The following is a 229,671-nucleotide window of genomic DNA, read 5'->3' as shown; positions in this document are numbered from 1 at the left end:
AGACGGTGACCGATCGCTTCGGCATCAGAAGACGCGCGCGTTCATCGTGCGGGATCGACAGATGATCGGCGATCACCCCGAACTGGTTCACCGCCATCTCGAAAACCGGGCCGCTATAGACTGTCATAGTTTCCCTCGTTGTACGCACATCAATCCGCCGTCAGCCGCGGCGTTCCTTCACCGGGCCGAATCCGCCGCCGGTCGGCGTCACGATCGTCACCGCATCGCCGGGATCGAGTACCGTGCTGGCACAGCCTGCGAGCTGCTCGACCTTGCCGCCCCGGCGCACGAGGTTTTGACCGGCCTCGCCCGGTTCTCCGCCGGACAGGCCGAACGGCCGGACGCGGCGGTGGCCGGACAGAATTGCGCACTCCATTGTGGTGAGAAAACGGATGGTCCGTCGCGTGCCGTCGCCGGCGTTGTGGCGGCCCTTGCCGCCCGAGCCGCGGCAGATGGTGAACTCCTCGAGCACGACCGGAAACCGGGTTTCCAGGATTTCCGGATCAGTCAGGCGCGAATTGGTCATGTGGGTGTGAACGCCCGACGCGCCGTCGAAACCGGGACCGGCGGGCGCGCCGGAGCAGATCGTCTCATAGTACTGGTAGCGATCATTGCCGAAGGTCAGGTTGTTCATGGTGCCCTGCGCGCTGCCGAGCGTCCCGAGCGCCCCGAACATGCAGTTGGTCACCTCCTGGCTGACCTCGACATTGCCCGCGACCACTGCCGCCGGATAGCGTGGCGCCAGCATCGAGCCTTCCGGCACGATCAGGTTGATCGGCCGCAGACATCCCGCATTCATCGGGATGTCGTCATCGACCATGACGCGAAAGACATAGAGCACGGCGGCACGCGTCACCGGCGCCGGTGCGTTGAAATTGTCCGGCCGCTGAGGGCTGGTGCCGGTGAAATCCACCGTCGCTTCGCGCTTCGCCTTGTCGACCGTGATCTTCACCTTGATGACCGAGCCCTGATCGATCTCGTAAGTAAACTCCCCGTCCGCGAGCTGATCGAGCACCCGCCGCACGCTCTCCTCGGCGTTATCCTGCACGTGGCCCATATAGGCGGTCACGACGTCAATGCCGTGGTAAGCGATCATCTTGCGCAGCTCGGCGACGCCCTTCTCGTTAGCGGCGACCTGCGCTTTGAGGTCGTTGATGTTCTGCACGGCGTTGCGGACCGGGTATTTCGCCTTGGTCAGAAGATCATGCAACTCCTGCTCGCAGAACCGGCCGCGATCGATCAGCTTGAAATTGTCGATATAGACGCCCTCCTCCTCGATCGTCGTCGCAGTCGGCGTCATCGATCCCGGCGCAATGCCGCCGATATCGGCGTGATGACCGCGACTGGCGATCCAGAACAGGATGCTGGCGTTGGCTTCATCGAAAACCGGCGTGCAGACCGTAATGTCCGGAAGATGAGTGCCGCCGTTGTACGGCGCGTTGATCGCAAACACATCGCCCGGATTGATCTGCGCGTTTTGCGCGATCACGGTCTCGACCGACTTGTCCATCGAGCCGAGATGCACCGGCATGTGCGGCGCATTCGCCACCAGCGCGCCGGCCGAATCGAAAATCGCGCAGGAGAAATCCAGCCGCTCCTTGATGTTCACCGAGTACGCCGTGTTCTGCAGCGTGACGCCCATCTGCTCGGCGATCGACATGAACAGGTTGTTGAAGATTTCCAGCATCACCGGATCGGCGCTGGTGCCGACGGCCGCTTGCGCCCGCATTGCTACTGCCCGCGACAGCACCAGATGATCGCGCACCGTGAGATGAGCTTCCCAGCCGTCCTCGATCACCACGGTTTGGTTGGGTTCGATGATGATCGCCGGTCCTGGCACCTTGTGGCCGGGCCGCAGCGCTTCGCGGAGATAAACGCGGGCGTCGTGCCAGCATCCCTGACTGAACATTCGTGTCCAGCGCGCGGCGGCCGGTGAACCGGTCGCTATTTCAGATGTCTCGTATTCCTCGAACTGCGCAGCGCCGCCGATCGCTTCGACGGAGACCGCCTCGATTACCAGCGGTTTCGTCGGATCAACGAAGCCGAACCGCGCCTTGTGAGCCTTGAGAAACGCATCGCGCAATCCGGCACGATGGTCGCTCACCTCGCCGCCGCTGATCCGATAGTCGAGCGCCAGAATTTCCAGCGCCGTATCGGTACCGGCGTAACGGATATGCGCAGCTACCTTGACGGCGATGGCATCGGCGCGAACGCCCTGAAGCGTCAGTTCCGACGCGCAGGTCTGCCCCAAGCGCGTGCCGATATCCTTTAGTGGCGCGAGTGCCTCATCCAGCGGAAGATCAAGCGCCTGCACGCGCGTGGCGCGAATGTCGGCGAGGCCCATTCCATAGGCCGACAGCAATCCGGACATCGGATGCAGCAGCACTTTCTTCATCCCGAGCGCATCGGCGACGAGGCAGGCGTGCTGCCCGCCCGCGCCGCCGAAGCAATTCAGCGCATAGGCGGTGACATCATAACCGCGCTGTACCGAAATCTTCTTGATTGCTTCCGCCATATTGGCGACCGCGATCTTGATGAAGCCGTCCGCGACTTCCTCAGGCGTCCGCCCGTCGCCGATCGTGCGCGCCAGTTCCGCGAACTTGTCGCGCACGATCTCCGCATCGAGCGGCTGATCCTGTTTCAGCCCGAAGATCGGCGGAAAGAAATCCGGGATCAGCTTGCCGATCATGACGTTGGCATCGGTCACCGCCAGCGGCCCCCCGCGCCGGTAGCAGGCCGGGCCGGGATTGGCGCCGGCGGATTCGGGCCCGACGCGAAACCGCGAACCGTCGAACTGGAGCAGCGATCCGCCGCCGGCCGCGACGGTGTGGATCAGCATCATCGGCGCACGAATCCGCACCCCCGCGACCTCGGTCTCGAAAGCGCGCTCGTACTCGCCGTTGAAATGCGCGACATCAGTCGACGTGCCGCCCATGTCGAAACCGATGACCTTGGAGAAATGAGCCGCATGCCCGGTGCGCGCCAGCCCGACCACGCCGCCGGCCGGTCCTGACAAAATCGCATCGCGGCCCTGGAACATCTGCGCCGCGGTCAATCCACCGGACGACATCATGAACATCAGGCGGATGCCGGTTCGCTCGATGTCGAGTTCATCCGACACCTGCGCCACGTAACGCCGCAGGATCGGCGACAGATAGGCATCCACCACCGTGGTATCGCCACGGCCGACGATCTTGATCAGCGGTGAGACATCATGGCTTGCGGAGACCTGCGTGAAGCCGATTTTTGTCGCCAGCGTGGCGAGCACCTTTTCATGCTCCGGATAGCGATAGCCATGGACCAGCGCGATCGCGACAGCGCGGATGCCGTCGGCGAAGGCCGCGCGCATCGGTGCTTCGATCGTTGCCGGGTCGAGCGCCTGCTCGATTGTGCCATCGGCACGAACGCGCTCATCGGCTTCCAACACACGCTCGTAGAGCTGGTCCGGCTTGATGATATTGCGGGCGAAGATCTTGCGGCGATCCTGATAACCGAGTTCGAGTACATCGCGGAACCCGCGCGTGGTCACGAACAAGGTACGGTCGCCCTTGCGCTCCAGAAGCGCGTTGGTGGCGACTGTCGTCCCCATCCGCACCTCGTCGATCACATTGGCGGGGATGGGATCGGCTGGCGCTAATCCGAGATGTGCGCGGATGCCGGCGACGGCAGCGTCGCGATAAGCGCCGGGGTTTTCCGACAGCAACTTGCGCGCATGAAGGCCGCCCTGCGGATCGCGCCCGATGATATCGGTGAACGTGCCACCCCGATCCACCCAGAAATTCCACCGCGACATCTCGTCTTTCTCCATCGTCCCGAATGAACAACAGAACACCGGTCGCGTACAGCACACTGCACGGCGTTGGGCATTCCTGAATGTTGTTGTGCCGTCTCAGCGGCAGGCCGAATCCCTACATACCGAGATAAGCCCGCCTCACCTCCGGGTTGGCGCGTACGTCAGCTGCGCTGCCGCTCATCACGACACGGCCGGTTTGCAGGACGTAAGCGCGATCTGAAATCTCCAAACACTCCGACAGCCGCTGCTCGACGATCAGGACCGTCACGCCGGTTTCGCGAATCTTCTTCACCGCCGCGAAGATTTCGTCGACCAGTTTCGGCATGATGCCCTGTGAGGGTTCATCAAGCATCAAGAGCTTCGGCCGCGTCATCAGCGCGCGGGCAATCGCCAGCATCTGCTGCTCGCCGCCGGATAGCGTCGCCGCGCGTTGCGTCAATCGCTCCTGCAAACGCGGAAACAGCTTGAACACGATCTCCAGCGGCGCATCGCGATCCGGCGATTTGCGATGCAGGTATGAACCGAGCCGAAGATTGTCCGCGACGCTGAGGCGCGGGAACAGCCGCTTGTTCTCCGGCACATAGGCCAGACCACGGGCGGTGATGAGATGAGCCGGAATGTTATCGATGCGTTCGCCGCCGAAACGGACCTCGCCGGAGCGCGCACGTTCCATGCCTGCGATCGATTTCAGCAGCGTCGATTTTCCGGCGCCGTTGGCGCCTGCGACGGTCACGATCTCATTCTCGCCGACACCGATCGACACGTCCGAGATGGCGACCAGTCCGCGATAGGCTGTGGTGATGTTGGAGACCTCAAGCAGCACGGTGGCGCTCCCCGAGATATGCGGTGATGACATCGTCGTTCCGCACGACATCGGCGGGCTTGCCCTCGGCCAGCACCTTGCCGAGATGCAGCACGACGGCGCGATCGACCAGCGGCATCACCACCTCCATCACATGCTCGACCATGACAACGGTGATGCCGGTTTCGCGGATCTTGCGGATCAGTTCGACGCCCGCCCTCGCTTCGCTCGGCGTCAGGCCGGTCAGCACCTCGTCGAGCAGCAACAGCTTCGGTTCGGTCGCGAGCGCCCTGGCAACCTCAAGGCGCCGTTTCTGCGGCGGGGTGAGTTCCGATGCCGAAGCTTCGGCGCTCGCCGTCAAGCCGACATAGTCGAGCACCTCATGCGCCTTGTTGAGCGCGTCCAGCATACGAGGATAGCGAACGAAAGCACCGACCGTAACGTTTTCGACCACCGACATCGAGTCGAATGACCGCGGCACCTGATACGTGCGGGCAATGCCAAGCTGGCAGCGGCGCGCCGCAGGCAGACTGGCAATATTCTGTCCATTGAACTCGATCACCCCCGACGACACCGGAAATGATCCTGCGATCAGGTTGAACAGCGTCGACTTGCCCGCGCCGTTCGGACCGATCAAGCCGAGGATTTCACCACGGCGGACCTCCAGATTGACGGAATCGTTGGCAACGAGGCCACCGAACCGGCGCGTAACATCCTTGCAGACGATAATCGGTTGCGCGGTCATGCGGCCCCCTTGGTGCGGCTTCTGCTGAAAATACCGAGCAGTCCTTCGGGGCGAGTCAGTGACACGATCATGATGAGTGTGCCGTAGATGATGAGGTCCATGCCCGATCCTGAGCCGCCGAGATAGGAGCGGGTCAGTTCAGCGAGCGGAATGAGGATCAGCGCGCCCACCGCAGGCCCCCACAGCGATCCGATCCCGCCGAGCACCGCAGGCAGCGCCATCAGCAGCGAGAAGCGGAAACTCATGACGCTTTCCGGATCTATGTAAGACACAAACGCAGCGTAGAAGCTGCCGCCGACCGCAGTGAAGAACGCGGAGATCGCGGCGGCGCCCATCTTGGAGTTGAAGATGGTCACGCCAAGGCTTTCCGCAGCTTCCGGCGAATCCTTCACTGCCCGCCACGAATAGCCCCACCGCGACTCCACGATGCCGAAGGTCACGAGCCAGGTGATCGCGAACAGGCCGAGCGCGATGTAGAAATACTCATCCTTGCTGCGGGCGAACTGCATCGTCAGCCAGTTGTCGGGCACGAACGGCCACTGGATGCCGAGCGCCGCGCCGGCGTAGTCCCAGTTATGAACCAGCAACAGACCGATTTCGGCAATCACAAGAGTGGCAATCGAGAAATAATGCCCGGCCAGCCGGAAGCACGGGTAGCCCAGGGCCAGCGCGACAAGCGCGGCGATGATGCCGCCGACCACCATGCCGCCCCATGGGATGATGCCGAAATTCACATAGAGGATGCTGGTCGCATAAGCGCCGATGCCGAAGTACAACGCATGGCCGAGCGACACCTGCCCGCAATAGCCGCCGAGCAAATTCCAGCTCTGCGACAGCGCCGCATACAACAGCGTCAGGATCAGGATGTTCATCATGTAGACATCGCTCACCGCAAGCGGCACCAGCGCGATGACGGCGAACACGACGATGGCGGTGATCAGTTCGCGGCGACGCCTGGTGATAAAGGCGGCGGTGGTCGAGGGAGTTGTAATGGCAGTCATCACAGCCTCCCGAACAGGCCGCGCGGCCTGATGAACAGCACGGCAAGATAGATCGCGTAGACACCGACCGATTTCAGCGCCGGCGGCAGGATCATGGCGGTCATCGCCTCGACCACACCGACGATCAACCCGGCGACCAATGCGCCGAAGATGCTGCCGAAGCCGCCAAGTGCGACAACGACATAGGCGATCAGGGCGAAGGTCGCGCCGACCTGCGGGTGGATGTAGTAGAAGATCGCGAGCACTGCACCGGCAAGACCGACCAGCGCCGCGCCCAGCCCCCAGCCGAGCGCGAAAATCCGGTTGCGGTCGATGCCGACCAGCGCCACCGCGCCCTGATCCTCGCGGGTTGCTTCCAGCGCCTTGCCAAAATCGGTGCGCGTGATCAGCCAGAACAACCCGCCGAACACCGCAAGCGACACCGCGCCTCCGTAAATCTGCGGCCACGGCAGAAACACACCGGCGAGATCGAGCGTCTTGCCGCCGAGCCAGGTGTGGCTGATGGTCCGGTAGTCCGGCGTGAAGAAATACTGCGCCAGCCCCTGGATCAGCAGGCCGAGCCCAAAAGTCGCGAAGATCTGCACCATGCCCTGATTGATCTTGGCGCGCATCGCGTAACGGATCACGCCGACGTAAACCAGCACGCCGAGCGCGAACATCACAGCGACAATGATCGGCGTCAGTACGATCGGATCGAGCGCCGTCAGGAACACCAGCCCGAAAGCCGCATACATCGCGACCATCAGGAATTCGCCGTGTGCAAAGTTGACAACGTCCATCAACCCGAAGATCAGCGACAGGCCGACTGCGATCAGCGCATAAATCAGCCCCATCAAGAGGCCGCTCGCCAAAACCTGAAGAAATCCCTGTGCGGTGATCATTGCACCAGTCCGTGGGGGACGCGGATGTCCCCATGAGAGATCGGGACGCAAGATGTCCCTGCGACAATATCAGCTAAAGGCGGATCGGACAGGGAGAAGGATTCGCTGCCGGAACAGCGTCGTCCTTCTCCACAATATCCGCGTACCGATCAGGCGTTCATCGGCCACTTCGCCTTGGCAATCGCGACGGACTCGGGATAGATCGTCACGAACTTGCCGCCGATGTACTGGATCAGCACCGGATCGGCGTCCGGGTTCTGACCGTCGGCACCGAAGTGCACACTCTTCCACGGCATGATGGTCTGATCGCCCGGCGTGTTGGTGGCGGCGAGCGCGGCGCGGATCTTTTCACCGTCGGTGGACTTCGCGCGATCAATGGCGTCGGCAATGATCAGCACCGCCGTCAACTGGCGCGAGGTGTTGTCGTTGAGATCGCGGCCGGCGCGCTTCTTGAACAGATCGTTGACCGCCGCAATGCTCGGGCGCTTGGCCGCCATGTCGATCGAGAAGCTGGCACGCGAGATCAGGCCATCGAGCTTGTCGCCGACGGCATCGAATGTCGCCTTGTCGGCGAAACCTGCAGCTTGCGCCAGAAGGTTCTTCGGCTTGTAGCCGAGTTCGTCCATGGTCTTGACCAGCAGGATCGAGTCCGTGGTGTAGCTCGACGGCAGCAGCACGTCCGGATTGGCGGTCTTGAGCTGTTGCACTTCGGACGTCAGCGACGGTGAATTCGAGCGATACTTGATGTCGGCGACAACCTTGTAGCCGCGTTCCGCTGCGAGCTTGCGCTGCGTGTTGGAGGAATCGGTGCCGAAGATCGTGTCCTCGAAGAACAGGCCGACGGTGTCGATCTTCTTGCCGTTCTTCTTTTCCTGATCGAGGAAGTCGAACATGCCCTTGGAGAACATCTCGTCATGGGCAGCGGCGCGGAAGAAGAATTTCAGGTTGCGGCGATGCAGGCTCGGCGACGAGGAATCGGCCGCGAGATACGGGATGCCATAGCGCTCGCATGAGGCACTGACGGTCGACGACACCGAAGAATGAAACGCGCCGAGAATGGCGCAAACCTTGTCCTGGGTGATCAGGCGTTCGGCCTCGGCCCGGCCTTTTTGCGGATCGCCCTGATGGTCGGCGAAGATCAGCTTGATCTTGGCGCCGCCAAGACCGGCAATGCCGGCATTTTTCGCGGTCGGCAAATTGATGTCGAAGGAGCCGTTGACGATCTCGACCGCGGTTTCCAGCGCGTGTTTGGCGTCGACGCCGACCTGCGCGCTCGCGCCGGTCAACGGCCAGATCGCGCCGATCGCAACCTCTTTTGCCCCTTGGGCAAATGCCCGCGTTCCCAGCAACGACAGAACGGCACCGCTCATAAGTACTTCGCGACGATTCATTTTAATCCCCTCCTCTGTTTGCCGGCGCGAGCCGGCGATCCCAAAGCGTGTCCTCAAACCGATAGTTTATTGTTGTGCAAATCCGTGACCAGCATGCACCCAGGTGCATGGGTAATAGCGAAATCAGGCTTCGACTCCAGAATGATCGACTGCGGAGTAACGCCGCATGCCCAAAAGACCGGCACTTCATCAGGCGCAATGCTGACGGAATCGCCATAGTCCGGTCTGGCAATGTCCTTGATGCCGATCATCTCCGGCTTGTCGAAATGAACCGGCGCGCCGTGTACCGCCGGAAAGCGGGTGGTGATCTGGATCGCGCGAATGGCTTCGGCGGGCTTGAACGGCCGCATCGACACCACCATCCGGCCGGCGAAGGGCCCGGCAGGCGTGCACGCGATCGACGTGCGATACATCGGGACGTTGCGCTTTTCCTCGATATGGCGGATGCCGAGCCCGTCCGCCATCAACGCTTCCTCGAACGAATAAGAACAGCCGAGCACGAACGCGACGAGATCCTTGCGCCAGTGCGCCATGATGTCGATCGGTTCCTCGACCAGTTCGCCGTCTCGCCAGACGCGATAGCGCGGCAGATCGGTGCGGATATCGAGATCTATCCCCAATTCCGGAATCCGCGGATTGCCGACTTCGGACATTCCGATGATCGGGCACGGCTTGGGGTTGAGCTGGCAGAAGCGGTGAAACGATGCGGCGAGCTTCTCCGGAAGAATGGCAAGGTTGCCCTGGACGTACCCGGGGGCGACGCCCGCGGTCACCCCATCCCATCCCGAACGGCACGCCAGCCGCGCATCGTGACTGGCCGATCCCGACCCTTCACGATCGGAAGTTGAGCCTGCCCGCTTGAATTCGGTGTCCATCGCACACATCCCGTTTCGTCGATGCGAACTGGACCATTGCTGTTCGATAATGTCTAATCGTCATTTCTGATGCAGAAGGATAAATTCTGCTAATCGTAAGCTGGCGGTTCGCGATGGTGGATTTCAAGACGATCGAGACATTTCTGTGGGTTGCGACGCTCGGCAGTTTTCGCGGTGCAGCACAGAAATTGAACACGACCCAGCCCGCGATCTCGCAGCGCATCGCCCAGCTCGAGGAGGAGATGGGCGTAAAGCTGTTGCAGCGCGACAGGCGGGCGGCGTCGCTGACGCCGAGCGGCCGGCAGATGATGCTGTATGCGGAAAAGCTGATCGGGCTGCGGGCCGAAATGCTGGCGGCGGTGCGGGATCGTTCGGCAATGCGCGGCGTGCTGCGCCTCGGCGTTTCGGAAACGATCGTGCACACCTGGCTGCCGCGTCTGATCGCCAGCGTGAACAGCGCCCACCCCAATCTCTCGCTCGAGATCGAAGTCGACATCACGCCCAACCTGCGGGCGCGTCTGCTCGCGCAGGAAATCGACCTGGCGTTCCTGCTCGGTCCGCTATCTATTTCAACAATCAGGAACCGGGTGCTGTGCGATTATCCGATCGCATTCGTCGCCAGCCCGTCGCTCGGCCTTGGGACTGGCATGCTCACCGTGCACGATCTTGCGCGCTTTCCGATCATCACCTTCCCGCGCAAGACACAGCCCTATGAAATCATCCGCTCGCTGTTCAACCGCCCCGGCGTGCCGCATACCCGGCTTCATGCCAGTGCGTCGCTCGCCACCGTGATCCACATGGCAATCGAAGGCCTCGGCGTCGCGGTGATCCCGACCGCCATCGTCGAGCACGAACTCAAGGAAGGCCGCCTGCAGTTGCTGTCCACCGATCTGCAGGTGCCGACATTGACCTTCTCGGCGAGCTGGCTCGCGGCTCCCGATACGCTCGCGGTCGAGATGGTGGCGGGGCTTGCGGTCGATCTTGCACAAGGTTGACGCCGCGAAAGGACAAGTTCACTTGCGGCGCTTGCCAGCACGGCTTGGCGCAGCATTTTCCAGATCGCTGAGCATCTCGTGCAGAAGCTTAAGTTTCGTGGCGCCGTAGCGCCGCGCCAGCCCGGCATAAGTCGCCTCTGAAAACGGCGCAACCTTGGCAATCAATGCGACCCCTGCCGGCGCAATCGAGACGAAACCGCGACGCAGATCGTCGTCCGATGCGCGACGTGTGACCAGCCGGCGAGCTTCGAGATCGCGCAAGATTCGCGACAGACTGGGTCCCAACAGAAAAGTCGCGTTCGCCAGTTCCGCGATCTCCATCTCCGCGCCAGCGGAGAGCGCCCGCAGGATGCGCCATTGCTGTTCGGTGATCCCATGATCGCGCAATACCGGACGGAACTCCCGCATCACCGCTTCGCGCGCGCGCAACAGCGCCATCGGCAAGGAACGGGAGAAACCCCGCATCGGCAGCCGCTTCACACCGGAACCTGACTGCGCGCGTTTGGTCATCGTCGCTGATGCTTCCGGATTTCAAGATATCCCAACACGGGAAAGTGAAACGCGGCGCAATACCACGGATGGAGTATGCCCGGCGTGAGCCGCACCGATTGCACCAATTTAACATGTTAAATATATTGCAGGCAAGCTTCCGGCTCGATCCGACCAGAGGCTCTTGATTTCCTGGCTGTTGCCGTCTTTTTCAAAACACGTTGAGCGTCGAACCGATGCCGCATTTCACCATCGAATACTCGTCCAATCTCGACGGCCTGATCGATATGCAGGCGACCGTCGAGGTGGTTCGCAAGGCCGCTGTCGAGACCGGGATTTTCCCGCTCGGCGGCATCCGCGTTCGCGCTGTGCGCTGCGAACACTATGCGATCGCGGACGGCCGCCCCGGCCTCGGCTTTCTCGACATGGTGCTGCGCCTTGGCGAAGGCCGCGATCTCGCCACCCGCCAGGCTGCCGGCGAAAAAATCTTCGATGCGCTGTCGCGCCATCTCGATCCGGTTTTTGCCGCAAGCAAATTCGCCCTGTCGTTCGACATGCAGATCAACGACAAGGACACAAGCTGGAAGCGCAACAACATTCACGATCTTCTTTCATCCGAGGCAAAATAACATGACCAGGGCTTCCGGCGACAGCGCCGCGATCTTCAAGGCCAATCAGGATCGGGCCGCACCTCTGCTCGCCAAGCTGCGCGCCGACGGCATTGGCCATATGATCGGCGGTGGAACGGTCGCGGCGAGCAACGGCGAAGTGTTCGAGACGCATTCTCCGATCAGCGGCAACTCGCTTGCTTTCGTCGCGCGCGGTGACGCCGCCGATATCGACCTCGCAGCGCAAGCCGCGCAGCGCGCATTCAAGCCATGGCGCGACATGCCGGCGACTGCCCGCAAGAAACTCCTGCACAAGGTGGCAGATGCTATCGTGGCGCGGGCCGACGACATTGCCGTGCTCGAGTGCATCGATACCGGACAGGCCCATCGTTTCATGGCGAGGGCCGCGATCCGTGCCGCGGAAAATTTTCGCTTCTTTGCCGACCGCGCCACCAAAGCGCGGGACGGCCTCAACACGCCGAGCGATGAGCACTGGAACGTATCGACCCGGGTACCCATTGGCCCGGTCGGCGTCATCACGCCGTGGAACACGCCGTTCATGCTTTCAACCTGGAAGATTGCGCCTGCCCTCGCCGCTGGCTGCACTGTCGTTCACAAGCCAGCGGAATGGTCACCGGTGACCGCCGATCTGCTGGCGAAAATCGTCAAGGATGCTGGCGTTCCGGACGGCGTGCTCAACACCGTTCACGGCTACGGTGAGGAAGCCGGCAAGGCGCTGACGCAGCATCCTGCGATCAAGGCGATCGCCTTCGTCGGCGAAAGCGCCACTGGTGCGGCGATCATGGCGCAGGGCGCACCGACGCTGAAGCGCGTCCACTTCGAACTCGGCGGCAAGAACCCGGTCATTGTGTTCGACGACGCCGATCTCGACCGCGCGCTGGATGCCGTGGTGTTCATGATCTACTCGCTGAACGGTGAACGCTGCACGTCATCAAGCCGGTTGCTGATCCAGGAGAGCATCGCCGACAAATTCAACGAGCGCCTCGCTGCCCGTGTCAAGACGCTGAAGATCGGCCACCCGCTCGATCCGGCCACCGAAGTCGGTCCGCTGATTCACGAAACCCATCTCGAAAAGGTCTGTTCCTATTTCGACATCGCGCGGCAGGATGGCGCGACCATCGCCGTCGGCGGCAAGCCGTTCGACGGCCCCGGCGGCGGCCATTATATCGAACCGACATTGGTGACAGGCGCGCACTCGACCATGCGGGTTGCACAGGAGGAAGTGTTCGGACCGTTCCTGACCGTGATCCCGTTCCGGGACGAAGCCGACGCCATCGAGATCGCCAACTCGGTGCAATACGGCCTGACCGGCTACGTCTGGACCGGCGACATGGGCCGTGGGCTGCGCGTCGCCGACGCGCTCGAAGCCGGGATGATCTGGCTCAATTCTGAAAACGTCCGCCATCTGCCGACCCCGTTCGGCGGCATGAAGGCATCGGGGATCGGTCGAGACGGCGGCGATTACTCGTTTGACTTCTATATGGAAACCAAACATGTCTCCCTCGCCAAGGGGACTCACAAAATTCAGCGTCTTGGCGCCTGAGCGAATACCGGGAGCGCGAACACGAGGATACGACCATGCCGGTGCCGCAACACGTTTTCGATCCGCCGTTCAACATTATCCGTTGCAGCCACGCGGTACTCGACGTCACCAATCTCGATGCCAGCCGCGAATTTTACGAATCGATGATCGGCCTCCATGTCGAGGACAGCACCGGCGACGCGATCTATCTGCGCGGCAGTGAAGAACGTCAGCATCACTCGCTGGTGCTCCGAAAATCGGCCACCGCAGCCTGCAACCGCATCGGATTTCGTGTCGCGACGGACGACGATCTCGACAAGGCGGCAGCGTTCTGCGCGGGTAACGGTTTGTCTCACAACTTTGTAGAACAGCCGTTTCAGGGACGGACGCTACAACTGACCGATCCCTTCGGCTTCCAGATCGAACTCTACGCCGCGATGGACAAGCGCCCGCATCTGCTGCGGCGCTATGATCTCTATAAGGGCTGCCACCCGCAGCGGCTCGATCATTTCAACGTGTTCGCCCCCGAAGTGCAGGACACGATGGATTTTTACGCCCGCCTCGGCTTCCGGCTGACGGAATACGCCGAGGAGGATGGCGAGAACGGCCGCATCGCCGCCGCTTGGATGCACCGCAAGGGCAACGTCCACGATTTCGCGATCACCAACGGCCGCGGCCCGCGCCTGCATCACTTCGCCTATTGGGTGCCGACCGCGATGAACATCCTGCATCTGTGCGACGTGATGGCGAGCGCGGGATATCTGCGCAATATCGAGCGCGGACCGGGACGGCACGGCATCTCCAACGCCTTCTTTCTTTATGTCCGCGACCCCGATGGCCACCGCCTCGAAATCTACACCAGCGACTACAACACCATGGACCCCGACCACGAGCCGATGCGCTGGTCGCTAAACGATCCGCGGCGACAGACACTTTGGGGCGCGGCCGCGCCACGCTCATGGTTCGAGGAAGGCTCACCCTTCCCCGCTGTGCCCGTGCGCGAACCCAAATTCGCCGCCAAGGTCACGATCGCCGACTGAGGCGGGAGAGCCAACTCATGAAGACAGCGCGCTTCGTTTCATTCTCCATCGACGGTCAGGACCGTTACGGCGCGGCCACCGATCGCGGGATCGTCGATCTTTCCGAGCGCATCGGCAGTGAATTTCCGACGCTGCGCGACGCCATCGCAAAAGGCGCGCTATCTCGCCTTGCCGACGAAGCCGCAAGACACTCACCCGACCATGCGCTGGACGGCGTGCCGCTGTTGCCGCCGATTCCGTTTCCGGAAAAGATCATCTGCATCGGCGTGAACTATCCCGACCGCAACGAGGAATACAAGGACGAACAGGCCGCACCGAGGTATCCCAGCATGTTCATGCGCGCGCCGCGCTCTTTCGTCGGCCATGGCGCGCCGCTGGTCCGGCCGCGCGTCTCGCAGCAACTCGACTACGAAGGCGAAGTGGTTCTGGTGGTCGGCAAGGCCGGACGCCACATCGCTGAGCGCGATGCGCTGGATCACGTCGCCGGCATTACCCTCTGCAATGAGGGAACGATCCGTGACTGGGTGCGCCACGCCAAGTTCAACGTCACGCAGGGCAAGAACTTCGATTCCACCGGAAGCCTCGGGCCGTGGCTCGTGCCATTCACCGATGAAGCGCAGATCGCGGACATCCGCCTCACCACCAGGGTCAACGGCGAACTGCGCCAGGACGACCGCACCAGCCGGATGATCTTCCCGTTCCGTTATCTCATCAATTACATCTCGACCTTCGCCACCCTGGTGCCGGGGGACGTCATCGTTACCGGAACGCCGACCGGGGCCGGCGCGCGGTTCGATCCGCCACGCTTTCTCAAACCCGGCGACATGATCGAGGTCGAAGCGGAGAACATCGGCCTGCTGCGCAACAGCGTCATCGACGAGGCCGCGTAAACGCGCCGCGCTACGCCTTTTTGATCTGCTCCAGCAAGCCTGAGAATTCAGCCGAGCAAAATGCCCCGCCCTGAAAGATGTCGCCGACCGGATCGGGCGGCAGCTTCGCCTGCGCGGCCAGTGCTTCAGCAGCATGATCTTCCGCGCGATCCCGTGGCCGGTAGCCGAGCTCGTGCGCACGCTCGTTGTTCCACCACGCCCGTTCATTGTCCGACATGCCGTAGACGATCTCATGAACAAGGCCCGGCATCTCCAGCCCGATGCGGATAAGGGCGACCAGATCGTCAGGGCTGAGCCAGATCGACAGCCGCCGCTGGTCGACCGGACGATCGTCCATATTGCCGATGCGGATGCAGAACGATCCGATGCCGTGCTTGAAAGCATAGAACGCGGCCAGCGCCTCGCCGAACGCCTTGCTGACGCCGTAGCGCGAGTCCGGCCGCACCATTTCATTCACGCCAATCGTCTCTGCGCGCGGATAGAATCCCACGGCATGGTTCGACGATGCGAACACCGCGCGCTTCACACCGGCCTGATGGGCGGCCTCGAACAGATGATAAGTGCCGATGATGTTGGCATTCAGGATGGTGTCCCACGGCCCTTCCACCGAATGACCGCCGAGATGGATGATACCCTCGACACCTTCGACTGCGCGGCGGACTGCGCCGAAATCCGCCAGATCGGCAGGGACGAACGTTTCGCCGGGCAGAAGATCGGCGGGTATCATGAGATCACTGAGGATCAGTTCGGGATAGAGCGGCCGCAACAGCTTGCGCAGACGCGTCCCGATGCCGCCGCTTGCGCCCGTCAGAAGAACTTTCCGCATGTCATTACCCTGCGCGATGACCGAAGGGTGCGCGCCTAGCCTGCCTCGGCTTCAACCAGCTGACGGTATCGCTCCTGCCCGCTGACCAGATGAAACCGCATTACCTCACGCGCCTTGTCCGGCGTGCGCGCGCGGATCGCCTCGAGAACGGCCTCATGCTCGGTTTCGACCTGTTTCAGATAGATTTGCAGCTGTTCCGGCTTGCCCTCGAACGTCCAGATACTCTGGCGCGGAATAATGAGGCCGCCGAGAAAATCGAGAAAGCCGGTAAATCTTGGATTGCCGGTCGCAACTGCGATCGACAGGTGGAAATCGAAATCCTCCTTCACAGCGCGATCTCCACGCGAAATAGCGCGGCTGAACACCGACAACGCCTTGGCGATGGCCCTGATCTGCGTCGCGGTCGCCCGCTCGCTGGCGATCGCCGCGGCCTCGATCTCGACCGCAGTGCGCAATTCCAGAACTTCGACCACGCTGCTGAGAGAGCCCAATCCCTCCGGATTGATCATGTATGGCCGCGTATCGCTGTCGGCGCTGACGAAAGCCCCCGCTCCTTGCCGGGTCATGACCAATCCACGCGCGCGCAGGGCGGAAATTGCCTCGCGGACCACGGTGCGGCTGACGCCCATCGCCGCCATCATTTCCTGCTCGGTCGGCAATTTGGCGCCGACCGGCAATCGGCCAGCTTGGATTTGCGCTGCAATGCGCTCGACCACTTCCTCGGTCCGGCGGCGGACCGGGCTGAGTGGGCGCAACAATCTCGGCCGCGAAGCGGAGGACGTCTTCATGGCGCTAATCACCTTGACCTGTTTTGTACGGTCATCGTACAAATTTGCTAACACTGCATCGATACGGGAAGCAACCCCGTTCCGATCGCGGGGCAACGGGCCCGACCAATGAGGCTCCGGATAAACAGCTTTGCGGGAGGATCCCATGTCCAACTGGATACGCAGTCTTTGTATCGCCGCGACGCTTGTCGCGGCAAGTGCCGTTATCGTCGCGCCCGCCTCCGCCCAAACCAAACTGAAATGGGCGCACGTCTATGAGGTGGCGGAGCCTTATCATGTAAACGCCCTCTGGGCGGCGGATGAAATCAAGAAACGCACCAACGGCAAGTACGAGATACAAGTTTTCCCGGCCTCGCAGCTCGGCAACGAAAACCAGATCAATGAAGGCCTCGGTCTCGGCACGCTCGACATGATCTATACCGGCGTCGCCTTCGCCGGCTCGATACACAAGCCGCTGGCGATCACCAACGCGCCGTTCATCCTGCGCGACTACAACCACTGGAAGGCCTATCGCGATAGCAAGCTTTTCAGCGACATCGCCAAGGGCTACGAGGACAAGACCAAGCACAAGATCGTTGCCCTGAATTACTACGGCCAGCGCCACGTCACCGCCAACAAGCCAATCAACAAGCCGGAAGACATGAAGGGCATGAAACTGCGCGTGCCCCCGGCACCGCTGTTTTTGATGTTCACCAAATCGGTCGGTGCCAACGCGACCCCGATCGCCTTCGCCGAAGTCTATCTCGCGCTTCAGCAGGGAACGGTCGACGGTCAGGAAAACCCGCTGCCGACGATCATGGCCAAGAAATTCTACGAAGTGCAGAGTCATATCATCCTGACCGGCCACATCACGGAATCGCTGGTCACCGTGGTCGGGAATCACGTCTGGGCCAAGCTGACGCCGGATGAACGCAAGATCTTCGAGGATGTGCTGAAAGAAGCCGCGTCGAAAACATCCGAGACGATCCATGCGTCGGAGCTGACACTGGCCGACGAGTTCAAGAAGCTCGGCAAGACCGTGATCGTCCCCGACCGTGAGGCCTTCCGCAAGGCGGCGATCCCGCTGCACAACGACCCGGCCGCCGGAGCCGGATGGTCGAAGGCCGAATACGACGCCTTGCAGGCGCTCTAGGCTATCTGGCGGCGCGGCGACGTCCGCGCCGCCGCGCCGTTTGCGATGACCGGATCGCGGCTTCGCGATCGGACGGTTCGGGGGCTCGTATGACCACATCTCATAAACCGGCTGTGCCAGACGCAGCGACTGACGATGTTCATCTGATCGTCGCGCAGGATGAAGACGTCACGATCGAGTATCATCCGGAAGACTGGCTCGCTTTTGTCCTGTTCTGGGCTCTGGCGCTGATCGTGTTCCTGCAGTTTTTTACCCGCTACATCCTCAACGACAGCCTGGCCTGGACCGAGGAAATCGCCCGCTACGGACTGATGTGGCTGACATTCATCGGCGGCGCAGTCGTGACGCGAAAGAAAAGTCATATCGCGGTCGAATTGCTGTCGAACCTGATGAAGCCGGGACCATTGCGGTCTGCCCTCCTCGCGCTGGTCGATTTCGTCACCCTCGGCTTTCTCGGCCTGCTGTGCTGGTTCTCAATCCCGATCGTCGAACGGATGCATGACCAGCGCATGACCGTATTCGATCTTCCCATGAGCTATGTCTACGGCGGCGTGGCTGTCGGCTGCTTCCTGATGTTCATTCGGGAAGCGGTGACGGTGTGGGGCAACGGACGGCAAGGCTGGCGCAAGCCACATGACATGATCGAACAGATTCACGCGGATTGAGAAAAGAGCAGATCGATGGCCATCGTCGTTTTCATTTTCTTCCTCGTGCTGCTGGCAGGCATTCCCGTCTTCATCGCACTGGCAGGCTCGGCCCTGCTCTACACCCACTTCATTGCGAACATTCCCGATTTCGTCATCCTTCATCGCATGGCCGGCGGCATCGACAGCTTTCCGCTGCTGGCAGTGCCGTTTTTCATTCTCGCCGGCAACCTGATGAACTCTGCCGGGATCACCAACCGCATCTACGATTTCGCGGTTGCGACCTGCGGCTGGATGCGCGGCGGCCTCGCTCAGGTGAACATTTTCGGCTCGGTAATCTTCGCAGGCATGTCCGGCACCGCGATTGCCGATGCCGCCGGTCTCGGCACCATCGAGATCAAGGCGATGCAGGACCACGGCTACGACATCGAGTTCTCCGTCGGCGTCACGGCGGCTTCGGCGACGCTCGGACCGATCATCCCGCCGTCGCTCCCCTTCGTCATCTACGGCATGATGGCGAACGTCTCGATCGGCGCGTTGTTCCTCGGCGGCTGCATCCCCGGCCTCGTCATGACGATCTTCATGATGAGCTACGTTTACTATTGCGCGCGCAAATACAATATGGGCTCCGACCAGGCTTTCAAATGGGGCGTGCTCGGACGCACATTCATTGCAGCGCTGCCGGCGCTGCTGACACCGACCCTGATCGTCGGCGGCATGACCTTCGGCTGGTTCACGCCCACTGAAGCTGCGGTCGCGGCCTGCACGTGGGCGCTGATCCTCGGCGTATTTCTCTACCGGTCGCTGTCCCTCAAGCAGTTTTACAAGGTCACGATGGACACCATCGAGACCACCGCTGGCGTTCTACTGATCGTCGCCGCGGCATCGTTGTTCGGCTGGGTTCTGACCACGACACGGCTGACGGAAGCCGGCGCCGAGGCGCTGCTCAGCCTCACCGACAACCGTTACATCATTCTGCTCCTGATCAACGTGCTGCTGCTGATCGTCGGGTGTTTCCTCGAGCCGATCGCCGCGATCAGCATTCTCGTTCCGGTGCTGATGCCGGTCATCGCCAAGGTCGGCATCGACCCGGTGCATTTCGGGGTGATGATGACGCTGAACCTGATGATCGGGCTGCTGCACCCGCCGCTCGGCATGGTGCTGTTCGTCTTGTCGCGGATCGCCAAACTCTCGATTGAGCGCACCACCATGGCGATTGTGCCGTGGCTGCTGCCGCTGCTGGCGTCACTGATCGCGATCACCATGATCCCCGAACTGACACTGTGGCTGCCCCGCGTGTTCGGCGTAATCAAATAGCGCGATGCCTGCCATCAAAGCATCGGCAGGCTGCGCGGCTCCTTACCGCGCGGAAACGCCTTCTCGAGCGCCGCGATGTCGTCTTTCGTCAGCGTGAGATGGCCCGCCGCCGCATTATCCGCCGCATGACCGGCTGACGACGCCTTCGGGATCGCGAACACCGATGCGCGCCGTGTCAGAAAAGCCAGAGCCACCTGACGCGGCGTTGCGCCGTGCGCTCTCGCAATCGTCTCCAGCACCCGACCACCCGCACTGCCGGGCTGCGGAAACTCATTGTGACCGAACGGCGAGTACGCAACGACAGCAACGCCATGCGCCTCGCACCACGGGATCACCGAATGCTCGATGGCACGCTCCTGCAGATGATAGAGCACCTGATTGCAGGCGATGCGCCCCGCTCCCGCCACGCCAAGCAATTCGTCGAGATCGTCCGCGTCGAAGTTGCTGACGCCCCATGACAGGATTTTTCCTGCCGTCACAAGCTCCTCGAACGCCGCGACCGTTTCCGTCAGCGAATATTGCCCACGCCAGTGCAGCAGGTAGCAATCGAGCCGGTCGGTGCGCAACCGCTTTAGCGACCGTTCGCACGCCGTGATCGTGCCGCGCCGCGAGGCATTGCTCGGTAACACCTTCGACACGATAAAGGTTTGATCGCGCCGGCTGTCGACAGCATCGGCGACCACCAGCTCGGCATCACCATACATCTCGGCAGTGTCGATATGAGTCATCCCGAGATCGATTCCCTTGCGGAGCGCCGCGACCGCCGCCGCACGATCACCGTGGTCGATATACCAGGTGCCTTGACCGATCACTGGAACCGGACGTTGGGTCATCCCAAATGGACGCTGCGTCATGCCGCCTGTTTGCTTTGTCATAAAATTTACAGCCTCGTTTTCCGTCTTTCATCATCCCGTGAATCGTCCGCGAAACAATTGGTATTTTTTGCGGCCCTATGTAAGGTCCGAAGTGATCTAGAGGAGGACTCGATGCGTAAACATGTAATTCTCGCGGCAGTCACGCTCGCGCTGGCAGCATCCGCCGCGCATGCCGACGATCTCAAAATTGCTCTCATTTATGGCAAGACCGGCCCGCTCGAGGCCTATGCCAAGCAGACCGAAACCGGCCTGCGGATGGGGCTGGAATACGCCACCAAGAATACGATGACGGTCGACGGCCGCAAGATCGTGATCATCACCAAGGACGATCAGGGCAAGCCGGACCTCGCGAAAGCCGCGCTGGCGGAAGCCTATCAGGACGACAAGGTTGACATCGCCATCGGCACCACCGCATCCGGCGCCGCACTGGCCATGCTGCCGATCGCCGAGGAAAACAAGAAAATCCTGATCGTCGAACCGGCGGTGGCCGACGCCATCACCGGTGAGAAGTGGAATCGGTACATCTTCCGCACCAGCCGCAACTCGTCGCAGGACGCAATCTCCAATGCGGTCGCCATCGGCCAGAAGGGCGTGACCATCGCCACGCTGGGCCAGGACAACGCCTTCGGCCGGGACGGTGTCGGCGCGTTCAAGGACGCACTGGCGAAAACCGGAGCGACTCTCGCAACCGAAGAATATGTGCCGCCGGCGACCACCGATTTCACCGCCGCTGGGCAGCGCCTGTTCGACGCGCTGAAGGACAAGCCGGGCCGCAAGATCATCTGGGTGATCTGGGCGGGCGGCGGCGATCCGCTGACCAAGCTGCAGGACATGGACCCGAAGCGCTATGGCATCGAACTGTCCACCGGCGGCAACATCCTCCCCGCCCTCGCCGCCTATAAGCGGCTGCCGGGCATGGAAGGCGCAACTTATTATTACTACGGCATCCCGAAGAACCCGGTGAACGACTGGCTGGTGAGCGAGCACGAGAAGCGCTTCAAGTCACCGCCGGACTTCTTCACCGCCGGCGGCTTCGCGGCCGCGATGGCGGCGGTGACCGCCGTGCAGAAGGCGAAATCCACCGACACCGAGAAGCTGATCGCCGCCATGGAAGGCATGGAGTTCGATACGCCGAAGGGCAAGATGATCTTCCGCAAGGAAGACCATCAGGCGCTGCAAAGCATGTATCACTTCAAGGTCAAGGTCGATCCCAACCTGCCGTGGGCGGTCAACGAGCCAGTGCGCGAGTTGAAGATCGAGGACATGGCCATCCCGATCAAGAACAAGCGGTAAGCCACCGCAACAACCGAGTACCTGTCCCGGACGCGATGCGGCATCCTTCTTGCCGCAGCGCTGATCCGGGATACAGCCTGCACAAACTCCACGTCGTCCCAGCGAAGGCCGGGACCCATCACCACAGGATGCTGTTAAGGCCACGATAAAACCCCGTACTCAGGGAGTATGTGTCCCGGCCTCCGCCGGGACGACCATCCGAAATTGTTCAGCCCTGACCTACGAACTCACCTTGTGAAAATCCCATGCCCCTCACCCTCGAAACCCGCGACCTGACCATCCGCTTCGGTGGCCATGTCGCCGTCAGCAAGGTGAGCTGCACGTTCCGCCCCGGTGAGCTGACCGCCATTGTCGGGCCCAACGGCGCCGGCAAGACCACCTACTTCAATCTGATCTCCGGACAGTTGCGGCCCAGCGCAGGCAACGTCCTGCTCGACAGCGCCGACATCACCCATCTGTCCGCGCCGCTGCGGACGCGTGCCGGTCTCGGCCGCGCCTTCCAGCTCACCAACCTGTTTCCCAATCTCAGTGTCGAGGAGAACGTCCGCCTCGCCGTTCAGGCGCAGGCGGGCGTGCACTACGATATGCTGCGGCCATGGGTGAAACGCCGCGATCTGATCGAACGCGCCGACGCCATTCTCGACAGCGTCGCGCTCGGCAGCCGACGCGACGTCGCAGCCACCGTTCTGTCGCACGGCGATCAGCGCAAGCTTGAGGTCGCGCTGATGATGGCACTGGAACCGAAAGTGTTCATGTTCGACGAGCCGACCGCCGGCATGAGTGTCGACGAGGTCCCCGTAGTGCTCAACCTGATCGCCGAACTGAAGAAGGATACCAGCAAGATCATCCTGCTGGTCGAGCACAAGATGGACGTCGTCCGCTCGCTCGCCGACCGCATCATCGTGCTGCATAACGGCGAACTGGTCGCCGACGGAAAGCCCGCCGAGGTGATCGCCTCGCCGATCGTGCAGGAAGCCTATCTCGGCATCGCACCGGGAAAGACCGCCGCATGACCGACATACTGACGCTCGATGCCGTTCAAACCCACATCGGACGCTACCACATCCTGCATGGCGTCGATCTCGCCGTTCCCGAAGGCGAAACGACAATGCTGCTCGGCCGCAACGGCGCCGGCAAGACCACCACGCTGCGCACCATCATGGGCCTGTCGCCGCCCTCGTCCGGCACCATCACGCTGGCCGGCACCCGCATCGAGAAGAAGGCGACGCCGGATATCGCTGGTCTCGGCGTCGGCTATGTGCCGGAAACGATGTCGGTGTTTTCCGATCTCACGGTGAAGGAAAACATGATCCTCGCCGCGCGCGAAGGTCCGCTCGACGACACGCGTCTTGAATGGATTTTCAGCTTCTTCCCGGCGCTCAAGCGGTTCTGGCTGTCGCGCGCCGGCGGCCTGTCCGGCGGGCAGAAGCAGATGCTGTCGATCGCCCGCGCGATCGCAGAGCCGCGCAAGCTGTTGTTGATCGACGAGCCGACCAAGGGCCTCGCGCCCGCCATCGTGGTAGCGTTGATCGAATGTTTCGCCGAGATCAAGCGGCGCGGCGCGACCATTCTCCTCGTCGAGCAGAACTTCCGCGTGGCGCAGGAGGTCGGCGACAGCGTGTTCGTGATGGACAACGGCAAGATCATCCATCGCGGTGCGATGGCCGAACTGGCGACGGATGTCGCGCTGCAGGAACGCCTGCTCGGATTGAGCCTGGAGGCGCATCAATGACCGACGTATCGGCCACCAGCGCTTTACCGAAAGAGGCTCGCGATATCGTCCCGCTGCTGCTGCCGGTCGTGCTGGCGCTGGCGATGATCCCGCTGATCGGATCGACCAGCACCTGGGCAACGCTCACCGTCGCGAGCCTTGCGATGGGCATGCTTATCTTCATCATGGCGTCCGGCCTGACGCTGGTGTTCGGCCTGATGGATGTGCTGAATTTCGGGCACGGCGCATTCATCGCGGTTGGGGCCTATGTCGCCACGCTGGTGCTGGGGCCGATGGCCGGATGGGTGCAGGCGGATTCGCTTTGGCTCAACCTCGCCGCCCTCGCCCCGGCCGCACTGTTGGCGATGGCGGTGTCCGGCGCGCTCGGTCTGGTGTTCGAGCGGGTGCTGATCCTGCCGGTCTACGGCAATCACCTCAAGCAGATCCTGATCACCATGGGCGGCCTGATCGTGACCGAACAGGCGCTCTACGCGCTGTGGGGGCCGGTGCGAATTCCATTGCCGCTGCCGACCTCGCTGCGCGGGTCGTTCATTATCGGCGATATCGCCATCGCCAAATATCGTCTCTTGGCGATGATCGTCGGCGCTGTCGTTTTCCTCGGCGCGCTGCTGGTGCTCAATCGCACCAAGATCGGACTTCTGATCCGCGCCGGCGTCGAGAATCGGGAAATGGTCGAGGCGCTGGGTTATCGTATCAAGCGCCTGTTTCTCGGCGTGTTCATGGTGGGCTCGGCGCTCGCAGGCCTCGGCGGCATCATGTGGGCGCTCTACCGCGAGGAGGTCCACGCCTCGATGGGCGCCGACATGATGATCCTGGTGTTCATCGTCATTATTATCGGCGGGCTTGGTTCGATCGGCGGCTGTTTCATCGGCGCGTTGCTGGTCGCCATGGTCGCCAACTACGGCGGCTTCCTGATCCCGAAGCTGGCGCTGGTTTCCAACATCCTGCTGATGGTCGCGATCCTGATGTGGCGGCCGCGCGGGCTCTATGCGGTGACGAACCGATGATGCTCCTTTCCGGCGACCCGCCGCGCAGCCGCGCCCTTGCCGCGATCCTGATCGTGATCGTGGCAGCGCTAGCGCTGGCGCCGTTCCTGTTCCCCGGCGCGCGGGCCATGAACGTCGCCAGCAAGATCTGCATCTTCGCCGCGCTGGTCGCATCCTACGACCTGCTGCTCGGCTATTCCGGAACGGTGTCGTTCGCCCATACGATGTTTTATGGCATCGGCTCCTATGCCATCGCCATCGCGCTCTACATGATGGGCCCGACATGGAGCGCGGTGGCGACCGGCATTGTCATTGGCCTGCCGCTTGCGGCCTTGCTGGCGCTCGGCATCGGGCTGTTCTCTTTGCGGGTGCAGGCGATCTTCTTCGCGATGATCACGCTGGCGGTCGCATCGGCCTTTCTGGTGCTGGCCTCGCAATTATCATGGCTGACCGGCGGAGACGACGGCCGCAGCTTCCGGATTCCGGAACTGCTGCACCCCGGCACCGTGATTTTGGCCAAGAGTGTGCTCGGCTTCGAAATCAACGGCCGCATCTTGAGCTACTACATTGTGTTCCTGTCATCTGGCGCGATGATCCTGGCGCTGTTGCGCATCGTGAACTCCCCGTTCGGCCGCGTGCTGCAGGCAATCCGCGAGAACCGTTTCCGCGCTGAGGCGCTGGGCTATCGCACCGTCTTTCATCTCACATGGGTAAACTGTCTGGCTGCGCTGGTTGCCGCCGCCGCCGGCATCTTGAACGCGCTCTGGCTGCGCTACGCCGGGCCTGAAACCTCGCTTAGTTTCGCGATCATGATCGACATTCTGCTGATGGTGGTGATCGGCGGCATGGGCACGATGTATGGCGCGATTATCGGGGCGACGATCTTCATTCTGGCCCAGAATTATCTGCAGACACTGATGGGCGCAGCATCCAGCGCCGCGGCCGATATCGGCATCCCGCTTCTGCCGAACCTGCTACATCCAGACCGCTGGTTGCTGTGGCTCGGCCTGCTGTTCATCGCCAGCGTCTACTTCTTTCCGGCTGGAATCGTCGGGCGGCTGCGCCGGAAGACCTGAGCCGCGGCCAAACCAACCACAAGAAAAGGGCCGGGATCGCTCCCGGCCCTTTATTATCATCACGGAGATGACGCTTACTTGGCTTCCGCGCGCTTCGGAGGCGATGCCGGCCACGACTTGATCAAGGTGTCGTAGTCGATGGTCTCGCCCTTCGGCTTTTCATTCGCCAGCTTGCGCTGCGGGGCGACGTTGCCGTCTTTCTCCGACTTGGCGAACCAGAACTCGGCGGTCTCCTTCTTGTTCAACTTCGGCCCGCAGGCGCCCTGAACGCCCGATTTCTCGAGACGTTCAAGAACCGAATCCTGTGCCGCGGCCAGCGAGTTCATCGCATCCTGGGCGGATTTAGCACCGGACGACGCATCGCCGATGTTCTGCCACCACAGCTGCGCCAGCTTCGGATAGTCCGGCACGTTGTTGCCGGTCGGGGTCCACTGCACGCGCGCCGGCGAGCGGTAGAACTCGATCAAACCGCCGAGCTTGGGCGCACGCTCGGTGAATGATTTATCCCAGATGTCGGATTCACGGATGAAGGTAAGACCGACATGGCTCTTCTTGAGGCTCACCGTCTTGGAGACGATGAACTGCAGATAAAGCCAGGCTGCCTTGCGGCGATCCGGCGGCGTCGATTTCAGCAACGTCAGCGAACCGGCGTCCTGATAGCCGAGCTTCATGCCTTCCTTCCAGTAGGATCCATGCGGCGACGGCGCCATCCGCCACTTCGGCGTGCCATCGGCATTCACCACCGGACCCGGCTTCACCATGTCCGCGGTGAAGGCGGTGTACCAGAAGATCTGCTGGGCGATATTGCCCTGCGCCGGAACCGGGCCTGCTTCGGAGAAGGTCATGCCTTGTGCCTGCGGCGGAGCGTACTTCTTCAGCCAGTCGAGATACTTCACGATCGAATAGACCGCCGCCGGGCCATTGGTGTCGCCGCCGCGCTCAACCGATGAGCCGACCGGGCGGCAGCCTTCCATGCGGATGCCCCATTCGTCGACAGGCTTGCCGTTCGGAATGCCCTTGTCACCGTTGCCGGCCATCGACAGCCAGGCATCGGTGAACCGCCATCCGAGCGACGGGTCCTTCTTGCCGTAGTCCATGTGGCCATAGACCTTGACGCCGTTGATTTCCTTGATGTCGTTGGTGAAGAACTCGGCGATGTCCTCGTAGGCGGACCAGTTCACCGGCACGCCAAGGTCGTAACCGTATTTAGCTTTGAACTTGGCCTTGTATTCCGGATTGGTGAACCAGTCGTAGCGGAACCAATACAGGTTCGCGAACTGCTGGTCGGGCAGTTGGTAAAGCTTGCCGTCCGGTGCCGTGGTGAACGACTTGCCGATGAAATCGTCGACATCGAGCATCGGGTCGGTCACGTCCTTGCCCTCGCCCGCCATGTAATCCGACAGCGCAATGGTCTGACCATAGCGGAAGTGCGTGCCGATCAGATCGGAATCGTTGATCCAGCCGTCATACACGTTCTTGCCGGACTGCATCTGGGTCTGCAGTTTTTCGACGACATCGCCCTCCTGAATCAGATCGTGCTTAAGCTTGATTCCGGTAATCTCGCTGAAGGCTTTCGCCAACGTGCCGGCTTCATATTCGTGTGTCGCGATCGTTTCGGAAACGACATTGATCTCCATTCCCTTGAAGGGTTCAGCAGCCTTGATAAGCCACTGCATCTCCTTCATCTGGTCTTCCTTGGACAGGGTCGATGGCTGGAATTCGCTATCGATCCACTTTTTTGCGGCAGCCTCGTCGGCAAACGCGGGCGCGGCGATCGCAGCGGATGCTGCGATCAGCGCGGCGGCGCTCGCCATTGTCAGAAAACGGCTTCTCGTCACTCGCATGGCTTCCTCCGTTGAAGAACAAAGTTACCTGAATCCCGGGTTGATCCCGGTTCTGCGCTTTCGCGGGCTAGACGTTGCGGAACACCGCAACGGCTACGCCGAACGAAATCACTGTTGCGAGCCAGAGGCTCGGAATCTCGATCCCCTCTCCGATCGGCAGCGTTGCGATCGGTTGCACTCCGACGAATCCGATCCATAGAAGATGGATGACGGCCGCGAGAATCAGCGAAATGAACAGCCGATCGCCGCGTGTCGTCGGAATTCTCAGCACGCCGACCCGCTCCATTTCCGGATAGCGGAGCGCGAGCCATGTCATGACGGACAGCATCAACACGATGCAGCCGAAGAAGATTGCGGTCGGTGGAGTCCAGGCCATCCATGCGATGCTGCCCATGGTTCACACCCTTCCCAGCGCGAAACCGCGCGCGATGTAGTTGCGAACGAACCAGATCACCAGCGCGCCGGGGATGATGGTCAGCACTCCGGCCGCAGCCAGCAATCCCCAGTCCATCCCGGACGCGGAAATGGTGCGCGTCATCGTCGCCGCGATCGGCTTGGCGTTGACCGATGTCAACGTGCGCGCCAGCAACAACTCCACCCACGAGAACATGAAGCAGAAGAAAGCCGCGACACCGATGCCGCTGGAGATCAGCGGCATGAGAATCTTCACGAAGAAGCGCGGGAAAGAATAACCGTCGAGGAAGGCGGTTTCGTCGATCTCGCGTGGCACACTGGAGATGAAGCCTTCGAGAATCCACACCGCCAGCGGCACGTTGAACAGGCAATGAGCGAGCGCCACCGCCCACGGCGTATCGAATAGGTTGATCGCGGAATAGAGATTGAAAAACGGCAGAGCAAACACCGCCGCCGGCGCCATCCGGTTCGACAGCAGCCAGAAGAACAGATGCTTGTCGCCGAGGAAGCGATAGCGCGAGAACGCATAGGCCGCCGGCAGTGCGAACGAGACCGAGATGACGGTGTTGATAATGACGTATTGTAGCGAGTTGATGTAGCCCGAGTACCAGCTCGAATCCGTGAAAATCCGGCGATAGTGCATCAGCGTAGGATCGTTCGGCCACAGCGTCATTGTGGTGACGATTTCCGTGTTGGTCTTGAAGCTCATGTTGACGAGCCAGTAGATCGGCAACAGCAGGAAGATCAGAAATACGCCGAGAATGATGCGACGTCCCGGAACTGAATGCATCACGCAGCTCCCGCGGTTGGCGGACGGTCAGCGTCCGCGTTGACCATCACGGTGTAAAATATCCAGCACACGATCAGGATGATCAGGTTGTAGACGAGCGACAGCGCGGCAGCCTTGCCGAGATCGAACTGGCCGAGCGCGATCTTCACCAACTCGATCGAAACAAAGGTGGTCGAATTTCCCGGCCCTCCTCCCGTCAAAACGAACGGCTCGGTATAGATCATGAAGCTGTCCATGAAGCGCAACAGAACCGCAATCAGCAGCACGCGTTTCATCTTCGGCAGCTGGATCGCCGCGAATACCGCCCACCGCGACGCGCCATCGATCTGCGCCGCCTGATAGTAAGCGTCGGGAATAGACTTGAGGCCGGCATAGCACAGCAGCGCGACGAGACTGGTCCAATGCCAGACATCCATGACGACGATCGTGGCCCAGGCGTCGAATACATTCGAGACGTAGTTGTAATCGAAGCCAAGCCAATTAAGGGTGTAACCCAGCAGGCCGATGTCGGGGCGACCGAAAATCTGCCAGATAGTACCGACCACGTTCCATGGAATGAGCAGCGGCAGTGCGAGGATCACCAGGCACACGGCCACACTCCAGCCCTGGCGCGGCATCGACAGTGCGACGAGGATTCCGAGCGGCACTTCGATCGCGAGAATGATCGCCGAGAACAGAAGATTGCGCCACAGCGATTCCAGAAAACGGCCGCCTAGATCGCTCGACGGATCGAGCAGTTCCTTGAACCATCCCACGCCGTTCCAGAAGAAGTGATTGTTGCCGAACGTGTCTTGAACCGAATAGTTGACCACCGTCATCAGGGGCAGGATCGCGGAGAACGCAACGATCAGGAACACCGGGAGAACCAGAAGCCAGGCCTTGTTGTCGAACGTCTTGTCCATCAAGCCCTCCCCTCGACGAGACGACTATCCGCATAAACGTGAACCCGGGCGGGGTTGAAAATCAGGCCGGCCTGATTGCCTTGAATCGAAAATCCGGGCGGGACGCGGGCGGCAAACTTGATGCTGCCGAGCCGCATCTGAGCGAAACGAACGCGTCCAAGGTCGTCGATACGATCGATGTTCGCTGACAACAGCCCCGGTCCCGGTGCTGCGACATTGACGAATTCGGGCCGGACGCCGATCTCAATCCGCGCATCTTTCGGAAGATTGTCATAAGCCACATTGAGCTTGATGGTGTGCCCGTTGATCTGCGCTTCGCGACCCAACACCCGCGCCGGCAAGATATTCATGCCTGGCGAGCCGATGAAATAGCCAACGAACGTATGCGCCGGCTTGTCGAACAATTCCTGCGGCGTTCCGCTTTGCACCACGCCACCGTCGTGCATGACGACAACGGTATCTGCGAAGGTCAGCGCCTCGGTCTGGTCGTGGGTGACGTAGATCATGGTCAGGTTGAGCGCCTGGTGCAGCGCCTTGAGCTTCGATCTCAGTTCCCATTTGAGGTGCGGATCGATCACCGTCAGCGGCTCGTCAAACAGCACGGCGGCGACATCGGAACGGACCAGCCCGCGGCCGAGCGATATTTTCTGCTTGGCGTCGGCGGTCAGCCGCGTCGCCCTGCGATTGAGATAAGGCGCAAGATCGAGCAGCTTGGCGATCTCGGCCACGCGCGCGTCGATCTCCTTCCGCGGAACACCACGGTTCTTCAACGGAAACGCCAGATTTTGTCCCACCGTCATGGTGTCGTAGATGACCGGAAACTGGAAAACCTGCGCGATGTTGCGCCTCTGGGTCGACAGCGGCGTCATGTCGACACCATCGAACAGAATTTTGCCGCGGGACGGCGTGACGATGCCCGAGATAATGTTCAACAACGTCGTCTTGCCGCAGCCCGAAGGTCCGAGCAGCGCATACGCCCCGCCCTGCCGCCACGTCATCGACATCGGTTTCAGCGCATAGCTCTCCGGCGCAGCATTCTCGCCACCGTAGGAATGAGCCAGGTCGACAAGATCGATCCGTGCCATGTCATGCCCCTCCAGCCGGTGAAGGTGCGGCGACGAGGCGATCACCGGTGTCGAACACGAACACGTCGTCAGGATCGATCGCCGCCTCGAGCCGACGTCCGGGCTCGAACTCGTGAATGCCGGGCAGCACCGAGACCCAGTTCGAGTCCCCTTGCCTAAGATGAACAAAACTTTCCGAGCCGGTGATCTCCGTCACGGTAACGGTTGCCGGAAAAGCGTGCCGGCCGGCACCATTGTTCGCAATTGCAAGCTGATGCGCGCGAAATCCGATCCGGTAGTGGCCATCTGGCAGATTCTGGTAAAGCCCGGTTGCACGCGCCACCGTGCCGCCATCGTAGGTCACCGAACCGTTCTTCTTTTCGATGGCCACCTTGTTGAGCGGCGGATCGGAGAACACCTCCGCCACGCGCATCGATTCCGGCCTGCGATAGACGGTCGGCGTCTTGCCGATTTGCAACGCCTGACCTTCCCACATGCAGACGGTCTGGCCGCCTAGCAACAACGCCTCGGACGGCTCAGTTGTGGCGTAAACGAAAATCGCGCCGGACGCCTCGAAGATACGCGGCAATTCGGTGCGCAACTCTTCGCGCAGCTTGTAGTCGAGATTGGCGAGCGGCTCGTCCAGCAGCACCAGATCGGAGCCTTTCACCAGCGCGCGAGCAATCGCCGCGCGCTGCTGCTGGCCGCCGGACAATTGCAGCGGCGTGCGATCGAGATACGGTTCGAGCTTCAGCAGCCTGGCCGCATCGCGGACGCGACTCTCGATCTCGGCACGCGGCCTGCCCTGCACGCGCAACGGCGAGGCAATGTTCTCGAACACCGTCAGCGACGGATAGTTGATGAACTGCTGATAGACCATGGCCACCGAGCGCTTGCGCACGTCGAAACCGGTGACGTCCTTGCCCCCGACCAGGACACGACCTGACGTCGGCTTATCGAGCCCCGCCAGCAGCCGCATAATCGAGGTCTTGCCCGCGAGCGTCGGGCCGAGCAGAACGCTCAGCGTGCCGCGTTCAAGCGTAAGCGATACATCGCGAATGGTGGCGACTCCGTTGACCTCGCGAGACACGTGGTCGAGAGTCACACTCATGCACGAACTCCCGGATCATGGAGCGAATGCCTGGATTCCCCGCGACAGGCGGCCATCCAGTCATCGAGTACACTGATCTCCTCTTTCGACAGCCGCAAGCCGAGTTTTGAACGGCGCCATGCGACATCTTCAGCGGTGCGGGCAAATTCGTTGGCCATAAGGTATCTCACCTCGCGTTCGGTGAGCGTGTCGCCAAACGACTGTCCAAGGTCGGCAGCGGATTTGGCGCTGCCAAGCAGTTTTGCAACACGGCTGCCATAGGCATGGGACAGACGATTGGCATGGGCCGGTGTCAGGAAGGGATAATCGCGCAGCAATTCGGCGGTCAGCGCCGGGATCGCCGACACATCGAGATCGCCGCCGGGCAGCGGCGCTGTCGCGGTCCAGCCTTCAGCCGCCTTGGTTCCGCGCAGATAAGGCGACAGCCGTTCCAGTGCTTCTTCGGCGAGGCGGCGATAGGTGGTGATCTTGCCGCCGAAAATCGACAGCAGTGGCGAGCCGCCGGGCGTATCGAGCTCGAACACATAGTCGCGCGTCGCGGCGCGGGCTTCGCTGGCGCCGTCGTCATAGAGCGGGCGAACGCCGGCATAGGCCCACACCACATCCTCCGGCTTGACCGGCTTGGCCAGATAATCGCTGACCGATTGGCACAGATAGGCGATTTCCTCGGGCGTCGCGGCGACCTTCGACGGGTCGCCATCGTAATCGCGATCGGTGGTGCCGATCAGCGTGAAATCGTCCTGATAGGGAATAACGAAAACGACCCGTCCATCGGCGTTCTGGAAGGTATAGGCGCGGTCGTGGTCGTAGAGTTTCGGGACCACGATGTGCGATCCCTGCACCAGCCGGACTTTCGCCTTGGCGTTGATCCCGGCGCGGCGCGACGCCACTTCCTCGACCCATGGCCCGGCCGCATTCACCAGCATGCGCGCTTCGATGCTGCTGCGTTCGCCGGTAATGGTGTTTTCCAGCGCGACCTGCCAGCCGCCATCGATCGGCGTCGCTGCTACCGCACGGGTCCGGGTACGGATCACGGCGCCGCGATCCGCCGCGTCGCGCGCATTGAGCGCCACCAGCCGGGCGTCATCGACGAAGCAATCGGAATACTCGAAGCCGCGGATGAATTTCCCCGGAATCAACGAACGCCCGACCTCATCATGTCGCAGGTCAACCGACCGGGCCGGCGGCAGCAGATGACGGCCGCCAAGATGGTCATACAGAAACAGGCCGAGCCGGAGCAGCCAGGCCGGCCGCAAACCGCTGTGATGGGGCAGCACGAACCGCAGCGGCCGGATGATGTGAGGGGCGATCTGCCACAGCACCTCTCGCTCGATCAGCGCTTCGCGGACCAGCCGGAACTCGTAGTACTCAAGATAACGCAGGCCACCGTGGATCAGTTTGCTCGACCATGACGATGTGCCGCTCGCCAAATCATTCATTTCACAGAGAAAAACAGAATTTCCACGCCCCGCGGCGTCACGCGCAATGCCGCAGCCGTTCACGCCGCCACCGATGATCGCAAGGTCGTAACGCTGGCCCAAATCGCACCCCTTGCGCCAATTCTCTTCAATTTCAGCGCTTATAGTTTCGATATGAGTACATCACATCAAAAACCGAAAGAAAACAATCAAGAATCGCCTGTGGAAGACAATCGAAAAAACTGCGGCCGACACCCGGCCGGCGGCAGGACATTCACTGGATTGGCGGAGGAATCAGTTTGTAGGCGTGGAGTCCGGTGAGGAGCCGGTTTCGCCCATGTCAGCCGTTTTGCCGGCCATCGCCGCGATCACCGAAATACCGCGCGCCGTACAGATGTTTTGAAGGCCGGCCGGCAGCGGCATGTCGGTGACAAACGTCTGGATCTGGCCGAGATGCGCGATCCGAACCGGGGCGCTGCGCTGGAGCTTGGTGCTGTCGGCGACCAGCATGACGCTGCGCGCGTTGGCGATGATCGCCTGAGCCGCCTGAACCTCACGATAGTCGAAATCGAGCAACGCGCCCTCCTCGTCAATTGCCGACGCACCGATGATTGCGTAGTCGACCTTGAACTGGGTAATCAGGCTATTGGCGGTCGAGCCGATCACCGCGCCGTCGGCACGGCGCACCGTACCGCCCGCGACGATGACCTCGATGCGCGGGTGCCGATAGAGCAGCATGGCGACGTTGAGATTGTTGGTGATCACCAGCAGGTCTTCGTGTCCGGTCAGCGCCCCGGCGACCTCTTCCGTGGTTGTGCCGATGTTGATGAACAGCGAACAGCCGTTGGGAATCTGCGCCGCCGCGGCCGCCCCGATCGCCTTTTTCTCTTCGGCGGCGACAAACCGGCGCGCCTCATAGGCAAGGTTCTCCACGCCCGACGCGATAATCGCGCCGCCGTGGACACGGGTCATCGAACGGCGGTCGCAAAGGTCGTTAAGGTCTTTGCGAATGGTTTGCGCCGAAACCTCGAAGCGGCGGGCCAGATCTTCAACCGTCACCCGTCCCGACGACCGGGCGATATTCAGGATATCCGACTGGCGATTGGTCAATTCCGTCACGAGACACACCTCTGAGCCTAATTCTCCAGCCATCGTGAGCCGGACCGCCTGCGCCGTCAACCGAGCAAAGGCGCGGCGCCGAGGCATGACAATAGGCCATGGGACATGGTCTTTCGGTGAACTTTTCTCCATGACCAGCCGTGCTACACACAGGGCATGAACGCTCAACCGTCGAATCTCAAGGCCGCCTTGTGGATGGCCGGATGGCTTGCCGCTATGCTGGTCCTGATCGTGGCCGGCCGCGAGACGACGCGCGAAATCACTGTGTTTCAGGTGATGGAAATGCGCTCGGTGCTGGGCCTTCTGATGCTCTATCCGCTGATCCATCTCAGCGGCGGTTTCCGGGCGATGAAGACCTCTCGCCCCCTGATGCACATAGCCCGCAATACGGTCCATTACGGCTCGCAATACGGATGGTTCGCAGCCCTGACGCTGATTCCGATCGCGCAGGTCGTCTCGATCGAATTCACCATGCCGATCTGGACCGCGATTTTCGCCGTCGCCTTTCTCGGCGAGAAAATGACTCCGTGGAAGAACCTTGCGATTGCGTTCGGGCTCGCCGGCGTTCTGATCATCGTCCGTCCCGGCGTCAGCGAGATCAACCACGGCCAGATCATCATGGTGGTCACCGCAGTCGGCTTCGGCGCCTCCATTGCCATGGTCAAATCCCTGACGCGCACGGAAAGCACAGTCGCCATCATTTTCTGGATGCTGGTGATCCAGTCCATCATCGGCCTGTGGCCCGCGCTGCATGTGTGGCAGTGGCCGTCGGCCTATGTCTGGTTCTGGATCTTTCCGATCGCGTTCTGTGGCACGTTCTCACATTACTGCATGACGCGGGCGATGCTCTATGCGGATGCCACCGTGGTGGTGCCGATGGATTTCCTGCGCGTGCCACTGACTGCGATGATCGGCTGGCTGGTCTATTCAGAGAGCATCGACATGCTAACTGCGGTCGGCACCGCGCTGATCCTGTTCGGCAACCTGCTGAACCTGAAATCCGGCAAGCCGAAGATCGCTCAAGTTGCGGCGGAATCGGCGCCCTAACGCGCGGGCCGTGCCTGCGGCAGGAATATCCCGTCGTCCATTGGCTCGAAGAAGACCTCGATACGCTGGTCAATCGTGACCTTATGCGGATCGGTGTCGCGGACGTTCATCATCATCCGGAACTGTTCGTCGAGATCGACCAGCGCGATGACGTAGGGCACATCTTCTTTGAAGGCTGGGGTTGGCGGGCGATGCACGACCGTGAAGCTATGAATTTTCCCGCGGCCCGCGGACTTCTTCCAGACGATCCGGTCGCTGCCGCACACCGCGCAATGTCCGCGCGGCGGAAACTGCGCGCGCCCGCACTTCTGGCATGACTGATAGACAAGCTGCCCTTTGGCGCACGAATCCCAGAACATCTTGGTGTCTGCCGTCGGTCGTGGCTGCGGTTTCTGAATTGTCTCAGTCATCGGCTAGGCCCTTGCCAGCACAAGCGACCCGTGGGCGGAGAGAACGCCGCCGTCGCCGTGAACATAGGCGAGACTCGCATCCTCGACCTGACGCGCCGCCGCCTGTCCGCGCAACTGATGCACCGCCTCGACGATATGAAACATTCCACCCGCTGCGCCGGAGTGGGCATAAGACAGCAGGCCGCCATGGGTGTTGCACGGCAGACAACCGCCGAGATCGAGTTCGCCGGCCAATGCCGCCTCCCCCGCCTCGCCACGCGCGAAGAAGCCGATCGATTCAAGTTCTACCAGCAACGTGATGGTGAAGCTGTCGTAGATTTCCGCGACATCGATATCGCCGGCAAGAATCCCGGCCATCTCGAACGCCTGCTGCGACGACTGCTTGCAGCCGAAATCCACCAGCGACGGCGCGGCCACGATATGCTCGTGAGTATTCATTTGTCCGTAGCCGGTGATCGCGATCGGCCTCGACTTGAGATCGTGGCGAGTGTCGGGCGCGCTGACGATGACAGCCGCACCACCATCGGAAATCTGACAGCAATCGAACAACCGCAGCGGTTCGGCGATGAAGCGCGCCGTCATCGCCTGCTCGACGGTCAGAGGATCGCGCATCTGCGCCTTCGGATGACGGCGGGCGTGGTTGCGGTGGGTCACCGCGATAGCGGCAAGCTGTTCCTCGGTGACGCCGAATTCGTGCATGTAGCGCTGCGCGACCAGACCATAGGCGGCGGGAATGTTGATCCCGTAAGGCCGCTCGAACTGGCCGTGACCAAACTCGGACAGAAACGCGACGGCACGGTCGCGGCTGCCGCCGGTCAGGCGGTTATCGCCGGTAACGCACAGCACATGACGGCAGAACCCGCTCGCCACCAGCGCCGCCGCCTGAATGACCATGATGCACGCCGTGGCGCCGCCCGCCTGCATCGCCGCGCTGAATTTCGGGGCGATGCCGTAATACTCGCTGAAAACCGACGCCAGCATCATGTGCGGCTCGGTGATCGAGTACGCGCACAGCACGCCGTCGATGTCGCCGGCCTTGAGCCCTGCATCCGCCAAAGCCGCGGTCGTCGCCTGGGCATGAAGCCCAAGGCAGCTCGAGCCCACGACCTTTCCGACCGCTGTGTCGGCAACGCCTGAAATGATTGCCGACGCGCTCATGTGTCCGCCCGAAAAACCACGTCCATGTGGTATCGCGGAACCCCTCCACCGTGCAAGAGCACGGCGGCCTAGCCGTGTTGCACCGCTGCCGGGGCCGGTTCCAGCGTGCCTTCGCCGTGCTGGACCAGCGGCTTGTTGCCGGTAACCGCACGCAGCAACACATAGAACACCGGCGTGAAGAAGATGCCAAATCCGGTCACCCCAATCATGCCCGAGAACACCGCGACGCCCATGGCGTGACGCATTTCCGCGCCTGCGCCGGTCGATGTCACCAGCGGCACCACGCCCATGATGAACGCCATCGACGTCATCAGGATCGGACGCAGCCGCAGCCGGCTGGCCTCGATCGCGGCCGCGATCGGCGTGCGCCCGGCGAACTCAAGTTCGCGCGCGAACTCCACGATCAGGATCGCATTCTTCGCCGATAGGCCGACAAGGACGAACAAACCGATCTGCGTGAATACGTTGTTGTCGCTGCCGGTGATCCAGACACCGAACATCGCCGCCAGCAAGCCCATCGGCACGATCATGATGATGGCCAGCGGCAGCGCGAGACTCTCGTATTGCGCGGCCAGCACCAGGAACACCAAAAACAGCACGATGGGAAACACGTACAGCGATGTGTTGCCCGCGATGATCTCCTGATAGGTCAGGTCGGTCCACTCATAATCGATGCCTTTGGGGACGACCTCCTTGGCGATCCGCGCGACTGCAGCCTGCGACTGGCCCGTCGAATAGCCCTGCGCGGTGTTGCCATTGATATCGGCGGCGAGGAAGCCGTTGTAGCGCATCGCACTTTCCGGCCCCGCGCTGGACTTCACCTTTAGCAACACCGACAGCGGAATCATCTCGCCCGAATTGGAGCGGACCTTCAGCTGGCCGATATCGTCCGGCCGCGCGCGGTATTTGGCATCGGCCTGCACACGCACGGAATAGGTTCGCCCGAACTTGTTGAAGTCGTTGACGTAGAGCGAGCCGAGATAGACCTGCATCGTCTCAAACACACTGGTGATCGGCACGTCGAGCTGCCGCGCCTTGGTGCGGTCGATATCGGCATAGATCTGCGGCACGTTCACCTGATAACTCGAGAACATCCCCGTGATTTCAGGTGCCTGCGCGGCCTTCGCCATGAACGCCTTCTTGGCAGCGTCCAGCGCTTCATAACCAAGGCCTGCGCGATCCTCGATCTGCAGCTTGAAGCCGCCGGTGGTGCCGAGGCCGTTAACCGGCGGCGGCGGCAGCATGGCTATAAAGGCGTCCTGAATGCCGAGATACTTCTTGTTGAGTTCGGCCGCGATGTTGACCGCGCTCAACGACGGATCCTTTCGCTCCTCGAACGGCTTCAGCACCGAAAACACGATGCCTGCGCTCGACGAGTTGGTGAAGCCGTTGATCGACAGGCCCGGAAACGCCACGGCGTTCTCCACGCCCGGCTGCTGCTTGGCGATCTCGGTCATGCGCCGGATGACGTCTTCGGTGCGATCCAGCGTTGCACCATCCTGAAGCTGAGCGAAACCGATCAGATACTGCTTGTCCTGCCCTGGCACGAAACCGCCGGGCACTGTCTTGAACAGGCCGAAGGTGACCGCAATCAGCGCGACATAGACGCTCATCACGACAGCCTTGCGCGAGATCGCGCGCCGGACGCCACCGCTATAGGCCTCCGAGCCGCGATGGAACACGGAATTGAACCGCCGGAAAAACCCGCCGAGGACTCTTTCCATTCCGCGGCCGAGCGCATCCTTCGGCTCGTTATGGCCCTTGAGTAGCAAGGCCGCGAGCGCCGGAGACAATGTCAGCGAATTGACGGCCGAAATCACGGTCGAAATCGCAATCGTCATCGCGAACTGCTTGTAGAACTGGCCGGTCAGGCCGCTGATGAAGCCGAGCGGCACGAACACCGCCACAAGCACCAGCGCGATGGCAATGATCGGGCCGGAGACCTCGCGCATCGCGCGATAGGTCGCTTCGCGCGGCGACAGCCCCTCCTCGATATTGCGTTCGACGTTCTCGACCACGACGATGGCGTCATCGACAACGATGCCGATCGCCAGCACGAGACCGAACAGGCTGAGTGCATTGATCGAGAAACCGAACAGGAACATCACGGCGAAGGTGCCGATGATCGATATCGGAACAGCGACCAGCGGAATAATCGAGGCGCGCCACGTCTGCAGGAAGAGAATGACGACAAGCACCACCAGCGCGATCGCCTCCAGCAGCGTATGGACCACCGCCTCGATCGAAGCGCGGACGAACCGGGTCGGATCGTAGGCGATGCGATAATCCACGCCGTCGGGCATGTTCTGCTTGATGTCCGCCATCACCGCGTGAACGTCGTTGGCGATATTGAGAGCGTTCGATCCGGGCGCCTGGAACACGCCGATGCCGACGGCGGATTTATTATCCAGCAGCGAACGCAGCGCATACTCCGAGGCACCGAGTTCGATGCGAGCGACATCTCGCAGACGGGTGATCTCGCCGTTTTCGCCGGTCTTGACGACAATGTCGCCGAATTCTTCCTCTGTGCTCAACCGGCCCTGCGCGTTGATCGGCAACTGCAATTCGACATCCGGCGCGCTCGGCGACGCGCCGACCGTGCCGGTCGCGGCCTCGACGTTCTGAGCCCTGATCTCGCGAACGATGTCTCCCGGCGACAACCCGCGCTCGGCGACCTTTTGCGGGTCGAGCCAGACACGCATCGAGTAGTCGCCGGCGCCCCAGATCACGACCTGACCGACGCCCTGAATACGCGCCAGCCTGTCCTTGACGTTCAGCACGCCGTAATTGCGCAGATAGGTCATGTCGTAGCGGTCGTTCGGCGACAGCAGATGCACGACCAGCGTGATGTCCGGCGAGCTCTTGACCGTGGTGATGCCGAGCTGGCGCGTGACTTCGGGCAATCGCGGTTCGGCCTGCGACACCCGATTCTGCACCATCTGCTGGGCTTTATCGGGATCGGTGCCGAGGCGGAAGGTGACGTTGAGCGTCATCTGCCCGTCGGTGGTCGCCTGACTGCTCATATAGAGCATGTTCTCGACGCCGTTGATCTGCTCCTCGATCGGTGTCGCGACCGACTCGGCGATCACCTTCGGATTGGCGCCGGGATATTGCGCGCGCACAGTAACAATAGGTGGTGCGACTTCCGGATATTCCGAGATCGGAAGTGCCGGAAGCGACAGCAGGCCTGCAAGGAAGATCAGGGCGGACAAAACGCCGGCGAAGATCGGACGATCGATGAAGAATTTTGAGAAATTCATGGCGTAGTCCCGCCTGTCGGACAAAGAGGAGCCGTTCGCGCGAGCGGCGTTATGACATTCGAAAAGTCGGATGAGACGTTTAGAGAGTGTCCATCGCCACCATTTGCGGCGCGATCGTCGCGCCCGGCCGCAGGCGCTGAAGCCCCTTGACCACGATGCGCTCGCCGGGTTTCAGCCCGCTCGTCACCATGCGCAGGCCATCGATCGATGCACCGAGAGCGACCTCGCGATATTGAGCCTTGTTGTCATCGCTCACCACCATCACGAACTTCTTGTTCTGGTCGGTGCCGATGGCACGCTCGCTGACGAGGAGAGCCTTCTCTTTTCCAGGCATCCCCATCTGCAACCGCACGAACTGACCGGGGATCAACCTCTCGTCGCTGTTGTCGAAGATCGCCCGCACCCGCACGGTGCCGGTGCGCGCATCGACCTGATTGTCGATCAGCTGCATTCGCCCTTGGAACGGCATTCCGTCGCTGACAGAGGTTCCCATCTTCACCGGGATACGGCCAATCTCCGACGGCATCGACTCGTCTGCCAGCGCCTTCAGGGCATGGGTCACCACCTGTTCATCCGCATTGAAACTGGCGTAGATCGGATTGACCGAAACGATCGTGGTCAGCATCGGGGCTCCAGGTCCTGCGGCGATCAGGTTGCCAGTCGTAATTTCCAGCTTTCCGACGCGGCCCGACACCGGTGCACGGACTTCCGTGTAGCTGAGGTTGAGCTTTGCGGTTTGCAGGGATGCTTCGGCGGCGCGCAGATTGGCGTCGGCCTCACGGTAGGCGTTGATCCGGGTATCGAGATCGCGCTGCGAGATCGTCTGCGAGCCAGACAACTGTTGGCCGCGCTCATAGTCGCTCTTGGTCAGGACCAGCCGCGCCTTGGCGGCGGCAACCTGCCCCTCTGTTCTGGCAACTTCGGCAGCGTACAAGGCCGGATCGATCTGGATCAGCAAATCGCCCTGCTTCACCATTCCGCCTTCGCGGAAGTGAACCTGCTGGACAACGCCGGCGACCCGGGGGCGAACCTCAACCCGCTCGATGGCCTCGAGCCGGCCGGAGAATTCATCCCAAACCGCGGTCTCCCGCTGTTCAACGGTCGCGACCGACACCGGCAGCGGCGGGGGCGCCGCATTTGCCGCTTCAGCCACCGCACGATCATTCGCGGCCGAAAAAAACGCCGCCCCAGCGGCACCAAGTACCAGCAACAGCACAGCCGCGATCCACATCCGGGTATTCGAGGAAAACTTCGTCATCGCCCCATCTTTCATTCCATTGGCTGCCGCAGCCGAGAATCACTCGTGAGAACAGTCGCTTAACTGTAAGACTCACCGTCATCGACTCGAAAAGGGCGCGGAACGTACTCATCCGGGCGCCATTTGTCCCTACGCTGCGTCGCACAAATCTGTAACGTCCGGTATAGATGGACGATGGACAACGACTGTCAAGGGACTTATCTAACGAAAGGTACAGAATTTAGAACAACTCCAGGACAGCTATAAAATGGCCATGGGTCGCCCCCGCGAATTCGACATCGACGAAGCCCTGGATCGTGCGCTGCACGTGTTCTGGCGCAAGGGCTATGAAGGCGCGTCGATGACCGATCTGACCGAGAGCATGGGTATTACCCGCCCCAGCCTCTACGCAGCGTTCGGCAACAAGGAAGTGCTGTTCAGAAAAGCGCTCGATCGTTACGTCAACGGACCCGGCGGGTATGTCCGCATCGCGCTGGCGCAACCGACCGCGCGAGGTGTCGTTGAACAGCTTCTCTATGGTGCCGCGGATGCCGTCACCGACCCATGCAATCCGCCCGGCTGTCTTTCCGTTCAGGGCGCGTTGACCTGCGGCGATGCGTCCGAGTCGATCAAGCAGGAACTGATGGCCCGCCGCAACGCCGGCGAAAACGATCTGCGCGAACGCTTCGCCCGTGCAATTGCCGAAGGCGATCTCGACGCAAAATCGGATGCTGGCGCGCTGGCGCGCTACGTCTCGATCGTGCTTCAGGGTATGGCAGTACAGGCCTGCGGCGGCGCGACACGCGATGATTTGCGCAAGATCGCAGGTATCGTCATGAGCACCTGGCCACCGGCAAACGCTCCAGCCGAAAGCTGACCATCATCGCGATCCACACGTCACCTCGCACATTGCACGTGCGAAATCGATTCATCTCGCCTTCCGTCACCAGCCCAAATATGATCGGGGCCCATGCAAGAACAATAAGGGCATCCGGTGACACCAAATCGAGAGCTTCTGCAAGCAACGGCTTGCGCCATCGTCGATCGCCTGCGCAGCGGCGACATCACTCCCTTCGATCTCCTCGATACGCTGGAAGCCCGCATCGCCGAAGTTGACGGCAAGGTCAACGCTCTGCCGACGCTGTGTTTCGATCGCGCTCGCGCGCACGCAACCGAACTGATGAAGAAGCCAGTCGATCAGCGTGGTCCGCTTGCCGGACTGCCCGTCCCGATCAAGGATCTGACAGCGGTAGCGGGTGTGCTGACCACGCAAGGTTCGCCGATCTTCAAGGACCATGTCCCCCAGCAATCCGACATCCTGGTCGAAAAGCTCGAAGCCAACGGCGCGGTGATCTACGCCAAATCGAACACGCCCGAATTCGGAGCCGGAGCCAACACCTTCAATGAAGTGTTCGGCGCAACGCGAAATCCGTGGGATCTGTCGCGCTCGTCAGCGGGCTCGTCCGGCGGTGCCGCCGCGGCGCTCGCAAGCGGTACGGCGTGGCTGGCCCACGGCTCGGACATGGGCGGCTCACTGCGAAATCCCGCGAGCTTCTGCGGCATTGTTGGGATGCGGCCAAGCCTCGGCCGGGTGGCGCACACCCCGGCCTCCAAGATCGACCGTACCCTCGGCGTTCAGGGACCGATGGCGCGCAATGTCGAGGATCTGGCATTGATGCTCGACGCGATGTCGGGTGAGCATCGGGCCGATCCGCTGTCGCTGCCCGCATTGCCAACATCGTTCCTGTCCGCCGCCCGGTCCGGCACCATGCCCAAGCGTGTGGCGTACTCGGCTGACCTTGGCATCACTCCGGTCGATCCCGAGGTCGCGAAAATCACCAAACAGGCCGCCGAACGCCTTGCCGCGTCGGGCGTCATTGTCGAGGAAGCGCACCCCGATCTGCGTGAAGCGCACGATTGCTTCCAGGTGCTGCGTGCCTTCGACTTCGCCATCAGCAAGGCCGCATTGCTGCGCGAGCATCGCGATCTTCTCAAGCCCGAGGTGATCTGGAATATCGAAAAGGGCCTTGCGCTGACGATGGGGGACATCGAACGCGCCGAAGCGCAGCGCGTTGCGATGACTGCCCGCACGCTCAAATTCTTCGAGACCTACGACCTGCTGCTGGCGCCCGCGACCATCGTCGCGGCCTTCCCGGTCGAAGAGCGTTATGTCGCCGAATGCGCCGGGAAAAAATTCGACAACTACGTCGAATGGCTCGCCATCGTGTACGCGATCACGCTGGTGTGCTGCCCCGCCCTGTCGCTCCCCTGCGGCTTCACCGCATCAGGTCTTCCAGTCGGTCTTCAGGTCGTGGGCCCGCCGCGCGGCGAAGCACAGGTGCTCGCCGGTGCGAAAATGCTCGAAGACATTCTCGGCGTTCGAGGAACAACCCCAATCGATCCGCGATCGGCAGCTCAACCGCGCTGATCGTCAAGCGGCCATTAAATGCCGCCACAACCGTAGAGCGGCGGGCAGCTCGGCGGAGGCGATGACGGCGGCGGCGCTGCTGCCGGCGGCACGGTCTGGGTGGTCTGGTTCGATTGCGACTTGTTTTGAGCCAGGCTGTTGCCGCCGTCGAAAATCGAGAAATAGCCGAGCGGGTCAGTCCCGGGCGGATGCGCCGGATCATTCAGATTGGTCGTCCCGTAACCCACGCGCGCAGCCATCGAATCCGTCGGCAAATCCCGCACACCGCCGGTCTGGCCGGGACCGCTGGTCAGCTTGGCCATGATGATCTGCAGAACCGAATCCGGAATCCGGAATGGCTCGGGGATTGGGTCGTTCGGGCCGGTGACGTAGGCCGCAAACCCAGGACGCAGCGTGACCGAGCCTGTGTTGTTGCGGATCGTCACCGTCCCAACATGCCCGATGACGAGCTGCCCATTGCCACTGGCAATGTTCGGAATCGACGACGCGATGTCAGGCGTGACCGGATAGACCACCGTCGCCACACCGCCACGAATACCGAGAGTCGCGACCGGCGTCTTGATAGTGATGCCGGCCGTGTGGCTGATCTGGCCGCCGACAAAGCGCAGCACGCCCTTCCCGACGCTCGCCACCATCTTGCCGGTGCCGGCGTTGGGATCGTAGACGAACTCGTCGATCACGATGTTGCTGTTGCGGCCGACATTCAGTGTCGATTGATCGGGAAACAGAATTTGCGTCGACCCGTTGGTGGAGGTCTTGACCCGCTCCTTGTGGATGACGTTGGTGCCGATGGCGAGCATACGCGAACCGGCGCCCGGCGGCGTGCCGGACGCATCCGGATTAACGGCCGTAACGCGGCCGACAATCTGCGCTTCCGCGCGCATGAGCGGCGCGGCGGTGGAGAGCAGCACCGTCAGCAACTGAGTCAGGCAGGAACGCACGCGCGGATGCATGGCGATTACCTCAGAATCGGGCCGTGGGGCCGAACATGACCGAGAAATTATTCAGCCGGTAGTTCGGCAGCGACGAATTGACGTGATCGTACTGGATCGCGGCCGACACGCCGAAGGTTCGGGTGATCGGCGCGTTGAACATGGCACCCACAGACCATTGCTGGTCACGGCGGGCCGTGAACGGATCGAGGAACGGATTGGGTGCGTCGAAGCTCGTCTCAATGAATTTGACGAACGGCGAAACGCTCCAGTTACGCGGAATCATCGCCCACGGCGGCGCAAACTCGAACGTCAGCGCGGCTTCCGCGGCCCACTGATCGAATGACTGAAACGTGAATGCTGAATCGCCGCGACGATAGAGGCCGCGTGCATCGAGATTGACGCTTTGCGAAATCCGGAACGACGTCGCAAGAGCGGTCGTGTACCAGTCGCCGGTATTGAAGCCGGATACCGGATTGACATCGCCGGTCCGGAAATCGGCATGCCGCCACTCGAAATCCGGCCCGAACGTGAAACGGTCATTGACCGGCACCTTGATAGCGACGCCCGCGCCAACCGACGACATATATGATGCACCGTCGATCCAGGTGTTGCCGCCGACAACGTAAGGCTTGATCGTCACGCCCGGGAGATATTCCGGCGCGAGCGCAAGACGCGGCCCGAAGCTGATGTCGAACAAACCGACACTCAACTGGTCGAAGTGCTGCTGCTGCGTCAAATAGCCGGCGAAGCGCGTTTCAAGAACGTCACCGCGCTGGTTGCCGAGGTCGTAGTCATGACTGATGCCCGCGAGTCCGAACCAGTTGATGTCGCTCTTCTTCTGGGCGGTCGGCAACAGCGCAAGATCCTGTCCGCCGAGACGGATCGTGCCGGTGCTCGGCGCGAAGCTCGCATTGGTCTGCGAACGAATGCCCGTCTGGACGAAACCGGACAGGCGGCTCGCCTGGGTCTGCTTCTCTGCATCGGGGAGATACGTTTCGATCCGCACCCGCGTCACCGGATCGAGATCGGGACTGGCAAGCGCTTCACGAAAATAACGCTTGGCCATTTCATACGAGCCAAGCCGGAAATACAGCGCGCCCAGCTCGTATTTTACGCGCGTCAGTTTCGGATTGTAGAACATCAGGCGTTCAAGTGCGCCGATCGCCGCTTCGTAGTCGCCGCGTGCAGTTGCCACGCGCACGAAATCAAATGTCAGTTCATGATTGGACGGCTGCCGCACCATCTGCTCGAACAGCCGCTGCTGCTCTGTTGCATCCTGTGCGCTGACGGCCGCGGTTTGAGCGCAAAGCCCGACGAACGCCGAGAGAACGAACGGCACAAGCCCACGCGCCCGCAACGCGCGGTGAACAGCAATCATCAAATGTAAACGCAAACTCATGATGAAATAGTCTCGCCCAAGGGCCAATAGGTTCAACAATCATAAAAATACCGCCCATTCAACGGTCGCCCTTTCGGATTCCGTGGCGGATTTATCACACGACGGCAGGAAAACGCGTGCTTCGCAGGTGCACTGCGACACTTTGTCCACTCGGTGGATGCAGCCAACACGCGCGTCCGAAAGGCGGAATAGCGCGAACGCCGCCCGGAAAAACACTTGTGGGACTTAAACTTAATCCTGCATCCTGCGCTGGTGAGAGAGGGCGATTTCACAATCGCCGCTCGTTCTTTATCGCATCCGGGCCTTGTGTGATGACGGCGGAATTGGTTGCACTTTCGAATCTGATTTTTGCGAGCCGCGCGCGGATACTCCCTTTATGAAAACAGCTCTTCTGGCTTGGGAGCTCGGTGCAGGAACAGGCCATGCCGTCGCGTTGCGGCGCTACGCGGCCAGCCTTCGACGTCACGACGTGCGGCTTATCGCCGTGGTGAGAAACTACGTGGCCGCGCAAGGTCTGCTCGATCTTGGCGTCGCGATCCTCCAGGCCCCACCATGGCCGGGAGACTGGCTCAGTTCGGCGCAACGTCAGGCCGGGTCTTCCGCCACCATGGGTGACAATCTCGCCGAATGCGGCTTGATGAACGAGGCCGCCTTCACCGAGGTGCTGCGGCAGTGGAGCGAGATCATTGCGGCAGTTCGGCCGGATCTCGTTATCGGCGACTATGCTCCTGCGGCGGCACTGGTCGCGCGCGGACGAATTCCGATGATCCTGATCGGCAATGGCTTCAGCCTGCCGCCGAGCGAGATGGCAAAATTCCCGCCATTGCACGATCTTGCTCCGCCGCGTTGGGATGAGGCCGACGTGCTTGCAGCCGTCAACAATGCAGCCAGATCGGTCGGCGCACAGCGGCTCGGCCGCCTGACGCAACTGTTCGAAGCCGACGCGCGCATCGTCGAAACATTCCCTCTCCTCGATCCCTATGCATCGGAGCGGATCGAGCCTGTCGATAGCCCGGCTCTCGATCACCCTCCTCTCCCGCGTCGCGCCGATGCCGATCGCATCCTCGTCTATCTCGCGCCCGGCGTCGCAATCCATCGCGACATCGTCGATGCGCTGCGACCGTTCGCGCCGCGTGTTCACATCCACGCATCTGAACTGTCCGACGCAGAACGCACCGATCTGACGATGTCCGGCGCGCAGATTTATGATCAACCGTTCGCGCTCACCGATGCGCTATCCCACGCCCGTCTGACCGTCCATCTCGGCGGCAGCGGCGTTGCCTCCCACGCCATCGCCGCCGGCGTCCCACAATTGATCATCGCCGGACATATCGAGCAGGAGTTGAACGGCCGGGCGCTGGCGCGAGCCGGATTGGGGCGCACGATTCCCGGCTACGATCCGGCAACTCGTATTTCATCCGATATCGTCGTCGGGATGCTCGAAGACGATGCCCTTGCGCAACGCGCAGCCGACGCGGGCGCAGACCACCGCACCCTCCTGAAGCAAACAAGTCTGAAAAACAAAGGCCCGCTCGAAAAATTCGAGCGGGCCACTTTGACGTTGCTTGGCGAAAAAGCCTGACCGATTAAACCTTATGCCCTGCTGAGTTCGAAATCCGCGATGTCCTTCGCACGCTGCGATTGGGCATTGCGCGAATGGTCGGTTGCGATCGCGACGTAAACCGCCGGCAGCACGAACAGCGTGAACAGCGTCCCGATCGACATGCCGGAAACGACGACGAGACCGATCGAGAACCGGCTCGCAGCGCCCGCTCCGCTCGCGGTCAACAGCGGCAGCAGGCCGGTGACCATCGCCGCCGTCGTCATCAGGATCGGCCGCAGCCGAACCCGCGCCGCCTGCTCGATGGCGGAGCGGCGATCGAGGCCTTCCTTGAGCTGAAGCTCGTTGGCGAACTCCACCATCAGGATGCCGTGCTTACTGATCAGCCCGATCAACGTCAGCAATCCGACCTGGGTATAGATGTTGATCGTCGCCAGCCCGAAGAACAGCGGAATAAGCGCTCCACTGATCGCCATCGGCACGCTGATCAGGATGACCAGCGGATCGCGCAGACTTTCGAACTGCGCCGCCAGCACCAGGAAGATGATGATGAGCGCAAACCCGAACGCGACTGCAAGCTGATTGCCTTCCTGCACATATTGCCGGGAGTCGGCCAGATAGTCGTGGCTATATCCCGCTGGCAGCTTCTTGGCCTCGCTCTCCAGGAACTCGACAGCCTTGCCGACAGTCACGCCGGGCATCGGCACCGCCTGGAAGGTTGCGGAGTTGAGCTGGTTGTAATGCGTCAGCGCGTTCGGATCGGTCGCGTTTTCCACCGACACGATCGTTGAAAGAGGCACCTGCTGCCCGGTCGATGTCGTAGCATAGAAGCGCTCAAGCGCCTCCGGCGAGATTCGCAATTCGCGCGGCACCTGCGGGATCACCTGATACGAACGGCCCTGCAGATTGAAGCGGTTGATATAATTGCCGCCAAGCATCAACGCGAGCGTGTTGCCGACCGACGCCATGTTGATCCCGAGATCGCTCGCCTTCACGCGATCGATCTTTACCCGGACCACCGGCTGGTTGAAGTTGAGGTCGCTGTCGGAAACGATGAACAAGCCGCTTTGGCGCGCGGCAGCCTTCAGCTTCTCCATCTGCTCATAGACCTGCTGGAAGCCGTTGGTCGAATTGATGACCATCTGCACCGGCAGGCCACCTGGCCCGCCCGGCAGCGGCGGCAGGTTAAAGACGAAAGCCTGAGTGCCTTCGATCTTGTTGAGTTCGTTCTGAACGTCCTGTTTTAGCGACGTCGAGGAGCGCGTACGCTCATCCCATGGCTTCAGGATCATGCCCGCGATACCCTGACCAGGCGTCGGCACACCGTTGAGGATGAATCTCAGGTCGGTTTCCGGAAACTTCGCGAACGCGTGATCGAGCTTCTCACCGTAATAATTGGCGTAGTCGATGTTGGCGTACTTGGGCGACTTGGTCACCGAGAACAGGATGCCCTGATCTTCTTCCGGCGCCAATTCCTTGCTGGTGTTCATGTAAAGGAATCCAACCAGCCCGAGAATCACCACGGCAAACAGCGCGGTGACCGGACGATAGTCGAGCGAGCGGTCGAGCAGCCGGCCATAGCCCCGCGTCATCGACCGGAACACCGTATCGACTTTCTTCGCGAACCGGCCCTGTTCGACATGATTGAGCAGAACCGAGCACATCATCGGCGACAGCGTCAGCGCGATGACGCCCGACACGATCACGGCGCCGGCTAGCGTAAACGCAAATTCGCGGAACAGCGAACCCGTCAATCCACCTAAGAACCCGATCGGCGCATAGACCGCGGCCAGCGTGATCGTCATCGAAATGACCGGCCCGACGATCTCTCGCGCACCTTGCAGCGAAGCTTGAACCGGTGATTTCCCTTCTTCGAGATGGCGGTGGATATTCTCCACCACCACGATCGCGTCGTCGACCACCAAGCCGATGGCCAGCACCATCGCCAACAGCGTCAGCAGATTGAGGCTGAATCCCATCACCAGCATCAGCGAGCAAACACCGATCAGCGACAGCGGTATCGTCACCACCGGAATGATGACGGACCGGAAGGATGCCAGGAACAGGAAGATCACGACGATAACGATGAGAACCGCTTCACCCAGCGTCTTTTCGACCTCGTCGATCGACGACTGAATGAATTTGGTCGAGTCGTAAGCGACGGTCATCTTGAGCGTGGGCGGCAGATTGCGCTCGATGTCCGGGAACAAGGCCCGCACGCCCTTGACGATGTTGAGCGGATTGCCTTGCGGCGTCGACTGCACGCCAATGAAGATGGCATGCTGACCGTTGAGCGCGACACTCGCATCGGTGCTCTGTGCATCCAGATCGACGGTAGCCACATCTTCCATGCGCACAAGGCCGCCGTCCTTGGCCTTGATCACCATGCGCTTGAACTGGTCGACATTGTTCAGGTCGGTATTGGTCGTCACGTTGGAGACGATGTAGTAGCCCTTGGTCTGTCCGGCCGCGGCCTGATAGTTGTTGGCCTGGATCGCCGCGGCGATATCCGCGGCAGAGACGCCGCGTCCGGCCATTCGCGCCGGATCGAGCCACAAACGCATCGCAAAGGTCTGGCCGCCGAGAATATCGGCAGACGCCACACCTTCAACTGTCGACAGGATCGGCTGCACGACGCGGGTGAGGTAATCGGAAATCGCCGGGCCGCCGAGTTGATCGCTCGAGAAGCCGAGATACATCACGGCCGTAGTCTGGCCGGTCGATTTCACGATGACCGGGTCGTTCGCTTCCTTCGGGATCAGGTATTTGACCGAATTCACCTTGGCGAGAACTTCGGTCAACGCCTGGTTCGGGTCGAAATTGAGTTTGACGTAAACGGTAATCGTGCTGGTGCCCTGCACCGACGATGACGTGATGTAGTCCACGCCTTCCGCCGACGCCACTGCCTGCTCGATCGGCTGGGTGATGAAGCCCTGCATCAGGTCGGGAGACGCGCCCGGATACACCGTCGTGACGGTCACAACGGTGTTCGACAGCTTCGGATACTGCCGGATCGGCAGGCTGGTCGCCGCCTTGAAGCCGATCAGCAGGATCAGCAGGCTGACGACCAGTGCCAACACCGGCCGCTTGATGAAAATGTCGGTAAACGCCATTTTGCGCGTGCTCCGTACTGGCTTAGTAACGCGGCGGCGTTGCTGGAATCGGAGGACCGGGGTCCTTCGAAAGATCCACGGCGGCGCCGGACTGCAACTTCAACTGTCCGACGGCGACAACGCGATCGCCAGCCTTGAGACCCTTTACAATGGCAACGCGTCCATCATGACGCGTTCCGACAGTCACCGGCTCACGTACCGCCGTCAGCGACGACTTGCCGTCCTGACCCTTGGTTTCCTTGATGAGGAATACCGAGTCGCCATACAGCGTGTAGTCAACCGCGGTCTCAGGGACCGTCACAACCGGCGCTTCCGGCGGCAGCACAACGGCCGTGGTCGCGAACATGCCGGGCTTCAGCAGCTTCTCGGGATTGTCGATCGTGCCCTGCAGCCTGATATTGCGGGTGTCGCTACTGATCTGCGGCTCGATGGTGGTGATCTTGCCCTCGAACTTCCTGCCGGGATAGGCGTCGACCTCGATCTGGACTGTCTGTCCTTCCTTGAGGATCGCACGATCCTTTTCCGTCGCCGTGAAATTCACGTAGACCCTCGACAAGTCCGTCAACGACACGATCTGCGTGCCGGCACTGAGATATTGACCGACCTCGACCTTCCGCACACCGAGTTCGCCGTTGAACGGGGCGCGCACCAGCTTTTGCGAAATCACCGCTTCGGTCTTGGCGACGCCGGCGGCAGCCTGATCATAGGCAGATTGTGCCTGATCGACCGTCGCCTGCGGGCCAAACGATTTGGCGAGCAAGGTCTTGGCGCGATCGAGCGCAAGCAGTGTGGCAACCGTCTGCGCCTTGTAACTTGCAAGGTCGGCCTGCTCAGGCTCATCGAACAACTGAACCAGCGGATCGCCTTTCTTGACCGACGTTCCGGCCGTGAACTTGATCTCGGTCACGCGGCCGCTGACGTCCGACGACACATCCACCTGGTGAACGGCAGCCAGATCGCCGATGCCTTTCAGCAGATGCGGCAACGTCTCCTGCTTGGCCTCGGCAACACTGACCGTTACCGGCGGCGGCTTGTTGTTCGCGAAGAACTGCGCGATCATGTGGCTCCGAAAGGCGTTGAAGCCGTAGAACAGGCCAACGACCACGAGCAGAATCGAACCCACGATGATGAACCAGCGCCTGGTCCGCACGCGGCTTTTGCCGGGGCCGGAGCCGGAAAGCGGCTTTTTCTCGGGCGATCGATCGGTGACTGGAGCCTCGGTCGACATCGTCATATCAGGCACTTTCTGCAATCTTTGTTTGCACGCGATCCAAGGATTTCGGGTCAAGGTGAAGCGCGACCGCCGCACCGCTTAGTCCGATTCCCCGTAGAATGAAATCACACAACTGCCGTTCGAGATCGCCGTCCTCCGGGTATGGCAAGGACGGCGCACGCGGCAGCCTCGTCAAAGCCACCATCTGTACCAGATGATGGGAAAACCAGAACAGATCGAGTGGCTTTGCGGCGACGCGCACGGCATCCCCGTCCGCGATCGCGCGATCCAGCGAAGCTGTAAAAACCGGGGCAATCAGAGCTCCGATTTTCTCGAAGAGCAGCCGCGCAAATTCTCCGTCGTCGAGATAACTCGAGATCAGCAGCCTGAACCGCTGCGCCTCCTCCTGATCGGCGGTGGTGAAGGCACTGAGAAAATGCCGCACCATATCCCTGATGAGAACGACGAGCGTTGCCGTCGACGGCTCAAGACCAAGCAGCCGATTCAACGCCGGATCGGTCTCGCATGCCTCCGCGAGAATTTCGGCATAAAGCGCCGCCTTGGTCGGAAAGTGCTTGAACAGCAACCCTTCCGAAATTCCCGCCGCAGCCGCGACACTCTTAGTTGTGGTTCCGGCAAAACCATGGCGGGCAAAACAGCCCTTTGCAGCGTCCAGAATCTGGCGCCGGCGCATGTCGCCTGTCAGTCGCTTGGTGCTCATCCGGGGATGAGTAAGCACTCACTTTGACGAGGTCAACGATATTTTGCAGTGCAAAAAAGGAACTTTTCCGAGGCTCTGCCAGAACTTTGAAACTGAAGTTCTGGCAGAGGTATCTGAGTATTCTTATGCCTTGGCAGGCCGCAACAGCTGTCCTGCGCTTGAAAAGAGTCGATCAATCAGCGGCCAGAACAGCAGTACGATGGCCAGCGAGGTTATCGACCCGACCAGCCAGTTCGACCAAAACACGCCCACCTCGCCGCCTGACCCGATCATCGACAGGCGGAAGGCGTCCTCCGCCCGGTTGCCGAGGACCAGTGCCAGCGTGAACGGGGCCAGCGGAATGCCGATCTTCTTGAACACATAGCCGACCACGCCGAACACCAACATCAGCCAGATATCGAACATCGCATTCTGGATCGCGAACGCGCCGATCGCACACGACACCACGATCATCGGCGCGATGGCCGCGAACGGCACACGCAGAATCGCCGCGAACACCGGCACCGTCGCCAGCACGATCACAAGGCCGACCACGTTGCCGAGATACATTGATGCGATCAGACCCCAGACGAAATCCTTGTGCTCGACGAACAGCAACGGACCGGGATTGAGACCCCACACCATCAATCCGCCAAGCAGAATTGCGGCAGTACCCGATCCCGGAATTCCGAGCGCAAGCATCGGCAGCAGCGCTGCGGTGCCCGAAGCATGAGCGGCAGTTTCGGGCGCGAACACACCCTCGATTCGGCCCTTGCCGAAGCTCTCCTTATCCTTCGAGAACCGCTTGGCGAGATTGTAGCCCATGAACGACGCGGCGATGGCCCCACCGGGGGTGATACCGAGCCAGCAGCCGATCGCGGACGAACGCAGCAGCGTCACCCAGTAACGCGGCATTTCGGTCCAGACCTTGAGAACCACGCGCAGGCTGATCGCGGCGGCATGACCCTTGAGCGCCAGCCGCTCTTCCATCGTCAGCAGGATTTCGCTGATGCCAAACAGGCCGATCACCGCGACCAGGAAGTTGATGCCGCGCAGAAGATCGCTCGACCCGAACGTCATGCGCAATGTGCCGGACACCGTATCCATGCCGACACCGGCAAGCAGCAGGCCCAGCGCCATCGAAATGATGGTCTTGTGCTTCTCCTCGCGGCCGAGGCCCACGAACGAACAGAAGGTCAAAAGGTAAACCGCAAAAAACTCAGGCGGACCGAATCTCAGTGCGAAGGTCGCGATACTGGGCGCGAGAAACGTAATCAGCATCACTGCGCACAGCGAACCGATAAACGACGACGTGAACGCCGCAGTCAGCGCTTCTGCTGCCCGGCCCTGCTGGGCCATCGGATAGCCGTCGAACGTGGTCGCGACCGACCACGCCTCACCCGGAATATTGAACAGGATCGAGGTGATCGCACCACCGAACAGCGCGCCCCAATAGATGCACGACAGCATCACGATCGCCGAGGTCGGCTCCATCGTGAAAGTCAGCGGCAGCAGGATAGCCACACCGTTCGGACCGCCAAGACCGGGCAGCACGCCGACAAAAATGCCGAGCACGAGGCCGATGACCATCAGGGACAGCAGCTTCCACGTCAGCAGAACGGAAAAGCCGTGAAGCAGCAGCGATAACGCTTCCATCGATCCGGCTCCTAGTAGCCGAACAGGGCTTCGAGCGGCCCCTTCGGCATAATGACGTCGAACGCAATCTCAAAGGTCACAAACATGAGGACCGAGAACACGAAACCGGTGACGAAGGACTTCCAGAGCGGGATCTTTCCGATCAGCCGCATGAAGCCGGTCACGAGCAGGAAGCTCGCGACATAAAGACCGAGCCACTGCGTCGCGATGCAGAAAGCAACGGTCGGCACGAACACCAGCGCCACGCGGCGCAACTGGTCGCGCGTGACGAAGACATGCTCCTCGTTGCCCCCAGCATCACGGCGCGCGAACAGCGACATGACCACGCCGTAAAGCGCCGCGAGCAGCATGATCATCGACAAATAGAACGGGAAGTAGCCGGCCTCCGGCCCATCGGGCGCCCACGAGATACCGGTGCGCCAGTTGTCGTAAGCCATCAGCAGCGAGAAGGCCATCAACACGAGCATCGTGACGATATCGACGGTGCGCGTGGTGACGACGACTGGAGAATCGTCCGCGGGCGCGGTCGGATCCTCGACGACGATTTCCATTTCAGAGTTGGTCATGCAGACACCGGCGGAAATTGGAATAATCTGGCAAGAGCGCCGGACAGGCCGCGGATTGCAGCCTGCCCGGCGTCATCGAGTGAAGCGTTACTTCGCGACGAAGCCAGCTTCGGTCATCAGGTCCTTGTTGACCTTGTCGTCCTGCTCAAGAAACTTGACCATGTCCTTGCCGACGATGAAGGCGGGCTTGAGCGCCTGCTTCTCCATGTACTCCTTGTACTCGGTGGTCTGAGTGATCTTCTTGAACAGGTCCTCGTAGAACGCAGTCTGTTCGGCGGTCACCTTGCCGGGCAGGAACATGGCGCGCAGCATCAGGTAATCCATATCCAGGCCTGATTCCTTGCAGGTCGGAATATCGTTCCACGACTTGGTCTCGGTGACCTTGGTCTTGTACGAGATACGCTCCTTGTCGAACACGCACAGCGCATTCACCTGGCCGGCGCGCCAGACTTCAAGGTTTTCCGAAGGATTGTTGACGTTGGATTCCGTGTGCTTGCCGACGAGTTGTGTCGCCGCCTCGCCGCCCGACTTGTAGGGCAGATAGGTGAACTTGGCGCCGGTCTTCTTTTCCATGAAAACGGTCAGCACGTGATCTTCGCGCTTGGAGCCGGTGCCGCCCATCTTGAACGGCGTGCCCGACTTCTTCGCGGCCTCGATGAAGTCCTTCACCGACTTCGGACCATCCGCATTGTCCCACAGCACGAACTGGTCGAATGCAATGATCGACACCGGCGTAAGCTCGCGCCAGTTGAACGGAATCTTGGCCGACAACGGCAGCATGTAGATCAGCGAATACGCAATGAGAACCTTGTTGGGATCGCCCTCGCCCGTCTTCATGTAGATCAGCGCTTCCGCACCGGAGGCGCCGCCCTTGAGCGAGACGACAACCGGGGCCTTCATCAGCTTGTTCTTCTGAATCGCGGCCTGCATCATGCGCGCCATCTGATCCGAAGCGCCGCCTGCGCCTGCGGCGACGACGATTTCGACGGCCTTGGTCGGCTCCCAGGCGCTGGCGCCGGTCGCGCCGCAGATTGTCATTGCCGCCGCTGCGGCAACCTTGATTGCGTTTCGCATACACTCTCTCCCTTGTTGGATCGGCCGGCTAATCGCCGGCCATTGTTGTTCGTCGCTTTTTTGCTTTTGTCCCGCTGAATACGTTGCGGAAAGTCAACATCCGCAGTCGCTACGCGACCGCCGATCTCTGCATCGGAACGACGTCCTTGCCCTTGAGAACATCCATCGCAGCCAGCAAACCGCCGGCCTTGTGCGGAATCCCGGCGAGATCGAGTCCCATCTCCACACCGGCGAGCGTACCCATCAGCATCAGATCGTTGAAGTGACCGAGATGGCCGATGCGGAACACCTTGCCCTTGAGCTTGGCAAGGCCGGTGCCGAGCGACATGTCGAAATGTTCGAGCGTCACCTTGCGGAAATGATCGGCGTCATGCCCCTCGGGAACCAGCACAGCGGTGGTGACTGCGGAATACTCGGAAGGATCGGCGCAGAAAACTTCCAGCCCCCATGCGCGAACCGCCGCACGGGTTGCCGCCGCATGGCGCAGGTGGCGGGCGAAAACATTGTCCAGCCCCTCCTCCTGTAGCATCGCGATGGCCTCCTTCAGACCGTAGAGGAGATTGGTGGCAGGCGTGTATGGCCACGAACCGGCCTTGTTGGCTTCGATGATTTCGCTCCAGCCCCAATAGGCGCGCGGCATCTTGCTGGTCTTCGTGGCAGCAAGCGCCTTGTCGGAGACCGCGTTGAAGCTCAGGCCCGGCGGCAGCATCAGGCCCTTCTGCGAACCGGCCACGGTAACGTCGACGCCCCACGCATCGTGTTCGTAAACGATCGAGCCGAGCGACGAAATGGTATCGACCATGAACAAGGCTGGATGCTTGGCGCGATCGATAGCCTTGCGGACTTCAGGAATGTGGCTCGTGACACCTGTAGAGGTCTCATTGTGAACCACCATTACGGCCTTGATGGCGTGCTGCTTGTCGGCAACCAGCCGCGCCTCGATCTCGGTGGCGCTTGCACCATGCCGCCAGTCGCCGGGAATGACTTCGACATCGACCTGAAGCCTGCCGGCAAGGTTCTTCCAGAGCGTCGAGAACTGGCCCGTTTCCGTCATCAGCACCTTGTCGCCGGGCGACAGCGTGTTGACGATCGCCGCCTCCCACGCGCCGGTGCCGGACGCCGGATAAATGATCACAGGACCTTTGGTGCGGAAGATAGCCTTGCAGTTCTCGAGAATGCCGAAAGCCATCTCGGCAAACTCCGGCCCCCGATGGTCGATGGTCGGCATGTCCATCGCTCGCAGAACGCGATCCGGCACGTTGCTCGGGCCTGGGATCTGAAGAAAATGACGTCCCGTGTGAACGACCATGGCTCGCTTCCTCGCCCATTTTTGAATTCAAAATTCCTGGAGAATTTTCCAGAGTCGGGCCGACTGTATCCAGAAGGGACTACCTTGCAACAGATAATTACGCTAAACCCGACTTGCGTAGACAATTATACTGCTGCGCGTCGTGCGGCGAGCATTCAAAGCGAAGCAATTCCTCAATTTTGAATTCATTGCGTCGCACAGGGAGGACCGATCTTGAATAAGCTCATGCGGATCAAGAGTCTGGAGCTGGTGGAGAGCCAGCCGGCTTCGCTCCATCAAGACCTGCTGGAGCAATTGCGGGATTACATTACCGAGGGGAACCTTCCTCCCGGTAGCCGGGTGCCGGAACGCGAGCTGTGCGAGAAATTCGAAGTCTCGCGCACACCGCTGCGCGAAGCGCTGAAAGTCCTCGCCTCCGAAGGGCTGATCGATCTGCTACCCAATCGCGGGGCACGCATTCGCCAGTTCACCGAAGCCGACATCCGCAACCTGTTCGAGGTGATATCCGGGCTCGATTTCGTCGCCGGGCGGTTGGCCTGCGTACGCATCTCCAGCGAGGGCATCGCACATATTGAGCGGATGCATCTGGAGATGTACACTTATTATCTTCGCCGTGAATTGACCGAGTATTTCCGGCTGAACCAGAGCATCCATCAGGCGATCGTCGATGCGGCGGGCAATCCGCTGCTGAGTTCGAACTACGCGCACCTCAACTCGATCGTCCGCACCCTGCGCTATTCGGCCAATCTGGTGCGGCGCGACCGGATCAGCGATGCGATGCGCGAACACGAGGCAATGATTGACGCCCTGCGCCGCCGTTCGGCCAATGAACTCGGGCAGCTGATGTACGATCACATGCAGAGCAAGTGCGACGCCGTCTGCGAGTATTTTCGCGAACACCCGCAGACCTCCGCTGAGATGGCATCACTGGCGGCCTCCGACGACTGATATCTTCCGCGATCGGCGCGGCACGGCAAAAACAAGAACAAGCAGCGCAATCGGAACAGGGACATGGCCGGACCGGCATCTGACAGCATGAAGGCGACAGAAGCGAGCAGTACCCTCGCCGCACGCCTGGCGAAAAACGTCGCCGGCGATGTGATGTTTGATTCTTTCAACCGCGGCCGCTACGCAACCGACGCGTCGTTCTATCAGGTCATGCCATTCGGCGTGGTGGCCCCGAGGACCGTCGACGACGCGCTGCGCACTCTCGCGATTGCCCGCGACGACGGCCGCATCGTAACCCCGCGCGGCGGCGGCACTTCGCAATGCGGCCAGACCGTCAACAGCGGGATCGTGGTCGACGTCTCGAAATATCTCAACAAGATCATTTCGCTCGATGTCGAGAGCCGGACCTGCACCGTCGAGCCGGGCATCGTGCTCGACGATCTCAATCGCCAGCTCAAACGGCATGGCTTGTGGTTTCCTGTCGACGTGTCGACCGCGTCGCGCGCCACCATCGGCGGCATGGCTGGCAACAATTCCTGCGGCGGCCGCTCGTTGCGCTACGGTACCATGCGCGACAACACGATCTCGATGGATGCCGCACTGGCCGACGGCACCATGTTGCATTTCGGCGCGCTGCGGCGCGACCGTGCCTGGCTGAACGCCGACGAGCCGGGCCGCGACCTGTTTCGTGACCTGCTGGCGCTCGGCGAGCGCGAAGCGGCAGAAGTCGCCGAGCGCTTTCCGAAAGTTCAACGCCGCGTCGGCGGCTACAATCTCGACGCGCTGGTGCCGGGCCATGGCGCCAACAACATGGCGCATATCCTGGTCGGCTCCGAAGGCACCCTCGCTTTCACCACCAAGGTCGAGCTGAAGCTGTGGCCGCTGATCCGCAACAAGGTGTTTGGCGTCTGCCATTTCGGCAGCTTCTATGAGGCGATGGATGCGGCCCAGCATCTGGTGACGCTAAAACCGATCGCCGTCGAGCTGGTCGACTCCACGATGATCGCGCTCGGCCGCGACATTGCGATGTTTCGCCCGACCATCGAGGCGGTGGTGCGCGGCGAGCCCGAGGCGCTGCTGGTCGTCGAGTTCGCCGAGGAAGATCAGGCGGACAACCTGCGCAAGCTCAAGGAGCTTGGCGCATTGATGGGCGATCTCGGTTTCGGGTGGGATCGCGACAAGCGCAAATGGGGCGGCGTGGTCGATGTCGTCGAGCCTGCGATGCAGGCCGCGATTTCTGATTTCCGTACCTCCGGCCTCAACATCATGATGTCGATGAAACAGGAGGGCAAACCTGTTTCCTTCGTCGAGGATTGCGCCGTTCCGCTCAAGCATCTCGCCGAATACACCGACCGGCTCAACCGCATCTTCGAGAAGCACGGCACGCGGCCGACGATGTATGCCCACGCCTCCGAGGGTTGCCTGCATGTCCGCCCTGTACTGAACCTGCGGCTGGAGAAGGACGTCAACGCAATGCGCGCCATCGCGGAGGAAGCCTTCGCGATGGTGCGCGAGTTCAAGGGCTCACACTCGGGCGAGCATGGCGATGGCCTCGTGCGCTCCGAATTCCATGAGCAGATGTTCGGTGCGCGCATCGTGCGTGATTTCGAAGAGATCAAGCATCGCTTCGATCCGGACAACACGCTCAATCCGGGCAAGATCGTGCATCCGCCAAAAATGGATGACCGCTCGCTGTTCCGCTATCCGCCGGGCTATGCGGTGCGTGACTGCAAGACAGCACTGGACTGGTCGTCCTACCCCGGCGCGGGCGGCGGCTTTCAGGGCGCGATCGAGATGTGCAATAATAACGGTGCCTGCCGCAAGCTCGAAGGCGGCGTGATGTGCCCGTCCTATCGCGCCACACGCAACGAGAAAGACGTCACTCGCGGCCGCGCCAATACGCTGCGGCTCGCGATCTCCGGCCAGCTCGGCCCCGACGCGCTGTCGTCCGACGAGATGATGGACACGCTCAAGCTGTGCGTGTCCTGCAAGGCCTGCCGCCGCGAATGCCCGACCGGCGTCGACATGGCGAAAATGAAGATCGAGGTGCTCGCGGCGCGTGCTGCGAAGCACGGCCTGTCGTTGCGCGATCGGCTGGTCGGCTATCTGCCACATTACGCAGGAATGGCGTCGAAGTTCGCGCCGCTCATGAACCTCCGCAACAAAAGCAAACTGCTGCGTTGGGCACTGGAAAAAGCCGCCGGCATCAGCGCCAAACGCGACCTGCCCGCATGGCGCAGCGATACGTTTGCGCCGGGCGGCACCGTATTCGGTCCCGAGACGGGACCGGAAGTCGTGCTGTTCGCCGATACGTTCAACGGCACGTATGAACGCGAAAACCTCGATGCCGCGTTGCGCGTGCTGGTCGCGGGCGGTTATCGCGTTCATTTGCCGAAGCCTGTCGAAGGGCATCGGCCGCTGTGCTGCGGCCGCACCTTCCTGTCGGCCGGCCTTGTCGATCACGCCCGTGCCGAACTGGATCGCCTCGTTGCAGCGATGACGCCATTTGTTGAACGCGGCGTGCCGATCGTCGGGCTTGAGCCGAGCTGTCTCCTGACCCTGCGCGATGAACTGCTGTCGCTGCGCTCGGACGATGCCGCCAAAGCTGTGTCAGCCCATGCACTGCTGTTCGAGGAATTTCTGGTGCGCGAAGCGTCCAATGGCCGCCTGAAACTTCCGCTTGGGCCGATCGGTCCCAAGGCCATGGTCCACGGCCATTGCCATCAGAAATCGTTCGGCGCGTTCCAACCAGTCGAGAAGATCCTGCGCCTGATCCCCGGCCTTGAAGTCCAGACCATCGAGACGAGTTGCTGCGGCATGGCCGGCGCATTCGGCTATGGCGCCGACACCTATGACGCGTCGATTGCCATGGCCGAAGCCAGTCTCCTCCCCGCCGTCCGCTCCGCTCCAGCCGATGCGCTCATCGTCGCCGATGGCACGTCATGCCGCCATCAGATCAAGGACGGCACCGGCCGCGGCGCGCTGCACGTCGCTCAAATCCTTGCGCTGTCGCTCGATCGAGGTCATCGGCCCTTGATTGACGCCAACGCGCATGCTGAAACCGCCTGAGATTCATTTCACACCAATAAGGACGATCCATGACCGCGCTGACGCTCGACACCGCTCGCAAAATTCTCGACGCCGCTCTCGCCAAGAGCGCTGAACTCAAGCTCAAGCCGCTGGTAGTGACGGTTCTCGACACGCGCGGCTGCGTCAAGGTCACCGCTGCTCAGGACGGCACCAGCCTGCTGCGTGCCGAAGTCGCTCATGGCAAGGCCTACGGCGCGCTGGCGATGGGCATGGGTTCTCGCGCCCTCTTCAAGCGTGCTGCCGAACAGGCGTTCTTCATCGACGCCGTCAACACATTGGCGAAGGGTGCGCTGGTGCCGGTGCCCGGCGGCGTGCTGATCCGCACGGCTGGCGGCGAACTCGTCGGCGCCGTTGGCATCAGCGGCGATACTTCGGACAATGACGAAATCTGCGCCATTGCCGGCGTCGAGGCCGCTGGACTGAAGGCGGACGCAGGCTAGTCTCGTTATCCCGCTCACGTCGACTTTCAAGCCGGAGTTTCGCGAATGCCGTCTCCCAAAGCCTCCGAGGCGCTGTCCCGCTTCACGGTGCTGGATCTGACGCGGATTCGCTCCGGCCCGACGGCGGTTCGCCAGCTCGCGGACTGGGGCGCGAACGTCATCAAGATCGATGCGCCGTCCGATGTCGCGGACGGCGAACAGCCCGGCGGTCCGCGCCACGGCGCGGACTTCCAGAATCTTCATCGCAACAAGCGCGCGATGTCGCTCAATCTAAAAGACCCGGAGGGCTACAAGGTCTTTTCCCGGATGGTCGAAAAGGCCGACGTGGTGGTGGAGAATTTCCGCCCTGACGTGAAGGCGCGCCTCGGCATTGACTACGAAACATTGCGCAAGATCAACCCCCGCCTCGTCTACGGCAGCATCTCCGGCTTCGGGCAGGATGGCCCGTATCATAAACGCCCGGGCTTCGATCAGATCGCGCAAGGCATGGGTGGCTTGATGTCGATCACCGGCGCGCCGGGTCAGGGGCCGATGCGTGTCGGCATTCCGGTGGCGGATCTGACCGCCGGCCTGTTCTGCGCGATGGGCATTCTCACCGCGCTGCTCGAGCGCGACCAGTCGGGCGAAGGCCAGTGGGTACAGACCTCGCTGCTGCAAGCGCAGATTTTCATGCTCGACTTTCAAGCCGCGCGCTGGCTGATGCACGGCGAAGTGCCCGAGCAGGCCGGCAACAATCATCCGACCAGCATTCCGACCGGCGTCTTCAAGACCTCCGATGGCTACATCAACATCGCCACCACCGGCCAGATCATCTGGGAGCGGCTCGCACACGCGATCGGCGCACCGGAATTGCTGGAGAACGAGGCCTACGGCTCGATCAAGGCGCGCTCGGCCAATCGCGATGCGCTCAATGCCGCAATCGAGGTCTGCACGGTGAAACGCACCAGCACCGAATGGGTCGAAGCGCTGAATGCCGCCGGCGTCCCCTGCGGACCGATCTACTCGATCGACCGGATGTTCGACGATGCGCAGGTCCAGCATCTCGGCATCGCGCAGGACGTGCCCGACACCGGCGACCGACACGTCCGCCTTGTCGGCCAACCCTTTACCCTGTCGCGCACGCCAAGCCGCATGGCTGCCCGGCCGCCGGAAACGGGCGAACACACTGCCGACGTGCTACAGGAATTCGGCTTTAGCGCCGCCGACATCGCCGAGCTAAAAACCAAGAACGTGATCTGATCTTCGCGAGCCAGGAACCCGACATGACGCAGACCAGCAAGATGCTATCCCGCAAGGAAAACGGCGTGGGGTATGTGATCTTCAACAATCCCGAACGCCACAATGCGGTCTCGCTGGAAATGTGGGAAAGCTGCGCAACCATCCTCAACGGTTTCGCCAAAGATCCCGAAGTCCGCGTCGCAGTCATTACCGGCGCGGGCGAGAAGGCCTTCGTCTCCGGTGCGGATATTTCGAAGTTCGGCGAGGAGCGCTCATCGGAAGCCGCGGTGACGCGCTATAACGACGCGGTCGAACGCGGCTATGCGGCGGTTCACGATTTTCCCAAGCCGACCATTGCCATGATTCGCGGCTATTGCATCGGCGGCGGCATGGGACTCGCAAGCTGCTGCGATCTGCGCATCTGCGCGGAGAATGCACGCTTTGCCGTGCCCGCAGCCAAGCTTGGTCTCGGTTACGGCTATCCCGGCGTCAAGCGGCTGATGGACGTGGTCGGCCCTTCCTTCACCAAGGAGATTTTCTACACGGCCCGGCAGTTCGACGCCGAGGAAGCGCGGACCATGGGACTGGTCAATCGCATCGTGCCCAATGACAAACTCGAATCCTATGTGAAGGATTATGCGGCAACGATCTCGGCCAACGCGCCGCTGACCGTCGACTCGATCAAATTCATCGTCGGCGAGCTGCTCAAGGATGAGAGCAAGCGCGATCTGGAAGCCTGCGACGAGATCGTGGCGCGCTGCTTCACCAGCAGTGACTATCAGGAAGGCCGCAAGGCATTCATGGAAAAGCGCAAGCCGGTATTCACAGGGCGCTGAACCGCCGTTCGCAGCGAAGGATCGTCACCGATGTCAAACTGCCCCGCCGAGATCGGCATGACGCTGGATCAGATCCAGACGCCGGCGCTGATTGTCGATCTGGCGGCGATGGAGGAAAATATTGCGATACTGGCGAAGCGTGTCGCGGAGAACAAGGCCGGCGTTCGCCTGATGCCGCATGCCAAGACCCACAAGTGCGTCGAGATTGCGCAACTGCAGATCGCTGCCGGTGCAAAGGGTGTGTGCTGCCAGAATGTCGCCGAGGCAGAGGCGATGGTGGCCGGGGGCATCAAGCGCGTGCTGTTGTCAAACGAGATCGTCGGCGCGGACAAGTCCGAGCGCCTCGCGCGCCTCGCGCGTTCCGCCAGCATCGCGGTTTGCGTCGATCACGAGAGTCAGGTCGACATGCTGTCCGCCGCAGCTACAAGTCAGTCATCGACCCTCGACGTTCTGGTCGAAATCGATGTCGGCGCTGGCCGCTGCGGCGTGCCACCGGGCGAGCGCGCGGTCGCGCTCGCCAAATATGTTGCATCGAAATCCGGCCTGCGGTTCGCGGGTCTGCAAGCCTATCACGGTCCCGCGCAGCATTTCCGCAAACCGGAAGAACGCACCGCCGCCATTACAAAAGCTGCGCAACTCACGCGCGACACCGTCGCCCTGTTCAAGGCCGCCGGACTCGCCTGCGAGGTCATCGCGGGTGCCGGCACCGGCAGCTTCGAGAATGAACTGGCGAGCGGCGTTTATAATGAATTGCAGTGCGGCTCTTACGTTTTCATGGATGTGGACTATGGCCGCAACCAGACCGACAAGCCGTTCGCCAACGCGCTATTCATCCTCACCACGGTCATCAGCGCCGCCGCACCCGGCCGCGCGGTGTGTGACGCGGGACTGAAAGCATCGAGCGTCGACAGCGGATTGCCGGCGGTCCATGGCCGGCCCGCCGTGGTTTATGCAAAAATCTCAGACGAGCATGGCACGCTGGAGATATCGGGCGAAGGCCGCGTCACTGTCGGCGATAGACTAAAACTCATTCCGGGCCATTGCGACCCCACCGTGAATTTGCATGATTGGCTGATTGCCTGCCGCGACGGCAAGGTGGAAGCCGTGTGGAAGGTCGCGCGCGGCTGGTGAAAGGAATGCCATGACGGACGCCAGGACAAATCTCCAGATCGATTCCTCCCGGCTGTGGGGCGCGATTCACGAAACCGCGAAGTTCGGGGCCACGCCCAAGGGCGGCGTTCGCCGCCTCACCCTCGGCCCCGAGGACAAGCAGGTGCGCGACTGGTTTCGCGCAGCGTGCGAAGCGGCCGGAATGGAGGTCGGCGTCGACGCACTCGGCACCATGTACGCGCTGCGGCGCGGTCGCGACATGTCGAAGCCGCCGATCGGTCTCGGCTCCCATCTCGACACTCAGCCGACCGGCGGAAAATTCGATGGTGTGCTCGGCACCCTCGCCGCGCTCGAAGTCATCCGCACGCTAAACGATGCCGGCATCGAAACCGATGCGCCGATCTGCATCGTCAACTGGACCAATGAGGAAGGCTCACGTTTTGCGCCGGCGATGATGGCCTCGGCCGCCTATGCCGGCGACTACACCACCGACGACATTCTGTCCCGCCGCGATGCCGAGGGCGTCACGGTCGGGGAAGCGCTCGACACTATCGGTTATCGCGGCGCTGAGCCAGTCGGCCAGCGCAAATTCGGCGGCTTCGTCGAGTTGCATATCGAGCAAGGGCCGATCCTCGAAGCCGAAGAGAAGACCATCGGCGTGGTCGAGCGCGGCCAGGGCATCATCTGGTACGACGGACGCATCGCGGGCTTCGCCAGCCACGCCGGCACGACGCCGATGCCGCTGCGCCGCGATGCATTGGCGACGTTCTCCGAAGTCGTGCTCGCCGTCGAACGGCTCGCCAGGGAGCACGGACCGCATGCGGTCGGCACCGTCGGCGAGGTCATCATCGATAATCCGTCGCGCAACGTCATCGCCGGCGACCTCGCCTTCACAATGGAATTCCGCAGTCCGGAGTCTAAAACGCTGGAAGCGCTCAACGCTGGTTTTCGTGAAGCGATTATCGAGATTTCCAAGCGCCGCAAGGTCTCGATCGACGTCGATCAGGTCTGGCGCAAGGAGCCGACGGTTTTCAACGACAGGTTTGTGGGCGCGGTCGAGAACGCCACCAAGATGCTCGGCTATGCGCACCACCGCATCACTTCGGGCGCGGGCCACGACGCCTGCAATCTTGCCACCGTCATGCCGGCGGCGATGATCTTCGTGCCGTGCAAGGACGGCGTCAGCCACAACGAACTTGAAGACGCGACGCAGGCCGACTGCGCAGCCGGTGCCAATGTGCTGCTGCACACGGTGCTGTCACTCGCCGGCGTTGGTGGCGGCGAGGTGCAATAGACCGACGCGTCCAGCCCGCTGTCGTCGATTTCCAGATCGGGCAAAGCCGTGCTCGGCAAGGGCTCAATAGGTCTGGGTGAGATAGTCGACGATCTTCGGAATATCGCCCTCCTCGATCGGCGCACCATAAACCTTGATCATTTTCGTGACCTCGGCTTGCCAGAAATCCTTCTTGAACTTGGGACCCTTTGGCTGCGTCTGCACGTAATCCGCGGAGTGACACGCCGTGCAATTGTTCTGCACGGTTTCGAGATTCGGACCCGGCTTGAAGGCGGCGTTCTCATCTGGAAGCGTATAGGACACCGGCTTGGCGCGGACGCCATCCATGACGACCAACAGCATCGCCGCAACCGCAACCGTGCCGGCGAGCGAGACAAGCGCGACTCGTTTCATGTCAGCCCCCTATGCTGCAGTGACGTGAACTGTTTCGGCGACGTTGCGCATATAGCCCGCAGGATTCCACGAGGCCTCCAGCGGCTGCACTTCGCCACTGTTGCTGGTGGCGCGAACCCTGAGTTCGTGCGGCCCTGCCGACAACTTGACCGGAAGGCGCCACTCGCGGAATGAATACTTTCCGATATCCTTGCCGAGTTTCGCGCTGGCCCAGGTCTTGCCGCCATCGCTCGACACGGACACCTCCTTGATGCCCTTGCCGCCATCGAAGGCGATCCCCTTCAGCAGGGTTTCCCGCCCGGCCTTCAGCTTCGCGTTGTTGGCGACATTGGTGATGAAGGATCGCACCTTGAAGCGGTTGATTGGCACGGTCGCCTTGGGGGCAGTGCCGGGCTCGACACAGGCGCAGTCGTTGTCGGGAATGCGATAGGCAGACTTCATCCAGAAGCCGTCAAACACATTGTCGATCACCGTGATTTCGTTCAGGTGCTTCACCCAGTACGTTCCATAGAAACCGGGCACGACAAGGCGCAGCGGAAACCCATTGAGGATCGGGAGGTTCTGGCCGTTCATCGCATAGGCCAGCATCACCTCACCGTCACGGGCATGATCGATATCGAGCGCCTTGACGAAGTCGGGCGTTTTGTCGCTGACCGGGCCGTCGAGGCCGTTGAATGTCACCTGACGCGCGCCCTGCTGGACACCGGCACGATCAAGGACTGCCTTGAGCGACACGCCCTTCCAGCGCGCGTTGCCCATGGCACCGTTACCGGACTGCCCGCCGGCCACGCGCGGGTTGGAAAAGCCGCGGCTGTTTCCCGAACACTGATTGACCGCGACGATTTCAGTCGCTGGCATTTTCTTGATATCGGCAAGCGACAGTTTCAGAGGCTTGTCGACCTTGCCCTTGATCTCGACGGAGTACTTGTCCGGATCGATATCGAGCGGAATATCCGCAAGATGATAACGCACAAAAAAAGCGTCATTCGGTGTGATGACGCTTTCGTTGAAAACCGAGAATGGCGTTTCAAGCTGCGGCGGGCGGCTGGTTTGCCCGATCATCAAGCGCTTTTGCGGATATTTGACGAGCGGCCTTTCGCCATTTTCGAACGGCAACGTCACGGTATCGGCAAGTGCGGACAGGGTATCGAATACCGATGTTGCTCCCAAAGTAGCCAGCGTCGCTGCTGAATTCCTGATCAGACTCCGTCTGTCGATCATGGCCGTCTCCCTTTTCAGACACATAATGTCCTGACAGCGATTTCGCGCCGTCCGGGCTTATCGCCAGCCAAGGTCATAAAGCTGTGCTGAACGGCGATCATTCCAGGTTGCAGGATGACGGCGAAAACAACGACCCGCAACAACTATTCAATCGCCACCCCTTTCAAGAATGCGGGAGTGGGCGAGCGCGAGAATTATCGCAAATGAGAAGCGATGAAATTCCGCGGCGAACAATGGTCAATCGGGGAGCTCGGACGCGAGGCCGACCATGCGCGCGAGCGATTTCACCTTGTTCCGCTGATCGGGGCGCAGCTTGGCGAAAAACGGGGTGCCGACATCCGCCAACCGTTTGACCGCATCACTGTTGGCGGCGAGCACCTTCTCCGCCGGCTGCTTCCTGCGATCATGCAGCAATTCCAGGAGATCCTTGAGTGCCCGCTCGACCGGAGGCCAGAGTTCCAGCTGCGTCTTGGTGAGCCTCAGCCGTTGCTTGATGCTGGCGATCTGTTTGTCGTCGAGCAGGATGGTCGATGGTTTCGCCGGCCCCGCGGGCTTTTGCGACCAGATCTCGGAGGGCGGCGCAGCCATATACTGAAGAGCGGTCTCGAAGCTGAGATTAACCGGCGACGCCGTCAGCTCATAGTCAGGTTGGACTCGCCGGACCGTGAGCCTGTCCCGCTTCGCAACCGTATTCGATTTCAGCTCTTCAAACTGCACGTGCCGGTCAGGCACCGCCTGCGCCGGCTCCATCCACGCATGGCCAGCCAGAAACGCGGCGGCAACAGCAGCCGTTACAACAAACACGAGAACCATCACGACATATGCCGTCCGGATTCTCAACGCCACGCTCCATGTTGCCAGCCTGGAGGCGTAACCATTCAATTGTGGCAGGCTGATGCCCCCGCCATCGGCCGGTCAGGCCGACAGGACCTCGCCGATGCGGTCACGAATGGTTTGCCGTTCCTCGGCGTTCGCCTCGCTGGTGAAGCGAACGTCATAGGCTATCATGGCAGGCCGTTTCAGCACAACGATACGGTCCCCGATCTCGAGCGCCTCGCTGATCGAATGGGTAATGAAAACAGCGGTTTTACCATTTTCCTTAACCAGCTTCTTGAATTCAGCCCGCAAGCGCGCCGCCGTCATTTCGTCGAGCGCCGAGAACGGTTCATCGCACAGCAGGATGTTGGCATTGGTGGCGAAGGCCCGCGCGATCGAAACGCGCTGGCGCATGCCGCCGGACAGCGCATGGGGGAAGTCGTTTTCATGGCCGCTGAGGCCGAGCTTCGTCAGCCACATCTGCGCGGTGGCGCGGCGTTCGCCGGCCGGCGTATCGAGCATCTCCAGGCCAAGCTCGACATTCTGGATCGCGGTTCGCCACGGCAGAAGACGATCGTTCTGGAACACGATCGCGATCTTGCCGCGGAAGGAATCGAAATCCGCGAACGGATTGCGCCCGCTGACGCGGACTTCGCCGGTGCTCGGTTCGGTGAGCCCGGAGATCATGTTGAAAATCGTCGACTTGCCGCAGCCGGTCTTGCCGAGCAGTGCCAGCATCTCGCCCTCGGTTACATCGAGATCGAGATTGTCGACCGCGCGATACGATGCCGACGTGCCCGGCTTTCCAAAGACCTTGGAAACGCCGGACATCCGGATCGCGGTATCGATCGTGGGTGTCCCGCTCATATCGCCCGCTCCGACACTGCGCGATAGCGGAAGGCGACCTTCTCGATCAGCGTAAGCACCGACTGGGCGATCAGCACGAAGAATACCAGTTGAAGCGTCCATGCGAGTGCTCCCGCCATATCGAACAATTGTTGTTGTTGCAGAAGCTCGTAACCTACACCGCCGGTGGCGCCGACGAGTTCGGCGACGACGACCACGCGTGAGGCGTTGCCGAGGTTGACCTTCCATGCCGTGAGAATGTCGGGAAGGATCGCCGGCAGGATCATGACGCGAAACAGCTTCATTCGCGTCGGGCGGAAGCTGAACACCATTTCCATCAGGTCCTTCGACATCGCCCGCAATGCACCGAGCACCTGGAATGCGAACGCCGGAAGCGTCGTCATCACCATGATGAAGAAAATCCGGAACTCGACGCCGTGGAACCAGATGATGGCGAACACCACCCACGACAGCGCCGGGATACCCTGGAACAGAGACAGGATCGGCGACAGAAATCTCTCCACGCTTTGCGAGCGCGACATCATCAGCGCAAGCAAGCTGCCGAAGATGAAAGCTCCGGCAAGACCCGCGAGAATCCGGAACACCGTCGCCAGAACGTCGGCGAACAGTTTGCCGTCGGACAGAATGTCCAGACATCGCCAGAACACATCAATCAGCGACGGGAACAGGAAGCGCGGGAAAAACAGCCCCGCGAACTGCCACAGCGCGACGACGACCACGAACGGAAAAACCGCCCATGACAGACGCCTCGCCGCCGACAGCAGTCGTGCTGTCGGCGCGTCTTGAGGATTGAGGATTTGTTCGCTCACTGTCCCGGCCTTTTATAGATGGTCGCATCGGCGGGGTCGGCACCGAGGAAAGCGATCGACTTGCCTGCGGCGTAAACCGACTTGATTTCCTTGGCGACATCGGACGCCCATTTGACGTTCATGCCAAGACGGTCATTGGCCCGGATCAGGCTTGCAATCGCCTTCTGGTCGTCGGCCGTTCCCTTGGTCGCGATCAGCTTCGATGCTTCGTCTGGATGCGCGGCAACCCATTCGGCGGCCTGCTTGTAGGTGGTGAAGAGTTTCGCCACCAGTTCAGGATTCTTCTGCGCCCAGTCGGTATGAGCAGCGACGCCAAGATAAGGAATGTTGGTGCTGCCGGTGGACTTCTTCCAGCTCTCGGCGATCTTCAGATCGAGCGTTTTGATGTCGGGCTTCTTCGAACGCAGCGTCGTATAGGCCGGTTCCCAGAGCTGAACCCCGGTCGCACGATCTGCCAGCGCATAGCCGACGAGGCCCGGCGTCGCGGTGTTCACTACCGAGAGCTTCTTGGTATCGACACCGAGCTGCTGGGCGAACCAGTCGAACATCACATAGTTCGTGGTGCCCTTGGCAGCGGCAAGATCCTTGCCTTCCAGATCCTTGAGCGACTTGATGTCGGCCCGCGACGTCACCACCGCGCCCCAGAAGTCGAACAGGTTGAACAGGTAAGTGACCTTCACGCCGCGCGTATCGGCAAGACCGACCGTCAGCAGTGCCGCGCTGCCACCGAGCTTGAACTCGCCGGAGTTGAACTGCGCGGTGTAGGCGTCCGGCGTCCGCTCCTCGAACTTGATGTTCAGGCCGTTCTTCTCATCGAGCTTCTGCACCTTGATGATCGGCGGCAGGAACGCGCCCAGTGACGGCGCGCCGAACACAACGATGGAAAGCTCGGCCGGTGTCTGCGCGCTGGCAGGTGCAGTGAAAGCGAGCGCCGAAACGCAGGCAAGGCTTGCGAGAATTGTCTTCATGGTCATGTCGTCCCTCCTTGTGTTTTAGGTTTTGTTTGATTTTGCAATCGACGATAGAAACTCACGCACGGATGCGGCGAACGCATCCGGCGCCTCGACGGTGGAAATATGTGCCGCTTCCAGCGTCACGAGGTGCGCGCCCGGGATCGCCGCGACGATTTCCTCGGCGCGCGATGGCGGCGTCGATGGATCGTGACGGCCCGCAATCACCCGTACCGGGCAGGCGATTCCGGACAAGGCCGGCAACAGGTTGGTTTCCGCCAGCACATCGCAGCAGCCGGCGTATCCCGACGGCGACGTTCCTTCGATCATGGCCGCGAGTTCAGCAACGCGTGCGGGATGCTTCGCGCGATAATCCGCCGTCACCCAGCGCTCGAGAGAACCTTGCACCAGAGACGCGACGCCGTTCGCCCGCACGGTCGCAGCACGATCGCGCCACATCGTCTCCGGTGGAAAGTTTGCCGCCGTATTCGCCGGAATCACCCCACTGATGCGATTGGACGCATGAAGGCCGAGCCACATCGAGGTGAGACCGCCCAGTGAAACGCCGCACACGACGGCGCGTTCGATTTTCAAAGCATCGAGAATGGCGATGACGTCTCGGCCGAGGCGCTCGATTGAATAAGACTGATCCGGCGCATCGGACTGGCCGTGCCCCCGCGTATCGTAACGGATCAGGCGCGCGTCGGCGGCCAGGCGCTCGGCCACCTCGTCCCACATGCCCGTATCCGACGCCAGCGAATTGCTGAAAACGATCGCAGGCTTGTCGACCGCGCCGGAAACGCGGACAGCGAGCTGGACGCCGGGCTCGACTTCGATATACTGCATATCACGAACGGCGATATTCATCGTGGGTCCTACTCTGCCGCGCCTTGCGATGGCACCTCGAATTCCTTCCGCAGTGCCGTGAAAAACTTGCCGACCAGATGCTTCGACACGCTGCCGAGAATGCGCTGGCCAACACCGGCAACCAGACCGCCGATCTCGCCGACGCCCTGATAGGTCAGCTTCGCAGCATTGGGTCCTTCCGGTGTCAGTTCGAAACGCGCGCTGCCATTGCCGTGACCGAGCGTCCCTGCGCCTGACACCTTGATGCTGCAGGCCTTCGGCGGCTCCTTGTCGGACAGTGCGATCTCGCCCTCGAACGACCCGCCGACCGCGGCGACGCGCAGCTGCATATCGACCTTGTAGGTGTCAGGTGAAATCTCGGTCATGCTCTTGCAACCGGGCACGCAGCGCGTCAGCACGACGGGATCGTTGAGTGCGACCCACAGCGTTTCCACCGGAGCCTGGATGATTTCAGAGCCGCCAATATCGAGCTTCATCCCCTACCTCACAGTCCGAACAGCCGCGCCGCGAGCCCGCCGTTGATGGCGGAGCGCTCTGTATCCGAGAACGATGTTTCAGCCACAATCTTGAGCGGTGCAAGATCACCGATCGGGAACGGCATGTCCGATCCCATCATGATCCGCTCGGCACCGACCACATCGGCGAGGAAGCGCAAGGTGCGCGGGTCCTGAACGATGGTGTCGTAATAGAGTGCGGCCAGCGCCGCATCGGGATCGCCGAGCTTTTCCTTGTCCAGCGAGTAGTTGCGACGCAGACGGCCGACCACGTAAGGCAGCGCCGCGCCGCCGATGCCGGCCACGATCTTGGCATTGGCGTAGCGAGTCACCGCGCCCGAATAGATCAGGCGCGACATCGCGATCAGCGTATCGGTGATACGGCCAACGGCATTCGCCATGCCGTAATCATGAACGCGGTCGTCTCCGCTCTCGAACACCGGATGAATGAAAATTACCGAACCGAGTTCGTTCGCGGCTTCCCAGAACGGCACGAGATCGGCATCGTCGAGCACACCGCTCTTGCCTTTCGGCTGGGTGCCGATCATCGCGCCCTTGAAGCCAGCCTTGTGCGCCTCGCGCAGCACCTCGGCGGCGAGCTTGCCGTTCTGCAGCGGCACCGTCGCCAGCGGAACGAAGCGTGGCTGATCCTGTGCCGCCTGCGCGAGGTGCGTGTTGATCAGGCGTGACCAGCGTGCGCCTTCATCGGCTGGCACCTCATAGGCGAACATGTCGAGCCAGCCGGCCACTACCTGGCGGTCGACCTTCTGCGTATCCATCCACTGCAAACGTCCTGGCAGATCGCTGAGCAGCTTCGACACCGGGCGCGTCGGCTTGCCGCCCGCGAATGAGAAGCCGAGGCTGGCGCCGTCCTCGATCAGGCGGATCGACGGGAAACTCGCCGCCTGCGAACGGATCGCTTCAAGCAGGCTCGGCGGCACAAGATGGGCGTGGCAATCGATAATCACGGAGTTGTCCTTGTCAGTTATTTTTGTTTGGCGGAGGCGACAGCGTCGCTGATCGCGGAAATGCGGATCGGCAGCTTCGAAACCGAAATCCCGAGACCGCGCACCGCGTCGTTGACGGCGTTCGAAACAGCCGCCGGGGCACCCATGTAGCCGCTTTCGCCGGCGCCCTTTTGACCGAGCACCGTGTAAGGCGACGGCGTGCAATGATGCACGATTTCGATCGTCGGTATCTCGTGCGACGACGGCAGCAGGTAGTCCATCAGGCTCTGGGTCAGCATCTGGCCCTCGCCGTCGTAAACATACTCTTCCAGCAATGCCGCGCCGATGCCGTGCGCGATCCCGCCGAGGGTCATGCCCCGCACGATGTGCGGATTGATCACCGTTCCGCAGTCATGACCGACGACGTAACGCCGGATCTCCGGCTTGCCGAGATCAGGATCGATCGCGATCAGCACCATGTGGAATTCGAACGAATGACATGGATACATCTGCACGCGGCCATTTTCCGGCAGCTTGGTGCCCGTCGGAACCTGGATCACATGAGTTGTTTCGAGACCCGGCTCCATTCCGGCCGGCAGCAGATGAAAGCTGCGATGGGCAATACCGACGAGATCGTCCCAATTGAGACGCCCCTCACCCTTCGTCGCCGACACGCCGCCGTTCGCATACTCAACGCTGTCTTCATCGCAGCCGAACTGGTGCGCCGCGATCTTGACGAGCTTGGCCTTGAGCTTTTGGGCCGCGTGGAATGCCGCGCCACCCAGCATGATCGCCATGCGGCTGCCGACCGGCGTATTCGACGGCAGCGACGCCAGCGAATCCGGGCGCACCACGCGAATGGTGTCGGGATTGATCTGGAGAACTTCGCCGACCACCGTCGCGACCAGGGTCTCATGCCCCTGTCCGGCCGATGTCGTATGGATCGCAACCGTGACGAATCCCACCCCGTCCACATTGATGCGGCAGGAATCCATCCAGGTGGTGGTCTTGTTCTTTTCGTTCAGAAGCGGCTCGAACGCAGAATTGCCGCCACTCGGCTCAAGGCACGTGGCAATGCCGATACCCGCCAGCATCCCCGACGCGCGCAGACGATCGCGCTCCTGCTTGAGGGCTTCATAGTCGGCATGAGCGACGACTTTCTCGACAACGGCCTGATAGTTGCCGCTGTCGTAACGGGTGCCGCTCGGGATCAGATACGGAAACTCATCGTGCTGGATTAGATTGCGCCGCCTGAGTTCGAGCGGATCGAGGCCGACCGCAACCGCGACCTTGTCCATCATCGTCTCGATGGCATAGTTGGTCGGCGACTGGCCGAAACCACGCACCGCTTCCTGCACCGCCTTGTTCGACGTGACGGATTGCGCGCGATACTGCACGCTGTTGATCTTGTAGGGACCGACGATGGCGCCGATCGGCTTGCCGAGCTGGAACGGCGCGCGGCCGGCATACCCGCCGGCGTTGTCCAGCGCCTTCATCTTCATCGAACGAACGATACCGTCGTCGTTGAAAGCAACCTCGATATCGAAAATGCGCTCGGGGCCGTGGGCGTCGCCGCTGCGCATGTTCTCGAGGCGATCCTCGATCAGCCGCACCGGGCGGCCGAGACGTCGCGACAGATGAGACACCAGCACCGTGTGCTTGATGCCGCGCTTGACGCCGTAGCTGCCGCCGACATCGACGTCCTGATGGACGCGGACGTTGTTGGCGGGAATCCGCAACGCGCGGGCAATCTGGTCGGGATACTTCGGCATCTGGATCGAGGCCCAGACGTCGAGCATGTCGCGCCATGAATCCCACGACGCCACGACGCCGAAGGTTTCGACCGGTACCGTGGAGTTGCGGCCCCAGGTGACGCGGAGCGACAGATGGCGCGGGCTGTCAGCGAAATCCTTTTCGACTTCGCCCCAGACGAACGTCTTGTCGAGCAGAATGTTCGAACCGTGCGCCGGATGGACCGGCGGGCTGTCCGGCTTCAGCGCTTCTTCAGCGCTGATGACGTAAGGCAGCGGCTCATAAGCGACGCGCAGTTTCTCGGTGGCGTCCTCGGCCTGCGCGCGCGTATCCGCGACCACAGCCGCGACCCACTCGCCGGCATAGCGGGTCTGCCCGACAGCGAGCGGATAGCGCTTGGCGTTGGGCGTATCGAGACCGTTCATCAGCGGTTCCACCGCCGTCGCCAACTCTTCGCCGGTGAGAACATAATGCACGCCGGGCATCGCCAGCGCGGCGGCGCAGTCGATCGACAGGATGCGTGCCGACGGATATTGCGACGGAAGAACCGCGACATGCAGCGTGCCTTCCGGCACGATGTCGGCCACGTAGTTGCCGCGGCCAGCCACGAAGCGGCGATCCTCACGGACGCGGCGGCTGGTCGAAACAAATCGAAAAGCGGACGAATCGGCGCTCATTTCGCGGTCCCTTCCACAGCGGCAGCCGGTCGCGGCGCATTGGACTTCCGCAACCGATCGGCCGCGAATTCGATCGCTTCGACGATCTGTCCATAGCCGGTGCAACGGCAGATGTTGCCGGAGATGGCCTCGAGAATGTCCTCGTGGCTTGGGCTCTGCGTCCGCTCAAGCAGCGCGTGGGCGCTGAGGATCATGCCGGGCGTACAGAACCCGCATTGCAAGCCGTGAGTCTCGCAGAATGCATCCTGCACCACGCTCATTTCGCCAGGCGCCGGTGCGACGCCTTCGATGGTCGTGATTTCGTAGCCGTCGGCCTGCGCAGCGAACATCAGGCACGAACGCACTGGCTCACCGTTGAGCAACACCGTGCAGGCGCCGCAAACACCATGCTCGCAGCCGGCATGGGTTCCGGTCAGCAGAAAATCCTCGCGCAGGGTATCGACCAGCGTCTTGCGCGGCTCGACATCTCCGGTGCGGCGAACGCCATTGATCGTCAGTTCGATTTTCATCGGGCAGCTCCCTGCGGCTTGCGGCCGGCGGCCCGGTCACGCGCATCCTCGAGTGCGCGCTTGCCGAGCGTCAGCGCCACGCGGCGGCGATAGGCAGCGCTCGCGTGCAGATCGTCCAGCGTTTCAAGATCGGCGGTCGCGGCAGCAACCGCGTCGGACAGCAATTTGGAATCGAGATCGGTGCCGACAAGCTGCGCCATATCGAGCTTCAGCGGCCGTTCGCCTGCACCGCCGATGCCAAGCGCGACTTCAATGCAGCGGCCATCATCGTCGAGCGCAACCTGCGCCGCGGCCGACACGAATGCGAAATCCGAGCGCCGCGCGCTGATTTCGTGAAAGCCGATCCCCATGCGCTTGTGCGTCCACACCGGAAAACGGACAGCGCTGATACATTCGCCCTGCCCGATGGCCGTCAACATCGGACCGATGAAGAAATCGTCGGCCGGCATCGATGTCGGCCCATCCGGACTCGTAATCTCGATATCGGCGCCAAGCGTTACGGCGACCAGTGGAATTTCCGCGGACGGATCCGCGTTTGCGATCGAACCGCCGACAGTGCCGCGATTGCGCGTCGGCGGATGGCCGACCCACGGCAGCACGGCGGCAAGCAACGGAAGCGACTTCTGCACGAGCGGATCGCGTTCGGCGAGAGCCTGCCGCGTCGTCGCGCCAACCACGATGGCGCCGTTGTCTTCGCAAATGCCCGACAGTTCGAGAATGCGCAGGATATCGACGAGCTTGGCGGGGCGTGCAAGCCGCATCGCCAGCATCGGAACGAGCGTCTGGCCGCCCGCGATCACCCGCGCGTCTTCATCGCCGGCGAGCAACTGGCACACTTCGGCGAGAGAGCGGGGCCTGACATATTCGAAGGGCGCGGGTTTCATCGCATCAACCGAGCAGAAGGCCGGCGATGACGGGCGAGAGCACCGAGATGGTCTGCGCTTTCATCAGCGGACCATCGACCTCGCTGGCTTTCTTCACAGCGACCCAATCGGCATCGGCGGCAAAGGAAGCCCATGCCGCCTTGCGCGCGTCTTCGCTGGCGAAGCGGGTCATGTAAGTGAACTTGCCATCTTCTTCCGGTGCCTTGAATGCGCCGACGAGTTCGATGCCATGGCGGGGGAAAAACTTCTTCGCGACTTCACCGACGAAGCGGCGGCGCATCGCGTCGGCACGGCCTTCGACGGCTTCATAAACACGGATTTCGTAGACCAAAACGCTCTCCCGGATTCGGCGATCATTCTGTTTTGCCGATGAGGGCGAGTAAGAAGTTTTGGGTCTGCATTGTCAAATAAAAACTGACGCAATTGGCCTAAAAACCGACTCCTTGAACTGATACAATCATACAATTGTACTTCTCGCAGCTGAGAAACTAGTGCAATCGAGCGTTCTGCGAGCGAACACGTGCCGACAACCGACCGTATTGTACCTTTCAGCGAATTGTCCTATAGGACAATTCGTCCGTAATGTTGCTAAATTGACCGAATGGTGACCGCACATGAATGAGTGGCTTCCGACACTATCCGCGAATGGCGGCCCGCGCTATCTCGCCTTTGTCGAGCAACTCGAGTCGGACATCGCGAACGGTCACGTCAAACCCGGGATGCGATTGCTGCCTCAGCGCGAGATGGCGCAGCGTCTCGGTGTCAGCGTCGGGACAATCTCGAAGGCTTACACGGAAGCCGAACGGCGCGGCCTGATTTCCGGCGAGGTCGGCCGCGGCACCTTCGTGCAAAAAGGCAAGGCGTCACCGCGGCCGCGTTACGGCGCGAACGAAACCACGATCAACCTCGCGTTGAACGTGCCGCCCTACACCGGCGAGGACGAAGCGATCGCGTCGGTGCTTGCGGACATCGCCGCGCAAGGCGAGATGGCGAACCTTCTCGGCTACCTGCCCCATCAGGGCATGCGCAGCCATCGCGAAGCAATGGTGATGTGGCTGTCGTCGCTCGGCGTCACCGCCGACCCGGATCAATTGTTCATCACCCATGGCGGGCAGCATGCGATTTCGGTCGCGCTCAGCCTCACCATCGCGCCGGGCGATGTGATCCTCACCGAACGTTTCACCTATTCGGGCATGATCGCCCTCTCCGCCCAGCACAAGTATCGTCTGCACGGCGTCGAGACCGACGAGCACGGCCTCGTCCCCGAAGCACTCGACCGCGCGTTTACTGAAACGGGCGCGCGCGTGCTGTTCTGCATGCCGACGCTGCAGACGCCGATGGGATCGGTGATGCCGGAAGAGCGCCGCGATGTCATCGCGGACATCGTGCGCAAGCACAATGCCTTCCTGGTCGAGGACGATGCCTACGCGTTTCTGTTCACCGCGCCGCCGCGGCCGGTGTCGCTGCGAATTCCCGAACGCAGCTTCTATCTCGTCAGCTTCGCGAAATGTCTCGCGCCGGGTTTGCGCATCGCGGCAATGATCGCGCCGGATTCATTCCGCGACCGCTGCAACAACGCGATCCGCGCCACCGGCTGGATGGCGACGCCGGTGATGGCGGAGGTCGTCAGCCGCCTGATCCACAATGGCGACCTGCTGCGGCAGGCCAAGCGCAAGCGTGAGAAAGCCGCGATCCGCAACGAGATCACCAGCCGGGTGCTCGGCGAATGGCTGCCGCCGCTGACCACGCCGCCGGGCTTTCATCGCTGGATGCCGCTGCCCGCCGGCCGCACCGTGCTGGCGCTGGTAACACAGGCCGCGCACGCAGGAATTACTTTGGCGCCGCCCGGCGCATTGCAACAGGTCGATCGCGGCACGCTCGGCGTGCGGCTGTGCCTCGGCCATCCGCCGACGGAAGCCGAACTGGAAAAAGCGATGACCGACATTCGCCGGATCCTCGATATGACCGAGACGATTTCGTTCGTCTGAGGCACTGACCCTCAGCACGTCATGGCCGGATTTATTCCGCCCATCCACGTCTTAGGGAGGTTGCAGCAGAAAAAGGCGTGGATGGCCGGGACAAGCCCGGCCATGACGAAAAAAGATTCTGACTATCAGTCGGCGGTCCAGCCACCGTCGATGACCAGCGACGACCCGGTCATCAGCGCCGACGCATCGCTGGCGAGAAACACGATCCCGCCCATCAGGTCTTCCACCGTGCCGATGCGGCCGAGCTTGATCTTGGCGACCACGCTCGCCTTGAATTCGGCATTCTCGAAAAACGGCCGCGTCATCGGCGTTTCGATAAACGTCGGGCACAGCGTGTTGACGCGGATGCCATGGCCCGCGAGATCGAGCGCCATCGCCTTGGAGAAACCCTCCATCGCCCATTTCGAGGCGCAATAGAGCGAACGGTTGGGGCCGCCGACATGGCCCATCTGCGACGACATGTTGATGATCGAGCCCGGCAACCCCGCCGCGATCAGGCGGCGCGCCACCGCCTGCGCGGCAAAGTACGCCGCGCGGACGTTGAGATTCATCACCGCGTCGAAATCCTCCACCGAAACATCGGTGACGGATTTCGGCCGGTTGGTGCCGGCATTGTTCAGGAAAACGTCGTAAGCCTCTCGCGCAGCAATCGCGGCACCGAACGCTTCGACATCGGTCACGTCGATCGCCAGCGTATCCGCTGCCTGCCCGCGCGCGCGGATCGCAGCGGCCGCCTCCTCGATCTCGTTCACGGTGCGCGCGCATAACGTGACATGCGCGCCCGCTTCCGCCAGCGCCGCTGCGGCGGCAAGGCCAATGCCCCGCCCCGCGCCGGTGACCAGCGCGCGGCGGCCATCGAGCCGCAGCGACGGTGTTGTCGGAAGCGGCTCGCCGCTCATTCGGCGGCGCTCGCGTAAGGCACGTTGCGGCCGCCGTAGCGGCGGACGCGGACGTTGGCCTGTTCGGCATGACCCGAGAACCCTTCGAGCATGCACAGCCGCGAGCAGTACTCGCCGATCATCGCGGATGCTTCGTCGGTCAGCACGCGCTGATAGGTCACGGTCTTGAGGAACTTGCCGACCCACAACCCGCCGGTGTAGCGCGCCGCTTTCTTGGTCGGCAGCGTGTGGTTGGTACCGATCACCTTGTCGCCGTAAGCGACGTTGGTGCGCGGACCGAGGAACAACGCGCCATAGTTGGTCATGTTCTTCAGGAAATAATCCGGATCGCGGGTCATCACCTGCACATGCTCGGAAGCGATGAAGTCGGCTTCCTTGACCATCTCCTCCTCGGAGTCGCACACGATCACTTCGCCGTAATCTTCCCAGGCCTTGGCGGCAATCGCGCCCGTCGGCAGAATCTTGAGAAGACGCTCGATCTCGGCCATGGTTTCGCGGGCGAGCTTTTCCGAATTGGTCAGCAGGATCGCCGGGGAGTTCGGCCCGTGCTCGGCCTGACCCAGGAGGTCAGTCGCGCACATCTCGCCATCGACACTGTCGTCCGCGATCACCAGCGTCTCGGTCGGCCCGGCGAACAGGTCGATGCCGACGCGGCCGAACAGTTGCCGCTTGGCTTCGGCGACGAACGCATTGCCGGGGCCGACCAGCATGTCGACTGGCGCCATCGTTTCGGTTCCGAGCGCCATCGCGCCGACCGCCTGAATCCCGCCGAGACAATAGATTTCGTCGGCGCCCGCCAGATGCTGCGCGGCGACGATCGCCGGCGCCGGCTTGCCCTGGAACGGCGGCGCGCAGGTGACGATGCGCTGCACGCCCGCCACCTTCGCGGTGATCACCGACATATGCGCGGAGGCAAGCATCGGATACTTGCCGCCCGGCACATAGCTGCCGACCGAATTGACCGGCAGGTTCTTGTGGCCGAGCACCACGCCCGGCAGCGTCTCGACCTCGATGTCCTTCATCGACTCGCGCTGCTTCTGGGCGAAGTTGCGCACCTGCGCCTGCGCGAACTTGATGTCGTCGAGATTGCGCTGCGACAGTTGCGCGAGACATGCCTTGATCTCGGCGTCGGTGAGCCGATAGTCCTTGCGGTCCCAGTTGTCGAACTTCAGCGACAGTTCGCGCACGGCGGCGTCGCCGCGCTTTTCGATATCGGCGAGGATGCTCTCGACCGACGCGCGGACCTTGGAATCGTCCTCGGCGCGCTGGGCGGCATCGCGGCCACGCTTGAGATGTCTAGCCATGATCGAACTCCGCTTTACTTGATCGCCTGAGGATTGATCGGCGATCCGGCCGCGCCGGGCAGATGCAGCGGCGGCGCGGTGAAGAAGAATTCATACACCTTGTCCTGCGCGCAGTCTTCCGCAAGCTCCTTGAGGTAGAAAATCTCGCCCATCGAAATGCCGATCGCCGGGATCACCACCCAATGCCACGGCTGGTTGGCCTCGTTGGTTTCGTTCGGCCGAACTTCGCAGCCCCAGGTGTCGGTGCAGATCGCGGCAATGTCCTTCTCGCGGATCCAGTAGCAGGTCTCGAACGCCACGCCCGGCGCGTCGCCGCCACCGTAACCGGCCCAGTCCTTCTTCTTCAGGCAGCGTTCCTGATGGCCGGTGCGGATGATGACGAAATCGCCCTTGCGGATTTCGACGCCCTGCTGCTTGGCGCAGGCATCGAGATCGGCGTTGGTGATTGCATAGCCGTCATCGAGCGACTCGACGCCCTTGAAGCGCGCGATGTCGAGCAGCACGCCGCGGCCCGCCATCTTGGCGCGGACATGCTCGATGCCGAGCTTCTTCGCGCCGCGCGCGTCGACCAGCGTCGCGTCATAGCCGTTATACATCTTGTCGCCATAGAAGATGTGGCAGAGCGCGTCCCACTGGGTCGACGCCTGACACGGCATGTTGATGGCGTCGTCGGCGTAACGCAGGTACGGCGACGGCGTATCCTGATTGCCGGCAGCGGCGTCGGTGCCGGTGGCGAGCATGGTGTGGATCGGATTCCACCGGCCGCCGAACAGGCCGGACTGGATCGGCTCCTTGAGCGACAGGCCGAGCGAGAACACCTTGCCCTTCTTGATCAGCTTGCCGGCATTGACGACGTCTTCGGGCGACACGTTGTTCAGCGTGCCGATCTGGTCGTCCTTGCCCCAGCGGCCCCAGTTGGAGAGCTTCTTGGAGGCTTCGTCGATCGCGGCTCTGTTGACTTTCATGGTCGGTATCCTTGTTTATTTATCGACTGATAATTTCATCGGCACATCGGTGCGAAGCCCCCAGCCCGCATCAGATCAAACCGAGCAATAACGTTCCTTGATCTCGTCATCGGCGAGAAGCGCCTTGGCGGTCGCGTGGTGAACCACTGAACCCTGATCGAGCACATAGGCGCGATCGGCAATATCGAGCGCGAGTTCGACGTTCTGCTCGACCAGCAGGATCGTGGTGCCCTGCTGCTTCATGGTGCGGAACAGTTCGAACATTTCGTCGACCAGCACCGGCATGATGCCCTCGGACGGCTCGTCCAGCATGATGAGATCGGGCTTGGCGATCATCGCGCGGGCGATCGCCAGCATCTGCTGCTCGCCGCCGGACATGGTGACGGCTTCCTGGTCGAGGCGTTCGGCGAGACGCGGGAAGATCTTGGCGATCTCCTCGATCAGTGCGACTTCCTGCGTCTTCAGCGGCGACGCGACGAGGCCGAGGCGCAGATTCTCGCGCACCGACAGGCCCTGCACGATGCGGCGCTCTTCCGGCACGTAGGCCAGCCCGCGCGCGAACCGGCGATGCGCCGGCTGGCCGAGCATGTCCTCGCCCTTGAAATTGACATGGCCGCGCGTCTTGTCGAGCAGGCCGATGATCGATTTCAGGGTCGTGGTCTTGCCGGCGCCGTTGCGGCCGATCAGGCAGACGATCTCGCCCTTGTTGACCTCGAGCGCCACGTCCTGAAGCACATGGCTCGCGCCGTACCAGGCATTGAGATTGGAAACGCTCAACATCCGTCAGTGCTCCCGCTGGCCGAGATAGACGCGCTTGACCTGCTGGTCCTGCCGCACCTCGGTGGGCGTGCCGTCCGCCAGCAACTCGCCGTGATGCAGAACCAGCACGCGGTCGCTGATGCCCATCACCAGTTTCATCTTGTGTTCGACCAGAATGACCGTGCGCTCCTTGGCGAGCTTGACGATCAGATCCATCATCACCCGGGTTTCTTCCGGGCTCATGCCGGCGGTCGGCTCGTCAAGCAGCAGCAGGCGCGGATTGCTCGCCAGCGCCATGCCGATTTCGAGCGCGCGCTGTTCGCCGTGCGCCAGCGTCTTGGCGACGCGGTCGCGGCAATGCCACAGACCGACCTGCGACAGCAGCGCGTCGGCCTTCTCGGCGAGACCGGGCAACCTGGCGCGCGGCCGCCAGATGTCGTAACGCGACACCAGCGCCTGCAATGCGACGCGGACGTTCTCGCGCGTCGTCAATTGCGGGAACACGTTGGTGATCTGGAACGACTTGGCGATGCCCATATGGGCGAATTCGTGCTGGGCGACATTGGTGACGTCGCGTCCCTCGAATTCCACCTTGCCCTCCGACGGCGGAAACGCGCCCGACAGCAGGTTGAAATAGGTGCTCTTGCCGGCGCCGTTCGGCCCGATGATCGAGGTGATGGCGCCGCGCGGGAACGCCGCCGAAATGTTGCTCAGCGCCCGGAACTTGCCGAACATCTTGCTGACGCCGTGGGTGCGCAGGATCACCTGCGAGTTATCGAGCGTGCTCATGGCTTGATCCTCTTCAGGATCGTGCCCCAGATTCCGGCGGGGAAGAACAACACGCAGACCACGAACACCGCTCCGACGATCAACTGCCAATGGATGGTCCACAGCGACACCAGGTTTTCCAGCAGGAGGAAAACGGCGGCGCCGACGAATGGACCGAAGAAGGTTCCCATGCCGCCGAGCAGCGACATCATCACCGCCATGCCCGACGTTTCGTAATACAGCATCTCGATCGGCACGATCGACAGTTGCAGCGCCGCCAGCGCGCCGGCGAGGCCGCAGAACGCGCCCGACAGGATGAAGGTGATGAGGCGCGTCAGCGTGACGTTATAGCCCGACGCGCGCGCCCTCGCCTCGTTCTCGCGCACCGCCTCGATCACCGCGCCGAACGGCGACGCCAGAATTCGCGACAGCGCGAACAGCGCCAAAATCACGAAGGCGGCGATGACGTAATAGCGCGTCAGCGGATTGAGGAAGTCGAACTCCATGCCGAAGATATTGATGTTGTGCACGTTGATGCCGCGCAGGCCGTTCTCTCCGCCGGTCCAGTCCACCGCCTGATAGAACAGGTAGTAGACGCATTGCGCCAGCGCCATCGTCACCATCGCGAAGTAGATGCCGCGGGTCCGGATCGCGAGCGCGCCGATCGCCGCCGCCATCACCGCGCCGCTCACGGTGCCGACCGCGATCGCCGCGTACCACGGCAGATGGAAATGCACGATGGCGATGCCGCACAGATAGGCGCCGGTGCCGAACAGCGCGGCATGGCCGAACGACAGCAGGCCGAGGAAGCCGAACAGCAGGTTGAAGCCGAGCGCATAGAGCCCGTAGATCAGGATGCTGGCGGCCAGCGCCTTGAACGGCATGATCAGCGGGAACACCAGCACGAACAGGCTCGCCAGCAGCGCGCGGTGGCGCTTGGCGAATTCGAACCAGCCCTTCGACGGCACCGAGGTATCGGCCATGGTTTGCGACAGGTCGTTCATGGTCATCTCAGCTCATCAAACCGGCGCGGCCGAAGAAGCCCTGCGGACGCACCAGCAGCACGATCGCCATCAGTGCGAAAATCGAAACCTTGGCCATTTCCGGCGCGAACAGCGAGGTCATGCTGACGACGACGCCGACCAGAAGGCCCGCGATCACCGCGCCGCCGATCGAACCCATGCCGCCGACGACGGTGACGACGAAGGCCTCGGCCAGAATGGTCGAGCCCATTTCCGGGATCACGCCCTGCAACGGCGCCGCCAGCACGCCGGCCAGACCGGCGATGCCGGTGCCGATGCCGAATACGACCAGCCACACCCGAGAAACGTCCACGCCGAGCACGCGGACGATCTGCGGATCGCGCGCGCCGGCCCGGATGATAAGGCCGAAGCTGGTGCGCTCAAGGAACAGCCACAGCGCGATCAGCACCGCCGCGGCGGCACCGAGCACGAACAGGCGATACAGCGGGAAATAGCCGATGCCGATATTGACCGCGCCCTGCAGCAGCTCAGGCGTGTCGAACGGATAGCCGGTCTTGCCGAAGGCGATGCGCACCAGTTCGACCATGATGTAACTCAGGCCGAAGGTCAGCAGCAGCGGATAATCGATGCCGCGCCCGTACAACGGCCGCACCAGGAAGCGTTCGACGATCAGGCCGATGATGCCCACCGTCAGCGGCGTTATCACCAGCGCCAGCCAGAAATTTCCGCCGAGCATCAGCACGAACAGCCCGACATAGGCGCCGACCATGAAGAACGCGCCGTGCGCGAAGTTCACCACCGTCAGCATGCCGAAGATCAGCGACAGGCCGATCGCGAACAGCACGTAGATCGAACCCAGCGCGAGGCCGGTGAACAGTTGCAAGGCAAGGAGGTCGAATGTCATGCCAGCCATGGAAAACTCCAAAAGCGGTACGCGCCATCATGGCGCGTACCGTAGTTTTGAAAACTGCGATCAGCTCTTGTGGCCGAGCTCTTCGCAGGTCCGCAGGTTCTTTTCGCTCGGCTCGTCGGTGGCGAGGACGTTGAACACGTCGGCAGGCCCCTTCTCCGGCTTCGACTTCGATTCGATGATGAGCACCGACTGCACCGCCTGGTGGTCGCACTTGCGGTAGTATTCGGGGCCCTTGTAGTAGTCGTATTTCAGCGCCTCGACAGCCGCGATCACCTTGTCGGTGTCGAGCGTGCCGGCCGCCTTCGCGCCCATCAGCAGCGTCATGATGCCGGCATAGCCGAGCGCGCCGTAATCCGACGGCAGCTTGCCGTCATGCATCTTGCGGAAGCGGTCGTTGAAGGCCTTGGCCGACGGAACCTTGTCCTCGATGCCCCAGTAATAGGACGTGCCGCCGATGACGCCATCGAACGCCTGCGCGCCCGCCGCGAGACGGCCGGTGAACAGCAGGATCGGCGCGATGATCTTCATCTGCTTCTTCATGCCGAAATCGGTCGCCTGCTTCAGCGATATCTGCTGGTCGCGGCCAAAATTGTTGATGCAGAGGATGTCGGGCTTCAGCGCCTGGATGCGCGGCAGCAGCGCCGAGAAGTCGGTGGTGCCGAGCGGATGGCGGATGTCGGCCAGAGTCTCGACGCCGAACTGCTTGCCGGCGGCCTGGAAGCCGCGCACCATTTCGTGGCCGTAAGCGTAGTCGGCGGTGAGGAAGACAACCTTCTTGCCGAACTTCGGGAAGGCATAGCGGCCGACCGCGCCGGCGGTGAGGTGCGGGGCCAGCGCCTCGTGGAAAGTGTACTTGCTGAAGTCCTTCGCTTCGTTGATCTCGTCGGACTGGCTGATCGAATTGTAGATGATCTTGCGTTCCTTGCAGACGTTGTTCACCGCAAGCTGCACCGACGCCGACAGACTGCCGACGATGAAGCTCACCTTGTCCTTCTCGATCAGTTCGAGCGCGCGGGTGGCTGCTTCACCGGGATTGAGCTTGTCGTCGCGCACCAGCAGCTCGGCCTTGCGGCCGTTGAGGCCGCCGCCCTCGTTGAACTCGGCGATCGCGACCTGCGCGGCGCGGACCTGATCCTGCGCCTCGGTGCCGTAGGGGCCGGTCAGCGGAACCGGGAAGCCGACCTTGATGGTGCCTTCGTCGGCGCGAACGATGTTGATGCGGAAAGGCGAGACCGCCAGTGCAGCGCCAACGCTGGCCGTCGTCAGCAGGCGGCGGCGGGAAATCGAATGGGAGCCGATGATTTTTTTCGTCATGTATTCCTCCGTCAGGTTTTCATTGTCGTTGGTATGGGTATTTTCAAACTCAGATACGGCCAAGGGCCGTCAGAATCAGCTTCGGCGTCAGCGGAATTTCCGTAATGGTCACGCCGAACGGTGACAAAGCGTCGTTCACCGCGTTCGACACCGCAGCCGCCGCTCCGGCGGTGCCGGCCTCGCCCGCGCCCTTGGCGCCGAGTTCGGATTCCAGCGTCGGCGATACCACGTGCCCGACCTCGATGTCCGGCATCTCGACCGACATTGGAACCAGATAGTCCGCCATGTTGGCGTTGGTGAGCTGGCCGCGCTCATCATAGATGCAATGCTCGAACAGCCCGGCGCCGAGACCCTGCACGATCCCGCCGCGAATCTGTTCGTCGACCAGTTGCGGATTGATGATGGTGCCGCAGTCCTCGACCATCCAGTGCTTCAGCAGCTTGATCAGGCCGGTGTTGGTATCGACCTCGATCCACGACGCCTGAATGCCGTTGGTGAATGCGAATGGATACTGGCGCGGCACATAATGACGGGTCGCCATCAGTTCGGGCTGAAGTCCCGGTGCCATCGTGTCTGGCCGGAAATAAACGATCCGCGCCAGTTCCGGCAGATCGATGCGCTGCTGGCCGTCTTGTGCGCCGACGACCACGCCATCGACAATGTCGAAATCCTCGGGCTTGCCCTGAAGAATGTGAGCGGCGACATCGAGAATATTGCTGCGCAGCGCCTTCGCCGCCTGCAACGCGGCTTCACCGGCGATGCCGGTGCCGCGCGAGGCCCAAGTGCCGCCGCCATAAGGCGTGTTGTCGGTATCGCCGAGGGTGACGCGCACCCGGTTCATCGATACGCCCAGCACGCTGCCGACGATCTGCGCGGTCAGCGATTCCGAGCCCTGCCCCTGTTCGGTAAGGCTGGTCTGGCAAGTCACCGAGCCGGACGCCTCGAGTTTCACCGTCACGCCGTCCTGCGACGAGATGCGCGCGCCGCCGACGCCGTAGAACGCCGCGCTCGGATTGGTGATTTCGATGAAGGTCGCGATCCCGATGCCGCGATAGATGCCCTTCTTGCGCAGTTCGGCCTGCTCGGCGCGCAGCCCGTCGTAATTCATCATCGCCGCGAGCTTGTTCAGTGCTACGTGATGGGACAGTGCTTCGAACTTCAGGCCCGCCGGTGAATCGCACGGATAGGCGTCGTCGGGAATGAGATTGCGGCGGCGGATTTCCAGCACGTCCATGCCGATCGCCTGCGCCGCCATGTCGACCAGCCCCTCGGTCACCGAACAGGCGACCGGATGGCCGACGCCACGGTACTGGCACATGACGTTCTTGTTCTGGAACACGACATGGGCGCGGGCGCGATAATTCGGCGTGGTGTACTGGCCGCCGACGAGGTTGACGATCTGGTTGGCCTCGATCGCGCTGGTGCGCGGATACATCGAATACGGCCCGACGCCGGTGAGATCGTCGATCTCGAAGGCGTTGATCTTGCCGTCGTTGTTGACGCCGATCTTGCCGCGGCAGATGTGGTCGCGGGCGTGAATGTCGGTGTTGAAGCTCTCGATCCGGTCGGCCACGAACTTGATCGGGCGCCGCAGCAATTTCGACAGCGCACAGGTCGCCATCTCGTCGGCGTAGATGTGGACCTTGATGCCGAACGATCCGCCGACGTCCTTGCACAGCACGCGCACCTGCGCTTCGTCCAGCGCGAGATGCTTGGCGACGATGTTCTGCACCATGTGCGGCGCCTGGGTGCCGAGGTACACCGTCATCCGCGCTTCGCCGACGCTCCAGTCGGCCACGATCGAACGCGACTCCAGCGTCACGCCGGTATGGCGGCCGAACAGGAATTCGACATCGATGACTTTGTCGGACTCCGCGAACGCCTTGTCGACGGCGCCGGCATCGAGCGTGCGGGTGAAGGCGAGATTGTCGCCGAGATCGGGATGGATGACCGGCGTCGAAGGATCAAGCGCGGTCCGTGGATTGACCACCGCCGGAAGCTCTTCGTAATCGACGATCACGCGCTCGGCGGCGTCTTCGGCCTGCGCGCGGGTCGAGGCGACGATGGCGGCGACCGCTTCGCCCTGCCAGCAGGCGCGATCGACGGCAATGGCGTGTTGCGGCGCCGACTTCAGCCCCTTCATGTGAGACAGCACGCCGACCCACGGCGTGATGACCTTCGCCAGTTCCGCGCCGGTCACCACGGCGACCACGCCGGGCATCTTTTTCGCGTCGGTCGCGTCGATGCTGACGATTTTCGCGTGAGCGTAAGGCGAGCGCAGATAGACGACATGCGACATGCGCGGCAGCACGATGTCGCTGACATACTGGCCGCGCCCTTGCAGCAGCCGGTCGAGATTGGGCCGCGGCACGGTCTTGCCGATATAGGAATTCGGCCGGTCGAGCACCGACAGGCCGGGCTTGTGGGTATCGGCGCTCACGATGCCCGCTCCAGCCGCGCGAGCGCGGTCGTTTCCACAGCGTCGACGATCGAGTGATAGCCGGTGCAGCGGCAGTAGTTCCCCGACAGATGCTCGCGGATGCGGTCGCGATCCGGCTTCGGCTCGCGCGACAGCAGGTCCTGCGCGGTGATCAGCATCGCCGGCGTGCAGAAGCCGCATTGCAATGCGTTGCGGGCCTTGAAGGCTTCCTGAAGATCGGCGATCTCGCCGGTGTCCGACAGTCCCTCGATGGTTTCGACCACAGCGCCTTCGGTCTGAATCGCCAGCATCAGGCAGGACCGGACGATGTCGCCATTCACCCGCACGGTGCAGGCGCCGCACACGCCGTGTTCGCAGCCGACATGGGTGCCGGTGAGATCGAGATGTTCACGCAGGAAGTCGGCGAGGTTGAGCCGCGGCAACACGTGCGCATCGACGCGCTCGCCATTGACCGTGAGCGAGATCGGCACCGGTGTCGTCATGCCAGCTTCCTCAATTCGAGATCGGGCCGTTCTAGCAGGGTGACGACACAACGTTCCATCAATTGCCGGGCGAAATAACGGCGCATCGACGCGGTCGCCTGCTGATCCTCCTGCGGATCAAGTTCGCCATCGAGCGCCGCTTGCGCTTGCGCCAGCATCGCCGCCGTCACCGGCTTGCCGACGAGATGCCGCGCGGATGCCGCCAGCACCGGCTTGTCGCCGACCGCGAAGAAGGCGAGCCGCAGATCGGTGAACGCATCGCCGTCGATAACGGCCTGCGCCGCCAATCCGGCCATCGCGTAATCGCCCGAGCGGCGGGCATATTCATGAAAGAACGGACGCGAGCCCGTTTTGCCGACCGGCACTTCGACCGCGACCAGCAGTTCTGCCGGTGCAAGCTGCGTCTCGTAGATGCCGGCGAAAAAATCCTCGGCCGCGATCCGCCGTTCGCCGCCCTGCCCGCGCACCACGATGGTGGCGCCGAGCGCAACGGCACAGGCGGGTAATTCGGAAGCCGGGTCGGCATGGGCGAGACTGCCGCCGATCGTGCCGCGATTGCGAATCGCCGGATGCGCGACGTGGTGGATCGCATCCGTCAGCAGCGGCGCGTGAGTGGCGATCTCCGGCGAGGTCTGCACCTCGGCGTGTCGCGTCAGCGCGCCGATCCGCAAAACATAGCCCGCGACGGTGACGCCGCGCAGCTCGGACAGCGCGTTGATATCGACGATCCATTCGGGAGCTGACAGGCGGAGATTGAGAGCCGGCATCAGGCTTTGGCCGCCGGAGAGCACTTTCGCCTGGTCGCCATGCTGCGCAAGCAAAGACAGCGCCTCATCGACGCTGGACGCACGCGCATAGCTGAAAGCCGGAGCTTTCATCAGTCTTCCCCTCCCTAGGCTCATTTCCGGATGAGCGTTGGCGCGGATTAGACGGCGCGTCACGCCAAACGTCAAGCTTGTTTATCGAACGATTATTTCCGACTTCTTATTTATCACCCGACTGGTGAACAAAAAATTGCGGGACGGGCGCGACGAAAGTCTCACAACCGGAACGCGATCAGCCGAGCCGTTCACGTTGCGGAGCGGCATGACGGATGCGCATCGCCACGCGATTGTCGCGGCGCACAACGCTTTGGCGGATAGGGAAAACCGTGCGGCCGCTAACGGCGCGCGGCGCGTCGGCCCGGCGCGCCAAAGCGCTGACGGAAAGCGCTTTGCGCGCGTTTCGCTTCGGCGGCGAGGATATCGGCGAACGCCGCGGCGGCCGGCGACATCGCCTTGCGCGACGGTTCGATCAAAACGAACTCCGAATAGAAAGGCGGATCGTTGAGCGGCCGGATGTCGAAGCGCCCGCCGTCGAGGTCGGATACCATCATGATGAACGGCAGGATCGCGACCCAGTCGCTCGCTGCGACAAATTGCAGCGTACCCATCATCGCATCGAGTTCGAGCCGCTGCGTGACCGTGACGCCGTTGGTAGCGAAATAGGTTTCGATGCTGCGGCGGCGCGTGTTCTGCATCCCCGGCAGCACCACTTTCAACGGACCGAGCGTCGCCAGTTTGACCGCCGCGAAACCGCCGGCATCGTCGCGCCTGGCCCGCACCAGCACCTCGCGGTCGCGCGCGATCAGCCGGTGCGAAATTCCCACCGCGCCCTCGAAGGCCGGAACCACCGCGAAATCCAGTTCGCCCTTCAGGATCATGTCGGTGAGCACACCCGAGTAAGCCTCTATCACGCTGATCTCGGATCCCGGCGCGGAACCGAGAAACGTCTCCAGCGCCGGCGTCAGGATCGAGCGCGTGAAGGTCGGCATCAATCCGACCCGGATCGCGCCGCCGATGCGGTTGACGGCGACGCTCTGCCGCGCGGCATCGAGCTTTTTCAACACATCGACACATTCGGCGTAATACTTTTTGCCGACGAGGGTCGGCGCGACTTCGCGGCCCTGGCGCTCGAACAGCGCAACGCCGAGTTCGGCCTCAAGCTGCTTGACGTGCTGGGAGATGCCCGACTGCGTCGCGCCCTCGCGCTCGGCGGCTGCGGTGAATGAGCCCTCCTCGTACACCGCGACGAACGATCGGATCTGGCGCAGCGAGGTCATTTTATCCATCAAATTTTCTAATGCGAGAAAGTAGGAATAATCATTTTTCTAATATGACACAATCACTACCCTGCGCCATCCGCCAAACACTGTTTCAGGAAAACGCACGATGAACCTTGGCTTTTTCACCATGCCGATCCACCCGCTGACCAAGGACTGGCGCCAGTCGCTGGCCGAGGATCGTGAAGCCTTCCTGCTCGCCGACGAACTGGGGTTCACCGAGGCCTATGTCGGCGAGCACGTCACCGACAAGGCGGAGAACATCACCTCCTGCGTGACGTTCCTTGCCTGGATCGCCGCCGCCACCAAGAACATCAAGCTCGGCACCGGCACGGTCAACATGCCGAACGCGCATCCGGCCGCCGTCGCCGCGAGCCTCGCGATGCTCGATCACATGCTCGACGGCCGTCTGATCTTCGGCATCAGCCCCGGCGGCCTGCTGTCCGACGCCGAGCTGTTCGGCAATCTCAATTTCAACCGCAACGAGATGTTCCTCGAAGCGATCAATCATGTGCTCGACATCTGGACCCATGAGCCGCCCTACAACCTGCCGGGCAAATACTGGACGATCTCGACCGAGCGCACGCTGATCAAGGAGATCGGTCAGGGCTATATCCCGAAGCCGTTGCAGCGCCCTCACCCGCCGATCGTGGTTACCGCCGTCGCGCCCTTCTCGAAGGGCGTCACTGAAGCTGCGGCGCGCGGCTGGGAGCCGATCTCCGCCAACTTCCTGATGCCGGCATGGGTGAAAAGCCACTGGCCGAAATATGTCGAAGGCTGCGAGCGCGGCGGCCGTCCCGCCGATCCGGCCAACTGGCGCGTCGCCAAGAGCGTGTTCGTCGCCAAAGATGCGGCGACGGCGAAGGCCTATGCCACCGATCCGGACGGACCGTACGTCAACTATTACCGCTCGCTGTTCACCAAACTGAAGAAGAACGGCCGCATCGAACTGTTCAAGACCCGCCGCGATCAGCCTGACGATGAAGTGACACTGGAGATGATCTGCGACAAGTTGATCATCCACGGCACGCCGGATAGCGTCGCCGACCAGATTCTCGCGTTCCAGGAAGAAGTCGGTACCTTCGGCACCCTTCTTTATGCCGGAAAGGACTGGAAGGATCGGGAGCTTGGGCGCCAGTCGATGATTCTCACCGCCGAGAAGGTGATGCCTCTGGTCAACGTCGGCGCGCGGAGTCAAAAAGCAACCGCCGCGGAGTAGCGGCGCAACAACAACAAGAGGAGCGCTCCTTGGCTCTCAGTGATCGTATTCCCTATCAGGCCCTCGTCGATCGTCCGAAACTCACGCTGCCCGGCGGCAAGAAGCTCGCGGTGTGGGTGATCCTCAATGTCGAGGAATGGCGGATCGAAAACGCGATGCCGCGAACCGTGCTCAGTCCGCCGATGGGCCAGCCGTTGCAGCCCGACGTGCCGAACTGGGCATGGCATGAATACGGGATGCGCGCCGGGTTCTGGCGGCAGTTCAAGGCGCTGACCGACCGCAACATTCCGACGACGCTGGCGGTCAACGCTAACGTCTGCAATTCCTATCCGCGCGTGACGGCGGCGGCGCGCGACGCCGGCTTCGAGTTCATGGGCCACGGTTTCCTGCAAGGGCCGATGCACAAGCTCGACAACCAGCCCGACGCCATCAAGCGTGCCGTCGACACCATCGCCGCCTATACCGGCAAGGCGGTGCGGTCATGGGAAAGCCCCGGCCTCACCGAGACCGTCGACACTCTCGACCTGCTGCGGAAAAACGGCGTCGAATACGTCGCCGACTGGGTGATCGACGATCTGCCGCAGGACATCGAGACGCCGCACGGCACCATCACCACGATCCCCTACACCGTCGAGACCAACGACATCGTCGTTCACGCTCTCCAGCATCTGCCGTCCGAGCAGTTCCTGCAGCGCGGCATCGACCAGTTCGACCGCCTTTATCTTGAAGGCAACGACAACGCCCGGGTGATGGCGATTTCGATTCACCCCTACATCACCGGCGTGCCGCACCGGATCAAATATCTCGAGCAGTTGCTCGATCATGCCGTCAGCCATGACGGCGTCGCGCTGATGACAGCGAGCGAGATCGGCGACTGGTATCGCGGCCAGATGGCCGGCCTTAAAAAATAACCTCGGGAGTTCACCCATGATCAGGGCCGCAATCATCGGTCTCGGCTGGTGGGGACAAACCATCGCCGCGAGTCTCGCCACCAGCGACGTGATTAGGCCGGTGCTCGGCATCGACCCGCTCGAAGGCGCCCGCGCCAAGGCCGCCGCCACAGGACTGCAAACCGCGGCGCAGTTCGAAGACGCGCTGGCGCGCCCGGACATCGAGGCCGTGATCCTGTGCACGCCGCAGGACCGCCACGCCAGACAGATCGAAGCCGCCGCCCGCGCCGGGCGTCACGTGTTTTGCGAAAAACCGCTGTGCACCACCGGGCGCGACGCCGAACGCGCGCTTGCCGCAGTCAAGGCGGCGAACGTGCAGATCGGCATCGGCCACGAACGGCGCTTCGAGCCGGCGGTGATCGAGATGCGCAAGCGTTACGCCGACGGCGAGTTCGGCATGGGCCTCGTGGTCGAAGGCAATTTCAGCCAGGACAAGTTTCTCAACCTGCCACGTGACAACTGGCGGCTGTCAAAGGCGGAGAATCCGGTCGGCCCGCTGTCTGCCACCGGAATTCATATGGTCGATCTGTCGATCGCGATTCTCGGCAAGCCGGTGAAGGTGTGGGCGCGGCTCGCAACGCTGGGCAGCGACTTCGCCAACGGCGATACGCTGACGATCACGCTCGGCTTCGAGAGCGGCGCGACCGCGCTGCTCACCGCCGTGCTGGCGACGCCGTTCATGGGGCGGCTGGCACTGCTCGGCTCGAAAGGCTGGATGGAAATTTGCGACCGCACCCACCCGGAGAATCCGACCGGCTGGGACGTGACGCGCGTGGTGCGCGGCGCGGCGCCGGCCGCCGCTTACTATCCGCCGCACGCGGCGGTGCGCGACAATCTCGAGGCGTTCGGCCGTGCCGCGACGGGCGGCGCGCCCTACCCGGTGACGCATGAGGAAATGCTGGCGAACGTTAGGACCTTCGAGGCGATCCAGCGCTCAGCGGCCAACGGCCAGATCGAGACGATCTGACCGCCGCGACGACGAACGCGCGCGGGGCGGCTTGTCTTTTTTCGAGACCCGCATGACGCCGGCGAGATAGATGTCGATCGCATCCGCGATCATCTTGGCCTTGTCCTCGAGCACCGGCGACTCGTAGATGAACTTGCGCACGCCGTAGTAGAAAATGCCGGCGTGAAAGACCCACGCCATTTCCAGTTCGTACGCCGTCGGTTTGGTCTGTGTCGGCAGCCCGGCTTCGGCGCGCCACTCCTTGACGATGCGCGTGAGAATTTTGTCGCGCACAACGCTGACGTACCAGCGGTTGATGTCGAGACCCTTGAGGCCGGAGAACAGATAGATGCGCAGCCAGGTGCGGGTGAACACCGCGTCGGTGTAGCTTTCGTAGAACTGCTGCAGGCGTTCGCGCAACGGACGCGCGCGGTCGGCCAGCCGTTTCTCCCAGCCGCTGTCGAGCGGCTCGAGATACACCTTGTTATAGACTTCCTTGATCAGGTCGTCCTTGCTCGGAAAGTAACGATACAGCAGCGGCTGCGTCACCCCAAGCCGGCGTGCCAGTTCGCGGGTTCCGCCGTTGAATCCCTCGTCGGCGAAAAACTCGGTCGCCTTGCGGATGAATTCCTTGCGCCGGTCCTCCGGCGGCAGACGCTTCTGCTTGGCCTGGACCGCCGGCGATTTGGACTTCTTTCTCATCGAGATCTGTTTCTTAACCGAAGCGGGCGGGGCTACGGCCCCGGCGTGAATTGACCGAATCCGCCGCGCGCGAACAGAAGCGGCTCGGCATGGTTGTAAGCGTAGGACTCCACGGCACCAAGAAAAATCACGTGATCGCCCCCATAATACCGGGCAGCGGTGCGGCACTGGAATGAGGCAACCGTGCCGGCCAGCACCGGCGCATCGCCAAGGCCGCGCTCCCACGTCACGCCCGCGAATTTATCCTCGGCCGGCTTGGCGAACTGCATTGCCAGATCGCGCTGGGATGCGCCCAGCACGTTGACCGTGAAATGGCTGGCGTTCTGGAACACGCCCATGCTCGGCGAGAACGCGACCAGACTCCACAGCACCAGCGGCGGGTTGAGCGACACCGAGGCGAAGGAATTACAGGTCAGCCCGACCGGCTTGCCGTCGGCGGCCGCCGCCGTGATCACCGTGACGCCGGTGGCGAACCGGCCGAGCGCGGTGCGGAAATCGCGCGGATCGATCAGCGAATTGTCGCTCGACAGTTCGTTCTCGGGATCGTTCTGATGCGAAACGGCAGACATCGCGACCTCAAAGGGTGAGATTCTCGGACGGCAGATCGAGCGCCACCCGGCCGTAATTCGTCCCCGCCGCATCGAAATTGAACGCGATGTGGGCGTTGATCGCATGAGCATCGCGGAACTGGCGCTGCAACGCGCCGGTGGTGTACAGCCCGCGCGCGCCGCTGGCCGAAAACAGCAGCGACACCGCTTCGGTGCACAGGTTCACCGAATAGGCGCCATCGCGGCGATATTTGGTTTTCTCCGCCATGTGCGGAATGACACCGCGCCGCGCATCGGCCATCGCCTCGATGCAGGTGCGCCGCATGATCAGCCGCGACGAGTCGATCTTGGCGGACGCTTCCGCCACCTTGATCTGCGTGGTCTGCAGGTCGCCGAGCCTGGCGCGGTTGTAGGTCGAGGCGCGATGACGCGCGATGCCGACATAGTCGTCGAGACAGACTTGCGCGTTGCCGAGCGCGGCACCCGACAACACGAACGGAAACAGCGCGAACACCGGCAGCGCATAGAGCGCGGACGGATTGACCGCGCTGCCCGGCGTCGGGCCGCCGGCGACATCGCGCACCGCGAGCGTCATGTGCTCGGGTACGAACACCTCCTTGGCCTCGACGTCGTTCGAGCCGGTGCCTTTCAGGCCGGTCGCGGTCCATGTGTCGATGATGTTGTAATCGGCCTTCTTGAGCAGGAAGACGCGATACTCGACGCCGTCCGCATCGTCATCAGACGACACGATGCCGGCGAGCATGTTCCACGTGCTCGAATTGACGCCCGAGGAAAACGGCCAGCGGCCGGACAGGATGTAGCCGCCCTTGGTCTTGCGCGCGCGGCCCGCCGGAAAAATGAACGACGACGCGATCAGGGTATCGGGGCTTTCGTTCCAGATCGCATCCTGCGCGCGGCGGTCGAACATGCCGAGCATCCAGTGATGGCTGGCGAGGTTGGTGAGATTCCACGCCACCGACGCATCGGCCTGCGCGACGGCATCGGCGAAATCGACCAGCGCCACATAATCCAGTTCGGAGCCGCCGACGCGTTTCGGCTGCAATATCCGGAACAGCCCGGCCTCGTGCAGCTCGCGCTCGGTTTCCGGCGGCAGCGAACGCAACTCCTCGGTGACCGACGCGCGCTCGCGCAAGGCCGGCACCAGCGCCCGCGCGCGTTCGAGCATCTCGGCGTAAAGGCCATCGTCACCGCTGGAGCGCGGGTTGATTTCGAGTTTCTTGACCGTTCCGGACATCTGTTTCCCTCGCAGCTAGCGCGCAGCAACCTTGCCGGCACCGGCCTTCCTTTTCATCTGCGGCCGGTCGAGATACAGCGACGCCTTCAGGCCCTCGTCGTCCTGCGCGGCGAATTCGGTCAGCAGTTTCATCTCGGGGATCCGCGAACGATCCAGCGTGTTGACGTCCGGCCAGTCGATCTCGATCAGGTTGCCGGCGGGATCGCGTAGATACATCTGCACGCAGCCGTCCGGCAGTTCGTTGACCGGGTTGCGGAAGGCGCTGGAATCCAGCGCACCGATCGCCTTCGCCTTCTCATAGGCGGCATGGAAGTCGTCCACGTCGAGCGCGAAGTGCTGATAGACCGGAACGTGGTCCTCAAGTTCGAACAGATGAAGCTGAAGCTCGCCGCAGCGCAGGTATTTCGTCTTGAAGCCGAAATTGTAGGTCGGGATCAGCTCCATCCCGAGCACCGTCTGGTAGAAGCGCGATGACTCTTCCAGATCCTTCGCCCCGATCGAAAGGTGATTGAAACCGAGAACTTTCATCATCCACTCCCCGCAGGCTTTTTGTTGACGCCTTGATTTATCGCTCGATAAATAGCGTAAGGCCGGGCCGATGGCAAGGGGCTGCTGCTGTGCGACGCACAAATGCGGCGCGGCGTTCGCCGGCCCGCGCGTTTTTGCTCCGCAACGCGCGGTTACGTCAGTCCGGCTTCCCTAACGCATGAAGCGCCTGCGCGCGCGACGAACGCGGCCTTGAAATCCCGCGCAACGACGCCTGCAAATCGGCGACGCGCGCGGCATTGTTCTCGGCGCGGCTGCCGTCGGCGTTGAGGAAACTGTTCTCGAAACCGATCCGGCAATGGCCGCCCAGCGCGGCGGCGGCGACCAGCGACGGCGTTTCCGCCGCGCCAAAAGCGCACACCCACCACGGAAAGCGGTCCACTCCGCCCTGCTCGCGGACCTTCGCAACGAATGGAATCAATTCCGCCGGATCGCTTTCCTGCCCCGCCGCGTAACGCCCGAGCGGAAAGATCAGCGAATGACGTTTGCCGGGAACGATGCCGCGCACGACGAGATCGAGAAAGCGATCGAATTCGTCCGCCGCGTAGATGATGTGCTGCACGGCGATGAGCTCATCATGCGCCCAGTGATAAAGATCCTTCGCCGCCGCCTCGGCGCTGGCGTCGGGCGCCAGTTCCTTCGGTGCGATGCTGACCGCTTCGGGCCGCACCGCGCGCACCACGTCGATCTGCTGCTGCGGCGTGAACAGACCAATCGCTTCGGTCGTGATCTGCACCACCATCTCCGGCCCGACCCGCTTGCGCACCGCCTCGGTCGCGGCGCGATAGCGCGCGGCATCGAGGGTATGCTTGTCCTGATCGTCGCGAACGTGAAGATGAATCGCGCCCGCGCCGGCCTGCTGGCAGGCGAACGCTTCATCGGCGAGTTCATCCGGCGTGATCGGCAAATGGGGATGGTCGGCACGGCCTTTGCGCGCGCCGTTCGGCGCCACCATGATCGTCAGGTCAGCCATGCGGATCGCTTTGCTCCTTTTATCGGCGTGCGCCGATGCGCGCGTCATTGTTTCTTGACCGCAGCATGCACCGCGCGGCTTTGACTTGACAAGGTTCTTTGTTTATCGCTCGATCACTATAATAAACAGAACCCTGTCACGGCGCAGCCGGAGGCTGGCGTACGCTGCGGAGCGAAACAATGAGCGACAAAATCGCCGGAATCGTCGGCCTCGGCATCATGGGCGGTGCGATCGCGAAAAATCTCGCCGCGCGCGGCTGGACCGTGATTGGTTTCGATGTCGATGCCACCAAGGGCGCGGCCCTGGCGCGCGATGGAATCCGGATCGCTCAGAGCGTGAGTGAGGTCGCGCATCATGCTGCGATCATTCTCACCAGCCTGCCCAATCCCGCCGCAGCGGAGAAGGTCGCGACCGAAATCGCGACCTCCGGCGCGGCGCAGCGGATCGTGCTCGAACTCAGCACGCTCACCATTGCTGACAAGCTGCGCTTCAAGGAAATTCTTGACGGCGCGGGACACATCGCGCTCGATTGTCCGCTGAGTGGCACCGGTGCGCAGGCCGAGAACCGCGACCTCGTGGTCTATGCCAGCGGCGACAGTGCCGCGATCGCGCGCTGCATGCCGCTGTTTTCCGATTTCGCCAAGCAGAGCGCGGACCTCGGCGTCTATGGCAACGGCAGCCGGATGAAATTCATCGCCAACCATCTGGTGGCAATCCACAACGTCGCCTCCGCCGAAGCGATGGTGCTGGCGGAGCGCGCCGGGCTCGACCTCAATCAAGTGATCGAGATGGTCGGCCCCGGCGCCGGCGGCTCGCGCATGTTCCAGATGCGCGCGCCGATGATGGCCGCGCGCAGCTATCAGCCCGCGACCATGCGGGTGTCGACCTGGAAAAAGGACATGGCGATCATCGCCGAATTCGCCGACGGCCTCGGCTGCGACACGCCGATGTTTACGCTCACCCAGCCGGTCTACACCCAGGCGATGGCCATGGGCCTCGGTGACGACGACACGGCGGCAGTGTTCGAGGTGCTGAAGGAGAACAGCGGCGCGAAGAACGGCTGAGCGCGCGGCTTCACCGCAACTAGTCCACCGAATGTCATGCCCGGCCTTGCCGTTCGAAGAACGGCGTCGCTTCCGCTCGCCTATGTGCCGGGCATCCCGCTTGGGGACGCACCGTGCCAGCCTAAGCGGGATCACCGGGACAAGCCCGGTGATGACATTCATCGAGACGGCACCACTGCAATCGCCGTTCTTCCCCGCCCGCCATGCGCCCGGTGAATAACGGGGACAACACCACAATCCATTGACAGCCACCACACAGCCGATACTAAATATAGCCGTCACGGTCCCTTGAGTCGAAGACACGGCAAGAGGGCTAAGAGGGAAGCCGGTGCGCCTTGAACCAAGGCAAGGCCGGCGCTGCCCCCGCAACTGTAAGCAGTGAGTTGATTCCGACCGACGTCACTGGTGCGCAAGCATCGGGAAGACCGGGATCGACGATGACCTGTGAGCCAGGAGACCTGCCGCGACACCAGAACGTCCACGGGCGGGGTGTCCCGGCGGTCGCAGCAGGTCTTTCCGGCTTCTTGCCGGTCATCATGCAGCGCCCTCCCGGCCCCAGCCCCCACACAACGCATCACGGGGTCTGCCGATGTCCGGTTCTTCACCTTCTCTTCCTCTCGCACGCGAAGCCGCCGCCACGGCGCCCTTGTTCCAGTTGCGTCCCGAATCCCTTGCGCACGCCGCGAGCGAGCCGCCTTTCCAGATCATCCGCCGCAACGGACAGGTGTCGCCGTTCGACGCCGGGAAGATTTCAGTGGCGATGACCAAGGCGTTCCTCGCCGTCGAGGGCAGCACGGCCGCCGCATCGCGCCGCGTCCATGACAGCGTCGCCCAACTGACCGGCGAGATCGTCGGCGCCCTCACCCGCCGCGCCGGCGAAGGCCGCACCTTCCACATCGAGGACGTGCAGGATCAGGTCGAACTGGCGCTGATGCGCAGCGAACACCACAAGGTCGCCCGCGCCTATGTGCTGTATCGCGAGGAGCGCGCCCGCGAGCGCGCCGAGAAAACGAACACCGCCGCCGCGAAGGCTCCGGCCGCGCCGCTGCTTCATGTCACGCTGGCGAACGGATCGCGCGTACCGCTCGACCTCGATCGTCTGACGCGGATCATCGATGAAGCCTGCGCCGGGCTCGACGGCGTCGATGCGGCGCCGGTGCTCAGCGAAACCCGCCGCAATCTCTACGACGGCATCAGCCAGGACGAACTGGCGCTCGCCGCGATCATGGCGGCGCGCACGCTGGTCGAACAGGAGCCGGATTACGCGTATGTCAGCGCGCGCCTGCTGCTCGACAAGCTGCGCACCGAGGTGCTGTCGTTCGTCCATGCCACGCCGAGCAACGCCACGCAGGCGGAGATGGCGACGCGCTACGCCGACTATTTCCCGGCCTACGTCAAAACCGGCATCGCCACCGAACTGCTCGACCCGGAACTGGGCCGTTTCGACCTGGCGGGAATTGCCGCCGCGCTGAAGCCGGAGCGCGATCTGCTGTTCCAGTTCCTCGGCCTGCAAACCCTCTACGACCGCTATTTCCTTCACACCGGCGGCAACCGCATCGAACTGCCGCAAGCATTTTTCATGCGCGTGGCGATGGGCCTCGCCGCGCGCGAGATCGACCGCGAAGCCAAGGCGATCGAATTCTACGATCTGCTGTCGTCGTTCGATTTCATGGCCTCGACGCCGACGCTGTTCAACTCCGGCACGCTGCGGCCGCAACTGTCGTCGTGCTTCCTGACCACGGTGGCTGACGATCTCGACGGCATTTTCAAGTCGATCAAGGACAACGCGCTGCTGGCGAAATATTCCGGTGGCCTCGGCAACGACTGGACCCCGGTGCGCGGCCTCGGCGCCCACATCAAGGGCACCAACGGCGAAAGCCAGGGCGTGGTGCCGTTCCTGAAGGTCGCCAACGACACCGCCATCGCGGTCAATCAAGGCGGCAAGCGCAAGGGAGCAGTGTGCGCCTATCTCGAAACCTGGCACATCGACATCGAGGAATTTCTCGATCTGCGCAAGAACACCGGCGACGACCGCCGCCGCACCCACGACATGAACACCGCCAACTGGGTGCCGGACCTGTTCATGCAGCGCGTCGAGGCCGATGGCGACTGGACGCTGTTCTCGCCCGACGAGACGCCGGACCTGCACGATGTGTACGGCAAGGACTTTGCCGAACGCTACGCCCACTACGAAGGCAAGGTCGCGCGCGGCGAACTGCGCGTGTTCAAGACGCTGCGCGCCACCGATTTGTGGCGGCGGATGCTGACCATGCTGTTCGAGACCGGGCATCCGTGGATCACCTTCAAGGATCCGTGCAACCTGCGCTCGCCGCAGCAGCATGTCGGCGTCATCCACTCGTCGAACCTGTGCACCGAAATCACGCTCAATACCTCGGCCGACGAAGTCGCGGTGTGCAATCTCGGCTCGGTCAACCTTCTCAACCACGTCGGCGCGGACGGCATCGACCACACCAAACTCAAATCGACCGTGACCACCGCGCTGCGCATGCTCGACAACGTCATCGACATCAATTTCTACACCATCCCCGAGGCGCGGCGTTCCAACCTGAAGCACCGCCCGGTCGGTTTGGGCCTGATGGGGTTTCAGGATGCGCTGCAGGTCCAGCGGATTCCGATGGCGTCCGACGCGGCGGTGGCGTTCGCCGATCTCAGCATGGAGGCGATTGCGTTCCATGCCATTTCGGCCTCCGTCGATCTCGCCGAACAGCGCGGGCGTTATCCCTCGTTTAGCGGATCGTTGTGGTCACAGGGCATCCTGCCGGTCGATTCGATCGCGCTGGTCGATGACGCGCGCGGCAGCGTCACGATGGACCGCTCCGCCACGCTCGACTGGGATTCGTTGCGCAAGCGGGTGCAGACCACCGGAATGCGCAATTCCAACGTGATGGCGATTGCGCCGACCGCGACGATCTCCAACATCTGCGGCGTCGCGCAATCGATCGAGCCCGCCTACCAGAACCTCTATGTCAAATCGAACATGTCCGGCGACTTCACCGTGGTGAACGCGTTCCTTGTGCGCGACTTGAAAGCGCGCGGGCTGTGGGACGAGGTGATGGTTTCCGACCTGAAATATTTCGACGGCAGCCTGGGTGCCATCGACCGCGTGCCGGATGATCTCAAGGCGCTGTACGCCACCGCGTTCGAGATCGACAGCGCATGGCTGATCGAGGCGGCGGCGCGGCGGCAAAAGTGGATCGATCAGGCGCAGTCGCTCAATCTCTACATTGCCAATCCATCCGGCAAGAAGCTCGACGCGCTCTATCGCCTCGCCTGGCAGCGCGGCCTCAAGACGACCTATTACCTGCGCTCGCGCAGCGCCACCCATGTCGAGAAGTCGACGCTGAAAGGGACCGACGGCAAGCTCAACGCGGTGTCGGCGTCGTCACGCGCGGTCAGCCATGCGCCGATCCTGATCCCCGCCGCCTCCGCCGCGCCGGATCTCACCGGGGTGATGGCATGCTCGATCGACAACCCCGAATGCGAGGCGTGTCAGTAACAGTGTGCTCATCCTGAGGAGCCTGGCTGAAATGAAAATTTCAAAAACTTGCGCGGTCACCTCTCCCCGGCGGGGAGAGGTCGACATGCGAAGCATGTCGGGTGAGGGGGATCGAGTCTCTGTTGCGGTCTCCGTAGCCCCCCTCACCCCAGCCCTCTCCCCACAGGGGAGAGGGAGCGCATCATCGAAACAACAGGAACATCCCATGCTCGACTGGTCCGATTCACCAACCACCGCCACAGCAACACCGCCCTCACCGGCCACCATCTTCAACACGGCGTCCGACTCCCCCACGCCCGCCGCCGATCCCACTGGCCTCGGAGAAATCGAACGTGGCGGCGCCCGGGTGTCGGTCGACGACAAGGCGATGATTAACTGCCGCGCTGACGTCAATCAGCTGCTGCCGCTGAAATACCGGTGGGCGTGGGAGAAATATCTCGCCGGTTGTAACAATCACTGGATGCCCACCGAAGTGTCGATGCAGGCGGATATCGCGCTGTGGAAATCGCGCGACGGCCTGACCGAGGACGAACGCCGCGCCATCAAGCGTAATCTCGGGTTCTTCGCCGCATCCGAGTCACTGGTCGCCAACAACATCGTGCTGGCGATCTATCGCCATCTCACCAATCCCGAATGCCGGCAGTACCTGCTGCGGCAGGCGTTCGAGGAAGCGGTGCACACCCACACCTTCCAGTACATCGTCGAAAGCCTCGGCCTCGACGAAGGCGAGCTGTTCAACATGTATCGCGAGGTGCCCGCGATCACCGACAAGGCGGCGTGGGCGCTGAAGCACACGCAGAATCTCGAAGACCCCGGTTTCTCGACCGGCACGCCGGAGAAGGATCAGGCGTTCCTGCGCGATCTTGTCGCGTTCTACGTGATCTTCGAGGGCATGTGGTTCTACACCGGCTTCGCGCAGATCCTGTCGCTTGGCCGCCGCAACAAGATGGTCGGCATCGCCGAGCAGTATCAGTACATCCTGCGCGACGAGTCGATCCATCTCAACTTCGGCATCGACGTCATCAACCAGATCAAGATCGAGAATCCGCATCTGTGGACGACGGTGTTTCAGGACGAAGTGCGCGGCATGATCCGCGACGCCGCCGAACTCGAAGCCGCCTATGGCCGCGATACCATGCCGCGCGGATTCCTCGGGCTGAACGCGGCGCTGTGCGAACAGTACATGCACTTCATCGCCAACCGGCGCTGCGCACAGATCGGCGTCGGGGCGGTGTTCGCCGAAACCGACAATCCGTTCCCATGGATGTCTGAGGCGATGGATCTCAAGAAGGAGAAGAACTTCTTCGAGACCCGCGTGATCGAATATCAGAACGGCGGCGCGTTGAACTGGGAGTGATTGTCCGGCCCGGTCCGCGACGTTTACCTCAGAGCCTGACCGGAAATGAGGTCAGTGAACTAATGCGCTTATCTATCAGCGCGTCATGGCCGGATTTATTCCGGCCATCCACGTCTTAGCGGTATCGCAGCAGCAGAAAAGGCGTGGATGGCCGGGACAGGCCCGGCCATGACGAAGAAACTCATACTCAATCCGCCGCCTTCGCCAGTTCGCGGAATTTCGCGAGCTGGTCGGCCTTGAGCTGGCGCGCTTCGTCGCGGCCGACGAACACCTTGAACATGACGCCGCCGTCGACGTTGAGGAACGCGACGAACGCCGACGACTTGCCCATGAACGGACGCTCGACGAAGGCAACGCCCGGTGCGGCCTGTGACCGAGCAACGGCCGATCCGCAGCATCGGTATTTCCGAACCGTGAGATCGGCAATATTCGTTTGTCGGGCTCTCCTCCCAATGCGACCCTGACTTTTGGGAGTCACCGGCCCACCGCTGCGGGTCCGCGTGGCATCGTATTGGAATTGCACCCGAAATGCGGTCGGCAGGCGCGCTGGTTTGCGCAGCAGACCAACGCTATTGTGACCCTAGGAAAGCCGTTCGATGAAAGCTGGTTCGATGAGCGATCAACTCGCAGACGCTGTTCTCCACACGATTTCCGACGCCATCGTCGAAACCGATCGCGAGGGCCTGATCCGGTTCTGGAATCCGGGTGCGGTCCGCATCTTCGGCTTCACTGCCGAAGAAGCCCACGGGCAGTCGCTCGACATCATTATTCCGGAGAACCAGCGCAAGCGGCATTGGGACGGTTACACCAAGGTGATGGAGACCGGCGAAACGCGCTACGGCTCCGGCGATCTGCTCGCAGTGCCCGCATTGACGAAAGACGGCCGCCGCATCTCGGTGGAATTCACCATCATCATGCTGCAGGAGGGCGGCAAGCCGTCGGGGATGGCCGCGATCATGCGCGACGTGACGCCGCACTTCGAGGAACTTCGCCGGCTGAGGCGCGAGCTTGCAGAAGCGGCGCGCGTCACTACTTGACGTTCAACACCATATGAATCCCCTCTGGATACCCTCGTGACTCCGCAAAACATCCGCGCGCCGGACCTCACGGTCACGCAATGGTTCAATACCAAAACGCCGATCAGCCTGGCCGCCCTGCGCGGCAAGGTCGTGGTGCTGCACGCCTTCCAGATGCTGTGTCCTGGCTGCGTGCAGTCCGGCCTGCCGCAGGCGCAGCGCATCGCCAAACTGTTTTCCGAAGACGATGTCGCGGTGATCGGGATTCACACGGTGTTCGAGCACCACGCGGCGATGACGCCGACCTCGCTCGAAGCCTTCATCCATGAATACCGGCTCGATTTTCCGATCGCGGTCGATCAGCCCGGCGACGACGGCCCACTCCCCAAAACCATGGCAGCCTACGGCATGAAAGGGACCCCAACATTGGTCCTGATCAATGACGAGGGCTATATTCGCAAGCATACTCTGGGCGCCGAAGAGGATTTGCGTGTCGGAGCGGACATCGCGCTGCTGGTTGCCGAAGCCCGGCTCCGCAAATCCCGCCCCGGTATTTGACTGCCACGCCCAGAGCACAATTGCGATTGAAAGACCCCGAATGACCACCGAACTCTCCGCCGCCGAACGCCGCCAGGCCATGACCCAGGCGATCCAGCTTGAGACCGGCATTGACGAGCCCATGATCGATCAGCTCGTTCGCGGGTTCTATGCCCGCGTCCGCGATGACGACCTGATCGGCCCGATTTTCGAAGCACGCATTACCGATTGGGAACCGCACCTGCAGCGCATGTGCGCATTCTGGTCGTCGGTCGCCCTGATGAGCGGGCGCTATCACGGCCAGCCGATGCAGAAGCACCTGCCCTTGCCGGTCGACGGCGGTCATTTCGACCGCTGGCTCGCGCTGTTCGAGGCGACCGCTCGCGAACTGTGCCCGCCGAAGGCGGCGGTGCATTTCATCGAGCGTGCGCACCGGATCGCCGAAAGCCTTGAGCTGGGCATTGCCGGCGCGCATGGCGTCATGCTTGCAAAGGGCGAACGCTTCCAGCTTGCGGGCGCGTAGCGGGAACTGAACCTACGCGCCCGCATCCACCGCGGCCGGTTACTTCGCTGCGATCGAGATCCGCCCCTTCATGTTGGGGTGGAAGCGGCAGTAGTACTCGACATCGCCTGCTGTCTTAAGCACGAAGCTCACGGTCTTCTTGGCGGGGATCAGCACGTCCCAATCGCCCTTCACTGTCGCGGTATGGGCCAGAATATCCTTGTTGACCCAATCGATGGTGTCGCCGACCTTCGCCTTGATCTCCACGGGCGCGAAGACCAGCTTGTCGATGACGACCTGGATCGTCTCCGCGCGGACCGGGACGATACTCAACGTCCATGCCAGGACTGCAAAGGCGAAAAAATATCGTCCTTGTCGCATGTCGCGCTCCTTACTTGACCGTCGCCGCAACGTGCTCGGCGTGCTGAAGGTGGCCCTGGAAGATCTTGAGGCCGGTCTCCAGCAGGCTCTTCAGTTCGGCATTGTTGGCCGACGGAATCAGCAAGGTTTCCAGCGCACCGTTGACGGCCTTGTGGTAGGCGACCTCGTTGGCGATGTAGGCCTTGTCGTAAGCGGCACCGCTGAGCTTCGCCAGTTCGGTCTGCTTGGTGGCAGCCTGCTTGGACAGCGAACGGCTGGTGTCGTTGTCCTCAGGCGTGACCTTGAGCTTCTTGACGAGATCAAGCGCCTGCTTGTTCACGGCTTCATGGTCGCGCTGCATGTCTTTTGCGAACGCGACGACTTCCTTGTTCTTGGATTTCGAAATCGCCTGCTTGGAGGCAGTCACGTCGATTGCGCCAGCGGTGTAGGCGATATGTGCGATCTGTGGATCTGTCGGCTTTGCGGCCCCTTGCGCAAAAGCCGCGCTGCTTACGAGGCACGCTGCGGCAATCACCGCGCTCAGTCGAACGAACATGGCATACTCCTGTCGCCGGTCGCTGATTCAGCGCCGGCCTTGTTTGGATGTTGAACACTGGTTGGATGGTTTTCCGTGAGGAAGGTTCCCGGAAACCCGAAAAAGAATCCGCGGAGATCGCGCGCGCGTCAGACGCCCGCCGTCTCCTTTTCCATATCCAGTTCGGCCTTCAGGCTCGCGACATCGCGGAAGATCGACGCGACCGCGAGCACACGGCCCTTCGACTTGTAGCGCAGCAGGCAATCCTTCGCGGCGATATCGCCATCGACCGAAATCTCGTCCCAGCGCTCGGCGTGGCCGACATAGTTGATCGGAATGTCGTAATGCTGGCTCCAGAAGAACGGCACCGCATCGAACGCAACGCGTTCGCCGAGCATGTTGCGCGCGGCAACCTGCCCCTGACGTTCGGCGACGACCCAATGCTCGACGCGGATGCTTTCGCCCGAATGAGGATCCGGCCACCGCGCGATATCGCCGGCGGCGAAAACACCGGAGGCGCTGGTCTCGAGACAGGCGTTCACGACGACGCCGCGATCGAGCGCGAGGTTGGCGCGTTCCGCAAGATCCAGCCGTGGCCGGACGCCGATGCCGACCACCGCGAGATCGGCCTCGATCGCCGCACCGCTTTTCAGCACGACACGTTTCGGCTCGATGGCGGTGACCGTGTCGTTGAGATGGAAAACGACGCCATGCTCCTCGTGCAGCGCGCGGACAAAATCGCCCATGCCGGGCCCGAGGATGCGCTCCATCGGCCGCTGTTCCGGCGCGACCACATGAACTTCGAGATCACGAGCGCGCAGCGCGGCGGCGGTTTCCAGCCCGATGAAACTCGCCCCGACCACCACGACGCGGCGCGCACTCTTGGCTGCGTCGATGATGGCGCGGCTGTCGGCAAGCGAACGCAGGGTATGCACATGCGGCAGCTCCGCGCCGGGGACGGTCAGGCGAACGGGCTCCGCGCCGGTTGCAAGCAACAACCGGTCATAGGAAAAGGCTTTTCCGTTCGCCGTCGTCACCCGGTGCGCTGCGGTATCGATGCCTGAAACGTCGGCATCGCTGTGCAACTCTATGCCGGCTTCGACGTACCAGTCGTCCGGCCGCAGCGGCATCCAGTCTTCCGGCGCGCTGCCGGCGAGATAATCCTTCGACAGGTTGGGACGATCGACCGGCGTCCCGCCCTCCCGGCTCAGCATGACGATGCTGCCGCCGAAACCTTTCCGCCGCAGCATGTCGGCCGCAGCGAAACCCGCGGCACCACCGCCGACGATAACGATTTTTTCCGGCGCAGCGGCCTTAGCCGTCGCGGCCTGCGGCTGCGGTTCGTCGCGCTTGCCGTAGACGAAGATCAGGCCGTCACGCTGCTCGACATTCCAGCACGCCAGCGGATTGAACGCCGGCGCACGGGTCGCCTCGCCGGTTTTCAGATCGAAACAGGCATGGTGCCACGGACAACGGACACTGGCGCCGACCACGAGTCCGTCGACCAGCGGCGCGTGATAGTGGCTGCAATGAGCATCGATGGCGAAAATCTCGTCATCGGTACGGATCAGCAGCACCTCCTGATCGCCGACATGGCCAACCATCTTGTTGCCAGCGAAGTCGGCGGGCGAGACGCCGCGCGTGAGGTCCGGACCGCCGGGGGCGACGTTATCCTGCGACATGATTGTCTCCATGCATCCTGGCAGCGGCGGCGATTACTCCGCCGCCATTCCGAGGAATTCCTGGCGGGTGATCGCGTTGTCGCGAAAGCAGCCGAGCATACGACTGGTGACGAGGTCCGTGTCAGGTTTGTGAACGCCGCGAGTCGTCATGCAGTGGTGGGTTGCCTTGATGATGACACCCACCCCTTGCGGCTTGAGCACATCGTTGATGGTGTTGGCGATCTGCGCCGTCATCTTTTCCTGAATCTGCAACCGCTTGGCATACGTCTCGACGACGCGGGCGAGCTTGCTGATGCCGACCACCCGGCCGTTCGGGATGTAGGCGACCCAGGCCTTGCCGACGATCGGCGCCATGTGGTGTTCGCAGTGGCTTTCGAACCGGATGCCGCGCAGCACGATCATCTCATCGTAGCCTTCGATTTCCTCGAAGGTCTTTTTCAGGATCTCGACGGGATTCTGCGAATAGCCGATGAAAAATTCCTCGAACGCGCGCGCCACCCGGCTCGGCGTTTCGATCAGGCCATCGCGCTCCGGATTGTCACCGGTCCAGCGGATGATGGTGCGGAACGCCGCTTCGACTTCAGAGCGGCGCGGGCGTCCGGGCTCGGTGTCCGAAATTTTGGTCCGCTCCAGCGGCTGCACGTTTGAACTCATCGGATCATCTCCTGTAGCCAGCGCCATACAGCGCCGAGCTTTCTGATGGATCGGTGTCGGGTTGGATGGTCGAGGTGCGAAAAGGTTTCCGGCGATCAGTCGTCGAAGCCGAGCCGCTTCATCACCGCGCCGGTCATGCGCTCGCAGCGGCGGCCGGCGAACGGAAACGCGTCCATCAGCACCGGGCCGATCTGCTTGTCGAGTTGCTCGCGCACCAGACGCCGCGCGCGGTGCAGCCGCGTCTTGACGGTTTCCGGCCGGATGCTGAGAAGCTCGGCGGTATCTTCCACGCTCATGCCCTCGATCACCCGCGTGACGAAGACAATGCGATAGACCTCGGGAAGATTGTTGGTGGCCTGCTCGACCAGATTCAAAAGTTCGCGCTGAGCCATTGTACGTTCCGGATCGTCGGATTGTGATGCGAGAGGAAACGGAATGATCTGCGCCGCGGTTTCCTGCCGCTCGAAAGTATCGATCTCAACCGTGGCGCGCCGTGACCTGAGCCGGCCGAGCGCCTCATTCATCACGATGCGCGACAGCCAGGTCGACAGGCTCGACTCGCCGCGAAAGCTGCCCAGATGGGTGAAGGCCCGCAGGTAGCCTTCCTGCACGGCATCCTCGGCCTCGCTGTCGTTGCGCAGGATACTGCGCGCGACGCGATAGAGCCGCTGGTTGTATTTCTGCATGATGGCGCGAAACGCCCCGCCCTCGCCGGCCACGGCGAGACGGACCAGTTCGGCGTCGTCCAGCCCGGCAGGAATAGCAACGGCACGCCGGCCTTGTGATTGCTCCATGACAATCTCCTCTTTGCCGGGTTGGATGGCGGCAAAGGAAAAAGGTTCCCGGCCAAAGGCGAATTGCCCGGTTATTCTAGCGGAAGTTCAGGAAAATGCGGTTTTCAGGTCGGTCTTTGCGATCTGAAGTGGTTTTCGGCGACCGCGGTGACCACCCCCAGGCCGAGAATCGTGCAGATCAGTTCCGCAGACGCCCCGAGCCCGAACGCCAGGATCGTGGCGAACACCACCACGGCGAGAATGGTCAGTATGAAACTGCGATCCATCAGCAGCCGCATGGCGACGTCTCCGGTCATCGGCGCGCCATCGCGGGGCGCGCATCCGTGTTGCGCAGGCGTCTTGTCCGCCGGCAAATCACCGGATCATCTTCCCATTTTACAAATCACAAGTATCAACCGATGAAATCGAATTAGCCGATATGACCGGATGCGCGCTTGCCGCGCCGCAGGGCCGAAATTGCCGGGCCTGCACGCCGGGCGGGACTGGCCCGCCTGCCCACACACCCGCGCTCCAACCGGTGCAGCGTCTCCGGCCTGCCTCTCACCCCAACCGGATGTTGGTGATGCCCTTGATCGATTTTCCCGACTTCTTGGAATCGGAAATTCCCCGCATCACCTGCAACGCATCGCCAAAAATATCGGCGTCGTGTTCGAGCGGATAAACCGCGTAGGCCGGAAGAGAGAATTCCGGCGCGCCGCGCACCGCCGTCAGTTCCTTCGATCTCAAATGCGGCTGCACGCTGCGCTTGGGGAAATAGCCTGCCCCGCCGTTCTGAAGAATGTGCTGCAGCCCCAGCCAGCCGACATTGGCGGTGAGCGCGGGGCCGACATAGTTCGGAAAACATGCGCTGTGCCGAGCCTGAAACTCCGGACCCCAATCGACATAGACGTAGCCGTTCTGCGGCTCGGGTTTGGCGCGCGGGTTGGTGGAGACGAGGATCAGCTTTTCCTCGAACAACTGTTCGACCTTCAGGCCCGGGCGGCTTTGCGGCGTATACATCACGCCGATATCGACGCGCCCCTCGACCAGTCCCTGCATGATGTCGGACTCGAAGCCGATCTCGGCGCGCATCGACAGATCCGGGCTATTCTTCTGCATCATCGCCAGCCACTCGAACAGGAACTCTTCCCAGAGACCGACGCGGCCGCCGATCACCAGCGTGCCGCGAAACCCTTTCGGGATTCCGATGTCATGGCGCGCCTGCTCGACCGTCCGCACCAGCGCGGTGGCATGGCGCTGAAACTGGCGGCCGGCATTGGTCAGGATGGTCCCGGCCTTGTTGCGGACGAACAGCTTGCAGCCCAACTGGTCTTCCAGCGTCAGGATGCGGGTGCTGACCGTGGACTGGCTGACGTGCAGACGGTCCGCCGCGCCGATGAAATTTCCGGCGCTCACCACCGTCAGAAACGTCCGCGCAAGTTCGGTATCCATGGCTCTTCCTCGAAAATCTAATATGTCGATATTAACCGGCAATAACATTCGTTTGTCAAAACTAAAATCGAGATTAGCCTTCAAATCAGCCATACCGGGATAGCGGCGGCCGACCCGGACGAGTGCTTCGCGACCTCTCGCCCACCACGCCGTACGGCGGACACCAACGCAGGAATCGCAAGCATGTATCGCAACATCCTCGTCGCATATGACGGATCGAGAAGCGGCGACGAGGCGCTGCGGCAGGCCGGAGATCTCGGCCGCCTGTGCCAGTCGAGCATCCACCTGGTGGCGATCGTCAATCCCGCCGAAGCGACGCTTGCGGTCGAAGGCATGACCTTCATCCCGGACATCGAACGAACGCGGATCGAGCAACTGCTCGAGGACGGCCTCGCCGAACTCCGGCGCCGCCGGCTGGTCGCAACGGCGGAGATCAAGATCGGCAGCCCGGCGGTCGAGATCGACCTGCTGGCGCGCGGCATGGGCGCGGACCTGATCGTGCTCGGTCATCGCAGCCGCAGCGCGCTGGCGCGCTGGCTGTCGGGATCAGTCGGCGCGTCGGTTCTCAATCATGCGCCGTGCAGTGTGCTGATCGCCATCGAGACGCCCGACACGCGAAGCCATCACTCCAACAATCTGGTCCGCCTGCGCCGCGAGCGCCCCCACCTCCACGCCGTGCGCGACTGAGCAGTCCTCATAAAAAACGGCCAACCCGCGAAGACGCGGATTGGCCGAGGTCTGGGGATATTCACGGCTCGGCCGAAACCGAACCTGGTAAACGCCCGTGGTCAGTCGATCACGGGCGAATTTTAATCACTGGAACAGTTTCATTGCATTGAGCAGCGTCTGGATGACGCCGGCGAGCAGCGGGATTCCCGCAACGCTCCAGGCAAGGATCAGTCTCAGGGTGCTGGTTTCTTCGACGTTCTGCATGGTGTTGTTTTGCATGGTGCCTCATCCTCCCGGTGGATTGCCGGTTCCGGCAGTCTCCGCGGCGACCTCGATCGCCGACGGATGCCGTGGTTTGAATTCCGCGCGCAGCCGCAGGATGTGATACGTCGCCCAGATCATCAGTAGCGTCAGGATCGGCGTATCAATCTCTGCGGAGCTGCGCATCGAAGTTTGCTCTTATGACCCAGGCGCGCCTTGTGGCTGCATGCCACCGGCATCCGCCTCTTCCCGCGTCTTCATGTGATACCGCTTGTCGACGGCCTTGACGCAGAAGTTGGCGATGAAGCCGATCACGAGGAGACCCGCCATGATGTACATCGTGACGTTGTAGGCCTGCGCTTTCGGAACGCCATGGGTGACGTTATACTCACGGATGTAGTTGATGAGCACAGGTCCCGCGATGCCTGCCGCCGACCATGCGGTGAGCAGGATGCCGTGGATGGCGCCGACGTAACGCGTGCCGAACATGTCACGCAGATAGGCAGGCACGGTCGAGAAGCCGCCGCCGTACATGCTGACGATGATCAGGAAGCAGATCACGAACAGCACGACATTGCCGGTTCCGCCCGCATAAGGCACGGTCACGTAGAGGATGAAACCGAGCGTCATATAGACGAAGTAGGTGTTCTTGCGTCCGATGAAGTCCGACAGCGACGCCCAGGAGAACCGCCCGCCCATGTTGAACAAGCTCATCAGACCGACAAGACCTGCCGCGGCGATCGGGGTGATGTGGCCGGGGAACATTTCCTGGCTCATCGCCGATGCCTGACCGAGCACACCGATGCCGGCCGTGGTGTTGAGGAACAGCACGACCCAGATCAGCCAGAACTGCGGAGTCTTGATCGCGTCGTAGACGTAGACGTCGTTCTTGGTGATCAGCTTCGACGCCGTCGTCGCCGGAACATAACCTTCCGGCTTCCAACCCGGTGCCGGAACGCGCACGATCAGCGAACCGAACATCATGAAGCAGAAGTAGACGCAACCGAGAATGACGAAGGTGTTGAACACACCGACATCGGTCGAACTGGAGAACTTGCTCATGAGCCAGACCGACAGCGGAGATGCGATCAGCGCGCCGCCGCCGAAGCCCATGATCGCCATGCCGGTGGCCATGCCGGGACGATCCGGGAACCACTTCATCAGCGTCGAGACCGGCGAGATGTAGCCGATGCCGAGTGCGCAGCCGCCGATCACGCCGTAGCCGAGATAGATCATCCAGAGCTGGTGGAATTTCACGCCGAGGGCGGAAATCAGGAAGCCGCTGGCCCAGCAGATGCCCGCGGTGAACATTGCCTTGCGGGGGCCGCCTTCTTCAACCCAACGGCCGAACACCGCCGACGACAGGCCGAGGAACAGCATCGCGATGGAGAAAATCCATCCGAGTTCGGTGAGCTTCCAGTCGCCCGGCCCCGACTGCGAGATACCGAGCAATTTCGTCATCGGCAGATTGAATACGCTGAAGGCGTAGGCCTGACCGATACAAAGATGGACGCAGAGTGCCGCTGGCGGCACCATCCATCGGCTATATCCGGGCCGCGCGATGGTGCGCGTCCGGTCGAGAAACGGTAGCCACGACGTGGCGTAGGTCTCTGGTTCCTGTACAACTGCCACTATAGTTTCCTCCCTGCGGGACTTTGCCCGTGTTCTGCAGTTATCTGCTTGATGGACACGCCAACCGGTCGCCTGCTGCCCTTGTCCCGAGACTGAAGCAAACACTCCGGCTCTGCCTGTGATCGGTGAAGACCTCCAGGACGCAGGCAACCGCTACGGACAGCATGAATCAGCCGTTCGTTTCAGCAGCACTGCGAAAAGAAGAATCGTCCGTTACCGAATCTGGCGCCCCGCCAATCACACACCGGACAGGCTACGCGTGGCATTGATTTACACAAACGAATAATAATCCGCATTATCATCGATGAATTAGATATTGCAGACAACGCATGAACGCGGGAAATGCCCGCGTGACGTCACGCGTTGCTCGGCGCGAAAAGCGGTTTGATCGCTATTTTAAAGGGAGATTTCGAATCGGCGCGAGAATTGCGGACGCGCGACATATATCGAAATCATAGAATTAAAATTTCGAATTTGCCGAAGCGTTAATTCTGGAAATCAAGATCATATTTGATGTTTGCGATGCTGTTTGTCCGCGCGCAAAGACCATCCTTGTCCGCGTGCGGACAAGGATGGTCGCTGCTTCGTGCTATTGGCCGGGGGCAACCTTGGGTGAAGGCGCCAGGGCAGATTTGCGCGACGCGAACTGAATCGCCGCGACAAATATCGCAAGGCCGGCGCCGATAAAGTCCGTGGCGACGCCAGGGTCGATCAGCAACAGACCCGCGGCGACCAGCACCACGCTCTGCCACAGCTTGGAATGGGTGATAAAATACCCATGCAGGCCGGCCGCGAAGATCAGGACGCCCGCCGCAGCCGTCGTCGAACTCCAGATGATGGTCGTCCAGTCGCCGATCATCAGCAGCGCAGGCTCGTAGACGAACATGAACGGCACGATGAAGCTGGTGGCGGCGATGCGAACCGCAGCCAGGCCCGTGGCCCAGATGTCCGACTTGGCGATTCCCGCCGCCGCGAACACCGCCAGCGCGACCGGCGGCGTGATCGCCGACAGCACCGCGAAGTAGAACGCGAACATATGCGCTGCGGGGACGATGACGCCGAACTTGACGATCGCCGGCACCAGCAACGCGGTCATGATGATGTAGGCCGGCGTCGTCGGCATACCCATGCCGAGGATAATGCCCGCGATCATCGTGAAGATCAGCGCCAGCACGAGATAGTTCTGCGACAGGTGAACGACGAACTGCGTAAACACGATACCGAGGCCGGAGAGCGTCACCACCGCGACCACGATGCCGGCGGCGGCGCAGGCCGCAGCCACGCCGAGCGCGTTCCTGGCGCCGTCGACGCACGCAAGCAGCAGATTCTCAAACGTCACATAATGACGGGTCGATTTGCGCATTGCCGCGACCGGGAAGCAGGCGATGGTGCCGGCAAGAGCCGCCATCGGCGCGCTATAGCCCGAATACATCACGAACAGAATTGCTGCCACCGGCAGGAACAGGTGGCCCTGCTCGCGGATGACTGTGCCGAGCTTCGGCAGTTCGCTGCGAGGGACGCCGAGAAGACCGCGGCGCTTGGCCTCGAAATGCACCGCTGAGAAAACAGCAATGTAATAGAGGATCGAAGGGATCAAGGCCCACAGGATGACCTGACCGTAGGATACGCCAAGGAACTCCGCCATGACGAACGCGGCGGCGCCCATGATCGGCGGCATGATCTGACCGCCGGTGGACGCCACGGCTTCGACGCCGGCGGCGAAATGCGGCGGAAAACCGGACCGCTTCATCAGCGGGATGGTGATGGGACCGTCGACCATCACGTTGGCCACCGCGCTGCCCGAAATGGTGCCGAACAGCGCGGACGACACGCAGGACACCTTGCCGGGACCGCCGGCCGTGCCGCCGGTCAGGCTCATGGCGAAATCCATAAACAACTGGCCGGTGCCGGTGCGCTCCATGAACGCGCCGAACAGCACGAAGATCAGCACGTACGACGCCGACACCGACAGCGGAATGCCGAAGATACCCTCGACCGTCATGTAGAGCTGGTCGAGCATCTGGGTCGGCGCGAGCCTGGCGATGAACAGCCCGTATGCGAGGAACACGATCGCGGTGATGGGCAGCGCGAGGCCGATGACGCGGCGCGTCGCCTCCAGCACCATGACGGTCAGCATCGTGCCCATCACGATGTCCATCGTGGTCAGTTCGTCGACGTAGAAGATGCGGTTGATGATGTAGTCGTAGTTGAAGAAGAGATAGAGGATCGGCGCCACGCCCATGACGAGCAGCACCCAATCCATGACGCTCGGCAGACCCTCAACCTTCCCCGACCAGCGATGCAGGAAGAAAATCAGGACCATCACGAACATGAGGTGAGTACCGCGGAAGAAGAAGGCTTCCGGGGTTCCGAACGCAATCGCCCATACGTGGTAGATGACCATCGCAACAGATACGACGATGATGGCGAGCTTCATAAAGCCGCCGTAGCTGAAGTCCATCTTCATGGCTATGGGTGTCCGCTCTTCAAGGATAGCAACAATGGATAAAGCGAGACGGCGGAAGGCTTAAGCCTTCCGCCGTCGTGCGCCGTCAGTGCGATTGCACGGTGATACCGGCTTCCTTGTAGAATTTAGCGGCGCCCGGATGGAACGGGATGCCGATGTCCACGGCCATGCCCTTCGGATCGAGCGTTTCCATCGCCTTGGCGACGGCCGCCATGTCCTTGACGTGGGCCGCGAGAGTCTTGGTCATGGTGTAGACCTGGTCCGCGGGCAGCTTGCACGACACGACGAGATGGGTCGCATAGGCGATCACCTTCACATCCTTGTCCTGCTTCGGATAGGTGTTCTTCGGAATGGTGCCGAGCGTATAACCCGGGTTCAGCTTCTTCATCTTGTCGAAGCTGTCGGACTGGTCGATCATCGTGATGTCACGTGCGGCCGCGAGATCCATGATCGAGCCGGCCGGAATCTGCGTGCCGAGCGCGAAGACGTTGGCGTGACCGTCCTTCATCTGGTTCACGGAGTCGGTGTAGCCGACGAAGCTGATCTTGACATCGCTGTACTTGATGCCGTTGACCTCGAGCAATTGCCGCGTGATCAACTCACCGGTGTTGCCCTTCTGCTGGGTAGTGACGGCCTTGCCCTTCAGATCGGCAATCTTGTGAATGCCGGCGTCGGCATTGGCGACCATCTGATAGTACTGGGGATAGAGCGTCGCGAGGTTGCAGACGTTGGTCACCTTCTTCGGATACGGCGCGTTGCCCGCGAGGCCATCGACGGTCGAAATCGAGTTGCCGAAACCGACATCGGCCTTGCCTTCATCGACGCCGCGCACGTTGGCGATGCCGGCGCCCGGAACTGCCTGAACGTTGAGGCCGGGGATCGCCTTTTCCCACATGTCCTTGAGCTGTCCGCCAAGCGGAATCCACGAGCCGCCCTGCGGGCCGGTCATCATCCTCATGTCGGCCGCACCGGCGGGAACCGAGATCGCGAGCCCGAATCCGCAAACGAGTCCGAACAGTTTTATCTTGGTGTTCATTATTTTCTTCTCCCTGGAAAGCGCCGTTTATCGGCATCATTCAGCCGGAAGGTTTCCGGCAGTTCTTGAATTGGGCCAGATGCTAGGCGGTTTCGCCGAGGGCTGAAACCCCTCACGCGATACCATTCCCAAGTATCGGCCAGATCAGTCTATCCCCTTCATATATTTACGGTACTGCAAATCGCCCCTCGGTTCAGCGTCGCGCTGTCGCACTAAAGATATCCCGCGCCTGCTTCCTGCGCGAACCGCGCCGGGTCGCCCTCCCAGACGATCCGGGCATGTTCAAGCACGTAGACCCGATCGGCATGCGGCAGTGCAAACGTCACGTTCTGCTCACCGAGCAGCACCGTGATCTTCGTGGTCTCCCGCAGCTTTTCCAGCGCCTTGGACAGTTGTTCGAGGATGATCGGAGCCAGGCCGAGCGTGGGCTCGTCCAGAATCAGGATCTTGGGCTGCAACATCAGGGCGCGGCCGATCGCCAGCATCTGCTGCTCGCCGCCGCTGAGCGTTTGCGCCATCTGGCCCTGACGTTCTTTCAGGATCGGGAACAGATCGAACAGCCACGCCAGCTGCTTCTGATGCGCGTCCGGATCGAGATGCTGGCCGCCGAGGTCGAGATTCTCGCGCACCGTCATTTCGCCGAACAACTCACGGGTTTCCGGACAATGGACCACGCCGCTCCGCGCGATCCGCGCCGGCGTCTCGCCACGCAGCTTGTCGCCGCCGCGAATGACTTCGCCGGTGTAAGGCAGGAAACCCGAGATGGTGTTGAACAGCGTGGTCTTGCCGGCGCCGTTGAGGCCGACCACCGACACGAACTCGCCCTCATGGACGTGGATCGAGACATCCTGCAACGCCTGCGCCTTGCCGTAATGGACGCTGACATTCTCGACCTGAAGCAGCGGCACCTTGTCGGCGAAGCTGGTTTCAGGACGCGCCGAGGTTTCGATCTTGCCGCCGAGGTAGACCCGGCGCACGGTCTCGTTCTGCATCACGTCTTCGGCGCGGCCGGTGACGATCTCCTCGCCGAGATACATCGCGAGCACCTGATCGACCAGCGCCGCGACGCTCTTGACGTTGTGATCGACCAGCATCACCGCCCGCCCCTCGTCCCTGAAACTGCGGATCAGTTCGGAGAACACCGAGACCTCGGCGAGCGTCAAGCCCGCGAACGGCTCGTCGACCAGCACGACCTTGGGATCGCGGGCGATTGCCTTGGCCAGTTCAAGCCGCCGCAGATCGGCGAAGGGAAGCGTCGGCGGCTTGCGATCGACGACGTCGCCGAGGCCGACGCGTTCGGCGATCCAGCGCGCGCGATCGACCAGCGCGCGATCGGCGAACAGCTTGAACAGGCTGTCCGGCAACAGCGCGACCATGATGTTTTCCAGAACCGTCTGCCGGTTGAGCGGACGGGAATGCTGGAACACCATGCCGAACCCGCGGCGCGCGATTTCGTGCGCCGGGCGGCCGGCAAGGTTCTCGCCATTGAGCGTCACCGTGCCCGCCGTCGGCCGTTCGATGCCCATGATCGATTTCATGGCGGTCGATTTGCCCGACCCGTTCGGTCCGATCAGCCCGAAAATCTGTCCAGCCCGCAGGTCGAAACTGAGATTCTTGACCGCCGTCAATCCGCCGTAGCGTTTGGTGAGGCCGCGAACCTGAAGAACCGGCGATGTCTCTGCTGCAGCGGTCACGTGCGTGCCTCCCGGGCCAGAAGCGTTCCAAGAAATCCGTTCGGGAAGAACAGGATCGCCAGCAGTGCAACCGCGGACACGACGAAGGTCGCCAGTTCGCCGAGCGGCCGCAGGAATTCGCCGGCCGCGATCAGGAAGATCGCACCGAGCGCGGCGCCGAGAACCGTGCGCCGTCCGCCAAGGACAGCGGCCACGATCACCTGCACGCCGACGGCGATGTCGACGACGGTGCCGACCGACGCGGTGCCGAAGTAAAACACCAGCAGCGCGCCGGACAGGCCGGAGAAGAACGCGCTGACGACGAACGCCGCGAGCTTGTGCTTGACGATATTGAAGCCGAGCGCACCGGCCTGCACCGGGTCCTGCCCGCTGGCCTGTAGCACGAGGCCGACCGGCGACCGCGACAATCCGAACAGGATCGCCGCGCTGATCGTCATGAACCCGAGCGCGATCCAGTAGTTGACGCCGGCATCGATGCTGATGACGTCGGGAATGGTCAGGCCGATCTCGCCGCCGGTGAGATCGGCGAACACCACCACGAAATTCTGCAGCATCAGCACTGCGACCAGCGTCGTCAGGCCGAAGTACGGACCGCGTACCCGCAACGCCGGCAGCGCCAGAACGAACCCCGCGATCACCGCCGCTGCGGCGCCGATGACGATGCAGAAGTAAGGCGAGACGCCGTAGAGGTTGTTGATGATGCCGGCGGTATAGGCCCCGACGCCGATCAGGAAGGTCGGGCCGAAATTGACCTCACCGGCGAAGCCGAACAGCAGGTCCCACGACATCGCGAACACGCCGAAGTAGTAGGCGACGGTCAGCAGGCCGAGGATGTAGCCGGAGACATAAAGCGGCAGCGTGGATGCGATCACCACGACGGCGACCGCGATCCAGAAAAGTTTTGAGGTGAACAGGCGCATGTTCATCTCCTTCCGAGCAGGCCTTGCGGCCGGATGTACATGACCGCCACCAGAAGAAGCAGCGCAGGAATGGAGCGGTAGGCCGGCGATATCATGTAGGCGGTGAAGGTCTCGAGGTATCCGACCACAAATGCGGCGATCAGCGATCCCGATACGCTGCCGAGACCGCCCAGCACCACGATCGAGAACGCGCTCGCGGTCAGGGGTCCGACACTGTAGGACGAAACGCCGAGGAACATGCCGAGCAGGACGCCGGCGATGCCGGCCAGAACACCGTAGATTACCCACACCGCGATATAGATGTTGTTGAGTTCGAGCCCGAGCAGCGTGACGCCGCGCGGGTTCATCGATGCCGCCAGCACCGCCTTGCCGGTCTTGGTCTTGTTCACCAGCAGCCACAGCAGCCCGATGACGATGCAGCACACCGCCGCCGTGAAGATCTCGTTGCGCGGCGTCCGCACCCCGAGAATCTCGACGACGCCATCGACGATCGGCAGCACCGTCTTGGCGTTGTTGGTGAAGAAGTAGGCGATCAGCTCCTGCAGCATGATCCCCCACAGGAGCGTCGCCGTCAGGACGAAAATCTCCTTCTCTTCCGTCGGGATACGGCGGGATTTCTGGATCGGCAGAACCACCACGAAGTAGGTGGCGAGCGCCGCGACGAGCGCCGTTGCCACGCCCACCATGGCGCCCGCATAGGTATTGAGATTGAGTATGCCCGACGCCGCCCACGCGGCGACCGCCGCCGACACCATGATGGCGCCGTGCGAGAGATTAAGAACACCGGAGACCCCGAAGATCAGAGTGAAGCCGGTTGCACCCAGGGCATACAGCGAACTAATGGCGAAGCCATCGATCAGGATTTGAAGAAAGAGCATTCAGGGACACCGCGGCGGCTTATGCCGTCTCGTTTGAGGAACGACCGATGCGAAAACGCTCCCGGACAGGGCCGGGAGCGTTGTTGCGCGGATTTCAGTTCGTGACCTTGATGAAGCTTGGGAACTTCAACTGCCCTTTGGCAACCTCTTTCGGCCACACACTGACCTGCTTGCCGTCCTGCCACTGCATCATCACGCCGGTGATGAGGCCCTTGCCGTACTTGATCGAGTGGGTGAACTCGTCGCTCTTGCCGTAGAACTGGACACGGCCGATGGTGCCTTCCCAATCGGTCTTTTCCAGCGCCGCGACCAGCTTGTCGGCATCCGTGGAGCCTGCCCGCTTCACGGCATCGGCGATGTAGTAGACTTCGTCATACGCCGTGTAGCCGGCATAGGACGGATAGTTGCCGAATTTCTTCTTGAAGCCTTCGGCGAACGGCAGCGACTTGGGCGTCACCGCCACGTCCGGGCCGGACACGCCCTGATAGAGTACGCCGTCGGACGCGTTGTTGGTGTCCTTGCCGAAGGTGCTGTTGGTGGCCTGCGACGAGATTCCGAACATCGGAATCGGCACCTGCTGGTTCTTCCACTGCACCGTCGGCTGCGTACCGACATGGGAAATGCCGGTGATGATCACGTCGGGCTTGGAGCTTTCGATCTTGTTGAAGATCGGCGTGAAGTCCGTGGTGTCCGGCGAGAAGCGGATGTGATCGAGCACCTTCAGCCCGATTTTCGGCAGGCATTCCTGGTAACTGACATCGAGCGGCTTGGTCCACGCCGCGTCCTCGCTCATGATGACCGCGGTCTTCATCTTCTTGCCTTCGACCAGCAGTTCCTTGGCGGCATCGCACACCGACAGCGCCAGAGCGGCCGACGTCAGATAGCCATGGAAGGTATACTTGTTCTTCTCATAGTCCTTGTGGACCGCCTTGCTGATCTCGTTCGACGCAGCACCGGGTGTGACGAACGGGGTTTTCAGGCGCGAGGCCCACGGCTCCAGCGCCAGCACCACTTCGCTGATGTAGCTGGCGATCACCGCGTTGACCTTGTCCTCGTTGACCGCGCGCTGGAAGGCACGAACCGAATCCGCCGAGGAGCTGTGGTTGTCGTAGGTGACGATTTCGATCTTGCGCCCGTCGACGCCGCCCTTCGCATTGATTTCCTCGGCCGCCATCTGGGCAGCCTGGGGAATCGATGCACCGGCGATCGCCTGAGCTTCGGCGATGACACCGATCTTGATGGGATCGGCGGCAAGCGCCTGCCCTGCCGCAGCCATTGAAAAACCAATGGCAGTCGCGCCGAGTAACGCCCTCAATGTGTATGATGCTTGTTTTGGCATGATTGTCCTCCCAGGTTTTATTTTTTAAAGCCTTGTGGTCGGCTTATGGCGAGGATTGTAACCCGACTTGCAAACTCGGCAAGAGAAACCGCGACGCTTTGTGCGCGATCGATAGCTAAATAAAGTGCAGACGAAAATCTTGCCCGATACGACTGCATCGCTCCACGATGTATTGTTTGAAACTGATCGCTATACGAGGCCAGCATCGGCCTAACCTTTCGGGGATGTAATGTGGCGGTGCAACAAGCCGGCCGCCCGCGGCCCGCGATCGCGCGAGACCGGTGCCAGCCATCCCGGAATATCGGTGACATTATATATGCCGGTATGCGGGCCTTCCGGGCCGGCACCGCATCCCCGGTTGTGCGCATGGCGCGTGAAGCATAGGCACATTCCCAAACTGCTACTGCTCATCGGCCATGGATTAGGCTCCATGAGTGTATGGAACAGGAAAGTGCAATCGACAGCGGGGTGAGACCCTCGCCCGATCCGGCGCGGACGGCAATCGCCGTCCTGACAATGTGTTTCGGGCTTTCGGTCCTCGGGCGCGGGCTGGGGGAAAGCTTCACAGTCTTCCTGCTGCCGATTTCGCAAACCTTCGGCTGGGACCGCGCCGAGGTCATTTCGATCTATTCGCTGGCGGCGCTCGCCGGCGGGCTCGCCTCACCCTTTATCGGCCGGCTGTTCGATCGCTCCGGACCACGAGTCGTGTTCGCCCTCGGGCTGATGCTCCTGGGCGGCGCGTTCCTTGTCGCCTCCCAGGCGCAATATTTGTGGCAGTTCCAGCTCAGCCTCGGCCTGTGCGTCGGATTCGGCATTGCCTTCATCGGCAATGTGCCGAACTCGATCCTGCTCGGCCGCTGGTTCGGGCCTCGGCTGCCGACGGCGATGGCCGTGGTCTATTCCGCGACCGGCGCCGGCGTTCTGCTGCTGTTGCCGCTATCGCAAGTCTTGATCGAGCGGTTCGGCTGGCGCGGCGCTTACCAGACCTTCGGCGGCGCGGTGCTTTTCCTGCTGATCCCCCTGATCCTGCTGCCGTGGCGTGTTCTCGCGGCCGGCTCGCCCAGTCTGGCCAAGACCGCGACGTCAGACATTATTGACGAAGGCTGGACGCTGCTACGCGCCATGCGCCATCACGCCTTCTGGGCGTTGTTCTCGACGTTCTTCTTCACCGCGGTCGGGATGTTCGCCGTTTCGGCGCAGGTCGTCGCCTATCTTGTCGATGCCGGGTTCCGCCCGATTCTCGCCGCAACCGCGTGGGGCTTCAGCGGGGTCGTACTGGTGGTGGGCATGCTGTCGGTGACCTGGCTCGACGGGCTGATCGGACGGCGGCGGTCGGTGCTGTTCAGCTATGCCGTATCCATCATCGGCATGGTGATGCTCTGGCTTTTGAAATCGTATCCGAACATCTGGCTGCTAACCGGATTCGTCATCTGTTTCGGCAGCATGATCGGCTCGCGCGGCCCGCTGATCACGGCAACGGCCATGAAGATTTTCCGCGGCGAGCGCGTCGGCACCATCTACGGCACCATCGTGATCGGCAGCGGTCTCGGGTCGGCGTTCGGCTCGTGGAGCGGCGGCCTGATCCACGACATCACCGGCAACTACGACGCCCTGATGCTGTTCGCGCTGATCAGCGTCATCATCGGAATGATTCCGTTCCTCGTCGTGCCGGCGCTGCGCGAATGAACGCCCCTCGCCTTCTCGCAGAGCGTACCGCCTAGCCGTTGAGCATCAACATGCCGTCCCGCTCAGGCGGGAAGAAGAAGAAATTGTTGATGTAGGAACGCCCGCTTTTGCGGCCGCCGTTGGGCAACAGCGAATCCGGATCCTGGAAGATTCCGGCGTCGAATTCATTCACCGGCAGCGCGTCGCCATCGTCGATGAAAAAGCCGCTATAGCCGCGCTCGCGGAAGAAGTCGAACACGGATGCCGTCGCCTGTTCGCGGTGCCGGTCCTCCGCCTCGACCAGAAAAACCGGATGACTGCGCTCGAGAAGCCCGACCGCGCCGTTGAGCACGCTCAGCTCGTGGCCCTCGACATCGATCTTCACGAAGGCGACATCCTGCTGCATCACCGCATCGAGCCGCGCGGTCGGAACGTTCGTCACCACGCAGTCCCGGGCCAGGAGATCGGCCTGCGGCTCGATCGAGGCCAGCCCATGCACCGGCCCGGCATTGCCCTGCGGCACGAGCAGGGCGGCCTCGCCGTTGCGATCGGACAGCGCGATTTCGTGAACCGCGACATTCGGCGCCGATGTCTGGCGCAGCAGCTTCGCCATCGCGTGCGACGGCTCGAAAGCATGAACGCTTTGCGACAGCCGCGCCAGTTCGCGGGTGTAAAGCCCGCAATTCGCGCCGACATCAATGGTGGTGGCGCCTTCCGGCACGATGTTCTTCAGGAATGACAACTCGACTTCCGCCGACTTCGGACGGCGCATGAAATGCCAACGCAGCCACAGCGAAGGAAACGCTTCCTTGACCAGACCTTTCGTCTGCTGGATCGCATTCATTGCGGATATCCTTCTGTGGTTGGCAAAATTGATCCGCCCGGGCCGCTTGTGCCGCCCGGCGCCGGATTCGGGATTGGCGTCAGATCCGGTGGTAGACGTCCTCGATGCGGACGATGTCGTCCTCACCGAGATAAGGGCCGGACTGCACCTCGATCAGGTTGAGCGGCACCTTCCCCGGATTCTCCAGGCGGTGCATGCAGCCGAGCGGAACGAACACGGACTCGTTCTCGCGCAGCAGGATTTCCTCATCGTCGCGAGTCACGATGGCGGTGCCGTTGACGACCACCCAATGCTCGGCGCGATGGAAATGCTTCTGCAGCGACAGCTTGGCGCCGGGATTGACGGTGATCCGCTTGACCTGGAAACGGTCGCCCGCGTGGATCGACTGATAATAGCCCCACGGGCGATGGACGCACTGGGTCTGCGTCGCCGAGCGATGGCCGTTGGCCTTGAGCTTGCTGACGACCTTGCTGACATCCTGATCGCGATCCTTGGTGGAAACAAGCACCACATCGGGTGTCGCGGTGATGATCAGGTCTTCAACGCCGATCGCCGCGACCAGCGGCCCCTCACCGCGGACATAGCAGCCGGTGGCATCTTCCATCACCACGTCGCCGATCGCGACATTGCCGTCATCGTCCTTGTCGGCCATCTTCCACAGCGCCGACCAGCTTCCGACATCGCTCCAGTCGAACGCGACCGGCAGAACGGCCGCCGAGGCGGTTTTCTCCATCACCGCATGATCGATGGAGATCGCGGGACAGTTTTTGAAAGCAGCCTCATCGAGACGCAGGAAATCGAGATCGCGCGCCGCATCCGCCAGCGCCGCCCTGCTTGCCGCGAGCACCTCGGGCGCAAGCCGCGACAACTCCTCGATGAACTGCCGCGCCGGAAGCAGGAAGATGCCGCTGTTCCACAGATGATCTTTGGCGGCGAGAAACTTTTCCGCTGTCTGCAGCGTCGGCTTTTCCGTAAAACCCGCGACCGCATGGATGCCGGACGCCGCGGGCAGCTTGTCACCGACACGGATATAGCCGAAGCCGGTGGCCGGCGATGTCGGCCGCACGCCGAACAGCACGAACTTTCCCTGCCGCGCGGCCGCCAGTCCCGCCACCATCGCGGCGCCGAATGCGGCGGCATCGCGCACCCAGTGATCCACCGGCATCACAAGTATAATGGCATCCGGATCGGCTTCGCTGGCGATCAGCGCCGCGATCGCAACCGCCGGCGCCGTGTTGCGGCCGAACGGTTCGAGCACCATGGCGGGCTGATCGACGCCGACCGCGCGCAACTGCTCGGCGATGGCGAAGCGGTGCTCGGTATTCGCGACCACGATCGGATCGCCGAACACTGCGGGATCGCCGACCCGCAGCGCCGTCTGCTGCAGCATGGTTTTTTCACCGAGCAAGGACAGAAGCTGCTTGGGATAGGTTTCCCGCGACAGCGGCCACAGCCGCGAGCCGCTGCCGCCCGACAGAAGAACAGGTGTAATACGGCCGTGAGGCATCGTTGCGTCCCCTTGCGTTCATGATTTGGAAAAGGATCAAGAAATATGAAAGTCAGACGGCGCTGCCGGACAGGAATTCACGGCGCACGGTCCGTGCGATGATCACCAGATCCATGCGCAGCGACCATTTCTCGATATAGTCGAGATCGTGATCGATCCGCTCAACCGCGCGGCTGTATTCCGCCGTGCTGCCCCTGCATCCGCTCACCTGAGCGAGCCCGGTGATGCCGGGGCGCGCGATGTGACGCTGGAAGTAGTACGGAACCAGATCTTCATAGAGCGTATTCGCGGCGAGCATTCCCGGCACATGCGGCCGCGGCCCGACCAGCGACATGTCACCCTTGATGACGTTGATGAGCTGGGGAAGTTCGTCGAGGCTGGTCTTGCGCAGAATCCGGCCGACCGGCGTGATTCGTGAATCTCCAGCCACGGTCTGCTGCACACCAGATTTGTCGCCGAGTTCCGTATTCATCGAGCGGAATTTGTAAATCCGGAACAGCTTGTTCCGATAGCCGTAGCGATACTGCCGGAAGAACACCGGGCCGCGCGATGTCGCCTTGATGGCTATCGCCGCTGCAACGAATACTGGCGTGAAGAACAACAGCGCGGCGCTCGCTGCCACAATATCGAAGACACGCTTGCCGAACGACAACGCAGGTTCGCTGCGCGCCCTGCGCACGGGATGCCGGCTGCGATAAGCGCTGCTGCCGCTGGCATATTCGACAGGGCGCACCGAAATAAACTGCCGCTCCTTCCACAGCGGAGTGACGTTATCCTGGGAAAGACGAGCTGTGATTGTAGAGGCCATCGTATACGTACTTTCTGCCTGCGCGTCGCGAGACGCCGCAACAAAATGAAACTCAACGCACCTCTCAAGCGAGATTCCCGCCTGACCTCGAAACCTGAAATCTCGCACGTGCGAGAATTCAGATCGCATCAGCGAAAGGCGAATGCTTCGGCGCTGAAGTATTCCTAAATGTTTGGAAGAAGTGGGGCGGGAAAACGGAAAGTTCGCGCACATCAGTGGCGAGGAGTGGTGAGTCTTTTGTGCGGCGCGCAAATTTTGCTGTGAGCGAAGGCGCTTATGTGGAGGCGCTGAAAATTTAAGCTGCAGTTTTCTGGACGCAGCCATGCACACAGGGCAGCGTCGAAACGTCGCCTACGACAACGTCGTCGCGATAACCGCGATAACAACGAGAAACGTGACCCTAAAATGACACTGCGGCCCAATCCTGTAGAGAAAATGTACGTTTAGCTTGAGTTGTCGCGCGGCAGGCGCGACAATCGAATCAGGCCAAATTGCTCGTGACGTCAAAAATTTTAAAAGCGCTTTCAAGTGCAGAAAGATTTTCTGATTCGAGACTCTTAACCGGGCACGGCACTGTCGCCGCAGAGAGTCCCATATGATTGTCAAACTGCAGAAAGCAGAAACGCTCCCGGATGACAGCGCTCGCGCGCCGCGCCGGAGTTCCACCGCGGAGCCGACGATGATCGCTGAGCATGCGAACATCCCGCCGCAATGTCCTGCCGATGACTCCGGTCGCCGGTTGCGAAGTCGGCTGATCCTGGCCAACTTTCTGGCGTGGGTCGCCATCATTGTGGTGATCCGCCTCGTTTTCTTCTAGATCGTCGCGTTATTGAACGAGTGGCGTGCGTTTCTGCGCCTCTTCTGTCACTGAATCATAGTCAGGCCATTAACAAATGCGGCGAGAGATCGGCGGTCACTCCCGATCGGAACCGGCATCGACGCCGCCCGAGACACGGATTTATGCGGTCGGCGACATTCACGGCCGCTCGGATCTGCTGGCCGAAACCATTGCCCGCATCGATGACGATCTTCGCAGACGGCCGATCCGCCATTCCGTCGAGGTCTATCTCGGCGATTACATCGACCGCGGCCCGGATTCGAAAGGCGTGATCGACCAGCTCGCGGTTCGTCTCGTCCGACGGCATGCGATTTGCCTGCGGGGCAACCACGAGCAATTGCTCGAAATATTCCTTCACGACCCGGAAGCCATCCGGCAATGGGCGCATGTCGGCGCCATGCAGACGCTCGCCTCCTACGGCGTTTCCATAAATCCGAATCACACCCCACTCACGACCGTGTCGCTGCAGCACGCGCTCCGTGAGGTGTTTCCGCGCACTCACGAATTGTTTCTGCAATGTTTGCGTAACAGTTTCAGCTGCGGCGATTTTCTTTTTGTTCACGCCGGAATCCGGCCTGGAGTTCCGATGGAGCAGCAGGACACCGAGGACCTGTTATGGATTCGCGATGAGTTCCTCGACTCTACTTATAATCACGGGAAAATCGTCATTCACGGCCACACACCCGTCGAGCATACCGACTTTCGCGACAACCGCATCAACATCGATACCGGCGCGTGGCGCTCGGGCGTGTTAACTACGATCGCAATCGAAAACGCGGACATCATGGTGCTGTGAGGGAACTTGTTCCGGACAATTTGGAACAGGTCTTACATGCTTTCGCCGCTTTTAGCCGCGTATCATCCCGGCCGTCGAGAAACGGCGCGGATCGACAGATCATCCGTGCCGAACTCCATACTGCGTGAAGCTCCATACTGCGTGAGATGAATCTGATGCTGCAATCGTGTTTTCGTTTTGCGGGCCTGCCCGTTTTTTTTGCAATTGCCATGTCCGTGTCCACTGGATCGCTGACACCGGCTTCTGCGCAGCAGACACACGTATCAACGGGTTCTGTTTCGCGCACTTATCTTCTGGGGCCGAGCGATCGCGTGCGCGTTAAGGTTTATGGCGAACCGGACATCACCGGCGAATATGAAGTCGACGGCAACGGATCGGTCTCGATTCCACTCGCCGGTCACGTCAAGGCCGGCGGACTGACGACGCGACAACTCGAGCGCGCCATCGCAGCGGCGCTGTCGAAGGGAATCGTGCGAGATCCGCGGGTGAATGTCGAGATCGCGCTTTATCGGCCCTATTACATTCTCGGCGAAATCAAGAAGAGCGGCGAATACCCTTATAAATCAGGCCTCACCGTGCTCGATGCTGTCGCCAGCGCAGGCGGATTCACCTATCGCGCGAATGAAGGAAAGGTGTTTCTGCGGCGATCCGGCAGCACCGTGGAAGAAGTCTATCCGATGGATGCACCTGTTCTGGTGTTACCCGGCGACAACATCCGGATTCCCGAACGCTACTTCTGACGTTTTTTCAGCAGCAATACTTCATCTCGTTTCATCGTCCTCGAATTGTGCATGTGCGCGAGCCTCTCGCCACAGTGTCGTCCCTTTGCACTGCGTAATATTTTTTTGCAACGCCGAACGATTCAAGGGAACGCACGTTCCCTTGCAAGCGACAACCGCGGGAACGGAGATACGATGACCAGACTCTGACCACGTGAATGAGATCAACTCCACCTGCCCCGCAGGTGAAGCAGGATGCTTTCCGGACCATGCCGAGAGTTGGAACGAAGCCCGCTTTCGCCAGCCGTCAATACATCCCGCGCGGGACGAGCGATGAAATGTGTATTTGCGTATTCTGTTCTGAACGCGGTCGAGGAGCGCCGACTGAGATCCCGCCGCAACGCAGGCGAGATCGCACGGAGGTTAGCGCCATGGCCGGTGATCGTCGTCGTCATCGGCGCGACATCACCTTCGTTCGCGCAGGTGATTCCGACCGATAACGAACTGACTGCGCCGCCCTGGAACGCGCAGCAGGTCTTCGAGCCGACACCGCTGCCGCAACTGGACGATCCCGACAACAGCGACGGTATTCAACCCGAGGACATGCCGGTGAAAACACGACAACAGCCCGGATATGAGCCCGTTGGCATCCGCGCCGGTTCGTGGATGTTCAACCCGTCGTTGATGTCCGGCATGCGATTCGACAGCAACGTCTTTTCGTCCAACACCATGAAGCGGTCGGACTTTGCCGCTATCGTCGCGCCGAGCCTGCGCGCCCATACGCTGTGGGAACGGCACGGCATCGATTTGAAACTGAGCGCGCAGTCCACCATCTATAATGAGAACTCGAGTCTCAACCAGACGAACTACGGCCTCAAGGGCAGCGCCTGGTACGACATCGCGCATGATCTCAAGGTGCTCACCAGTTTTCAGGCGTCGCATCTGAACGAAGGCGTCGGAACGCTGAGTTCGCCGGTCAATGCGATCTCGCCGACGCCCTATGACCTGCTGTCGGGCGACATCACGGTGCGCAAGGAGTTCAACCGCCTTGCCGCGTCCTTCGGCATGGGCGTCGACGCATATGATTTCGGCTCGGCCCGCGCCCAGAACGGCTCGATCATCAATCAGGACGCCCGCGACGGCCAGATCTACACGGTTCACGGCCGCCTCGATTATGCGTTCTCGCCCAAACTGGGCTGGTTCACCGGCGTCGAAGGCAACCAGCGCGAAATCAGGGGAACACCGGGCCGCACGCTCGACTCGCAGGGCTATCGCGCGCTGTCCGGCGTCACGGTTGCTTTGACCAATCTCATCACCGGCGAGATCGGCTTCGGCTATGCGCGGCAAAGTTTCGACGATTCGACGATCGGCACCATCGAGGGGCCGGCGTATCGCGCGATGCTGATGTGGCGCCCCACCCGGCTGCTGGACGTTCATTTCCGGGCCGAGCAGATCGTCACCCAAACGTCGGACACCAGTTCGACCGGCGTGCAGGCCAATGCGCTGCAACTCGGCGCAGACTACGAACTGCGCCGCAACGTCGTCCTCTCGGTGGCCGGCGGCTATGAGCGCGACAAGTTTTTCGGCCAGGCGCGCAACGACAAGGTCCTCACCGCCGACTCGCGGATCAAATATCTGCTGAACCGACATGGCGCGATTTCGCTGTACCACCGCTACACCGAGCGCAACAGCGACATTCCCACCTTCAGCTTCGACAAACACCAGGTTGGAATCAATGTTACAGCGCAGTTCTGACTACGATCACCCGCCTGCGGACGAACACACCGGCACGGCGGTCGGCCGCTGGTCGCAACCGACCGTCGACCTGCGGGAGATGGCGCGAATCTTGCTCCGGCGCTGGAAGATCGCCGCCGTGGCGCCGGCGGCGCTGGTCGCGCTCGCCCTGATCTATGTGATGGCGGCCGACACATTATATACAGCGACCTCCACGGTGCTGGTCGATCCGCGCCGCGCCAATGTGGTCGATACCACGCAGACCGTGCTGTCCAATTTCGGCACGGACGATGCCACCATCGAAAGCCAGACGCTGCTGATCCAGTCGGTGGCGATTCTCCAGCGCGTCGTCGAAAAACTGAAACTCACCAGCGATCCCGAGTTCTCGCCCGAACCCGGCCTGCTCGATCCGATCAAGCGCCTGTTCCGAAGCAGCCCTCCGGCCGATGGCGCCAGCCCCGAGGACGCCGCGACGGCCAATTCGGTGGATATCCTGCAACGGCGCATGAAGGTGACGCGCCAGGGCACGACCTTCCTTGTCGACATCAATGTCAGTTCGGAAGAACCGAAGAAGGCGGCAACGATCGCCAACGCCATCGCCGAAGGATATTTCGAGGAGCAGGTCCGCGCCAAATCGGACGCCACGCGAATCGCCGCCAACTGGCTCAACAGCCAGATCGACGGATTGAAGTCGCGCGTCGTCTCATCGGAACGAGCGGTCGAGGATTTCCGCTCGGCGAACAACCTCGCGGTGTCGCAGGGCGTCACGGTCAACGATCAGCAGATCACCGATCTCAACAACAAGATCATCGCCGCCCGCGTGCAGACCGCCGAGGCGAAGGCAAAATACGATCAGGTCCAGCAACTGGCCAAAACCGGCGGCGATCCCGGCGGCATCAACGCCGCGCTGTCATCGGAGACGATCGCAAAATTGCGCGCCCAGTACGCCGACATCGCCAAGAACGAGGCCGACCTGTCGAGCAAATACGGCGTGCGCCATCCGCTCGTCGCCAATGTCCGCGCCCAGTTGAAGGACACCCAGCGCCTGATCAACGACGAAATCCGCCGCGTGCTGGAAAGCACCAAGCACGATTACGACGTTGCCAAATCGCGCGAGGCGTCGCTGCAGCAGAGCTTCGACCAGCTTCAGGGGGTTTCGAGCACGTCGGGCCAGGCGCAGGTGCGCCTGCACGAACTGCAACGCGAGGCGGAAGCCAACCGGACGCTCTATGAATCCTATCTGGCCCGCTACAAGGAAACCACCGCGCAGGAAAGCCTGGAGATGCCCGACTCGCGCGTGGTGACGCGGGCCAGCGTTCCGATCCGGCCATCATCGCCGAAATCAAAGCTCATTCTCGGCCTCGCGCTGATGCTCGGGCTGGGCATCGGCTGCGTGATCGCCTTTCTTGCCGACTATCTCGACCGCCGGGTGAAAACGCTCGAACAGGCCGAGAATATCACCGGCGTTCCCGCGCTCGCAGCGCTGCCGGCGATCGGCGCACGCGAACTGGCCGGACGCGCCAAGCGCGGACGAAACGAGCTTGAGCACTACGACCCGAGAACAGTGCGGTTGCTGCCGCCCTCGCTGCAGCCGCCATTGATGCGCTATGCCATCGACGAGCCCGGCACATTCTTCGCCGAGGCGATCCGCGCCGTGCGGCTGTCGATTCAACGCACCATGCGAATCCAGCCGATCAAGGTGATCCTGGTCACGTCGTCACTCGACAGCGAGGGAAAGACGACTCTGGCGTCGAATCTCGCGCTGTCGCTCGCCACCCTCGGCATCAAGACGCTGCTGATCGACGGCGATCTCCGCAATCCGGCGCTGACGCGCGCGCTCTGCCCTCATGCCGACGCCGGCCTGCTCGAAGTCGCCACCGGCGTGGCGCCGCTGGAGCGCGCCGTCCATTTCGATCGCAACTCCGGGCTGTCGATCCTGCCGTCGCCCGTGGTGAAGAACGTCGACATCATCACCGAACTGATGTTCTCCGAACAGATGGGCGATATCCTCGATCACCTTCGCCAGCGTTACGAACTGATCATTATCGATTCCCCGCCCCTCGTGCCGCTGGTCGATGGCCGCGCGCTCGCCGAACTGTCCGACAGGATCGTTCTCGCAGTCGGCTGGGATCAGACGCCGCAGGAGGTGCTGACACACACCATCGGTCTGCTCGGCCCGGTGCATGACCGGATTCTCGGAACGGTGCTGACGCGAGTCGATCTCAGCCGCCTGCGGTTCTACGACTACTATCGCAGTTCGGCCTATCTGAAGCCGTACGGCACCGCAAGCCTCGGCCAGGGAGCCGCCTCGTGACGCTGGTTCCCGTCAAGGGACATGCCGGCGGCTTGCCCGTCGGCACGCGGCAACCGCGCCACGGCGGCGGCCGGCTTCCGCCGCGCTGGAGCCAGCCGCACTCGCCGCGAATGCCGCACGCTCCGGCGGTTTCGGCCGGCGTCTCGCTCGACGGGATGATCATTGCGTTGATGACGCTTTCGGTGGCGTCGATGCTCGCGCTGTCTTCGGGAATGTTAACCCACTGGAACGTTCACTATCTGACCGCCGGCGGAAACTTCTACGAGAAACTGCACCCGGCGACTTATCTCGCGCTGATGGCGTTCGGATTGATGCTGTTCCGCAGCGGCGATCCGATAGGTCAGATCAACAAGCTGTTCGTCGAGAACAAACTGATTCTGGTCTACCTGATGTGCTGGTCGTTTCTCGCGGTGCAGATGGTCGTCCTCGATCGGCCATTCACCGTCATCATCGACACCTTCCTGCTGCCGGTGATCCTGTGCCTCGTGATCTGGCAGCTGCCGCAATCCCGGATGACGCCGATCATCTGGGCGGTTCACCTGCTGATCCTTCTCAATGTCGTCATCGGCTACTATGAGTATTTTTCCGGTCATCGCCTGATCCCGCTGACGCTCGGCAGCGTGGTGGTGTTCGGGGAATGGCGGTCGTCGGCGCTGCTGGGACATCCCCTCACCGCATCCGGCATCGTCGGGGCCTATGTCATGGCGCTCGCCCTTCGCCCCTCGCTGATCCCGCCGGCGGTGTTGCGGTTGCCGATTCTCGCTCTCTGTCTCGCCTCGCTGATGGTATTCGGCGGGCGCACGGCTCTCGTCACCGTGCTGCTGGTTCTCGGCACGATCGCGGCAAGCCGGATGCTGGACTTGTTGCGCGGCGGACGGACCACGCTCCCCGCTGCCATCGCCACCATCTGCCTGCTGTTCGCAGGCGCCATCGTGATCTTCGCCGCGTTCGACCTCGGCATCTTCGACAAGATGCTGCTGCGCTTCTCCTCCGACAAAGGCAGCGCGATGGCGCGCATCGCCACCTTCAACCTGCTGTCGCATTTCGACTGGCACGAACTTCTTCTCGGTCCCGATCCCGCACGGGTTAACGCGCTGCAGGCCCAGCTCGGCCTCAACTACGGCATCGAGAATTTCTGGATCTCCTGCGCCGTGCAGTTCGGCGTCCTTCACACAGCGATGATCACCATCGGGTTGGTTTGCCTGTTCGCCGAGATCGTGCGGCGATCGCACCGGGCGGTATGGGCGATCATTCTCCTGATCTTCGTGATCGCGGCGAGTTCGGTCAGCTTCTCGTCCAAGAACATTCAGTTGGCGCAATTCGTTGCGCTCATCGTGTTGCTTCTGCCGCAGGAACGGGCGCGTGCGGCACAGACGCCGCGCCGCGCTGTGCGATCCGCGCCAGGGCGGCCTCAGGGAGTTGGGCATCCATGACCATTTATGTCGATCACACCCATCTCGGGCGTCACGTCACCGGCCTCGAGCGCATCACCCACGAATTGTTCTCGTCGGCGGCGCTCGCGCCTCTCGGCGTGATCCCGGTCACATCGCGCGGCATCGGGCTCATGGTGGCGACCCAGACATTCGGGTTGCCGGCGCGGCTGGCCGCGTCATCGTCGTCGATCCTGTTGTGTCCCGGTTTTCCGCCGAGCCCGCTGCTGCGCCCGTTCGCCGCGCGCGTGATACCCTATATTCACGACGTATTCCTGCTGACGCGGCGCGCCGATCTCAGCCGCAAGGCGCGGCTCTATATGGCCGAACCGTTCAAGGTCGCGGTGCGGCACTATCCGCGTTTTTTCGCCAACTCGGCCGACACACGGCAAAAACTTTCCGCGCATTGCCGCTCCGACGCCGAGATCACGCTGTACCGGCCGCAGGTGCGCAACGTTTTCGGCCTGTCGCCGGACGCCCGCGCCGCACGCGATGAAGCCACCTGCTCCTTGCGTCTGGTCGCGCTCGGCACCGTGGAGCCGCGCAAGAACTTCGTCGCGGCGGCGCGTATCCTCACCGCCTTGCGCCAGCGCGGCTTTCCCGACGCCACGCTCGAAATCGTCGGACGCGAGGGCTGGGGCAACGACTGGCAAACCCTCAAGGCCACTCCGGGTGTCCATCTGCACGGCTATCAGCCGGCGGAAAGCGTCAACCGCATCCTGCAGGATGCCGACATGTTCATCTGTACGTCCCACGAGGAAGGACTCGGGCTGCCGTTGCTCGAGGCGCAATATGCCGGCCTTCCGGTCATCGCGCCGGATGCCGCGATCTTCCACGAGGTGCTCGACCGCTCCGGCATTTTTGTCGATCCCGGCGAGCCCACTGAGGCGGCGGCCCGGATCGCAGCGGCAGCGTCCGGCGCCGGGTGGCGCACTGCAGGCGTGATGGAGGGGCAGAAAAATCTCGCACGCTGGAACGCGCAGGCCGCGGCCGACCGCGACGCCGCGATCGAGCTGATCGCGCGGGTGGCCCGGCAGCAGGCTCGCCTGTCACCCCGGCAGGCAAAAATGGATCGAACCGAACGCGGCAACGTCCGCTGAACGCATCACCTTTCGAGACGCCCTTGCGTAATTATCTCAACCGCGCCTTCGACACGCACCGCCCGGCGCCGGTGACCGCGGCCGCCGTCCAGCAACCGGCGGCGATGGGCGCAATGATGTCCGGCGCGCGCACGCTGGACCGCGATTCCGAATCTCAGGTCGTCGGCCGCGATACCGGCATCGACACCATGCGCGGCATCGCCATCCTGATGGTGATCGGCATTCATGCGCTGCCGCAGCCGCTTCTGCCGGCATGGGAAACTCTGGTGGATGCGGCGCTGCGGCCCTCCGTCCCGGTGTTTCTGTTCGCGACCGGCTACCTCACGGCGCGCGCGGGCCGTGTTCCGCTCGCCAAGCGCATCAGGATGGCGCTGATTCCGTATGCGATCGCATTCGTCGCCGCTTACATCTACATGGCGCTGCATAACCCGGCGATGGATCACCGCGTGACCACCACCGTCGCGCGGTTCGTTCTCGCCTATGTGTTCGTCTACTATTATGTGTTCGTCTATATCGGCTGCACCGTCGCGCTGTGGCTGGTGTTCCGGCTGGCCGAAATCGGCGCGCCTGAGACGCGACAGCGGCTCGCCGTGCTGCTGGCGATGTCGATCGGGCTCGGGCTGATCGTCGGAAGCTATCTCGATCCGCTGATGCAGCACCTCGGCTATTCGGACTCGCTCATTCAGGAAGCGCGGCTGCGCGACATTCCGTTCTGGTTCGGCTTCGCGGCGCTAGGCGCACTGCTCGCGATATCGGACATCGGGCTGGCGGTCCGCGACATGCGAACGCTGCTCGCCGGTGCGGCGGGTGTGACCTACGTCATTTATGCCACGATCCGGCTGAGCGACACCGGCGATGCCGCCGATTACGACTCGGTGGCCTTCTTCGGTTACGCGGCTCTGTTCAGCACGCTGCTCTTTGCCCTGCCGATCAGACTCCCTTTCCTCGCCGCCATCGGGTCGGGCAGCTACTTCATCTATCTCTGGCACATCTTCGTCATCATGATCCTGCGCGATCACGCCGGATTGCGAGAGCTTGGCCCGGTTGCCGATTTTGCGATTACGTTCATGGTAACGGCGGTCATCAGCGTCGCGGCGCTGCTGGCGATCCGCATGCTGGCGCCGCCGCGTCTGTCCCGCTGGCTGGGAGCGTGACCATGCTGTTGCGGCAGACACTCCTTTATATGCCGGCGCAGATTGTCGGACCGCTGTTCCAGCTGATCGCGATGATCGTATGGACCCACGTGGTCGACGAACACACCCTCGGCGTCATCACGCTGGTGACGGCGACGCATGAATTGCTGCAGATCGCGTTTCTGGCATGGTGGTCGCAATATGCGCTGCGGTTTTTCGGACGCTTCCAGAGCGACGACGACGCGCAGCGATTCTACCGCACCGAGAACGTGGTTCTGCTGGCGTCCATCGTTATTCAAAGCGCGGCGATGGTCGGAATTCTGCTGCTGGTGATCGCGCCGGATGCAAACTCCGGCCTGCTCGGCGCGGCCATCGCCTATGTGATATCACGCTCGCTCAATCTTTACATCGGCGAACGCGCCCGGGTGCGGCAGCAGATCGGCGTCTATTCGATCCAGCAGATCATCGGACCGTCGGCCGGATTCCTGATCGGCCTGCTGATGATCCGTTGGCTCGGACAAAATCCGGAATGGCCGCTCGCCGGCTACGCCATCGCCCAGTTCGTCGCCGCGTTCGTCGTATTGCCGAAAATCGGTTACGGCCACCGCCTGTGGCCGGTGGACCGCGAGATCATCCGGCATGCGATGCAATATGGCGTTCCGCTGTTCATCGGCGGCGCGCTGGGATGGGTCGGCCTCAACGCGTCGCGATTCGCTGTCAACGATCTCCTCGGCGTGGCGGCGGCAGGCTTGTTCGCGGTCGGCTACGGTCTCGGTCAACGCGCGGCGGCCGTCGCCGCCATGCTGGTCACAGCCGCAGCCTTCCCGATCGCGATCAAGCGGATGGAGGAGAGCGGCAGCAAGGCCGCGATCCGTCAACTCGCCGACAATTGCGCGCTTCTCGTCGCCATCCTTGCGCCCAGCATCGTCGGCATTTTCATGCTGCGCACCGAGATCGTCCACCTCCTGATCGCCGAACGATTTCAGGCGGTGACGCTGGCGATCCTGCCGCTCTCCGCCCTTGCCGGTGCGATCCGCAATCTGCGCGCCCATTTCGGCGACCAGGTGTTTCTCCTGCATAACCGCACGCGGCCGCTGGTGGTGGTCGCCAGCATCGACGCCGCGGTGACGATTGCGTTCAGCGTCGCATTCATCTGGAAATGGGGCGTGGTCGGCGGCGCGGCCGCCAATGTGGCTGCGGCGGTTTGCGCCGCGACCGCGAGCTTCGCGATCGGATTTTCGAAATTCCAGCTGACGCTGCCGCTCCGTCATCTGGCGCGCATCGCCATCGCGACCGGCGCGATGGCCGCGCTGCTCTACGTGCTTCCTGAAGCCCGCAATTTCATCACGCTGGCGGGTCACATCGCCGCCGGCGCCGCGGTCTATCCGGCCGTTCTTGCCATCCTGTACAGCCCGTCACTGGTGCGCATGGTCCGCCTGCGGGCGCAGCATTCCGGCTGAGCGATGGATTGGGTGACCGCTAGTCCCGCTTGGCGTTCCGGAAGGCTTTTGCCATCGCGAACCACAGCGGCTTCTTCTGCATCTGGTCGTCATACGGCAGCGGCCGCGGCAGCCGGGTTGCGGCCGGGTTCTTCTTTTTCGCGGCCGATGTGTAGAACGAGTAGTTGTCCGCGAGTTCCCACGCGATCACCGCCTTGACCCGGGGCACCGACAACACGTTGTTGAGGAATTTTTCCGCGGTGTCGGCGATCATCGCATCCCGCGTCGGAATGTCGTCCGGGAACGTATCGTCGCGCACGTCGAATTCGGTGATGTAGATGTCCACCTTCTTGTCGGCGAGCGCGTGGACGAAATCGAGAAAGCGCGCCGGATCGTGTGGATAACGCGGCTGGAGGTGACCCTGCAATCCGACCGCGTCGAGACGGACGCCGGCATTCTGCAACTCATCGACCAGATGCAACAGGCCTGCGCGCACTTTACGCCCGACATCGTCGTCGCGCTCGGACTGCGCTTCGTTGAGGACAAACTTCGTTGTCTTGTCGACCGCGCCTGCGCGTTCGAATGCGCGGCGAACGTAGCCGGTGCCGAACGCCTCGTACCACGGGCCAAGCCGATATCCGCCGGGCGCCTTGTGTCCCGGCCAGAACGGTTCGTTGACGATGTCCCACGAGTGCAGCTTGCCGGCATAGCGACCCACCACCTCCTCGATATAAGCGTCGAAGAATTTCTGGCGCTCGGGAACACTCATGGATTTCACCCACGCCGGAACCCACTCGTTCCAGATCAGGCAATGGCCGCGCATCGGGATGCGATGCGATGCACAGAAATTCAGCAGCCGATCCGCGCTGTCGAATCGTTTCGGTCCCGGTTGCGGCGCAATCGTGCCGATCTTGAGCGCGATGTCCGTCGTGATGATTCGGGTTTGCGCTGGATAGAGATCGCGATACGCGAAATCCTTAAATATCGACGGACCGGCGGCGGATCCAAAAATCAGCCCATTCGCCGCCGCAATCTCGCCAAGACTTTCGCTCGTTGCCGCGCACGACGCATGACTTCGTAAAGAAATTCCTGCGCCGCCCAGAATCGCAAGCGCCTCTCGTCTCGAACACATAGCTTGCATGGCAGATCTCCGTCGCACGAATGCATCGTTGTTACATTGATTGAACCCGACGCCATCGTTGCGACGCAATACTGCGATTTCATGTTCCTGTCTTGCCGATAACGAGATTTTTCAGGGTGCACATGATGTTGTCGCCACGTGTTTGCTTTGTTCCTTTTATCTCGATCACACCACCCAACAGGAGATCGATATGCTGGACTCGCAAACACAGCGAGGCAATCTCACGGTTGATGGCATCACCATCAACATCTCGTCGATGTCGGAAGCGGTATCGTCTATCGTATCGGCTGCGCAGCAGGGCGAGAGCTTCTCGGTCTGCACGCTTAATCTCGATCACGTCGTACAACTGCAACGAAAATCCGACTTCCGTGCCGCCTACCGGCGTGCGCGATTCGTCACCGCGGACGGTTTCCCGATCGCGATCCTGAGCCGGCTCACCGGATCTCCGGTTGAACGCACAACAGGTGCCGATCTGATCGCTCCGTTGTGCGCGGAAGCCGGGCGCAGACAAATTCCGATCTATCTTCTGGGCTCGAACAAGCTCACGCTTCACCGCACCGCAAGACGGCTGGCGAAACGGTTTCCCGGCCTGAAGGTGGTCGGCTCATACGCGCCCGGCGGAAATTTCGATTCCTATTCCGAGGAAGCTGACGATGCCACCCACATGATACGCACCTCCGGCGCACAACTCTGCTTCATTGCGTTGGGCGCCCCCCGTCAGGAAATCTTCGCCGCGCGGTGTCTCGACGAAATCTCGGGCATTGGCCTGCTCTGCATCGGCGCAGGACTCGATTTCATCGCCAACACCCAGGCCCGCGCGCCCTCGTTCACACAAAAGCTCGGCCTCGAATGGGCATGGCGCATGGTCACCAATCCGCGCCGGCTGGCGCCGCGTTACGCACGATGCATCGCGGTGATCCCGCGACTCGTGGTCGCCAGTCTCCCGCAAATCGTCAACGCACGAATAAGGAAAACCGCATGACTTCCACGGTAACGCTGGCACAGCGCGCACGCAATTCGGCGCTCGCAAAGCCGAGATACCAGATCTGCCTGATCCACCCGTTCGATCCGCGCGGTGAGAAAGTCGGCGGTCTCGAAACCTACATTCGCGATTTCATCACGTTTCACCCGACCGACACCGACCTGCTGTTCATCGGCGTCGATTCCAAAGGCGACCTCAAGCTTGGTCAGATTCAGAAGCTGACCTTCCGTGGGCGGACGTTCGAATTCCTGCCGATCCTGCACTATTCGGACGAGCAGGCGCGCGAAGCAGCAAAGACGGTTCGCTCGTCGCTGACCGGGAAATTCTTCATGGCGCTGATGCGAAATTTCGGCACGATCGCGCGGCTGATCCGGGCGCGACGATGCTCGATCGACCTTCGCCGCGTCGAGTTCTCATGGCTGCCCGCGATCCTGCGATTGCCGTTCGTCCAGATGCTGCACGGCGAAGGCGTGCCGAAGCTTCAGATGGACTCGCTGCTTCGGCGCTATTCCTTCGTTCACAATGCCGGAGAGCGCTTCGCCATCGCGGCCAGCGAAAAGTTTCTCTGCGTCAATCCGCATATCACCGAGCGGCTTCAGAAAACCTACCCCAATAGCAAGGACAAGATCGATACGCTGTGGACTTGGGTCAATACCGACATCTTCAAGCCGCAGCCGCTGCCTCTCGGCACCGATCCATTCCGCGTCGCGTTTGCCGGGCGGCTCGATGAATTCAAGGACCCGGCGCTGATGTTCCAGACCATCGCCAAACTGCGCGAGCGCCTGAACGGCGCGGTCGAATTCCATTATATCGGCACCAGCGACCCGCATCGCTTCCCTGAATTCGCGGCGATCGAGGATGTAACCGTGCGACACGGCTTCAAGGATGCTGCCGGAATGGCCACGGCGCTCGCCTCGGCCCACGCCGGAATCCTGACATCGGAATTCGAGGGGATGCCACGCTTCGTGCTCGAGACACTCGCGGTCGGCCGTCCGGTGGCGGCGCTGCACCTGCCCCAGCTCGAGGCGGTGATCCGCGACGGCGAAAGCGGCTATCTGGTGTCGCGCAGCGACAGCAAGCAAGACATGGCGGAGCGGCTGGCCCAGAGGTTCGTCGAAATCCGCAGCGCCATTGCAAAGCGCGAAATGGATTCCGCCGGCATCGCCGCCAGCATCAAGACCTTCACGCCCAACACGCAACTGGCGCGCGTCTTCCGTTATCATCAGGAAATCCAGAACGCGCGCGGCTTGACGGCAGCGGCCTCCGCCTATTGAGGAGCCTATGAACATTCTCATGCTGACGAGCGAATTCGCGCCGGCGACTGGCGGAATCGGCACCTATGCGCGTGAGATCGCGGCGGCCGCCAGCCATCTCGGCGCGCAGGTGACCGTAATCGCGCCCGACTATTCGGAACATACGCCCGATGACGACCGCGCCTACCCGTTCCGCCTTCACCGCTTTCGCGGCGGCCTCCATTCGATGCGCGATCTTCCGTCCAAGATCGCGCTCGCCCGCAGCAGCGTCCGCAGCGCTGACTACGACATCATTCACGCCGCGGACTGGCCGTTCTTTATTCCACTGGCGCTGTCGCGGCGGCGCACTCGCGCCCGCCTGCTGATGACGGTGCACGGCACCGAAATCAACGAGACCCAGACCTCGATGAAGCGCCTGGCGATCCGCACCGCAGGCGTGTTCGGCCCGCGCACCGAGGTCGCCGCCAACAGCCGTTATACGCGCGAGCTGTTCCGCAGCCGCTTCGCCATGGAAGAGCACCGCGTCAACGCCATTCCGCTCGGGGTATCCGATTTCTGGTTCGGTTCGAACCGCAGGCGCGCGGAGGCCAGACAGACCCACCATCTCGCGCCCGATCGCATCGTCATGGTGACGGTCGCGCGCCTCACCCGCCGCAAGGGTCACCACCTGACGCTGTCGGCGCTGGCCACCCTTCCGGATGAACTGCGCCGGCGCATCACCTGGCTGGTGATCGGCCCTGAGGGCGAAGCCGACTATGTTCGCGAGTTTCGTCAGATGATTGCCGATACCGATTGCGATGTCCGCATCATGGGGACGATGTCAAATGAACAGATCCGCGACATTTACGGGGCCAGTGATTTCTTTTGCCTGACGGGGTTGCCGGAATCGTCCGGCCGCGTTGAGGGTTTCGGCCTCGTCTATCTCGAAGCGGGAGCAGCGGGGTTGCCGAGCATCGCGACCAATGTCGGCGGCGTGCCTGATGCCGTCCTCGCCGACGAGACCGGCCTGCTGGTGGAACCGGACCGCGACGAGATCGCGCGCGTGATCGCCGAGATTGTCGAGGAAACCGATACCCGCGCCATTCTCGCCGCCGGAGCAATGGCGCATGCCCGCGCGCTGTCGTGGGAACGCTGCGCGGCGGATACCTACGGCCTGTCGCGCCCGGGACGGCTCGAATCCGATATTGCCGACCTCGTTGCCACCACCGCCGGAGCGAGCATCCCGCTCGCACCTGTTGCACCGTGATGAAGACGGCCCTGGCCTCTATCGTGTTGCTGGCTTCGGTTATCGCCGGGCCAGCCTATGCCGATAGTTGCGGCAGGAGCCGCGACTATCTGCTCGGCGGTCTGGCGGGTGAACTGACCATGCCCCCGCAAGCCTATCAAAGCCTGTTCAAGGTCTGCCTCGCGACGGCGGCGATGTCCAACGTCAAGGACGCGGTCATGCTGAAGGATGGCGGCATCGGCGTCATCCCGAAACAGGACAGCGTGCCGGCGACCGCCGGGACGCTGTCGACATTCTGTAACGCCTATCCGCGCGGCACGTTGCGCTTCATCACGCGCAAGGATCAAAGAATGGGCCTTACGATCGGACGCCTGGTGCGGCTGTCCTCAACATCGTCGACGCCGTGCAAGGTGATCAAGGGCAACGCATCCTGATCCGCCTGCGGTGCGGCGCGCATTGTGCGCAAATCACAATCCCGCGATGCTGCGAAGCGGCAAGGCTTCACACCGGGTCATCTTTCCGCCTTGCATCTTGCGCCGTCGATGGCGTTCGCTAGTCTTCCCTCCGTAAAACTTAACAATCAATCCCCATTGGGAGGATAAGAGTATGTTTTACGTTTCCAGATCATCCATTCTTGGTTCATTCGCTGTTGCAGCGCTGCTCTGCGCATCGGCAATTCCTGCATCCGCCCAGTCATCGGAAAGCAACGTCGAGAAACTGGGTGAATTCAAAAAGACCGGCGTCACGGAAATCCCGACGGTCGCGCAGTCGGGCCGCAAGGCCGATGCCATCAAGGCCAACCTGTCGAAGATCAAGCTGCCGCCGGGATTCAAGATCAGTCTTTATGCGCTCGTCCCTGACGCGCGGCACATAGCGGTCGGCCCGCAGGGCGTGGTGACGTTCATCGGCACGCGCAAGACCAAGGTCTATGCCGTCACCGATCGTGGCAAGGCCGGCTACGCCGAAGAGGTGAAGGAGTTCGCACCCTCGGTGAAGTTCACCCTTCCCAACGGCGTCTGCTTTTCCAAGGACGGCGTCCTTTACATCGTCGAGCAGAACCGCATTCTCAGTTTTCCTGCTGCTGAATTCTTCTACGAAAGCCCCGACGTCGCGGTCGGCGTTGTCGTGAAGCAAGGCGAACTGATTCCGAAGGAAGAGGAGAGTTTCAATCATACCGCGCGGCCTTGTCGCATCGGCCCCGACAACAAGCTTTACACGGCCATCGGCCAAAAATTCAACGTGCCTCCGAAAGAGAAGCTCGACGCCTATTTCAAGGCAGGGCTTGGCTCGATCATCCGCATGGACCAGGACGGCAGCAACCGGATGATCTACGCGCATGGCATACGCAATTCGGTCGGGCTCGACTTCAACCCGAAGAACGGTCAGCTCTGGTTTACCGACAATCAGGTCGACGGCATGGGTGACAACACACCTCCGGGCGAACTGAACCGCGCCACGCAGGCCGGACAGAACTTCGGCTTCCCGTATTATGGCGGCGGCAAGGTTCGCACCGTCGAATACAAGGCCGATACACCGCCCGCCAACGTGGTCTACCCGGAAGTCGAGATGGATGCCCATGCCGCCGATCTCGGCATGATGTTCTATAGCGGCAAGTCGTTTCCCGCGAAGTATCGCGGCGGCATCTTCTCGGCGCAGCACGGATCGTGGAATCGGACCGAGCCAGTCGGCGCGCGGGTGATGTTCACCTCGCTCAAGGCCGATGGCAGCGCCGACAAGACAGAGGTCTTTGCATCCGGATGGCTGACGCCGGATGGTGAATATCTCGGGCGCCCTGTCGATATCGCACAATTGCGCGACGGATCGCTGCTGGTATCGGACGATCTGGCGGGTGCGCTTTATCTCATCACTTACGAGGACAAGTAACCGAGCCGCATCCCGCCGCACGATGGCAGATGCCATTCGCGGCGGCGGGTGTGCGACCGTCACGCGCGGCTGCCGCAGCCGGCCTTTTCACCGGGATTTCACATCATGTTCGCACGAAGCCTGACCGCGCTGGCAATAGCGGCTGCGCTGGTCGCAAGCTCCCATGCCGCCCATGCCGACGGCGATGCCAAGGCCGGCCGCAAGAAGGCGATGCAATGCGCCGCCTGCCACGGCATCGACGGCATCTCGAAACTGCCGAATGCGCCGAACATCGCCGGGTCGCCCGCGATCTATCTGGAAAAGCAGATCAAGGCGTTCCGCTCGGAGGAGCGCAAGGATGAAACCATGAATGTCGTCGCCAAGCCGCTGTCCGACGATGACATCGCCGATCTCGCGGCGTGGTATTCGGGACTCGAGGTCAGCGTGACCGTGCCGCAATGAGGTAGCATCAGCGCCTCTCCTGCAGTGAGCTTTTCTTCGTCGCCCCCTTCTGGGGAGGGAAAAGAAAGCACGCTCCTCAGGATGAGGGATCGTTTCACATTCGGGTCCGATCAGCTTTCGACTGGACGTCAAGCGTTGCTACATCGTCAATCGCCGCCCTCACCGCCTCGGCAATGCCGGGGTCGTGCAGCGAATGTCCGGCGCCGTCGACGATGCGGACCTCGGCACCGGGCCACGCCGCCGCCAGCGCATGGGCGATTGCGGGCGGACACAACAGATCATAACGCCCCTGCACGATGATGCCGGGAATTCCGTTCAGGCGTCCGGCGTTGCGCATCAACCGATCCGGTTCGAGAAAGCAGCCGTTGCGAAAATAATGCGCCTCCATGTACGGCGTCGATGGCAGGCCACGGCGGCCGCCCCGGATCGCGGCAAGATCGAGCCGCGATCGCGATGGCCGGACTTCGGAGAGAATACGCTCGGTATCGTGCCATGCCCATGCGGCGGGACCGTGGATCGCGGGATCGTCGTCGAGAATGCGCCGCCAATAAGCTTCGAGCGGCGTCTCACGCTCCTCCGGCGGAAGAAGGCTCAAAAAATCCTCGTACAGGGCCGGATAGAATCGCGGCAGCCCGCCGCGAAACGACCATTCCAGTTCGGCGCGGGTCCCGAGAAATGTCGCGCGCAACACAATGCCGCTGACGCGCTCGGGATGGCGTTGCGCATAAGCCAGCGCCAGCGTCGCGCCCCACGAGCCGCCGGACACCAGCCAGCGGTCAAAACCGAGCGTCTCGCGAATGGTTTCCATGTCCGCGATCAGATGATCGAGCGTATTCGCCTCGCGCGATCCCCTGGGCCGGCTGCGGCCCGCACCCCGCTGATCGAACAACACGGCGTGAAAGCGCTGCGGATCGAACAGGCGGCGATGATCCGGCTGGCAGCCGCTGCCGGGACCGCCATGGAGGTAGACCGCCGGAATCCCGTCAGCGCAACCGACGGTTTCGACATAAATCTCGTGGCCGTCGCCGACCGCGAGATGCCGAACGGTCAACGGCGCAAACGGGTCGATACGCTTGTCGGACGGTGAGACGTCGCTGGCATCAAGCACGAGAATGATCCTCGCGCTCGAGCGTGCCGCCGGAAAAATCACGATAGATGAAACCGCGGAGGCCTCCTTCGGATTCCGCGATGGCGGCCTTGAAAATCTGCTCATGCATCGGCGACAGCGCGCAGGCCGGATCGGTGTTGGCGGCCTTGCCGGTTAACGCGAAAGCCTGACAGCGGCAGCCGCCGTAATCGACCTCTTTGAACTCGCAGCTTTGGCACGGTTCGGGCATCCAGCCGGTGCCGCGATAGCGGTTGAACGCCTCGGAGTTCTGCCAGATCCAGGCAATCGGATGATCACGCACCGACTCGAACTCCAGACCGGTGATCGTTTCCGCCGCATGGCACGGCAACACCTTGCCGGACGGCGAGATATTGAAGAACTGGCGGCCCCAGCCGCCCATGCATTTCTTCGGGCGGAGCGCGTAATAGTCCGGCACCACGTAATCGATCGCGAGCGTTCCCTTGAGCCGCGCTTCGGCTTCTTCGACGACGCGGCTGGCTTCATCGATCTGCGCCATCGTCGGCATCAGCGCGGCGCGGTTCTTCAGCGCCCAGCCGTAATACTGGACGTTGGCCACTTCGAGCCGGTCGGCGTCGAGATCGACCGCCATTTGAATAATGTCCGCAAGCTGCGACAGGTTCTGCCGGTGCATCACCGCATTGACGGTGAGCGGCAAATCCAGTTCGCGGACCCAGCGCGCGACCTCGATTTTTTTGGCGTGCGCGTCCCTCAGCCCGGCGACGCGGTTCGCCGCCTCGGGCTCGCTGCCCTGAAAGCTGATCTGCACGTGGCACAGCCCGGCATCGGCGAGCGCCGCCAGTTTCTCCCTGGTGAGAAGAACGGCGGAGGTAATGAGGTTGGAATACAGCCCGACCTCGGTGGCATGGCGAACAAGCTCCACCAGATCCTTGCGCGCGGTCGGCTCGCCGCCGGAAAAGTGAATCTGCAGGACGCCGATCTGCGCCAGTTCGGTCAGCACCCGCTTCCATTCGCCGGTGGTGAGTTCGTTGCTGCCGCGCTCCAGTTCGAGCGGGTTCGAGCAATACGGGCATTGCAGCGGACAGCGATGGGTCAGTTCCGCCAGCACCGCCAGCGGAATCCCGAACGTCTCCGCTGGCGAGGCGCGCCGCTCCAGCGCCGCAAGCCCGTCGGACGGGTCGCCGTGAATGGTGCTGACATCGGCGAGCGTCGGGCTCATGATTTGGTATCCTGCCTGTCGGCAAGAAAGCCCTTGCCGGCAAGATCACGCAGCATCGCGATGACATCGAGGCCGATCACCTCGCGATCAGCTGCGTATTTCGCCGCGAGCACGTCGATAATCTGCGCGACGCTGCGGTCACCGTCGCAGAGCTGCAGAATCTCGACCGCCACCTCGTCGGGGACCAGCACGCGCTCGGGCGCCAAAATCACCCAACGCTGGCGCGTCTCGTCGAAACGCAACCGGGCATGGCGCGCGAGCACCGGACGGCTCTCCTGATGTATGTCGACCTGCCGGCTGCGCAATGTCGGCATCATGCGGGCTCCGGCCTGAAGGCGCCGGGCGGAACGTGCCCGTCGACGTAGGCGTGATAAAGGGCATCGAGTTGCGCCCAGAGTACGTTAGTCTTGAAGATCAGCGCATTGCACATCGCCTCGCGCTGCTCAGGCGTGGTGGCGTTTGTCCTGACGAAATCGAGCGCGAAATTGGCGTCGCGCGGCGCCTGCTCCATCCGGCGCTTGAAGTAGCTCATGATCTCGGGATTGACGAAATCGTAATGCGCCAGCATCCCGGATATGCGCTCCTCGTGCAGGTTCGGCGCGAACAGTTCGGTCAGCGACGACGCGATGGCCTCAAGCGGCGTACGGTCGCGCACGAAATGAACATAGGCATCGACGGCAAAACGCGTCCCCGGAAGAATCCCTTCCGCGGATTCGACATAGGCGCTGTCGAGCCCAAGCCCCTCGGTCAGCTTCAGCCAGCGCTCGATGCCGCCCTCAGCGCCGGCATCGCCATCGTGATCCTCAATGCGATGCCGCCATTCGCGCCGGATGTCGCGGTCGCGGAAACGCGAGATCACCACGGCGTCCTTGATCGGGATCGTGCTCTGATAATAGTAGCGGTTCAACGCCCACGCCTGCACCTGCCCCTTGTTCAGCTTGCCGCCATGCAGCAGCCGGTGAAATGGATGCAGATTGTGGTAGCGCTCCGCGCCGATCTTGCGGAGCATCGCCTCGAGTTCGTCGGCGCTCTCGAGCGGCGCCTCGTTCCTGACCGTGAAGGCGGTGATCGCGTTCAAATCACAATCTCCATTCCATCCGAAGGGATTTCCCAGCCTGCCCTGTCCACCGCGTTCCGTTCGGCCGAGCCATGCAGCCACGCGGGGTTGGAGTTATTGATGTGCAGGAAAATCTTACGCGTAATTCCCAGATCCGCCAACGCGGCCATCGCGCCACCCTGACCCGACATCGCGATATGGCCCATGCGCTGGCCGGTCTTGTGGCCAAGCCCTGCTGCGATCAGTTCGTCGTCCCGCCATAACGTACCGTCGAAGAAAATCAGCGGCGCGCCGCGCAATCTGTCTTTCAGTTCCTCGTCCACGGCAGCACACGCGGCAAGAAAGTAAAAATGCGCGCCGCTGGCCTTGTCGGCGACGCGCAGGCCGAGCGTGTCGCCTGCCTCCTCGATTCTGTCACCGGCCTCGTTTTCGAGATACCACGCTGATTTTCCGGAGACGGCAAACGGCGTAACGACGAGGCCCGAAGCTGAACCGTCCGGCAATGCCGGCTCGAACGGCGCATCGAATGCGATCGGCTCGCGCGGCACGCGCGCTTCGTCGAGAACGTTGAAAATGCTGTTCGCTTTCAGTATCTCCAGCACGCGGGGGTGGGCGTAGATCGTGAAAGGCCAGCCTTCGCGCAGCGACAGCAGCCCGGCGACGGCATCGACCTCGCCATTGGTCAGGATTACGCCCGTGAGCGGGCTGTGGCGGAGATGTCCGGCTTGCGGATGAAGCTGCGGGTTGGTGGCCATCTGCTGGCGCAAATCGGGCGATGCATTGATGAGAAACCAGTGGTGGTCGTCTGCGCTGACAGCAATCGAAGCCTGGGTTGATTGCAGACCCGGATTGTTCAGGCGTGCCGCGCTACAGATCCTGCAATTGCAGTTCCATTGCGGAACACCACCGCCCGCAGCTGCTCCAAGAACGACAACACGCATCAGGAAACTCCAGCGATCTCCGAAGTCCCTATGCTGAAAACAAACGGCTCCGGACCCGGTCACGGCATTTCCATGAAGGAAATGTCACGCTGCCCAAGCCGGACCGCTTTGCCACGTTACTTGTAAATGACAGTTCGCCTTATTTGCGTGCTGCGCAGGCGTACATGTTGATTTCCATGCCCACTGACACTTCGACAATCTTCGGAGTCTTCCACGCCATCTTGGTCTCCTTCCAGATTCCACGGGCAGCGTTCATGCACCGACCGCTACGGTAATATGCCGCGTTCGGCTCCTCTTGTCCATTTTCCTGAACGCCGCCACAAAAAAGTTATCGCGCGTATCGGCGCTTTCCCGGCCAAATTCGCGCGAAATCCACACCGCACTGCAAAAAAAATAGCGAGAAAGCAGACCAACCGACTGACCGGCGTTTTGCCTGGCCGGGTTCCAGCGGCGGCGCGCCAAACTCATACGCCGTCACGGCGGCGAACCGAGTCCTCTTCGCCCATGCGCATGCCGCGGATCATCATACGATCATGGCCCGCTCGCCTCATCTTCCGAACGATGACGATCTTCATCGGGACAAATGAAGTCATCAATTTCTCACTGCGGAAGTGAATTCATTTCTCATTGCGAAACTGAGAGCGGCCGCAACACTTCGTCAACGCTCCGCTGCGACGCGACACACGAGACACATCGCGCATTTTGTTGACGCCGCTCTTTTTCGACGCCTAACATTCTCGCAGGTCCGTTAGAGATCATAGGGAGGATTGTATGCGCTTTCTTGCCCGTTGCGTCGAACCTGCTTCCAGTTCCAGTTTGAATATCGGCTCCATCCGCAAGGCCACCTCCGGTCTTGCCCGCATCATGCTTGCAACAGGCATGATGTTCGCCTTTTGTCACGGCGCCAGTGCGCAGACCGCAAAAGGTTCACCCGAACACATCAAGGCGGTGACCTCCGCCGTCGATATCAATTCGGTGCGCGCCAATGAGGCGACGTCGAAGGACTGGCCGACCATCGGCCTCGACTACGGCGAAACGCGCTTCAGCAAGCTCAAGCAGATCAACACCGACAACGTGAAGGACCTCGGACTGGTCTGGTCCTACAATCTTGAATCGTCGCGCGGCGTCGAAGCGACACCGATCGTGGTCGACGGCATCATGTACGTTACCGCGTCGTGGAGCGTGGTTCACGCCATCGACGTTCGCACCGGCAAGAAGATCTGGACCTACGATCCTGAAGTTTCGCGAGAGATCGGGTACAAAGGCTGCTGCGACGTGGTCAATCGCGGCGTCGCGCTCTACAAGGGCAAGGTCTTCGTCGGCGCTTATGATGGGCGGCTGATCGCGCTCGACGCCGTCACCGGCAAGAAGGTGTGGGAAAAAGACACCCTCATCGATCATACCCACTCCTACACCATCACCGGCGCGCCACGTGTGGCCAACGGCAAGGTGATCATCGGCAATGGCGGAGCGGAATACGGCGTGCGCGGCTATGTCACCGCCTACGACTCCGAGACCGGCAATCAGGTGTGGCGCTGGTTCACGGTGCCCGGCGATCCGAGCAAGCCCTACGAAGATGAATCGATGGAAGCCGCGGCAAAGACATGGGACCCGGCAGGCAAATACTGGATCAACGGCGGCGGCGGCTCGACGTGGGATACCATCACCTTCGATCCTGAACTCAATCTTGTCTATCTCGGCACCGGTAACGGTTCGCCGTGGAATCGCAATGTGCGCAGCCCTGCGGGCGGCGACAATCTCTATCTCGCCTCGATCGTCGCGCTCAACGCGGACACCGGAAAGTATGTCTGGCATTATCAGGAAACGCCCGGCGACAACTGGGACTATACCTCGACCCAGCCGATGATCCTCGCGGACCTCACCATCGACGGCGCGCCGCGAAAGGTCATCCTTCACGCACCGAAGAACGGCTTCTTCTTCGTGATCGACCGCACCAATGGCAAATTCATTTCAGCGAAGAATTTCGTCGATGTGAACTGGGCGACCGGTTACGACGCCAACGGCCGGCCGATGGAAGTCGCGGAAGCGCGTTCGCCGGATAAATCGTTCGACAGCATTCCGGGGCCGTTCGGTGCCCACAACTGGCACCCGATGTCCTACAATCCGGAAACGGGGCTGGTCTATCTGCCGGCGCAGAACGTCCCGCTCAACCTGACCGGCCAGCCGAACTGGAAGCAGAACGCTAACACCCCCGGCGAGTTCGGCGGCAACACCGGCTGGAACACCGCCTTCTATCTCAACGCGACGCCGCCCAAGAGCGTGCCGTTCGGGCGCCTGATCGCGTGGGATCCCGTCAAACAGAAAGAAGCGTGGCGGCAGGAATATGTCGCACCGTGGAACGGCGGCACGCTGACGACCGCCGGCAATCTGGTGTTCCAGGGCACGGCTGACGGCCGCTTTATCGCCTACAACGCCAAGACCGGCGAGAAGCTGTGGGAGACGGCAACCGGAACCGGCGTGGTTGCCGCTGCCTCGACCTTTATGGTCGATGACAAGCAATACGTTTCGGTCGCGGTCGGCTGGGGCGGCGTGTTCGGCATCAGCCAGCGCGCCACCGAACTGAACAGTCCCGGCACGGTCTACACCTTCGCCATCGGCGGCAAGGCACCCCTGCCCGCCTTCACCAAGTACCAGACCGAAGGCCTGCTCGCGGGCGTGAAGTACGACCCGGCCCTCGTCCAGGAAGGCACGCTGATCTATGTCAGCAGCTGCGCGACCTGCCATGGCGTGCCGGGCGTCGACAAGGGCGGCAACGTCCGCAACCTCGGCTATGTCAGCCCCGAGACGATCACCAACCTCAAAGACTTCGTATTCAAGGGGCCGTTCGTGTCGCAGGGCATGCCGGACTTCACCGGCAAGCTGAAGGAAGAGGATATCCCGAAACTGATCGCCTTCATTCAGGGAACTGCTGACGCGATCCGCCCGAAATAATAGGCGGCAATGATCGAAGCCCTGCGGAGACAATCTCCGCGGGGCTTTTCACGTCATGTCCTCGGAGCCGGCTGGCCGCGCACGCGCGCCCACAATTTCTCGAACAACGGCAGCAGGCCGCGCGGTGTGATGAGAATGACGGCGATCACCACGACGCCATAGATGAAATAGTGCAGCCCCGGCAGCGTGCCGCCGAGCTTGCCGCGCAGGATTTCGCCGAGCGGCACCAGCAGCAGCGCGCCGAGCGCCGGCCCGTAGGCCCGCCCCAATCCGCCGACGGTGGCGAACAGCACGATCTCGATGGTGATGACCGGCGAGACCAGCAGGTAGGGATCGGCGAAGGTCAGGTAGCGCACATAGGCCGTTCCGACCACCGACGCGAGCACCGCCGAGATCACCATGGCGATGGTCTTGTTGCGCAGGACGTTGACGCCGATCGCCTCGGCGGCGCGCTCGTTGTCACGGATGGTGCGCAGATAATAGCCGAGCGGCGCGTTGAGAATGGCGACATTGACCATGACGCAGATCGCCGCCAGACCCAGCATCACCCAGAACGCGCCGCGCCCGCCGCCGAACTGGAACTGACAGAAATCGCCGGTGTCGCGCGGCAGCAGCAGGCCGGATGCGCCGCCGAGGAAATCCCAGCCCTCGACGATAATCCCGCCCATTTCCGCGAACGCCAGCGTGATCAGGACGAAGGACAGATGGCCGAGCCGGAACCGGAAATCGACCCACGCGATCATGGCGCCGAGAATTCCGGAAATCACCGCCGAGATCACCAGCCCGAGCCACATGTTGACGCCGTAGCGCAGCAGCAGCGCCGTGGAGAACATCGCACCGACGCCGATGAACAGGCTGTGCGCCAGCGAAATCTGCCCCGCCATGCCGCCGACGATATTCCACGCCGACGCCAGCGCGACATAGACCAGCGCCAGCGTCACGATGTTCATGTAGTAGCTCGACAGCACGAACGGGAGCAACGCGGTCAGCGCCAGCACGATCCACCAGATCGGCGACGACAGCGCCTTGTAGAATTCGTGCCTCATCGCGCCGGCCTCCACGTCAGACCTTGCGGCCGGAACAGCATGATCAGCACGAAGATCACATAGGGCAGCAACATGCCCAGCGTATCCGACAGGTAGATCGTGCCGAACGCCTCGGAGATGCCGATCACCAGACCGCCGAGCATGATGCTGACAAAATTGGTCATGCCGCCGAGAACGACGACCAGAAGCGTGATGACGGTGTAGCGCAGACCCTGCGTCGGCTGAATCGGCGTGCCCGGCAGCAGCAGGGCTGCCGCGATGGCGAGCAGCCCGATGCCGAGCGCGAAGGTCAGCACCTGCACCCGCCCGACATCGATCCCCATCAGCGAGGCAGCATGGGCGTTCTGATGCACCGCGCGGATCGAACGGCCGAAATCGGTCGACCGCAGCATGATGTACAGCCCGATGGCGAGCGCGAACGACACGACAAACGCGATCACATGCGGCAGACGCAGCACGACATCGCCGAGAATGATCAGCTTGGTTTCGACCATCGACGGCGTGCGCGCCGGCTGGCCGCCGAACACCATCAGGATGCCGTTTTGAAGGACCAGGCTGAGGCCCAACGTCAACTGCACCACCATCAGGAACTGGTGCCCGACCATCGGCCGGATCAGGTAGCGATAGACCAGCGCGCCGATCGCCACCATCACCGGCACGGTGATGACGATCGACACATAAGGATCCATCGCCAGCGCCGAGTACAGCGCAAGGCACATGAACATGCCGAGCGAGATGAAATCGCCATGCGAAAAGTTGACCACGCCGCTGACGCCGTAGACCAGACCCATGCCGAGCGCGAGCAGACCGTAGGTGCTGCCGATCAGAAGACCTTGCGCGAGAGCTTGCAGAAATTCGGGCACGTCAATCTCCGATCAAAGTCCAAGATAGGCGCTGCGGGTTCGCGGATCGTCTCTCACGCTGTCGGCGTCTCCCTCGACCGCGACCTGCCCGCGCTCCAGCACGTAGCAGCGCTGGGCGTGGCGCAACGTCAGGTTCAGGTTCTGCTCGACCAGCAGGATCGTCAGGCCGTCCTGATGCAGGCGGTCGATGATGCCGAAGATGTACTGCACGAACAGCGGTGACAGGCCGAGCGACGGCTCATCGAGCATCAGCACCTTGGCTTCCGCCATCAGGCCGCGGCCGATCGCCAGCATCTGCTGTTCGCCGCCGGATAGCGTGCCGGCATCCTGCGACAGCCGCTCCTTGAGACGGGGAAACAATTCGAGCACCTTGTCCATCTGCGACGGCCGGTGCGGCCGCGCCCGCGCATTGACGCCGCCGAGCAGCAGGTTCTCGCGAATGGTCATTTCCGGAAACACCAGGCGGCCTTCCGGTACTTGCACGATGCCGAGTTCGACGCGCTGTTTCGGCGTCAGCCGTGTCACATCGTTGCCCTCGAACATGATCTTGCCGGACATCGGCACGACCAAACCAGACAGACTGTTGATCAGGGTTGTCTTGCCGGCGTTGTTGGCGCCGAGCAGCCCGACAATTTCGCCCTTGCCGAGCGTGACCGAGACGTCCCGCAACACCGGGACGCCGCCGTAGCCGGCCACGAGGTTTGTGATCTCAAGCATCGAGCTCATCCCCGAAGTAGGCGTCGATGACCTTCTGATCCTTGATGATGACGTCCGGCGTCGCCTCGGCGATCTTCTCGCCGAAATTGATCACCACGATCCGCGTCGCCAGCCGCATGATCACCGGCATGACGTGCTCGACCATGACGATGGTAACGCCCTGACTGTTCAGTTCGCGAATGATGGCGATCGGCGCTTCGGTCTCCGCCATCGTCAATCCGGCCATCACCTCGTCGAGCAGGATGCAGCGCGGATCGGTGGCGAGGCACTTGGCAAGCTCGAGCAGCTTCTTGTCCTGCAGCGAGAGCGAGCCCGGGGTCTGATATTCCTTGCCGCCGAGCCCGACCCGCCGCAACACATGCGCGGCATAATCCACCGCCTCGACGATCGGTCGCCGCGTCAGCGCCGCGGTGGTGACGACATCGAGCGTCGTCATGTCAGCGAATGTCTGGGCGACCTGAAAGCTGCGGATCAATCCGCGCCGCACCAGCCGGTCCGGCGAAATGCCGATGATGTCCTCGCCATCGAAACGCACACCGCCTTCGCTCGGCGGAATGAAGCCGGAAATCACGCCAAACAGCGTGGTCTTTCCGGCGCCATTCGGGCCGATGATGCCAAGGATCTCCCCCTTGGCGACGGAGAAGCTGACCGAATTCAGGGCGACGAGACCACCGAAGCGCCGCGTCACCCTGCTGACATCGAGCAGTGTCACGTGTCAGGCCTCAGGCGCGAGGACGCGGTTCGGTCTGGGCAAATTCGGCGGGGAACACCACCTGCTGCTGCTGCTCCGGGGTCCACTGGATGAACATCGCCGATCCATCCTGCAACAGGCGATCCGGCGCGAACTGAAGACCCTTGGGCTTGGCGACGTAGAGGTTCGGATCGCCGAACGGAATGTTGACGTTCTTGAAGGCCTCGAGCAGATCCTCGCTCTTGAGCGACTTGGAATTTTCCAGAACCTGCTGAAGCACGCGCCCGGCCTGAGCGTACTGGATCGCGCCCTGCCCGATCCGGTCGAGCTTGGCGACGTCGTGCAGCTCGGCGATGATCTTCTGCATCGAGTCGACCTTGGCGCCGGGGCTAAAGCCGGTCATGCCGAACAGGTTCTTGGTCAGCACCGCCTTGCCGATCTCAGGCCCGAGGTCCTTCCACAGCGACAAGTCGGAATAGCCGCCGGTGCCGCCGCAGAAAATGCTGCCGTGATAGTTGAGGTTGTAGCGCGCCTGATGCAGCAGGATGCCGTCGCGCGGCGTCACAAGGCCCACCACGACATCCGGCTTGAGCGAGCGGATGCGCACCATCGCCGAGGTCTGGTCCTGCGCGCGGATATCGAGCGGCGCTTCGCCGATCACCTCGATGCCGCTCTTCTTCAGCTTCTCGGTGAGGAACTTGTTGACCTGCTGACCGGCTTCGTAATTCGAGTAACCCATCACGGCGGTCTTGATGTTGAACTTCTTGGCGTCGCGCAGGAAGACCACGAAATCATGCATCGATTGCGCGTAGCCGCGATCGTAAGGATAGCCGAGCGTGAACATGTAGTTCGAATGAGAGCCGCCGGCCCACACCGACAGCGTCGGCACCTTCAGCTCATCGAGCACCGGGGTCATCGCCAGCATCTGCGCGCTGAGGATGGTGCCGGTCATCAACTGCACCTTTTCCTCGGTGATCAGGCGCCGCGCCTCGATCGCCGTGCGGGCCGGCTGGCTGGTGTCGTCGGCCTGGATCAGTTCGATCTTGGCGCCGCCCTTGCTCTTGATGCCGCCCTCGGCGTTGATCTTCTTGATGATGTATTCGAAGGCCGGCTGGCCTTCCTGCGCATAGGCGGCAAGACCGCCACTCATCGAATTGACGACGCCGATCCGGATCGTGTCCGCGGCCGCCGATGAGCGAATGAACGGCGATGCGACCGATCCCAACAGGACTCCGGATGCACCGATGCCGAATGTGCGACGAGTGATAGCCATAGACGTCTCTCCCTCTGGATATTCCGCGTGATGGAAATCACGCTGTTGTTTTTGGCCTCACCGCTGTTTTCCGCGGTGTTGTGGGCCGATTTTGATAGTCAGATTAGCGCGGAAACTGCCAGCCGCGTCAATGGTAAATCCATGACAGGTTTTTCATGGAACAGAACGTCTCGCACTCCGATATCGGTGGCCGTCATGCCGCGAGCAGCGCTGCGGCCCGCTCCATGCCGACGGCATGATCGCCGAGCACCTCCGCCGCCATGGCGCGATCGGCTCCGTCGGCGTGAGATTTAAACGGATCCCGCACGGTCAGCCTGTGATCGACCACCATGCGTGACAACAGCAGACGTTTGGCATCGCCACGCATCTGGTGAATTCGCCCGCCCTCCCATGCCAGGGAGACGGCGCCGGCGACATGATACAGCGTGCTGGTGGCGCGCCGCGCTTCGGCTTCGTTATCGGCATTGCTCGCAACATCTCGCGCAAAGGCAATGGCGCGGTCGGTCAGGCCGCGCAGACGGTCCCGCCAGGCTTGCGGCACGTTCGCGGAATCGTCGAGACGCGCGTGCAGATCCGCGCCCAGCGCCGATTCGGCGCCGTGACGCCCGACCGCGCGCTTCAAGGCATCGAGCGCGACGATGTTGCCGGTGCCCTCCCATATCGAACCGAGATGGGCGTCACGCAGCAGCCGCGATGTGGCGAACTCCTCGACGTAACCGATGCCGCCGCGCATTTCGAGCGCATCGCCGCAGACCTTGCGGGCGTCGCGGGTGGCGCGGAATTTCAGCGTCGGGGTGAGAATCCGCAGCAGCGCCGCCGCGTCCTGACTGCCGCCTTCGGCCCGGTCGAGCGCATCGGCCGTGAGGAAACTCATCGACAGCGCCTGCTCGGTCGGCAGCATGATCTTGAGCAACTGCCGCCGCGCCAGCGGCATATCGATGATGCGCTGGCCGAACACCACGCGGCCGTTCGCCACCGTCATCGCATCGTGATGGGCACGGCGCATCAGCGCGGTCGATTTCACGCCGTTGGACAGGCGCGACGAGTTGACCATCTCCGCCATCTGCACGAAGCCGCGATCGAGCCGCCCGACCGAATAGGCAATCGCGCCTTCGAGCTTGATCTCGCCCGACGCCATCGAGCGGGTGCCGAGTTTGTCCTTGAGTCGCACGATCCGGTAGTGATTTTGCGAGCCGTCATCGAGGAAGCGCGGCATCAGGAACAGGCCGACGCCCTGCGTTCCCGCGCCCGCGCCTTCCGGCCGCGCCAGCAGCATCACCACTTTCGCATCGGCGTTCGAGCAGAACCATTTCTCGCCGGTCAGCCGCCAGTGATCGCCCTCCTGCACCGCAGTGGTGGTGAGCTTGCCGACATCGGAGCCGCCCTCTTTTTCAGTCATAAACTGGCCGCCCTGGGTCAGCTTTGCCATGTCGGTCTGGGTCAGGCCGTCGAGATATTTGGCTTTCAGTGCGTCGTCGCCGTAGTTCGAGAGCAGCTTGGCGCAGCCGTCAGTGACATTGATCGGACAGCCAAGGCCGAACTCGGCCTGATTGAACAGGAAGGTGAAGGCGTGTTTCGCCGTAACCGGATAGGTATCCGCCCAGCCGAGAATTCCCTTGCGGTGCGACATCGCATGGATGCCGAACTGACCGAAGGCCGCGTCCTCGAGCTGGCGATAGGCCGGATGATATTCGATCGACTGCACGTCGCGGCCGAAGCGGTCGCGCTGATACAACACCGGCGTGTGACGATCCGCCATGCGCGCACAGGCATCGAGTTCATCGCCCGCCATCGCGCCGAGCCGGTCGAGATGCGGCTCAATATGACGGAACAGCCTGTCGGACAGATGAATCCGCAGCAGGTCGGCCAGCATCGGGTCAGCGCGGTAAAAATTCATGCCGGTGGTGTCGGGCGCGATCAGATTCGATGCAGACCGGGGACTGGCTGTCACAGCGGGATCCTCATGTTCGTATCGGCGGAATTACGCGTGATCTCGTCCGCCGTGCCTCCGGCGAGCCTTGCGATACTTGCTCAAGGAACCAATAGCGTCCAATATATAATTCAGAGAGATCGATATGTTTTTTATATAGGTCCGTCATGGACATGCGAAAGCTCCGATACTTTTCCGTGCTCGCGGAAGAGAAACACTTTGGCCGCGCTGCGGCGCGGCTTTCCTTGTCTCAACCGCCGTTGAGTCTGGCCATTCGACAACTTGAGTCCGAGATCGGAGCGAAACTGTTCGAACGAGACAGCCGGAACGTATCGCTTACGCCAGCTGGCGACGCCCTTCAGCAGGAAGCGATCTTTCTTCTGCGCCGCGCAGAGGAATCACGCCTTCTTGTCAAAGCAATTTCGGAAGGCAAAGGTGGGCGGCTTCGCATCGGGTTCAGCGGGTCGATGCTCTATCGGGGCTTACCCAACATCATATCCGCATTCAAAACGGCCTCGCCGACGACGGAGCTTTTGTTGAGAGAACTCAATACCGTCGAACAGATCTCGGCGTTTGGCCGGGACGAAATCGATCTCGGCTTCACATTCGGCCGCGCCATCCCGGAAGAGCTTGAGGGCTTTCACTATCACTCGGAGCCGTTTGTCGCCTGCCTTCCGGCTGGACACAGATACGCCTCGGCAAAACGAATCAGCCTCACAAAACTGGAGAACGAGGAGTTCATTCTATTCACCCGCGATGTGTCTCCGGACTATCATCAATCAATCGTTGCAGCGTGCCTTGCGGTCGGCTTCGCCCCAAAGATCAGGCATGAGGTGCGACATTGGCTAAGCGTCGTATCCTTTGTTGCCCAAGGGATCGGGGTGTCACTGGTTCCGGCTTCGCTGGCGAAATCCAATGTGTCGAACGTTTTCTTCGTTCCACTGAGCGACGCCCGCCTGTACTCGGAGACATGGTGCGTGTGGAATCCGGAGGGATCCGCCGGTGTGTCTATCCGGAACGCGATTGACGCTGCCAGGATTCAGTCACGCGCGATGGCGAAACATCGCGGAGCGCGTGCAGGACGGTAGGTCGGCCCGCGCCCGCAACATCACATCGCACAAAACGGCCATGGTCGAAGGGCACACCTCCTGTTAAATCATCGCGTTGCAACGGGCCATGTAGCCCTTGCAACGATGCCACCGTCTTGCGAACGTGACCGTTCTGGACACTGTCCTCCCCGATTTTCGAGTTCGATATGCCCGCACCCAAGCCTCCCGCGTTCGAAACCCTCAGTCTTCACGCCGGTCAGCATCCCGATCCGGTCACCGGGTCGCGCGCCGTGCCGATCTACCAGACGACATCCTATGTTTTTCAGGATTCGGATCATGCCGCGGCGCTGTTCAATCTTGAGCGCGCGGGCCACATCTACACCCGCATTTCCAACCCGACCACGGCGGTGCTCGAGGAGCGGCTGTCCGCGCTCGAAAGCGGCGTCGGTGCGGTCTGCACCGCGAGCGGCATGGCGGCGCTGCATCTTGCCATTGCGACGCTTTTGAACGCCGGCGATCACATCGTCGCCTCGTCATCGCTCTACGGCGGCAGCATCAACATGCTGACGCATACCCTGCCGCGTTTCGGCATCACCACCACTTTCGTCAAGCCGCGCGCGCTCGACGAATTCCGCGCAGCGATACGCCCCAACACCCGCCTGATCATCGGCGAGACCATCGGCAATCCCGGCCTCGAAGTGCTCGATATTCCGGCGGTGGCGCAGATCGCCCATGACGCGAAAATTCCGCTGCTGATCGACAACACCTTCGCGACGCCATTCCTGAGCCGGCCGATCGAACTCGGCGCCGACATCACCATGAACTCGGCGACCAAATGGATCGGCGGCCACGGCATCGCCATCGGTGGTGTCATCGTCGATGGCGGCCACTTCGACTGGCGCGGATCGGGAAAATTCCCGCAGATCACCGAACCCTATGATGGCTATCACGGCATCGTCTTCGACGAGCAGTTCGGGCCGGCGGCCTTCATCATGCGCGCGCGCACCGAGGGCCTGCGCGATTTTGGCGCCTGCCTGTCGCCGACCAATGCGTTCCAGCTTCTGCAAGGCGTCGAGACGCTGGGCGTCCGGATGGAACGCCACATGACGAACACCCACGCCGTGCTCGATGCGCTGACCGCGAACAAGGCAGTGGACTGGGTGCTGCACCCCGATCTCGCCTCCCATCCCGATCATGACCTCGCCAAAAAGCTGTTGCCGCGCGGCGCGGGTTCGATCATCTCGTTCGGCATCAAGGGCGGCCGCGCCGCCGGGCGGAAGTTCATTGAATCGCTGCGGCTCATCAGCCATCTCGCCAATGTCGGCGACGCCAAGACGCTGGTCATTCACCCTGCCAGCACCACGCATCAGCAAATGAACGCCGAACAGTTGAAAGCCTCCGGCATCGGCGAGGAACTGGTGCGGCTGTCGGTCGGCATCGAGGCCGCGCCGGATATCATCGACGATCTCGCGCAGGCGCTGCGCTTTTCGCAGAAAGCTTGAGCCATGCAGATTTCCGTACAGGGCGTCGACACGTTCGTTTCCACCGGCGGCCGCGACTTCGATCCGTCATTGCCGACAGCGGTCCTGCTCCATGGCGCGGGTTTCGATCACTCGACCTGGGCGCTGCACAGCCGCTGGTTCGCGCATCACGGCTACGGCGTACTCGCGCCCGACTTTCCCGGCCATGGCCGCTCCAGCGGTGCGCCCCTCACCTCGATCGCCGACATGGCGGACTGGACCGCCGCGCTTATCACAGCCGCCGGCGCGCAAAAGGCCCGCCTCGTCGGACACTCGATGGGTTCGCTGATCGCGCTCGAAACCGCCGCGCGTCATCCGGACAAGGTGACGGAGCTGAGCCTGATCGGAACGGCGGCCGCGATGACGGTCGGGCCGGACCTTCTGAAAGCGGCTGAAGCCAACGATCAGGCGGCGATCGACATGGTCTCGATCTGGGGACTGGGCTTCCCGGCTGGGCTGGGCGGCAGTCTCGCGCCCGGCCTGTGGATGCTGACCGGCGCGCAGCGGGTGCTGGAAAACAACCGGCCCGGCGTGCTGTTCACCGACCTCGCCGCCTGCAATGCCTACCAGAACGCGCTTGCCGCCGCGGCGAAAGTCTCGGTGCCGGCGACCCTGATCCTCGGTGAGCGGGACATGATGACGCCGGCGAAGGCCGGAAAAGCGCTGGCAGCCGCGATTCCCGGTGCCCGGACCATCATCATGCGTGGCGCCGGACACATGATGATGAACGAGCGGCCGGACGAACTACTCGCCGCACTGCAGGATTAGCAGGCGCGCTTTTCCGAAAAAATCGCTCAAAACGAACAATATCTCGCGCTTCGTCCTGTGAATCCGGGACCGCTGCCTATATGCTCCCGGATCATTGATTTCCCGAGTCGCGAGGGCCCGGAATGGGTTCGGTTGTTCTGCTTGATCTGATGGGCGGCGTGGCGCTGCTGCTCTGGGGCCTGCACATGGTCCAGAGCGGAATTCTGCGCGCGTTCGGGCCGGATCTGCGCCGATTCCTGTCCACGGTGCTGGGCAATCGCATCTCCGCGTTCTTCGCCGGGCTCGGCCTGACCGCGCTCCTTCAGAGCAGCACCGCGACCGGCATCATGACCGCGTCGTTTGCCGCCGAAGGCATGGTGAGTCTCGTTCCCGCGCTCGCGATCATGCTCGGCGCCAATGTCGGCACGACGCTGATCGTCCAGCTGCTGTCGTTCAACATCTACGCCGCCGCGCCGGTGATGTTCATCATCGGCCTGATCGCGTTCCGCACCGGCGCGCGCACCCGCATCAAGGATCTCGGTCGCGTCTCCATCGGCCTTGGCCTGATGCTGCTGGCGCTGCACATCCTGCTCACATCATTGGCGCCGGCGGAATCCGCGCCGGGCATTCGCATGTTGCTGACCGCGATCACCGGCGATCCCGTGCTTTGCATCCTGCTGGCGGCAGTCGTGACATGGGCGGCGCATTCCAGCGTCGCCAGCGTGTTGCTGATCATGTCGCTGGCCTATTCGCATTTCATCACCTTCGAGGCGGCGCTGGCGCTGGTGCTCGGCGCGAATCTCGGCAGCGCGCTCAATCCGGTGTTTGAAGGCACGCGGCGCGACGATCCGGCGAGCTATCGCCTGCCGGTCGGCAACCTCGCCAACCGGATCATCGGAATGCTGCTGATCGTGCCGTTCATCCAGCCGCTCGCTGGATTTGCGCAAAACCTGCAGCCCGACCTTGCCAAGGCGACGGCGATGTTCCACATCGCATTCAATGTCGGCACCGCCGTGCTGTTCATCGGCCTGCTCGATCCGTTCGCGAAGCTGCTGACCAAGGCGTTCCCCGACCGCAAGAGTCTCGCCGATCCCCATGCACCGCGTTATCTCGAGGAAAGCGCCATCGATACGCCATCGCTCGCGCTGGCCGATGCCGCACGCGAAACGCTGCACATGGGCGACATCGTCGAAACGATGCTGCGTCAGGTGATGGTCGCGATGACCACCAACAATCGTGCTCTGGTCGGCGAAGTCTCGCGTATGGACAACGCAGTCGACAAGCTCGACGAAGCGATCAAGCTCTACGTCACCAAGTTGACTCGCGGCAGCCTCGACGAGCGGGAAGGCCGGCGCGCCATGGAAATCGTGTCGTTCTCGATCAACCTCGAGCACGTCGGCGACATCATCGACAAGAACCTGAGCGAACTCGCCGCCAAGAAGATCAAGAACCGGCTACAGTTCTCGGCAGAGGGTCTGCAGGAGCTGGAGGCATTCCATCGCCGGATCGTCGATGCGCTGCGCGCGGCGTTTGGCGTCTTCATGTCAGGCGATCTCACCGAGGCGCGCAAGCTCGTCGCCGAGAAGGCCGAACTGAAAAGCATCGAACTCGCCGCCGGCGAGCGTCATCTCGACCGCCTGCGCAATGCGCAGCCTGAAACGCTGGAAACAACTTCATTGCATCTCGACGTGCTGCGGGACCTGAAGCGAATTCACTCCCATATCGTGTCGGTAGCATACCCGGTGATCAACGCGGCGATCGAACCCGCGACCCAAAGCGAAACAGCAAACGCGACACAGGTCGCGCCGGCTCCGAAATAGCCGGGCCGCGCCTACCGCGACATCCCGACGTTCGAATACGGGAAACCGTCCCTGATCACTGCCGAGCCGTCAGGGTGACTGTCTCGCGGCAGAACTCTCGTGCTCGCATAGGCCGGCGGTGCATCGGCGCCCACCGTGGCCTTGTTGGGCGTGAACGCGGAAACCACCATCACGAAGCTCCACCACCCGACCAGGAAAATCAGCGCCTGCGTGCTCAGATCCGGCGCCTTCGCCGCGCGTGACAAGACAGAGGATCCAGACTGCGTCGCTGCGTACTGCTTGGGCAGAAGGCGGACCAGTCGCTCCGCGAGCGCGGCGTTTTGCGCCGGCGTTCCGTCGCGCATCACCCGGCCGATCAATGCCACCACCGTCTCTTCCGCAGCCCCGATTGTCATCGTCGACAGCCGCGCGGCTTCCTCCCACGGATCGACGTCGGTTCGCGCCAGTGCCGACAACACGGAAAGCTGGGTGCCATCACGCTCCTCGCAAATCACCGCAAACAGAAAATCATCGAACGCAGAGGACGGATTGGCCACCGGCTGACGGGACTCCATGCGATTCTTCCTTTCGCGCTGCCACGCCGCGCGCGGCGGCGATGCCGTCCAGGCGGCGTGCGATCAGAACAAGCCCAGGCCGGGAGTTTGCATCCGGCTGCAACGCATGCCGGCCATATCGGGCCACTCCTGTGCCCGACGAACACGAGCATTGTGGTCCCGGATTTATATTTCGCAAGCGAGTAATAGTGACGATAAATATCGGACTTATAGATATGACGATCAGTCGTATCGGCATGATTCAAGCAAAAAAAGGCCGGCACCGAATCCGGTGCCGGCCTTCGCGCGGTGCGTGTTGTTACTTCTTGGCGACCAGCGGGCAGCCGCCGTCCGCCAGCGGACGAAACGCCTCAGCCGCCGGAATGGTCTGCACCAGCTTGTAGAAATCCCATGGCTTCTTCGATTCCGCCGGGGTCTTCACCTGGAACAGATACATGTTGTGGATGTGGCGGCCATCGACGCGGATCGTTCCGTCGCCGAACAGCGGATCATGCGACGGCATTTCCTTCATCCTGGCGACGACCGTCTTGCCGTCGGTCGTATTCGCCGCGGCGGCTGCGCGCAGATAGTGCAGCGTTCCTGCATAAACGCCCGCCTGAATCGCGGTCGGCCGCTTGCCGCCGCCCACGATCGCCGTGAAGCGATCCGCAAAGGCGCGCGTGCCGTCATTCATATCCCAGTAAAAACCCTCGGTGAGATAGAGACCCTTGGCGCCGTCGAGACCGATCGCGTTGACATCGGTCACCTGCATCAGGAGTGCCGCCAGGTCCTGCCCGCCGGCCTGAATGCCGAATTCGCGAGCCTGCTTCACGGAATTGACGGTGTCGTTGACGGCGTTCGCGAGCGCGACGATTTTCGCTTTGCTGGCCTGAGCCTGCAACAGGAATGATGAAAAGTCCGATGCGCCTGGCGGATGCCTGACACTCCCAAGAACCTTTCCGTTCTCGGCCTTGACGACGTCCGAGGCATCTTTTTCAAGCGAATGGCCGAACGCATAATCTGCGGTGACGAAGAACCACGTGTCCTTCTTGTTCCGCAGCAAGGCCAGCGCGGTTCCGTGAGCCAGCGCCCAGGTGTCGTAGGTCCAGTGCACGGTATTCGGCGAACACTTCTCGCCAGTGATCAAGGACGACCCCGGCCCCGACGCGATGAAAGCGGCCTTCGAGTCGCGCGTCACTTCCTGCACGGCGAGCGCAACGGACGAGAACGGCACGTCAAGAATGGCATCGACCTTGTCGACGTCGATCCAGCGGCGCGTCAGTGCGGCACCGACGTCGGCCTTGTTCTGGTGGTCGCCCTGAACGAGTTCGACCTTGATGTCTGGCTTCTCTTTCTTGAAATCCTCGATCGCAAGACGTGCGGCGGCAACCGACCCGAGGCCCGTCGAATCGGCCGCGGTCCCGTTGATGTCCGTCAACACACCGAGCTTGATGGTGTTGTTGGCGATTTCCGCGTGGGCCGAACCGGCAAGCGCCAGTGCGACCGCGGCTCCGAGCAGAACTCCTGATTTCTGTTTCAATGACATGTCGTTTTCTTCCTCCCTTTTGATTTTTGTCGTTCGATGAACCGGATGATCTAGCGCCGAAGTTTCTCCAGAACGGTCTGGGCGACATCGATGCGCACGGCGCCGCGCTCGACCAGCGCCCGCGCCACCGCATCGACCTCATCGCCGACGGCGCCCGCCATGATCGCAACGTTCTGCGCGTGCAGCGCCATGTGGCCCGACTGGATGCCGACCGTCGCCAGCGCCTTGAGCGCGGAAAAATTCTGCGCCAGCCCGACCGCCGCGATAATCCGCGCCAGCCGCTCGGCGGTGGTGACACCGATGATCTTCAGGCATGCTTGCGCTGTGGGATGGATCTTGGTCGCGCCGCCGATCAGTCCGACCGCCAGCGGCAGTTCGATCGATGCGCTGAGATCGCCGTCGCGGTTGATCTCGTAATGGGTCAGCGACGAATAGCGCCCGCTGCGCGCCGCCTAAGCGTGCGCGCCGGCTTCGACCGCGCGGGTGTCGTTACCGGTCGCAAGAATGACGGCACTGATGCCGTTCATGATGCCCTTGTTATGCGTCGCGGCACGATACGGGTCGGCCGCTGCGAACTGATAGGCGCTGATGATGCCGTCGCGCACCTTGTCGCCGCCGATATCGGCCGTCTTCCATACCGCATGGGCGCGCGCCAGCCGCCGGTCGGCGAGATTGGAGAGAATCCGCAGATAGACACGTCCGCCGCTCCACGCCGCGATGTACGGCGCGACCTTTTCAGCCATGGTATTGACGGCGTTGGCGCCCATCGCGTCGCGGGTGTCCACGATCAGATGAGTAATGAGCATGGTGCCGCCAAGCGTCTCGAGAATCCGCACTTCGAGATCACGGAAGCCACCACCGAGCTTGACCAGCAGCGGATCGCAGCCGTCGCAGATCGCCTTGATCTCGTCGCGCCGCTCCAGCAGCCGCAATCGCGACGCTTGCGGGTCCGGCACATCGACCGCCTGAACCTGCGCGATCATCTGCGTACCGGATACTGACGTGACAAAGCCCGCCTCGTAATTCTGGCGCGCTGCATTACAGACTGCGGCGACCACCGACGATTCCTCGGTCGCCATCGGCACCAGGACATCCTCGCCGTCGATCTTCAGGTTGGTGGCGATCCCGATCGGCACGTTCATCGTGGCGATTACGTTCTCGATCATCTTGTCGGCGAGCTGCGGCGGCAGATTGCCCATGTTCGCGAGGTGGCTGACCGCAGCCGCATCAAGGCCCGCGAAAGCGGCCACCAGATCGAGCCGTTCCTGCGGAGTCTTGCGGTGAAATCCGGCGATCCGCGCGCTGCGGTTTGCGCCATGTGCTGGAACGGTCATGCGGCCTGCCCTTGCGATTGACGTCCGGCCCGTGCTGTTCACGCATCGGCCGGTTCCGAACCGAAGCCTCTGCGGGCTTTCGGCAGCGAACTGTATTGAGGCAAGGGTACGCCACAAGGAACGCTTTGCACATTTTCGGGAAGGTCCGTACCATCCGGGGCATGGGTACAGTTCAGGCAGCAGAGCGCGAAGCCCCCCGCTCCCGGGTCGAAACAGTCATCGATGCCTTTATAATGCGGATCGATCGGGGAATGATCCGCCCCGGCGAACGGCTGCCGTCGATCCGCGCCGCGTCACAGGCCTTCGCCGTCTCCAAGAACACCATCGTCGAGGCTTACGACCGTCTGGTCGCCGCCGGAAAGATCGAGAGTCGCCCAGGCTCCGGATTCTATGTCACGCCCCACCGGCCGAAGCAGGCCGAGAACGAGACGCCGGCCAAGATCGACGCCGTCGACATCGTCTGGCTGCTGCGCGAGCAACTCGAAAACCGTTACGAGGTCCGCGTCGGTGATGGCCGTCCGCCGGCGGCGTGGATGGAAGGCTCGGAGGTCGGGCCTTATCTGCGCCCGGTCAGCCGCCCCGGACAGCGCACCCTCCCCGAAAGTTACGGCAGCCCCTACGGCCTGCTGCCGCTGCGTCAGCGCATCGCCTTGACGCTGGCGGAGCGATCGATCGGCGCCGAACCGACCCAGGTGCTGCTGACACAGGGCGCCAACGACGCGCTCGACATGATCGTTCGCCATTTCATCGAACCCGGCGACGCGGTGCTGGTCGATAATCCCGGTTACTATCCGCTGTTCGGCAAACTGCGCCTGGCAAAAGCGCGCATCGTCGGCGTGCGGCGCAATCCCAACGGACCGGACGTCGACGATCTCGCCGCGCAGGCCGCGCGAACCGGCGCAAAATTTTTCTTCACCCAGTCGCTGGCGCACAATCCGACCGGATGCTCGCTCACGCTGCCGGTTGCTTACCGTCTGCTCGGCGTCGCTAACGAGCATCGCCTGCGAATCGTCGATACCGATCCGTTTGCCGACGTGCTGCCGAACACCCATCCGCGGCTTGCGGCGCTGGATCAACTCGAGCGCGTCATCTATGTCGGCACCTTCGCCAAGACGCTGTCCGCCAGCCTGCGCTCCGGCTACATCGCGGCCGATCCGGACACCATCGGCGCGCTTGCCGATCTGAAGATGATCACCCGTGCCAACAGCTCAGGCTACATCGAGCAGATCATCTACGACCTGATTACGAGCGGACGTTATCGCGGTCACCTCAAGCGGCTCGCCGGACGCATCGAGGACGCGACGCGTCAGGCCCGCGATACGTTGGGACGGATCGGGCTTCCGCTGTTCGGCACGCCGGGCGGCGGTTTTTACATGTGGTGCGAACTCGCGGACCACATCGACGACAAGCAGCTGTCGCGCGCTGCCGCCGAACACAGCATCCTGCTGGCACCCGGATCTGCGTTCAATCCCGACACGGCCCCGGCGCGCCCCGCAATGCGCGTCAATATCGCGCATGTCGGCGATCCGCGTTTCGCGGACTTCATTGCCGGTGCCGGAGCCGCGCCGGCGCGTTGAATTAAGTCAAACAGAACGCTGAGTTCTGATCTCGCCACTGCGAACATCTCATCCGTTTGGATAAGAGTTAACGGCGCCAGGATCGCTCGAACTCCGAGATATTTCCTGTGTGCTGCACACATCATAGGCACCGCATCGACGAAAGTCGGATTGCCGCCGACTGGCGCACATCCGATGTTGCCGCCGTAAAACATTGAACAGCATCGCTGATATGCGATGCCGTGCGGAGCCCTCATTTGAAGGCCGGAGTTAACCGGCTTCTTCGCCTGGGCCGGGTCCGCGATAACAAACAACAAAGATTTTTAAGGAGGAAGCTGAATGTCACGCAACTCGATCGACAAGACCGGCGTTTCGCGCCGCACAATGCTCCAGGTCGCTGCCGGCCTGGCAGGTGGAATGGTGATTCCGGGCACCACGCTCCGGGCTTACGCAGCGGGCGACCATCCCGCGATCGGAACCTATCCCGCCGGTTCATCCGGCAACTCGGTCACCATCGGCGCTTCGGTGCCGCGCACCGGCACCTACGCGGTGCAGGGCGAAGACGAGCTCAAGGGTTATCAGCTCGCCGTCGAGCATCTCAACCAGGGCCACGAACTCGCCAAGAAGGTCTCGCCGAAGACCAAGAAGGGCGTTCTCGGCAAGGAACTGAAACTGGTCGTCGCCGACTCGGCCGCCAAGCCGAACGAAGCGGTGCAGGCGCAGCAGCGCTTCATCAGCGAAAACAAGGCCGTGATGATCACCGGCGGCACCTCGAGCGCCGTCGCGGTCGCACTCAACAAGCTCGCCCAGCGCGAAAAGGTCTTGTTCGTTTGCGGCATTTCCGGTTCGAACGACACCACCGGCAAGGACTGCGTGCGCTACGGCGTCCGTCAGAACTTCTTCGGACAGACAGCGGCTGCGGCGATCGCCCCGGTTCTCGTCAAGCAGTTCGGCAAGAACAAGAAGGCGGCGTACATGACGCCGGACTACACCTACGGCCACACCGTCACCAAGTCGGTGCAGGACATTCTGGCCAAGTCCGGCTGGACCACGGTGACCAACCAGGTCTCGCCGCTCGGTGCGCCTGACTTCTCGTCCTATCTGCTCAACGTCGCCAACTCCGGCGCTGACGTGCTCATCAACGTCAACTGGGGTCACGACGCTGTCCTGTCGATTCAGCAGGCCAAGCAGTTCGGCATCTTCGACAAGATGAAGCTCGTCGTGCCTTATCAGGTTCCGTTCCTCGCCCGCGAGACCGGCGGCCTGATGGAAGGTGTTTACGCGGCCACCGACTACTGGTGGACGATTGAAGACAAGTACCCGCTCGCCAAGATGTTCAACGAGACCTTCGAGAAGAAGTTCGGCTACAAGCCGGAATGGGGTGCGGAAAACGCCTACATCAGCTTCCTGCACTGGGCTCGCATGGTCGAGGAAGCCGGCAGCTTCTATCCGCCGGACGTGATCAAGGCCTACGAGAAGGGCGAGACCATTCCGTCGCTGGTTGGCGACGTGCACTACCGTCCCGAAGATCACCAGTGCATCCGCCCCGTCATCATCGTCAAGGGTAAGGCGAAGAAGGACATGAAGGGCAAGGAAGACTGGTACGACATCGTCGAAGTCGTCCCGGGTGCGGGATTGATGCAGAAGCCGGACGAATTCGGCTGCAAGCTCGGCGATTACACCTGATCGCGTTCTGAAACTCCTTCCGTGCGCGAGGTCGACGGTAATGAATTGGGCTAATCTTGTTTCGCAGATGTTCAACGGACTGGTGCTCGGTGCTCTGCTGGCGCTGATCTCATCCGGCCTGACGATCATCTACGGTACGCTCGGTGTCCTCAATCTCGCGCACGGCGCTATGTTCATGCTCGGCGGTTACGCCGGGTATGTCGCCTACACCTACACGGATTCATTCATCCTCGCCGTCATCGCCGGCTCACTGTTCGTCATGGTGGTCGGCGTGGTGATGGAGCGGGTGGTGATCCGCCACTTCTACAGCAGGCCGGACGAGGACCAGCTTCTGGTCACGTTCGGTCTCAGTATCGTCTTTGTCGAACTGGTGCGTTTTGCTTTCGGCAGCCTGTCGCTGTCCGTGCCCGCGCCGAAGATTTTCGCGGGCATCACCTCGCTCGGTTTCATGTACTACCCGACCTACCGGCTTGCCCTGGTCGGGATCGTTGCCGTGGCGCTGCTCATCCTGTTCGTCGTGCTCTATCGCACGCGGCTCGGTCTGATCGTCCGCGCCGGCATCGAGGACTCGGTGATGGTCGATTCGCTCGGCATCAACGTCTACCGCGTCTTCATGGTGGTGTTCGGGATCGGCGCGATGGCCGCAGGCTTTGCCGGCATCGTCAATGCGCCGGTGGTGTCGCTGACCCCTCAGATGGGCGAAGCGATCCTGGTCCAGACCTTTGTCGTCGTCGTGATCGGCGGCGTGGGATCGTTCCCCGGCGCCATTCTCGGCGGCCTGATCGCGGGTGAGATCATCAGCATCACGTCCATGATCAACCCCAGCTACTCTTACATCATGCTGTTCGCGGCGATGACGCTGGTCCTGATGGTGCGGCCGCATGGCCTGCTTGGCGCGCGCAATCGCGCATAACGACGGTTCAAAATGCTTAAACAACGTCCCCTTCTCATCGAGACGCTGACGGCGGTCGGTCTGATCCTTGCGCCGTTCATCCTGCCGCATCTCGGCTTTGCCCCGAACACGGTCAACCGGATCCTGGTCTGGGGCCTGTTCGGTGTCGGCTTCGACATCCTGTTCGGGTTCACCGGCCTGCTGTCATTCGGCCAATCGGCATTCTACGGTACCGGCGGCTTCGTCGCGGCCTATCTGCTGACTCGCGCGGGGTTCCCGCATGTGGTGACCGCGCTGCTGATCGGCATGGTTGCCGCCGCGGTGGTCGGCTATCTGGTCGGCCTGATCGCGCTGCGCCGTACCGGCATCTACTTCGCGATGATCACGGTGGCGATCGCCGAAGTGTTCTTCTTTGTCGAGTTCAATCCGCTGGCGGACTGGACCGGCGGTGAAAACGGCCTGCCCGGCGTCCCCACACCTCATTTCGATTTCGGCTTTATCAACATCCACTTCACGACCGGCTGGTCGCTCTACTGGTTCCTCGCCTTCTGCTATTTCGTCGGCATCGTGATCGCGCTGCGTATCGTGCGCTCGCCGGTCGGCACGATCTTCAGGGCGATCCGCGAAAATCCGCTGCGCGCCCAGGCTGTCGGCCATAACATCCATGGCTACAAGCTGACCGCTTTCGTCATCGCCGCCGCCTATGCCGGTTTCGCCGGCGGCCTGCTCGGCGTGATGCAAGCGTTCATGCCGCCGGACGCGTTCATGTTCGAAACGTCGGGCCAGCTCATCATGCAGACCGCGATCGGCGGCGCAGGCACGCTGTTCGGCCCCCTGCTCGGCGCCGCCGTCTGGCTGTTCCTGCAGGACTTCCTGCAGGCCGCACTCGGCCTTGGCGCGGCGTGGAAGCTGGTTCTGGGCATCGTGTTCGTGCTGTTGGTGTGCTTCCTGCGGCACGGCCTGATCGGCGCCATCAAGGATGCGTATGGCTTCCTCTCGGGCGACACCGAGAGAGCGAAGGCTGACAAAGTCGCGGCATCCAATGTCGCCACACCGGCCTTCACCGCGCCGAAAGCGGCGCCGATGCCGCCCCGCCAGCGCGCCCTCGACGGCTACTCCGGCCCGATCCTCCACGCGACCGGCCTGACCAAGCGCTACGGCGGCCTGGTCGCCAACAGCGACATCGACCTGATCGTCAACCACGGCGAACTGCGCGGCATCATCGGCCCGAACGGCGCAGGCAAGTCGACCTTCTTCAAGATGCTGACCTGCGAAGTTGCTCCGACGTCGGGCAAGATCATCTTCGAGGGCCATGACATCACCCACAAGGATGTGACCGATGCCTGCCAGCTCGGTCTGACCAAGAGCTATCAGGTCAACCAGTTGTTCAACCGGCTGACCGTGCGCGAAAACATCACCATCTCGGTGCTGGCGGAGCTGCGCGGCAAGTTCAAGCTCGACCTGTTCTCCAACATGTCGAAAATTCCGGGCCTCGACGCGCAGGTCCAGCACACGCTGGAGCTGGTCAATCTCGCCGGACGTCCCGACACGCCGGTGTCCGAACTGGCTTATGGCGAGAAGCGGCGCCTGGAAATCGGCCTCGCTCTCGCTAGCTCGCCAAGCCTCCTGCTGCTCGACGAGCCGCTCGCCGGCATGAGCCCGCAGGAACGTGTCGAAACCGTCAAGCTGCTGAAGTCGATCAGCCAGGGCCGCACCATGATCATCATCGATCACGATATGGACTCGCTGTTCGAACTGGTCGAGCGCGTCACCGTGCTGCAGGAGGGCCGCGTGCTGGTCGAAGGCACACCGGATGAAATCAAGGGCAACGCCAAAGTGCAGGAAGCCTATCTCGGGGGAGTGCACGAATGAGCCTGCTCGAAGTCAGCGGACTGAACTCGTACTATGGGGATTCCCACATCCTCTTCGACGTATCGCTGCGCGTCGAAAAGAACGAGGTTGTCGCCCTGCTCGGCCGCAATGGCGCAGGCAAGAGCACCACGCTCAAAAGCCTGATGGGTGTGGTGACACCACGCGCCGGCGCGGTGAAACTCGACGGCGTCGATCTCGCCGGAAAGAAAAGCCACATCATCGCCCAGGCCGGCATGCAGCTGGTCCATGAGGACCGCCGCATTTTCGGCAGCCTGAACGTCGAGGAGAACATCATCCTCGCCGGACTGACGGCGTCGAACCGCTGGCCGCTCGACCGCATCTACGAAATGTTCCCGCGACTGAAGGAACGGCGCGAAAGCCGTGGCACCGATCTGTCGGGCGGCGAGCAGCAGATGCTTGCGATCGCGCGCGCACTGGTGCGCGATCCGAAGATCATCCTGCTCGACGAGCCGTTCGAAGGATTGGCGCCGGTCATCGTTCGCGACCTGATGAGCGCATGCCGCGACCTCGCGGCCGCCGGACAGACCATCGTGCTGGTCGAGCAGAACCTCGCGGCAACGCTGGCGCTGGCCCAGCGCGTCTACATCATCAACAACGGCCATATCGTCCATGAGGGCCCGGCGCAGGAGATCAAGGCGCAGCCGGAGATCCTGCAGCGTTATCTCGGGGTGTGATCGGGCAACGCCCGTTCACCGGAGAGCTATACGATATGTCAAGGCCGGGCATAGCCGTTCAAAGAACGGCGTCGCTTCCGCTCGCCTATGTCCCGGCCATCCACGTTTTAGGGGATCGTTACGAGGAAAGGCGTGGATCACCGGGCAAGCCCGGTGATGACGACCGAGTGTGCGGACACACGTGCCCGCTATCACTCTCTTCTCTCATCCTGATGAACGCGTTCCTGCGCGCGCCTCGAAGGATGGAGCAGGATTTGCACGATCCGTGGCATCACGGCTCGAGACGGCGCTACGCGCTTCCTTAGCAAGAGGATGAGCTTGCCCGCACTTGCGCCGCAGGTCTCACACTAAACCAGCGGCTGCGCCGCTCACTTCGATTCCTTGCCGTCCTTGTCGAAGGTCTTGAGGAAAGCCGTGAGATCCTTGATCTCCTGCTCCTTCGTGATGCCGGCGAACGCCATCTTGGTGCCAGGAATTTTGGCCTTGGGGTTCTTAATGTACTCGGCGAAGGTCGCCTCATCCCAGGTGATGCCCGAGTTCTTGTTGGCGTCGGAATAATTATAGCCCTCGACCGAACCCGCCTTGCGGCCGATCAAGCCGTTCAACTCGGGGCCGACACCGTTCTTGGCGGTTGGACCGACCTGATGACAGGCCCGGCATTTGTTGAACGACTTCTTGCCGGCATCGACGTCCTGCGCATGGGCTGCGCAAGTCAGTGCGACAAATGACAACGACACGAGAAGGGAACGAACAATCATCGGTCTCGAACCTCTTGCTGGGGAATCCTGGCTGGGTGGATGGCAACAAAGTATCCTCTGGCGATCATGCCCGCAATGCGCCAGAGCAAGGTCACTCGACCTTCGGCCCTTCCTTGCTGTCAGGCGTCACGTCGATCGCCATGGCGCGGCCCACGACTTTCGGGGCGTCGCGGCAATCCTTCATGCACGGGTCTTTCTCCCAGAATTGCTTTTCCGCAACTTCGCGATCGTCGTCATAGAAGGCAGACGCGTTGGGCATCTTGATCGAGGTGAAATTCTTGTTGTTCAGCTCGAAATTCTCATCCTTCACGATGTCATTGAGACTGAGGAGATAAGCCGTCAGAGCATAGGCCTCGTCATCGGTCAGCGACTGCGCGTTGCCGAACGGCATCGCCCGGCGAATGTAATCGAACACCGTCGACAGATCGGGCCAGAACGAGCCGATGGTCTTGTCCGGCCGATCCGCTTTCAGCGAACCCTGGCCGCCCGCCAAAACCGGCCATCGTCCGGCGCCTTCACCGAATTCGCCGTGGCAGGATGCGCAACGCTCCTGAAACAGCGCATCGCCTTCCTTCACCGTGCCCTTGCCGACCGGCAGACCCAATCCGTCCGGCCGCACATCGGTATCCCACGCCTTGATTTCTTCCGGCAATGCGACGCGGCCAAGACCCAGTTTTTTCGGGTGCGCTGTTGCGCTGGAAGACGCGGCCTGTTGCGCCGACGCTGGCAAGCTAAAAGCAGTGAGCGACAGCCCGCCGAGTGCGGCGAGCACCAGCAACTTAGGCAATCTCGACATTCTCGGTCTCCCCGCTCTTGTGCACCAGCCAGGTCTGAATGCCGTTGTTGTGGTAGATCGAGTTGACGCCGCGCACCTTGCGCAGTTCGGCCTTGGTCGGCTGGACGTAGCCGGTCGAATCCATCGCCCGCGACTGGATCATCATTTCGCGGCCGTCCCAGTCGAGGTCGACGTAGAAGCGCACCAGCGACTTGTCGAGCACCGGGCCGTCGATCCGCGCGGTCTGCCAGTTGCGGCCACCGTCGATAGTGACGTCGACGCGCTTGACCGTGCCGCGGCCCGACCAGGCGAATCCGCTCAGCACGTTGCGGCCCTTGTATTTGAGCGGCGCCTGCGGCGACGGATTGGTCACCACCGACTTCGCATCCATGATGAAGGTGTGCTTGCGCGAGCGGCCGTCAGCCAGAAGATCGGTGTACTTGGAGGTTTCCTCGCGCGTCGCCCACGGCTTGTCACCGGCTTCGATGCGGCGCAGCCACTTGACCCACAGATTGCCTTCCCAGCCGGGAATGACCGCGCGCAGCGGATAGCCTTGCTCAGGCCGCAGCGCCTCGCCGTTCATCGCGAACGCGATCAGCACATCGTCGAGCGCCTTTTCGATCGGCAGAGAACGGTTCATGCCGGCGGAATCGGCGCCTTCCAGCATCAGCCATTTTACGTTGGGCTTGAGGCCGGCTTCGTCGAGCAGCGTCCGCAGCCGGACGCCGGTGTACATGACGTTGTGGACCATGCCGTGGGTGAACTGGCAGCCATTGAGCTGCGCGCCGCGCCACTCCATGCCGGAGTTCGCCGCACATTCGAGGAAGTGAATCTTGTTGACGCGCGGCATGCGCCGGATGTCGTCCATCGTGAACACCAGCGGCCGCTCGACGAGACCGTTGATCATCAACCGGTGATCGTCCGGGTTGATCTCGGCGACGCCGCCGTGATGACGCTCGAAGCACAGCCCGGACGGCGTGATGATTCCATCGAGCGCATGAAGCGGCGTGAAATTCACCGACGATTCCGGTGATGCGGTCAGCCACGACACGTCGCGGCGGATCACATTCTTCTCGAACTTCGACGGCATGCCGTAGGGCCGCTTGTCGACGCCATCGCCGAGATAACGCTCCCAGTCCTGCACTTCGGTGATCAGCGGATCGGGTTTGGCGCCTTCGGCAACGGCCGGCAGCGACGACATCGCGGCACCCGCGCCGGCCAAACCTGCAATACTCAAAAATCTGCGGCGATTGAGAATATCCGCGGAGGCTTTGTCACTCATGCGGCATCCTTTCTCTCTATATCTATCCCAATATGTGAATGTGTTAGGCGCAACACGACTGGCACAATCCGGCCGTCAGGCTCCCGTCACTTTCACTGCGGTGTTCGGTTCGACCTTCACTTCGCCAGCCTTGGAAATATGCGCCGACAGCAGGTCCCAGATCGGCGGACCCCGCGTGCCCTCGTTGACGCTGGCCCAGCCGGCAACAGTGTAGGTCTTGTCGGCATCGATCGGCTTGCCGGACTTCAGATGCGTAAGGTCGGAAATGCGCGAGCCCATCGGCTTGGACACGTCGATCGCGTAACCCATGCCGCCGATCCGCACCATGTCGCCTCCGCCCTGGAAATAAGGGTCGGGGTGGAAGATGTTGTCGGCAACGTCTTCCAGTACAGCCTTGAGCTGCTTGCCGGTCATCTCGTTGCGATAGCAGTTCGGATAGGTGATCGCGGTGGCGTTGGTGATGTCTTCCCAGGTGATCGCCTGCCCCGGAAGCAGGCTGCCGCCCCAACGGAAGCCCGGCGACAGCGATATCTCGACATCGCGCTCCGACATGATCGCGTTACAGATCAGATCGTCGAAGGTGCCGTTGAAATTGCCGCGACGGTAGAGCAACGAATCGGTCTTACCGACGACACGGGCGAGGTCCTTGGCGTAAGGCGCTCTCACCTTCTCGACCAGCGCGGTCATTGCTGAATCCGGCTTGATCGCATCGGTGAACACCGGCATCAGCTTGAAGCGTACGCCGGTAACCTTCTTGTTCTTCACCTCGAGATCGAGGCGCGACAGGAACTTGCCGTGCGAGCCGGTGGCCACCAGCACGGTGTCGTCGACCTTGATCAGGCCCGGCATCGCATCATGGGTGTGCGCCGTGAGAATGACGTCGATGCCTTTGACGCGGCTTGCGAGCTTGCGATCGACGTCGAAACCGTCATGAGACAGCAGCACAACGATGTCGGCCCCCTCAGCGCGCGCGTCGTCGACCTGCTTCTGCATGTCCTCCTCGCGGATGCCGAATTCCCATTTCGGGAACATCCAGCGCGGATTGGCGACCGCCGTGCGAGGCAAGGCCTGACCGATGACGGCGACCTTGGCGCCGCCGCGCTCGAACACCTTGCGGCCCTCGAACACCGGCTCCTGCCATTCGTTATCGCGGATATTCTGCGCAAGGAAAGCAAACGACGCCGAGTCGGCGATTTCCTTGACGCGATCGGCGCCGTAGGTGAATTCCCAATGGCCGACCATCGCGTCGGTCTTGAGCGCCGACATGACATCGACCATGTCCTGCGCCTTGGTCTGCAGCGAAGTCCAGCTGCCCTGCCAGGTGTCGCCGCCGTCGAGCAACAGCACCTTGTCGTCGCCGCGCTCGGCGCGCACCGCGTTGACGAGCGTCGCTATGCGATCCATGCCGCCCATCTTGCCGTAGTTGCGGGCAAGCGACACGAAGTCGTCGGCGGTCAGCGCGTAGGCGTCAGCCGAACCGGCAGCGATGTGGAAATACTTCCGGAACGCCTCGTCGGTGATGTGCGGCGGCAGGCCGCGATCCTCACCGACGCCGAGATTGACCGACGGCTCGCGGAAATACAGCGGCATCAGCTGCGCGTGGGTATCCGCAATGTAGAGAATGGTGACGGTGCCGAGCGGATCGAACTTCAGAATGTCCGTCTGCGTCAGCCGCTGTTGAGCGGCAGCTCGGCCGAGCGATCCGTATCCGCTTCCGGTGAGCAGCGCCGACGCAGCCGCAGTCGCCTGCAGGAAATCCCGCCTCGATATCATCGATCCATCCTCGATCCCTTCGCGAAGAAGGGAATATGTTCAGAAACTCTGGCGTGCCGTCAGATCAGGCAACGTTCAGCTTGTTCTTGGCCGTGTATTCCGAGCCATCGTCGTCCTTCCAGGTGAAGGTGAACTCGCCGGGCTCGGCGGCCTTGTAGAAGAACGACTGATACGGATTTGCCGAGATGGCGGGATTCCAGTCGGCCTCGAACACCACCTTGCCGTTGAAAGCAGCGGTAAACTTGTTGATGATCCTGCGCGGGATCGGCTTGCCGGCCGAATCCTTGCGCTGGCCGGATTCCATCTCGTGCGAGATGAGAGTCTTGATCTCGATGATTTCGCCGGGCTTGGCGGATGCCGGAACGCGAACGCGCGGTGTCGATTTGGTCGCCATGTGAGAATTCCTCGCCTTGAATTGTTTCGATCGGGGTGATGCGCGGCTATTAGCCGCCGCAGCCGCCGATGGTCACTTTCACGTTCGCCTTGGCGGTGTAGAGCTTGCCGTCCGACATTTCCGCGATGCAGATAATGTTCTGGGTCTGCGCGAGGCGCATCCGGGTCGATGCCGCCGCCTTGCCGCATGCCGGCGTGAACTTGTAGCTGACGACGCCGGGAAGCGGATTACCGTCGGCGAACACGTGAACCGCCTTGACGTAGTCCTTGTCGGTCATCGGGCTCTCAACCTCAACGTTAACCGGCACGACCAGACCATTCTCGGCGATCTCCGGCACCTCGAGCTTGACCTTGCCGCTTTCCATTTTCTTGTCGCCGTAGAGCTTCTGGATTTCAGCGGCGACGACCTTCTCGTCCGCCACGGAAATGCGCGGTGCAAGAAACGCCGCGAGCCCGGCAATGGCCGCGAGCGTCAGTGTTTCGCGGCGGGTTGTTTCAACCGACTTCAGAATCATCGTAGTCCTCCTGAGGGGCGTTCTTTCGCATCCCTTGACGATAGTATCGCTTGACGATGCCAAGTCTGATCTATCATGATCTGCTCACATCATTATATTGTTTTTCTTGAATGTAAAGATGTCGGAGCTGACCCAAAGCCGCAAAGGCCGCAAAAGATGGCCTTCCGGATATGGAGGAGACACATGAGACGCACAATTATCCATTCGGCGATCGCGGCGGCGATCCTTTGCGCATCTTTCGCTGCAGTGCACGCGCAAGACACCGAGAAGGAAATCGAACGCTATCGGGAGATGATCTCCGACCCGATGTCGAACCCCGGTTTCCTGGCGGTCGATCGCGGCGAGGCGCTCTGGCATGAGAAGCGCGGCACCAAGAACGTCTCGCTTGAAGGCTGCGACCTCGGCCTCGGCGCCGGCAAGCTCGAAGGTGCTTACGCCCAACTGCCACGCTACTTCGCCGACACCGACAAGGTGATGGATCTCGAACAACGCCTCCTGTGGTGCATGCAAAACGGCCAAGGATTCGACACCAAGAACATCGTCGCCCGCCCGTTCGCCTCCACCGGAAACCCCTCCGAGATCGAGGACATCGTCGCCTATGTCGCGAACAAATCGAGCGGCATGAAGATCAACGTTCCGCAGAGCCATCCGAAGGAAAAGGAAATGGCTGCGGTCGGCGAGGAACTGTTCTTCCGCCGCGGCGGGGTGAACGATTTCTCCTGCGCGACCTGCCATGCCGACGAAGGCAAGCGCATTCGCCTGCAGAACCTTCCGGACCTCGCAAAGCCCGGCAAGCAGGCCCAACAGACCATGGGCGCCTGGCCCGCCTATCGCGTGTCGCAGAGCACGGTGCGGACCATGCAGCATCGTCTTTACGACTGCTATCGGCAGCAGCGCTGGCCAAAACCTGAATACGCGTCGGACGCCCTCACCGCGCTCAACGTCTTCCTGCAGACACAGGCAGTCGGCGGTGAAGTCCAGGTCCCGTCGATTAAACGCTGAGGAGAGCGCGATATGAAAACGACGTTGAAACTCGCCGCGCTGATTCTCGCTGCCGGCATCACCGCCCTGCCCTTCACCGCGTCGGCCCAGACCGCGATCAAGCATCCCGATCCGGCCGTGGTGGAAGCCTACATCAAGTCGACCTTCGGCAAGGCGCCGCAGGAATGGCAGGACCGCATCCAGCCGGATGAAACGCTCAAGACCTGCAACCAGTATCGCAACAATGTTCCGACCGCCGAGGCGGAGAAGATCATGGCGCGCGAACTGGCGAAGGTGGCGTATCCGGCCGACGGCAAGATGATGGGCGACTGGAAAGAAGGTATGAAGGTCGCCAAGAACGGCCGGGGCGGCCAGTTCTCCGACAAGCCGGGCACGGTGAGCGGCGCCAATTGCTACGCCTGCCATCAGCTCGATGCCAAGGAACTGAGCTACGGCACGATCGGCCCGAGCCTGCTGCACTATGGCAAGGACCGCAAATACGAGCCGGAAGAGATCAAGCGCGCCTACACCAAGGTCTATGACGCGCAGGCTCTGTTCGCGTGTTCGCAGATGCCGCGGTTCGGCGCCAATCACGTGCTGACCGAGCAGCAGATCAAGGACATCGTCGCGCTGCTGTTCGATCCGGAATCGCCGGTCAACAAGTAAGCGAATGCGTTATAGCGTTTTCAAGCGAAGTGGATTCCGGTTCGCGTGAAGAAAACGCGTCAAAATAGAAATCTAGAGTCGTTCTCCGTTTCCGTGAAACGGTGAACACTCTAGGACGGAGGACCACATGAGGATGCATCATTTGCTGGCGGTTTCGGCGATCTGCCTCCTTACCTCTCTCCCGGTGCGGGCGCAGGACGCGACGGTCACCTACAAATCGCTCGGCCTCGAGGTTGCCCTCGATGCCGCGCGCGCTGCGCTCGCCGAATGTCAGAAGCAGGGTTTTCAGGTAGCTGTTGCGGTTGTCGACCGCTTTGGCACGCCGCAAGTGCTACTGCGCGATCGTTTCGCCGGCCCGCACACGCCGCCGACAGCAACCGGCAAGGCTTGGACCGCGGCGACATTCCGCACCAACACAACCGAGCTTGATGCGCTGACCAAGCCCGGCATGCCGCAAGCCGGCTTGCGCCAGTTGCCAAACGTTGTGGTGCTGGGCGGCGGGATGAGGATTGAAGCCGGCGGTTCGACTGTCGGCGCCATCGGCGTGTCCGGTGCGCCGGGCGGCGAATCCGACGATGCCTGCGCCAAGGCGGGCATCGCCGCGATCCAGGACAAGCTGGATTTCTGAATAACAGCCACGATGTCGCAATGACATCAATCCGTCATCACCGGGCTTGTCCCGGTGATCTACGTCTTCCCTTGGAATATATGACGAAAGGCATGGATGGCCGGGTCAAGCCCGGCCATGACGAATTGCAAACTCGGGCGAGCTATTACTCGTTCGTGAAATCTCTCACGCCTGCTTCTTCAGCCACTCCGGAAACGGCGCGGACTTGTAGCCTTCCTCGCGCACGTAGCGGAACATCGCGAGAAATTCCGGCGGCTCCAGCAGGCCGGGCATCCGCGCAACCTCCCGTGCCTGCCCTTTCTTTCCCGCGAGTCCATCGGTCGAAGCCGGAAAGAACTGAACGGTCGGCGTATAGCGGATGCCATAAGCCTCGCCGAACGCCTTCTCGGTCAGCTTGCGGCCATCGAAATCAGTGACCTCGCGCGAGCCGATATGATTGAGATGCAAAATCTCGAAATTATCGCGGATGTAGCTCTCGATCTTCGGGTCCATCATGTGGACCTCGTGCATCTTCTTGCAGTACGGGCAGCCCTTCAGCCCCCACAGGATCGCGAAGCGCTTGCCCTTGGCGGTCGCGCCCGCGAGATCCTCGGACACGTCGAGAAAGCTCTCGAGATACCAGTCTTCCTGATAGAGCCCGTCGTCGCCGAGCCGCGCCTTGGCGATCGCCGGAGCAGTCCGCAGACCCAGCGCACCGAGGCCAAGCAGCGCAACAGCATGACGCCTGGTTAGAAGATGATTTTGCGTCGTCACGAAAAGTCTCCCTGCCTGCGCGTCAGCCGATCGTTCCAAACGCGGGAAATGTCTCCAGCAGCCAGCCGGCGATCCGCGGCATGCCGCCAGTCAAAAACAGAACCCCGGTCAGGACAAGGCTGCCGCCGATCACCTTCTCGACAGTACCCATGTGGCTGCGCCAGCGCGCCATCAGCCGGATGAAGGGGCCGGAGAACAGCGACGCCAGCACGAACGGAATTCCGATTCCCAGCGCATAAGCGCCGAGCAGCAGCGCGCCCTGCGCCGCCGATCCTTCGACGCCGGCAACCAGGAGAATCGCCGCCAGTACCGGCCCGACGCACGGCGTCCAGCCAAAAGCGAATGCGAGGCCGACCAGATAGGCGCCGAGAAAACCAGCCGGCTTGCGCGCGGTCTGAAAACGGGCTTCGCGAAACAGCAGGCCGATCCTGAACACGCCGAGGAAATGCAGGCCGAGAATGAGAATGATCACGCCCGCGATGATGCCGAGCGTTTCGAAGTGCTCCGTCACCGTCTTGCCGATCGCCGAGGCCGACGCCCCAAGCGCGACGAACACCGTGGCAAAGCCGAGCACGAACGCCACCGACATCGCGACCACGCGCCGCTGGGGGAATCTGCTTTGCTGTGCATCGCTCCGGGTCAGGTCATCGAGGCTCACGCCGGCGAGAAAGCATAGATACGGCGGAACCAGCGGCAAAACGCAGGGCGAGAGGAACGACAAGAACCCCGCACCCAGCGCACCCATTAGCGAAATAGAAGAAACCACGGCTTTTCCGGTACTGGTAGATACATGCGAATTCGTCTATATGTATCACATGTTCGCAAAGACACTGCAAAAATCCTTGGCGATCGCCCTCGCCGTGGCGACGCTCAGCCTGTCTGGGCTGACGCTCGCGCGCGCCTCCGAACTTGTGATGTTCGAGCGCGCCGGCTGCGTGTGGTGCCAGCGCTGGGACAAGGCCATCGCCCCGATTTACAGCAGGACCGAAGAAGCCAAGCTGCTGCCGCTGCGCCGGATCGATGTCGACCGCCAAAAGGCCGAGGGCATCGTCCTTGCCGCGCCGGTTCGCTACACGCCGACCTTCGTCGTGGTGGATAACGGTCGGGAGATCGGCCGCATCACCGGCTATGCCAACGATGAATCGTTCTGGGGGCTGCTCGCCGCGCTGGCGGCCAAGATCGAAACACCCCACTCCGAACCCAATCGAACCTGACGATCTTCCATCGATCCGAAAACGAAACGCTGGCCGCCATGACATCGATTCTTTCATCCGATCTGGAAAACGAACTGCGCGACGGCGCGGAATACTCGCCCGAGCTCGACCAGCTCATGCGCAAGGCGCGCAAGGCCAGCAACTTCCTCAAGGCGCTGTCACACGAAAACCGTCTCCTGCTGCTGTGCCTGCTGGCCGAGCGCGAACGTTCCGTGACCGAGCTGGAAAACATCCTGTCGCTGCGCCAGTCCGCGGTGTCGCAGCAGCTCGCGCGCCTGCGCTACGACGGCATGGTCGATACGCGCCGCGACGGCAAGACGATCTATTACAGCCTCGCCAATGATGACGTGCGCCGGGTGATCTCGGTGGTCTACGACATCTTCTGCGCGCGCGTGGAGGCAGCGAAACCATAATCCTGCCAGACCGGCAGGCGGACGGAAGCGCCCGCGAGGCTGACTTCCGCCGGATTCGGGAGGAGATCCATGCAGGATATGTCTGCCTGGATGCCGGCCATCGGCGGTTTCGCGATCGGCGCGATGGCGGGCTTTGCCGTGCGCCGCGCACGGCTGTGCACGTTCGGCGCGATCGAGGATGCATTGATGGGCGGTGACAGCCGCCGCATGCGGATTTTCGGGCTCGCTCTCGGCATTGCCATCCTCGGCACCCAGGCGCTGGTCCTCGCCCGGTTTCTCGATCCGCAGCTGACCACCTTCACCCCACCTGCCCTGCCGCTGATCTCGATCATGATCGGCAGCCTGATGTTCGGCGTCGGCATGGCGATGGTCGGCACCTGCGGATTCGGTACGCTGGTGCGGCTCGGCACCGGCGATTTGCGAAGCCTGGTTGTCGTGCTCGTTCTCGGCGCGGTGGCCTACGCCACATTGCGCGGTGTGCTGGCCGATTTCCGGATCGGCGTTCTGGAGAATTTCGCTGTGGCGATGCCGGAGAACGTCGGCTCTGACATGGCGTCGCTGTCCTCGCACGCACTGGGATTGGACGTGCGCGCTGCGCTGGCCGCGATCGCAGGGGCCACTCTATGCTGGCTCGCACTCGGTGATCCGCGATTGCGGAGGACGCCGCGCCTGTTGTCCGCCGGCATCATCCTCGGCGTTCTCATCGTCGGCGGCTGGATCGTGACGACGACGCTGGCGGACGAGTTCGCCGGGCCGGTTCGCCCGCAAAGCCTGACCTTCGTCTCGACCATCGGCAAGGCGATCTTTGCCGGCATTCTGAACGTTGCGAGTTTCGCTGATTTCGGAGTCGGCAGCGTGTTCGGGGTCGTTGCAGGGTCGTGCCTTGCCGCATGGATCTCCGACGAACTGCGCTGGGAAGCATTCGACGACGATCACGAAATGCGGCGGCATCTCACGGGGGCCGCCCTGATGGGCGCGGGCGGAATTCTTGCCGGCGGCTGCACCATCGGCCAGGGCCTCAGCGCCGGATCGATGCTGTCACTGTCATGGCCGTTCGCGGTCGGCGGCATGGTGCTTGGCGCGCGGCTCGGCATCGCGATTCTGGTCGACGGATCGACACGTCACATGATTCAGCGCGGCTGGGCCAGCCTGCGCAGCCGCAACCGCCCGCAGGACTAGAAGCCGCGCGATTACGGCCGCAGGTAGCTCCAGCCCTCTTCCTGCAGTTCGAGCAGGCGCACAGCACCTGACTGCACCAGCTTTGCTTCCGGGATCATCTTGACCGGCTTGCCCTCGTGCTTTTCCATGCCGTCCTTGGTGTTGCCGCAGGCATAGAACTTGAGGTCGTTGGGGAAGCTCAGGTCCGAGATCTGCTTGATCCGCTCCTTCACCGGCGAGGTGTCCTCACGCAGCATGTGAAGACCGGGGCCAAAGGTGATGATCTCGACATCCACCGTCTCGCCCTTCTCTTTGTAGAACTCCATGATGTTGGCCGCGTTGTTGAGCGCCAGGTTCATGATTTGCGGATCGTTCTGGTCGACCTGAATGGCGACGCGATGGTGCTTTCCTTCCGCCGCGAGGCCGGCCGACGTCGCAAACGCCAGCATCATGACAGCTGCAATCGCTTGGCACAGGAAACGCATCTCAAAACTCCTTCTCAAGGACGGACAACGGTGTAACCGCTGCGGCTTAACGTAATCAATTGCGCGACGCCGACCTGCACCTCAATCGCTTTCGGATTGATGGCCGGACGCTTGCCGGTTTCGCGTTCGATGGTGTCCAGCGTGTTGCCGCAAACGTCGAAGCGCACGCCCTGGGTGACGAGACTGTCGACCAGCGTACGGAACTCATTGGTCTCACGCAGAAGGTCGATCCCGGAGCCAAATGTCACGACCTCGATCGCGACCTTGTCGGCGCCATAGGCTTTCAGCAGATTGCTGGCGACGCTCAGCACCAGCCGCTCTTTCTTGGGATCGGAATCGGAGAGTTGGAGCGCGACGAAATGTTCCGCGAACGGCTTGTCTTCCGGCGGTTTGACGGCCGGGGCGTCGGTCTGAGCCGATGCGCCGCGCGCAGCCGCCAACGCGGCTGACGCGCTCAAAATACTCACCAGCAATTGACGCCGATTCATGTCCCGGTACCTCGGCCAATACACGCACATCGCGTTCGGCCGATGCGAGTCTAACGCATCCAATATGGCAAAACCATCTTGGCGTGATCGCGAATGCGGATGGATTTACCGCGTCGCAAGCACCGGGACCACCGCGCCGCGACGGATCGCGACCGCCGCACCGGCCAAGATACCGGCGGCCGCGACGAGCGAGGGTATCGCCAGCGTCGAGACGCCCGTGAGGCCCTGCCCGATCGAGCAACCGTAGGCCATCGCACCGCCGATGCCCATCAGCGCAGCGCCGGAGATCGAGCTCACCATGTGATTCGGCGAGGTGTAACCCTCAAGCTGGAAGCGTCCGGTCAGCACGGCCGTCAGCAAGCTGCCGGTGAGCACACCCGCCACAACCGCGATGCCGAAATTCAGCGTCATGCCGGTCGACAGCATCACGTACTGCACCGAGTCCGCCAGCGGCGATACGAACGTCAGCGACGTCACCGGGATCGGATTGAATTCATCGGCCCCAAGCCAGCCGGTCGCGATCCAGCCCGCGGGCACCAGCAATCCGACCAGGATGCCGGCGACAATCTGCACCGGCGTGCGGCGGAACTGGCGGTCGGAGAATGCGAAGATCAGAAGGGCGCCACTGACGATCAGCGCGACCGCGATGCGAGCCGCGGCTTCATCGATGCCCAGCGTTGCGAGCAGATCAGGAAGGGATACAGCAGAGGCCGTGGTCTGACTCCACTGAATGAAGGCAAGACGCGCCGGAGCAAGCAGACCCTTGAGGGTCATCTGCGCGGCAATGCCGATCACGGTGATCACGACCAGCGAACGCAGATTGCCCTTGCCGAGCAGAACCAGCGCACGCGAGGCGCAGCCGTTCGACAGCACCATGCCGATACCGAACAACAGGCCGCCTGCGAACATCACCGGCGCGGAGAACGACGGCTGCAGATACAGCGACTTGGCGATATCGACGAGACCGGAGCCCGCCAGGAATTGGGTGCCCAAAATGGCAATTGCGAGCGCAAGCGCGAAGCTGCGAACCTTGCGGCCGTCATTGGCGGTCCACCAATCGCGCAGGCTACTCATGAGGCAGAAGCCACTCACAAGGCCGACAACACCAAACGTAAGACCGATCGCAAACCCGAGAGACACCGACAGACTTGGCATGGCAGGAGCACCTTCAGCCGATCCAGCATTAAAATTGTGTCGTTGATGTAATAGACCGGAGAAAAATGGTCTATAAGTAGCTGAAATTAAAAAGGAAATTTCATTGCCGGTGTCGCAGGTAGAGAGATTTGCTCCCCTGCAAGGCGGATAGCGGAGATTATTCTCCGGCCGCGAGTCGTCCCGGCGAAGGCCGGGACCCATAGTCCTTGGACAAGCGGCCTTCTGCGGGATGCTGGAGCAAGACAACCTTCAAAAGCACACACCCTTGCGGTCATGGGTCCCGGCCTTCGCCGCGACGACAACTGAATGGGCTGCGATGAGAACGAGCCCACTCAGCAGCGTCACCAGGCGTAGCTCTCGCCGTCGAATATCCCCTTACGCTGATTTCGCGTCCTGGATAGCCTGCCAGATCTTCATGGGCGTCAGCGGCGTCTGCAGTCCGCTGATGCCGCGCGGCGCCAGCGCATCCATCACACCATTGGCGATGCATGGCGGGCCGCCGATCGCCCCGGATTCGCCGCAGCCCTTGGCGCCGAGCGGGTTGGTCTGGCACGGCGCGGAATCGTCGATCGTCACCTTGATTTGCGGAATGTCGTCGGCGCGCGGAATACAGTAGTCCTGATAGCTCGCAGTAAGGAGCTGACCGTCGGAATCGTAGACGACGCCTTCGTAGAGCGCCTGGCCGATACCCTGCGCGATACCGCCATGAACCTGACCCTCGACCAGCATCGGATTCACTGCGACGCCAACATCATCGACCGTGGTGTAGCGCACCACCTTGGTCATGCCGGTTTCCGGATCGATCTCGACTTCGCAGATGTGCGTGCCGTTCGGCCAGCTCGGCCCATCGACATCGCCCTGACTGTCGACGCTGAGCTTGGCGCCTTCCTCATTCTTCGCGATGTCGAACAGGTTGACGCGGCGGTCGGTGCCGACCACCGTCAGCCAGCCGTCGCCATATTCGATGTCGTCGAGTGACGCCTCGAGCACATGAGAGGCTTTCTCGCGCGCCTTCCGGATCAAATCCGCCGTCGAGACCGCCACCGCCGTTCCGCCGACGAACAGCGAGCGCGAGCCGACGCTGCCGAAGCCTTGCGCGAGATCGGTGTTGCCCTGGACGACATCGATCTTGTCGATCGAAACGCCGAGTGCCGCCGCGATCATCTGCGAGTAGCTGGTTTGCAGTCCCTGCCCCATCGCCTGCGTGCCCGAATGCAGCACGATGCGACCGTCGGCGGTCGCATGAAGGCTGACCTTCTCGCTGTGCGCACGGCCGCCGGTCCATTCGATGTAGCTGGTCAGGCCCCGGCCATAGAGCAGTCCCTTCTTCTTCGCTGCCTTCTTGCGTGCGGCAAAGCCATCCCAATCCGAAAGCTCCGAAGCCCTGTCGAGCATGTGTGCGAATGCGCCGCTGTCGTACACCTGCCCAACGGCGTTGGTATAAGGCAACTGCTTCGGCTTGATGAAATTGACCTTGCGGATGGCGCGCGGGTCCATGCCGAGCTGACGCGCGGCGGCATCCATCAGCCGTTCGACGATGAACACCGCCTCGGGTCGGCCTGCGCCGCGATAGGCGCCGGTCGGCGCGGTGTTGGTCAGCACCGCCTTGACCTCGAAGTGAACGAGCGGAAGATCGTAGACCCCGGTCTGGACGAATGGCCCGAGCACCAGCGGAATGATAACGGCTGCGCCGCTGAGATAGGCGCCGGTGCAGCCGATCGAGCGCACGCGGAACGCCAGCACGCGCCCCTTGGCATCGAGCGCGAATTCTCCGGTCGAAGTGAGGTCGCGGCCGTGGGTGCCGCCGACGAAATCGTCGGTGCGCTCGCCGCGCCAGCGGATTTTCTTGCCTAGCTTGACGGCAGCGTAAGCAACAATGCCGTCTTCCGGATAAAGATTGGTCTTCTGCCCGAAACCGCCGCCGATATCGCCGACCAGCACATGGATGCTGTCCTTCGGCCGCTTGAGAACCGCATCGGCGAGAACGTCACGGGTCGAGGTCGGTGTCTGTGACTGGATGTGGAGGGTCAGCCGCTTGGTCTTCGGATCGACCTCGGCAATCGTGCTGCGCGGCTCCATCGCCGACGGCACGAGACGCTGGCTCGCGACATCGAGCGACACCACATGCGCCGCCGACTTGAAGACGGCCTCGACCTTTTCCGCATCGCCGTAGCTCATCGCAGCAGCAATATTGTCAGGCGCATCGGGCCACACCACCGGCGAGCCGGGCTCGACCGCCTTAACCGGATCGGTGACGGCCGGAAGCGACTCGTAATCCACAACGACCGCCTCGGCTGCGGTTTGCGCAATCACCCGCGAGGTGGCGATGATGGCGACCACAGGCTCGCCGACGAAGCGCACGATCTCATGAGCCAGAAGCCGGCGCGGCGGCGACTGCATCGGCGAGCCATCGGGCCGCTTGAAAATCGGCAGGGTCGGAATCGAGCCGATCTTGTCGGCCTCCAGATCGGCGCCGGTGAAGACCGCTTCGACCCCCGGCATCGCGGCTGCGGCCGCCGTATCGATGGCGCCGATTTTGGCATGGGCATGAGGCGAACGGAGCACATGAAGCCAGAGTGTGCGCTCATCCGGCTTATCGTCGATGAATTGGCCCTTGCCGGTCAACAGCCGCTGATCCTCCAGCCGCTTGACCGGCTGCCCCGCTCCGAAACGTAAATTGCCCGGCAGAATATTCATCGATCATTTCCATCAGAGATTACTTCGGCACTTGTTGCCCAAGCGCAGCGGCAATGTAAACCTCGCTTCGCCATTGGAAGAGCAGACCTACCGTCAGCACAGAGCAAGGCTGCTTTTCTGCAACATGTCCGGCCTAGCCGGGAGGTCCGGCGGCCGCTAAATTCCGATTCCGGGCCATCAGATCCGGAGGCCAATCCGGATTCCTGCAATGGCGGCGACGACCAGCTTCCTCGAGGCCCCCCGACGGCTCAGGGCATTCGTCCGCGCCCGCGAATCCAGCCTGATCGTGCTCGCCGCGCTGGTCGGCGCTATCAGCGGCCTCACGGTGGCCGCCATGAGCGGCGCGGTCAGCCTGCTTCATGCCGTCCTGTTCGACATCCCTCTCGGTGCGCGCCTGTCCAGTCAAAGCAGCATCGACCCGCTGCGCGCCGTTATCGTCCCCACCGCGGGCGGCCTCGTGCTGGGGATCGTCTTTCTGGTGCTGATCCGCTGGCGGCCGGCGCGCGAGGTCGACCCGATCGAGGCCAACGCCCTTCATGGCGGGCGCATGTCGTTTCGCGGCAGCGTCATCGTGGCGTTGCAAACCATCTGGTCGAGCGGCGTCGGCGCGTCGGTCGGACTCGAGGCCGGTTACACGCAATTGTCCAGCGGGCTCGCTGCGTCGCTCGGGCGCGGCTTCCACCTGCGCCGCGCGGACCAGCGCGTCATGGTCGGCTGCGGCGCGGCGGCGGCGATTGCCGGAGCGTTCGGCGCGCCGCTGGCCGGTGCGTTCTATGCGTTCGAGCTGATCATCGGCAGCTATACCGCCGCCAGTCTTGCGCCTGTCGGTGTGTCGGCTGTGACCGGTTATTTCGTGACGAGATTGTTTACGCCGACCTCGCTTGGCGTTTTCGCCGGCGAGTTCGGAGATATTCTGGGGCACGATCTGGCGATCGCCAGTTGCCTCGGCGCTATTGCCGCTCTCCTCGGCATCGGCATCATGCGCGGTGTGGCGCTGCTGGAAAAACTGCTGTCGAAATCACGGATCTGGCCGCCGCTCCGCCCTGCCCTCGGCGGATTGATCGTCGGTCTCCTTGCGCTGGTGACACCGCAGGTGATGTCGTCCGGCCATGGTGCGCTGCGCCTCACCGGCATGGTCCAGCTGCCGCTCGCCACCATTGCGATCATCTTCGCGCTGAAGACTCTTGCTTCAATCGCATCGCTGGGCACCGGCTTCCGCGGCGGCCTGTTCTTCGCATCGCTTCTGCTGGGCGCACTGGGCGGCCATCTGTTCGTCGCGGGATTGAACCACGTGTGGCCGGGCCTTGGCCTCGATCCCAATGTCTATGCGATCATCGGAATGAGCGCGCTATCGGCATCGGTGATCGGCGGGCCGCTGACGATGTCGTTCATCGCCCTCGAATCGACCGGCAATCTTTGGCTCACGACGGCTGTGCTGGTCGCGGTGATCATCTCGACGCTGATCACCCGCGAGCTGTTCGGCTATTCGTTCGCCACCTGGCGGCTGCATCTGCGCGGCGAAACCATCCGCAGCGCGGCCGATGTCGGCTGGATTCGCGATCTCACCGTCGCCCGCTTGATGCGAACCGATGTGACCACGATAAATATCGACGTCACCGTGGGCGAATTCGGCAAGACATTTCCGCTGGGCTCGAAAACGCAGGTTGTCGCGGTCGACGACAAACAATGCTATGTCGGACTTGTCTTCATCGCGGAAGCCCACAGCCAGGAGGCCGATCCGGCCGCCAGGCTCGAGAGCATCGTCCACCACCGCGATGCCATGCTGCTGCCGTCGATGAATGTGCAGCAAGCGATGTCCACGTTCGACGCCGCTGAAGCCGAAACGCTCGCGGTCGTCGATCCTGCCGATCAGAACCGCGTCATCGGCCTTCTCACCGAAGCCCACGCCCTGCGGCGCTATGCCGAGGAAGCCGAGCGGCGACGCCGGGAATTCATGGGTGAATCGTAAACCGCCTGCTACCCCGGCAGCCAGCGCAGGAGTTCGGGCGTAACCGAGACGTAAACCGGCGTTGCCGGCGCAAGGAGCTGCTCGCCGGATTCGAACGGCATATCGATCCACACCTCGGATTCACCGATGCGAACGGCGTAACGGACAATCGATCCGAGAAATTCTCGATCGCTGACAAGTCCCGGAATCGCAGCATCGCCCGGCGCGGACGGCCGGTTGATCGACAGAGAAGCGTGCTGCGGGCGAAACACCATCCGCGCGCCGTCCGGCACCTCGGCCGCGGCTGGAATCGGCAGCGACAGTCCGTTGCCGACCTCGAACATCCGCTGGCCGTTCATGGACGCGACATGTCCTTCAAGAACGTTCGCCGTACCGAGAAACTGGGCCACGAACAGATTGGCCGGACGCTCGTAAAGCTCGGTCGGGGTACCGACCTGCTGGATCTTGCCGCCGTTCATGACGGCGACGCGATCGCTGATCGTGTTTGCCTCTTCCTGATCGTGGGTGACGATGATCGTCGTCAAGCCCAGCCGCTTTTGCAGCAGACGCAATTCGCGACGCACCTGAATCCGCAACTTGGCATCGAGATTGGACAGCGGCTCGTCGAGCAGCAGTATTTTCGGTTCGATCGCGATCGTCCGCGCCAGTGCCACGCGCTGCCGCTGGCCGCCCGACAATTGCGACGGCCGGCGGTCGGCAAGATCCGACAGGCCGACGAAAGCAAGTGCGGCGGCGACCCGGCGCCGGACATTGTCCCGCGACACCCGCCGCTCCTCAAGACCAAATGCGACATTGCTCGCCACGCTCATATGCGGCCACAGCGCATAGGATTGAAACACCATGCCGACATCGCGCTTCCACGGCGGCAGGTTTGAGATGTCCTTGCCGCCGACGACAACGCGGCCCGCCTCATTGTCCGCGAAACCCGCGATCAGGCGCAGCAACGTGGTCTTGCCGCAACCGGACGGCCCGAGCAGCGCGAAAAACTCTCCGGGCTGGATATCGAGGCTCACATCATCCAGAACCTTGAGCGCGCCATAAGCCGCGCTGACATTCTCGATCTGGAGATCGACGGCTTTCAGCGAAATATCGGAATGGTCAGGTCCGGCCATGATATGCTCGATCAGGTTGGCATCACGACGCACCGGCCTTGGCGCGACGATCGCGTTCGATCAGGAATTGCGAGAGAATGGTGGAAGCAGCGACGATGATCACGGCGACGACGCCCAGCGCAGCGCCCGGCCCGCGCCCGGCGGCGGACTGCATGAAGACGTAAAGTCCATAAGCCAGTGGCGCGTCATTGTTGGACTGCACCAGCATCAGGGTGGCGGACAGCTCAACGGCGGCGGTGGCGAAACTCGTGACGAAGCCGGCGACGATTCCGCCGGTCATCAGCGGCACGACGATGCGCCGCACCGTCCGCGCTTTGGTGGCGCCAAGATTTTCCGCAGCCTCCTCCAGCGATGATGAAATCTGCTGAAGAGCCGCGTAGCACGCCCGCAACGCATACGGCAGGCGGCGGATCGCCAGCGCCAGCACGATCACGATCCACAGCGACGCCAGCGGCGTGCCGTCCCACAATTCGATGCCGTAGAAGGCGCGCAGATAGCCGATGCCGAGCACCACCCCAGGGATTGCCAGCGCGGACGATGCCAGCAGATCGAGCCCTCGCCGGCCGATCAGTTTGGTGCGCAGAACCAGATACGAGATCGCGGTGCCGAGCACGATGTCGATCAGACCGGCAAGGGAGGCATAAATCAGCGTGTTCTTGATAAACAGCGAGCTTTCGCCGAAGACATGCGCGTAGTGCGAAACGGTGTAACCATCCGGCAGCGGCGAGAACGACCAGATGGTCGCGAACGACAGCAGCACCAACCCGATATGCGGCGCCAGCACCAGCAGCACGATCAGCGTGACCATCCCATAGGCCAGCACCGCTTCCCACGAGCGCAAGCGCCGACGCGCGATGCCGCCGCCGCCGCGCTGTACGGTGGCGTAGTCGGTATTGCGGGTCGCGAGCGACGAGGCCCACATCGCCGCGACAGAAGCGACGATCAGAACCACCGAGATCACGTAGCCCATCGGATCGGTGATGCCGATTGAGGTCACCCGCAGATAGGCCTGCGGCGCCAGCATATCCTTGACATTGAGTAGCAGCGGCGTCGCCAGATCGTCGAAGACCTTGACGAAAACCAGCGACGCGCCGGCAACATAACCCGGCAGCGCCAGCGGAAACACGATGCGCCGGAACAGGCGGAAGCCGTGCGAACCGAGATTCTGCGCCGCCTCCTCCATCGCGCGATCGACGTTGCGCAGCGCCGCCGACAGGTTGATCAGGATAAAGGGGAAATAATGGATCGACTGAACGAAGATGACACCGTTCAGTCCCTCCATGAACGGGACCTTCATGCCGATCCAGTCGTCGAGCAGCAGGTTGACCGAACCGTTGCGGCCGAACAGCAATTGCATCGCGACCGCGCCGACGAACGGCGGCATGATCAGCGGCAGGAATCCGAGAATCTGCACGACCGACGCGCCGCGAAAGGTGAATCGCGACGTAATGTAGGCGAGCGGCAGCGCCAGCACCGACGCGCCGGCGACTGCCATTACGGAGACGTAGAATGAATTCCAGAACGAGCGGACGAACAGGTCGGTCTGCGCAAAGTCGAAGAAGTTGATCAGCGTGAAGGCGCCGCTGCCTTTCTCGGTAAAGGCGACGAACACCACCGTCGCGACCGGCCACACCAGAAACAGCACGAGGAACAGCAGGATCGCGAGCGCGAGAAGCGCCTGTCCCCATTTCCAGCGGCCACGCCCCCCAAAAATAGAGAACGCGGCCGGCCGGGTTTCTGATGCGAGATCGGTCATTCCGGCGCGCCCGTCAGCGGCACCGCGCCGTTATTTGGCCAGCTTCAGTGCTTCGTCGGCCTTCGCCTTGGCCTGAGCGTAGCGGTCCTTGGCGAACGCAGCCCATTGCTGCTCAAGCTCGGCCTGACGCGCACCCTTCTGCTTGGAGCCAGTGAATGCGCCGGCGATCTCGCCCGCCGCCGACTGGGTTTCCGTCACCGGCATCGCGGCAACGAGCGCGCGGGCTTCGCCGAGCATCGCGCGCGCCGCCGCGTTGTCCTTCTTGGCGAGCGCCGTCTCAACCGCATGGATCGACTTGGTCGCATCCTTCAGCGCGGCAAGCTGGAATGTCACCATCTGATCGAACAGGGCGTCGACAACGTCATTCCGGGTTTCGGATTTCTTGACGTCGAACTTCACCATCGAATTCAGGCGCGGGTCCGTAAACGGATTCGGATAACCCGCGGGCGCCTTGCTGTAGACAGCCGGGTTGACCGGAAGACGCCGGATCTTCGGATCGAACATCAGCACCTGCCCCTCCGGCGACAGCAGGTATTCGATGAACGCTTCGGCGCCAGCCTTGTTCGGCGCGTTGGCGACGACGCCGATATTCGCCGGTACGATCGCAGTCACCGACGGATAGACGAACTTTACCGGGAAGCCCGAAGCCTGCGCCGAGAACGCGAAGAAGTCGATCACGATGCCGTAGCCGACCTGCCCCGAATTCACCGCTTCCGGCACGCCGAACGAGCGTTCGGTGACATCGCGGAAATTGCCGGACATCGCCTTGATGGTGGCCCAGCCGCGATCCCAGCCTTCGCCCTGCAGGATGGTTTCGATCGTCAGATGCGTGGTGCCGGAGCGCGACGGCGTCGCCATGGAAACGTGATCGAAATAGACCGGGGCCGCGAGATCCTGCCACTCCTTCGGTTCAGGCAGCTTGTTGGCCTTCACGTAACGCTCGTTCCACATGATGCCGTAGCCGGAGGCGGCAAAGCCTGAATAGAAGCCCTGCGGATCGTTGGTCGGAAACTGGCCGATCTTGTCGGGAATGCCGGCGGCCTTCGGCTTGTAGACCTGAAGCAGCGATTTTGCCTTGAGCGACTCGAACGCATCCGGCGCCGATACCCAGAAGATATCGACCTGGTTGTTGCCTTTGGTTTCCTCGAGATACTTCACGCCGGCGTGGGTGTTGCGGTTCTGAATGTCGAGAGTCACGCCCGGATTTGCAGCTTCGAACGCCTTCTTGATCGGCTCGGTGACTTCCTTGGCATAGGATGTCACCACACTGACCTTCCCGCTCGGAGCTTGAGCCAGGGCGGATAACGGCATTGCCAAAACGGCAAGTGATGCAACCAATCCTGAAATAAGACGACACGTCATTCAAATCCTCCCAAAGCCTGAAGCAGCGCACAGGGAACGAGATATCCCAAAGATGCGGTGCTTTGTCGCAACAATAGCTGACGGCCGTACGCCCTGAAAGCGACATTTCGGCAGTTGCGCGATGCGTCAGTCCGCAAGCTCGATCATCATCGGCTGGTGATCTGAGGCCGCCGTCTTGCCGTCGACCGCGATGCGGCGAACCCTGCCCGCAAGATCCTCGGTGACGAAAATGAAGTCGCGGCAATCGGGGCCTTCGTCCCATTGTACGGTGTCGTACAGACCGCAGGTCAAATCGTGCGGCCGGCCCGGATGGCAGATCGTCCACGCATCCCGGTAGTTCAGGCCAGGTCGTGCCGCGCCGTGCACGAGCGCGTGCTGCGGATCGGAGACGTCGAAGTTGAAATCACCGCTCAGCAGGCTGGACGGGGCCAGTGTCTGGCTCACATAGGGTTCCGGATGCTCGGCCTTGGCCGTATGGGGACTGGTCGACGCTTCTTCCTGAAGATCGAGCAAGCGCGTGATCTGCGCTTCGCGCTGCGCCGCGGAATGATATTCGAGATGGGTGTTGACGACGCGCAGCGGTCCGAACGCGGTTTGAACCGTCACGTCCAGCGCCTGCCGCCGCATGCTGCGCACCGATCCGGCCTCCGGCCACGGCAACAGATGGTTCGCGACCTGCATCACCGGCAATCGCGAGAAAGTCATGTTGCCGAAACGGCGGGTGCGGCCTTCGCTGTCAATGGATTCGATCGCCGGCCGGAAGACCGCCGCGTAGCCGGGCAGCCGCGCGGCCAGTTCATTACTCTGGTCGATGCCGCCATCGAGCTTCTCAAAACCGGCGGAGACTTCCTGAAAGCAGAACACATCCGCATCGGCGAGCGCCGTCGCGTCGCGAACGATCCGCGCGAGATCGACCTTGCCGTCGCAGCCCTTGCCCCACTGGATATTCCACGTCACCAGTTTCATCAGCGGATGCCCGCCCGCATGAACGATTGCACGAACTGGCGCTGGAACAGCAGGAACGCGATCAACAGCGGCGCCATCGTCATGACCGTCGCGGCGGTGATGATCGACCAGTCGACGCCGGTTTCGGGGGCACCGAACACCGCGAGCCCCACCGTCAGCGGGCGGCTCTCAACCGAATTGGTCACGATCAGCGGCCACAGGAAATTGTTCCAGTGATAGCTCACCGACACCAGCCCAAACGCAACGTAGGTCGGCCGCGCCAATGGCACGTAAACACGCCAGAGTATCTGCAGCGGTCCCGCGCCTTCGACGCGTGCTGCCTCGACCAGTTCCTGCGGGATGCCCTTGAATGTCTGGCGCAAAAGAAAAATACCGAATGCGCTGGCGAGATACGGCAATGCGATCGCCGGAATGGTGTCGAGCAGCCCGAGTTTGCCGATGACGCGATAGTTCTCGACGATCAGAACGTCGGGCATGATCATGAGCTGCAGCAGCACCAGCGCGAAGGCGATGCTGCTGCCCCTGAACTTGAATCGCACGAAGGCATAGGCCGCGAGCGTCGAGAGAATGAGCTGGCCGATCAGGATCAGCGTCACCAGAACGATCGTGTTGAAGTAATAGCGGCCGAATGGCGCCTGGTTCCACGCGCGAACGAAATTCTCCAGCGTCCATGGCGCCGACAGGCTGAACGAGGTGGCATAAGCCGCCGGATGCAGCGAACTCCAGAACGCATAGGCCAGCGGCGCGAGCCAAACCAGCGCCAGCAGCCACGCCCCGATCGCTTCGAGTGGATGCGTCCGGCTGTTCATTGATAGTGAATCCTGCGGTCGAGATAACCGAACTTGATCAGCGCCAGCGTCGCCAGAAGAGCGATCAGCACCACCGTCAGCGTCGCGGCGTAGGCGGAATCCTGAAAGGTGAATGCGACCTCATAAATGTAATAAAGCAGCAGCGAACTGGCGTTGCTCGGGCCGCCCTTGGTCATGATGACAAGGTGATCGACCAGCTTGAACGAGTTGATCACGGCATTGATCGCAACGAACAGCGTGGTCGGCATCAGCAGCGGAAACGTGATGCGGCGGAAAGTGTACCAGCGCCCTGCCCCTTCGACCGAAGCAGCCTCTTCGAGATCCGGCGACAATTGCTGGAGTGCTGCGAGATAGAAGATCATGAAGAAGCCGGCTTCTTTCCAGATCACCATCACGATCAGGCAGCCCATCACGGTGCTGGGCTCGCCGAGCCAGTTCCACGCAGGCAGACCGACGAGCCCGCGCAACTGATCGAGCAAGCCGTAGTCCGGCGTGTAGAAGAACAGCCAGATATTGGCGACCGCGATCATAGGCAGCACGGTCGGCGTGAAATAAGCGAGCCGCAGGAAACCGCGCCCGCGCATATTGCGGTTGACCCACAGCGCCATCAGCAGCGCCAGCGCTACAGAGGTCGGGATGGTGCCGAGCGCGAACCAGAAATTGTTGACCAGCACCTTCCAGAAGATCGGGTCGGCGGACATCGCGCGATAATTGTCGAGACCGACGAACAGTTCGGCGCCATTCCGCTTGGTGATGAAGAAGCTGTGCCAGATCGTCGACAGGATCGGATAGTGCGTGAAAGCCGCGAGCAGCACCGCCGCCGGTAGCAGCAGCAGCCACGCGTTCACCGCGTTCCACCACGCATGAGAGCGCGGCGCGCGAGTGGCCTGAACCGGAATGGCGATCTGCTCTGACATGATAGGATGAAAAACCGGGCGGCGATGAATCGCCGCCCGGTTCGCCTTTACTTGTACGCGCGGAGCACGCGGTCGGACTGTTGCTGGGCGGCGGCCAGCGCGTCTTTCGGCGTCTGCGCGCCCGTCACTGCCGACTGCACGGCATCGTTGACGAACTTGTAGATGCGTCCGTTGTCATGCACCGACAGCTCCGGCACCGCATGCTCAAGCTGGTCGCGCGCAACCGTCGCTGCGGGGAAGTCCTTTGCGTAGGCTTCCATCGCCGGGGTCTTGTAGGCCGCCGGCGACACCGCGACGTAACCGGTCTTCATGCTCCACTCGGCGGCGCGTTCGGGCGCGGTCATCCACTCGATGAACTTTACCGCCGCCTTCTGCTGCTCGGGGGAAGCGCTCTTGAAGATGTAGAAGCTGCCGCCGCCGGTCGGCGAACCGCGCCGCTCCTTGGCCGGTAGCATCGCAACGCCGAAGTTGAACTTGGTGCCGCTCTTCACCGCCGTCAGGTTGCCGGTGGTGTGCCACATCATCGCGGTCTTGCCCTCGAGGAAGTCGGTGCGCAGCGTCGCCCAGTCGATGGTGCCCTTGGGCATGACACCGTCCTTGCGTGACAGGTCGACCCAATAATCGAGCGCGGCCACCGTCTTCGGCGCGGTCAGATAGACCTCGTTGCCCGCCTCGTTCATCAGTTTCTGGCCGTTCTCGATCGCCAGCGCCTGCAGCATCCAGTAGGCGTAGCCCGTGGTCGGAATTTCGACGCCCCAGCGCGTGGTGTTGCCGGAGCCGTCCTTCTTGACGAGCTTCTTGCCCATCGCGACCATTTCATCCCACGACGCAGGCGCCTTTTCCGGATCGAGGCCGGCTTCCTTGAAAGCATCCTTGTTCCAGTACAGCACGATGGTCGAGCGCTGGAATGGGATGCTCCAGGTCTTACCGTCGATCTGGCCGTTGGCCATGAACGCCGGATAGAAGCTCTTGAACCACGCCTTGTCGGAGACCAGACCGTCCATCGGCACGATGGCGTTTTCATCCATCAGCGTGAACACGTCGGTGGAGAGCAACACCGACAGCTGCGGCGGCTGGCCGCCTTTCATCGCGGTCATCGCCTTGGTCATGGTGTCGGTGTAGTTGCCGGCGTAAACCGCCGTCACCTTGATATCGGGATTTTCCTTCTCGAAACGGCCAACCATGTCGTCGATGATCTTGGTGACCGGACCGCCGACCGCGACCGGATAATACATCGTCAGATCGACGGCAGCCGCGGGCTGCGCCATTGCAATCGTCGCGGCGAATGCAGCCGCCAGAACAGTCTTCCCATAGTACTTCATCGTCTCCTCCTCTGTGGCACGTGCCGCGCCGATCTTCTCGTTGCGCTCAGCCGTTCGCAGCTTGTTTCATTCCGCCGGCGGCCGTGGTGTCGAGCCGCCGACCGGTCTTCTGGTCGAAGTGATGTTCATGGCTGGTGTCCCAGCCGAGGCGAATGCGGTCGCCGACCGCCGCCTTGCTGAAACCGTCCTGACGCACCGACACCGGTTGCCCGTCGACCTCGCAAAGAACGATGCTGTCCGCTCCGAGATGCTCGACGGTCTTTACGTGCGCCACATGACCGTCCTGCGACACGATGCGGATATCCTCAGGCCGGACGCCGATCAGTTTGTCGCCGGATGCGATCAGGTTCATTGGCGGCGTGCCTATAAAGCGCGCGGTGAATGCGGTCGCCGGACGGCTGTAAAGCTCCTCGGGCGTGCCGTTCTGTTCGATCTTGCCGTCGCGCATCAGCACCACGCGATCGGCCATGGTCATGGCTTCGGTCTGGTCATGGGTGACATAGACCATGGTTATGCCGAGCCGCTGCTGCAGCGCGCGGATTTCCGTGCGCATCTCGTGACGGAGCTTGGCGTCGAGATTGGAAAGCGGCTCGTCCATCAGGCAGACTTTGGCTTCGGCGATGATGGCGCGGCCGAGCGCGACGCGCTGGCGCTGGCCGCCGGAGAGTTGCGCCGGCTTGCGTTCGAGCAGATGCGACAGGCCGACGATCTCGGCGACCTTTTTCAGGCGCGCGTCACGCTCGCCGCGCGAAACGCGGCGCACGCGCAAGCCGAACACGATATTCTCGGCGACGCTAAGATGGGGAAACAACGCGTAGGATTGGAAGACCATCGCGATCTTGCGCTGCGCCGGCGACAAATGCGTCACGTCGGTGCCGCCGATCGTGATGCGACCGCCGTCCGGCTGTTCCAGACCAGCGATCAGGCGCAGCGTCGTCGACTTGCCGCAACCCGACGGGCCAAGCAGCACCAGCAACGATCCTTCGTCCGCGGTCAGGCTAATGTCGTCGACGGCCCGCATCGGGCCCCAACTCTTGATGACGTGCTCAAGCGCAATCGCCGACATGGCCTACCCGCTCTGTCCGGTGGCCGGTGACAAAGCCGCAGCCCTGCCCCGTGGTGTCACAAATCCTCTGTGCAATGTCGGCATCATGGCCGGTAAACGCACGCCGCACCAAAGCAAATCAGCCGCGAACCGGGACGACACGTCGCCCCGCAGGTACGCGCGATCAACAGGATGGGCGGCGCATGTGCGCCTGCCCGGCAATTCCGGCAGCGGCCCCAACACCGATCATTCCTCCCATTTTCTTTTCATATGAACATATCCAATGCGCGAATGAAATATAAATTGCGAACTTGACGTTCAGATGATAGCGGAGTTCCACAGGCAGGACGGCCATGCTCAAGATCGCCGACGAACGACAGGTCCGGATTCTGGAAATGGTGCGCGAGGAAGGCTTTGCCTCGATCGAACACCTGGCCGCCCATTTCGAGGTCACCACCCAGACCATCCGCCGCGTCGTGAATCGCCTGTGCGATCAAGGCCTGCTGCGGCGCATTCATGGCGGCGTCAGCCTGCCGGTCCCCGACCAGAACCTCGCCTATCAGAGCCGGCAGGGCCTGAACCTCGACGCCAAACGCCGGATCGCCCGCGCGGTGTTCGATTTCATTCCCGATGACGTCTCGCTCATGATCGGTCTAGGCACCACGCCGGAATATGTCGCGCGGGCCCTGACGGGACGCCGCGACCTGCGCATCATCACCAACAGCCTGAGCGTCGCCGCCGCCTTCGCCCCCAACCCCGATGTCGAAATCACCTTCGCCGGCGGCACGCTGCGCGCGCGTGACCGCGACATCATCGGTGACGCAGCGGCGCGTTTCTTCGCCCAGTATAAAGCGGATTTCGGCATCTTCGGCGTCGGCGGTATCGATGAGGACGGTTCCCTGCTCGATTTCTACTCGGGCGAGGTCGAGGCGCGACAGGCGATTGCCGCGAACAGCCGCGCATCGCTTCTCGTCGCCGACGTCAGCAAGTTCGGGCGAAACGCCACCGTGCGCGGCGGCCACATCACCGATCCACATCATTTCTTCACGGACAAGCCGATCCCACCCGCCTTCCGCGGCATGATCGAGCAGGGTGGCAACGAGGTCCACGTCGCCATCGAGAGCAATGAACGCGCGGCCTGATCGCGCGGTCTGCTCCATGCGTTGACTTCAACCGATTTTACGCAATCGCCCTCCCGCAACCATCTTGTTCGCCGGCCCAGCGGAACTTTCGCGGACATTGTTCCGATATGAACCATCGCGCGCGCGATGCGTTGACTTAACAGCCAACAGGAGGATGACCCATGGCGAATACGCTGCACATCAAGGAGCACATGGACGTGCTGGCCTCCGACGGCCAAAAGGTCGGCAAGGTCGACCACTTCGATGGAACCGACACGATCAAACTCACCAAGAACGATGCGCCGGACGGCAAACATCACCTGATCCCGGTGTCATGGATCGATCACGTCGACACCCATGTTCATCTCAAGAAAGCGGCCAACGAGGTAACATCGCAATGGAGCAACGCCGCCTGATCATTTCGGCTTGAATCAAAACAAAAGGCCGCCTTCGGGCGGCCTTTTGCACATCAAATCGCAGGACGTGATCTCAAGCGGTTGCCTTGACCGGCTTCACCGGGTGGATCGAGCGGAAGCTGATCGCAATTCGATTCCATGCGTTGATGGTGGCCGCCAGCATCGTCAGTTTGACGATTTCTTCTTCCGAGAAACTTCCGTGCAGTTGCTCGTAGACGTTGTCAGGAACGTGGGTCTGCGACACCAGCGTCACTGCCTCGGTCCAGGCCAGCGCGGCGCGCTCGCGGTCAGTATAAAGCGGCGACTCGCGCCATGCGTCGAGAAGGTAAATGCGCTGCTCGCTTTCACCCTGCGCTCGCGCATCGGCTGTATGCATGTGGATACAATAGGCGCAGCCATTGATCTGCGAAGCGCGGATCTTGACCAGTTCGATCAGGGATCGCTCCAGACCGCTGGCCTGCACGCTCTCTTCCATCGCGAACAGCGGCTTCATCGCATCGGGAGCGATTTTGTAGGGGTTCAGTCTCGGTTGCATGATCTTCTCCTGTTTTCAATCGAGGTGAGAAAAAGGGTCGTGGGTCAATGGGCGCCGCCACCGGCGAGGTGATCGGGCTTTTTCAGCAACAGGGTTGCCGCAAGCGCGACGATCAAAGCTACTCCGAGGAAATAAAACGCATCGCTGAACGCCATGATATTGGCCTGCTGCCTCACCCGCAACGCGATCGCGATCACAGCCTTGTGCGCCGCGGTCGCATGATCGGCAACGCCGTGGCTGAGGAAGTACGCGGTGAGACGATCGATCCGGTCGCGCGTCGCCTCCTCGAACATGGACACCGACTGCACCATGACATTGGAATGGTACTGCTCGCGCTTGGTCAGGAAAGTCTGCAGCACCGCGATACCGATGGCGCCGCCGAGATTGCGTATCATATTGAACAACGCGGACGCGGATCCCGCATTCTCCTGCTCGATGCCGGACGTTGCGATGGCCGACAACGGCGCGAACACCATGGCCTGTCCGACGGCGCGGACGACGTTCGGCCAGAGCAACTGGTCGCTGGCGTAGTTCACCGTCATATGGACGTTCATGAAATTGCTGGCGGCGAACAGTGCAAACCCAGCGGCGATTACCATACGGACGTCGAACCGCTTCATCAGCAGCGGCACCAGCGGGATCAGCACAAGCTGCGGCAGGCCGGTCCATGCCAGCACCATGCCGATCTGCTCGGAGTTGTAGCCCTGAACCCGTGCCAGATAGACCGGCAGGATAAACACTGAGCCATAAAGCACGATGCCGAGCAGGAAGTTGGCGAGAATGCCAAAGCCGAAATTGCGCCGTGCCAGCAGCCGGAGGTTGAGCAGCGGCTTGTCGCTGCGCAGTTCGACCCACACGAACAGCGACAGCGAGATCGCGGCAATCACCGACAGCCGCGTGATGAAGTCGGATCCGAACCAGTCTTCCTTGTTGCCCTCCTCGAGCACAGTCTGCAGCGCGGCGAGACCGATCGCCATGGTGGCGATTCCGGCCCAATCGCCCTGGCGCAGCAGCGACAGGTTCATCGGCGCGCGGTCGAGCGAGAACCACAGCATCGCAATCATCAGCACGCCAGGAACGAGATTGACATAGAAGATGAATTCCCAACCCCAGTTCTCGGTCAGATAGCCGCCGATAGTCGGACCGATCGCCGGGGCGAACGTCGCCGAGAGTGCGAACAGCGCGAGACCGACCGGCTGCTTCGCCTTCGGCAGCAGGGTGATGATGATGGTGAAAGCCATCGGGATCAGCACGCCGCCGGTGAAACCCTGGATCGCACGCAGCACGATCATCTGGCCAAGGTTTTGTGCGAACGCACAGGCTATCGAGAACACCATGAACAGCACGGCGTTGGTGAGCAAATACGCGCGCACCGAGAACACCCGGGCGAGCCACGCCGTCAATGGAATGACCACGATCTCGGCGATCAGATAGGAGGTGGAAATCCAGCCGCCGTCGTCGATACCCGCGCCGATCGCGCCCTGGATGTCGGCCAGCGAGGCGTTAACGATCTGGATGTTGAGCACCGCCATGAAGGCGCCGAGCGTCGAGCCGACCACGGCGATCCACATTTTCGCGGAACCCTCAGGCGCCGCCGGCTTTGCAGCCTGAGCGTTGTCGTTCGGGACAAACGCCGCACCGGAAACAGCTTGGGCGCTCATGACACAAGGCTCCTTGTTGCGTGCGAGGAAACATGCTCTGCAAAGACAGGCGCGATAATTCGGTAAAATATGGAAGGATTATCCAGCCGGAGTTGAAGCTGCCCGGGGTGCCGCCTTGGCTTGGTGGCCATCGCGCGGGCTGGTCCCGGTCGCGGCATCACGGGCGAGCGACTGGCCGCGACGGGCCTCCACGACGGCGGCTTTGGTATCGACGCTGGGCTCGACCGACATCCCGGCGCGCAGCAACCCGTTCAAGGTGGAGTCATCGAGGGTGATCTTCACCGGGATGCGCTGGACGATCTTGGTGAAGTTGCCGGTGGCGTTGTCCGGCGGCAGCAGAGCGAATTCGAGCCCGCTCGCCGGTGACACGCTGTCGACGCGCCCCGTGAGCGTCACGTCCGGAAAGCCATCGACCCGAATCTCGACCGGCTGTCCGTCACGCACGTAGGTGAGCTGGGTTTCCTTGAAGTTGGCGACGATATAGGTCGCATGCAGCGGCACCACCGCCATCAGTTGCGTGCCGGCATTGACGAACTGGCCGATCCGCAGCGAGCGCGCGCCCACCGTGCCGTTCACCGGTGCCGTAATCGTGGCATAGGACAGATTGAGTTCAGCCTGCGTGGCCAGCGCCTTGCTTCGCGCAAGCTGCGCTTCGGCCTTTTCCTTTTCAGTGGCGAGGACCGCGATCTTCTTCTGCGCCGCGATCAATCCTGCCTGATCGCGCTGCGTCTGCGCTGCCGCCTGCCCCCGGATCGATTCCGTCTGCTGCGCACGCTGAATCGTGCCCGATCCGGTCTTCATCAGATCGCGATAGCGGGTGGCGTCGGCATCGGCGAACGCCAGCGAAGCCTGCGAGGAGTCGAGCGCGGCCTTGGCCTGCGCGATCAGTGATTGCTGCAGGTCGATCTGTGCCGCGAGATTGTCGATGGCAGCGGTCGCGGCGCCGACCTCGGCCCGCGCCTGCGCGAGCGCAGCGCGGAAGTCGCGGTCGTCGATGCGGGCCAGAACCTGACCAGCGGCGACGCGCTGGTTGTCCTGAACCAGAACCTCGGAAATGTAGCCCGGCACCTTGGGGGCGATAGTGGTGTAGTCCGCCTTCACATAGGCATCGTCGGTGGATTCGATGAAGCGCCCCGTGGTCCAGTAATGGTGACCGTAGCCAACCAATGCCGTGGCGCCCGCCAGAAACGCCAGCGCGAACAGACCCTTCTTGATCACGGTCCGGCCGAGCCGCTGAGACGGCTTCGGAGGTGTTTCCTCCGGCAACGATTCATCAGTAAATACAACGTCTTGCTCAAAATATTCTCGACGCGGCATCTCGCTCATGACATCCTCCCGTGATGATCGCCGATGGCAGCGGCGCTTACGTGCACGGAAGATGCAGTCTTTCGGCATATCTGATAATCAGCTAAAATTTGGAAGGATCATCAACCTGTAGTGGATAATCCGAGGTCGCCATGGATCGGCTCACAAGTCTGACGGTGTTCGGCCAGGTCGTCGAATGCGGCGGATTTTCCGCCGCAGCACGACGGATGAATATGTCCGTGACCATGGTCAGCAATCACATTCAGGCGCTCGAAGACCGGCTCGGTGTGCGGCTGCTTAACCGCACCACCCGCAAGGTCAGCCTCACCGAGATCGGCAAGGCCTACCACGAACGGTCGAAGAACATTCTGGTCGAACTGGACGAAGCCGACCGGATCGCGAACTCGCTGAACTCGACGCCGCGCGGATCGCTCAAGCTTTATACCAGCATCCACACCGTCCGGTTCATCGCACCGATCGTCGATCAATACCTTACCCGCTATCCCGACGTCGCCATCGATCTCACGGTCGGCGAAGGGATCATCGATCTGGTGGAGCATCGGATCGATCTTGCGATCGTCACCCTGCTGCCGCCGGATTCAAGTCTGGTCGCACGACGTCTGACCCCATGGCGGCATATCGTGTGCTGCGCGCCATCCTATCTGGGCAAGCACCCGGTCCCGCAAACACCCGCTGACCTCGCCGACCACAACTGCTTGCAGTATGCGTTTTATCCCTATGGCAACGAATGGCATTTCGAAGCGGCCAAGGGCAAAACGCAATCGGTCCACGTGAGCGGCAACGCCGTCACCAATAGCGGCGAATTGCTGCGTCAGCTCACGCTTTCGGGTCAGGGTATTTTCCTCGCGCCCAGTTTCATCATCGCTGACGACATCCGGTCCGGCCGTCTGGTGCGGCTGCTGCGCGGCTATTCACCGATCGAATTCGCCATCAACGCGGCCTATCCGCATCGTCATCATCTGTCGAGCAAGGTGCGCAGCTTCATCGACCTTCTGACGGAAGGTTTTGCCGAACACCGCAAATGGATGAACCCTCACGACACGATTGACGCGCCCGACACGGACTAGGATTCCATAGTGAAAAAGGCCGCCCTTGAGGCGGCCTTTTTGTTTACGGGCCGGTCAGATTCGACCCATCAGAACAAGGATCAGCAGAATGATGATGAGCAGGCCGAGACCGCCGCCGCCATAGTAGCCGGTGCCGTAAAACGGTCCGCCGCCCAAGCCGCTGAACCCGCCCAGGAGGGCGATGATCAGAATGATAAGAATGATAGTACCGATCGACATATGAACACCTCAGTCAATGAGCCCGCATGCATGACTTAACCGTCATGTTGGAACTTGGTTCCACCTTTCGTCAGCCAGTTGCGGACAAATCGGCTCTCGCGGATAGATCAACTCGCTGCCAGCATCCGGCTTCCGCTTTTCGAAGAATGCGCGAACGCCTTCCTTGAAATTGTCGTCGCGCGAGGTCAGCACCTGAAGCCAGCGTGTCGTGCTGGGGCGATCACGCTCTTTCAGATCGCCCGGCGCTGAATACCTCGCCCGCTCCGATGAGAGCCCTCACCCGCACATCCCGCCGCCACTACAGCTCGGTTGAACAGATGGCGCATCCCCTCGACAAGCTGACGGCAGCCGCATCCGGACCACCGGTTTGTGCAGACGGGCAGCGCAAAAATGCCGGTCACCGGCGTCTGGTTCGCACCGCGACATCTGTTATGTATGGCGCCGGTGCGTCGCTCCCGATCGGCGTCCTTTGAGATGCTGCAAGGCAAAACGAGAAACGGCCACTTCAACGATGACGATTCAGGCGACAGAACCGATCATTGCCCGTAAGCAGGAGACGGCACTGCTGTCGCTGGTATCGGCGGCTCATTTCATCAGCCATGTCCACATCATGACACTGCCGGCGCTGATCCCGCTGCTGCCGGCCTATTTTGGTGTCAGTTACCTGACCATCGGCATGGCCCTGACCGTGTTCAATCTGGTGTCACTGTTCGTGCAGACTCCCATGGGATTCATCACTGACCGGGTCGGCGCGTGGCGAATGCTGATGCTTGCGCTGGTGCTCGGCGGCGCCAGCTTTGCGTTGCTCGCCGCGACATCGAGCTACGCCTGGCTTCTGGTCGCGATGGCTGCTGCCGGCATCGCCAACGGTGTCTATCATCCTGCCGACTATGCCCTGCTCTCATCGTCAATCGAGGGCCAACGGCTCGGCAAGGCGTTTTCGATCCACACCTTCGCCGGCTTCCTCGGTACAGCGGTGACGCCTGCGATCCTGCTCGGCACCGCCGGGTATTTCGGCGTCGGACCGGCTTTTGCGCTTGCCGGCATTGCCAGCCTTGCGGTGGCCGCTGTCATCCTCGGGTCGCGCGCCACTCGCCTCGAAGCCCACCGGAAAACCCTCGCTGCGACAGATGCGTCGAGCGACAACAAGAATATCGTCACGCCAGCGGTCCTGTTGCTGACGTTCATGTTCGTGCTGCTCAACCTCAACGCCAGCGGCATTCAGGCGTTTTCGGTGACTGCAATGACCCACGGCTACGGCATCAACCTGTCGTTCGCTAATGCCGCACTGACAGGCTTCCTGCTTGCCAGCGCCTTCGGCGTGCTGGCAGGCGGCATTCTAGCCGACCGCACCCACCGTCACGCGGCGCTCGCCACCGTCGCAATGCTGGCTGCCGCCGCGTTGACCGCCGTGCTCGCATGGACCATGCCGGGGCAGGTCATGCTGATGGCGGCGATGATCGCCATCGGCCTCCTGTCCGGCATCATCACGCCGTCGCGGGATTTGCTGGTGCGCGCAGCTTCGCCGCGCGGCGCCGAAGGCCGGGTGTTCGGGATCGTCTCGACCGGTTTCAATATCGGCGGCGCGATCTCGCCGATCATCTTCGGCTGGCTGATCGACCACGGCCAAAATCAAGGCGTCTTCGCGTTCACTGCCTTGTTCATGCTGCTGACCGCCGTGGTGACCATTCTTCCGATATTCGGCCGAAAGTAGCGCGCATTATTCAAAACCAAGATACGCGGCCTTGACCTTGGGGTCTGACAGCAGGGCTGCGCCATCGCCGGTCCCGGCAATGCGCCCGGTTTCAATGATGTAACCGCGATCAGCGATTTCAAGCGCCGCGCTGGCGTTCTGCTCGACCAGCAGCACGGTGATGCCTTCAGCTTTCAGCGATACGATCGCAGCAAGAATCTGGTCGACCAGAATCGGCGACAGGCCAAGCGACGGCTCGTCGAGCAAAAGCAGTTTCGGTTTTCCCATCAAGGCCCGCCCGATTGCCAGCATCTGTTGCTGACCACCGGATAATCCGCCGGCTGCGAGATAGCGCTTCTCGGCGAGAATTGGAAACATCGCGAAAATCCGGTCGCGATCCTCCATGATCTGCTTGTCGCTGCGCACATACGCGCCGAGCCGCAGATTGTCCTCGACGCTGAGCGGGCCAAACACCTGCCGCCCTTCCGGCGATTGCGTCATGCCGCGCTGGACCCGGCGGTGCGACGGAAAACGCTCGATACTTTCGCCGAGAAAACGGATCTCGCCGCGCGTGATCGGCTGTACGCCGGACAGTGCGCGCAACAGTGTGGTCTTGCCGGCGCCGTTGGAACCGATCAATGCCACGATCTCGCCGGAACGCACTTCGAGGCTGACGCCCTTCAGCACCTCGATCCGGCCATAGGCGCTGTGCAAGTCAACGACTTCAAGCACGCCTCGCCTCCCTCGCACCATGCTTGCCGAGATAGGCTTCGAGAACGGCGGGATTGTTGCGCACTTCCTGCGGCGTGCCTTCGACCAGCGGCCGGCCGCGTTCGAGAACCAGAATCCGATCCGAAATCTTCATGACAAGCTTCATGTCGTGCTCGACCAGCACCACCGCGATCCCCTGCCCGGCGACCCGATGAATGAGCTGGTCAATCTCCTCGGTCTCGACCGCGTTGCAGCCCGCGGCAGGTTCGTCGAGCAACAGCACCTGCGGCTCCGCCGCCAGTGCGCGTGCGATCTCGAGACGCTTGCAGGCGCCGTAAGGGAGCGATCCGGCCAATTGATCCGCGTAGGCGTGCAGGCCAACCTGATCGAGCAAGGCGAGCGCCGCTTCCCGCGTCTCGCGGTTCTGCCGCGTCACCGACGGCAGCCTGAACATATCGGCGAACAGATTGCAGTTTTCGCGCAGATGACGCCCGACCATGACGTTTTCTACGGCGGTCATGCGCTGGAAGATCTGAAGATTCTGGAACGTGCGCGACAGGCCACGCGCCGCGAGCCGATCCGGCGCAAAACCCGTGACATCTTTCCCTGATAGCTCGACCTGCCCCTGGTCGGAGACATAAACACCGGAGACAACGTTGAAGAGCGTCGTCTTGCCCGCGCCGTTCGGGCCGATGATCGACAGGATCTGACCAGGCGCGACCGAGAAGCTGACACCATCGATCGCCTTCACACCACCAAACGAGATGCCGATATCGGTGGCCTTGAGGATCGTCATGTCCGCGCCCTCGCCAGCAGCCGGGATACGGTGGGAACGATGCCGTCGCGCATGAAGATCATCGATACAATAATGACGAGACCGAGCATCAGGTTCTCGTATTCCTGAAACACCGTCAGCACCTGCGGCAGTGTCACCAGCACCGCCGCGCCAACGATCGCGCCGGCCACCGACCCGAGCCCGCCGAGCACCACCATGGTGACGAGCTCGACCGAGTGCAGGAAGCCGGCCTGATCGGGATTCGCAAATCCGTTCATCAGCGCCAGCATCGAACCGGCCAGCGATGCATAGACCGCAGCGATCACGAAAGCCTGCAGCTTGAAGCGGGCAACGTCGATGCCCGCGACCCGTGCCGCCACCTCGCTGTCATGCAACGCGCGAAACGCACGGCCGGTCGGCGTCTCATTGAGATTGAGCGCGAGCCAGGTGCCAAGCAGGAGGCACGCACCCGAGATCCAGTACCAGACGTTCGAGCCGCTGGCGCGCCAGCCGAACAGCGTCAGCTTCGCGACCGGCATTCCATCCGGCCCGCCAGTCCAGTGGCTTTCGGTGGTGATGACCATCGCCACCAACACACCAAGGCCGAGCGTGGCGATGGCAAGATAATGTCCTTTCAGCCGCAGGATCGGACGGCCGACGAGATAGGCCAGCAGCGCCGAGATCACCGCGCCAACAAGAACCGCGATCCACGATGGAATGCCGAGATGCGCCGGCCCAACAGCGGCGGCATAGGAACCGATGCCGAAGAACCCGGCATGACCGAGGCTGACCTGCCCGGCATTGCCCATCAGAATATTGAGGCCGATCGCCGCAAACGCCGACACCCAGACCAGCGATGCGACGCGGAAGTAATAATTCGACGGCAGCACCAGCGGCAGCAGCGCAATAACGGCCGCCAGCACGAGCAGCGTCACATAGCGATGACCGAGCCGCGCCCGCATCGCTCAGACCCTCTCCACGATGCGGCGGCCGAACAGTCCCTGCGGCATCGCGACCAGAACCAGCAGGATCACAATGAACGCGAAGGCGTCCTTGTAGGTTGAACTGATATAACCCGCGCCGAAGGATTCGAGCAGGCCGAGCAGCAGCCCGCCGGCGACCGCACCGAGCGGATTGCCCATGCCGCCGAGCATCGCCGCGGCAAATCCCTTGAGCGCAAGCAAGGTGCCGACATCGTAACTCGTCAGCGTGATCGGCGTGATCAGGATTCCAGCGATGGCGCCGATCGCCGCCGATCCGCCGAAGGCGAGCGCCACCACCGTCGTGGTGTTGATGCCGACCAGACGCGCCGCCAGCCGGTTCGCGGCTGTCGCCAGCACCGCCTTGCCAAGAATGGTCCGCTCCAGAAAGGCGTACAACAAAATCACGATCACGGCCGTGCCGCCAATTACCCAGAAGCTCTGCGGCTGCACCGCCGCTCCGAGGATATTCACCGGCGTATCGCCGGAGAACGACGGCAGTTTGTGAAACTGCTTGTCGAACACGATCTGGGCAATGCCGCGCAGCAGGATCGACGCGCCGATGGTGATGATGATCAGCGTCACCGCGGACGCGCCGCGCGCCGGTTCGATGGCGAGCCAGTACAACAGCAGCCCGACCGCGATCGCAACGATCACCGCGATCACCGCCGCGAGCGGCAGCGGCACGCCTGCGGCGGAGACGAACACCGTCACCATGCCGCCGAGCATGACGAATTCGCCTTGCGCGAAGTTCACCACGTCCGATGCGTTGTAAACCAGCGTAAATCCGAGCGCGACAAGCGCATAGACCGCGCCCACCGTCAGCCCGGAGGCCAGGAACTGAAAGAATTCGGCCATGTCCCCTCAACGGCCAACGCTATTGGTGGCCCGCGCGACGATCTGCGATCGAGACTACGACAAATGAGCGAACGACGCCCCCGAATTCAATCGAGGGCGTCGCTTCAGCGTTCGATCAGCTTCCTGCTGGAACCAGCGCCCAGTCGCCGTTCTTGATCTCGAGCATCCGGAACGCCGAGAGGTCGAGACCCAGATGGTCGGTCGGCGACATATTGACGACGCCGCCGGTGCCGATGAAGCCCTTGGTCTTTTCGATTTCGTCACGGACCTTTGCGGGATCGGTCGACTTCGCGCGCTTCATCGCATCGACCAGGATGTAGAGACCGTCATAGATGTGCCCGCCGAACGTCGAGACCGGCTGCTTGGCAGTGTCCTCGTAGGTCTTCTGGTAATCGACCACGACCTTCTTCTGCGGATCGCTGTCCGGCAGCTTGCTGGCAACGAGCAACGCCGCCGCCGGCAGCCTCACGCCCTCTGCCGCCGCTCCAGCGAGATCAATGAAGCTCTTCGAGGCAACGCCATGACTCTGGTAGAGCGGCGTCTTGCTCATACCGAGCTGGGCATAGTTGCGGGTGACGATCGCCGGGCCCTGCCCGAAATCGGCGTTGACCACAGCCTGCACGCCGGCGGTGTTCTTGATCTTGGTGAGCTGCGCCGTCATGTCGCTGTCGCGCGGCCCGTAGGTTTCATCGGCGAGAATCTCGATGCCATAGTTCGGCGCCACCTTGGTGCACTGGGTGCGCATCGACGCGCCGAAACCGCCGGTGCCCGAGATCAAGCCGATCTTGGTCAGCTTGCGCGCCTTGAGATTCTCGAAAATCTTTTCGCACGCCATCTTGTCGGTATGCGGAGTCTTGAAGATGTACTTGCGAACCGGGTCGACCACCTCGATCGCGCCGGCCAGCGAGATAAACGGGATCTTCGCTTCTTCGAACACCGGGATCATCGCCATCGTCGTTCCCGTGGTCGAACCGCCGACCATCGCAACGACCTTGTCGTCATCGACGAGGCGCGTAGCGAAGGTGCGCGCCTTGTTGGCGTCGCCGCCGTCGTCATAGATGACGATCTCGATCTTCTTGCCGTCGACGCCGCCTGCAGCGTTGATCTTGTCGACATACATCCGCAGCGTCTTATCCTCGGGGGCGCCGAGGAACGACGCCGGTCCAGTCACCGAAAGCACCGAACCAATCTTGACAGTCTGCTGCGCGAGGGCGGGCGAGAACGACAGCGCGAGAGCGCCGGCTGCGAAAAGGAAATTGGCTTTAGAAAGTGGCTTCATCGTTTCCTCCTGGTTTCAGGTGCTCGTTTTTTGAGAGAGCTTGCCCGGCAAATCTTGTCCGTCACATGGGACTATCGTCCCATATCCCGCGATCTGCTTCTGTCTGCTTCAATATAATTGACCGGACGGTTGGTCAATAGTATTGTCGCGCGGCATACGGCCGTCATCAACAGGCCGATGCGGGAGGACATTTGGTGAGACAGCCGGTTTTTACCGCACCTCGAAACACGCATTGCGCCGGCCCGTTCACGACTGGCGGGAGGCCGTGATGGACGCGCAGAACAAGACGGACGACCTTGATCCGCGCGCGTTGGCGGAGGCCTGCGCAAGCAAGATGTGGGCGGACGATCGGGCCAGCAAGGCGCTCGGCATGACCATTGTGCGCATTGCCCCGGGCGAAGCGGTGATCTCGATGCCGGTCCGCCGCGACATGACCAACGGCCACGGCATCTGCCACGGCGGCTTCATGTTCACGCTGGCGGATTCGACCTTCGCTTTCGCCTGCAACACCTACAACCAGCGCACGGTCGCGCAACAATGCGCCGTAACGTTCATCCGTGCCGTTCAGGAAGGCGAAGTCCTCACCGCCCACGCCATCGAGCGTTCGAAGAGCGGGCGCAGCGGCATCTACGACGTGACCGTGCGCGACAGCCGCGACGTCGTGGTCGCCGAATTTCGCGGACACTCGCGAACAATCTCGGGCGAATTGCTCACGCCCCATACAGACGAATCCCGATAAAGCCGAAACGGAGCCCGCCTTGCTTCAGATTCCCCTGCGCAAACTTTCGCAACTCAAGCCGCAGCCGGCCGACCTCGACCGCTACGAGACCGCCTCGCAGGACGAATTGCGCGCCTGGCAGCGCGAACGGCTCCGCTGGACGCTGCGCCGGGCCTTCGAGAAAGTCCCGCACTACTCTGCTGCGTTCAAGGCTGCGGGTGTCCATCCCGATGACTTCAAGGACATCGGCGACCTCGCCAAATTTCCGTTCACCGTCAAGGCGGACCTGCGCGCGAACTATCCGTTCGGCATGTTCGCCGTTCCGGAATCGGAAATCGCGCGCATTCACGCGTCATCGGGCACCACCGGAAAGCCGACCGTGGTCGGTTACACCAAAGGCGACATCGATGTCTGGAGCGACGTGGTCGCCCGTTCGATCCGTGCCGCCGGCGCGCGGCCGGGCATGAAGGTTCACGTCGCCTATGGTTACGGCCTGTTCACCGGCGGTCTCGGCGCGCACTACGGCGCGGAACGGCTCGGCTGCACAGTCATCCCGGTGTCGGGCGGCATGACCGAGCGTCAGGTCCAGCTCATCAACGATTTCAAACCCGACATCATCATGGTGACGCCGTCCTACATGCTGGCGATCCTCGATGAATTCCGCAAACAGGGTCTCGACCCGCGCAAATCATCGCTGCGCGTCGGCATTTTCGGCGCCGAACCGTGGACCAATGCGATGCGCGAGGAAATCGAGGAAGCGTTCGACCTCCATGCCGTCGACATTTACGGCCTCTCGGAGGTGATAGGCCCCGGCGTCGCCAGCGAATGCGTCGAGACCAAGGATGGCCTGCACATCTGGGAAGATCACTTCTATCCAGAGGTGATCGATCCGGTGACCGGCAAGGTGTTGCCCGACGGCGAGAAAGGCGAACTGGTATTTACCTCGCTGACCAAGGAAGCGATGCCGATCATCCGCTATCGCACCCGCGATCTGACGCGGCTGCTGCCCGGCACCGCACGCGCCCTGCGGCGAATGGAGAAGGTCACCGGCCGTTCCGACGACATGATGATCGTGCGCGGCGTCAACGTGTTCCCGACCCAGATCGAGGAAAAGCTGCTCACCATCCCTGCCCTGTCCATGCACTACCAGATCGTGCTGACGCGCGAGGGGCGCATGGACCAGATGGAAATTCTGATCGAGGCTCGGCCCGACGCCGCTGCAACCGAGGTCCGCAAGGCAGCCGCCAGCCGTCTCGAACAGGCGATCAAGGACACCATCGGCATAACGGCGAAAGTCAGCGTGCTCGATCCGGAAAGCATCGAACGTTCGCTCGGCAAGGCCCGCCGCATCGTCGATCGCAGGCCCAAGGAATAAGGAAACAAGACCCGACATGGCACGCACTCGCGCCAGCGACTACGACGACAAGCGGCGGGCGATCCTTAATCGCTCGGCGGAACTGTTTTCCGAGCACGGCTACGACCGTGCCTCGATGAACAAGATCGCCGAAGCCTGCCGTGTGTCGAAAGCGAACCTCTATCACTACTATAAGGACAAGGAAGCACTGCTGTTCGACGTCATCCGCTTCCATCTCGAGGAACTGATCGAGGTGGTCGAGGCGGCCGACCGCCCCGATCTGCCGCCGAGGGAGCGTCTTCGCGAACTGGCCGGCGCCTTGCTCGAAGCCTATCGCGACGCGGATTCGCAGCACAATGTGCAAATCAGCAGTATGCGTTTCCTGCCGGCCGAGCGGCAGACCGAACTGAAGGGCATGGAGCGCGATCTGGTTACGATTTTCTCCGATGCAGTCATCGGCGTCGCGCCGCAGCTGAAAGGCACGCGGATGCTCAAGCCCGTGACGATGTCGCTATTCGGCATGATCAACTGGCACTACCTCTGGTTCAAGGCAAACGGCCCCGTCAGCCGCGCCGACTACGCCGATCTCGTCACCCGGCTGATCGCCGATGGCACGCGCAACATCTCCGGGCAAACGCCCTCTTCCGCCAAACGCATCACCGCAGCCGAGTGAACGGTTCACACGTGCCGTTCGGCGCCAACAACAGAGCACACCATGAAACTCGAAAGCTATGTTCGCGGACAATGGGTCGCTCCTGGCAAGGACATCACCGATATCCGCAGCGCCGTGACCGGCGATACGGTGGCACAGGCGACGAGTGGCGGACTCGATATGCGCGAGGTGCTGGCCTATGCGCGCAACACCGGCGGACCGAATCTGCGACGCCTCACTTTCCATCAACGCGCCGACCTGCTGAAGAAGCTGGCACAATACCTGACCGAGCGGAAAGACCAGCTCTACAAACTATCGTTCCAAACCGGCGCAACCCGAACCGATAACATGATCGATGTCGACGGCGGTATCGGCACACTGTTCGTCTATGCAGGCAAGGGGCGGCGTGAACTGCCGAATTCGACCTTCCTGATCGATGGCGCGCCCGAACAGCTCGGCAAGGGCGGCACATTCGCCGGACAGCATATCGTGACGTCATTGCATGGTGTCGCGGTGCACATCAATGCGTTCAACTTTCCCTGCTGGGGTCTGCTGGAAAAGCTGGCGCCCGCTTTGCTCGCCGGCGTTCCGGTCGTCACCAAACCGGCGACTGTCACATCCTATGTCGCTCACGCACTGGCGCGAATGATCGCCGAGTCCGGAATTTTGCCAGAAGGCGCGCTGCAATTCATCGTGGGCTCGACCGGCGACCTGTTCGACCACCTCACCTGTCAGGATGCCGTCTCATTCACAGGCTCGGCTGCGACCTCCGAGATGCTGCAGCGTCACCCGGTGATCGCACGCGAGGCGGTGCGCTTTGTCGCCGAGCGCGACTCGCTCAACGCCGCAATCCTTGCGCCCGACGCCATCCCCGGCACGCCGGAGTTCGACCTGTTCGTCAAGGAAGTGGCGAAGGAGATGACGGTCAAGGCCGGGCAGAAATGCACCGCAATCCGCCGCGCGCTGGCGCCTTCGGCGTATGTCGATGCGGTGATCGCCGCGCTGCGCGAACGGCTTGCAAAGGTCACTATGGGCAATCCTGAGCTTGAAACCGTCCGCATGGGTCCTGTCGTCGGTCTCGATCAGCGCCGGGATGTACTGGCGCATGTCGCCAAGCTGCGCACCGAGGCCGAACTCGTTTTCGGCGATCCGGACAACTTCACGGTCGAGGGCGCCGATGTCACGCGCGGCGCATTCATCCCGCCGCTGCTCCTGCATTGCGCCGATCCTGTTCGCGCCACGCAGGTCCAATCGGTCGAAGCGTTCGGACCAGTCTCCACCGTGATGGGCTACGACACGCTCGAAAACGCCATCGCGCTCACCAATCGTGGCGGCGGCAGCCTGGTCGCCTCGGTTTACACCTACGATCCACGCACCGCGGCCGATCTGGTCTTCGGCATCGGCACATTCCACGGCCGGCTCGTGCTGATCGACCGCGACTGCGCCAAGGAACAGACCGGCCACGGCTCGCCGATGCCGCAGATGGTTCACGGCGGTCCCGGCCGCGCAGGCGGCGGCGAGGAACTCGGCGGCATTCGCAGCCTGCATCACTACATGCAACGCACCGCCGTGCAGGGATCCCCCGCGATGCTGACCAGGGTGACCGGAAGCTGGAGCAAGGGCGCACCGGTCGTCGAGAAAGATCGCCATCCGTTCCGCTATCACTTCGAGGATCTCGACATCGGCCAGACCTTCTATTCGACGGAGCGCACGATCACGCTCGAAGACATCGAACATTTCGCCCATTTCACGGGCGACACCTTCTATGCCCACATGGACGAAGAAGCGACCAAGGGCCATCCGTTCTTCCCCGGCCGCGTCGCGCACGGCTATCTGCTGCTGTCGTTCGCGGCCGGCCTATTCGTCGATCCTGACCCCGGCCCGGTGCTCGCCAACTACGGGCTCGACTCGCTGCGCTTCATCAAGCCGCTCCAACCCGGCGAAAGCATCAGGGTTCGCCTGACGGCGAAGGAAAAATCACCGCGCAACACGCAATACGGCGAGGTGCGCTGGGATGTCGAAATCACCACCGGCACCGGCGAAACCGCGGCGACCTATGAACTCCTGACAATGAACGCGGTTCGGCCGAAAGCCTGAGCAACAACAATCATAACGGAGGAAACGCCCATGATTCTCGTCACAGTGATGTATCCCGCCGGGGCACAGACCAAATTCGACACCGATTACTATCTGCAGAAGCACATGCCGCTGGTGAGAGAGCGCTGGGCCCAGCATGGGCTCAAAAGCGCGCAGGTGCTGCGCGGCGCCGCCAAGCCCGACGGCAGCGCGGCGGATTATCAAATGATGGCGCTGCTAACCTTCGGCTCGCTCGACGATTTCAAGGCCGCGGGCAAGGCGCACGGCAAGGAAATCTTTGCCGACATCCCGAACTTTACCAACGCGCAGGCCGTGGTGCAGATCAACGACATCCTGAGTTGAGCCGAAACGGCCAGGAGATCGCGCGATGATGCCGGCAGGCGATGCTGACACCTTGGAGATCGTTCGCGGGTTCTCGCTGAAGGACCTGCCGGATTCTTTCTATGCCGACCCCTATCCGACCTATCGCGCACTGCAGGACGGCGACCCGATCCACCGCATGGCGGACGGATCGCTGTTCCTGACCCGGCATCGCGATCTTGAGGCCATTTATAAAGACACGGCACGATTCAGCTCGGACAAGAAGATCGAGTTCGCACCGAAATACGGCACCGGCTCACTGCTCTATCAACATCACACCACCAGCCTGGTGTTCAACGATCCGCCGCTGCATACGCGCGTTCGCCGCCTGATCGCCGGCGCGCTCAACCCGCGCGCCATCGCCGAGATGGAGCCGGCATTGGTCGCGCTCGTCGATCGCCTGCTCGATGACATGGAAGCCAAGGGCCATGCCGACCTGATCGCGGATTTCGCCGCCGCGATTCCGGTGGAAGTGATCGGCAATCTGCTCGCGGTGCCTCACGCAGATCGCGGCCCGCTGCGCGGCTGGTCGCTGGCGATCCTCGGCGCGCTCGAGCCAGTGCTGTCGCCGGAGGTTCAGAGTGCCGGAGAACGGGCGGTCGATGAATTCCTCGCCTACCTGAAGCAACTTGTCACCGAGCGCCGTCGCAACCCCGGTGACTCCGAGCGCGACGTGCTCACACGTCTGATCCAGGGCGAGACCAATGGCGAACGTCTCAGCGAAATCGAACTGCTGCAGAATTGCATCTTCGTCCTCAACGCCGGACACGAGACCACCAGCAACCTGATCGGCAATGGTCTCGAACTGATGCTGCGCTATCCCGGCGAGCGGCAGCGTCTGATCGACGAGCCATCATTGATCAAGCCAGCGATCGAGGAGTTCCTGCGGTTCGAAAGCTCCAACCAGCTCGGCAACCGCCGCGTTACCCAGGACACCACGCTCGATGAGGTCGTCATCCCCGAAGGCACGCTCATCACGCTGTGCATCGGCGCGGCCAACCGCGACCCGGCGCAATTCGAGAATCCCGATCGCCTCGACATCGGACGCGCGCCAAATCGTCATCTGGCGTTTGCGTCGGGTCCGCATGCCTGCGTCGGGCTGAACCTTGCGCGCCTGGAAGGCCGCATCGCCATCGGCCGCTTCATGGCGCGCTTCCCTCGCTTCGCTGCCGCAGGCTTGGCACAGCGCGCGCGACGCGCCCGGTTTCGCGGCTTCACATCGCTTCCCGTCACCCTCACCTGATCCGCATTACAAGGACATTCCATGACGACGTTCGATACGACCGCCGCCACCGACCTGCTGAATACGGTATTCGCCCGGTGGGTGCAGGACCTCGATCTGTCGGTTGAGAGCGTCAGCGCTGACGCCGCCGTGCTGCGGATGAAATTCTCGGACAAGCTCTGCCGCGACAACGGCGTGATCTGCGGCCAGGCACTGATGAGCCTTGCCGATACCGCGATGGTGTTCGCGGTGTCCGGCGCGGTCGGCAGCTATATCCCGATGACCACGGTCGACCAGTCGATCCATTTCCTGCGGCCCGCCGCGAAAGCCGACGTGCTCGCGGAAGCCCGTGTCGTGCGCGCCGGCAAAACCATGGCGTTCGGCAGCGTGACTTTGAAAGTGGATGGCGACGAGCGCCCGGTGGCGATGGCACAAACCGCCTACGCCCTGATGCGCGACGCCAAATAGCGCCGCTTACATCTGGTCGTAATCGACCACGACGCGCTCCGACACCGGATGAGCCTGACAGGTCAACACGAAGCCCGCCTCAAGCTCCCACGGCTCCAGCGAATAATTGACATCCATCCGCGTCTCGCCCTCGACGATCTTGGCGCGACAGGTGCTGCACATGCCACCCTTGCAGGCATAGGGCAGATCCATGCCTGCGCGCAGCGCGGCATCGAGAATGGCTTCGCCTTCCGCAACCGGCACATCCTTGCGCTTGCCGTCGACGATCAATGAGGCAATCGCCTTGGGCGGCGCCTCCGGCGCGATCACGACTTTCGGCCGCGGCTTGCCGCCGAATTCCGAGACGAAGCGTTCGACGTGAATCCGCTCGGCGGCAATACCGAGGTCGATACATGTCGCCTCGATCTCCTCGCTCATGGCGACCGGTCCACAGACGAACACATGATCCACTGCCGCGGCAGGCACCATCGCGCGCAACAGCACACTCACCTTGTCGCGGTCGAGCCGGCCGTGAAGAATGGGAAGATCCTGCTCCTCCTGCGACAGCACATGGAACACCGACAGCCGGCCCATGAAGCGGTCTTTCAATTCCTCCAGCGTTTCGCGAAACAGGATGCCGTTGGTAGCTCGGTTGCCGTAGAACAGGAAAAATCGGCTGTGCGGCTCGCGGGCAAGAACGCCGCGCACAATCGACAGGATCGGCGTGATGCCGGAGCCGGCAGCGAAGCCGACATGGACCCGCGCCTCCTCCGGCGCGTGCGCGACGCCGAAACGCCCGGTCGGCGTCATCACATCGAGTTCGTCGCCGGACTTGAGCTCATCAAGCGCCCAGCTTGAGAACGCACCGCCATCGACCTTCTTGACCGCGATCCGCAATTCGCGATCGTCCGGGCTAGAGCAGATCGAATAAGACCGGCGCACTTCCTCGCCGTCCAGCGAGGTGCGCAACGTGAGATATTGCCCCGGCGTGAAGGCGTAATCCTCCGCCAGTTCATCTGGAATGGCGAATGTCATCGAGACCGCGTCGGAGGTCTCGCGGCGCAGGTCGTGGATGGCAAGGCGATGGAATTTCGGAGTGTGGGACATTTGAAGTCGATCTGTTGACGCGTATTCTGATCGCAAAACCGGTATCCACTTTTGCGGAATACGCGTTAATGACACTTGAAATAGTCGAACGGTTCGCGGCAGGCCTTGCAGCGCCACAACGCCTTGCATGAGGTCGAGCCGAATTCGGACAACACTTCAGTATCGACCGAACCACATTGCGGACAAGCCACATGCTGTTCGCCAAACAGTGCGCGGCGGCCACCACCGGCCTGCGGAGGCGCGATGCCGTAATCCTTCAGCTTGCGGCGGCCCTGCTCACTCATCCAGTCGGTTGTCCACGCCGGCGACAGCACGGTGCGGATTGTCGGATTGCGGATGCCTTCGCGCTCCAGCGCGAGTTCGATTTCCAGTGCGATCATGTTCATCGCCGGACAGCCGGAATAAGTCGGCGTGATCGCGACCTCGACGCCGTCGCCGGTCACCGTCACATCTCGCAACACGCCGAGATCGGCAATGGTCAGAACCGGAATCTCCGGATCGACCACCTGCGCCGCGGCGTCCCAGACACGCTGACGCAAATCGGCGTTATGGGTGGAGGTCACCATGTCGCGCCCGGGAAGCTGCGCTGCAGCGATTGCAGCTCGCTGAGAAGATGACCGAGATGTTCGGTGTGGCTGCCGCTGCGGCCGCCCTTCTGCATCCAGTCGCTTTTTGGTATATCGAGCGTCGCAACGGAAAGCACGTCGGTCACCGTACGCAACCACTGATTTCGCAAACTCTCGGGATCGACCGCGATGCCGTTCGAGATCAGTTCGGCATCGCTGGCGTCGGTGTGGAACATCTCGCCTGTGAAAGCCCACAGATTGTCGACCGCGTCCTGCGCGCGGCGATGGCTTTCATCGGTTCCATCGCCGAGGCGGATCACCCATTCGGAGCAATGACGCAGGTGATAGGCGCTTTCCTTTTCGGATTTGGCGGCGATTGCGGCCAGCGTCGCATCTTTCGAGGCCATCATCGCGCGCCAGTACGGGTCGGCGAACGCTGAATAAACAAACTGGCGGACAATGGTGTGGGCGAAATCGCCATTGGGCTGCTCGACCAGCAGCAGATTGCGATACTGCCGCACGTCGCGCAGATAGGCGAACTTGTCTTCGTCGTTGCCGGCGCCTTCCACCTTGGCGGCATAGCTATAAAGCTCACGTGCCTGGCCGATCAGGTCGAGGCCCATATTGGCGAGCGCCATGTCCTCTTCCATCATCGGCGCGTGGCCGCACCATTCTGACAGCCGATGACCGAGGATCAGCGCATCGTCGGCGCGGCGCAGCGTGTACAGCACCAATGGACTTTCAGTAACGGAGATGGAGGCGATGGCCATAAGCAACCTTGTTCTGAAGAGCTGGTCTTGGCACCCGTCATGCTCGCGCTTATCGCGGACACTCACGCCTTACTGAATCTTTGAAAGACGTGGATGGCCGGGACAAGCCCGGCCATGACAAATCACATATGCCCGACTTCCTCGGGCACATCGTAGAACGTGGGATGCCGGTAGATCTTCGATATCGCCGGCTCGAACATCATGTCCTTCTCCGACGGATCGGAGGCGACGATGGCGTTCGACGGGACCACCCACACCGAAAGGCCCTCGCCGCGCCGCGTATAGATGTCGCGCGCGGCCAGCAATGCCAACGTGGCGTCGGTGGCATGGAGCGAGCCGACATGCTTGTGCGCCAGCCCGTTGCGGCTGCGGATAAACACTTCCCAGAGCTGGATATTCTGCACGGTCATGGTTCTCTCCGACCTACTCGGCAGCCTGCGCCGTGGCGGCGCGGCGAGCCTGTTGTTTTTCAGCATAGGCCACTGCAGCCTCGCGAACCCACGCACCCTCATCGTGAGCCTTGCGGCGCGCAGCTATGCGATCGCGATTGCACGGTCCGTTGCCGGAGAGCACTTCGCGGAATTCGTTCCAGTCGATGGCACCATATTCCCAATGGCCGGTCTCTTCGTTCAGTTTGAGATCGGGATCGGGCATCGTCAGGCCGAGATACTGAGCCTGCGGCACGGTGGCATCGACGAATTTCTGGCGGAGTTCATCATTGGAAAAACGCTTGATCTTCCAGCGCGTCGATTGATCGCTATGCTGGCTCTGCCCATCCGGCGGGCCGAACATCATCAGGCACGGCCACCACCAGCGGTCGAGCGCGTTCTGCGCCATCGCCTTCTGCTCGGGTGTGCCTTTCGCCAGCGTCATCATGATCTCGTAACCCTGACGCTGATGGAACGACTCTTCCTTGCAGACGCGGATCATGGCGCGGGCATAGGGGCCGTAGGAGCAACGGCACAGCGGGATCTGGTTCATGATCGCCGCGCCATCGACCAGCCAGCCGATCGCGCCGATGTCGGCCCAGGTCAGTGTCGGATAATTGAAGATCGAGGAATACTTCGCTTTCCCGCTGAGCATCTGGTCGACCAGCTCTTCGCGGGATGTACCGAGCGTCTCGGCGGCGGCGTAAAGATAAAGCCCGTGGCCGCACTCGTCCTGCACCTTGGCGAGCAGCGCGGCCTTGCGGCGCAGCGTCGGCGCGCGGGTGATCCAGTTGCCTTCCGGCAGCATGCCGACGATTTCGGAATGGGCATGCTGGGAAATCTGCCGCGTCAGCGTCTTGCGATAGGCCGCCGGCATCCAGTCGTTGGCCTCTATTTTTTCCTCTGCCGCGACGCGCGCCTCGAACCGGGCGGACTTCTCGGCATCCTCGGCAAAGCGCTCTTCGCTCTCCGGCGCATTCAGGGCCTGAGTGTACATGGCTGTCTCCCTAAGACGGGATAAATATATAACAGAAAAATATGATCACAAGTAAATTATGTAATACGTTATGATGCCGGGAACCGACGCCGGAGTTCCGCCCCCGGTGCAGGCAGCGGCCCGGAATGGCTTTCCCCGTGCTCGTTCAGCCACTTTTCCGAAGCCGGCAAAAGGGCTTGATACATTCGCCCGCAAAACTGATGAGCCTCCGCAGCGGGCCAGTCGGGCGGCAGCAAGGCCGCCGGCAACAGCGGATCGCGCAAAATGACGCGGCGATAGTGATGGATCATCAGGATACGGGCGAGCAGCGCATCGGCGGGATCGAGCGCGCCGGTGCCCGCCGCCCAATCTTTCAACGGCGAAAAGGTTTTCAGGAAATTGCGATAGGAGTCCGCCGTCCGCTCCAGTGACCAGCTTTCGCTGATCAGACGGCGGCCCGCCTCCTCCGCCGCCGAAGCCTCGAGCTGGATCGCACCGTCTGCTTCCGGCGGCACCGGCACACCTGACGGCGCCACCCAGACGCCGGGAATCGGATTACCGAACCCCGCCTCGATCAGCGCGGTGCGCGACGACTCGCGATCGGCGCCGTTTCCGATCAGCAGAACTTCAAACCGTCCTGACCAGTCGGATGGATGGGGATTGTAAACGTGCTCGACGGCGGCCTCGAACCGCTCCCGCCCCCGTTTTGCCAGCCGGTAAAAGCTCTTGCGGCCGACCTTGTCGCGATCGAGCCAGCCATCGGCGGCCAGCCGCGACACCGCCGTGCGCACCACGCCGCCGTCGATCTCCAGCATTTCGAGAAACTGCAGCAAGGTGCCGAGCCAGACCGAGCCGCCACGCGGCAGAATCGCATCGCCATAAAAAGTGATGATCAGCGAACCGGTGCGGGAGGGTTCGCGTTTGAACCGGCTGACGATCAGCGCGAGAGGATGTCTGGTCATGTTCGCACTGTTTAGCCAATTCAGCGCGCGGCACCAAACTGATATCGCGGAAGCCTCCTTGGGAGGAGCGCCGGTCTAGGACCTCCGGGCGGCGAGCGCTTCTTTACCCTGTTGCGAGGCAGGGCGGACGGCTGCCGGATCGCAGCATGCGGCCATCGCCTCGCACGTCAGGGATTGCGTGTCCGAGCGCAGCTTTGATCCTGTTCCCAACCGAGGTACCGAGCGCAGCATGCAATCGCGATTAAACCAACTGCTGTCATGGAGCGTGGCATGCCAGCATCACACGACTATTTGAAAGAGGCAGTAACCAACTGATTGAATGAAACTCTGACCCGCGCCACCCGGCAAACCGGAACCCGCTGTCATACAAAAGCATTGCAGGGATGCAAAAAAGAGCGTTAGTTTCCACTCAAACCAATTTCAAAAAATCCGTCATTTAAATTGCGTTTCTAGGAATTATAGCGACCCAAGTTTTGAGTCAGGTGCGTGCCATGAGTATCGCCGGCGATTCATTTTCTCTTCGCAAGAAGCCGCAAGTTCTCAACAATCTGTCAGAACCGCTGTCCCATACGGCGATTGCTCCCCGTCACATCGATCAGCCCGCAACCAGCTCCCCTCGTGGGCTGGCCTCTCCTCAACCGTCCGGCGATGAGGCATCGCGGTTAGTCCATCCGCCGTCAGGCCAAACTGACAGCCCGCTTTCGCCATCATCCACGAGCCTCACCTGCGATCCGCTCCGATCGCGCCGCGCCGCCGATGAAGCGACTTGTCAGGAGCTGGACTCTCCGGCGCAAAAGGCTCGTATCGATTTCAGACGTTCTGCCCGGCCCAACGAAGTGCCGCCACGCACCACCGTTATCAACGGCCTTGAGCATCGGTCGATGCGGTCGGGAAAGCCCGGGATCGTTGTCGTCCATCCACACGCCCTGTTTCGCGATTGCTTTGTCCGGTGTCTGGAAGCCTCTTACGAGGGACACGACGTTTTCGATTTCTCGTGCATCAGCGACTGGGCGAACAACGCGGAACGAAATATCCAGGCCCCCACGGTGATCATCCTGTTCATGGACGGCGCCAAGGCGTCCAGCATGGCTGACCTTCAGTTTGTCGATTCCGTCGCGGACAATGTTCCGATCGTGGTGATGTCGGATATCGATGACGCGAGCTATGTCATGCGCACGCTCAAGAGCGGCGCGCGGGGCTACATCCCGACCAGTCTGCCCTTCGACGTCGCGGTCGAAGCTGTTCGCCGCGTGGAGGCCGGCGGCACATTCGTGCCGGCCAGCAGTCTCGAATTCACTCAGAACAAGCAGGAGGCGACATCTCGGGCGACCGAGCTTCTCACCAAGCGGCAGATGATGGTCGTTGGCGCACTGTGTCAGGGGATGGCCAACAAGCGGATCGCGTTCGAACTCAAGATGAGCGAGCACACCGTCAAGGTTCACCTGCGTCACATCATGCGAAAGCTCAAGGCCCGTAACAGGACCGAGGTGGCTGTGTTGACCAAGGACTACTTCCAGGCCTGATTTTCTTCCCGCACATGAAAAAAGCCGGGCCTTGCTGGCCCGGCTTTTTGTTGTCGCGGCGACCGTGTGGCAAGGCGCTCAGATTCCGCCCATGCAGAGGTATTTGACCTCGAGATAATCCTCGATGCCGTATTTGGAGCCCTCGCGACCGTTGCCGCTTTCCTTGACCCCGCCGAACGGCGCGACCTCGGTGGAGATGATGCCC

General features: G+C 62.1%; 216 protein-coding genes, 3 pseudogenes and 1 riboswitch (1 of these 220 only partly in view). Of the genes and pseudogenes, 82 read left to right on the top strand and 137 right to left on the bottom strand.

The window, feature by feature from the left end:
* From ASC80_RS20685 to ASC80_RS20650, 8 genes are all read right to left on the bottom strand, one after another.
* A protein-coding gene (locus tag ASC80_RS20685) for a Glu/Leu/Phe/Val family dehydrogenase (protein ID WP_056301481.1) crosses the window boundary here: on the bottom strand, positions 1-127 show its beginning. 1,133 nt of this gene lie to the left of the window's left edge; the window shows 127 of its 1,260 coding nt (coding positions 1-127); it begins with the start codon at positions 125-127; the stop codon falls past the left edge of the window.
* Positions 128-160: 33 nt separating this feature from the next.
* On the bottom strand, positions 161-3,793 hold the full coding sequence (locus tag ASC80_RS20680; protein ID WP_156464478.1) for a hydantoinase B/oxoprolinase family protein: 3,633 nt from the start codon (positions 3,791-3,793) through the stop codon (positions 161-163).
* 115 nt (positions 3,794-3,908) lie between these two features.
* Entirely contained in the window at positions 3,909-4,649 is a 741-nt protein-coding gene (locus ASC80_RS20675; protein ID WP_502690992.1) for an ABC transporter ATP-binding protein, read from the bottom strand.
* Positions 4,606-5,340, bottom strand: a complete 735-nt coding sequence (locus tag ASC80_RS20670) for an ABC transporter ATP-binding protein (protein WP_056301479.1) — start codon at positions 5,338-5,340, stop codon at positions 4,606-4,608. The genes ASC80_RS20675 and ASC80_RS20670 overlap by 44 nt, the downstream gene beginning before the upstream one ends.
* Entirely contained in the window at positions 5,337-6,341 is a 1,005-nt protein-coding gene (locus ASC80_RS20665; protein WP_056301477.1) for a branched-chain amino acid ABC transporter permease, read from the bottom strand. The genes ASC80_RS20670 and ASC80_RS20665 overlap by 4 nt, the downstream gene beginning before the upstream one ends.
* Positions 6,341-7,219 (bottom strand): branched-chain amino acid ABC transporter permease, encoded by an 879-nt coding sequence (locus ASC80_RS20660; protein WP_056301802.1) that lies wholly within the window; start codon positions 7,217-7,219, stop codon positions 6,341-6,343. The genes ASC80_RS20665 and ASC80_RS20660 overlap by 1 nt, the downstream gene beginning before the upstream one ends.
* A gap of 152 nt (positions 7,220-7,371) precedes the next feature.
* A complete protein-coding gene (locus ASC80_RS20655; RefSeq protein ID WP_056301475.1) occupies positions 7,372-8,613 on the bottom strand; it encodes an ABC transporter substrate-binding protein in 1,242 nt (413 codons plus the stop codon).
* 53 nt (positions 8,614-8,666) lie between these two features.
* Positions 8,667-9,488 carry a putative hydro-lyase gene (locus tag ASC80_RS20650; RefSeq protein ID WP_056301473.1) on the bottom strand — a complete coding sequence of 274 codons (822 nt, stop codon included), beginning with the start codon at positions 9,486-9,488 and terminating at the stop codon, positions 8,667-8,669.
* Positions 9,489-9,601: 113 nt separating this feature from the next.
* On the opposite strand from ASC80_RS20650, the gene ASC80_RS20645 reads away from it, so the two are divergent.
* The gene (locus ASC80_RS20645) at positions 9,602-10,483 is read left to right on the top strand and encodes a LysR family transcriptional regulator (RefSeq protein ID WP_056301472.1); all 882 of its coding nucleotides are present in this window, start codon (positions 9,602-9,604) and stop codon (positions 10,481-10,483) included.
* Positions 10,484-10,501: 18 nt separating this feature from the next.
* Here ASC80_RS20645 and hpaR read toward each other — a convergent pair whose 3' ends face one another.
* The gene (gene hpaR / locus ASC80_RS20640) at positions 10,502-10,993 is read right to left on the bottom strand and encodes a homoprotocatechuate degradation operon regulator HpaR (RefSeq protein ID WP_056301471.1); all 492 of its coding nucleotides are present in this window, start codon (positions 10,991-10,993) and stop codon (positions 10,502-10,504) included.
* A gap of 215 nt (positions 10,994-11,208) precedes the next feature.
* Between hpaR and ASC80_RS20635 the strand changes: the two genes are divergently transcribed.
* From ASC80_RS20635 to ASC80_RS20620, 4 genes are read left to right on the top strand one after another with little or no spacing between them, the layout of a single operon-like run.
* On the top strand, positions 11,209-11,601 hold the full coding sequence (locus ASC80_RS20635) for a 5-carboxymethyl-2-hydroxymuconate Delta-isomerase (protein WP_056301800.1): 393 nt from the start codon (positions 11,209-11,211) through the stop codon (positions 11,599-11,601).
* Between the two features lies 1 nt (position 11,602).
* Positions 11,603-13,144, top strand: a complete 1,542-nt coding sequence (gene hpaE, locus ASC80_RS20630; protein WP_056301470.1) for a 5-carboxymethyl-2-hydroxymuconate semialdehyde dehydrogenase — start codon at positions 11,603-11,605, stop codon at positions 13,142-13,144.
* Positions 13,145-13,179: 35 nt separating this feature from the next.
* Complete coding sequence (hpaD, locus tag ASC80_RS20625) at positions 13,180-14,163, top strand: 3,4-dihydroxyphenylacetate 2,3-dioxygenase (RefSeq protein WP_056301468.1); 984 nt, start codon at positions 13,180-13,182, stop codon at positions 14,161-14,163.
* Between the two features lie 17 nt (positions 14,164-14,180).
* Entirely contained in the window at positions 14,181-15,053 is an 873-nt protein-coding gene (locus ASC80_RS20620; protein WP_056301466.1) for a fumarylacetoacetate hydrolase family protein, read from the top strand.
* 10 nt (positions 15,054-15,063) lie between these two features.
* Here ASC80_RS20620 and ASC80_RS20615 read toward each other — a convergent pair whose 3' ends face one another.
* Positions 15,064-15,879 (bottom strand): NAD-dependent epimerase/dehydratase family protein, encoded by an 816-nt coding sequence (locus ASC80_RS20615; protein ID WP_056301464.1) that lies wholly within the window; start codon positions 15,877-15,879, stop codon positions 15,064-15,066.
* A gap of 35 nt (positions 15,880-15,914) precedes the next feature.
* On the bottom strand, positions 15,915-16,667 hold the full coding sequence (locus ASC80_RS20610) for a FadR/GntR family transcriptional regulator (RefSeq protein WP_162244617.1): 753 nt from the start codon (positions 16,665-16,667) through the stop codon (positions 15,915-15,917).
* 145 nt (positions 16,668-16,812) lie between these two features.
* Between ASC80_RS20610 and ASC80_RS20605 the strand changes: the two genes are divergently transcribed.
* The 3 genes from ASC80_RS20605 to ASC80_RS20595 all read left to right on the top strand — a co-directional run bounded on the left by ASC80_RS20605 (position 16,813) and on the right by ASC80_RS20595 (position 19,760).
* The gene (locus tag ASC80_RS20605) at positions 16,813-17,799 is read left to right on the top strand and encodes a sialic acid TRAP transporter substrate-binding protein SiaP (RefSeq protein ID WP_056301462.1); all 987 of its coding nucleotides are present in this window, start codon (positions 16,813-16,815) and stop codon (positions 17,797-17,799) included.
* Between the two features lie 89 nt (positions 17,800-17,888).
* Positions 17,889-18,464, top strand: a complete 576-nt coding sequence (locus tag ASC80_RS20600) for a TRAP transporter small permease (protein WP_056301460.1) — start codon at positions 17,889-17,891, stop codon at positions 18,462-18,464.
* A gap of 15 nt (positions 18,465-18,479) precedes the next feature.
* Positions 18,480-19,760, top strand: a complete 1,281-nt coding sequence (locus tag ASC80_RS20595; protein ID WP_056301458.1) for a TRAP transporter large permease — start codon at positions 18,480-18,482, stop codon at positions 19,758-19,760.
* 14 nt (positions 19,761-19,774) lie between these two features.
* Here the strand turns inward: ASC80_RS20595 and ASC80_RS20590 are convergent, their stop codons facing one another.
* A complete protein-coding gene (locus tag ASC80_RS20590; protein ID WP_056301797.1) occupies positions 19,775-20,614 on the bottom strand; it encodes an aldo/keto reductase in 840 nt (279 codons plus the stop codon).
* 132 nt (positions 20,615-20,746) lie between these two features.
* Here ASC80_RS20590 and ASC80_RS20585 point away from each other — a divergent pair, with 132 nt between their 5' ends.
* The 5 genes from ASC80_RS20585 (at position 20,747) to ASC80_RS20565 (ending at position 25,722) form a co-directional block, all read left to right on the top strand.
* Positions 20,747-21,928 (top strand): substrate-binding domain-containing protein, encoded by a 1,182-nt coding sequence (locus ASC80_RS20585; protein WP_056301456.1) that lies wholly within the window; start codon positions 20,747-20,749, stop codon positions 21,926-21,928.
* A 245-nt stretch (positions 21,929-22,173) separates the two neighbouring features.
* Positions 22,174-22,941, top strand: a complete 768-nt coding sequence (locus ASC80_RS20580) for an ABC transporter ATP-binding protein (protein WP_056301454.1) — start codon at positions 22,174-22,176, stop codon at positions 22,939-22,941.
* Positions 22,938-23,660, top strand: coding sequence for an ABC transporter ATP-binding protein (locus ASC80_RS20575; protein ID WP_056301452.1), 723 nt, complete (start codon positions 22,938-22,940; stop codon positions 23,658-23,660). Before ASC80_RS20580 ends, ASC80_RS20575 begins: the two co-directional genes overlap by 4 nt.
* Positions 23,657-24,667, top strand: coding sequence for a branched-chain amino acid ABC transporter permease (locus tag ASC80_RS20570; protein WP_056301450.1), 1,011 nt, complete (start codon positions 23,657-23,659; stop codon positions 24,665-24,667). Before ASC80_RS20575 ends, ASC80_RS20570 begins: the two co-directional genes overlap by 4 nt.
* Positions 24,664-25,722 (top strand): branched-chain amino acid ABC transporter permease, encoded by a 1,059-nt coding sequence (locus ASC80_RS20565; RefSeq protein ID WP_056301795.1) that lies wholly within the window; start codon positions 24,664-24,666, stop codon positions 25,720-25,722. The genes ASC80_RS20570 and ASC80_RS20565 overlap by 4 nt, the downstream gene beginning before the upstream one ends.
* Positions 25,723-25,796: 74 nt before the next feature.
* Here the strand turns inward: ASC80_RS20565 and ASC80_RS20560 are convergent, their stop codons facing one another.
* The 8 genes from ASC80_RS20560 to ASC80_RS20525 all read right to left on the bottom strand — a co-directional run bounded on the left by ASC80_RS20560 (position 25,797) and on the right by ASC80_RS20525 (position 34,384).
* Positions 25,797-27,536: an ABC transporter substrate-binding protein gene (locus tag ASC80_RS20560; protein ID WP_056301448.1), complete on the bottom strand. Its 1,740-nt coding sequence runs from the start codon at positions 27,534-27,536 to the stop codon at positions 25,797-25,799.
* 97 nt (positions 27,537-27,633) lie between these two features.
* Positions 27,634-27,960 carry a DUF2160 domain-containing protein gene (locus ASC80_RS20555; RefSeq protein ID WP_056301446.1) on the bottom strand — a complete coding sequence of 109 codons (327 nt, stop codon included), beginning with the start codon at positions 27,958-27,960 and terminating at the stop codon, positions 27,634-27,636.
* A 3-nt stretch (positions 27,961-27,963) separates the two neighbouring features.
* Positions 27,964-28,770, bottom strand: a complete 807-nt coding sequence (locus ASC80_RS20550; RefSeq protein WP_056301445.1) for a carbohydrate ABC transporter permease — start codon at positions 28,768-28,770, stop codon at positions 27,964-27,966.
* Positions 28,770-29,672: a carbohydrate ABC transporter permease gene (locus ASC80_RS20545; RefSeq protein WP_056301442.1), complete on the bottom strand. Its 903-nt coding sequence runs from the start codon at positions 29,670-29,672 to the stop codon at positions 28,770-28,772. The genes ASC80_RS20550 and ASC80_RS20545 overlap by 1 nt, the downstream gene beginning before the upstream one ends.
* A complete protein-coding gene (locus ASC80_RS20540) occupies positions 29,672-30,757 on the bottom strand; it encodes an ABC transporter ATP-binding protein (protein ID WP_056301440.1) in 1,086 nt (361 codons plus the stop codon). Before ASC80_RS20540 ends, ASC80_RS20545 begins: the two co-directional genes overlap by 1 nt.
* Before the next feature lies 1 nt (position 30,758).
* Entirely contained in the window at positions 30,759-31,847 is a 1,089-nt protein-coding gene (locus ASC80_RS20535) for an ABC transporter ATP-binding protein (protein WP_056301438.1), read from the bottom strand.
* Complete coding sequence (gene glpD / locus ASC80_RS20530; RefSeq protein WP_056301437.1) at positions 31,844-33,388, bottom strand: glycerol-3-phosphate dehydrogenase; 1,545 nt, start codon at positions 33,386-33,388, stop codon at positions 31,844-31,846. The genes ASC80_RS20535 and glpD overlap by 4 nt, the downstream gene beginning before the upstream one ends.
* Positions 33,389-33,559: 171 nt before the next feature.
* Positions 33,560-34,384 (bottom strand): DeoR/GlpR family DNA-binding transcription regulator, encoded by an 825-nt coding sequence (locus ASC80_RS20525; RefSeq protein WP_056301435.1) that lies wholly within the window; start codon positions 34,382-34,384, stop codon positions 33,560-33,562.
* A 156-nt stretch (positions 34,385-34,540) separates the two neighbouring features.
* On the opposite strand from ASC80_RS20525, the gene ASC80_RS20520 reads away from it, so the two are divergent.
* Positions 34,541-35,431 carry a DMT family transporter gene (locus ASC80_RS20520; RefSeq protein WP_056301433.1) on the top strand — a complete coding sequence of 297 codons (891 nt, stop codon included), beginning with the start codon at positions 34,541-34,543 and terminating at the stop codon, positions 35,429-35,431.
* Here ASC80_RS20520 and ASC80_RS20515 read toward each other — a convergent pair.
* From ASC80_RS20515 to ASC80_RS20500, 4 genes are all read right to left on the bottom strand, one after another.
* The gene (locus ASC80_RS20515; RefSeq protein ID WP_056301431.1) at positions 35,428-35,841 is read right to left on the bottom strand and encodes a Zn-ribbon domain-containing OB-fold protein; all 414 of its coding nucleotides are present in this window, start codon (positions 35,839-35,841) and stop codon (positions 35,428-35,430) included. The genes ASC80_RS20520 and ASC80_RS20515 overlap by 4 nt on opposite strands.
* 3 nt (positions 35,842-35,844) lie before the next feature.
* On the bottom strand, positions 35,845-36,999 hold the full coding sequence (locus ASC80_RS20510; protein ID WP_056301429.1) for a thiolase family protein: 1,155 nt from the start codon (positions 36,997-36,999) through the stop codon (positions 35,845-35,847).
* A 68-nt stretch (positions 37,000-37,067) separates the two neighbouring features.
* A complete protein-coding gene (locus ASC80_RS20505; RefSeq protein ID WP_056301427.1) occupies positions 37,068-40,259 on the bottom strand; it encodes an efflux RND transporter permease subunit in 3,192 nt (1,063 codons plus the stop codon).
* Positions 40,260-40,338: 79 nt separating this feature from the next.
* Positions 40,339-41,517: an efflux RND transporter periplasmic adaptor subunit gene (locus ASC80_RS20500; protein WP_056301794.1), complete on the bottom strand. Its 1,179-nt coding sequence runs from the start codon at positions 41,515-41,517 to the stop codon at positions 40,339-40,341.
* A 247-nt stretch (positions 41,518-41,764) separates the two neighbouring features.
* Between ASC80_RS20500 and ASC80_RS20495 the strand changes: the two genes are divergently transcribed.
* A complete protein-coding gene (locus tag ASC80_RS20495) occupies positions 41,765-42,373 on the top strand; it encodes a TetR/AcrR family transcriptional regulator (RefSeq protein WP_056301425.1) in 609 nt (202 codons plus the stop codon).
* Between the two features lie 117 nt (positions 42,374-42,490).
* Entirely contained in the window at positions 42,491-43,924 is a 1,434-nt protein-coding gene (locus tag ASC80_RS20490; protein ID WP_056301423.1) for an amidase, read from the top strand.
* Between the two features lie 14 nt (positions 43,925-43,938).
* On the opposite strand, the gene ASC80_RS20485 is transcribed toward ASC80_RS20490, so the two are convergent.
* Both ASC80_RS20485 and ASC80_RS20480 read right to left on the bottom strand, forming a co-directional pair.
* Positions 43,939-44,877 (bottom strand): FecR family protein, encoded by a 939-nt coding sequence (locus ASC80_RS20485; protein WP_056301421.1) that lies wholly within the window; start codon positions 44,875-44,877, stop codon positions 43,939-43,941.
* Positions 44,878-44,887: 10 nt separating this feature from the next.
* Entirely contained in the window at positions 44,888-46,237 is a 1,350-nt protein-coding gene (locus ASC80_RS20480; protein WP_244487329.1) for a tetratricopeptide repeat protein, read from the bottom strand.
* Positions 46,238-46,634: 397 nt separating this feature from the next.
* Between ASC80_RS20480 and ASC80_RS20475 the strand changes: the two genes are divergently transcribed.
* Positions 46,635-47,840, top strand: a complete 1,206-nt coding sequence (locus tag ASC80_RS20475; protein WP_056301419.1) for a glycosyltransferase — start codon at positions 46,635-46,637, stop codon at positions 47,838-47,840.
* Positions 47,841-47,851: 11 nt separating this feature from the next.
* Here ASC80_RS20475 and ASC80_RS20470 read toward each other — a convergent pair whose 3' ends face one another.
* The 7 genes from ASC80_RS20470 to ASC80_RS20440 form a co-directional block, all read right to left on the bottom strand.
* Positions 47,852-50,932, bottom strand: a complete 3,081-nt coding sequence (locus ASC80_RS20470) for a MexW/MexI family multidrug efflux RND transporter permease subunit (RefSeq protein ID WP_056301417.1) — start codon at positions 50,930-50,932, stop codon at positions 47,852-47,854.
* 22 nt (positions 50,933-50,954) lie between these two features.
* On the bottom strand, positions 50,955-52,166 hold the full coding sequence (locus tag ASC80_RS20465; protein WP_056301416.1) for an efflux RND transporter periplasmic adaptor subunit: 1,212 nt from the start codon (positions 52,164-52,166) through the stop codon (positions 50,955-50,957).
* A 1-nt stretch (position 52,167) separates the two neighbouring features.
* Positions 52,168-52,866, bottom strand: a complete 699-nt coding sequence (locus ASC80_RS20460) for a TetR/AcrR family transcriptional regulator (RefSeq protein ID WP_056301415.1) — start codon at positions 52,864-52,866, stop codon at positions 52,168-52,170.
* A 123-nt stretch (positions 52,867-52,989) separates the two neighbouring features.
* Positions 52,990-54,501 (bottom strand): tripartite tricarboxylate transporter permease, encoded by a 1,512-nt coding sequence (locus ASC80_RS20455; protein ID WP_056301413.1) that lies wholly within the window; start codon positions 54,499-54,501, stop codon positions 52,990-52,992.
* Positions 54,502-54,512: 11 nt separating this feature from the next.
* Positions 54,513-55,067, bottom strand: a complete 555-nt coding sequence (locus ASC80_RS20450; RefSeq protein ID WP_056301411.1) for a tripartite tricarboxylate transporter TctB family protein — start codon at positions 55,065-55,067, stop codon at positions 54,513-54,515.
* A gap of 87 nt (positions 55,068-55,154) precedes the next feature.
* Positions 55,155-56,141 carry a Bug family tripartite tricarboxylate transporter substrate binding protein gene (locus ASC80_RS20445; protein WP_056301409.1) on the bottom strand — a complete coding sequence of 329 codons (987 nt, stop codon included), beginning with the start codon at positions 56,139-56,141 and terminating at the stop codon, positions 55,155-55,157.
* Positions 56,142-56,250: 109 nt separating this feature from the next.
* Positions 56,251-57,450: a pyridoxal-phosphate-dependent aminotransferase family protein gene (locus ASC80_RS20440; RefSeq protein WP_056301408.1), complete on the bottom strand. Its 1,200-nt coding sequence runs from the start codon at positions 57,448-57,450 to the stop codon at positions 56,251-56,253.
* A 213-nt stretch (positions 57,451-57,663) separates the two neighbouring features.
* Between ASC80_RS20440 and ASC80_RS20435 the strand changes: the two genes are divergently transcribed.
* The 7 genes from ASC80_RS20435 to ASC80_RS20405 all read left to right on the top strand — a co-directional run bounded on the left by ASC80_RS20435 (position 57,664) and on the right by ASC80_RS20405 (position 66,386).
* Positions 57,664-58,398: a GntR family transcriptional regulator gene (locus ASC80_RS20435; RefSeq protein ID WP_056301406.1), complete on the top strand. Its 735-nt coding sequence runs from the start codon at positions 57,664-57,666 to the stop codon at positions 58,396-58,398.
* 63 nt (positions 58,399-58,461) lie between these two features.
* Positions 58,462-61,467: an FAD-binding and (Fe-S)-binding domain-containing protein gene (locus tag ASC80_RS20430; RefSeq protein ID WP_056301405.1), complete on the top strand. Its 3,006-nt coding sequence runs from the start codon at positions 58,462-58,464 to the stop codon at positions 61,465-61,467.
* Positions 61,468-61,496: 29 nt separating this feature from the next.
* Positions 61,497-61,928 (top strand): GlcG/HbpS family heme-binding protein, encoded by a 432-nt coding sequence (locus ASC80_RS20425; protein ID WP_056301403.1) that lies wholly within the window; start codon positions 61,497-61,499, stop codon positions 61,926-61,928.
* 45 nt (positions 61,929-61,973) lie between these two features.
* Complete coding sequence (locus ASC80_RS20420; protein ID WP_056301402.1) at positions 61,974-63,167, top strand: CaiB/BaiF CoA transferase family protein; 1,194 nt, start codon at positions 61,974-61,976, stop codon at positions 63,165-63,167.
* 23 nt (positions 63,168-63,190) lie between these two features.
* Positions 63,191-63,982: an enoyl-CoA hydratase gene (locus ASC80_RS20415; protein WP_056301400.1), complete on the top strand. Its 792-nt coding sequence runs from the start codon at positions 63,191-63,193 to the stop codon at positions 63,980-63,982.
* Positions 63,983-64,012: 30 nt separating this feature from the next.
* Positions 64,013-65,113, top strand: a complete 1,101-nt coding sequence (locus ASC80_RS20410; RefSeq protein WP_056301398.1) for a DSD1 family PLP-dependent enzyme — start codon at positions 64,013-64,015, stop codon at positions 65,111-65,113.
* 10 nt (positions 65,114-65,123) lie between these two features.
* A complete protein-coding gene (locus ASC80_RS20405; RefSeq protein WP_056301396.1) occupies positions 65,124-66,386 on the top strand; it encodes a Zn-dependent hydrolase in 1,263 nt (420 codons plus the stop codon).
* Positions 66,387-66,449: 63 nt separating this feature from the next.
* Here the strand turns inward: ASC80_RS20405 and sorB are convergent, their stop codons facing one another.
* The 13 genes from sorB to ASC80_RS20340 form a co-directional block, all read right to left on the bottom strand.
* Positions 66,450-66,728 carry a SorB family sulfite dehydrogenase c-type cytochrome subunit gene (gene sorB / locus ASC80_RS20400; protein ID WP_502690995.1) on the bottom strand — a complete coding sequence of 93 codons (279 nt, stop codon included), beginning with the start codon at positions 66,726-66,728 and terminating at the stop codon, positions 66,450-66,452.
* Between the two features lie 60 nt (positions 66,729-66,788).
* The gene (gene sorA, locus ASC80_RS20395; protein WP_056301392.1) at positions 66,789-68,000 is read right to left on the bottom strand and encodes a SorA family sulfite dehydrogenase catalytic subunit; all 1,212 of its coding nucleotides are present in this window, start codon (positions 67,998-68,000) and stop codon (positions 66,789-66,791) included.
* A gap of 237 nt (positions 68,001-68,237) precedes the next feature.
* Positions 68,238-68,750 carry a hypothetical protein gene (locus ASC80_RS20390; RefSeq protein ID WP_156464475.1) on the bottom strand — a complete coding sequence of 171 codons (513 nt, stop codon included), beginning with the start codon at positions 68,748-68,750 and terminating at the stop codon, positions 68,238-68,240.
* A 165-nt stretch (positions 68,751-68,915) separates the two neighbouring features.
* On the bottom strand, positions 68,916-69,683 hold the full coding sequence (locus ASC80_RS20385; RefSeq protein WP_162244616.1) for an ABC transporter ATP-binding protein: 768 nt from the start codon (positions 69,681-69,683) through the stop codon (positions 68,916-68,918).
* Positions 69,680-70,492, bottom strand: a complete 813-nt coding sequence (locus tag ASC80_RS20380) for an ABC transporter permease (RefSeq protein WP_056301389.1) — start codon at positions 70,490-70,492, stop codon at positions 69,680-69,682. Before ASC80_RS20380 ends, ASC80_RS20385 begins: the two co-directional genes overlap by 4 nt.
* Entirely contained in the window at positions 70,489-71,466 is a 978-nt protein-coding gene (locus ASC80_RS20375; protein WP_056301388.1) for an ABC transporter substrate-binding protein, read from the bottom strand. The genes ASC80_RS20380 and ASC80_RS20375 overlap by 4 nt, the downstream gene beginning before the upstream one ends.
* 18 nt (positions 71,467-71,484) lie before the next feature.
* A complete protein-coding gene (pcaD, locus tag ASC80_RS20370) occupies positions 71,485-72,309 on the bottom strand; it encodes a 3-oxoadipate enol-lactonase (RefSeq protein WP_056301387.1) in 825 nt (274 codons plus the stop codon).
* Between the two features lie 8 nt (positions 72,310-72,317).
* Positions 72,318-72,785, bottom strand: a complete 468-nt coding sequence (locus ASC80_RS20365; protein ID WP_056301386.1) for an SRPBCC family protein — start codon at positions 72,783-72,785, stop codon at positions 72,318-72,320.
* Between the two features lie 8 nt (positions 72,786-72,793).
* Entirely contained in the window at positions 72,794-73,771 is a 978-nt protein-coding gene (locus ASC80_RS20360) for an amidohydrolase family protein (RefSeq protein ID WP_162244615.1), read from the bottom strand.
* Between the two features lie 17 nt (positions 73,772-73,788).
* On the bottom strand, positions 73,789-76,179 hold the full coding sequence (locus ASC80_RS20355; protein WP_056301383.1) for a xanthine dehydrogenase family protein molybdopterin-binding subunit: 2,391 nt from the start codon (positions 76,177-76,179) through the stop codon (positions 73,789-73,791).
* A complete protein-coding gene (locus ASC80_RS20350) occupies positions 76,176-76,688 on the bottom strand; it encodes a (2Fe-2S)-binding protein (RefSeq protein ID WP_056301382.1) in 513 nt (170 codons plus the stop codon). Before ASC80_RS20350 ends, ASC80_RS20355 begins: the two co-directional genes overlap by 4 nt.
* On the bottom strand, positions 76,685-77,572 hold the full coding sequence (locus ASC80_RS20345; protein ID WP_056301380.1) for an FAD binding domain-containing protein: 888 nt from the start codon (positions 77,570-77,572) through the stop codon (positions 76,685-76,687). The genes ASC80_RS20350 and ASC80_RS20345 overlap by 4 nt, the downstream gene beginning before the upstream one ends.
* 4 nt (positions 77,573-77,576) lie before the next feature.
* Entirely contained in the window at positions 77,577-77,903 is a 327-nt protein-coding gene (locus ASC80_RS20340) for an NIPSNAP family protein (RefSeq protein WP_056301378.1), read from the bottom strand.
* A 283-nt stretch (positions 77,904-78,186) separates the two neighbouring features.
* On the opposite strand from ASC80_RS20340, the gene ASC80_RS20335 reads away from it, so the two are divergent.
* Complete coding sequence (locus tag ASC80_RS20335; protein WP_056301377.1) at positions 78,187-79,560, top strand: aminotransferase-like domain-containing protein; 1,374 nt, start codon at positions 78,187-78,189, stop codon at positions 79,558-79,560.
* Between the two features lie 125 nt (positions 79,561-79,685).
* Here ASC80_RS20335 and ASC80_RS20330 read toward each other — a convergent pair whose 3' ends face one another.
* The 12 genes from ASC80_RS20330 to ASC80_RS20275 all read right to left on the bottom strand — a co-directional run bounded on the left by ASC80_RS20330 (position 79,686) and on the right by ASC80_RS20275 (position 92,497).
* Entirely contained in the window at positions 79,686-80,459 is a 774-nt protein-coding gene (locus tag ASC80_RS20330; RefSeq protein WP_056301374.1) for an SDR family NAD(P)-dependent oxidoreductase, read from the bottom strand.
* Entirely contained in the window at positions 80,456-81,763 is a 1,308-nt protein-coding gene (gene hisD, locus ASC80_RS20325) for a histidinol dehydrogenase (RefSeq protein WP_056301372.1), read from the bottom strand. Before hisD ends, ASC80_RS20330 begins: the two co-directional genes overlap by 4 nt.
* Before the next feature lie 14 nt (positions 81,764-81,777).
* Positions 81,778-82,728: a cyclase family protein gene (locus tag ASC80_RS20320; RefSeq protein WP_056301371.1), complete on the bottom strand. Its 951-nt coding sequence runs from the start codon at positions 82,726-82,728 to the stop codon at positions 81,778-81,780.
* A gap of 75 nt (positions 82,729-82,803) precedes the next feature.
* Positions 82,804-83,508, bottom strand: a complete 705-nt coding sequence (locus ASC80_RS20315) for an ABC transporter ATP-binding protein (protein ID WP_056301369.1) — start codon at positions 83,506-83,508, stop codon at positions 82,804-82,806.
* Positions 83,509-83,511: 3 nt separating this feature from the next.
* Positions 83,512-84,276, bottom strand: a complete 765-nt coding sequence (locus ASC80_RS20310; protein WP_056301367.1) for an ABC transporter ATP-binding protein — start codon at positions 84,274-84,276, stop codon at positions 83,512-83,514.
* Positions 84,273-85,259, bottom strand: coding sequence for a branched-chain amino acid ABC transporter permease (locus tag ASC80_RS20305; RefSeq protein ID WP_056301788.1), 987 nt, complete (start codon positions 85,257-85,259; stop codon positions 84,273-84,275). Before ASC80_RS20305 ends, ASC80_RS20310 begins: the two co-directional genes overlap by 4 nt.
* A 7-nt stretch (positions 85,260-85,266) precedes the next feature.
* The gene (locus ASC80_RS20300) at positions 85,267-86,142 is read right to left on the bottom strand and encodes a branched-chain amino acid ABC transporter permease (RefSeq protein ID WP_200941228.1); all 876 of its coding nucleotides are present in this window, start codon (positions 86,140-86,142) and stop codon (positions 85,267-85,269) included.
* Between the two features lie 69 nt (positions 86,143-86,211).
* Complete coding sequence (locus ASC80_RS20295; protein WP_056301786.1) at positions 86,212-87,465, bottom strand: ABC transporter substrate-binding protein; 1,254 nt, start codon at positions 87,463-87,465, stop codon at positions 86,212-86,214.
* Positions 87,466-87,514: 49 nt separating this feature from the next.
* Entirely contained in the window at positions 87,515-89,905 is a 2,391-nt protein-coding gene (locus ASC80_RS20290) for a xanthine dehydrogenase family protein molybdopterin-binding subunit (RefSeq protein WP_056301364.1), read from the bottom strand.
* A complete protein-coding gene (locus ASC80_RS20285) occupies positions 89,902-90,387 on the bottom strand; it encodes a (2Fe-2S)-binding protein (RefSeq protein ID WP_056301362.1) in 486 nt (161 codons plus the stop codon). The genes ASC80_RS20290 and ASC80_RS20285 overlap by 4 nt, the downstream gene beginning before the upstream one ends.
* Positions 90,384-91,265, bottom strand: coding sequence for an FAD binding domain-containing protein (locus ASC80_RS20280; RefSeq protein ID WP_056301360.1), 882 nt, complete (start codon positions 91,263-91,265; stop codon positions 90,384-90,386). Before ASC80_RS20280 ends, ASC80_RS20285 begins: the two co-directional genes overlap by 4 nt.
* Before the next feature lie 281 nt (positions 91,266-91,546).
* Complete coding sequence (locus ASC80_RS20275; protein ID WP_244487328.1) at positions 91,547-92,497, bottom strand: LysR family transcriptional regulator; 951 nt, start codon at positions 92,495-92,497, stop codon at positions 91,547-91,549.
* Between the two features lie 100 nt (positions 92,498-92,597).
* On the opposite strand from ASC80_RS20275, the gene ASC80_RS20270 reads away from it, so the two are divergent.
* From ASC80_RS20270 to ASC80_RS20260, 3 genes are read left to right on the top strand one after another with little or no spacing between them, the layout of a single operon-like run.
* Entirely contained in the window at positions 92,598-93,707 is a 1,110-nt protein-coding gene (locus tag ASC80_RS20270; protein WP_056301359.1) for an LLM class flavin-dependent oxidoreductase, read from the top strand.
* Between the two features lie 29 nt (positions 93,708-93,736).
* Positions 93,737-94,618, top strand: a complete 882-nt coding sequence (locus ASC80_RS20265) for a polysaccharide deacetylase family protein (RefSeq protein ID WP_056301357.1) — start codon at positions 93,737-93,739, stop codon at positions 94,616-94,618.
* 16 nt (positions 94,619-94,634) lie between these two features.
* Complete coding sequence (locus ASC80_RS20260; RefSeq protein ID WP_056301354.1) at positions 94,635-95,624, top strand: Gfo/Idh/MocA family protein; 990 nt, start codon at positions 94,635-94,637, stop codon at positions 95,622-95,624.
* Here ASC80_RS20260 and ASC80_RS20255 read toward each other — a convergent pair.
* From ASC80_RS20255 to ASC80_RS20235, 5 genes are all read right to left on the bottom strand, one after another.
* Positions 95,592-96,305 carry a TetR/AcrR family transcriptional regulator gene (locus ASC80_RS20255; protein WP_056301352.1) on the bottom strand — a complete coding sequence of 238 codons (714 nt, stop codon included), beginning with the start codon at positions 96,303-96,305 and terminating at the stop codon, positions 95,592-95,594. The genes ASC80_RS20260 and ASC80_RS20255 overlap by 33 nt on opposite strands.
* A gap of 32 nt (positions 96,306-96,337) precedes the next feature.
* On the bottom strand, positions 96,338-96,874 hold the full coding sequence (locus tag ASC80_RS20250; protein WP_056301350.1) for a flavin reductase family protein: 537 nt from the start codon (positions 96,872-96,874) through the stop codon (positions 96,338-96,340).
* Between the two features lie 7 nt (positions 96,875-96,881).
* Entirely contained in the window at positions 96,882-98,108 is a 1,227-nt protein-coding gene (locus ASC80_RS20245; RefSeq protein WP_056301348.1) for an acyl-CoA dehydrogenase family protein, read from the bottom strand.
* Between the two features lie 15 nt (positions 98,109-98,123).
* Positions 98,124-98,636 (bottom strand): VOC family protein, encoded by a 513-nt coding sequence (locus ASC80_RS20240; protein ID WP_056301782.1) that lies wholly within the window; start codon positions 98,634-98,636, stop codon positions 98,124-98,126.
* Positions 98,637-98,793: 157 nt separating this feature from the next.
* On the bottom strand, positions 98,794-99,627 hold the full coding sequence (locus ASC80_RS20235) for a beta-keto acid cleavage family enzyme (protein ID WP_056301347.1): 834 nt from the start codon (positions 99,625-99,627) through the stop codon (positions 98,794-98,796).
* 158 nt (positions 99,628-99,785) lie between these two features.
* Between ASC80_RS20235 and ASC80_RS24595 the strand changes: the two are divergent.
* The 4 genes and pseudogenes from ASC80_RS24595 to ASC80_RS20220 form a co-directional block, all read left to right on the top strand.
* Positions 99,786-100,265 (top strand): annotated as a pseudogene (locus ASC80_RS24595) (NAD(P)-binding domain-containing protein); the annotation flags it as partial.
* Positions 100,245-100,691, top strand: a complete 447-nt coding sequence (locus tag ASC80_RS24590; protein WP_283805059.1) for an NAD-binding protein — start codon at positions 100,245-100,247, stop codon at positions 100,689-100,691. The pseudogene ASC80_RS24595 and the gene ASC80_RS24590, both read left to right, overlap by 21 nt.
* A gap of 264 nt (positions 100,692-100,955) precedes the next feature.
* Positions 100,956-101,171: riboswitch (cobalamin riboswitch) on the top strand.
* Positions 101,172-101,280: 109 nt separating this feature from the next.
* Entirely contained in the window at positions 101,281-104,208 is a 2,928-nt protein-coding gene (locus ASC80_RS20225) for a ribonucleoside-diphosphate reductase subunit alpha (RefSeq protein WP_056301342.1), read from the top strand.
* A gap of 205 nt (positions 104,209-104,413) precedes the next feature.
* Positions 104,414-105,565 (top strand): ribonucleotide-diphosphate reductase subunit beta, encoded by a 1,152-nt coding sequence (locus ASC80_RS20220; RefSeq protein ID WP_082512697.1) that lies wholly within the window; start codon positions 104,414-104,416, stop codon positions 105,563-105,565.
* Between the two features lie 187 nt (positions 105,566-105,752).
* Here the strand turns inward: ASC80_RS20220 and ASC80_RS20215 are convergent.
* Positions 105,753-105,923: pseudogene (locus ASC80_RS20215) on the bottom strand (ChuX/HutX family heme-like substrate-binding protein); the annotation flags it as partial.
* A 253-nt stretch (positions 105,924-106,176) separates the two neighbouring features.
* Here ASC80_RS20215 and ASC80_RS20210 point away from each other — a divergent pair.
* From ASC80_RS20210 to ASC80_RS20200, 3 genes are read left to right on the top strand one after another with little or no spacing between them, the layout of a single operon-like run.
* Complete coding sequence (locus ASC80_RS20210) at positions 106,177-106,602, top strand: PAS domain-containing protein (protein ID WP_056301779.1); 426 nt, start codon at positions 106,177-106,179, stop codon at positions 106,600-106,602.
* A 36-nt stretch (positions 106,603-106,638) separates the two neighbouring features.
* On the top strand, positions 106,639-107,139 hold the full coding sequence (locus ASC80_RS20205; protein ID WP_082512695.1) for a peroxiredoxin family protein: 501 nt from the start codon (positions 106,639-106,641) through the stop codon (positions 107,137-107,139).
* A gap of 40 nt (positions 107,140-107,179) precedes the next feature.
* Positions 107,180-107,641 carry a group III truncated hemoglobin gene (locus ASC80_RS20200; RefSeq protein ID WP_056301340.1) on the top strand — a complete coding sequence of 154 codons (462 nt, stop codon included), beginning with the start codon at positions 107,180-107,182 and terminating at the stop codon, positions 107,639-107,641.
* Between the two features lie 39 nt (positions 107,642-107,680).
* Here ASC80_RS20200 and ASC80_RS20195 read toward each other — a convergent pair whose 3' ends face one another.
* The 7 genes from ASC80_RS20195 to ASC80_RS20165 all read right to left on the bottom strand — a co-directional run bounded on the left by ASC80_RS20195 (position 107,681) and on the right by ASC80_RS20165 (position 113,076).
* Positions 107,681-108,001, bottom strand: a complete 321-nt coding sequence (locus tag ASC80_RS20195) for a plastocyanin/azurin family copper-binding protein (protein ID WP_056301339.1) — start codon at positions 107,999-108,001, stop codon at positions 107,681-107,683.
* 10 nt (positions 108,002-108,011) lie between these two features.
* On the bottom strand, positions 108,012-108,536 hold the full coding sequence (locus ASC80_RS20190; protein WP_056301337.1) for a DUF4142 domain-containing protein: 525 nt from the start codon (positions 108,534-108,536) through the stop codon (positions 108,012-108,014).
* A 128-nt stretch (positions 108,537-108,664) separates the two neighbouring features.
* Entirely contained in the window at positions 108,665-110,197 is a 1,533-nt protein-coding gene (locus ASC80_RS20185) for an FAD-dependent oxidoreductase (protein WP_056301775.1), read from the bottom strand.
* 33 nt (positions 110,198-110,230) lie between these two features.
* Positions 110,231-110,851, bottom strand: coding sequence for a GTP cyclohydrolase I FolE (folE, locus tag ASC80_RS20180; protein ID WP_056301774.1), 621 nt, complete (start codon positions 110,849-110,851; stop codon positions 110,231-110,233).
* Between the two features lie 95 nt (positions 110,852-110,946).
* Positions 110,947-111,645, bottom strand: coding sequence for an RNA polymerase sigma factor (locus tag ASC80_RS20175; RefSeq protein WP_056301336.1), 699 nt, complete (start codon positions 111,643-111,645; stop codon positions 110,947-110,949).
* Between the two features lie 104 nt (positions 111,646-111,749).
* Positions 111,750-111,923 carry a hypothetical protein gene (locus tag ASC80_RS20170; protein WP_210168417.1) on the bottom strand — a complete coding sequence of 58 codons (174 nt, stop codon included), beginning with the start codon at positions 111,921-111,923 and terminating at the stop codon, positions 111,750-111,752.
* 262 nt (positions 111,924-112,185) lie between these two features.
* Positions 112,186-113,076: a LysR family transcriptional regulator gene (locus ASC80_RS20165; RefSeq protein WP_056301333.1), complete on the bottom strand. Its 891-nt coding sequence runs from the start codon at positions 113,074-113,076 to the stop codon at positions 112,186-112,188.
* Between the two features lie 183 nt (positions 113,077-113,259).
* On the opposite strand from ASC80_RS20165, the gene ASC80_RS20160 reads away from it, so the two are divergent.
* Positions 113,260-113,763 carry a universal stress protein gene (locus ASC80_RS20160; RefSeq protein ID WP_056301332.1) on the top strand — a complete coding sequence of 168 codons (504 nt, stop codon included), beginning with the start codon at positions 113,260-113,262 and terminating at the stop codon, positions 113,761-113,763.
* A gap of 126 nt (positions 113,764-113,889) precedes the next feature.
* Here the strand turns inward: ASC80_RS20160 and ASC80_RS24585 are convergent, their stop codons facing one another.
* The 9 genes from ASC80_RS24585 to ASC80_RS20125 all read right to left on the bottom strand — a co-directional run bounded on the left by ASC80_RS24585 (position 113,890) and on the right by ASC80_RS20125 (position 123,909).
* Complete coding sequence (locus ASC80_RS24585) at positions 113,890-114,024, bottom strand: MFS transporter small subunit (protein WP_283805058.1); 135 nt, start codon at positions 114,022-114,024, stop codon at positions 113,890-113,892.
* A gap of 6 nt (positions 114,025-114,030) precedes the next feature.
* The gene (locus ASC80_RS23885; RefSeq protein ID WP_156464472.1) at positions 114,031-114,192 is read right to left on the bottom strand and encodes a hypothetical protein; all 162 of its coding nucleotides are present in this window, start codon (positions 114,190-114,192) and stop codon (positions 114,031-114,033) included.
* Between the two features lie 12 nt (positions 114,193-114,204).
* Positions 114,205-115,638: an L-lactate MFS transporter gene (locus ASC80_RS20155; protein WP_502690989.1), complete on the bottom strand. Its 1,434-nt coding sequence runs from the start codon at positions 115,636-115,638 to the stop codon at positions 114,205-114,207.
* Positions 115,639-116,227: 589 nt separating this feature from the next.
* Positions 116,228-118,105 (bottom strand): TRAP transporter permease, encoded by a 1,878-nt coding sequence (locus tag ASC80_RS20150; RefSeq protein WP_056301330.1) that lies wholly within the window; start codon positions 118,103-118,105, stop codon positions 116,228-116,230.
* Between the two features lie 85 nt (positions 118,106-118,190).
* A complete protein-coding gene (locus tag ASC80_RS20145) occupies positions 118,191-119,141 on the bottom strand; it encodes a TAXI family TRAP transporter solute-binding subunit (RefSeq protein WP_056301328.1) in 951 nt (316 codons plus the stop codon).
* A gap of 212 nt (positions 119,142-119,353) precedes the next feature.
* Positions 119,354-120,835 (bottom strand): ATP-binding cassette domain-containing protein, encoded by a 1,482-nt coding sequence (locus tag ASC80_RS20140; RefSeq protein ID WP_056301327.1) that lies wholly within the window; start codon positions 120,833-120,835, stop codon positions 119,354-119,356.
* The gene (locus tag ASC80_RS20135) at positions 120,832-121,755 is read right to left on the bottom strand and encodes a branched-chain amino acid ABC transporter permease (RefSeq protein WP_056301325.1); all 924 of its coding nucleotides are present in this window, start codon (positions 121,753-121,755) and stop codon (positions 120,832-120,834) included. The genes ASC80_RS20140 and ASC80_RS20135 overlap by 4 nt, the downstream gene beginning before the upstream one ends.
* A gap of 2 nt (positions 121,756-121,757) precedes the next feature.
* A complete protein-coding gene (locus tag ASC80_RS20130; RefSeq protein WP_056301323.1) occupies positions 121,758-122,633 on the bottom strand; it encodes a branched-chain amino acid ABC transporter permease in 876 nt (291 codons plus the stop codon).
* 94 nt (positions 122,634-122,727) lie between these two features.
* Positions 122,728-123,909, bottom strand: coding sequence for an ABC transporter substrate-binding protein (locus ASC80_RS20125; protein WP_244487334.1), 1,182 nt, complete (start codon positions 123,907-123,909; stop codon positions 122,728-122,730).
* A gap of 501 nt (positions 123,910-124,410) precedes the next feature.
* On the opposite strand from ASC80_RS20125, the gene ASC80_RS20120 reads away from it, so the two are divergent.
* Complete coding sequence (locus tag ASC80_RS20120) at positions 124,411-125,658, top strand: MFS transporter (protein WP_056301320.1); 1,248 nt, start codon at positions 124,411-124,413, stop codon at positions 125,656-125,658.
* A 31-nt stretch (positions 125,659-125,689) separates the two neighbouring features.
* Here ASC80_RS20120 and ASC80_RS20115 read toward each other — a convergent pair whose 3' ends face one another.
* From ASC80_RS20115 to ASC80_RS20105, 3 genes are all read right to left on the bottom strand, one after another.
* The gene (locus tag ASC80_RS20115; protein WP_056301318.1) at positions 125,690-126,481 is read right to left on the bottom strand and encodes an FkbM family methyltransferase; all 792 of its coding nucleotides are present in this window, start codon (positions 126,479-126,481) and stop codon (positions 125,690-125,692) included.
* A 79-nt stretch (positions 126,482-126,560) separates the two neighbouring features.
* The gene (locus ASC80_RS20110) at positions 126,561-127,988 is read right to left on the bottom strand and encodes a mannose-1-phosphate guanylyltransferase/mannose-6-phosphate isomerase (protein WP_056301316.1); all 1,428 of its coding nucleotides are present in this window, start codon (positions 127,986-127,988) and stop codon (positions 126,561-126,563) included.
* A 52-nt stretch (positions 127,989-128,040) separates the two neighbouring features.
* The gene (locus ASC80_RS20105; RefSeq protein WP_056301314.1) at positions 128,041-128,796 is read right to left on the bottom strand and encodes a sugar transferase; all 756 of its coding nucleotides are present in this window, start codon (positions 128,794-128,796) and stop codon (positions 128,041-128,043) included.
* A 595-nt stretch (positions 128,797-129,391) separates the two neighbouring features.
* Between ASC80_RS20105 and ASC80_RS20100 the strand changes: the two genes are divergently transcribed.
* The 9 genes from ASC80_RS20100 to ASC80_RS20060 all read left to right on the top strand — a co-directional run bounded on the left by ASC80_RS20100 (position 129,392) and on the right by ASC80_RS20060 (position 140,320).
* Positions 129,392-129,613: a hypothetical protein gene (locus tag ASC80_RS20100; protein WP_056301311.1), complete on the top strand. Its 222-nt coding sequence runs from the start codon at positions 129,392-129,394 to the stop codon at positions 129,611-129,613.
* A 76-nt stretch (positions 129,614-129,689) separates the two neighbouring features.
* On the top strand, positions 129,690-130,430 hold the full coding sequence (locus tag ASC80_RS20095) for a metallophosphoesterase family protein (protein ID WP_056301309.1): 741 nt from the start codon (positions 129,690-129,692) through the stop codon (positions 130,428-130,430).
* 146 nt (positions 130,431-130,576) lie between these two features.
* Positions 130,577-131,170, top strand: coding sequence for a polysaccharide biosynthesis/export family protein (locus ASC80_RS20090; protein WP_349509675.1), 594 nt, complete (start codon positions 130,577-130,579; stop codon positions 131,168-131,170).
* Between the two features lie 312 nt (positions 131,171-131,482).
* A complete protein-coding gene (locus tag ASC80_RS20085; RefSeq protein WP_082512694.1) occupies positions 131,483-132,904 on the top strand; it encodes an outer membrane beta-barrel protein in 1,422 nt (473 codons plus the stop codon).
* Positions 132,885-135,197 carry a GumC family protein gene (locus ASC80_RS20080; RefSeq protein WP_056301308.1) on the top strand — a complete coding sequence of 771 codons (2,313 nt, stop codon included), beginning with the start codon at positions 132,885-132,887 and terminating at the stop codon, positions 135,195-135,197. The genes ASC80_RS20085 and ASC80_RS20080 overlap by 20 nt, the downstream gene beginning before the upstream one ends.
* Positions 135,194-136,630 carry a VpsF family polysaccharide biosynthesis protein gene (locus tag ASC80_RS20075; protein WP_056301307.1) on the top strand — a complete coding sequence of 479 codons (1,437 nt, stop codon included), beginning with the start codon at positions 135,194-135,196 and terminating at the stop codon, positions 136,628-136,630. The genes ASC80_RS20080 and ASC80_RS20075 overlap by 4 nt, the downstream gene beginning before the upstream one ends.
* Positions 136,627-137,727: a glycosyltransferase gene (locus ASC80_RS20070; RefSeq protein WP_056301306.1), complete on the top strand. Its 1,101-nt coding sequence runs from the start codon at positions 136,627-136,629 to the stop codon at positions 137,725-137,727. Before ASC80_RS20075 ends, ASC80_RS20070 begins: the two co-directional genes overlap by 4 nt.
* 23 nt (positions 137,728-137,750) lie before the next feature.
* Positions 137,751-138,881: an acyltransferase family protein gene (locus ASC80_RS20065; protein ID WP_244487326.1), complete on the top strand. Its 1,131-nt coding sequence runs from the start codon at positions 137,751-137,753 to the stop codon at positions 138,879-138,881.
* A gap of 2 nt (positions 138,882-138,883) precedes the next feature.
* A complete protein-coding gene (locus tag ASC80_RS20060) occupies positions 138,884-140,320 on the top strand; it encodes a lipopolysaccharide biosynthesis protein (RefSeq protein WP_056301304.1) in 1,437 nt (478 codons plus the stop codon).
* A 19-nt stretch (positions 140,321-140,339) separates the two neighbouring features.
* On the opposite strand, the gene ASC80_RS20055 is transcribed toward ASC80_RS20060, so the two are convergent.
* A complete protein-coding gene (locus ASC80_RS20055; protein WP_056301303.1) occupies positions 140,340-141,440 on the bottom strand; it encodes an endo-1,4-beta-xylanase in 1,101 nt (366 codons plus the stop codon).
* 190 nt (positions 141,441-141,630) lie between these two features.
* Between ASC80_RS20055 and ASC80_RS20050 the strand changes: the two genes are divergently transcribed.
* From ASC80_RS20050 to ASC80_RS20025, 6 genes are all read left to right on the top strand, one after another.
* Complete coding sequence (locus tag ASC80_RS20050) at positions 141,631-142,422, top strand: WecB/TagA/CpsF family glycosyltransferase (protein ID WP_056301766.1); 792 nt, start codon at positions 141,631-141,633, stop codon at positions 142,420-142,422.
* Entirely contained in the window at positions 142,419-143,696 is a 1,278-nt protein-coding gene (locus ASC80_RS20045; protein WP_056301301.1) for a glycosyltransferase family 4 protein, read from the top strand. The genes ASC80_RS20050 and ASC80_RS20045 overlap by 4 nt, the downstream gene beginning before the upstream one ends.
* Positions 143,697-143,703: 7 nt before the next feature.
* Positions 143,704-144,921 (top strand): glycosyltransferase family 4 protein, encoded by a 1,218-nt coding sequence (locus tag ASC80_RS20040; RefSeq protein WP_056301299.1) that lies wholly within the window; start codon positions 143,704-143,706, stop codon positions 144,919-144,921.
* Positions 144,921-145,334 carry a hypothetical protein gene (locus ASC80_RS20035; protein ID WP_200941227.1) on the top strand — a complete coding sequence of 138 codons (414 nt, stop codon included), beginning with the start codon at positions 144,921-144,923 and terminating at the stop codon, positions 145,332-145,334. Before ASC80_RS20040 ends, ASC80_RS20035 begins: the two co-directional genes overlap by 1 nt.
* Positions 145,335-145,506: 172 nt before the next feature.
* On the top strand, positions 145,507-146,784 hold the full coding sequence (locus tag ASC80_RS20030) for a PQQ-dependent sugar dehydrogenase (protein WP_056301297.1): 1,278 nt from the start codon (positions 145,507-145,509) through the stop codon (positions 146,782-146,784).
* Between the two features lie 105 nt (positions 146,785-146,889).
* Positions 146,890-147,225, top strand: coding sequence for a c-type cytochrome (locus ASC80_RS20025; protein ID WP_056301763.1), 336 nt, complete (start codon positions 146,890-146,892; stop codon positions 147,223-147,225).
* A gap of 94 nt (positions 147,226-147,319) precedes the next feature.
* On the opposite strand, the gene pip is transcribed toward ASC80_RS20025, so the two are convergent.
* The 8 genes from pip to ASC80_RS24580 form a co-directional block, all read right to left on the bottom strand.
* Complete coding sequence (gene pip, locus ASC80_RS20020) at positions 147,320-148,333, bottom strand: prolyl aminopeptidase (RefSeq protein WP_056301294.1); 1,014 nt, start codon at positions 148,331-148,333, stop codon at positions 147,320-147,322.
* A complete protein-coding gene (pqqE, locus tag ASC80_RS20015) occupies positions 148,326-149,531 on the bottom strand; it encodes a pyrroloquinoline quinone biosynthesis protein PqqE (RefSeq protein ID WP_056301292.1) in 1,206 nt (401 codons plus the stop codon). Before pqqE ends, pip begins: the two co-directional genes overlap by 8 nt.
* Positions 149,528-149,845 carry a pyrroloquinoline quinone biosynthesis peptide chaperone PqqD gene (pqqD, locus tag ASC80_RS20010; protein ID WP_056301761.1) on the bottom strand — a complete coding sequence of 106 codons (318 nt, stop codon included), beginning with the start codon at positions 149,843-149,845 and terminating at the stop codon, positions 149,528-149,530. The genes pqqE and pqqD overlap by 4 nt, the downstream gene beginning before the upstream one ends.
* Positions 149,845-150,609 carry a pyrroloquinoline-quinone synthase PqqC gene (gene pqqC, locus ASC80_RS20005; RefSeq protein WP_056301290.1) on the bottom strand — a complete coding sequence of 255 codons (765 nt, stop codon included), beginning with the start codon at positions 150,607-150,609 and terminating at the stop codon, positions 149,845-149,847. The genes pqqD and pqqC overlap by 1 nt, the downstream gene beginning before the upstream one ends.
* Positions 150,606-151,529 carry a pyrroloquinoline quinone biosynthesis protein PqqB gene (pqqB, locus tag ASC80_RS20000; RefSeq protein ID WP_082512693.1) on the bottom strand — a complete coding sequence of 308 codons (924 nt, stop codon included), beginning with the start codon at positions 151,527-151,529 and terminating at the stop codon, positions 150,606-150,608. The genes pqqC and pqqB overlap by 4 nt, the downstream gene beginning before the upstream one ends.
* Positions 151,530-151,668: 139 nt before the next feature.
* A complete protein-coding gene (pqqA, locus tag ASC80_RS19995; protein WP_056301757.1) occupies positions 151,669-151,749 on the bottom strand; it encodes a pyrroloquinoline quinone precursor peptide PqqA in 81 nt (26 codons plus the stop codon).
* A gap of 32 nt (positions 151,750-151,781) precedes the next feature.
* Positions 151,782-151,997: a hypothetical protein gene (locus tag ASC80_RS23880; protein WP_156464470.1), complete on the bottom strand. Its 216-nt coding sequence runs from the start codon at positions 151,995-151,997 to the stop codon at positions 151,782-151,784.
* Complete coding sequence (locus ASC80_RS24580; protein ID WP_283805057.1) at positions 151,994-152,122, bottom strand: hypothetical protein; 129 nt, start codon at positions 152,120-152,122, stop codon at positions 151,994-151,996. Before ASC80_RS24580 ends, ASC80_RS23880 begins: the two co-directional genes overlap by 4 nt.
* A 286-nt stretch (positions 152,123-152,408) precedes the next feature.
* On the opposite strand from ASC80_RS24580, the gene ASC80_RS19990 reads away from it, so the two are divergent.
* Positions 152,409-154,481 (top strand): PQQ-dependent dehydrogenase, methanol/ethanol family, encoded by a 2,073-nt coding sequence (locus ASC80_RS19990; protein WP_502690994.1) that lies wholly within the window; start codon positions 152,409-152,411, stop codon positions 154,479-154,481.
* 53 nt (positions 154,482-154,534) lie between these two features.
* Here the strand turns inward: ASC80_RS19990 and ASC80_RS19985 are convergent, their stop codons facing one another.
* The 6 genes from ASC80_RS19985 to ASC80_RS19960 form a co-directional block, all read right to left on the bottom strand.
* Entirely contained in the window at positions 154,535-155,527 is a 993-nt protein-coding gene (locus ASC80_RS19985; protein WP_056301754.1) for a branched-chain amino acid ABC transporter permease, read from the bottom strand.
* Positions 155,524-156,390 (bottom strand): branched-chain amino acid ABC transporter permease, encoded by an 867-nt coding sequence (locus ASC80_RS19980; protein ID WP_056301287.1) that lies wholly within the window; start codon positions 156,388-156,390, stop codon positions 155,524-155,526. Before ASC80_RS19980 ends, ASC80_RS19985 begins: the two co-directional genes overlap by 4 nt.
* Before the next feature lie 12 nt (positions 156,391-156,402).
* Complete coding sequence (locus ASC80_RS19975; protein WP_056301752.1) at positions 156,403-157,107, bottom strand: ABC transporter ATP-binding protein; 705 nt, start codon at positions 157,105-157,107, stop codon at positions 156,403-156,405.
* Positions 157,100-157,819 (bottom strand): ABC transporter ATP-binding protein, encoded by a 720-nt coding sequence (locus tag ASC80_RS19970; RefSeq protein WP_056301285.1) that lies wholly within the window; start codon positions 157,817-157,819, stop codon positions 157,100-157,102. The genes ASC80_RS19975 and ASC80_RS19970 overlap by 8 nt, the downstream gene beginning before the upstream one ends.
* 10 nt (positions 157,820-157,829) lie before the next feature.
* On the bottom strand, positions 157,830-159,071 hold the full coding sequence (locus ASC80_RS19965; RefSeq protein ID WP_056301283.1) for an ABC transporter substrate-binding protein: 1,242 nt from the start codon (positions 159,069-159,071) through the stop codon (positions 157,830-157,832).
* 193 nt (positions 159,072-159,264) lie between these two features.
* The gene (locus tag ASC80_RS19960) at positions 159,265-161,022 is read right to left on the bottom strand and encodes an acyl-CoA dehydrogenase family protein (protein WP_056301282.1); all 1,758 of its coding nucleotides are present in this window, start codon (positions 161,020-161,022) and stop codon (positions 159,265-159,267) included.
* Between the two features lie 146 nt (positions 161,023-161,168).
* On the opposite strand from ASC80_RS19960, the gene ASC80_RS19955 reads away from it, so the two are divergent.
* The 4 genes from ASC80_RS19955 to ASC80_RS19940 all read left to right on the top strand — a co-directional run bounded on the left by ASC80_RS19955 (position 161,169) and on the right by ASC80_RS19940 (position 166,137).
* Positions 161,169-162,089, top strand: a complete 921-nt coding sequence (locus ASC80_RS19955) for a LysR family transcriptional regulator (RefSeq protein ID WP_082512691.1) — start codon at positions 161,169-161,171, stop codon at positions 162,087-162,089.
* A 167-nt stretch (positions 162,090-162,256) separates the two neighbouring features.
* On the top strand, positions 162,257-163,552 hold the full coding sequence (locus tag ASC80_RS19950; RefSeq protein WP_056301280.1) for an O-acetylhomoserine aminocarboxypropyltransferase: 1,296 nt from the start codon (positions 162,257-162,259) through the stop codon (positions 163,550-163,552).
* A gap of 3 nt (positions 163,553-163,555) precedes the next feature.
* On the top strand, positions 163,556-164,338 hold the full coding sequence (locus ASC80_RS19945) for an alpha/beta fold hydrolase (RefSeq protein ID WP_056301277.1): 783 nt from the start codon (positions 163,556-163,558) through the stop codon (positions 164,336-164,338).
* Between the two features lie 122 nt (positions 164,339-164,460).
* Positions 164,461-166,137, top strand: a complete 1,677-nt coding sequence (locus ASC80_RS19940) for a Na/Pi cotransporter family protein (RefSeq protein ID WP_056301274.1) — start codon at positions 164,461-164,463, stop codon at positions 166,135-166,137.
* Positions 166,138-166,148: 11 nt separating this feature from the next.
* Here the strand turns inward: ASC80_RS19940 and ASC80_RS19935 are convergent, their stop codons facing one another.
* The 3 genes and pseudogenes from ASC80_RS19935 to ASC80_RS19925 form a co-directional block, all read right to left on the bottom strand.
* Positions 166,149-166,691 carry a hypothetical protein gene (locus tag ASC80_RS19935; RefSeq protein WP_056301270.1) on the bottom strand — a complete coding sequence of 181 codons (543 nt, stop codon included), beginning with the start codon at positions 166,689-166,691 and terminating at the stop codon, positions 166,149-166,151.
* A 298-nt stretch (positions 166,692-166,989) separates the two neighbouring features.
* Complete coding sequence (locus ASC80_RS19930) at positions 166,990-168,216, bottom strand: ABC transporter substrate-binding protein (protein ID WP_056301267.1); 1,227 nt, start codon at positions 168,214-168,216, stop codon at positions 166,990-166,992.
* A gap of 50 nt (positions 168,217-168,266) precedes the next feature.
* Positions 168,267-169,550, bottom strand: a pseudogene (locus ASC80_RS19925) (hydroxymethylglutaryl-CoA reductase, degradative).
* 161 nt (positions 169,551-169,711) lie between these two features.
* On the opposite strand from ASC80_RS19925, the gene ASC80_RS19920 reads away from it, so the two are divergent.
* From ASC80_RS19920 to ASC80_RS19900, 5 genes are all read left to right on the top strand, one after another.
* Positions 169,712-171,127, top strand: a complete 1,416-nt coding sequence (locus ASC80_RS19920) for an aminotransferase-like domain-containing protein (RefSeq protein WP_056301264.1) — start codon at positions 169,712-169,714, stop codon at positions 171,125-171,127.
* Between the two features lie 318 nt (positions 171,128-171,445).
* The gene (locus tag ASC80_RS19915) at positions 171,446-172,792 is read left to right on the top strand and encodes a substrate-binding protein (protein ID WP_056301261.1); all 1,347 of its coding nucleotides are present in this window, start codon (positions 171,446-171,448) and stop codon (positions 172,790-172,792) included.
* 40 nt (positions 172,793-172,832) lie between these two features.
* Positions 172,833-173,705, top strand: coding sequence for a branched-chain amino acid ABC transporter permease (locus ASC80_RS19910; protein WP_056301258.1), 873 nt, complete (start codon positions 172,833-172,835; stop codon positions 173,703-173,705).
* 12 nt (positions 173,706-173,717) lie between these two features.
* Positions 173,718-175,556, top strand: a complete 1,839-nt coding sequence (locus ASC80_RS19905) for a branched-chain amino acid ABC transporter ATP-binding protein/permease (protein WP_056301256.1) — start codon at positions 173,718-173,720, stop codon at positions 175,554-175,556.
* A complete protein-coding gene (locus ASC80_RS19900; protein ID WP_056301253.1) occupies positions 175,553-176,251 on the top strand; it encodes an ABC transporter ATP-binding protein in 699 nt (232 codons plus the stop codon). The genes ASC80_RS19905 and ASC80_RS19900 overlap by 4 nt, the downstream gene beginning before the upstream one ends.
* A gap of 368 nt (positions 176,252-176,619) precedes the next feature.
* On the opposite strand, the gene ASC80_RS19895 is transcribed toward ASC80_RS19900, so the two are convergent.
* The 6 genes from ASC80_RS19895 to soxY all read right to left on the bottom strand — a co-directional run bounded on the left by ASC80_RS19895 (position 176,620) and on the right by soxY (position 181,747).
* Complete coding sequence (locus tag ASC80_RS19895; protein ID WP_056301250.1) at positions 176,620-177,009, bottom strand: c-type cytochrome; 390 nt, start codon at positions 177,007-177,009, stop codon at positions 176,620-176,622.
* A 91-nt stretch (positions 177,010-177,100) separates the two neighbouring features.
* On the bottom strand, positions 177,101-177,805 hold the full coding sequence (locus tag ASC80_RS19890; RefSeq protein ID WP_056301247.1) for a c-type cytochrome: 705 nt from the start codon (positions 177,803-177,805) through the stop codon (positions 177,101-177,103).
* Positions 177,789-179,066, bottom strand: a complete 1,278-nt coding sequence (gene soxC / locus ASC80_RS19885; RefSeq protein ID WP_056301242.1) for a sulfite dehydrogenase — start codon at positions 179,064-179,066, stop codon at positions 177,789-177,791. The genes ASC80_RS19890 and soxC overlap by 17 nt, the downstream gene beginning before the upstream one ends.
* Before the next feature lie 75 nt (positions 179,067-179,141).
* Entirely contained in the window at positions 179,142-180,839 is a 1,698-nt protein-coding gene (soxB, locus tag ASC80_RS19880) for a thiosulfohydrolase SoxB (RefSeq protein ID WP_056301239.1), read from the bottom strand.
* Positions 180,840-180,903: 64 nt separating this feature from the next.
* Entirely contained in the window at positions 180,904-181,233 is a 330-nt protein-coding gene (gene soxZ, locus ASC80_RS19875) for a thiosulfate oxidation carrier complex protein SoxZ (protein WP_056301237.1), read from the bottom strand.
* A 49-nt stretch (positions 181,234-181,282) separates the two neighbouring features.
* On the bottom strand, positions 181,283-181,747 hold the full coding sequence (soxY, locus tag ASC80_RS19870; protein ID WP_056301234.1) for a thiosulfate oxidation carrier protein SoxY: 465 nt from the start codon (positions 181,745-181,747) through the stop codon (positions 181,283-181,285).
* A 183-nt stretch (positions 181,748-181,930) separates the two neighbouring features.
* On the opposite strand from soxY, the gene soxA reads away from it, so the two are divergent.
* The 3 genes from soxA to ASC80_RS19855 all read left to right on the top strand — a co-directional run bounded on the left by soxA (position 181,931) and on the right by ASC80_RS19855 (position 184,022).
* Complete coding sequence (gene soxA / locus ASC80_RS19865; RefSeq protein WP_056301231.1) at positions 181,931-182,749, top strand: sulfur oxidation c-type cytochrome SoxA; 819 nt, start codon at positions 181,931-181,933, stop codon at positions 182,747-182,749.
* Between the two features lie 12 nt (positions 182,750-182,761).
* A complete protein-coding gene (gene soxX / locus ASC80_RS19860; protein WP_056301228.1) occupies positions 182,762-183,394 on the top strand; it encodes a sulfur oxidation c-type cytochrome SoxX in 633 nt (210 codons plus the stop codon).
* Positions 183,395-183,521: 127 nt separating this feature from the next.
* The gene (locus ASC80_RS19855; protein ID WP_056301226.1) at positions 183,522-184,022 is read left to right on the top strand and encodes a GlcG/HbpS family heme-binding protein; all 501 of its coding nucleotides are present in this window, start codon (positions 183,522-183,524) and stop codon (positions 184,020-184,022) included.
* A gap of 165 nt (positions 184,023-184,187) precedes the next feature.
* Here ASC80_RS19855 and ASC80_RS19850 read toward each other — a convergent pair whose 3' ends face one another.
* Positions 184,188-184,775 carry a SoxW family protein gene (locus tag ASC80_RS19850; RefSeq protein ID WP_056301223.1) on the bottom strand — a complete coding sequence of 196 codons (588 nt, stop codon included), beginning with the start codon at positions 184,773-184,775 and terminating at the stop codon, positions 184,188-184,190.
* A gap of 22 nt (positions 184,776-184,797) precedes the next feature.
* A complete protein-coding gene (locus tag ASC80_RS19845; RefSeq protein WP_056301221.1) occupies positions 184,798-185,541 on the bottom strand; it encodes a cytochrome c biogenesis CcdA family protein in 744 nt (247 codons plus the stop codon).
* 40 nt (positions 185,542-185,581) lie between these two features.
* Between ASC80_RS19845 and ASC80_RS19840 the strand changes: the two genes are divergently transcribed.
* From ASC80_RS19840 to ASC80_RS19830, 3 genes are all read left to right on the top strand, one after another.
* Positions 185,582-185,989: a thioredoxin family protein gene (locus tag ASC80_RS19840; RefSeq protein WP_200941221.1), complete on the top strand. Its 408-nt coding sequence runs from the start codon at positions 185,582-185,584 to the stop codon at positions 185,987-185,989.
* Between the two features lie 38 nt (positions 185,990-186,027).
* Positions 186,028-186,402 carry an ArsR/SmtB family transcription factor gene (locus ASC80_RS19835; RefSeq protein WP_056301218.1) on the top strand — a complete coding sequence of 125 codons (375 nt, stop codon included), beginning with the start codon at positions 186,028-186,030 and terminating at the stop codon, positions 186,400-186,402.
* 69 nt (positions 186,403-186,471) lie between these two features.
* Positions 186,472-187,581, top strand: a complete 1,110-nt coding sequence (locus ASC80_RS19830) for a YeeE/YedE family protein (RefSeq protein ID WP_056301215.1) — start codon at positions 186,472-186,474, stop codon at positions 187,579-187,581.
* Positions 187,582-187,592: 11 nt separating this feature from the next.
* On the opposite strand, the gene ASC80_RS19825 is transcribed toward ASC80_RS19830, so the two are convergent.
* From ASC80_RS19825 to ASC80_RS19810, 4 genes are all read right to left on the bottom strand, one after another.
* On the bottom strand, positions 187,593-188,045 hold the full coding sequence (locus tag ASC80_RS19825) for a DsrE family protein (RefSeq protein ID WP_056301212.1): 453 nt from the start codon (positions 188,043-188,045) through the stop codon (positions 187,593-187,595).
* Between the two features lie 14 nt (positions 188,046-188,059).
* Positions 188,060-188,533: a DsrE family protein gene (locus ASC80_RS19820; RefSeq protein WP_056301209.1), complete on the bottom strand. Its 474-nt coding sequence runs from the start codon at positions 188,531-188,533 to the stop codon at positions 188,060-188,062.
* 105 nt (positions 188,534-188,638) lie between these two features.
* Positions 188,639-189,688: a YeeE/YedE family protein gene (locus ASC80_RS19815; protein ID WP_056301203.1), complete on the bottom strand. Its 1,050-nt coding sequence runs from the start codon at positions 189,686-189,688 to the stop codon at positions 188,639-188,641.
* Positions 189,689-190,063: 375 nt separating this feature from the next.
* Complete coding sequence (locus ASC80_RS19810; protein WP_056301200.1) at positions 190,064-192,385, bottom strand: xanthine dehydrogenase family protein molybdopterin-binding subunit; 2,322 nt, start codon at positions 192,383-192,385, stop codon at positions 190,064-190,066.
* 208 nt (positions 192,386-192,593) lie between these two features.
* Between ASC80_RS19810 and ASC80_RS19805 the strand changes: the two genes are divergently transcribed.
* Positions 192,594-194,354 (top strand): chloride channel protein, encoded by a 1,761-nt coding sequence (locus tag ASC80_RS19805; protein WP_056301199.1) that lies wholly within the window; start codon positions 192,594-192,596, stop codon positions 194,352-194,354.
* An 8-nt stretch (positions 194,355-194,362) separates the two neighbouring features.
* Here ASC80_RS19805 and ASC80_RS19800 read toward each other — a convergent pair whose 3' ends face one another.
* The 8 genes from ASC80_RS19800 to ASC80_RS19765 form a co-directional block, all read right to left on the bottom strand.
* Positions 194,363-195,466, bottom strand: coding sequence for an ABC transporter ATP-binding protein (locus tag ASC80_RS19800; RefSeq protein WP_056301748.1), 1,104 nt, complete (start codon positions 195,464-195,466; stop codon positions 194,363-194,365).
* A 22-nt stretch (positions 195,467-195,488) separates the two neighbouring features.
* Positions 195,489-197,222, bottom strand: a complete 1,734-nt coding sequence (locus ASC80_RS19795) for an ABC transporter permease (protein WP_082512689.1) — start codon at positions 197,220-197,222, stop codon at positions 195,489-195,491.
* A 30-nt stretch (positions 197,223-197,252) separates the two neighbouring features.
* A complete protein-coding gene (locus ASC80_RS19790; RefSeq protein ID WP_056301197.1) occupies positions 197,253-198,584 on the bottom strand; it encodes an ABC transporter substrate-binding protein in 1,332 nt (443 codons plus the stop codon).
* Between the two features lie 126 nt (positions 198,585-198,710).
* Positions 198,711-199,550, bottom strand: coding sequence for an endonuclease/exonuclease/phosphatase family protein (locus tag ASC80_RS19785; RefSeq protein WP_056301195.1), 840 nt, complete (start codon positions 199,548-199,550; stop codon positions 198,711-198,713).
* Positions 199,550-200,359: a carbohydrate ABC transporter permease gene (locus ASC80_RS19780; RefSeq protein ID WP_056301190.1), complete on the bottom strand. Its 810-nt coding sequence runs from the start codon at positions 200,357-200,359 to the stop codon at positions 199,550-199,552. The genes ASC80_RS19785 and ASC80_RS19780 overlap by 1 nt, the downstream gene beginning before the upstream one ends.
* Positions 200,356-201,276 carry a carbohydrate ABC transporter permease gene (locus ASC80_RS19775; RefSeq protein WP_056301187.1) on the bottom strand — a complete coding sequence of 307 codons (921 nt, stop codon included), beginning with the start codon at positions 201,274-201,276 and terminating at the stop codon, positions 200,356-200,358. Before ASC80_RS19775 ends, ASC80_RS19780 begins: the two co-directional genes overlap by 4 nt.
* 47 nt (positions 201,277-201,323) lie before the next feature.
* Positions 201,324-202,598 (bottom strand): ABC transporter substrate-binding protein, encoded by a 1,275-nt coding sequence (locus ASC80_RS19770; RefSeq protein WP_056301184.1) that lies wholly within the window; start codon positions 202,596-202,598, stop codon positions 201,324-201,326.
* A gap of 46 nt (positions 202,599-202,644) precedes the next feature.
* Positions 202,645-203,664 carry an ABC transporter ATP-binding protein gene (locus ASC80_RS19765; protein WP_056301183.1) on the bottom strand — a complete coding sequence of 340 codons (1,020 nt, stop codon included), beginning with the start codon at positions 203,662-203,664 and terminating at the stop codon, positions 202,645-202,647.
* On the opposite strand from ASC80_RS19765, the gene ASC80_RS23875 reads away from it, so the two are divergent.
* The 3 genes from ASC80_RS23875 (at position 203,663) to ASC80_RS19755 (ending at position 205,180) form a co-directional block, all read left to right on the top strand.
* The gene (locus tag ASC80_RS23875; RefSeq protein WP_156464469.1) at positions 203,663-203,917 is read left to right on the top strand and encodes a hypothetical protein; all 255 of its coding nucleotides are present in this window, start codon (positions 203,663-203,665) and stop codon (positions 203,915-203,917) included. The two genes, ASC80_RS19765 and ASC80_RS23875, sit on opposite strands and share 2 nt — an antisense overlap.
* 79 nt (positions 203,918-203,996) lie before the next feature.
* Complete coding sequence (locus ASC80_RS19760; RefSeq protein WP_056301180.1) at positions 203,997-204,785, top strand: DeoR/GlpR family DNA-binding transcription regulator; 789 nt, start codon at positions 203,997-203,999, stop codon at positions 204,783-204,785.
* A 161-nt stretch (positions 204,786-204,946) separates the two neighbouring features.
* On the top strand, positions 204,947-205,180 hold the full coding sequence (locus ASC80_RS19755) for a DUF2171 domain-containing protein (RefSeq protein ID WP_056301177.1): 234 nt from the start codon (positions 204,947-204,949) through the stop codon (positions 205,178-205,180).
* A 73-nt stretch (positions 205,181-205,253) separates the two neighbouring features.
* Here ASC80_RS19755 and ASC80_RS19750 read toward each other — a convergent pair whose 3' ends face one another.
* The 3 genes from ASC80_RS19750 to ASC80_RS19740 all read right to left on the bottom strand — a co-directional run bounded on the left by ASC80_RS19750 (position 205,254) and on the right by ASC80_RS19740 (position 208,702).
* On the bottom strand, positions 205,254-205,715 hold the full coding sequence (locus ASC80_RS19750) for a carboxymuconolactone decarboxylase family protein (protein WP_056301174.1): 462 nt from the start codon (positions 205,713-205,715) through the stop codon (positions 205,254-205,256).
* Positions 205,716-205,759: 44 nt separating this feature from the next.
* Positions 205,760-207,376, bottom strand: a complete 1,617-nt coding sequence (locus ASC80_RS19745; protein ID WP_056301171.1) for an MDR family MFS transporter — start codon at positions 207,374-207,376, stop codon at positions 205,760-205,762.
* A gap of 78 nt (positions 207,377-207,454) precedes the next feature.
* Positions 207,455-208,702, bottom strand: a complete 1,248-nt coding sequence (locus tag ASC80_RS19740) for an HlyD family secretion protein (RefSeq protein ID WP_056301167.1) — start codon at positions 208,700-208,702, stop codon at positions 207,455-207,457.
* A 131-nt stretch (positions 208,703-208,833) separates the two neighbouring features.
* Between ASC80_RS19740 and ASC80_RS19735 the strand changes: the two genes are divergently transcribed.
* Positions 208,834-209,769, top strand: coding sequence for a LysR family transcriptional regulator (locus tag ASC80_RS19735; RefSeq protein WP_056301165.1), 936 nt, complete (start codon positions 208,834-208,836; stop codon positions 209,767-209,769).
* 54 nt (positions 209,770-209,823) lie between these two features.
* Here the strand turns inward: ASC80_RS19735 and ASC80_RS23285 are convergent, their stop codons facing one another.
* Entirely contained in the window at positions 209,824-209,988 is a 165-nt protein-coding gene (locus ASC80_RS23285) for a DUF3309 family protein (RefSeq protein ID WP_082512688.1), read from the bottom strand.
* A gap of 511 nt (positions 209,989-210,499) precedes the next feature.
* Between ASC80_RS23285 and ASC80_RS19730 the strand changes: the two genes are divergently transcribed.
* On the top strand, positions 210,500-211,702 hold the full coding sequence (locus ASC80_RS19730; RefSeq protein ID WP_056301162.1) for an MFS transporter: 1,203 nt from the start codon (positions 210,500-210,502) through the stop codon (positions 211,700-211,702).
* Between the two features lie 6 nt (positions 211,703-211,708).
* Here ASC80_RS19730 and ASC80_RS19725 read toward each other — a convergent pair whose 3' ends face one another.
* From ASC80_RS19725 to ASC80_RS19705, 5 genes are all read right to left on the bottom strand, one after another.
* Positions 211,709-212,413, bottom strand: coding sequence for an ABC transporter ATP-binding protein (locus ASC80_RS19725; RefSeq protein WP_056301158.1), 705 nt, complete (start codon positions 212,411-212,413; stop codon positions 211,709-211,711).
* Complete coding sequence (locus tag ASC80_RS19720; protein WP_056301156.1) at positions 212,406-213,188, bottom strand: ABC transporter ATP-binding protein; 783 nt, start codon at positions 213,186-213,188, stop codon at positions 212,406-212,408. Before ASC80_RS19720 ends, ASC80_RS19725 begins: the two co-directional genes overlap by 8 nt.
* Positions 213,185-214,129 carry a branched-chain amino acid ABC transporter permease gene (locus ASC80_RS19715; RefSeq protein ID WP_056301153.1) on the bottom strand — a complete coding sequence of 315 codons (945 nt, stop codon included), beginning with the start codon at positions 214,127-214,129 and terminating at the stop codon, positions 213,185-213,187. Before ASC80_RS19715 ends, ASC80_RS19720 begins: the two co-directional genes overlap by 4 nt.
* A gap of 3 nt (positions 214,130-214,132) precedes the next feature.
* On the bottom strand, positions 214,133-215,005 hold the full coding sequence (locus ASC80_RS19710) for a branched-chain amino acid ABC transporter permease (RefSeq protein WP_056301151.1): 873 nt from the start codon (positions 215,003-215,005) through the stop codon (positions 214,133-214,135).
* Between the two features lie 115 nt (positions 215,006-215,120).
* Complete coding sequence (locus ASC80_RS19705) at positions 215,121-216,284, bottom strand: ABC transporter substrate-binding protein (protein WP_056301149.1); 1,164 nt, start codon at positions 216,282-216,284, stop codon at positions 215,121-215,123.
* Between the two features lie 268 nt (positions 216,285-216,552).
* Here ASC80_RS19705 and paaI point away from each other — a divergent pair, with 268 nt between their 5' ends.
* From paaI to ASC80_RS19670, 7 genes are read left to right on the top strand one after another with little or no spacing between them, the layout of a single operon-like run.
* On the top strand, positions 216,553-217,023 hold the full coding sequence (paaI, locus tag ASC80_RS19700) for a hydroxyphenylacetyl-CoA thioesterase PaaI (RefSeq protein WP_056301147.1): 471 nt from the start codon (positions 216,553-216,555) through the stop codon (positions 217,021-217,023).
* 19 nt (positions 217,024-217,042) lie between these two features.
* Positions 217,043-218,377 carry a phenylacetate--CoA ligase PaaK gene (paaK, locus tag ASC80_RS19695; RefSeq protein ID WP_056301145.1) on the top strand — a complete coding sequence of 445 codons (1,335 nt, stop codon included), beginning with the start codon at positions 217,043-217,045 and terminating at the stop codon, positions 218,375-218,377.
* A gap of 16 nt (positions 218,378-218,393) precedes the next feature.
* Positions 218,394-219,029, top strand: a complete 636-nt coding sequence (locus tag ASC80_RS19690) for a TetR/AcrR family transcriptional regulator (RefSeq protein WP_056301142.1) — start codon at positions 218,394-218,396, stop codon at positions 219,027-219,029.
* A 42-nt stretch (positions 219,030-219,071) separates the two neighbouring features.
* Positions 219,072-221,105 (top strand): phenylacetic acid degradation bifunctional protein PaaZ, encoded by a 2,034-nt coding sequence (paaZ, locus tag ASC80_RS19685; protein ID WP_056301138.1) that lies wholly within the window; start codon positions 219,072-219,074, stop codon positions 221,103-221,105.
* Between the two features lie 30 nt (positions 221,106-221,135).
* Positions 221,136-221,447: an EthD family reductase gene (locus ASC80_RS19680; protein ID WP_056301136.1), complete on the top strand. Its 312-nt coding sequence runs from the start codon at positions 221,136-221,138 to the stop codon at positions 221,445-221,447.
* A gap of 25 nt (positions 221,448-221,472) precedes the next feature.
* Complete coding sequence (locus tag ASC80_RS19675) at positions 221,473-222,708, top strand: cytochrome P450 (RefSeq protein ID WP_082512687.1); 1,236 nt, start codon at positions 221,473-221,475, stop codon at positions 222,706-222,708.
* Between the two features lie 21 nt (positions 222,709-222,729).
* On the top strand, positions 222,730-223,155 hold the full coding sequence (locus ASC80_RS19670) for a PaaI family thioesterase (protein WP_056301133.1): 426 nt from the start codon (positions 222,730-222,732) through the stop codon (positions 223,153-223,155).
* 6 nt (positions 223,156-223,161) lie between these two features.
* Here the strand turns inward: ASC80_RS19670 and paaE are convergent, their stop codons facing one another.
* The 6 genes from paaE to paaX form a co-directional block, all read right to left on the bottom strand.
* A complete protein-coding gene (gene paaE, locus ASC80_RS19665) occupies positions 223,162-224,241 on the bottom strand; it encodes a 1,2-phenylacetyl-CoA epoxidase subunit PaaE (protein WP_056301130.1) in 1,080 nt (359 codons plus the stop codon).
* Positions 224,242-224,306: 65 nt separating this feature from the next.
* Positions 224,307-224,807, bottom strand: a complete 501-nt coding sequence (gene paaD / locus ASC80_RS19660; RefSeq protein WP_056301127.1) for a 1,2-phenylacetyl-CoA epoxidase subunit PaaD — start codon at positions 224,805-224,807, stop codon at positions 224,307-224,309.
* A complete protein-coding gene (gene paaC / locus ASC80_RS19655) occupies positions 224,801-225,577 on the bottom strand; it encodes a 1,2-phenylacetyl-CoA epoxidase subunit PaaC (protein ID WP_056301122.1) in 777 nt (258 codons plus the stop codon). Before paaC ends, paaD begins: the two co-directional genes overlap by 7 nt.
* Positions 225,578-225,699: 122 nt before the next feature.
* Positions 225,700-225,987 (bottom strand): 1,2-phenylacetyl-CoA epoxidase subunit PaaB, encoded by a 288-nt coding sequence (gene paaB, locus ASC80_RS19650; protein ID WP_056301119.1) that lies wholly within the window; start codon positions 225,985-225,987, stop codon positions 225,700-225,702.
* A 13-nt stretch (positions 225,988-226,000) separates the two neighbouring features.
* Positions 226,001-227,002, bottom strand: a complete 1,002-nt coding sequence (gene paaA / locus ASC80_RS19645; protein WP_056301116.1) for a 1,2-phenylacetyl-CoA epoxidase subunit PaaA — start codon at positions 227,000-227,002, stop codon at positions 226,001-226,003.
* 68 nt (positions 227,003-227,070) lie between these two features.
* On the bottom strand, positions 227,071-227,943 hold the full coding sequence (paaX, locus tag ASC80_RS19640; protein WP_056301113.1) for a phenylacetic acid degradation operon negative regulatory protein PaaX: 873 nt from the start codon (positions 227,941-227,943) through the stop codon (positions 227,071-227,073).
* Positions 227,944-228,824: 881 nt separating this feature from the next.
* Between paaX and ASC80_RS24475 the strand changes: the two genes are divergently transcribed.
* A complete protein-coding gene (locus ASC80_RS24475; RefSeq protein WP_244487325.1) occupies positions 228,825-229,466 on the top strand; it encodes a response regulator transcription factor in 642 nt (213 codons plus the stop codon).
* Positions 229,467-229,544: 78 nt separating this feature from the next.
* On the opposite strand, the gene ASC80_RS23870 is transcribed toward ASC80_RS24475, so the two are convergent.
* Positions 229,545-229,671 (bottom strand): aldehyde dehydrogenase family protein (locus ASC80_RS23870; RefSeq protein WP_156464468.1); only part of this gene is annotated, 127 nt, incomplete at its 5' end.

This window comes from Afipia sp. Root123D2, from assembly GCF_001425835.1.
Lineage (GTDB): Bacteria > Pseudomonadota > Alphaproteobacteria > Rhizobiales > Xanthobacteraceae > Afipia.
This window is presented reverse-complemented; position numbering and strand designations above follow the sequence as displayed.

Bases quoted from the DNA above. Each gene is read 5' to 3' on its own strand.
- ASC80_RS20175 (WP_056301336.1), bottom strand. From the start codon at position 111,645: ATGGAGCAATCACAAGGCCGGCGTGCCGTTGCTATTCCTGCCGGGCTG.
- ASC80_RS23875 (WP_156464469.1), top strand. From the start codon at position 203,663: ATGGCCTACCCGCTCTGTCCGGTGGCCGGTGACAAAGCCGCAGCCCTG.
- ASC80_RS20260 (WP_056301354.1), top strand. From the start codon at position 94,635: ATGATCAGGGCCGCAATCATCGGTCTCGGCTGGTGGGGACAAACCATC.
- paaX (WP_056301113.1), bottom strand. From the start codon at position 227,943: ATGACCAGACATCCTCTCGCGCTGATCGTCAGCCGGTTCAAACGCGAA.
- ASC80_RS20335 (WP_056301377.1), top strand. From the start codon at position 78,187: ATGAATGAGTGGCTTCCGACACTATCCGCGAATGGCGGCCCGCGCTAT.
- ASC80_RS20590 (WP_056301797.1), bottom strand. From the start codon at position 20,614: ATGACGCAGCGTCCATTTGGGATGACCCAACGTCCGGTTCCAGTGATC.
- ASC80_RS20125 (WP_244487334.1), bottom strand. From the start codon at position 123,909: ATGGCTGCGGCAGGGCAGGCGCTTGCCGCCGATCCCATCAAGATCGGT.
- ASC80_RS20250 (WP_056301350.1), bottom strand. From the start codon at position 96,874: ATGTCTGCCGTTTCGCATCAGAACGATCCCGAGAACGAACTGTCGAGC.
- pcaD (WP_056301387.1), bottom strand. From the start codon at position 72,309: ATGAATATCGCCGTTCGTGATATGCAGTATATCGAAGTCGAGCCCGGC.
- paaI (WP_056301147.1), top strand. From the start codon at position 216,553: ATGGACGCGCAGAACAAGACGGACGACCTTGATCCGCGCGCGTTGGCG.
- ASC80_RS19965 (WP_056301283.1), bottom strand. From the start codon at position 159,071: ATGGCTATCACTCGTCGCACATTCGGCATCGGTGCATCCGGAGTCCTG.
- paaE (WP_056301130.1), bottom strand. From the start codon at position 224,241: ATGTCCCACACTCCGAAATTCCATCGCCTTGCCATCCACGACCTGCGC.
- ASC80_RS20275 (WP_244487328.1), bottom strand. From the start codon at position 92,497: ATGGATAAAATGACCTCGCTGCGCCAGATCCGATCGTTCGTCGCGGTG.
- soxX (WP_056301228.1), top strand. From the start codon at position 182,762: ATGAAAACGACGTTGAAACTCGCCGCGCTGATTCTCGCTGCCGGCATC.
- ASC80_RS20595 (WP_056301458.1), top strand. From the start codon at position 18,480: ATGGCCATCGTCGTTTTCATTTTCTTCCTCGTGCTGCTGGCAGGCATT.
- ASC80_RS19895 (WP_056301250.1), bottom strand. From the start codon at position 177,009: ATGATTGTTCGTTCCCTTCTCGTGTCGTTGTCATTTGTCGCACTGACT.
- ASC80_RS19710 (WP_056301151.1), bottom strand. From the start codon at position 215,005: ATGGCCGAATTCTTTCAGTTCCTGGCCTCCGGGCTGACGGTGGGCGCG.
- ASC80_RS20030 (WP_056301297.1), top strand. From the start codon at position 145,507: ATGTTTTACGTTTCCAGATCATCCATTCTTGGTTCATTCGCTGTTGCA.
- ASC80_RS20510 (WP_056301429.1), bottom strand. From the start codon at position 36,999: ATGAGCGCGTCGGCAATCATTTCAGGCGTTGCCGACACAGCGGTCGGA.
- ASC80_RS20305 (WP_056301788.1), bottom strand. From the start codon at position 85,259: ATGAACGACCTGTCGCAAACCATGGCCGATACCTCGGTGCCGTCGAAG.
- ASC80_RS19855 (WP_056301226.1), top strand. From the start codon at position 183,522: ATGAGGATGCATCATTTGCTGGCGGTTTCGGCGATCTGCCTCCTTACC.
- ASC80_RS20055 (WP_056301303.1), bottom strand. From the start codon at position 141,440: ATGCAAGCTATGTGTTCGAGACGAGAGGCGCTTGCGATTCTGGGCGGC.
- ASC80_RS20165 (WP_056301333.1), bottom strand. From the start codon at position 113,076: ATGGATACCGAACTTGCGCGGACGTTTCTGACGGTGGTGAGCGCCGGA.
- folE (WP_056301774.1), bottom strand. From the start codon at position 110,851: ATGAGTTCAAACGTGCAGCCGCTGGAGCGGACCAAAATTTCGGACACC.
- ASC80_RS19720 (WP_056301156.1), bottom strand. From the start codon at position 213,188: ATGACGATCCTCAAGGCCACCGATATCGGCATCTCGTTTGGTGGTGTG.
- ASC80_RS24585 (WP_283805058.1), bottom strand. From the start codon at position 114,024: ATGCAAAACAACACCATGCAGAACGTCGAAGAAACCAGCACCCTGAGA.
- pqqE (WP_056301292.1), bottom strand. From the start codon at position 149,531: ATGAGCCCGACGCTCGCCGATGTCAGCACCATTCACGGCGACCCGTCC.
- ASC80_RS20420 (WP_056301402.1), top strand. From the start codon at position 61,974: ATGCCGTCTCCCAAAGCCTCCGAGGCGCTGTCCCGCTTCACGGTGCTG.
- ASC80_RS19715 (WP_056301153.1), bottom strand. From the start codon at position 214,129: ATGCGGGCGCGGCTCGGTCATCGCTATGTGACGCTGCTCGTGCTGGCG.
- ASC80_RS20350 (WP_056301382.1), bottom strand. From the start codon at position 76,688: ATGAAAATCGAACTGACGATCAATGGCGTTCGCCGCACCGGAGATGTC.
- ASC80_RS20545 (WP_056301442.1), bottom strand. From the start codon at position 29,672: ATGGACAAGACGTTCGACAACAAGGCCTGGCTTCTGGTTCTCCCGGTG.
- ASC80_RS19990 (WP_502690994.1), top strand. From the start codon at position 152,409: ATGATGTTCGCCTTTTGTCACGGCGCCAGTGCGCAGACCGCAAAAGGT.
- ASC80_RS19795 (WP_082512689.1), bottom strand. From the start codon at position 197,222: ATGACCGATCTCGCATCAGAAACCCGGCCGGCCGCGTTCTCTATTTTT.
- ASC80_RS20610 (WP_162244617.1), bottom strand. From the start codon at position 16,667: ATGAAGACGTCCTCCGCTTCGCGGCCGAGATTGTTGCGCCCACTCAGC.
- ASC80_RS23285 (WP_082512688.1), bottom strand. From the start codon at position 209,988: ATGTCGATCGGTACTATCATTCTTATCATTCTGATCATCGCCCTCCTG.
- ASC80_RS20515 (WP_056301431.1), bottom strand. From the start codon at position 35,841: ATGACTGAGACAATTCAGAAACCGCAGCCACGACCGACGGCAGACACC.
- ASC80_RS19670 (WP_056301133.1), top strand. From the start codon at position 222,730: ATGACGACGTTCGATACGACCGCCGCCACCGACCTGCTGAATACGGTA.
- ASC80_RS20470 (WP_056301417.1), bottom strand. From the start codon at position 50,932: ATGGCGTTTACCGACATTTTCATCAAGCGGCCGGTGTTGGCACTGGTC.
- ASC80_RS19740 (WP_056301167.1), bottom strand. From the start codon at position 208,702: ATGAGCGAGATGCCGCGTCGAGAATATTTTGAGCAAGACGTTGTATTT.
- ASC80_RS20300 (WP_200941228.1), bottom strand. From the start codon at position 86,142: ATGACATTCGACCTCCTTGCCTTGCAACTGTTCACCGGCCTCGCGCTG.
- ASC80_RS20035 (WP_200941227.1), top strand. From the start codon at position 144,921: ATGAAGACGGCCCTGGCCTCTATCGTGTTGCTGGCTTCGGTTATCGCC.
- ASC80_RS19985 (WP_056301754.1), bottom strand. From the start codon at position 155,527: ATGAGGCACGAATTCTACAAGGCGCTGTCGTCGCCGATCTGGTGGATC.
- ASC80_RS20280 (WP_056301360.1), bottom strand. From the start codon at position 91,265: ATGAAAGCTCCGGCTTTCAGCTATGCGCGTGCGTCCAGCGTCGATGAG.
- ASC80_RS20425 (WP_056301403.1), top strand. From the start codon at position 61,497: ATGACCGCGCTGACGCTCGACACCGCTCGCAAAATTCTCGACGCCGCT.
- ASC80_RS19935 (WP_056301270.1), bottom strand. From the start codon at position 166,691: ATGGAGTCCCGTCAGCCGGTGGCCAATCCGTCCTCTGCGTTCGATGAT.
- paaA (WP_056301116.1), bottom strand. From the start codon at position 227,002: ATGTACACTCAGGCCCTGAATGCGCCGGAGAGCGAAGAGCGCTTTGCC.
- ASC80_RS20110 (WP_056301316.1), bottom strand. From the start codon at position 127,988: ATGCCTCACGGCCGTATTACACCTGTTCTTCTGTCGGGCGGCAGCGGC.
- ASC80_RS20115 (WP_056301318.1), bottom strand. From the start codon at position 126,481: ATGAATGCGATCCAGCAGACGAAAGGTCTGGTCAAGGAAGCGTTTCCT.
- ASC80_RS20570 (WP_056301450.1), top strand. From the start codon at position 23,657: ATGACCGACGTATCGGCCACCAGCGCTTTACCGAAAGAGGCTCGCGAT.
- ASC80_RS19765 (WP_056301183.1), bottom strand. From the start codon at position 203,664: ATGTCGGCGATTGCGCTTGAGCACGTCATCAAGAGTTGGGGCCCGATG.
- ASC80_RS20245 (WP_056301348.1), bottom strand. From the start codon at position 98,108: ATGTCCGGAACGGTCAAGAAACTCGAAATCAACCCGCGCTCCAGCGGT.
- ASC80_RS20190 (WP_056301337.1), bottom strand. From the start codon at position 108,536: ATGTTCGTTCGACTGAGCGCGGTGATTGCCGCAGCGTGCCTCGTAAGC.
- soxY (WP_056301234.1), bottom strand. From the start codon at position 181,747: ATGATTCTGAAGTCGGTTGAAACAACCCGCCGCGAAACACTGACGCTC.
- ASC80_RS20410 (WP_056301398.1), top strand. From the start codon at position 64,013: ATGTCAAACTGCCCCGCCGAGATCGGCATGACGCTGGATCAGATCCAG.
- ASC80_RS20090 (WP_349509675.1), top strand. From the start codon at position 130,577: ATGAATCTGATGCTGCAATCGTGTTTTCGTTTTGCGGGCCTGCCCGTT.
- ASC80_RS20365 (WP_056301386.1), bottom strand. From the start codon at position 72,785: ATGAAGCTCGATATTGGCGGCTCTGAAATCATCCAGGCTCCGGTGGAA.
- ASC80_RS19815 (WP_056301203.1), bottom strand. From the start codon at position 189,688: ATGCCAAGTCTGTCGGTGTCTCTCGGGTTTGCGATCGGTCTTACGTTT.
- ASC80_RS20225 (WP_056301342.1), top strand. From the start codon at position 101,281: ATGTCCGGTTCTTCACCTTCTCTTCCTCTCGCACGCGAAGCCGCCGCC.
- ASC80_RS20060 (WP_056301304.1), top strand. From the start codon at position 138,884: ATGCTGTTGCGGCAGACACTCCTTTATATGCCGGCGCAGATTGTCGGA.
- pqqA (WP_056301757.1), bottom strand. From the start codon at position 151,749: ATGGCGTGGAAGACTCCGAAGATTGTCGAAGTGTCAGTGGGCATGGAA.
- ASC80_RS24590 (WP_283805059.1), top strand. From the start codon at position 100,245: ATGCCGCTGTTTTCCGATTTCGCCAAGCAGAGCGCGGACCTCGGCGTC.
- ASC80_RS20195 (WP_056301339.1), bottom strand. From the start codon at position 108,001: ATGCGACAAGGACGATATTTTTTCGCCTTTGCAGTCCTGGCATGGACG.
- pqqB (WP_082512693.1), bottom strand. From the start codon at position 151,529: ATGCGTGTTGTCGTTCTTGGAGCAGCTGCGGGCGGTGGTGTTCCGCAA.
- ASC80_RS19900 (WP_056301253.1), top strand. From the start codon at position 175,553: ATGAGCCTGCTCGAAGTCAGCGGACTGAACTCGTACTATGGGGATTCC.
- ASC80_RS19890 (WP_056301247.1), bottom strand. From the start codon at position 177,805: ATGTCGAGATTGCCTAAGTTGCTGGTGCTCGCCGCACTCGGCGGGCTG.
- ASC80_RS19790 (WP_056301197.1), bottom strand. From the start codon at position 198,584: ATGACGTGTCGTCTTATTTCAGGATTGGTTGCATCACTTGCCGTTTTG.
- ASC80_RS20040 (WP_056301299.1), top strand. From the start codon at position 143,704: ATGAACATTCTCATGCTGACGAGCGAATTCGCGCCGGCGACTGGCGGA.
- ASC80_RS19770 (WP_056301184.1), bottom strand. From the start codon at position 202,598: ATGAAGTACTATGGGAAGACTGTTCTGGCGGCTGCATTCGCCGCGACG.
- ASC80_RS20680 (WP_156464478.1), bottom strand. From the start codon at position 3,793: ATGTCGCGGTGGAATTTCTGGGTGGATCGGGGTGGCACGTTCACCGAT.
- ASC80_RS24475 (WP_244487325.1), top strand. From the start codon at position 228,825: ATGCGGTCGGGAAAGCCCGGGATCGTTGTCGTCCATCCACACGCCCTG.
- ASC80_RS20450 (WP_056301411.1), bottom strand. From the start codon at position 55,067: ATGACCAACTCTGAAATGGAAATCGTCGTCGAGGATCCGACCGCGCCC.
- ASC80_RS20465 (WP_056301416.1), bottom strand. From the start codon at position 52,166: ATGACGATGTCGACCGAGGCTCCAGTCACCGATCGATCGCCCGAGAAA.
- ASC80_RS20480 (WP_244487329.1), bottom strand. From the start codon at position 46,237: ATGATTGCTGTTCACCGCGCGTTGCGGGCGCGTGGGCTTGTGCCGTTC.
- paaB (WP_056301119.1), bottom strand. From the start codon at position 225,987: ATGACCGTGCAGAATATCCAGCTCTGGGAAGTGTTTATCCGCAGCCGC.
- paaD (WP_056301127.1), bottom strand. From the start codon at position 224,807: ATGGTGACCTCCACCCATAACGCCGATTTGCGTCAGCGTGTCTGGGAC.
- ASC80_RS20160 (WP_056301332.1), top strand. From the start codon at position 113,260: ATGTATCGCAACATCCTCGTCGCATATGACGGATCGAGAAGCGGCGAC.
- ASC80_RS19920 (WP_056301264.1), top strand. From the start codon at position 169,712: ATGGGTACAGTTCAGGCAGCAGAGCGCGAAGCCCCCCGCTCCCGGGTC.
- ASC80_RS20050 (WP_056301766.1), top strand. From the start codon at position 141,631: ATGCTGGACTCGCAAACACAGCGAGGCAATCTCACGGTTGATGGCATC.
- ASC80_RS19940 (WP_056301274.1), top strand. From the start codon at position 164,461: ATGGGTTCGGTTGTTCTGCTTGATCTGATGGGCGGCGTGGCGCTGCTG.
- ASC80_RS20585 (WP_056301456.1), top strand. From the start codon at position 20,747: ATGCGTAAACATGTAATTCTCGCGGCAGTCACGCTCGCGCTGGCAGCA.
- hpaD (WP_056301468.1), top strand. From the start codon at position 13,180: ATGCCGGTGCCGCAACACGTTTTCGATCCGCCGTTCAACATTATCCGT.
- ASC80_RS20430 (WP_056301405.1), top strand. From the start codon at position 58,462: ATGGCCGGACCGGCATCTGACAGCATGAAGGCGACAGAAGCGAGCAGT.
- ASC80_RS19705 (WP_056301149.1), bottom strand. From the start codon at position 216,284: ATGAAGCCACTTTCTAAAGCCAATTTCCTTTTCGCAGCCGGCGCTCTC.
- ASC80_RS24580 (WP_283805057.1), bottom strand. From the start codon at position 152,122: ATGACTTCATTTGTCCCGATGAAGATCGTCATCGTTCGGAAGATGAGG.
- ASC80_RS20580 (WP_056301454.1), top strand. From the start codon at position 22,174: ATGCCCCTCACCCTCGAAACCCGCGACCTGACCATCCGCTTCGGTGGC.
- ASC80_RS23885 (WP_156464472.1), bottom strand. From the start codon at position 114,192: ATGCGCAGCTCCGCAGAGATTGATACGCCGATCCTGACGCTACTGATG.
- ASC80_RS19755 (WP_056301177.1), top strand. From the start codon at position 204,947: ATGGCGAATACGCTGCACATCAAGGAGCACATGGACGTGCTGGCCTCC.
- ASC80_RS20045 (WP_056301301.1), top strand. From the start codon at position 142,419: ATGACTTCCACGGTAACGCTGGCACAGCGCGCACGCAATTCGGCGCTC.
- ASC80_RS20095 (WP_056301309.1), top strand. From the start codon at position 129,690: ATGCGGCGAGAGATCGGCGGTCACTCCCGATCGGAACCGGCATCGACG.
- ASC80_RS20635 (WP_056301800.1), top strand. From the start codon at position 11,209: ATGCCGCATTTCACCATCGAATACTCGTCCAATCTCGACGGCCTGATC.
- ASC80_RS20485 (WP_056301421.1), bottom strand. From the start codon at position 44,877: ATGCATCCGCGCGTGCGTTCCTGCCTGACTCAGTTGCTGACGGTGCTG.
- ASC80_RS20475 (WP_056301419.1), top strand. From the start codon at position 46,635: ATGAAAACAGCTCTTCTGGCTTGGGAGCTCGGTGCAGGAACAGGCCAT.
- ASC80_RS20415 (WP_056301400.1), top strand. From the start codon at position 63,191: ATGACGCAGACCAGCAAGATGCTATCCCGCAAGGAAAACGGCGTGGGG.
- ASC80_RS20555 (WP_056301446.1), bottom strand. From the start codon at position 27,960: ATGGGCAGCATCGCATGGATGGCCTGGACTCCACCGACCGCAATCTTC.
- ASC80_RS20220 (WP_082512697.1), top strand. From the start codon at position 104,414: ATGCTCGACTGGTCCGATTCACCAACCACCGCCACAGCAACACCGCCC.
- ASC80_RS20385 (WP_162244616.1), bottom strand. From the start codon at position 69,683: ATGAGCGGGACACCCACGATCGATACCGCGATCCGGATGTCCGGCGTT.
- ASC80_RS20405 (WP_056301396.1), top strand. From the start codon at position 65,124: ATGACGGACGCCAGGACAAATCTCCAGATCGATTCCTCCCGGCTGTGG.
- ASC80_RS20505 (WP_056301427.1), bottom strand. From the start codon at position 40,259: ATGAATTTCTCAAAATTCTTCATCGATCGTCCGATCTTCGCCGGCGTT.
- ASC80_RS20150 (WP_056301330.1), bottom strand. From the start codon at position 118,105: ATGAAGATGGACTTCAGCTACGGCGGCTTTATGAAGCTCGCCATCATC.
- sorA (WP_056301392.1), bottom strand. From the start codon at position 68,000: ATGATCGACAGACGGAGTCTGATCAGGAATTCAGCAGCGACGCTGGCT.
- ASC80_RS19680 (WP_056301136.1), top strand. From the start codon at position 221,136: ATGATTCTCGTCACAGTGATGTATCCCGCCGGGGCACAGACCAAATTC.
- ASC80_RS20460 (WP_056301415.1), bottom strand. From the start codon at position 52,866: ATGAGCACCAAGCGACTGACAGGCGACATGCGCCGGCGCCAGATTCTG.
- ASC80_RS20540 (WP_056301440.1), bottom strand. From the start codon at position 30,757: ATGGCACGGATCGATCTTGTCGACCTGGCTCATTCCTACGGTGGCGAG.
- ASC80_RS20330 (WP_056301374.1), bottom strand. From the start codon at position 80,459: ATGAGCGGCGAGCCGCTTCCGACAACACCGTCGCTGCGGCTCGATGGC.
- ASC80_RS19825 (WP_056301212.1), bottom strand. From the start codon at position 188,045: ATGCGTTTCCTGTGCCAAGCGATTGCAGCTGTCATGATGCTGGCGTTT.
- ASC80_RS23880 (WP_156464470.1), bottom strand. From the start codon at position 151,997: ATGAGTTTGGCGCGCCGCCGCTGGAACCCGGCCAGGCAAAACGCCGGT.
- sorB (WP_502690995.1), bottom strand. From the start codon at position 66,728: ATGCTGTTGGTCGTCATGGATGGCGTCCGCGCCAAGCCGGTGTCCTAT.
- ASC80_RS19750 (WP_056301174.1), bottom strand. From the start codon at position 205,715: ATGCAACCGAGACTGAACCCCTACAAAATCGCTCCCGATGCGATGAAG.
- ASC80_RS19905 (WP_056301256.1), top strand. From the start codon at position 173,718: ATGCTTAAACAACGTCCCCTTCTCATCGAGACGCTGACGGCGGTCGGT.
- ASC80_RS19835 (WP_056301218.1), top strand. From the start codon at position 186,028: ATGACATCGATTCTTTCATCCGATCTGGAAAACGAACTGCGCGACGGC.
- ASC80_RS20235 (WP_056301347.1), bottom strand. From the start codon at position 99,627: ATGGCTGACCTGACGATCATGGTGGCGCCGAACGGCGCGCGCAAAGGC.
- pqqD (WP_056301761.1), bottom strand. From the start codon at position 149,845: ATGCCGACATTGCGCAGCCGGCAGGTCGACATACATCAGGAGAGCCGT.
- soxC (WP_056301242.1), bottom strand. From the start codon at position 179,066: ATGAGTGACAAAGCCTCCGCGGATATTCTCAATCGCCGCAGATTTTTG.
- ASC80_RS20285 (WP_056301362.1), bottom strand. From the start codon at position 90,387: ATGACGACACCGGTGCCGATCTCGCTCACGGTCAATGGCGAGCGCGTC.
- ASC80_RS19780 (WP_056301190.1), bottom strand. From the start codon at position 200,359: ATGAACAGCCGGACGCATCCACTCGAAGCGATCGGGGCGTGGCTGCTG.
- ASC80_RS20575 (WP_056301452.1), top strand. From the start codon at position 22,938: ATGACCGACATACTGACGCTCGATGCCGTTCAAACCCACATCGGACGC.
- ASC80_RS20675 (WP_502690992.1), bottom strand. From the start codon at position 4,649: ATGTCATCACCGCATATCTCGGGGAGCGCCACCGTGCTGCTTGAGGTC.
- paaC (WP_056301122.1), bottom strand. From the start codon at position 225,577: ATGGCCATCGCCTCCATCTCCGTTACTGAAAGTCCATTGGTGCTGTAC.
- ASC80_RS20605 (WP_056301462.1), top strand. From the start codon at position 16,813: ATGTCCAACTGGATACGCAGTCTTTGTATCGCCGCGACGCTTGTCGCG.
- ASC80_RS19690 (WP_056301142.1), top strand. From the start codon at position 218,394: ATGGCACGCACTCGCGCCAGCGACTACGACGACAAGCGGCGGGCGATC.
- ASC80_RS20390 (WP_156464475.1), bottom strand. From the start codon at position 68,750: ATGGAGCCGGCGCAGGCGGTGCCTGACCGGCACGTGCAGTTTGAAGAG.
- ASC80_RS20670 (WP_056301479.1), bottom strand. From the start codon at position 5,340: ATGACCGCGCAACCGATTATCGTCTGCAAGGATGTTACGCGCCGGTTC.
- ASC80_RS19830 (WP_056301215.1), top strand. From the start codon at position 186,472: ATGCAGGATATGTCTGCCTGGATGCCGGCCATCGGCGGTTTCGCGATC.
- ASC80_RS20615 (WP_056301464.1), bottom strand. From the start codon at position 15,879: ATGCGGAAAGTTCTTCTGACGGGCGCAAGCGGCGGCATCGGGACGCGT.
- ASC80_RS19800 (WP_056301748.1), bottom strand. From the start codon at position 195,466: ATGGCCGGACCTGACCATTCCGATATTTCGCTGAAAGCCGTCGATCTC.
- ASC80_RS20170 (WP_210168417.1), bottom strand. From the start codon at position 111,923: ATGCGGCTGCTGATGGATCGCAGTTTCATACTGACCATTCTCGCCGTG.
- ASC80_RS19950 (WP_056301280.1), top strand. From the start codon at position 162,257: ATGCCCGCACCCAAGCCTCCCGCGTTCGAAACCCTCAGTCTTCACGCC.
- ASC80_RS20200 (WP_056301340.1), top strand. From the start codon at position 107,180: ATGACCACCGAACTCTCCGCCGCCGAACGCCGCCAGGCCATGACCCAG.
- ASC80_RS20310 (WP_056301367.1), bottom strand. From the start codon at position 84,276: ATGAGCACGCTCGATAACTCGCAGGTGATCCTGCGCACCCACGGCGTC.
- ASC80_RS20070 (WP_056301306.1), top strand. From the start codon at position 136,627: ATGACCATTTATGTCGATCACACCCATCTCGGGCGTCACGTCACCGGC.
- ASC80_RS19820 (WP_056301209.1), bottom strand. From the start codon at position 188,533: ATGAATCGGCGTCAATTGCTGGTGAGTATTTTGAGCGCGTCAGCCGCG.
- ASC80_RS20560 (WP_056301448.1), bottom strand. From the start codon at position 27,536: ATGGCGAGCGCCGCCGCGCTGATCGCAGCATCCGCTGCGATCGCCGCG.
- ASC80_RS20565 (WP_056301795.1), top strand. From the start codon at position 24,664: ATGATGCTCCTTTCCGGCGACCCGCCGCGCAGCCGCGCCCTTGCCGCG.
- ASC80_RS19945 (WP_056301277.1), top strand. From the start codon at position 163,556: ATGCAGATTTCCGTACAGGGCGTCGACACGTTCGTTTCCACCGGCGGC.
- ASC80_RS20375 (WP_056301388.1), bottom strand. From the start codon at position 71,466: ATGACCATGAAGACAATTCTCGCAAGCCTTGCCTGCGTTTCGGCGCTC.
- ASC80_RS19805 (WP_056301199.1), top strand. From the start codon at position 192,594: ATGGCGGCGACGACCAGCTTCCTCGAGGCCCCCCGACGGCTCAGGGCA.
- ASC80_RS20440 (WP_056301408.1), bottom strand. From the start codon at position 57,450: ATGGTCGTTCACACGGGACGTCATTTTCTTCAGATCCCAGGCCCGAGC.
- ASC80_RS20550 (WP_056301445.1), bottom strand. From the start codon at position 28,770: ATGCATTCAGTTCCGGGACGTCGCATCATTCTCGGCGTATTTCTGATC.
- ASC80_RS19760 (WP_056301180.1), top strand. From the start codon at position 203,997: ATGCTCAAGATCGCCGACGAACGACAGGTCCGGATTCTGGAAATGGTG.
- ASC80_RS20295 (WP_056301786.1), bottom strand. From the start codon at position 87,465: ATGACGAAAAAAATCATCGGCTCCCATTCGATTTCCCGCCGCCGCCTG.
- ASC80_RS20025 (WP_056301763.1), top strand. From the start codon at position 146,890: ATGTTCGCACGAAGCCTGACCGCGCTGGCAATAGCGGCTGCGCTGGTC.
- ASC80_RS20080 (WP_056301308.1), top strand. From the start codon at position 132,885: ATGTTACAGCGCAGTTCTGACTACGATCACCCGCCTGCGGACGAACAC.
- ASC80_RS20105 (WP_056301314.1), bottom strand. From the start codon at position 128,796: ATGGCCTCTACAATCACAGCTCGTCTTTCCCAGGATAACGTCACTCCG.
- ASC80_RS20085 (WP_082512694.1), top strand. From the start codon at position 131,483: ATGAAATGTGTATTTGCGTATTCTGTTCTGAACGCGGTCGAGGAGCGC.
- ASC80_RS20255 (WP_056301352.1), bottom strand. From the start codon at position 96,305: ATGAGAAAGAAGTCCAAATCGCCGGCGGTCCAGGCCAAGCAGAAGCGT.
- soxB (WP_056301239.1), bottom strand. From the start codon at position 180,839: ATGATATCGAGGCGGGATTTCCTGCAGGCGACTGCGGCTGCGTCGGCG.
- ASC80_RS20655 (WP_056301475.1), bottom strand. From the start codon at position 8,613: ATGAATCGTCGCGAAGTACTTATGAGCGGTGCCGTTCTGTCGTTGCTG.
- ASC80_RS19810 (WP_056301200.1), bottom strand. From the start codon at position 192,385: ATGAATATTCTGCCGGGCAATTTACGTTTCGGAGCGGGGCAGCCGGTC.
- ASC80_RS19840 (WP_200941221.1), top strand. From the start codon at position 185,582: ATGTATCACATGTTCGCAAAGACACTGCAAAAATCCTTGGCGATCGCC.
- soxZ (WP_056301237.1), bottom strand. From the start codon at position 181,233: ATGGCGACCAAATCGACACCGCGCGTTCGCGTTCCGGCATCCGCCAAG.
- ASC80_RS19910 (WP_056301258.1), top strand. From the start codon at position 172,833: ATGAATTGGGCTAATCTTGTTTCGCAGATGTTCAACGGACTGGTGCTC.
- ASC80_RS19775 (WP_056301187.1), bottom strand. From the start codon at position 201,276: ATGTCAGAGCAGATCGCCATTCCGGTTCAGGCCACTCGCGCGCCGCGC.
- paaZ (WP_056301138.1), top strand. From the start codon at position 219,072: ATGAAACTCGAAAGCTATGTTCGCGGACAATGGGTCGCTCCTGGCAAG.
- ASC80_RS20600 (WP_056301460.1), top strand. From the start codon at position 17,889: ATGACCACATCTCATAAACCGGCTGTGCCAGACGCAGCGACTGACGAT.
- ASC80_RS20185 (WP_056301775.1), bottom strand. From the start codon at position 110,197: ATGTCGCAGGATAACGTCGCCCCCGGCGGTCCGGACCTCACGCGCGGC.
- ASC80_RS19955 (WP_082512691.1), top strand. From the start codon at position 161,169: ATGGACATGCGAAAGCTCCGATACTTTTCCGTGCTCGCGGAAGAGAAA.
- ASC80_RS20645 (WP_056301472.1), top strand. From the start codon at position 9,602: ATGGTGGATTTCAAGACGATCGAGACATTTCTGTGGGTTGCGACGCTC.
- ASC80_RS20500 (WP_056301794.1), bottom strand. From the start codon at position 41,517: ATGACGAAGTTTTCCTCGAATACCCGGATGTGGATCGCGGCTGTGCTG.
- hpaR (WP_056301471.1), bottom strand. From the start codon at position 10,993: ATGACCAAACGCGCGCAGTCAGGTTCCGGTGTGAAGCGGCTGCCGATG.
- ASC80_RS19675 (WP_082512687.1), top strand. From the start codon at position 221,473: ATGATGCCGGCAGGCGATGCTGACACCTTGGAGATCGTTCGCGGGTTC.
- ASC80_RS19930 (WP_056301267.1), bottom strand. From the start codon at position 168,216: ATGTCATTGAAACAGAAATCAGGAGTTCTGCTCGGAGCCGCGGTCGCA.
- ASC80_RS20120 (WP_056301320.1), top strand. From the start codon at position 124,411: ATGGAACAGGAAAGTGCAATCGACAGCGGGGTGAGACCCTCGCCCGAT.
- hisD (WP_056301372.1), bottom strand. From the start codon at position 81,763: ATGGCTAGACATCTCAAGCGTGGCCGCGATGCCGCCCAGCGCGCCGAG.
- ASC80_RS20100 (WP_056301311.1), top strand. From the start codon at position 129,392: ATGATTGTCAAACTGCAGAAAGCAGAAACGCTCCCGGATGACAGCGCT.
- ASC80_RS20270 (WP_056301359.1), top strand. From the start codon at position 92,598: ATGAACCTTGGCTTTTTCACCATGCCGATCCACCCGCTGACCAAGGAC.
- ASC80_RS19745 (WP_056301171.1), bottom strand. From the start codon at position 207,376: ATGAGCGCCCAAGCTGTTTCCGGTGCGGCGTTTGTCCCGAACGACAAC.
- ASC80_RS20355 (WP_056301383.1), bottom strand. From the start codon at position 76,179: ATGAGCGCCGATTCGTCCGCTTTTCGATTTGTTTCGACCAGCCGCCGC.
- ASC80_RS20345 (WP_056301380.1), bottom strand. From the start codon at position 77,572: ATGAAACCCGCGCCCTTCGAATATGTCAGGCCCCGCTCTCTCGCCGAA.
- ASC80_RS20665 (WP_056301477.1), bottom strand. From the start codon at position 6,341: ATGACTGCCATTACAACTCCCTCGACCACCGCCGCCTTTATCACCAGG.
- ASC80_RS20650 (WP_056301473.1), bottom strand. From the start codon at position 9,488: ATGGACACCGAATTCAAGCGGGCAGGCTCAACTTCCGATCGTGAAGGG.
- ASC80_RS19975 (WP_056301752.1), bottom strand. From the start codon at position 157,107: ATGCTTGAGATCACAAACCTCGTGGCCGGCTACGGCGGCGTCCCGGTG.
- ASC80_RS20240 (WP_056301782.1), bottom strand. From the start codon at position 98,636: ATGAAAGTTCTCGGTTTCAATCACCTTTCGATCGGGGCGAAGGATCTG.
- ASC80_RS20520 (WP_056301433.1), top strand. From the start codon at position 34,541: ATGAACGCTCAACCGTCGAATCTCAAGGCCGCCTTGTGGATGGCCGGA.
- ASC80_RS20445 (WP_056301409.1), bottom strand. From the start codon at position 56,141: ATGCGAAACGCAATCAAGGTTGCCGCAGCGGCGGCAATGACAATCTGC.
- ASC80_RS20320 (WP_056301371.1), bottom strand. From the start codon at position 82,728: ATGAAAGTCAACAGAGCCGCGATCGACGAAGCCTCCAAGAAGCTCTCC.
- ASC80_RS20130 (WP_056301323.1), bottom strand. From the start codon at position 122,633: ATGCTCTTTCTTCAAATCCTGATCGATGGCTTCGCCATTAGTTCGCTG.
- ASC80_RS19785 (WP_056301195.1), bottom strand. From the start codon at position 199,550: ATGAAACTGGTGACGTGGAATATCCAGTGGGGCAAGGGCTGCGACGGC.
- ASC80_RS20210 (WP_056301779.1), top strand. From the start codon at position 106,177: ATGAGCGATCAACTCGCAGACGCTGTTCTCCACACGATTTCCGACGCC.
- ASC80_RS20135 (WP_056301325.1), bottom strand. From the start codon at position 121,755: ATGCGCCTGTTCACCTCAAAACTTTTCTGGATCGCGGTCGCCGTCGTG.
- ASC80_RS20535 (WP_056301438.1), bottom strand. From the start codon at position 31,847: ATGAGTGTGACTCTCGACCACGTGTCTCGCGAGGTCAACGGAGTCGCC.
- ASC80_RS19735 (WP_056301165.1), top strand. From the start codon at position 208,834: ATGGATCGGCTCACAAGTCTGACGGTGTTCGGCCAGGTCGTCGAATGC.
- ASC80_RS20620 (WP_056301466.1), top strand. From the start codon at position 14,181: ATGAAGACAGCGCGCTTCGTTTCATTCTCCATCGACGGTCAGGACCGT.
- ASC80_RS19730 (WP_056301162.1), top strand. From the start codon at position 210,500: ATGACGATTCAGGCGACAGAACCGATCATTGCCCGTAAGCAGGAGACG.
- ASC80_RS20495 (WP_056301425.1), top strand. From the start codon at position 41,765: ATGGCCATGGGTCGCCCCCGCGAATTCGACATCGACGAAGCCCTGGAT.
- ASC80_RS20145 (WP_056301328.1), bottom strand. From the start codon at position 119,141: ATGAACACCAAGATAAAACTGTTCGGACTCGTTTGCGGATTCGGGCTC.
- ASC80_RS20455 (WP_056301413.1), bottom strand. From the start codon at position 54,501: ATGGAAGCGTTATCGCTGCTGCTTCACGGCTTTTCCGTTCTGCTGACG.
- soxA (WP_056301231.1), top strand. From the start codon at position 181,931: ATGAGACGCACAATTATCCATTCGGCGATCGCGGCGGCGATCCTTTGC.
- ASC80_RS19915 (WP_056301261.1), top strand. From the start codon at position 171,446: ATGTCACGCAACTCGATCGACAAGACCGGCGTTTCGCGCCGCACAATG.
- hpaE (WP_056301470.1), top strand. From the start codon at position 11,603: ATGACCAGGGCTTCCGGCGACAGCGCCGCGATCTTCAAGGCCAATCAG.
- ASC80_RS20315 (WP_056301369.1), bottom strand. From the start codon at position 83,508: ATGTTGAGCGTTTCCAATCTCAATGCCTGGTACGGCGCGAGCCATGTG.